The 230686-nt window shown below is 53.6% G+C and carries 225 protein-coding genes, 1 tRNA gene and 1 riboswitch (2 of these 227 cut by a window edge); of the genes, 104 read left to right on the top strand and 122 right to left on the bottom strand.

Annotated elements, in window-relative coordinates:
• The 4 genes in view from QQL62_RS10015 to QQL62_RS10000 are tightly spaced (at most 34 nt apart) and all read right to left on the bottom strand, a layout consistent with a single transcriptional unit that may run on beyond the window.
• Nucleotides 1-2342: the 5' portion of a GcvT family protein gene (locus tag QQL62_RS10015; RefSeq protein WP_284378482.1), read on the bottom strand. 100 nt of this gene lie to the left of the window's left edge; 2342 of the gene's 2442 nt are visible here — the first part of the coding sequence; the start codon lies at nt 2340-2342; its stop codon lies beyond the left edge, outside the window.
• 25 nt (nt 2343-2367) lie between these two features.
• Entirely contained in the window at nt 2368-2784 is a 417-nt protein-coding gene (locus QQL62_RS10010) for a GFA family protein (RefSeq protein ID WP_284378480.1), read from the bottom strand.
• A gap of 34 nt (nt 2785-2818) precedes the next feature.
• The gene (locus tag QQL62_RS10005) at nt 2819-3481 is read right to left on the bottom strand and encodes a LysE family translocator (protein WP_284378478.1); all 663 of its coding nucleotides are present in this window, start codon (nt 3479-3481) and stop codon (nt 2819-2821) included.
• Nucleotides 3447-3833 carry a GFA family protein gene (locus QQL62_RS10000; RefSeq protein ID WP_284378477.1) on the bottom strand — a complete coding sequence of 129 codons (387 nt, stop codon included), beginning with the start codon at nt 3831-3833 and terminating at the stop codon, nt 3447-3449. The genes QQL62_RS10005 and QQL62_RS10000 overlap by 35 nt, the downstream gene beginning before the upstream one ends.
• Before the next feature lie 189 nt (nt 3834-4022).
• On the opposite strand from QQL62_RS10000, the gene QQL62_RS09995 reads away from it, so the two are divergent.
• Nucleotides 4023-4712 (top strand): Crp/Fnr family transcriptional regulator, encoded by a 690-nt coding sequence (locus QQL62_RS09995; RefSeq protein ID WP_284378475.1) that lies wholly within the window; start codon nt 4023-4025, stop codon nt 4710-4712.
• Here QQL62_RS09995 and yaaA read toward each other — a convergent pair whose 3' ends face one another.
• Genes yaaA through QQL62_RS09975 form a run of 4 tightly spaced genes read right to left on the bottom strand, consistent with a single transcriptional unit; the run spans nt 4713 to nt 9341 of the window.
• Nucleotides 4713-5468 carry a peroxide stress protein YaaA gene (yaaA, locus tag QQL62_RS09990; protein WP_284378473.1) on the bottom strand — a complete coding sequence of 252 codons (756 nt, stop codon included), beginning with the start codon at nt 5466-5468 and terminating at the stop codon, nt 4713-4715.
• A 58-nt stretch (nt 5469-5526) separates the two neighbouring features.
• Nucleotides 5527-7557 carry a DNA helicase RecQ gene (gene recQ, locus QQL62_RS09985; protein ID WP_284378471.1) on the bottom strand — a complete coding sequence of 677 codons (2031 nt, stop codon included), beginning with the start codon at nt 7555-7557 and terminating at the stop codon, nt 5527-5529.
• A gap of 12 nt (nt 7558-7569) precedes the next feature.
• Nucleotides 7570-8139, bottom strand: coding sequence for a 16S rRNA (guanine(966)-N(2))-methyltransferase RsmD (rsmD, locus tag QQL62_RS09980; RefSeq protein WP_284378469.1), 570 nt, complete (start codon nt 8137-8139; stop codon nt 7570-7572).
• Nucleotides 8139-9341 carry an NAD(P)/FAD-dependent oxidoreductase gene (locus tag QQL62_RS09975; RefSeq protein ID WP_284378722.1) on the bottom strand — a complete coding sequence of 401 codons (1203 nt, stop codon included), beginning with the start codon at nt 9339-9341 and terminating at the stop codon, nt 8139-8141. Before QQL62_RS09975 ends, rsmD begins: the two co-directional genes overlap by 1 nt.
• Nucleotides 9342-9420: 79 nt before the next feature.
• Here QQL62_RS09975 and QQL62_RS09970 point away from each other — a divergent pair, with 79 nt between their 5' ends.
• Nucleotides 9421-9909: a peroxiredoxin gene (locus QQL62_RS09970; protein WP_284378466.1), complete on the top strand. Its 489-nt coding sequence runs from the start codon at nt 9421-9423 to the stop codon at nt 9907-9909.
• On the opposite strand, the gene QQL62_RS09965 is transcribed toward QQL62_RS09970, so the two are convergent.
• From QQL62_RS09965 to QQL62_RS09945, 5 genes are all read right to left on the bottom strand, one after another.
• Nucleotides 9890-11074: a GNAT family N-acetyltransferase gene (locus QQL62_RS09965; RefSeq protein ID WP_284378463.1), complete on the bottom strand. Its 1185-nt coding sequence runs from the start codon at nt 11072-11074 to the stop codon at nt 9890-9892. The genes QQL62_RS09970 and QQL62_RS09965 overlap by 20 nt on opposite strands.
• Nucleotides 11075-11839: a glycerophosphodiester phosphodiesterase family protein gene (locus QQL62_RS09960; protein WP_284378461.1), complete on the bottom strand. Its 765-nt coding sequence runs from the start codon at nt 11837-11839 to the stop codon at nt 11075-11077.
• Complete coding sequence (locus QQL62_RS09955; protein ID WP_284378459.1) at nt 11836-12300, bottom strand: RidA family protein; 465 nt, start codon at nt 12298-12300, stop codon at nt 11836-11838. Before QQL62_RS09955 ends, QQL62_RS09960 begins: the two co-directional genes overlap by 4 nt.
• A 62-nt stretch (nt 12301-12362) precedes the next feature.
• Nucleotides 12363-13664: an HlyD family type I secretion periplasmic adaptor subunit gene (locus QQL62_RS09950; protein ID WP_284378458.1), complete on the bottom strand. Its 1302-nt coding sequence runs from the start codon at nt 13662-13664 to the stop codon at nt 12363-12365.
• The gene (locus tag QQL62_RS09945; protein WP_284378455.1) at nt 13661-15400 is read right to left on the bottom strand and encodes a type I secretion system permease/ATPase; all 1740 of its coding nucleotides are present in this window, start codon (nt 15398-15400) and stop codon (nt 13661-13663) included. Before QQL62_RS09945 ends, QQL62_RS09950 begins: the two co-directional genes overlap by 4 nt.
• A gap of 201 nt (nt 15401-15601) precedes the next feature.
• Between QQL62_RS09945 and QQL62_RS09940 the strand changes: the two genes are divergently transcribed.
• Both QQL62_RS09940 and QQL62_RS09935 read left to right on the top strand, forming a co-directional pair.
• Nucleotides 15602-16339 carry an MlaA family lipoprotein gene (locus tag QQL62_RS09940; RefSeq protein ID WP_284378453.1) on the top strand — a complete coding sequence of 246 codons (738 nt, stop codon included), beginning with the start codon at nt 15602-15604 and terminating at the stop codon, nt 16337-16339.
• A complete protein-coding gene (locus tag QQL62_RS09935; RefSeq protein WP_284378451.1) occupies nt 16326-16928 on the top strand; it encodes an MlaC/ttg2D family ABC transporter substrate-binding protein in 603 nt (200 codons plus the stop codon). Before QQL62_RS09940 ends, QQL62_RS09935 begins: the two co-directional genes overlap by 14 nt.
• A gap of 18 nt (nt 16929-16946) precedes the next feature.
• Here the strand turns inward: QQL62_RS09935 and QQL62_RS09930 are convergent, their stop codons facing one another.
• Nucleotides 16947-19121, bottom strand: coding sequence for a transglycosylase domain-containing protein (locus tag QQL62_RS09930; RefSeq protein WP_284378449.1), 2175 nt, complete (start codon nt 19119-19121; stop codon nt 16947-16949).
• 250 nt (nt 19122-19371) lie between these two features.
• Here QQL62_RS09930 and QQL62_RS09925 point away from each other — a divergent pair, with 250 nt between their 5' ends.
• The 3 genes from QQL62_RS09925 (at nt 19372) to QQL62_RS09915 (ending at nt 21839) form a co-directional block, all read left to right on the top strand.
• Nucleotides 19372-19710 (top strand): P-II family nitrogen regulator, encoded by a 339-nt coding sequence (locus QQL62_RS09925; protein ID WP_284378446.1) that lies wholly within the window; start codon nt 19372-19374, stop codon nt 19708-19710.
• Between the two features lie 21 nt (nt 19711-19731).
• The gene (locus QQL62_RS09920; RefSeq protein ID WP_284378443.1) at nt 19732-21042 is read left to right on the top strand and encodes an ammonium transporter; all 1311 of its coding nucleotides are present in this window, start codon (nt 19732-19734) and stop codon (nt 21040-21042) included.
• Nucleotides 21043-21194: 152 nt separating this feature from the next.
• Nucleotides 21195-21839: a cyclic nucleotide-binding domain-containing protein gene (locus QQL62_RS09915; RefSeq protein WP_284378440.1), complete on the top strand. Its 645-nt coding sequence runs from the start codon at nt 21195-21197 to the stop codon at nt 21837-21839.
• Between the two features lie 51 nt (nt 21840-21890).
• Here the strand turns inward: QQL62_RS09915 and QQL62_RS09910 are convergent, their stop codons facing one another.
• Nucleotides 21891-22688: a DUF533 domain-containing protein gene (locus QQL62_RS09910; protein WP_284378436.1), complete on the bottom strand. Its 798-nt coding sequence runs from the start codon at nt 22686-22688 to the stop codon at nt 21891-21893.
• A gap of 303 nt (nt 22689-22991) precedes the next feature.
• Here QQL62_RS09910 and aroQ point away from each other — a divergent pair, with 303 nt between their 5' ends.
• Nucleotides 22992-23426 (top strand): type II 3-dehydroquinate dehydratase, encoded by a 435-nt coding sequence (gene aroQ / locus QQL62_RS09905; protein ID WP_284378434.1) that lies wholly within the window; start codon nt 22992-22994, stop codon nt 23424-23426.
• Nucleotides 23427-23433: 7 nt separating this feature from the next.
• Here aroQ and gyrB read toward each other — a convergent pair whose 3' ends face one another.
• The 5 genes from gyrB to dnaN all read right to left on the bottom strand — a co-directional run bounded on the left by gyrB (nt 23434) and on the right by dnaN (nt 29312).
• The gene (gene gyrB, locus QQL62_RS09900; protein WP_284378430.1) at nt 23434-25851 is read right to left on the bottom strand and encodes a DNA topoisomerase (ATP-hydrolyzing) subunit B; all 2418 of its coding nucleotides are present in this window, start codon (nt 25849-25851) and stop codon (nt 23434-23436) included.
• A 77-nt stretch (nt 25852-25928) separates the two neighbouring features.
• On the bottom strand, nt 25929-26549 hold the full coding sequence (locus tag QQL62_RS09895) for a LysE family translocator (protein ID WP_284378423.1): 621 nt from the start codon (nt 26547-26549) through the stop codon (nt 25929-25931).
• Between the two features lie 97 nt (nt 26550-26646).
• Nucleotides 26647-27072 (bottom strand): VOC family protein, encoded by a 426-nt coding sequence (locus tag QQL62_RS09890; protein WP_284378420.1) that lies wholly within the window; start codon nt 27070-27072, stop codon nt 26647-26649.
• Nucleotides 27073-27081: 9 nt separating this feature from the next.
• Nucleotides 27082-28191, bottom strand: coding sequence for a DNA replication/repair protein RecF (gene recF, locus QQL62_RS09885; protein ID WP_284378418.1), 1110 nt, complete (start codon nt 28189-28191; stop codon nt 27082-27084).
• Between the two features lie 2 nt (nt 28192-28193).
• Nucleotides 28194-29312, bottom strand: coding sequence for a DNA polymerase III subunit beta (dnaN, locus tag QQL62_RS09880; RefSeq protein ID WP_284378416.1), 1119 nt, complete (start codon nt 29310-29312; stop codon nt 28194-28196).
• A gap of 175 nt (nt 29313-29487) precedes the next feature.
• Between dnaN and yddG the strand changes: the two genes are divergently transcribed.
• A complete protein-coding gene (yddG, locus tag QQL62_RS09875) occupies nt 29488-30342 on the top strand; it encodes an aromatic amino acid exporter YddG (RefSeq protein WP_284378413.1) in 855 nt (284 codons plus the stop codon).
• On the opposite strand, the gene dnaA is transcribed toward yddG, so the two are convergent.
• The 5 genes from dnaA to QQL62_RS09850 form a co-directional block, all read right to left on the bottom strand.
• Nucleotides 30343-31698 (bottom strand): chromosomal replication initiator protein DnaA, encoded by a 1356-nt coding sequence (gene dnaA, locus QQL62_RS09870; protein ID WP_284378411.1) that lies wholly within the window; start codon nt 31696-31698, stop codon nt 30343-30345.
• A 19-nt stretch (nt 31699-31717) separates the two neighbouring features.
• A complete protein-coding gene (locus QQL62_RS09865) occupies nt 31718-32155 on the bottom strand; it encodes a rhodanese-like domain-containing protein (protein ID WP_284378410.1) in 438 nt (145 codons plus the stop codon).
• Nucleotides 32156-32544: 389 nt separating this feature from the next.
• Complete coding sequence (rpsT, locus tag QQL62_RS09860) at nt 32545-32811, bottom strand: 30S ribosomal protein S20 (protein ID WP_284378406.1); 267 nt, start codon at nt 32809-32811, stop codon at nt 32545-32547.
• Between the two features lie 98 nt (nt 32812-32909).
• Nucleotides 32910-33752 (bottom strand): bifunctional DNA-formamidopyrimidine glycosylase/DNA-(apurinic or apyrimidinic site) lyase, encoded by an 843-nt coding sequence (mutM, locus tag QQL62_RS09855; RefSeq protein WP_284378404.1) that lies wholly within the window; start codon nt 33750-33752, stop codon nt 32910-32912.
• Between the two features lie 3 nt (nt 33753-33755).
• On the bottom strand, nt 33756-34115 hold the full coding sequence (locus QQL62_RS09850; RefSeq protein ID WP_284378402.1) for a hypothetical protein: 360 nt from the start codon (nt 34113-34115) through the stop codon (nt 33756-33758).
• 148 nt (nt 34116-34263) lie between these two features.
• Here QQL62_RS09850 and ubiE point away from each other — a divergent pair, with 148 nt between their 5' ends.
• Entirely contained in the window at nt 34264-35010 is a 747-nt protein-coding gene (gene ubiE / locus QQL62_RS09845; RefSeq protein ID WP_284378399.1) for a bifunctional demethylmenaquinone methyltransferase/2-methoxy-6-polyprenyl-1,4-benzoquinol methylase UbiE, read from the top strand.
• Nucleotides 35011-36540 carry a 2-polyprenylphenol 6-hydroxylase gene (ubiB, locus tag QQL62_RS09840; protein ID WP_284378393.1) on the top strand — a complete coding sequence of 510 codons (1530 nt, stop codon included), beginning with the start codon at nt 35011-35013 and terminating at the stop codon, nt 36538-36540.
• Here ubiB and QQL62_RS09835 read toward each other — a convergent pair.
• A complete protein-coding gene (locus QQL62_RS09835; protein ID WP_284378390.1) occupies nt 36524-37369 on the bottom strand; it encodes a phosphotransferase family protein in 846 nt (281 codons plus the stop codon). The genes ubiB and QQL62_RS09835 overlap by 17 nt on opposite strands.
• A 106-nt stretch (nt 37370-37475) precedes the next feature.
• On the opposite strand from QQL62_RS09835, the gene QQL62_RS09830 reads away from it, so the two are divergent.
• Nucleotides 37476-37552 (top strand) — tRNA-Arg (locus QQL62_RS09830).
• 37 nt (nt 37553-37589) lie between these two features.
• Here QQL62_RS09830 and QQL62_RS09825 read toward each other — a convergent pair.
• Together QQL62_RS09825 and QQL62_RS09820 are read right to left on the bottom strand one after the other, a co-directional pair.
• Nucleotides 37590-38069, bottom strand: coding sequence for a GNAT family N-acetyltransferase (locus QQL62_RS09825; RefSeq protein ID WP_431355763.1), 480 nt, complete (start codon nt 38067-38069; stop codon nt 37590-37592).
• Between the two features lie 98 nt (nt 38070-38167).
• A complete protein-coding gene (locus QQL62_RS09820; RefSeq protein WP_284378386.1) occupies nt 38168-38530 on the bottom strand; it encodes a hypothetical protein in 363 nt (120 codons plus the stop codon).
• 56 nt (nt 38531-38586) lie between these two features.
• Between QQL62_RS09820 and QQL62_RS09815 the strand changes: the two genes are divergently transcribed.
• The gene (locus QQL62_RS09815) at nt 38587-39060 is read left to right on the top strand and encodes a MarR family winged helix-turn-helix transcriptional regulator (protein WP_284378385.1); all 474 of its coding nucleotides are present in this window, start codon (nt 38587-38589) and stop codon (nt 39058-39060) included.
• A gap of 128 nt (nt 39061-39188) precedes the next feature.
• On the opposite strand, the gene QQL62_RS09810 is transcribed toward QQL62_RS09815, so the two are convergent.
• From QQL62_RS09810 to QQL62_RS09790, 5 genes are all read right to left on the bottom strand, one after another.
• Complete coding sequence (locus QQL62_RS09810; protein ID WP_284378384.1) at nt 39189-40043, bottom strand: SDR family oxidoreductase; 855 nt, start codon at nt 40041-40043, stop codon at nt 39189-39191.
• An 8-nt stretch (nt 40044-40051) separates the two neighbouring features.
• Entirely contained in the window at nt 40052-40633 is a 582-nt protein-coding gene (locus QQL62_RS09805) for a TetR/AcrR family transcriptional regulator (RefSeq protein WP_284378381.1), read from the bottom strand.
• A 108-nt stretch (nt 40634-40741) separates the two neighbouring features.
• Nucleotides 40742-41416: a ceramidase domain-containing protein gene (locus QQL62_RS09800; protein ID WP_284378378.1), complete on the bottom strand. Its 675-nt coding sequence runs from the start codon at nt 41414-41416 to the stop codon at nt 40742-40744.
• Between the two features lie 45 nt (nt 41417-41461).
• On the bottom strand, nt 41462-42154 hold the full coding sequence (locus QQL62_RS09795; RefSeq protein WP_284378376.1) for a winged helix-turn-helix domain-containing protein: 693 nt from the start codon (nt 42152-42154) through the stop codon (nt 41462-41464).
• Nucleotides 42126-42428, bottom strand: a complete 303-nt coding sequence (locus QQL62_RS09790; protein ID WP_284378375.1) for a hypothetical protein — start codon at nt 42426-42428, stop codon at nt 42126-42128. The genes QQL62_RS09795 and QQL62_RS09790 overlap by 29 nt, the downstream gene beginning before the upstream one ends.
• A gap of 156 nt (nt 42429-42584) precedes the next feature.
• On the opposite strand from QQL62_RS09790, the gene QQL62_RS09785 reads away from it, so the two are divergent.
• Entirely contained in the window at nt 42585-43205 is a 621-nt protein-coding gene (locus tag QQL62_RS09785; RefSeq protein WP_284378373.1) for a hypothetical protein, read from the top strand.
• 43 nt (nt 43206-43248) lie between these two features.
• Here the strand turns inward: QQL62_RS09785 and hemP are convergent, their stop codons facing one another.
• Nucleotides 43249-43419: a hemin uptake protein HemP gene (gene hemP, locus QQL62_RS09780; protein ID WP_284378371.1), complete on the bottom strand. Its 171-nt coding sequence runs from the start codon at nt 43417-43419 to the stop codon at nt 43249-43251.
• 120 nt (nt 43420-43539) lie between these two features.
• Here hemP and rnhB point away from each other — a divergent pair, with 120 nt between their 5' ends.
• The 3 genes from rnhB (at nt 43540) to QQL62_RS09765 (ending at nt 45988) form a co-directional block, all read left to right on the top strand.
• Complete coding sequence (rnhB, locus tag QQL62_RS09775; RefSeq protein WP_284378367.1) at nt 43540-44166, top strand: ribonuclease HII; 627 nt, start codon at nt 43540-43542, stop codon at nt 44164-44166.
• A gap of 87 nt (nt 44167-44253) precedes the next feature.
• Complete coding sequence (locus tag QQL62_RS09770; RefSeq protein ID WP_284378364.1) at nt 44254-45360, top strand: site-specific DNA-methyltransferase; 1107 nt, start codon at nt 44254-44256, stop codon at nt 45358-45360.
• Between the two features lie 331 nt (nt 45361-45691).
• On the top strand, nt 45692-45988 hold the full coding sequence (locus tag QQL62_RS09765; protein WP_284378360.1) for a hypothetical protein: 297 nt from the start codon (nt 45692-45694) through the stop codon (nt 45986-45988).
• Here QQL62_RS09765 and QQL62_RS09760 read toward each other — a convergent pair.
• Genes QQL62_RS09760 through mutY form a run of 4 tightly spaced genes read right to left on the bottom strand, consistent with a single transcriptional unit; the run spans nt 45985 to nt 49663 of the window.
• Nucleotides 45985-46704 (bottom strand): hypothetical protein, encoded by a 720-nt coding sequence (locus tag QQL62_RS09760; RefSeq protein ID WP_284378358.1) that lies wholly within the window; start codon nt 46702-46704, stop codon nt 45985-45987. The two genes, QQL62_RS09765 and QQL62_RS09760, sit on opposite strands and share 4 nt — an antisense overlap.
• Nucleotides 46701-47438, bottom strand: a complete 738-nt coding sequence (locus QQL62_RS09755; protein ID WP_284378355.1) for a hypothetical protein — start codon at nt 47436-47438, stop codon at nt 46701-46703. The genes QQL62_RS09760 and QQL62_RS09755 overlap by 4 nt, the downstream gene beginning before the upstream one ends.
• Nucleotides 47439-47449: 11 nt before the next feature.
• Nucleotides 47450-48580: an alkane 1-monooxygenase gene (locus tag QQL62_RS09750; protein WP_284378353.1), complete on the bottom strand. Its 1131-nt coding sequence runs from the start codon at nt 48578-48580 to the stop codon at nt 47450-47452.
• Nucleotides 48581-48583: 3 nt separating this feature from the next.
• Nucleotides 48584-49663, bottom strand: a complete 1080-nt coding sequence (gene mutY, locus QQL62_RS09745) for an A/G-specific adenine glycosylase (protein WP_284378350.1) — start codon at nt 49661-49663, stop codon at nt 48584-48586.
• 61 nt (nt 49664-49724) lie between these two features.
• Here mutY and QQL62_RS09740 point away from each other — a divergent pair, with 61 nt between their 5' ends.
• Nucleotides 49725-50219: a DUF721 domain-containing protein gene (locus tag QQL62_RS09740; protein WP_284378347.1), complete on the top strand. Its 495-nt coding sequence runs from the start codon at nt 49725-49727 to the stop codon at nt 50217-50219.
• A 1-nt stretch (nt 50220) separates the two neighbouring features.
• Nucleotides 50221-50847, top strand: a complete 627-nt coding sequence (locus QQL62_RS09735) for a DsbA family protein (RefSeq protein WP_284378346.1) — start codon at nt 50221-50223, stop codon at nt 50845-50847.
• 6 nt (nt 50848-50853) lie between these two features.
• Here the strand turns inward: QQL62_RS09735 and lpxK are convergent, their stop codons facing one another.
• The 6 genes from lpxK to QQL62_RS09705 form a co-directional block, all read right to left on the bottom strand.
• Entirely contained in the window at nt 50854-51813 is a 960-nt protein-coding gene (lpxK, locus tag QQL62_RS09730; protein ID WP_284378344.1) for a tetraacyldisaccharide 4'-kinase, read from the bottom strand.
• On the bottom strand, nt 51800-53098 hold the full coding sequence (locus tag QQL62_RS09725) for a 3-deoxy-D-manno-octulosonic acid transferase (protein ID WP_284378341.1): 1299 nt from the start codon (nt 53096-53098) through the stop codon (nt 51800-51802). The genes lpxK and QQL62_RS09725 overlap by 14 nt, the downstream gene beginning before the upstream one ends.
• A gap of 4 nt (nt 53099-53102) precedes the next feature.
• Nucleotides 53103-53345 carry a DUF4170 domain-containing protein gene (locus QQL62_RS09720; protein ID WP_284378339.1) on the bottom strand — a complete coding sequence of 81 codons (243 nt, stop codon included), beginning with the start codon at nt 53343-53345 and terminating at the stop codon, nt 53103-53105.
• Between the two features lie 73 nt (nt 53346-53418).
• Nucleotides 53419-54189: an inositol monophosphatase family protein gene (locus tag QQL62_RS09715; RefSeq protein ID WP_284378338.1), complete on the bottom strand. Its 771-nt coding sequence runs from the start codon at nt 54187-54189 to the stop codon at nt 53419-53421.
• Complete coding sequence (locus QQL62_RS09710; RefSeq protein WP_284378335.1) at nt 54176-55522, bottom strand: TldD/PmbA family protein; 1347 nt, start codon at nt 55520-55522, stop codon at nt 54176-54178. Before QQL62_RS09710 ends, QQL62_RS09715 begins: the two co-directional genes overlap by 14 nt.
• Nucleotides 55523-55533: 11 nt before the next feature.
• Nucleotides 55534-56976, bottom strand: a complete 1443-nt coding sequence (locus tag QQL62_RS09705; RefSeq protein WP_284378333.1) for a DUF2125 domain-containing protein — start codon at nt 56974-56976, stop codon at nt 55534-55536.
• Between the two features lie 220 nt (nt 56977-57196).
• Here QQL62_RS09705 and QQL62_RS09700 point away from each other — a divergent pair, with 220 nt between their 5' ends.
• Nucleotides 57197-57949 (top strand): SDR family oxidoreductase, encoded by a 753-nt coding sequence (locus tag QQL62_RS09700; RefSeq protein WP_284378331.1) that lies wholly within the window; start codon nt 57197-57199, stop codon nt 57947-57949.
• Here QQL62_RS09700 and QQL62_RS09695 read toward each other — a convergent pair.
• Complete coding sequence (locus QQL62_RS09695; RefSeq protein ID WP_284378329.1) at nt 57946-58821, bottom strand: hypothetical protein; 876 nt, start codon at nt 58819-58821, stop codon at nt 57946-57948. The genes QQL62_RS09700 and QQL62_RS09695 overlap by 4 nt on opposite strands.
• 55 nt (nt 58822-58876) lie before the next feature.
• The gene (locus QQL62_RS09690) at nt 58877-59188 is read right to left on the bottom strand and encodes an I78 family peptidase inhibitor (RefSeq protein ID WP_284378327.1); all 312 of its coding nucleotides are present in this window, start codon (nt 59186-59188) and stop codon (nt 58877-58879) included.
• Between the two features lie 62 nt (nt 59189-59250).
• On the opposite strand from QQL62_RS09690, the gene QQL62_RS09685 reads away from it, so the two are divergent.
• Genes QQL62_RS09685 through QQL62_RS09665 form a run of 5 tightly spaced genes read left to right on the top strand, consistent with a single transcriptional unit; the run spans nt 59251 to nt 63688 of the window.
• A complete protein-coding gene (locus tag QQL62_RS09685; RefSeq protein WP_284378324.1) occupies nt 59251-60363 on the top strand; it encodes an S-(hydroxymethyl)glutathione dehydrogenase/class III alcohol dehydrogenase in 1113 nt (370 codons plus the stop codon).
• 3 nt (nt 60364-60366) lie between these two features.
• Nucleotides 60367-61197, top strand: coding sequence for an S-formylglutathione hydrolase (gene fghA, locus QQL62_RS09680; protein WP_284378321.1), 831 nt, complete (start codon nt 60367-60369; stop codon nt 61195-61197).
• A 15-nt stretch (nt 61198-61212) separates the two neighbouring features.
• Nucleotides 61213-62616 (top strand): Si-specific NAD(P)(+) transhydrogenase, encoded by a 1404-nt coding sequence (gene sthA / locus QQL62_RS09675; protein WP_284378319.1) that lies wholly within the window; start codon nt 61213-61215, stop codon nt 62614-62616.
• Entirely contained in the window at nt 62613-63068 is a 456-nt protein-coding gene (locus QQL62_RS09670; RefSeq protein ID WP_284378318.1) for a YaiI/YqxD family protein, read from the top strand. Before sthA ends, QQL62_RS09670 begins: the two co-directional genes overlap by 4 nt.
• A complete protein-coding gene (locus QQL62_RS09665) occupies nt 63068-63688 on the top strand; it encodes an HAD family hydrolase (RefSeq protein ID WP_284378315.1) in 621 nt (206 codons plus the stop codon). The genes QQL62_RS09670 and QQL62_RS09665 overlap by 1 nt, the downstream gene beginning before the upstream one ends.
• Nucleotides 63689-63772: 84 nt before the next feature.
• Here QQL62_RS09665 and QQL62_RS09660 read toward each other — a convergent pair whose 3' ends face one another.
• From QQL62_RS09660 to QQL62_RS09650, 3 genes are all read right to left on the bottom strand, one after another.
• Nucleotides 63773-65212, bottom strand: a complete 1440-nt coding sequence (locus QQL62_RS09660) for a heme biosynthesis protein HemY (protein ID WP_284378312.1) — start codon at nt 65210-65212, stop codon at nt 63773-63775.
• 9 nt (nt 65213-65221) lie between these two features.
• Nucleotides 65222-66505, bottom strand: a complete 1284-nt coding sequence (locus QQL62_RS09655) for a COG4223 family protein (protein WP_284378311.1) — start codon at nt 66503-66505, stop codon at nt 65222-65224.
• A 94-nt stretch (nt 66506-66599) separates the two neighbouring features.
• The gene (locus tag QQL62_RS09650) at nt 66600-67271 is read right to left on the bottom strand and encodes a uroporphyrinogen-III synthase (protein ID WP_284378309.1); all 672 of its coding nucleotides are present in this window, start codon (nt 67269-67271) and stop codon (nt 66600-66602) included.
• An 18-nt stretch (nt 67272-67289) separates the two neighbouring features.
• On the opposite strand from QQL62_RS09650, the gene tsaD reads away from it, so the two are divergent.
• Genes tsaD through QQL62_RS09635 form a run of 3 tightly spaced genes read left to right on the top strand, consistent with a single transcriptional unit; the run spans nt 67290 to nt 69847 of the window.
• Nucleotides 67290-68432 (top strand): tRNA (adenosine(37)-N6)-threonylcarbamoyltransferase complex transferase subunit TsaD, encoded by a 1143-nt coding sequence (gene tsaD / locus QQL62_RS09645; protein WP_431355759.1) that lies wholly within the window; start codon nt 67290-67292, stop codon nt 68430-68432.
• Nucleotides 68429-69406 (top strand): NAD(P)H-dependent glycerol-3-phosphate dehydrogenase, encoded by a 978-nt coding sequence (locus QQL62_RS09640; protein WP_284378306.1) that lies wholly within the window; start codon nt 68429-68431, stop codon nt 69404-69406. Before tsaD ends, QQL62_RS09640 begins: the two co-directional genes overlap by 4 nt.
• Nucleotides 69407-69463: 57 nt before the next feature.
• The gene (locus QQL62_RS09635; protein WP_284378305.1) at nt 69464-69847 is read left to right on the top strand and encodes a DUF1761 domain-containing protein; all 384 of its coding nucleotides are present in this window, start codon (nt 69464-69466) and stop codon (nt 69845-69847) included.
• Nucleotides 69848-70056: 209 nt separating this feature from the next.
• Here the strand turns inward: QQL62_RS09635 and QQL62_RS09630 are convergent, their stop codons facing one another.
• On the bottom strand, nt 70057-70398 hold the full coding sequence (locus tag QQL62_RS09630; protein WP_284378298.1) for a DUF2853 family protein: 342 nt from the start codon (nt 70396-70398) through the stop codon (nt 70057-70059).
• A 221-nt stretch (nt 70399-70619) separates the two neighbouring features.
• Nucleotides 70620-72005, bottom strand: a complete 1386-nt coding sequence (ahcY, locus tag QQL62_RS09625; protein ID WP_284378296.1) for an adenosylhomocysteinase — start codon at nt 72003-72005, stop codon at nt 70620-70622.
• 103 nt (nt 72006-72108) lie between these two features.
• Between ahcY and QQL62_RS09620 the strand changes: the two genes are divergently transcribed.
• Both QQL62_RS09620 and QQL62_RS09615 read left to right on the top strand, forming a co-directional pair.
• Nucleotides 72109-72711, top strand: a complete 603-nt coding sequence (locus QQL62_RS09620; RefSeq protein ID WP_284378295.1) for an HD domain-containing protein — start codon at nt 72109-72111, stop codon at nt 72709-72711.
• On the top strand, nt 72711-73316 hold the full coding sequence (locus QQL62_RS09615; protein WP_284378293.1) for a glutathione S-transferase family protein: 606 nt from the start codon (nt 72711-72713) through the stop codon (nt 73314-73316). Before QQL62_RS09620 ends, QQL62_RS09615 begins: the two co-directional genes overlap by 1 nt.
• Here QQL62_RS09615 and QQL62_RS09610 read toward each other — a convergent pair.
• Together QQL62_RS09610 and QQL62_RS09605 are read right to left on the bottom strand one after the other, a co-directional pair.
• Nucleotides 73313-73867 carry an ActR/PrrA/RegA family redox response regulator transcription factor gene (locus QQL62_RS09610; protein ID WP_284378288.1) on the bottom strand — a complete coding sequence of 185 codons (555 nt, stop codon included), beginning with the start codon at nt 73865-73867 and terminating at the stop codon, nt 73313-73315. The two genes, QQL62_RS09615 and QQL62_RS09610, sit on opposite strands and share 4 nt — an antisense overlap.
• 45 nt (nt 73868-73912) lie before the next feature.
• Entirely contained in the window at nt 73913-74515 is a 603-nt protein-coding gene (locus QQL62_RS09605) for an SCO family protein (protein ID WP_284378285.1), read from the bottom strand.
• 95 nt (nt 74516-74610) lie between these two features.
• On the opposite strand from QQL62_RS09605, the gene regB reads away from it, so the two are divergent.
• The 8 genes from regB to trxA all read left to right on the top strand — a co-directional run bounded on the left by regB (nt 74611) and on the right by trxA (nt 86158).
• Nucleotides 74611-76008 (top strand): sensor histidine kinase RegB, encoded by a 1398-nt coding sequence (gene regB / locus QQL62_RS09600; RefSeq protein ID WP_284378282.1) that lies wholly within the window; start codon nt 74611-74613, stop codon nt 76006-76008.
• 67 nt (nt 76009-76075) lie between these two features.
• Nucleotides 76076-77287 (top strand): PAS-domain containing protein, encoded by a 1212-nt coding sequence (locus QQL62_RS09595; RefSeq protein ID WP_284378280.1) that lies wholly within the window; start codon nt 76076-76078, stop codon nt 77285-77287.
• Between the two features lie 49 nt (nt 77288-77336).
• Entirely contained in the window at nt 77337-77825 is a 489-nt protein-coding gene (gene tsaE / locus QQL62_RS09590; protein ID WP_284378278.1) for a tRNA (adenosine(37)-N6)-threonylcarbamoyltransferase complex ATPase subunit type 1 TsaE, read from the top strand.
• Nucleotides 77818-78819, top strand: coding sequence for an aminoglycoside phosphotransferase family protein (locus QQL62_RS09585; RefSeq protein ID WP_284378275.1), 1002 nt, complete (start codon nt 77818-77820; stop codon nt 78817-78819). Before tsaE ends, QQL62_RS09585 begins: the two co-directional genes overlap by 8 nt.
• Nucleotides 78816-79511, top strand: a complete 696-nt coding sequence (locus QQL62_RS09580) for a nucleotidyltransferase family protein (protein WP_284378273.1) — start codon at nt 78816-78818, stop codon at nt 79509-79511. Before QQL62_RS09585 ends, QQL62_RS09580 begins: the two co-directional genes overlap by 4 nt.
• Nucleotides 79504-82470, top strand: coding sequence for a double-strand break repair protein AddB (gene addB, locus QQL62_RS09575; protein ID WP_284378271.1), 2967 nt, complete (start codon nt 79504-79506; stop codon nt 82468-82470). Before QQL62_RS09580 ends, addB begins: the two co-directional genes overlap by 8 nt.
• Nucleotides 82460-85804 (top strand): double-strand break repair helicase AddA, encoded by a 3345-nt coding sequence (gene addA, locus QQL62_RS09570; protein ID WP_284378268.1) that lies wholly within the window; start codon nt 82460-82462, stop codon nt 85802-85804. The genes addB and addA overlap by 11 nt, the downstream gene beginning before the upstream one ends.
• 33 nt (nt 85805-85837) lie before the next feature.
• Entirely contained in the window at nt 85838-86158 is a 321-nt protein-coding gene (trxA, locus tag QQL62_RS09565; protein ID WP_284378266.1) for a thioredoxin, read from the top strand.
• A gap of 45 nt (nt 86159-86203) precedes the next feature.
• On the opposite strand, the gene glpK is transcribed toward trxA, so the two are convergent.
• The 5 genes from glpK to QQL62_RS09540 form a co-directional block, all read right to left on the bottom strand.
• A complete protein-coding gene (gene glpK, locus QQL62_RS09560) occupies nt 86204-87652 on the bottom strand; it encodes a glycerol kinase GlpK (RefSeq protein ID WP_284378264.1) in 1449 nt (482 codons plus the stop codon).
• Nucleotides 87653-87700: 48 nt separating this feature from the next.
• On the bottom strand, nt 87701-88549 hold the full coding sequence (gene nadC, locus QQL62_RS09555; protein WP_284378262.1) for a carboxylating nicotinate-nucleotide diphosphorylase: 849 nt from the start codon (nt 88547-88549) through the stop codon (nt 87701-87703).
• Between the two features lie 8 nt (nt 88550-88557).
• Nucleotides 88558-90108, bottom strand: coding sequence for an L-aspartate oxidase (locus QQL62_RS09550; RefSeq protein WP_284378259.1), 1551 nt, complete (start codon nt 90106-90108; stop codon nt 88558-88560).
• A gap of 3 nt (nt 90109-90111) precedes the next feature.
• Nucleotides 90112-91152, bottom strand: a complete 1041-nt coding sequence (gene nadA / locus QQL62_RS09545; protein WP_284378257.1) for a quinolinate synthase NadA — start codon at nt 91150-91152, stop codon at nt 90112-90114.
• 80 nt (nt 91153-91232) lie between these two features.
• Nucleotides 91233-94484 (bottom strand): 4Fe-4S dicluster domain-containing protein, encoded by a 3252-nt coding sequence (locus tag QQL62_RS09540; RefSeq protein WP_284378256.1) that lies wholly within the window; start codon nt 94482-94484, stop codon nt 91233-91235.
• A 237-nt stretch (nt 94485-94721) separates the two neighbouring features.
• On the opposite strand from QQL62_RS09540, the gene QQL62_RS09535 reads away from it, so the two are divergent.
• From QQL62_RS09535 to QQL62_RS09520, 4 genes are all read left to right on the top strand, one after another.
• Nucleotides 94722-95147, top strand: coding sequence for a DUF3726 domain-containing protein (locus tag QQL62_RS09535; protein ID WP_284378254.1), 426 nt, complete (start codon nt 94722-94724; stop codon nt 95145-95147).
• A gap of 139 nt (nt 95148-95286) precedes the next feature.
• Nucleotides 95287-95955: an HAD family hydrolase gene (locus tag QQL62_RS09530; protein ID WP_284378252.1), complete on the top strand. Its 669-nt coding sequence runs from the start codon at nt 95287-95289 to the stop codon at nt 95953-95955.
• On the top strand, nt 95952-97028 hold the full coding sequence (locus QQL62_RS09525) for a zinc-binding dehydrogenase (RefSeq protein ID WP_284378249.1): 1077 nt from the start codon (nt 95952-95954) through the stop codon (nt 97026-97028). The genes QQL62_RS09530 and QQL62_RS09525 overlap by 4 nt, the downstream gene beginning before the upstream one ends.
• Before the next feature lie 12 nt (nt 97029-97040).
• Complete coding sequence (locus QQL62_RS09520) at nt 97041-98270, top strand: mandelate racemase/muconate lactonizing enzyme family protein (RefSeq protein ID WP_284378246.1); 1230 nt, start codon at nt 97041-97043, stop codon at nt 98268-98270.
• A 19-nt stretch (nt 98271-98289) separates the two neighbouring features.
• Here QQL62_RS09520 and QQL62_RS09515 read toward each other — a convergent pair whose 3' ends face one another.
• The 5 genes from QQL62_RS09515 to QQL62_RS09495 all read right to left on the bottom strand — a co-directional run bounded on the left by QQL62_RS09515 (nt 98290) and on the right by QQL62_RS09495 (nt 103477).
• Nucleotides 98290-99030, bottom strand: coding sequence for an ABC transporter ATP-binding protein (locus QQL62_RS09515; RefSeq protein ID WP_284378244.1), 741 nt, complete (start codon nt 99028-99030; stop codon nt 98290-98292).
• 10 nt (nt 99031-99040) lie between these two features.
• Nucleotides 99041-99799, bottom strand: a complete 759-nt coding sequence (locus QQL62_RS09510) for an ABC transporter ATP-binding protein (RefSeq protein ID WP_284378242.1) — start codon at nt 99797-99799, stop codon at nt 99041-99043.
• 9 nt (nt 99800-99808) lie between these two features.
• Complete coding sequence (locus QQL62_RS09505) at nt 99809-100999, bottom strand: branched-chain amino acid ABC transporter permease (protein ID WP_284378238.1); 1191 nt, start codon at nt 100997-100999, stop codon at nt 99809-99811.
• Entirely contained in the window at nt 101000-102046 is a 1047-nt protein-coding gene (locus QQL62_RS09500) for a branched-chain amino acid ABC transporter permease (RefSeq protein WP_284378236.1), read from the bottom strand.
• Nucleotides 102047-102139: 93 nt separating this feature from the next.
• Nucleotides 102140-103477, bottom strand: coding sequence for a substrate-binding protein (locus tag QQL62_RS09495; protein ID WP_431355758.1), 1338 nt, complete (start codon nt 103475-103477; stop codon nt 102140-102142).
• Between the two features lie 212 nt (nt 103478-103689).
• Here QQL62_RS09495 and QQL62_RS09490 point away from each other — a divergent pair, with 212 nt between their 5' ends.
• The 4 genes from QQL62_RS09490 to QQL62_RS09475 all read left to right on the top strand — a co-directional run bounded on the left by QQL62_RS09490 (nt 103690) and on the right by QQL62_RS09475 (nt 108310).
• A complete protein-coding gene (locus tag QQL62_RS09490) occupies nt 103690-104979 on the top strand; it encodes a short-chain fatty acyl-CoA regulator family protein (protein ID WP_284378233.1) in 1290 nt (429 codons plus the stop codon).
• A gap of 63 nt (nt 104980-105042) precedes the next feature.
• Nucleotides 105043-105411, top strand: coding sequence for a response regulator transcription factor (locus QQL62_RS09485; RefSeq protein ID WP_284378231.1), 369 nt, complete (start codon nt 105043-105045; stop codon nt 105409-105411).
• The gene (locus QQL62_RS09480; RefSeq protein WP_284378227.1) at nt 105408-105671 is read left to right on the top strand and encodes a hypothetical protein; all 264 of its coding nucleotides are present in this window, start codon (nt 105408-105410) and stop codon (nt 105669-105671) included. The genes QQL62_RS09485 and QQL62_RS09480 overlap by 4 nt, the downstream gene beginning before the upstream one ends.
• On the top strand, nt 105671-108310 hold the full coding sequence (locus tag QQL62_RS09475; protein WP_284378225.1) for a sensor histidine kinase: 2640 nt from the start codon (nt 105671-105673) through the stop codon (nt 108308-108310). The genes QQL62_RS09480 and QQL62_RS09475 overlap by 1 nt, the downstream gene beginning before the upstream one ends.
• Here QQL62_RS09475 and hemF read toward each other — a convergent pair.
• Complete coding sequence (gene hemF / locus QQL62_RS09470) at nt 108307-109191, bottom strand: oxygen-dependent coproporphyrinogen oxidase (RefSeq protein ID WP_284378223.1); 885 nt, start codon at nt 109189-109191, stop codon at nt 108307-108309. The two genes, QQL62_RS09475 and hemF, sit on opposite strands and share 4 nt — an antisense overlap.
• A gap of 123 nt (nt 109192-109314) precedes the next feature.
• On the opposite strand from hemF, the gene idi reads away from it, so the two are divergent.
• Nucleotides 109315-109836: an isopentenyl-diphosphate Delta-isomerase gene (gene idi, locus QQL62_RS09465; protein ID WP_284378222.1), complete on the top strand. Its 522-nt coding sequence runs from the start codon at nt 109315-109317 to the stop codon at nt 109834-109836.
• On the opposite strand, the gene QQL62_RS09460 is transcribed toward idi, so the two are convergent.
• The 3 genes from QQL62_RS09460 to frc all read right to left on the bottom strand — a co-directional run bounded on the left by QQL62_RS09460 (nt 109833) and on the right by frc (nt 115401).
• Nucleotides 109833-112112, bottom strand: coding sequence for an NADP-dependent malic enzyme (locus QQL62_RS09460; RefSeq protein WP_284378220.1), 2280 nt, complete (start codon nt 112110-112112; stop codon nt 109833-109835). The two genes, idi and QQL62_RS09460, sit on opposite strands and share 4 nt — an antisense overlap.
• Nucleotides 112113-112283: 171 nt before the next feature.
• A complete protein-coding gene (locus tag QQL62_RS09455; protein WP_284378217.1) occupies nt 112284-113960 on the bottom strand; it encodes a formate--tetrahydrofolate ligase in 1677 nt (558 codons plus the stop codon).
• Nucleotides 113961-114141: 181 nt separating this feature from the next.
• On the bottom strand, nt 114142-115401 hold the full coding sequence (gene frc / locus QQL62_RS09450) for a formyl-CoA transferase (protein ID WP_284378215.1): 1260 nt from the start codon (nt 115399-115401) through the stop codon (nt 114142-114144).
• A gap of 568 nt (nt 115402-115969) precedes the next feature.
• On the opposite strand from frc, the gene sucC reads away from it, so the two are divergent.
• Together sucC and sucD are read left to right on the top strand one after the other, a co-directional pair.
• Nucleotides 115970-117163 (top strand): ADP-forming succinate--CoA ligase subunit beta, encoded by a 1194-nt coding sequence (sucC, locus tag QQL62_RS09445; protein ID WP_431355757.1) that lies wholly within the window; start codon nt 115970-115972, stop codon nt 117161-117163.
• Nucleotides 117164-117167: 4 nt separating this feature from the next.
• Complete coding sequence (sucD, locus tag QQL62_RS09440; protein WP_284378211.1) at nt 117168-118067, top strand: succinate--CoA ligase subunit alpha; 900 nt, start codon at nt 117168-117170, stop codon at nt 118065-118067.
• Nucleotides 118068-118133: 66 nt separating this feature from the next.
• Here the strand turns inward: sucD and QQL62_RS09435 are convergent, their stop codons facing one another.
• From QQL62_RS09435 to QQL62_RS09410, 6 genes are all read right to left on the bottom strand, one after another.
• Entirely contained in the window at nt 118134-118349 is a 216-nt protein-coding gene (locus QQL62_RS09435) for a hypothetical protein (RefSeq protein WP_284378209.1), read from the bottom strand.
• Between the two features lie 70 nt (nt 118350-118419).
• Nucleotides 118420-119385: a glycosyltransferase family 2 protein gene (locus QQL62_RS09430; RefSeq protein ID WP_284378207.1), complete on the bottom strand. Its 966-nt coding sequence runs from the start codon at nt 119383-119385 to the stop codon at nt 118420-118422.
• Between the two features lie 39 nt (nt 119386-119424).
• Nucleotides 119425-120468 carry a ketopantoate reductase family protein gene (locus QQL62_RS09425; RefSeq protein WP_284378204.1) on the bottom strand — a complete coding sequence of 348 codons (1044 nt, stop codon included), beginning with the start codon at nt 120466-120468 and terminating at the stop codon, nt 119425-119427.
• A gap of 70 nt (nt 120469-120538) precedes the next feature.
• Nucleotides 120539-123304, bottom strand: a complete 2766-nt coding sequence (gene fdhF / locus QQL62_RS09420; protein WP_284378201.1) for a formate dehydrogenase subunit alpha — start codon at nt 123302-123304, stop codon at nt 120539-120541.
• Nucleotides 123301-124995 (bottom strand): NAD(P)H-dependent oxidoreductase subunit E, encoded by a 1695-nt coding sequence (locus tag QQL62_RS09415; RefSeq protein ID WP_284378199.1) that lies wholly within the window; start codon nt 124993-124995, stop codon nt 123301-123303. The genes fdhF and QQL62_RS09415 overlap by 4 nt, the downstream gene beginning before the upstream one ends.
• Before the next feature lie 86 nt (nt 124996-125081).
• On the bottom strand, nt 125082-125966 hold the full coding sequence (locus tag QQL62_RS09410; RefSeq protein ID WP_284378196.1) for a LysR family transcriptional regulator: 885 nt from the start codon (nt 125964-125966) through the stop codon (nt 125082-125084).
• 93 nt (nt 125967-126059) lie between these two features.
• Between QQL62_RS09410 and QQL62_RS09405 the strand changes: the two genes are divergently transcribed.
• Nucleotides 126060-127040: an NAD(P)H-quinone oxidoreductase gene (locus tag QQL62_RS09405; protein WP_284378193.1), complete on the top strand. Its 981-nt coding sequence runs from the start codon at nt 126060-126062 to the stop codon at nt 127038-127040.
• On the opposite strand, the gene QQL62_RS09400 is transcribed toward QQL62_RS09405, so the two are convergent.
• Complete coding sequence (locus QQL62_RS09400) at nt 127037-128443, bottom strand: helix-turn-helix domain-containing protein (RefSeq protein ID WP_284378190.1); 1407 nt, start codon at nt 128441-128443, stop codon at nt 127037-127039. The two genes, QQL62_RS09405 and QQL62_RS09400, sit on opposite strands and share 4 nt — an antisense overlap.
• Before the next feature lie 172 nt (nt 128444-128615).
• On the opposite strand from QQL62_RS09400, the gene QQL62_RS09395 reads away from it, so the two are divergent.
• Both QQL62_RS09395 and QQL62_RS09390 read left to right on the top strand, forming a co-directional pair.
• On the top strand, nt 128616-130211 hold the full coding sequence (locus QQL62_RS09395) for an isocitrate lyase (protein WP_284378187.1): 1596 nt from the start codon (nt 128616-128618) through the stop codon (nt 130209-130211).
• Nucleotides 130212-130233: 22 nt separating this feature from the next.
• Complete coding sequence (locus QQL62_RS09390) at nt 130234-130455, top strand: SMc00767 family acetate metabolism repressor (RefSeq protein WP_284378185.1); 222 nt, start codon at nt 130234-130236, stop codon at nt 130453-130455.
• 129 nt (nt 130456-130584) lie between these two features.
• Here QQL62_RS09390 and QQL62_RS09385 read toward each other — a convergent pair whose 3' ends face one another.
• The 6 genes from QQL62_RS09385 to QQL62_RS09360 form a co-directional block, all read right to left on the bottom strand.
• Nucleotides 130585-131031 (bottom strand): hypothetical protein, encoded by a 447-nt coding sequence (locus QQL62_RS09385; protein WP_284378183.1) that lies wholly within the window; start codon nt 131029-131031, stop codon nt 130585-130587.
• Nucleotides 131032-131120: 89 nt separating this feature from the next.
• Nucleotides 131121-131444 carry a hypothetical protein gene (locus QQL62_RS09380; protein ID WP_284378181.1) on the bottom strand — a complete coding sequence of 108 codons (324 nt, stop codon included), beginning with the start codon at nt 131442-131444 and terminating at the stop codon, nt 131121-131123.
• 50 nt (nt 131445-131494) lie between these two features.
• The gene (acs, locus tag QQL62_RS09375) at nt 131495-133435 is read right to left on the bottom strand and encodes an acetate--CoA ligase (protein ID WP_284378178.1); all 1941 of its coding nucleotides are present in this window, start codon (nt 133433-133435) and stop codon (nt 131495-131497) included.
• A 69-nt stretch (nt 133436-133504) separates the two neighbouring features.
• Nucleotides 133505-134779: a bifunctional folylpolyglutamate synthase/dihydrofolate synthase gene (locus QQL62_RS09370; RefSeq protein WP_284378175.1), complete on the bottom strand. Its 1275-nt coding sequence runs from the start codon at nt 134777-134779 to the stop codon at nt 133505-133507.
• Entirely contained in the window at nt 134776-135699 is a 924-nt protein-coding gene (gene accD, locus QQL62_RS09365) for an acetyl-CoA carboxylase, carboxyltransferase subunit beta (RefSeq protein WP_284378172.1), read from the bottom strand. Before accD ends, QQL62_RS09370 begins: the two co-directional genes overlap by 4 nt.
• Before the next feature lie 34 nt (nt 135700-135733).
• Nucleotides 135734-136648, bottom strand: a complete 915-nt coding sequence (locus tag QQL62_RS09360) for a CPBP family intramembrane glutamic endopeptidase (RefSeq protein WP_284378170.1) — start codon at nt 136646-136648, stop codon at nt 135734-135736.
• Nucleotides 136649-136753: 105 nt separating this feature from the next.
• On the opposite strand from QQL62_RS09360, the gene QQL62_RS09355 reads away from it, so the two are divergent.
• The 3 genes from QQL62_RS09355 to QQL62_RS09345 all read left to right on the top strand — a co-directional run bounded on the left by QQL62_RS09355 (nt 136754) and on the right by QQL62_RS09345 (nt 139993).
• The gene (locus tag QQL62_RS09355) at nt 136754-137527 is read left to right on the top strand and encodes a DUF6478 family protein (protein WP_284378168.1); all 774 of its coding nucleotides are present in this window, start codon (nt 136754-136756) and stop codon (nt 137525-137527) included.
• An 8-nt stretch (nt 137528-137535) separates the two neighbouring features.
• Complete coding sequence (locus tag QQL62_RS09350; RefSeq protein WP_284378165.1) at nt 137536-137886, top strand: hypothetical protein; 351 nt, start codon at nt 137536-137538, stop codon at nt 137884-137886.
• A gap of 73 nt (nt 137887-137959) precedes the next feature.
• Nucleotides 137960-139993 carry an NADPH-dependent 2,4-dienoyl-CoA reductase gene (locus tag QQL62_RS09345; protein ID WP_284378163.1) on the top strand — a complete coding sequence of 678 codons (2034 nt, stop codon included), beginning with the start codon at nt 137960-137962 and terminating at the stop codon, nt 139991-139993.
• Nucleotides 139994-140010: 17 nt separating this feature from the next.
• On the opposite strand, the gene pip is transcribed toward QQL62_RS09345, so the two are convergent.
• On the bottom strand, nt 140011-140976 hold the full coding sequence (gene pip / locus QQL62_RS09340) for a prolyl aminopeptidase (RefSeq protein WP_284378160.1): 966 nt from the start codon (nt 140974-140976) through the stop codon (nt 140011-140013).
• A 55-nt stretch (nt 140977-141031) separates the two neighbouring features.
• Here pip and ubiG point away from each other — a divergent pair, with 55 nt between their 5' ends.
• The gene (ubiG, locus tag QQL62_RS09335) at nt 141032-141772 is read left to right on the top strand and encodes a bifunctional 2-polyprenyl-6-hydroxyphenol methylase/3-demethylubiquinol 3-O-methyltransferase UbiG (protein ID WP_284378156.1); all 741 of its coding nucleotides are present in this window, start codon (nt 141032-141034) and stop codon (nt 141770-141772) included.
• Here ubiG and QQL62_RS09330 read toward each other — a convergent pair.
• From QQL62_RS09330 to QQL62_RS09315, 4 genes are read right to left on the bottom strand one after another with little or no spacing between them, the layout of a single operon-like run.
• Nucleotides 141769-142239, bottom strand: coding sequence for a MarR family winged helix-turn-helix transcriptional regulator (locus QQL62_RS09330; RefSeq protein ID WP_284378153.1), 471 nt, complete (start codon nt 142237-142239; stop codon nt 141769-141771). The genes ubiG and QQL62_RS09330 overlap by 4 nt on opposite strands.
• On the bottom strand, nt 142205-143044 hold the full coding sequence (locus QQL62_RS09325) for a carbon-nitrogen hydrolase family protein (protein ID WP_284378150.1): 840 nt from the start codon (nt 143042-143044) through the stop codon (nt 142205-142207). Before QQL62_RS09325 ends, QQL62_RS09330 begins: the two co-directional genes overlap by 35 nt.
• Entirely contained in the window at nt 143044-143301 is a 258-nt protein-coding gene (gene grxC / locus QQL62_RS09320; protein WP_284378148.1) for a glutaredoxin 3, read from the bottom strand. Before grxC ends, QQL62_RS09325 begins: the two co-directional genes overlap by 1 nt.
• A 35-nt stretch (nt 143302-143336) precedes the next feature.
• Nucleotides 143337-144098: a ComF family protein gene (locus QQL62_RS09315; protein WP_284378146.1), complete on the bottom strand. Its 762-nt coding sequence runs from the start codon at nt 144096-144098 to the stop codon at nt 143337-143339.
• On the opposite strand from QQL62_RS09315, the gene QQL62_RS09310 reads away from it, so the two are divergent.
• Together QQL62_RS09310 and hemH are read left to right on the top strand one after the other, a co-directional pair.
• On the top strand, nt 144097-144918 hold the full coding sequence (locus QQL62_RS09310) for a methyltransferase domain-containing protein (RefSeq protein WP_284378143.1): 822 nt from the start codon (nt 144097-144099) through the stop codon (nt 144916-144918). The genes QQL62_RS09315 and QQL62_RS09310 overlap by 2 nt on opposite strands.
• 27 nt (nt 144919-144945) lie before the next feature.
• Nucleotides 144946-145971, top strand: coding sequence for a ferrochelatase (hemH, locus tag QQL62_RS09305; RefSeq protein WP_284378141.1), 1026 nt, complete (start codon nt 144946-144948; stop codon nt 145969-145971).
• On the opposite strand, the gene QQL62_RS09300 is transcribed toward hemH, so the two are convergent.
• The 3 genes from QQL62_RS09300 to QQL62_RS09290 are packed head-to-tail and all read right to left on the bottom strand — an operon-like array spanning nt 145972 to nt 148521.
• Complete coding sequence (locus QQL62_RS09300) at nt 145972-146370, bottom strand: (deoxy)nucleoside triphosphate pyrophosphohydrolase (protein ID WP_284378139.1); 399 nt, start codon at nt 146368-146370, stop codon at nt 145972-145974.
• Nucleotides 146367-147677, bottom strand: a complete 1311-nt coding sequence (gene argJ / locus QQL62_RS09295) for a bifunctional glutamate N-acetyltransferase/amino-acid acetyltransferase ArgJ (RefSeq protein ID WP_284378137.1) — start codon at nt 147675-147677, stop codon at nt 146367-146369. Before argJ ends, QQL62_RS09300 begins: the two co-directional genes overlap by 4 nt.
• Before the next feature lie 7 nt (nt 147678-147684).
• Nucleotides 147685-148521, bottom strand: a complete 837-nt coding sequence (locus tag QQL62_RS09290) for a peptidylprolyl isomerase (RefSeq protein ID WP_284378134.1) — start codon at nt 148519-148521, stop codon at nt 147685-147687.
• A gap of 251 nt (nt 148522-148772) precedes the next feature.
• Here QQL62_RS09290 and secA point away from each other — a divergent pair, with 251 nt between their 5' ends.
• Complete coding sequence (gene secA, locus QQL62_RS09285) at nt 148773-151631, top strand: preprotein translocase subunit SecA (RefSeq protein ID WP_284378132.1); 2859 nt, start codon at nt 148773-148775, stop codon at nt 151629-151631.
• Between the two features lie 31 nt (nt 151632-151662).
• Here secA and radC read toward each other — a convergent pair whose 3' ends face one another.
• From radC to sfsA, 3 genes are all read right to left on the bottom strand, one after another.
• Nucleotides 151663-152370 (bottom strand): RadC family protein, encoded by a 708-nt coding sequence (radC, locus tag QQL62_RS09280; RefSeq protein WP_284378127.1) that lies wholly within the window; start codon nt 152368-152370, stop codon nt 151663-151665.
• A gap of 74 nt (nt 152371-152444) precedes the next feature.
• On the bottom strand, nt 152445-153260 hold the full coding sequence (gene map, locus QQL62_RS09275) for a type I methionyl aminopeptidase (RefSeq protein ID WP_284378125.1): 816 nt from the start codon (nt 153258-153260) through the stop codon (nt 152445-152447).
• 3 nt (nt 153261-153263) lie between these two features.
• Nucleotides 153264-153986, bottom strand: coding sequence for a DNA/RNA nuclease SfsA (sfsA, locus tag QQL62_RS09270; RefSeq protein ID WP_284378122.1), 723 nt, complete (start codon nt 153984-153986; stop codon nt 153264-153266).
• Between the two features lie 39 nt (nt 153987-154025).
• Here sfsA and QQL62_RS09265 point away from each other — a divergent pair, with 39 nt between their 5' ends.
• The 6 genes from QQL62_RS09265 to infB all read left to right on the top strand — a co-directional run bounded on the left by QQL62_RS09265 (nt 154026) and on the right by infB (nt 160887).
• Nucleotides 154026-154751 carry a competence/damage-inducible protein A gene (locus QQL62_RS09265; protein WP_284378120.1) on the top strand — a complete coding sequence of 242 codons (726 nt, stop codon included), beginning with the start codon at nt 154026-154028 and terminating at the stop codon, nt 154749-154751.
• Nucleotides 154744-155436 carry a GNAT family N-acetyltransferase gene (locus QQL62_RS09260; protein ID WP_284378118.1) on the top strand — a complete coding sequence of 231 codons (693 nt, stop codon included), beginning with the start codon at nt 154744-154746 and terminating at the stop codon, nt 155434-155436. Before QQL62_RS09265 ends, QQL62_RS09260 begins: the two co-directional genes overlap by 8 nt.
• Before the next feature lie 144 nt (nt 155437-155580).
• Nucleotides 155581-156132: a ribosome maturation factor RimP gene (gene rimP / locus QQL62_RS09255; RefSeq protein ID WP_284378116.1), complete on the top strand. Its 552-nt coding sequence runs from the start codon at nt 155581-155583 to the stop codon at nt 156130-156132.
• Nucleotides 156133-156134: 2 nt separating this feature from the next.
• Complete coding sequence (gene nusA, locus QQL62_RS09250; protein WP_284378115.1) at nt 156135-157769, top strand: transcription termination factor NusA; 1635 nt, start codon at nt 156135-156137, stop codon at nt 157767-157769.
• A 24-nt stretch (nt 157770-157793) separates the two neighbouring features.
• The gene (locus QQL62_RS09245; RefSeq protein WP_284378113.1) at nt 157794-158417 is read left to right on the top strand and encodes an RNA-binding protein; all 624 of its coding nucleotides are present in this window, start codon (nt 157794-157796) and stop codon (nt 158415-158417) included.
• Nucleotide 158418: 1 nt separating this feature from the next.
• On the top strand, nt 158419-160887 hold the full coding sequence (gene infB, locus QQL62_RS09240) for a translation initiation factor IF-2 (protein WP_284378717.1): 2469 nt from the start codon (nt 158419-158421) through the stop codon (nt 160885-160887).
• An 18-nt stretch (nt 160888-160905) separates the two neighbouring features.
• Here infB and QQL62_RS09235 read toward each other — a convergent pair whose 3' ends face one another.
• Both QQL62_RS09235 and QQL62_RS09230 read right to left on the bottom strand, forming a co-directional pair.
• Nucleotides 160906-161820 carry a hypothetical protein gene (locus QQL62_RS09235; RefSeq protein ID WP_284378111.1) on the bottom strand — a complete coding sequence of 305 codons (915 nt, stop codon included), beginning with the start codon at nt 161818-161820 and terminating at the stop codon, nt 160906-160908.
• Nucleotides 161817-162698: a hypothetical protein gene (locus QQL62_RS09230; RefSeq protein WP_284378109.1), complete on the bottom strand. Its 882-nt coding sequence runs from the start codon at nt 162696-162698 to the stop codon at nt 161817-161819. The genes QQL62_RS09235 and QQL62_RS09230 overlap by 4 nt, the downstream gene beginning before the upstream one ends.
• An 80-nt stretch (nt 162699-162778) precedes the next feature.
• Here QQL62_RS09230 and hslV point away from each other — a divergent pair, with 80 nt between their 5' ends.
• Both hslV and hslU read left to right on the top strand, forming a co-directional pair.
• A complete protein-coding gene (gene hslV, locus QQL62_RS09225) occupies nt 162779-163336 on the top strand; it encodes an ATP-dependent protease subunit HslV (protein WP_284378108.1) in 558 nt (185 codons plus the stop codon).
• Nucleotides 163333-164640, top strand: a complete 1308-nt coding sequence (gene hslU, locus QQL62_RS09220; RefSeq protein WP_284378106.1) for an ATP-dependent protease ATPase subunit HslU — start codon at nt 163333-163335, stop codon at nt 164638-164640. Before hslV ends, hslU begins: the two co-directional genes overlap by 4 nt.
• On the opposite strand, the gene QQL62_RS09215 is transcribed toward hslU, so the two are convergent.
• Both QQL62_RS09215 and QQL62_RS09210 read right to left on the bottom strand, forming a co-directional pair.
• Nucleotides 164628-165647: a glycosyltransferase family 2 protein gene (locus tag QQL62_RS09215; RefSeq protein ID WP_284378102.1), complete on the bottom strand. Its 1020-nt coding sequence runs from the start codon at nt 165645-165647 to the stop codon at nt 164628-164630. The two genes, hslU and QQL62_RS09215, sit on opposite strands and share 13 nt — an antisense overlap.
• Entirely contained in the window at nt 165640-166095 is a 456-nt protein-coding gene (locus tag QQL62_RS09210; RefSeq protein ID WP_284378100.1) for a hypothetical protein, read from the bottom strand. The genes QQL62_RS09215 and QQL62_RS09210 overlap by 8 nt, the downstream gene beginning before the upstream one ends.
• Before the next feature lie 57 nt (nt 166096-166152).
• Here QQL62_RS09210 and QQL62_RS09205 point away from each other — a divergent pair, with 57 nt between their 5' ends.
• A complete protein-coding gene (locus QQL62_RS09205; RefSeq protein ID WP_284378099.1) occupies nt 166153-167367 on the top strand; it encodes an MFS transporter in 1215 nt (404 codons plus the stop codon).
• Here QQL62_RS09205 and QQL62_RS09200 read toward each other — a convergent pair.
• From QQL62_RS09200 to QQL62_RS09190, 3 genes are read right to left on the bottom strand one after another with little or no spacing between them, the layout of a single operon-like run.
• Nucleotides 167337-167930 (bottom strand): Smr/MutS family protein, encoded by a 594-nt coding sequence (locus tag QQL62_RS09200; protein WP_284378096.1) that lies wholly within the window; start codon nt 167928-167930, stop codon nt 167337-167339. The two genes, QQL62_RS09205 and QQL62_RS09200, sit on opposite strands and share 31 nt — an antisense overlap.
• Nucleotides 167927-168958 carry a murein transglycosylase A gene (gene mltA / locus QQL62_RS09195; protein ID WP_284378094.1) on the bottom strand — a complete coding sequence of 344 codons (1032 nt, stop codon included), beginning with the start codon at nt 168956-168958 and terminating at the stop codon, nt 167927-167929. The genes QQL62_RS09200 and mltA overlap by 4 nt, the downstream gene beginning before the upstream one ends.
• An 8-nt stretch (nt 168959-168966) precedes the next feature.
• Nucleotides 168967-169623, bottom strand: a complete 657-nt coding sequence (locus QQL62_RS09190) for a Tim44/TimA family putative adaptor protein (RefSeq protein WP_348520664.1) — start codon at nt 169621-169623, stop codon at nt 168967-168969.
• A 111-nt stretch (nt 169624-169734) separates the two neighbouring features.
• Between QQL62_RS09190 and QQL62_RS09185 the strand changes: the two genes are divergently transcribed.
• Together QQL62_RS09185 and secB are read left to right on the top strand one after the other, a co-directional pair.
• Nucleotides 169735-170235, top strand: a complete 501-nt coding sequence (locus QQL62_RS09185; RefSeq protein ID WP_431355756.1) for an FxsA family protein — start codon at nt 169735-169737, stop codon at nt 170233-170235.
• Between the two features lie 56 nt (nt 170236-170291).
• The gene (secB, locus tag QQL62_RS09180; protein WP_284378088.1) at nt 170292-170768 is read left to right on the top strand and encodes a protein-export chaperone SecB; all 477 of its coding nucleotides are present in this window, start codon (nt 170292-170294) and stop codon (nt 170766-170768) included.
• A gap of 27 nt (nt 170769-170795) precedes the next feature.
• On the opposite strand, the gene dnaQ is transcribed toward secB, so the two are convergent.
• From dnaQ to QQL62_RS09160, 4 genes are read right to left on the bottom strand one after another with little or no spacing between them, the layout of a single operon-like run.
• The gene (gene dnaQ / locus QQL62_RS09175) at nt 170796-171494 is read right to left on the bottom strand and encodes a DNA polymerase III subunit epsilon (protein WP_284378085.1); all 699 of its coding nucleotides are present in this window, start codon (nt 171492-171494) and stop codon (nt 170796-170798) included.
• Nucleotides 171487-172107, bottom strand: a complete 621-nt coding sequence (gene coaE / locus QQL62_RS09170; RefSeq protein ID WP_284378083.1) for a dephospho-CoA kinase — start codon at nt 172105-172107, stop codon at nt 171487-171489. Before coaE ends, dnaQ begins: the two co-directional genes overlap by 8 nt.
• Complete coding sequence (locus tag QQL62_RS09165) at nt 172104-172925, bottom strand: shikimate dehydrogenase (RefSeq protein WP_284378081.1); 822 nt, start codon at nt 172923-172925, stop codon at nt 172104-172106. The genes coaE and QQL62_RS09165 overlap by 4 nt, the downstream gene beginning before the upstream one ends.
• Entirely contained in the window at nt 172922-173518 is a 597-nt protein-coding gene (locus tag QQL62_RS09160) for a Maf family protein (RefSeq protein ID WP_284378078.1), read from the bottom strand. The genes QQL62_RS09165 and QQL62_RS09160 overlap by 4 nt, the downstream gene beginning before the upstream one ends.
• Before the next feature lie 449 nt (nt 173519-173967).
• On the opposite strand from QQL62_RS09160, the gene hemJ reads away from it, so the two are divergent.
• The 7 genes from hemJ (at nt 173968) to QQL62_RS09125 (ending at nt 181407) form a co-directional block, all read left to right on the top strand.
• Entirely contained in the window at nt 173968-174417 is a 450-nt protein-coding gene (hemJ, locus tag QQL62_RS09155) for a protoporphyrinogen oxidase HemJ (RefSeq protein WP_284378076.1), read from the top strand.
• A 132-nt stretch (nt 174418-174549) separates the two neighbouring features.
• The gene (rho, locus tag QQL62_RS09150) at nt 174550-175821 is read left to right on the top strand and encodes a transcription termination factor Rho (RefSeq protein ID WP_284378072.1); all 1272 of its coding nucleotides are present in this window, start codon (nt 174550-174552) and stop codon (nt 175819-175821) included.
• 15 nt (nt 175822-175836) lie between these two features.
• Nucleotides 175837-177135: a tRNA uridine-5-carboxymethylaminomethyl(34) synthesis GTPase MnmE gene (mnmE, locus tag QQL62_RS09145; protein ID WP_284378069.1), complete on the top strand. Its 1299-nt coding sequence runs from the start codon at nt 175837-175839 to the stop codon at nt 177133-177135.
• Nucleotides 177136-177206: 71 nt separating this feature from the next.
• A complete protein-coding gene (mnmG, locus tag QQL62_RS09140) occupies nt 177207-179072 on the top strand; it encodes a tRNA uridine-5-carboxymethylaminomethyl(34) synthesis enzyme MnmG (RefSeq protein WP_284378065.1) in 1866 nt (621 codons plus the stop codon).
• Nucleotides 179069-179704 carry a 16S rRNA (guanine(527)-N(7))-methyltransferase RsmG gene (gene rsmG / locus QQL62_RS09135; protein WP_284378062.1) on the top strand — a complete coding sequence of 212 codons (636 nt, stop codon included), beginning with the start codon at nt 179069-179071 and terminating at the stop codon, nt 179702-179704. Before mnmG ends, rsmG begins: the two co-directional genes overlap by 4 nt.
• Nucleotides 179694-180479: a ParA family protein gene (locus QQL62_RS09130; protein ID WP_284378060.1), complete on the top strand. Its 786-nt coding sequence runs from the start codon at nt 179694-179696 to the stop codon at nt 180477-180479. Before rsmG ends, QQL62_RS09130 begins: the two co-directional genes overlap by 11 nt.
• Nucleotides 180480-180507: 28 nt before the next feature.
• Complete coding sequence (locus QQL62_RS09125; RefSeq protein ID WP_284378058.1) at nt 180508-181407, top strand: ParB/RepB/Spo0J family partition protein; 900 nt, start codon at nt 180508-180510, stop codon at nt 181405-181407.
• Here QQL62_RS09125 and QQL62_RS09120 read toward each other — a convergent pair.
• From QQL62_RS09120 to rph, 4 genes are read right to left on the bottom strand one after another with little or no spacing between them, the layout of a single operon-like run.
• A complete protein-coding gene (locus tag QQL62_RS09120) occupies nt 181397-181750 on the bottom strand; it encodes a YbaN family protein (protein ID WP_284378056.1) in 354 nt (117 codons plus the stop codon). The two genes, QQL62_RS09125 and QQL62_RS09120, sit on opposite strands and share 11 nt — an antisense overlap.
• Nucleotides 181747-182913 carry a radical SAM family heme chaperone HemW gene (gene hemW, locus QQL62_RS09115; RefSeq protein WP_284378054.1) on the bottom strand — a complete coding sequence of 389 codons (1167 nt, stop codon included), beginning with the start codon at nt 182911-182913 and terminating at the stop codon, nt 181747-181749. The genes QQL62_RS09120 and hemW overlap by 4 nt, the downstream gene beginning before the upstream one ends.
• Nucleotides 182901-183506 (bottom strand): RdgB/HAM1 family non-canonical purine NTP pyrophosphatase, encoded by a 606-nt coding sequence (rdgB, locus tag QQL62_RS09110; protein ID WP_284378052.1) that lies wholly within the window; start codon nt 183504-183506, stop codon nt 182901-182903. The genes hemW and rdgB overlap by 13 nt, the downstream gene beginning before the upstream one ends.
• Complete coding sequence (rph, locus tag QQL62_RS09105; RefSeq protein ID WP_284378049.1) at nt 183506-184219, bottom strand: ribonuclease PH; 714 nt, start codon at nt 184217-184219, stop codon at nt 183506-183508. The genes rdgB and rph overlap by 1 nt, the downstream gene beginning before the upstream one ends.
• Before the next feature lie 115 nt (nt 184220-184334).
• On the opposite strand from rph, the gene hrcA reads away from it, so the two are divergent.
• Genes hrcA through QQL62_RS09090 form a run of 3 tightly spaced genes read left to right on the top strand, consistent with a single transcriptional unit; the run spans nt 184335 to nt 186393 of the window.
• On the top strand, nt 184335-185393 hold the full coding sequence (gene hrcA, locus QQL62_RS09100; RefSeq protein ID WP_284378048.1) for a heat-inducible transcriptional repressor HrcA: 1059 nt from the start codon (nt 184335-184337) through the stop codon (nt 185391-185393).
• A gap of 9 nt (nt 185394-185402) precedes the next feature.
• Nucleotides 185403-185996: a nucleotide exchange factor GrpE gene (gene grpE, locus QQL62_RS09095; protein ID WP_431355755.1), complete on the top strand. Its 594-nt coding sequence runs from the start codon at nt 185403-185405 to the stop codon at nt 185994-185996.
• A gap of 4 nt (nt 185997-186000) precedes the next feature.
• Nucleotides 186001-186393, top strand: coding sequence for a VOC family protein (locus tag QQL62_RS09090; RefSeq protein ID WP_284378047.1), 393 nt, complete (start codon nt 186001-186003; stop codon nt 186391-186393).
• Here the strand turns inward: QQL62_RS09090 and mutS are convergent.
• The 3 genes from mutS to dnaK form a co-directional block, all read right to left on the bottom strand.
• Nucleotides 186390-189035, bottom strand: coding sequence for a DNA mismatch repair protein MutS (gene mutS / locus QQL62_RS09085; RefSeq protein WP_284378045.1), 2646 nt, complete (start codon nt 189033-189035; stop codon nt 186390-186392). The two genes, QQL62_RS09090 and mutS, sit on opposite strands and share 4 nt — an antisense overlap.
• 107 nt (nt 189036-189142) lie before the next feature.
• Nucleotides 189143-190282 (bottom strand): molecular chaperone DnaJ, encoded by a 1140-nt coding sequence (gene dnaJ / locus QQL62_RS09080; protein WP_284378043.1) that lies wholly within the window; start codon nt 190280-190282, stop codon nt 189143-189145.
• Nucleotides 190283-190360: 78 nt separating this feature from the next.
• Entirely contained in the window at nt 190361-192286 is a 1926-nt protein-coding gene (gene dnaK, locus QQL62_RS09075) for a molecular chaperone DnaK (RefSeq protein ID WP_284378041.1), read from the bottom strand.
• A gap of 184 nt (nt 192287-192470) precedes the next feature.
• Between dnaK and QQL62_RS09070 the strand changes: the two genes are divergently transcribed.
• On the top strand, nt 192471-193088 hold the full coding sequence (locus tag QQL62_RS09070) for an alpha-ketoglutarate-dependent dioxygenase AlkB (RefSeq protein ID WP_284378039.1): 618 nt from the start codon (nt 192471-192473) through the stop codon (nt 193086-193088).
• Here QQL62_RS09070 and QQL62_RS09065 read toward each other — a convergent pair whose 3' ends face one another.
• Entirely contained in the window at nt 193089-193919 is an 831-nt protein-coding gene (locus QQL62_RS09065; RefSeq protein WP_284378037.1) for an ABC transporter permease, read from the bottom strand.
• Between the two features lie 99 nt (nt 193920-194018).
• Here QQL62_RS09065 and cysQ point away from each other — a divergent pair, with 99 nt between their 5' ends.
• From cysQ to QQL62_RS09025, 8 genes are all read left to right on the top strand, one after another.
• Entirely contained in the window at nt 194019-194816 is a 798-nt protein-coding gene (gene cysQ, locus QQL62_RS09060) for a 3'(2'),5'-bisphosphate nucleotidase CysQ (protein WP_284378035.1), read from the top strand.
• Nucleotides 194816-195604: a 3-deoxy-manno-octulosonate cytidylyltransferase family protein gene (locus tag QQL62_RS09055; RefSeq protein ID WP_284378034.1), complete on the top strand. Its 789-nt coding sequence runs from the start codon at nt 194816-194818 to the stop codon at nt 195602-195604. Before cysQ ends, QQL62_RS09055 begins: the two co-directional genes overlap by 1 nt.
• Nucleotides 195601-196821, top strand: coding sequence for a glycosyltransferase family 2 protein (locus QQL62_RS09050; RefSeq protein ID WP_284378032.1), 1221 nt, complete (start codon nt 195601-195603; stop codon nt 196819-196821). The genes QQL62_RS09055 and QQL62_RS09050 overlap by 4 nt, the downstream gene beginning before the upstream one ends.
• 119 nt (nt 196822-196940) lie before the next feature.
• Nucleotides 196941-197834, top strand: a complete 894-nt coding sequence (gene galU, locus QQL62_RS09045) for a UTP--glucose-1-phosphate uridylyltransferase GalU (protein ID WP_284378031.1) — start codon at nt 196941-196943, stop codon at nt 197832-197834.
• 35 nt (nt 197835-197869) lie between these two features.
• Nucleotides 197870-199108, top strand: a complete 1239-nt coding sequence (locus QQL62_RS09040) for a glycosyltransferase family 4 protein (protein ID WP_284378029.1) — start codon at nt 197870-197872, stop codon at nt 199106-199108.
• A 9-nt stretch (nt 199109-199117) separates the two neighbouring features.
• Complete coding sequence (locus QQL62_RS09035) at nt 199118-200131, top strand: glycosyltransferase family 2 protein (protein ID WP_284378027.1); 1014 nt, start codon at nt 199118-199120, stop codon at nt 200129-200131.
• Nucleotides 200128-201819, top strand: coding sequence for a DUF5927 domain-containing protein (locus QQL62_RS09030; RefSeq protein WP_284378024.1), 1692 nt, complete (start codon nt 200128-200130; stop codon nt 201817-201819). Before QQL62_RS09035 ends, QQL62_RS09030 begins: the two co-directional genes overlap by 4 nt.
• Nucleotides 201816-203285 carry a hypothetical protein gene (locus QQL62_RS09025; protein ID WP_284378022.1) on the top strand — a complete coding sequence of 490 codons (1470 nt, stop codon included), beginning with the start codon at nt 201816-201818 and terminating at the stop codon, nt 203283-203285. Before QQL62_RS09030 ends, QQL62_RS09025 begins: the two co-directional genes overlap by 4 nt.
• On the opposite strand, the gene QQL62_RS09020 is transcribed toward QQL62_RS09025, so the two are convergent.
• From QQL62_RS09020 to QQL62_RS08995, 6 genes are all read right to left on the bottom strand, one after another.
• Nucleotides 203282-203746 carry a PTS sugar transporter subunit IIA gene (locus QQL62_RS09020; protein WP_284378020.1) on the bottom strand — a complete coding sequence of 155 codons (465 nt, stop codon included), beginning with the start codon at nt 203744-203746 and terminating at the stop codon, nt 203282-203284. The two genes, QQL62_RS09025 and QQL62_RS09020, sit on opposite strands and share 4 nt — an antisense overlap.
• Nucleotides 203747-203769: 23 nt before the next feature.
• Nucleotides 203770-204345 carry a ribosome hibernation-promoting factor, HPF/YfiA family gene (hpf, locus tag QQL62_RS09015; RefSeq protein WP_284378019.1) on the bottom strand — a complete coding sequence of 192 codons (576 nt, stop codon included), beginning with the start codon at nt 204343-204345 and terminating at the stop codon, nt 203770-203772.
• 194 nt (nt 204346-204539) lie between these two features.
• Nucleotides 204540-205283: an LPS export ABC transporter ATP-binding protein gene (gene lptB, locus QQL62_RS09010; RefSeq protein WP_284378015.1), complete on the bottom strand. Its 744-nt coding sequence runs from the start codon at nt 205281-205283 to the stop codon at nt 204540-204542.
• Nucleotides 205284-205766, bottom strand: coding sequence for a lipopolysaccharide transport periplasmic protein LptA (lptA, locus tag QQL62_RS09005; RefSeq protein WP_284378012.1), 483 nt, complete (start codon nt 205764-205766; stop codon nt 205284-205286). It abuts the gene before it with no gap.
• 4 nt (nt 205767-205770) lie between these two features.
• Nucleotides 205771-206403, bottom strand: coding sequence for an LPS export ABC transporter periplasmic protein LptC (gene lptC, locus QQL62_RS09000; RefSeq protein ID WP_284378010.1), 633 nt, complete (start codon nt 206401-206403; stop codon nt 205771-205773).
• On the bottom strand, nt 206403-207014 hold the full coding sequence (locus QQL62_RS08995) for a ribonuclease D (protein ID WP_284378008.1): 612 nt from the start codon (nt 207012-207014) through the stop codon (nt 206403-206405). Before QQL62_RS08995 ends, lptC begins: the two co-directional genes overlap by 1 nt.
• 143 nt (nt 207015-207157) lie before the next feature.
• Here QQL62_RS08995 and QQL62_RS08990 point away from each other — a divergent pair, with 143 nt between their 5' ends.
• Genes QQL62_RS08990 through cdd form a run of 8 tightly spaced genes read left to right on the top strand, consistent with a single transcriptional unit; the run spans nt 207158 to nt 214972 of the window.
• A complete protein-coding gene (locus QQL62_RS08990; RefSeq protein ID WP_284378006.1) occupies nt 207158-208036 on the top strand; it encodes a ribokinase in 879 nt (292 codons plus the stop codon).
• A gap of 1 nt (nt 208037) precedes the next feature.
• Complete coding sequence (locus tag QQL62_RS08985) at nt 208038-208964, top strand: nucleoside hydrolase (RefSeq protein WP_284378003.1); 927 nt, start codon at nt 208038-208040, stop codon at nt 208962-208964.
• An 18-nt stretch (nt 208965-208982) separates the two neighbouring features.
• A complete protein-coding gene (locus QQL62_RS08980; RefSeq protein WP_284378000.1) occupies nt 208983-209822 on the top strand; it encodes an isopenicillin N synthase family dioxygenase in 840 nt (279 codons plus the stop codon).
• Between the two features lie 47 nt (nt 209823-209869).
• Nucleotides 209870-210865 carry a BMP family lipoprotein gene (locus QQL62_RS08975; protein WP_284377997.1) on the top strand — a complete coding sequence of 332 codons (996 nt, stop codon included), beginning with the start codon at nt 209870-209872 and terminating at the stop codon, nt 210863-210865.
• A 51-nt stretch (nt 210866-210916) separates the two neighbouring features.
• Nucleotides 210917-212485, top strand: coding sequence for an ABC transporter ATP-binding protein (locus tag QQL62_RS08970; protein WP_284377993.1), 1569 nt, complete (start codon nt 210917-210919; stop codon nt 212483-212485).
• Entirely contained in the window at nt 212482-213600 is a 1119-nt protein-coding gene (locus tag QQL62_RS08965; protein WP_284377991.1) for an ABC transporter permease, read from the top strand. The genes QQL62_RS08970 and QQL62_RS08965 overlap by 4 nt, the downstream gene beginning before the upstream one ends.
• The gene (locus QQL62_RS08960; protein WP_284377988.1) at nt 213593-214561 is read left to right on the top strand and encodes an ABC transporter permease; all 969 of its coding nucleotides are present in this window, start codon (nt 213593-213595) and stop codon (nt 214559-214561) included. The genes QQL62_RS08965 and QQL62_RS08960 overlap by 8 nt, the downstream gene beginning before the upstream one ends.
• A gap of 9 nt (nt 214562-214570) precedes the next feature.
• Nucleotides 214571-214972, top strand: a complete 402-nt coding sequence (gene cdd / locus QQL62_RS08955; protein ID WP_284377986.1) for a cytidine deaminase — start codon at nt 214571-214573, stop codon at nt 214970-214972.
• Here the strand turns inward: cdd and msrA are convergent.
• On the bottom strand, nt 214969-215598 hold the full coding sequence (gene msrA, locus QQL62_RS08950; RefSeq protein WP_284377983.1) for a peptide-methionine (S)-S-oxide reductase MsrA: 630 nt from the start codon (nt 215596-215598) through the stop codon (nt 214969-214971). The genes cdd and msrA overlap by 4 nt on opposite strands.
• Nucleotides 215599-215765: 167 nt before the next feature.
• Between msrA and hisD the strand changes: the two genes are divergently transcribed.
• The 4 genes from hisD to gcvP all read left to right on the top strand — a co-directional run bounded on the left by hisD (nt 215766) and on the right by gcvP (nt 221751).
• Complete coding sequence (hisD, locus tag QQL62_RS08945; RefSeq protein WP_284377980.1) at nt 215766-217073, top strand: histidinol dehydrogenase; 1308 nt, start codon at nt 215766-215768, stop codon at nt 217071-217073.
• A 93-nt stretch (nt 217074-217166) separates the two neighbouring features.
• Nucleotides 217167-217253: riboswitch (glycine riboswitch) on the top strand.
• 135 nt (nt 217254-217388) lie between these two features.
• Nucleotides 217389-218519, top strand: a complete 1131-nt coding sequence (gene gcvT / locus QQL62_RS08940; protein ID WP_284377977.1) for a glycine cleavage system aminomethyltransferase GcvT — start codon at nt 217389-217391, stop codon at nt 218517-218519.
• 15 nt (nt 218520-218534) lie between these two features.
• Entirely contained in the window at nt 218535-218894 is a 360-nt protein-coding gene (gene gcvH / locus QQL62_RS08935; RefSeq protein ID WP_284377974.1) for a glycine cleavage system protein GcvH, read from the top strand.
• Between the two features lie 13 nt (nt 218895-218907).
• Nucleotides 218908-221751 carry an aminomethyl-transferring glycine dehydrogenase gene (gene gcvP, locus QQL62_RS08930; protein ID WP_284377972.1) on the top strand — a complete coding sequence of 948 codons (2844 nt, stop codon included), beginning with the start codon at nt 218908-218910 and terminating at the stop codon, nt 221749-221751.
• A gap of 17 nt (nt 221752-221768) precedes the next feature.
• On the opposite strand, the gene QQL62_RS08925 is transcribed toward gcvP, so the two are convergent.
• From QQL62_RS08925 to QQL62_RS08910, 4 genes are read right to left on the bottom strand one after another with little or no spacing between them, the layout of a single operon-like run.
• Complete coding sequence (locus tag QQL62_RS08925) at nt 221769-222383, bottom strand: MarC family protein (protein WP_284377970.1); 615 nt, start codon at nt 222381-222383, stop codon at nt 221769-221771.
• Nucleotides 222384-222416: 33 nt separating this feature from the next.
• Nucleotides 222417-224045 (bottom strand): CRTAC1 family protein, encoded by a 1629-nt coding sequence (locus tag QQL62_RS08920; RefSeq protein ID WP_284377968.1) that lies wholly within the window; start codon nt 224043-224045, stop codon nt 222417-222419.
• On the bottom strand, nt 224045-225460 hold the full coding sequence (locus QQL62_RS08915; protein WP_284377966.1) for a di-heme oxidoredictase family protein: 1416 nt from the start codon (nt 225458-225460) through the stop codon (nt 224045-224047). The genes QQL62_RS08920 and QQL62_RS08915 overlap by 1 nt, the downstream gene beginning before the upstream one ends.
• Nucleotides 225457-226638, bottom strand: a complete 1182-nt coding sequence (locus QQL62_RS08910; RefSeq protein ID WP_284377964.1) for an ROK family protein — start codon at nt 226636-226638, stop codon at nt 225457-225459. Before QQL62_RS08910 ends, QQL62_RS08915 begins: the two co-directional genes overlap by 4 nt.
• A gap of 261 nt (nt 226639-226899) precedes the next feature.
• On the opposite strand from QQL62_RS08910, the gene QQL62_RS08905 reads away from it, so the two are divergent.
• From QQL62_RS08905 to QQL62_RS08895, 3 genes are all read left to right on the top strand, one after another.
• Nucleotides 226900-227931, top strand: a complete 1032-nt coding sequence (locus QQL62_RS08905) for a substrate-binding domain-containing protein (protein ID WP_284377961.1) — start codon at nt 226900-226902, stop codon at nt 227929-227931.
• Nucleotides 227932-228015: 84 nt separating this feature from the next.
• On the top strand, nt 228016-229332 hold the full coding sequence (locus QQL62_RS08900) for a sugar ABC transporter permease (RefSeq protein WP_284377960.1): 1317 nt from the start codon (nt 228016-228018) through the stop codon (nt 229330-229332).
• 11 nt (nt 229333-229343) lie between these two features.
• Complete coding sequence (locus tag QQL62_RS08895) at nt 229344-230126, top strand: ATP-binding cassette domain-containing protein (protein ID WP_284377958.1); 783 nt, start codon at nt 229344-229346, stop codon at nt 230124-230126.
• A 27-nt stretch (nt 230127-230153) separates the two neighbouring features.
• Here QQL62_RS08895 and QQL62_RS08890 read toward each other — a convergent pair whose 3' ends face one another.
• On the bottom strand, nt 230154-230686 hold the 3' portion of the coding sequence (locus QQL62_RS08890) for an aldose epimerase family protein (RefSeq protein ID WP_284377955.1). It continues 403 nt past the right edge of the window; the window shows 533 of its 936 coding nt (coding positions 404-936); the start codon falls outside the window, past its right edge; it ends in the stop codon at nt 230154-230156.

Here is a 230686-nt window from a genome sequence, read left to right as displayed (position 1 = left end):
CCTTCGGTTGCCAAATCGGCACGCACCATAGCCAAAGCGATCGAGGCATCTACACGATACCCCCAAGCACCCGAGGTAACCTCGCCAACAACCGTATCGCCCTGCCAGATGGTGGACATATAGGGCGCATCCGCATCACCGGCATCAATGGTCAGGGTTGCAAATGCCTTCTTGCGCCCTGCTTTTGCCTCGCTCTGTAATGCCGCTTGCCCGGGATAGGCCACATCCTTGTCCAACTGCATGAACCATTTCAAGCTGGCCTCTAGCAATGTGTAATCAGAAGACAAGTCCCCCTTCCAACCGCGGTATCCTTTCTCGATACGCAGACTGTTCAGCGCAAACATCCCAAAGGGCACCGCACCACCCGCCAAAACCGCGGCATAGATTTCGGGCATACGCTCCGCAGGGGCATGGATTTCCCACCCCAACTCGCCAGCAAAGCTGACCCGCAACAGGGTTGCCTCTTGTCCAGCAACCGCCGCCTGTTGTGCGGATAACCACGGCAGGGATAAATCCGCATCCGTAATATTGGCCATCAAATCGCGCGTTTTGGGCCCCGTAACAATCAATGTGCTCAGCTCATCTGTGGCATCATGCAATGTCACACCCTCGGGTAGGTTTTTCGCCAATAAATCACGATCATGCCACTGTGCAGGCGCGGCGGTGATCAATGTGAAATCATCCTCGCCATTGCGCAGAACCGACATCTCGGTCACGATCCGCCCGCGCGTATCTGGGAAATAGGCCAGCGTCATGCGATTCTCTTTCGGCAAACGCCCCGCGATCAGCGAATTCAGATAATCACCCGCGCCTTCTCCGCGCAGATAGAACCGCGAAAACCCGGGCAAATCCAATACGCCCACACCATCGCGCACCGCTTCGCATTCTTCTTTCACCCGCACCGCCCAAGGGCCGTTACGCTCCCATGTATGCGTGGCCTCTTCGCTGGTGTCGTCGCCATCCTTTGCAAACCAATTGGCCCGTTCCCAGCCATTGTATGCCCCCATGACACCGCCCAATTCCAATACCCGTGCATGGTTTGGCGACAGCTTCTTGTCGCGCCCAGCGGGCCATTCATGATGTGGGAAATGCATGGCATATTCATGGCCATAGGTTTCCATGCCCTTTTGAATGCAATAATCCCGATCCGCATGGGCGGTAAAGCGGCGCGGATCAACCGCCCACATATCCCATTCGGTCTGCCCTTCGGTGACCCACTCGGCCAAAACCTTGCCAGCGCCACCAGCCTGCGCAATACCAAATGTAAAGACACAGGCCTCGAACGCATTTGGCACCCCAGGCATCGGCCCGATCAAGGGCAAGCCATCAGGCGAATAAGGAATTGGCCCGTTGATCACTTTGTTGATGCCAGTCTGCCCCAATAAGGGTACACGCGCCATGGCATCCTCGATATAATATTCCAAACGCTCCAAATCATCTGGATAAAGTTGAAAGCTGAAATCCTCGGGCATCGGATCATCCGGGGTGACCCAATGCGCCTTACAATTGCGCTCGTATGGGCCAAGATTCAGACCGGTCTTTTCTTGACGCAAATAATAGGACGTATCCACATCACGCAGCAACGGCAGCTTGCCGTTTTCGCGGGTGTATTCCTCGATCTCAGAAATTTCATCCGTCAGCATATACTGATGGCTCATCACCATCATCGGTACGCGCCGGCCACCATAGGGGATAAACCACTCGCCAATCCGCTGGGCATAATAGCCGGCCGCATTCACAACATATTCACAGCGAATCTCGCCCTTTTCGGTGGATACGACCCACTCGTTATTCTCGCGTCGCACACCAGTAGCGGGGGTAAAGCGGAAAATTTTCGCGCCCATATCGCGCGCGCCCTTGGCAAACGCTTGGGTCAGCTGGCTGGGGTCCATGTCACCATCATAGGGATCATACAGCCCGCCGGCCAGATCATGAGTTTCCATAAACGGATAGCGGTCTTTGAAATCGCTAACCTGCATCATATCGATATCCATGCCCTGATAGCGGCCCATGCCCGCGGCGCGCTCAAATTCTTGCATGCGTTCCTTGGTATGGGCCAAACGTACCGAACCGGTCACGTTATAATTCATCGGGTAATCCACCTCTTCACCCAAGCGGCGATACAGCTCGGTGGAATAGCGCTGCATGTTCATGATCGACCAGCTGGTCGAGAAGGTGGGGATGTTACCCGCCGCATGCCATGTGGACCCTGCCGTCAGCTCGTTTTTCTCCAGCAAGACACAGTCGGTCCACCCGGCCTTGGCCAAATGATACAAACTAGAGGTGCCAATTGCACCACCACCGATAATAACAACTCTTGCGGTCGTTGGAAAATTAGCCATTTAACCCCTCTTTGGTTTTAACTCTTCATATTGGTTGTGGATCATCATCCACATCAAACTGCGGCGCCTGTGGCAGGTCATCCGCAATCTCGTAATAGTCTGCCTTCTCTGACACAAAAACGTGCTTCGAAAGCTTGGCCTCTAGCGCATCTTCAAATGCACCAGCGGCAATGCTTGTTTCATCTCTGCCTTCTAGCCGCCAGAACAATGTTGTCCCGCATATGCTACAAAACCCTGTCTTGGCGCGATCAGTGGATTGATACCACCGCAATGCCTCATCGCCTGTTATCTCTAACCCATCCAAAGGCACCGCAGCCCATGCCGCGAAATGCCCCGATATTTTGCGACACTGCCAACAATGACACGCCGTAATTTCCTTAGGTTGTTCCTGCACAGAAAACTGTACCTCGCCGCACTCGCACGACCCGTTGTATTCCTTCATTACTCTTCCCTTGTTTTTAGGTGGCAAAGCCTCCCTAATCCAAGATTAGCTTAGCCGCGATCCCCCCAAAAACAAAAGAGGCAACTTTGTTCATCACGCCGCCAAAGCGCCGCATGCGCGCAGCCATCAAACCCGCAAATACCCCAAACGCCCCATCGGTGATCATACCGCCCAGCGCCAGAAACAATCCCAACCACAAAATCTGATGCCACACCGGGCCGATTGCAGGGTCGGTAAATTGCGGTAAAAATGCCAAAACAAACAACGCCACCTTGGGGTTCAACAAATTGGTTAACAACCCCCGCCTAAAGGCCGCAAAGAGCCCCGCGCGCCCGCGTACATCCCCAAATTCAGACCCCGCGCGCCAGCTTTGCACCGCCAAATACACCAAATACGCCACACCCAAATAACGGATCAAATCAAAGGCCGCGGGATAGCTCTGCAACAATACCGCCAAACCAGCCGCGGCGAAAACCACATGACAAAGCACCCCCAACGATATGCCCGCCGCCGCCGCCGCGCCGGCTCTTGGCCCACCAGATATGCCGCTGGCCAGTGTAAACATCATATCCGCCCCAGGCGTGAAATACAGCGCCACCGCCATGATCATAAATCCAGCAACGACACCACCGTCCATCAATGCCAATGTCTCAAACATCATCTCAATCCCTGGTCTGGTTGCCATGGAGAATGTCATAATAATCCCCCTTGTCATCCACAAAAATGTGCTTTGAGGTATGTAATCCGCTGTCGCCATCCAACGTACCAGCCCCGACAGATGTCGTGCCCTCGCCTGCCGCCTGCCAAAACAGTGACGCACCGCATCGCTGACAAAAGCCGCGCTGGGCATGGGCCGAGGATTGATACCACGCCAGCCCCCTGTCCTCGGTAATCGACAGGGCATCCGTGCGCACCAATGTCCCCGCCCAGAAATGCCCTGATGTCTTGCGGCACTGGGTGCAATGACAGGCCACCACAGGCTGCAATCGACCACGCAGCTGGTATTTAACCGCTCCGCACTCGCAAGACCCTGTGTGAACTTCTGGCATGACTTTCTCCGTGATGGCATAGACTGCGATATACGCGACGCCTGCCCAAAACACTCTAGGATGCGTCACCTGAATTCTATCAGATTTACGACAATTTTCGGCGCATTTCCCTCGGTTTACATTATTGCACAAATCCGATATCTTCAGCGATAGTTCCTTTTTTTTCTCTTTTATTTGATAAGTCCAACAATGCTTCGCAACGAACTCACCTTCCCCAAAGACAGCTTCCTTGGACGCATAAACCAAGACAGCTGGGATCTGCTCTCGTCGCGCTGGACAACCCAAATATACAAATCCGGCCAGTTCCTGATTACCGATGATGAAACCGACCGCGACGTTTATTTCGTGTTGCGCGGTTCCTGCAAGGCCACCATCTATACAGATTCAGGGCGCGAGGTTTCGTTTATCTCTGTGGCTACCGGTGATTGCTTTGGTGAATTTTCCGCGCTGGATGACAGCCCGCGATCTGCATCCGTTGTCGCATCCGAAGAATGCCTGGCCGCGCGCATAGATCAGGCCAACTATATCCGCCTAATGCAAAGCCATTCTGATATGACCTTTGCACTGTTGAATATCCTGATCGGGCACCTGCGTCGCCTGTCAAAACGGGTGGTGGATTTCAATGCAAAAAACGCCGACCAGCGCCTGCATGATGCCCTATTGGATTTGGCGCTTAAATATCAACGCGGCGGCGCAGATTCGGTGCTAATTCCGCGCCCCCCTACCCAATCAGAGTTGGCTGCATTCATCTTTTCCAGCCGCGAAAGCGTTGCACGTGAAATGGGAAAAATGCGCAAACTCGGCCTACTGGCCCGCCAGAAACGCGCCCTAGAGGTGCCCAGCATTCAGGCCCTACGCGATTTTATTGACGAAAATTGATTACGGCGTAACCCGCGAAAACACCCAATCATCCTTACCCGACAGATCGGCGCGATACTTATACCCATCGGTGTTAAATTCCCGCAAACCATCCAAATCTTCAATGCGGTTTTGAATGATATAACGCGCCATTGCACCGCGGGCTTTCTTGGCAAACACCCCAATCATCTTTAGCCCATCTGCGCGTTCCTCTTTGAACGCGGGGGTAATCACGCGGGATGTCATCGCCTTGCCAGTAGATTTGAAATATTCGTTTGACGCCAGATTAATCACCACGCCATCACTTGCCTGATCCAGCGCCGAACCAATACGCCCACCCCAGAAATCATACAGGGAATTGCCGCGCGCGGTCTTCAGCCTGCGCCCCATTTCCAGACGATAGGGCTGTATCCGATCCAGCGGGCGCAATACGCCGTATAACCCAGACAAAATGCGCAAATGATCCTGTGCATAGGCCAAATCATCCGCGCCCAACTCTGCCGCCCGCAGGCCCAGATAGGTATCCCCCGCAAATGCAAATCCAGCCTGTTTGGAATTCATATCGTCCGATTGCGGTGCAAAGGCCTGAAATCGTTCGCGGTTCAGCCGCCCCAGTTTTTCGGAAATTTTCATCAGATTACACAGATCAGAAACAGACAACTTGCGCGCCTCTGCAACCAACTCGTTGGCCGCATCCTGAAATACCGGCTGGCTATGCGCTACACCTTCAATAGGTTCGAAATCCATCTTCTTGGCAGGGGAAATCACCGCTAACATATCTTCACCTCAGGTTAGTTTGCACGAAATATAGCAACTGGCGCGCTCGGGGCCAGCCCTATTCTGCGCCCAAAATGTCCAAAAACGCCACGCCAAAGCGCTCGGCACGCTTTTCATCCAACAATCGCTCTAGCCCGGCCATATCCTGCGGGCGCACCTGCGCCACCTTGGCAATCTGGGCCGTGGTCAACGACAGCGGTTTGTCCACGCCATGTGGGCCGCGGGCCAGTTCCAATGCCGATGCCTGCAGCTGATCAAAAATCACCCCCGCATCGCGCCCTGCCAATTTGCGCCTTGTGGGGTGCACCGCGTCCACCGCCCCATTGATCACACCCAGAAATTCCGCCCCGTAGCGCTCTAATTTCACAGCCCCCACCCCAGACAGCTGGGCAAATGCATCCAAATCCTTGGGCTTTTGGCGCGCCATTTCAATCAAAACCGCATCGGCAAACACCACGTAGGCGGGCGCATTTAACGCCTCGGCCAATGCCCGTCGCTTGGCCTTGAGCGCCGAAAACAATGCCTCATCTTCATCCCCCACCAGCGTTTTCACCGCCACACGGCGCGGCGCCTTAACAATGGTATCTTGGCGCAGCTCTATCTTGGCCTCATCGCGTAAAATAGGGCGCGCAGCATCTGTCATACGCAAGGCCCCAAATCGTTCCATGTCAGGGCGCACCAAATCATAACCCATCATCTGACGAAACACCGCCTGCCACTCGCCCTTGGAATAGTCCTTGCCCACACCATAGGTTGGCAGGTCGCCGTGCCCGCGCTCGCGCACCTTGGGGGTATCCGTACCGCGCAAAATATCAATCAAATGCCCCGCGCCAAAATATTCGCCCGTGCGCAATATCGCAGAGAGGGCCATGCGCACATGTTGCGTACCATCAAACAGCTTGGGCGGACGATCACATAGATCGCAATTGCCACAGGCCTCGGTTTCATCCCCGAAATAGCGCAACAACACCCGCCGCCGGCACCGCCGCGCCTCGGCCAAGCCCAGCAATGCATTCAGACGCCCATGATCCGCATCCTTGCGATCCGCAGGGGCCTGTCCCTCGTCTATTTGGCCGCGGCGCAGGCGGATATCATCGGCGCCATACAGCGTTAGCGTTTCCGCTGGCGCCCCATCGCGCCCCGCGCGACCAATTTCTTGATAATAGCTCTCGATTGATTTGGGCAGATCCGCATGTACAACGAAACGGATGTCGGGCTTGTCTATCCCCATGCCAAAGGCCACGGTGGCCACCACAATCAGCCCATCCTCTAATTGAAAACGCCGCTCGGCAATGCGCCGCTCTTCGGCATCCATGCCTGCATGATAAAAAATTGCACCATGCCCCGCCTCGCACAGGGCCTGCGCCAGCGTTTCGCATTTCGACCGCGTACCGCAATATACAATCCCCGATTGCCCCTTGCGACTAGCGGCGAATTTCAAAACCTGTTGGCGCGGGCCGTTCTTGGGGGCAAAGGCCAGATGAATGTTCGGGCGATCAAACCCCTGTAGGAACACATCAGGGGCCTGCTCAGGAAACAGCCGCGCAATAATCTCGGTCTGGGTTTCAGGATCGGCTGTGGCCGTAAAAGCCGCCAGCGGGACATCCAATGCCGCGCGCAATTCCCCAATGCGCAGATAATCAGGACGGAAATCATGCCCCCATTGAGATACACAATGCGCCTCGTCCACGGCGATAAAGCTAACGCCAACGCGTGACAGCAAACGCCGCGTGCCAATATTACCCAGCCGCTCTGGCGCCACATACAACAGCTTTAGCCGCCCTGCATCCAGCGCCTGAAAAACCTCTTCGGTCTCTTCCTCGGTATTGCCAGAGGTCAGCGCCCCCGCACAGACGCCGATGGCACGCAGGGCCGCCACCTGATCGCGCATCAGCGCGATTAACGGCGACACCACCAAGGTAACCCCACCGCGGGCCAAGGCTGGTAATTGAAAACATAGGGATTTGCCACCACCCGTTGGCATAATGGCCAAAACATCACGCCCCTGCGTTACCGCCTCTACAATCTCTTGCTGGCCTGCACGAAACGCATCGTGACCAAAAACCGATTTCAGTAAATCTGCGGGCATGCTGCTCGAGTCCTATGCGCCATTGATGTATTGTAAAATATGCACCCAAGTATCGCCGTATTTGCGTGCATCTAACATATCGAACCCCTCGGGCGCAGCCTGCTGGCCACTCTCTTCCCAAACGATCAGCGCATCATCGGCAATCCAGCCACCCTCGGCCGCCGCCAATAACGCACGCCCCCCCAAACCCTTGCCATAAGGCGGATCCAGAAACACCAGATCAAATGCCGGCATCGTGGCCGCCCCCAGACGCGTGGCATCGCGCCGGTACAGCTTGGTCTGGCCAATGGCGCGCAGGATATCGGTGTTTTGGCGCACCAAGGCACGGGCCTTTACCCCATCATCCACAAATAACACGAATGACGCCCCGCGCGACAAAGCCTCGAACCCCAAGGCCCCCGTGCCCGCAAATAAATCCAATACCCGCATACCCGTGATCGGGTCATCGTAACCGCCGTTGATCAACAGATTGAATATGCTCTCGCGTACGCGATCCGTGGTGGGGCGCAAATGCGCACCCGCATCGCCCTTACCCAATGATGCCAGCGCTGTGCCGCGGAAAGCACCGCCGATAATGCGCATTACATCAAATCCTTTAGCGCGGTATCAGGATCGGCAACCCGCATCGCATCAGGCGATTTTCCGGCCTCAATCATCCGCTTGCCAATCATATAATCACGCGGCGCATTCATCGCATCCACCGCCAATAATGCATCCCCGCGGTAATACCAAAACGAAATGCTGGCCCCCGCCCCGCGCGCAACCACATGATCAAAGCCCGTGTTCAAACCGGCGATTTGCAATTTTACATCATACTGATCAGACCAAAACCACGGCTTGGCCTGATAATCCACCTCTGCACCCATGATATTTTGCGCCACGACCTCGGCCTGCGCAATGGCATTGGGCACGGATTCAAGACGAATGCGGCCTTCATTATGCGGGAAGGATGTGCAATCCCCCGCCGCCCAGATGCCGGCGATGGAGGTAGCGCCACGCGCATCCACGCGAATGCCGTTATCCAGCGCACATCCCGCCGCCGCGGCCAGCGCCGTTGCCGGCGCAATACCCACACCTACTATTACAAAATCCACATCTAATAGCGCCCCATCGGTCAGCTCTGCGGCACTAACGCGTGCCTCACCGCGCAACTCCTTCAGACCAACACCCTCGCGGATATCCACCCCCTGCGCGCGGTGCAGGGTGCGAAAATAATCCGATGTCTCTGCACAGGCAACGCGCTGTAATATGCGATCGGCCATTTCCACCAGAGTAACTGAAACGCCCATCTTGGTGGCCACCGCCGCCGCCTCTAGGCCGATATAGCCACCCCCCACAATCAGCGCACGCTTGCCCACGCCAAAGTCGGCCGCCATGCCATCCACATCTGCCAATGTGCGCACCACATGCACACCACCCAAATCACCTCCAATGCTGGCAGGCAGGCGGTGCGGGTCTGACCCAGTAGTAAAAACCAAATGGTCATAGGATAAAACCGCACCATCACTCAGGCTAATTTCACGCGCATCTGCATCGACCGCCACCACAGAAACCCCAAGGCGCAGATCAATGTGATGCTCTGCATAGAACCGCTCTGGTCGCAGAAATAATCGATCCAGCGTCATATCGCCCAGCAGGTATGCCTTGGACAAAGGCGGGCGCTGATAGGGGGGCACAGCTTCGGCCCCAATCAGGGTGATTTGGCCATCAAATCCGCCATTGCGCAGCTTGGCAACCACAGACGAGCCAGCCTGACCGGCCCCAATCACAACAACATTTGCCACCTTGTAATCCCTGCTCATTTTTGCTTTCTACCTTCCTACACCCCTGTATGAATATTTAAAACCATGAAAGAAGACGCACATGACATTAAAAATCGGTGATACCCTACCCGCCGCCTCTTTTGCATCTCTGGGCGCCGAGGGGCCCATTGCCCTTGATCTGGCCGAGCTAAGTGCGGATAAAAAAATCGTAATTTTTGCCCTTCCGGGCGCCTATACGGGCACATGCTCTACGGCGCATATGCCCAGCTTTACCCGCAATGCCGATAAAATCCGCGCCAAAGGTGCAGATGCGATCTATTGCCTATCCGTCAACGATGTTTTTGTGATGGATGCATGGGCCAAAGAGCTGGGCGCAGATGCCGCCGGAATAATTATGCTATCGGATGCAGATGCCAGCTATACCAAAGAGATCGGCTTTGAATTCTCGGCCCCACCCGTGGGTCTGATTGATCGCTCCAAACGCTATTCAATGATCGTGGAAAATGGCGTGGTCAGCGCCCTTAACGCCGAAGAGACCCCCGGCGTTTGTGATGTATCTGGCGGCGAGACTATTCTGTCTCAGCTATAGCACCTGTATCGCGGCGAAACGGGCCATAGCTGGTCATCACCTCGATGTCCTCGCCCACCGCATCGCGCTCGGCCTCTAGATAATGTTCTACGGCCGAGCCAAACCCCGCATCAGCCATCCAATGCACCGAATAAACGGGGCTGGGCAAATAGCCCCGCGCCAACTTATGCTCGCCCTGCGCGCCCGCCTCGACCCGCGATAATCCATGCGCAATCGCAAAATCGATGGCGCGGTAATAACACAGCTCAAAATGCAGACAGGGATGATGCTCGCTACAGCCCCAATACCGCCCAAATAGCGTATCACGCCCCACAAAATTTAGCGCCCCCGCCACCCATTTATCGCCGCGCCTGCACAGGAACAGCACAACCTGATCACCCAATGCCGCATGCACCTGTGTGAAAAATTCCCGTGTCAAATAGGGGGTGCCCCATTTGCGCGCACCGGTATCTTGGTAAAAGTGCCAAAAGGCATCCCAATGCTCGGGCAGAATTTCTGCGCCACATAGGGTGACGATATCACCGCCAAAGCCCTGTGCCGCGATGCGCTCTTTGCGGATATTTTTACGCTTGCGCGACGATAGCGCCGCTAGGAACCCATCGAAATCTTGATACCCCGCGTTATGCCAATGAAACTGTTGGCCAATGCGCTGTAACACCCCCGCATTGGGGGCCATGTTGTATTCGGCCTCGGTGCAGAAGGTGGCGTGAAAACTAGACCACCCCTGCTGTTCCACTACTGCCTTGGCCCCCTGGATCAGCGCGATCTGCCCAATTTCCTGATACCCCGCGCGGCATAAAAACCGCCGCCCCGTTACCGGCGTAAAGGGTACGGCAGTCTGCAATTTCGGGTAATAGCGCCCGCCAGCGGCCTCTAGGGCATGGCCCCAATTGTGATCGAAAATATACTCTCCCTGAGAGTGCCCCTTGGCATAGCTGGGCATCACCGCGATGACCTGCCCGCCTTGGCGCGCAATCACATATCTGGGCACCCAACCCGTACCCTGCCCCACGGATCCGCTGGTCTCTAGGGCCGCTAGAAATTCATAGGTGGTAAAGGGGTCTATGGGCGGCCCATCTGCCATTTCGGGGCAGGCGCAGGCGTTCCAATCATCCCGCCCAATTGCAGCAATCTCCCCAACAACCGCCAGCTCTACATCGCTCATTTATCTAGCAATCTCGGGTGTATAGCCCTCGAAGGTAATGTTATCTACCACGCGGCGCGCCCGCGCCTCTACCTCTGCTGATCGCACCGTCCAGCAGAACACATGCGCCCCCGCCTTCTTTAGCTGTCGCACGACCGGGGCCGCTAGATCGGATACATTATGCGATATAAACATACAGTCCAGCCGCGCATAATCATCCACCAGCGCCAGCTCGGTGCGCCGCGCCTTAGACACATCCGGCCAATCCGCCCGCGTAAAGGGATCAGTCACTAACCCGCGGGGCACATGAGATGCCAACATCGCACAGCGCGCGATCATATAGGGATTAAACGACATCACCGCCACATCGCCGGTGTAGTCACGCAGTAGCTCGCAAACACTGGCCTCTAGCGGGGATTCCCCCCCCTGTAATCCGCCATCTTGATCCTTTAGCTCGATCAATACCGGTATGCGCCCGTCCACATGGGCCAAAAATTCATCCAACCGCGGAATGCCGCGTTGCCCACCCAACAGGGGAATTTGCACCAACTCATCCGCCGGCAGGCTGTTTACCAACCCCTGCCGGCCCGTCAGACGCACCAGATCATAATCATGGAAAACCATGGCCACACCATCGGCAGAAACCTGTACATCGATCTCAACAGGCAATCCCGCCTGTATCGCCGCCTCTAGTCCTTCCCACGAATTTTCGGGCCGCCCGGCATCAATATCATGCAGGGTACGGTGGCATATGGGCAAATCAGCAAAGGGGCTTAGGCTTTTCATTTGATTTGAAATGTTCCTTCAACCTCGACCGCCACACCAAATGGCAAGCTCACACAGCCCACCGCGGCGCGCGCATGTTTGCCCGCATCACCAAAAACCTCGACCATGAAATCGGATGCTCCATTGATGACCGCAGGCTGATCCGTGAAATCTGGGGTGGAATTCACAAAACCACCCAACCGGACAACCCGTACAACGCGGTCTAAATCGCCGCCGCAGGCCGACTTCAACTGTGATAACAGGTTGATGGCACAGACCCGCGCCGCCGCTTGGCCTTGCTCTAGGCTTACATCATCACCCAATTTACCCGTCAACATGCCCTCGGGTGTCATGCTGATTTGACCCGAAATTGTGACCAGATCACCCACAATTGCATAGGGAACATAATTCGCCGCAGGGGCCGGCCCTTGGGCCAGATCAATGCCCAGCTCTGCAAGGCGCGATTCGATTTTTCCAGACATGATTTTACCTTCCACTGTTTGGCGAAAGGCTATCTAACCCACCCAGTAAAGCAAGGCCAATTTTACTGTTCGCGGAAGGCGCGGTTAAAATAATCCGTAAAGGGCTTGGTCAGATAGGAAATCGGCGTACGCTCGGCGGTTTTAAGAAAGGCCTCGACCGGCATTCCCGGCAACAATTCCACATCTCCCAGCCGCACCAATTCGCCCGCATTCGGGGTGATTTCGGCGGTGTAATAAGGAACGCCCGTGCGCTCGTCCTCGATAACATCCGCAGAAATCGTCCTAACGGTTCCAAAAATCTCTGGCGTGGTGCGCTGATCAAATGTGGAAAATCGCAGGCTAGCACCTTGGCCCACATAAACCTGATCTACATGCACGGCCTCGATGCGGCTTTGCACTATAAACGGTTGATTTTGAGGAATAATATATAAAATAGGCTCGGCGGCGCGCACCACCGACCTGCGCGCATGCACAGCCATTCCATGTACGATACCCGCCATCGGGGCGCGGACTTCCATACGCGACAACGTCTCGCGTGCAGAGAACAATTGCTCACTAAGCTGTAGCTGGGATGCATTAATTTCCTGTAGGTCGGTCTCTGCGGTTTCGCGCCTCTCGGATGCCAGACGCAAAACCTCGATATCAATTTCAATCATCTGGGCCTGACTGGTGGCGATGCTGGCCTCTAACTCGCCACGCTGACCCAACAATCGCGCCTCCTCGCGTTGCAATGCTAAGACCCGCGAAGCCTGCGCCAAACCCTTGGCCAACAGATCTTCTTGATCCGCACGTTCCGCCCCGATCAGGGTGATCTGACGGGCCAATGCGGCCAACTGCGCCTCGGCTCCCCCGACCTGTAGGCCGATTTGGCTCTTGCGTTCGACCAGCTGTTTTCGGGTCTGCTGATAGCTGTCTAGGCGCGCCAAAAACAGGCTGTTCTGGGCGGCAAAAATCTGCTGGGCCTTTTCGGTCTGGCCCAGCGCAGGATCCGCTGGCAAATCAAATGCCAGCGCCGCTGTTCCATCCCGCTCGCCGCGCAATCGCACAAGGCGCGCCGCAGATTCGATATACTGCCCCTCTAGGATCGAAATTTGTGATTTCAGCAATGTATCATCAAACCGGATCAGCACATCCCCCGCCGCCACAGAATCACCATCGCGCGCCATAATCGCGCCAACCACACCGCCATCAGGGTGTTGCACCACCTGGCGCAGCGCCTCGCCTTGGATCATACCACTGCTGACCACGGCCCCCGATATTTTGGTAAAGCTGCCCCAGAACCCCAATCCCAGAACCAAACAGACAATCGCAATTCCCCCCACGATGATAGGGCGGCGGGCTGACCATTCCTGTGGCGTGCTCATGGCCTGCCTCCCTCTGCCAAACTCTGTTGAATTTGTTCGGTATTTTTCACCTGCGCCTTTAATACATCATCACGCGGGCCAAACATTTTGGCGATACCGTTTTCCAACACCAACAATGTATCACAGGCGGCAATGCCACTGGGGCGGTGCGCCATAATGATCACCGATTTATTCTCGGATTTCATCTGGCGGATCGCCGCGTTCAGCGATGCGGATCCCACAGCATCCAGCGCAGAATTCGGCTCGTCCAATATCAAAACCAGTGGATTCCCATACAACGCTCGCGCCAATCCAATGCGCTGAATCTGCCCCCCGGACAACGCGCCCCCTTGCGGCGTAACCACGGTGTTATACCCATCGCTCTGCTCCAGTATCAACTCATGCGCACCGGCCCGTTTGGCCGCGGCAACCACCTTGGCCTCGTCGGGTGTCTCGGCCATGCGGGCAATGTTCTCGGCAATGGTCGCACCAAATAGGGTAACATTTTGGGGCAGATACCCAATGTATTGCCCCAGAACATCCGCATCATATTGATCCAATGTTGCCCCTCCAAGGCGCAGATGCCCCGCCGCAACAGGCCAGACACCGGCGATCAGGCGCGCCAGCGATGATTTGCCAGATGCCGATTGCCCGATCACGCCCAGCGCCTGTCCTGGCTCGACCACAAAGCCAACGCCGCGCAGGCAGGGTGTGCGCGATCCGGGTGGTACCGCCGATAGATTCTGCGCCTCGATGCGCGCCTCTGGCACCGGCAGGGACACCCGCGCAGGTTCAAGAGGCGCGGCCTGCAACAGCTCGGATAAATTGCGCCATGCAGCACGGGATTTCTGGATCAGAGGCCACTGCCCAATGCCCATCTCAATTGGCGCCAATGCACGGCCAAGCATAATAGACCCCGCAATCATCGCCCCACCAGACAGCTCGCCGCGCAATGTCAGCAGAGCCCCCAGCCCCAGCATCGCCGATTGCACAAACATCCGAAATGATTTGCTAAGGGATGCATAGAAACCGGTGGCATCGCTGGCGTTAATACTGCGCGCCATCGCATCATCGCTTTGACTTTTCCAGCGGCGCAGAACATCGCCGCGCATGCCCAGCCCCGTAACCGTATCCGCCTCTTCGCGGATTTGCGCGGCAAAATGATCCGTGGTTGCACGGGCCTGTTGCGCCCCAAGTGTATTCTCTCGGGTGTTGCGTTGATTGACCAGGGTTAAGATCACCAAAAACACCCCGCTGGCCAGCGCCAACCACCCCAATAGCGGATGAAATACAAATATCGCGGCGATGAATATCGGCGCCCATGGCATATCAAATAATGCCAAAAGCGCAGGCGAGGCATAAAGCATCTGTAGGGTGGTCAAATCATTCATGCCATTGATGGACTTATCTCGGAAATGCGGATGCTTTGCGGTATCTAACATTGCGTAGAATACCCGCTGATCCAATCCTGCCTGAAACCGAGCACCGACACGGGCCAAGACCCGCCCACGCGCCCAATCCAGCAGACCCATCATTGCAAACAACCCCAATACCAATAGCGTCAGCGCAGTCAGCGTCTCTACGGATCGGCTAGACAACACACGATCATAAACCTGAAGCATATACAAAGGCCCCGCCAGCATCAGCAGATTAACAAAAATACTGAATACAAACACTGCCCCAAACAGATGGCGGCTTTGGCGACGCATGGCGCGTAACTCGGCCAATCCTTTAGGGTAGATATTCGTTTCTTGCATGATGCATCCCTGACTGCGAGCGGGCTGTGGTGTTTTTATGTTGCACAGTCTGACGTAAGCTGTGCCAAATTACCACCATGGCCTTGGCTCGGATTTGATTTTGTTGTAACGAGGGCGCGTTAAATTTCTCTTGTCAAATTGTCATAGACTCACTTTTCTATTTCCCCTAAATTGAAATCTTGCCTCAATCTGGATGCTCTCATGTCTGTTCTATCTATACGCACTGTCTTTTTCCCCCTATTAGCGCTGGCGTTTTTGGCCGGCTGTGCGGGGGACGCCAGCATGGAATTCAATGACCCCTACGAACGTACCAATCGTAAAATTCATAATTTCAACAAAGCAGTAGACCGCGCATTGCTGCGCCCTGCGGGCAATGCATATGGCGCGGTATTTACCGACGAAAGCAGTGAGATGATGAATAATTTCACCGCCAACATGGCCATGCCGCGGCGCATAGCCAACAACCTGCTGCAATTCCGTATCGGCGAGGCCCTAGTCTCGACCCTGCGCTTTGGCCTAAATACAACACTGGGCTGGGGGGGGCTGTTTGATGTGGCAACCGAGGCCGGCATGACAAACAACGACAGCGATTTCGGCATGACCCTGCACCGCTGGGGCGTTGGCGAAGGCGTCTATGTAGAATTGCCCTTCTTTGCCGGCAGAACCGCCCGCGGCTCTGTGGGGCTGGTGGTTGATCTGGCCTTTGATCCCCTAAATGCGGTGACACCTGCCAAATACAGCACGCATAAAACCGCCCTAACATTGGTGGAAATGGCAGGAGATCGCCATGAATACAGCGCCATCTTCGACGAGGTTCTCTATAACGCAGAAGACAGCTATGCTACCCAACGATTATATTACTTGCAAAACCGCCGTTTCGAATTGAATGATGGCGAAATATCCGACGCTGATCTGGAGAACCCCTATGACACCGAATAACCCATCCCGCCGCCAAATTTTGGCCGGCATTAGCGCTGCCACCCTGATGGCCGCCGCCCCTGCCGCCGCCCTAACCAAAGGCGAGGCAGAACAGCTGATCGACAATATCGTCAGTGATATCGTTGCTATCATCAATTCCAATGACCGTGGACAGGCCATGTTCAACCGCTTCGAGAAGGTCTTCGCCACCTACGCCGATGTGCCGCTGATTGCGCAGAAATCATTGGGGCCAGCATGGCGCGGTGCCTCTGCCAGCCAACGCCGCGCCTATGTCGCAGCATTTCGCGGCTTTATGGCCCGCTCTTACGGTAGCCGCTTCGAGGAATTTGTCGGCGCCAGCATCACCGTAACCAAATCGCGCAAAACATCGGGCGGCTTCTTGGTGGACAGCAAAATCAAACTTAAGGGTAAATCACCCTTCAAGGCCCAGTGGCATGTGATCGATGCCCGCGGAAAAACATTGATGTTCAACCTGTTCCTAGAAGGCGTTAGCGTTTTGTCCGACACCCGTGTGCAAATCGGATCAATGCTGGATAAACGCGGCGGCAATATCGATAAGCTGATCGCACACCTGCGCACCGCCGGCTAGCCAGACCACCCGAGGGGATCAGTTAAAGATCCCCTCGAACAATTTCTTCAATCCGCCACCATTTTTCTGACGCTCCATGCGGCGCGCCTCGCGGGCAATCTCGCGCTCTAACTTGCGGATCTCATCCTCAATGCTCAGACCATTGTCCTCAAATCTAGGCAAATCCTCTGGCAGGCTCATGTTCAACGGCGTCTCGGGCAAACCTTCATGCACCCGCTGCATGGTCTCGCGCCAGATATCAGCGGGCATGCCACCCCCCGTTACCCCAGACAAAACCGAATTGTCATCATACCCCATCCAGACACCCGCCACATAATCTGCGGTAAACCCGATAAACCACGCATCGCGCGCACTGTTGGTGGTGCCGGTTTTACCCGCCGCCTGACGTGTTCCCAGATCTGCGCGCCGCCCGGTGCCCTGCTTCACAACCTGATGCATCATATAGGTCAGCTGTGCCGCCGCCTCTGGGTTAATCACCCGCAGCCCTGCATCATCTTCCTTATGCAACAAAGGCTCGCTGTCACCTTGTATGGTTAGAGATTCCAGCCCATAAGGCCGCGCCGCTACCCCTGAATTCAAAATACCCGCATAGGCACCCGTCATTTCCAATAATGTACTCTCGGCCGCACCCAACGCCAAGGAGGGCACCGAGGGGATATCATTGGCCACGCCGAAATCCCCCGCCACGGCGCGCACGCGCGTACGGCCAACCTCTTCGCTGACCTTCACCGCCACGGTGTTTACGGATTTAAGCAGGGCCTCGGTCATGGTAATCTCGCCCAGAAAATTGCCCGAATAATTCTTGGGCGTCCAAGGGCCAGATGGCGTGGGAATGGTAACAGGGCTGTCCTCCACCACTGAATCATATCTGAAACCAGCCTCCAATGCCGCGGCATAAACAAACGGCTTAAACGAAGACCCCGTCTGGCGCAGCGCCTGTGTCGCTCGATTAAAAGACCCCGCAAACTCGTTCTTGCGCCCGCCAACCATGGCGCGCACCGCACCATCGCGCGACATCACCACAATTGCGCCCTGCGCCTTTGATCCCGCCTTTAGCTTTTGAAAAACGACACCCAATGCCTCCTCGGCGGATCTCTGAATGCGCTTGTCAAATGTGGTTTTGATCACCACATCCGCATTGGCATCCTTGATGATAAATTCAGGGGCCGCCTCTAATATCCAATCGGCGAAATATCCCCCCGCCTTTTCCGCCGCCACCTGTGACAGCTGGGCAGGATTGTTGCGCGCGGCCTCGGCCTGCCCAAGGCTGATGTATCCCTGATCCTCCATCAACCCCACAATCAAATTGGCGCGCGCCTGGGCGCGGCCCAAATTGCGAATAGGGTTGGTGCTGCTGGGGGCCTTTAGTAATCCGGCCAACATCGCAGCCTCGGCCACAGTAACATCCGCCGCCGTTTTACCAAAATAGCGCTGACTGGCCGCGGCAAAACCAAAGGAGCCGTTGCCCAAAAATGCACGATTTAGATAGATAGCCAAGATTTCATCCTTGGTGTACTTTAGCTCCATCGCCATGGACATCGGCACCTCTAGCAGCTTGCGTTGTAGGCCCGGGGTGTCTTCGAAATAGACGCCCTTGGCAATCTGCTGGGTTATGGTTGACCCGCCATGGCCCTCCCATGGTTTGCGACCCTCGCGTATATTGGTGCGGATCGCGCCCACAATACCGCGCGGTGAAATCCCCAAGTGGCCATAGAACCGCTTGTCCTCGGTGGCGATCACAGCATGCTTCAGATGCTCGGATACGGTATCACTGCTGACCACCCCGCCAAACTGATCGCCACGCCACGCAAAGACCCGCCCATCTCCATCCAACATGGTCACAGATCCCTTGGCCCGATCATCCATCAAAACCGTCGCCGCAGGCAGCTGACTATAGTAGTAAATGATGCCGCCCCCAAGAATAAGCGCGCCCAGAATGCTAAGACGGATTCCAGACCACCAGATCACCCGCCACAGGGTTCCAAACAGAAGCGATAGTATCCGTATAAAGATATTCCCCGACCGTTTCTTGGCCCCTGTCTTTTTGCGCGCGGCCTTGGATGGGCTGGGCTTGCGCTTGGGGGCCTTCTGTGCACGGGGCTTTGGCTTGGCGGTACTTGTGGAATGAAAATCGCGTTTAGGTGCCACAAGGGGGGCCGGCTTTTTGGGCGGTTTTGCGGGGCTATTTGACATATTCTGCTCTGACCATTTTTGGTTCTTTGGCACAGACTAGCACTTTTGGCGCGCTTGGGTAGAGCAGAAATGGCATCGCCAGCCGTACAAAAATGTTCAATAATTATGCAATTTTGCTCAGCTGTTTAAATTTTAGCCAATTTCACCAATTTCGGGCGGCACTATAGCCCTGAATCGTTGAACTATCGTTAAAATAAACGCCAGTCTGCCTCCATCACGCAGGAAAGTACCTGCAAAGAAAGAGGGACACATGAAACTCATTATTGCAACGATCAAACCCTTCAAGCTTGAGGATGTGCGCACAGCACTCTCGGATGCTGGCGTCAAAGGTATGATGGTTACCGAAATCAAGGGCTACGGCGCACAATCCGGCCATACCGAAATTTACCGCGGCGCAGAATACGCCGTGAATTTTGTGCCAAAAATACGCCTAGATATTGTTGTTACCGATGATGCCGCGGAATCCGTGATCGGCGCCATCGAGGCCAGCGCCAAAACGGGGAAAATTGGCGACGGCAAAATTTTCGTACTGAACGTAGAACAAGCAGTCCGCGTACGCACAGGCGATACCGGCGAAGACGCTGTGTAAACAGTGATGAAAGGAAATACCATGAAACTGAAAACTCTTGCCCTTGCAACCACGCTTACGGCCCTACCGATAGCCGCCTTTGCAAATGACGCCCCCGCCAACCTAGAAGAGGTCGGCTATATATTCACCACACTGCTGTTCTTGATGGCGGGCTTCTTGGTGTTCTTCATGGCCGCCGGTTTCGCCATGCTAGAGGCCGGCCTAGTGCGCTCTAAAAACGTAACAATGCAGTTGACCAAAAACATGGGGCTGTTCGGCATCGCCTGTATCGCCTACTACCTAATCGGCTTTAACCTGATGTACCCTGGGGACGGCTGGTTGGTTACCAATGTTCTTGGCGCAATCAGCCCAACATCCCTAGAGCCAACAGGCCTAGCGGCGGCAGATGCCTCACTGGATTACGCCTCAGTTGGTTCTGACTTCTTCTTCCAGCTGATGTTCTGTGCGGCAACCGCATCCATCGTATCTGGTGCCTTGGCCGAGCGCATTAAATTGTGGCCCTTCCTAATCTTCACGTTAATCCTAACAGGCCTGATCTACCCGATCACTGCTTCTTGGAAATGGGGCGGCGGATTCTTGGACGCGGCTGGATTTAACGACTTTGCTGGTTCTACGGTTGTACACTCTGTTGGTGGTTGGGCGGCCTTGGCTGGCGCGCTGATCCTTGGGCCACGTATCGGTAAATACACCAAAGACGGACGTACAGTGCCATTCCTAGGCTCAAACATGCCTTTGGCTGCGCTGGGTACATTCATCCTATGGTTGGGTTGGTTCGGATTTAACGGTGGGTCACAATTGGCCATGGGCACAGTGGGCGATGTAACAGATGTTTCACGTATCTTCGTGAATACAAATGCCGCCGCCGCGTCTGGTTCTATCGCCGCATTGATCCTGACACAAATCCTGTACAAAAAAGCAGACCTAACAATGGTGCTGAACGGCGCATTGGCAGGCTTGGTTTCTATCACCGCAGAACCCCTAACACCCGGCATCGGTGCCGCATCCTTGATCGGTGCAATCGGTGGTGTGATCGTGGTCTTTGGTGTGCCATTCCTAGACAAGCTGAAAATCGACGACGTTGTCGGCGCAATCCCAGTACACCTGTTCTGTGGTATCTGGGGCACCATCGCGGTTGTCTTCACAAATTCTGGCGCAACACTGGGCGCACAGCTATACGGCATCTTCGCCATCGGCGCGGCAACATTGATCACATCCGGCATCGTTTGGATGATCCTAAAATCAACAGTTGGTATCCGCGTTAGCGAAGAAGAAGAAATCACAGGCCTAGACATTACCGAACTAGGTATGCCTGCCTACGATATCGCAAAATAAAAACCGATACCGCTCACTTGAATAGGCCGGCCCCGCGGGGTCGGCCTTTTTTCGCTGAATGCCTCGCGTTCCACGGCACCCTCCTTGAACAGTGCCAATAGTCACATATTATTAATGATATCAGGGGCATATTACACCCAAGGAGAGACAGTATGGAATTCAATCATTTTGTCGGCTACACAGGCATAATCACATATATCGCCGCCTATGGCTTGGCCAAATATACCAGCTATGATGCTGCTAAATACACCGCCGCGCGCTTCGCCGCTGCCGCTCTTACGCTCTATAGCCTTGCATTTGAATTCACCATCACGCCTCTGCCACTGCAAATCGCACTGGCAACCCTTAGCGTTACCTGCCTCCTCATAGGCATGATCTATAATCGCCCCATACGCCTGTCGCCGATGGAAAAGACCGTCGCCCAATCCCTGTTTCCAACCCTATCAAATCGCCGCGCCCTAGAGGTGATCAATTCGGGCGTATGGCAAACTGACAGCGACCGCCTGCTGGCCCACGAGGGCCAACCCTTTGATCACATCGCAATCCTTCTAACAGGCTCTGCCGAGGTGATTAAATCTGGCACCAGAATATCAAAAATTCGCGCAGGCCAAATCATCGGGCGAAACGCCACCCAAAAACATAAAACCGCCACGGCCAATATCCGCCTTGGCGATGCCGCACATTATTTCACCATTCCAGCCAAAACATTGCGCACCCTGCTGGATCAAAACGCGGACATCGCCGCCGCCTTTAAACAGGGTGTTTTGAACAGCACGCTCACCCCCAGAAATGCATAGGGCGCCGGATTACCCGACGCCCCAATAGCTGTATCACTCGCCTTTAACGGATTAGCGATACAACGGCTGTGCCCCAAGCATTTCATGCACTTCGTTCATCTTGCTGCGCTCTAGGTTCAGCGCCTGACCCAGATCATGCAAATAGGACGCCTCGTCCTGCGTATCCAAATCAATGCCCATCACAGACATCATATAAACCTGCGCCTCCATGCCGCGGGGTGTGGCACGCGCCAATGATTTTGGATCCACACTGCGAGCAACCTCGGCATCAATCATTGCCATCTCGTCCCGATCCAACTCACCCAAATTGTTCAGCAGCTTATCCTTCTCGGCCTCGTCAATGGATCCATCCGATTTCGCAGATTGAATCATCGCACGGATCATCAAGGCCGCCGCATCTTCATCCTCTTGGGTGCTGGGCTGGGTTAACTGTCCCTTGTTTTCCAATGCATTGGTTAGCAACCCCCCCAAACCACCGGCGGCACCAGCACCGCCCAATTGGCCCAGAATGTCGCCCAAACCACCAGATGCGCCACCCGCGCCACCCTTTAGCAAACCACCCATTAGATCGCCCAAACCGCCAGGTGCTGCGGATTTACTGGCGCCGCCACCCATTAGGCCGCCCAGCAAATCACCCATACCACCAGCATTCCCAGAACCGCCACCCTTCAGCGCGCCGCCCAATAGATCGCCCAATCCACCAGACCCACCAGAGCCACCGCCCAGCGCGCCACCCAGCAGATCACCCAATCCACCACCGCTAGAAGACTTACCCCCAGCCACAGATTTCACACCCTTGGCCACGGCCACACCAATAGCCACCTTGGCCAATGTACTAACTAAGCTCATGCTATACTCCCTAAATAGAACCTAACTCAAATATAGGTAGATTTTCCCCATCCGCTAGGGGCACAGGGGCTAGGAGCTAATTTACGGTAGGGCACAAACCGCCCCTACCGCCCAGAAATTTCCACCTAAGCCCGCACATCATACTGATATTTAACATATTTATGCCCAGTTCCGGATCTCTCACTCAATGCAAACAATACTATACATTATACCAAATCCCACACCAAAAACCTTCCCCGCGGGGAAGGTTTCGCCGCCGCAATTAACCTGCTATGATGCCCCAAATCCAATTGGAATACCGCTATGAATCAGATCTATATTTTAAATGGCCCCAACCTAAATCTGCTGGGCAAACGCGAGCCGGATATCTATGGCACCGCCACGCTGGATGATGTGGAGGCGCTGTGCAACGACGCCTGCGCGGGGCGCGCCAGCTGTACATTGCTACAATCAAATCACGAAGGTCAACTGATCGATTGGATCCATCAGGCCACTGAGCAGGCCGCAGGCATCGTGATCAATCCCGCCGCCTTCACCCATACATCGGTGGCCCTGCTGGATGCGCTAAACACATTCGATGGGCCAGTGATCGAGGTGCATATCTCTCAGGTGCATAAACGAGAAGAGTTCCGCCACATCTCCTATGTTTCCAAGCGGGCAGATGCGGTGATCGCAGGGATGGGTGTGGCCGGATACGCCGCCGCCACGCGCCATATCCTATCATTACTAGACGCCTAGGCGCAGATCAGAAATCCAGATTGCCCACAGACAGCGCATTTTGCTGAATGAATTCGCGGCGTGGTTCCACCACATCGCCCATCAATTTGGTGAACAAATCATCTGCATCCGCCAGATCATCGACCTTTACCTGTAACAGGGTGCGGGCCTCTTCATCTAGGGTGGTTTCCCACAGCTGATCCGGGTTCATCTCGCCCAGCCCCTTGTAGCGCTGTAGGTTCAAACCCTTCTCGCCTTCTTCGTTGATCACATCCAACAAATCCAGCGGCCCCATGATCGGCTCTACACGCTCTTTGCGGGTGAATGTCGCAGGCGCGGAATAGACCTCTTGCAGGCTCTCCGTCAGTTCGGATAACTTGCGTGCTTCGCCAGATCGCAGGCATTTTCCATCCAGCGTATGAGATTCCTCAACCCCGCGCAAAATACGCGCGAAACGCAACCCCCCATCCTGTGTCGGGCGCGCAGACCAGCCGCGCTCGTATTCAGTGGCCACCATATCCAGACGCGCCGCAATAGCATCGCCAATACCCTGTGCATCCGCATCCACACGGCCAGGGATCAAACCACCAGCAATGGCCGCCTGTTCCAAAATATGATGGCTGTAATGGGTGGGGAAAGCCGTCAGGATTTGACGCGTGGTGCGTGCCTCGCCCACCACTCGGGCCAAATCCTGCCCTGCCAATGTGGTGCCATCCTGTAGGGTCAGCATCGCGCCCTCGACCCCTTGCTCGGCCAAGAAATCCTCGAGTGCTGTTTCATCCTTTAGGTAGACCTCGGATTTACCCCGCGCCACCTTAAACAATGGCGGCTGGGCAATATACAAATACCCGCCCTCGATCAGCTCTGGCATTTGACGGAAGAAGAAGGTCAGCAACAATGTTCTAATATGCGCCCCATCCACATCCGCATCGGTCATGATCACCACCTTGTGGTAACGTAGCTTGCTGATGTCAAATTCATCGCGCCCAATACCGGTGCCAAGGGCGGTGATCAGATTTGTAATCTGCTCGGACGTCAACATTTTGTCAAAGCGCGCGCGCTCGATGTTCAAAATCTTACCCCGCAGCGGCAGAACCGCCTGATTTTCGCGGGCTCGGCCCTGTTTGGCTGACCCGCCCGCAGAATCACCCTCCACGATGAAAATTTCGGATAGGGCTGGATCTTTCTCTTGGCAATCCGCCAGTTTTCCCGGCAGGGATGTACCACCAAAGGCGGTCTTGCGCCGCGTTAAATCGCGCGCCTTGCGGGCCGCCTCGCGGGCCAATGCGGCCTCGACGATCTTGCCCACAATCTGTTTCGCCAATGCGGGGTTTTCCTCGAACCATTCTGCCAGCTTCTCGTTCATCAAGCTCTCGACCACGGGGCGCACCTCTGATGACACCAATTTATCCTTGGTCTGCGAGCTGAACTTCGGGTCTGGCACCTTGACCGATAGAACACAGGTCAGGCCTTCGCGGGCATCATCGCCGGTAAAGGAGACCTTCTCTTTCTTGGCAATGCCGGATGAATTGGCATAGGCATTGATGGTACGCGTTAGGGCGCCGCGGAAACCGGCAACATGGGTACCGCCATCGCGTTGGGGAATGTTATTGGTAAAGGGCAGAACATTTTCATGATAGCTGTCGTTCCACCACATGGCGACCTCGACTGTAATATCATCCTTCTCGCCCACCACATAGATCGGCTCTTCTATCACAGATGTTTTCGAGCGATCCAAGAAGCGCACGAATTCCTTGACCCCACCTTCGTAGAACAGCTCTGCCTCCAGAGGTTCCGCAGGGCGCTCATCGCGCAGAATTATTTTCACACCAGAGTTTAGAAACGCCAGTTCGCGCAGACGGTTTTCCAATGTTTTAAAGCTGTAGTCGCGGTTAGAAAACGTCTCGGTAGAGGCCATGAAGCGCACCTCGGTGCCGGTCTCGCCGTTCGCATCCCCAACCACCTCCAGGTGCTTGGCGGTATCGCCGCGCTCAAAACGCGCTACATGCACCTTGCCATCACGCCAGATTTTCAGCTCTAGCCAGTCAGATAGGGCATTTACCACAGACACGCCCACGCCGTGCAAACCGCCAGACACCTTATAGGAATTGCTGTCAAATTTACCACCAGCATGCAGCTGGGTCATAATCACCTCGGCGGCGGAAACACCTTCTTCTTCGTGAATCCCCACGGGGATGCCGCGGCCATTATCACGCACGGAAACACTCTCGTCGGCATGCACGGTGACGGATACGAAATCCGCATGTTTGGCCAAGGCCTCGTCAATACCATTGTCCACCACCTCGTAAACCATGTGATGCAGGCCGGAACCATCATCCGTGTCGCCAATATACATGCCAGGACGCTTGCGCACAGCCTCTAAGCCCTTGAGAACCTTAATGGAATCTGCGCCGTATTCTTCTGGTGTATTCTGCTCGTCTGACATGTCGGTTTTTCCCGTTGTTATCGGGAAAACATAGCGGATTAATCAGGGGTTGTCACGCTCTAGGGGCGAATTTTCGCCTAGGTCAGCGCGATTATAACCCCAACCAAGATCAGCGCGATTCCGGCATAGATATTGGTCTTTCGCACCGCCTCGGGTGATGCCAGAAACCGGCGCATTTGATTGACAAATCCAGCCAAGCACAGGTTACCCAATAGCGGCACAATAAAGGACAAAATACAGATCGCGACCATGTCCCATTTGGTGATTTGGTTGAAATCAAAGAAGCTGGGCAAGAGCGTCATATAGAACAAGCTGGCCTTGGGATTGGCGATCACCGCCGCCATCCCCGCCGCAAATCCCGCCCACATGCCGGGGCGGGTGAACTGTGAATTTTCCGACAGCACCTTATCAGGCCAGCGCACCAGCGCCGCCCCCATCAAGCACAGAATCAGCGCTGCCGCATAGCGAAACAGGATCAGGATATCCGCATAAAAAGACACAAGATAACTAACACCCAGCAACGCCACCAAGGGCCATAAAATATCGCCCACAGCCACGCCCAGCGCCAAGGGAACCGCCGAGCGAAAGCCCCCCGATACCGCGCGCGCGATCACCGCCACCCAGACAGGGCCTGGAGTGATAAACAGGATGAACAGCGCCCCCGCATAGAGGGCCAATTGGGTGATGGTTACAGACATGTGCAAACTAATCCCCAGATCGCGTTTGGTGACAAGTGGAAAATCAACGGCGCGTATATTTTATATTCAGCGCCAAGGCGCGGGGGATCAAATCGGGTCAGCCATGATCTATCTGACCCTCTGTATCAAATTTCCAAAATGGGTTATGTGCCACCTCCCACAGGTGGCCATCGGGGTCTGCGTAATTGCCAGAGTAGCCACCCCAAAATATTTCAGAGGGGCGGCGCAGGTCTGTGGCCCCTGCATCTATGGCCGCATCATAGGCGGCATCGACCTGTTGTGGGTTGTCGTAATTAATAGCAAGGGTTACGCCGCCGGTGGTGGTTGCGGGGATATCTTGGCCGATATCCTCGGCCAATGCCGCGCGATCATAGATCGAGAAATATTGCCCGGCCAGCTGAAAGAAGGCGATTTTATCATTGCCGCCCTCGGCCTCGACCCAGCCAAGGGTGGTATAGAATGCGCGTGCGCGGGGCAGATCAGCGGTGGATAGGGATATCATGTTAATGCGTTGGGGGGTCATCATGGCTCCCTAGGTTATCGGCTCGATTGCAGAGCCTTGTTGGTTTTCGTCAATTCGCAGAGCCATGGCGCGATTTCCAAAATCTGCAAACAGATCGGATTCGGTGCCCGTCATCCACGCCTGTGCGCCCAGCGCGCAGATCTCGTTATACAGCGCCGCGCGGCGGTCTGGATCTAGATGGGCCGCGACCTCGTCCAGCAAAATGATCGGGGCTGCCCCGATATCTTGGGCCAGCGCGCGGGCATTTGACAGAACAAGGCTGACCAACAGCGCCTTTTGCTCGCCGGTCGAGCATTGCGCGGCGGCGATACCCTTGGTTGTATAAAGCGCATGGATATCATCGCGGTGCGGGCCAATCAGGCTGCGCCCTGCGTGCATATCGCGCGGGCGGCTTTCGGCCAGTGCAGTGGCCAGATCATCAGCGGTGCTGATCGGATCACTATCCTCGGGGCCACGCAGGTTAAGATCGGCGGCGGGGAAAGTGGTCTCTGCGCCCTGTTGGGCGGCGGATATACGGGTGATTGTGCTTAGGCGGTTTTGCTCTATCACAGCACCGGATGTGGCCATTTGGCTCTCGATGGCCTTGTACCACGCGGGGTCGCGTTGACCATCCTTTAGCATACGGTTGCGTTCGCGCATGGCCCGCTCGTAGGCAAGGGTATGTTCGCCGTGGTTCGGCTCGAAGCTTAGCGCAAGGCGATCTAGGAAGCGTCGACGCCCCTCGGCACCTTCCACCCATAACCGATCCATCACAGGCACCAGCCAAACAATACGCGCAATGCGCCCCAGAGCGATTTGCGGTGCCGTTTTATCATCGATAGAAATGCTTCGGGTGCCCGTACCGGTAAAGGCGGTTTCGATCTGGTGCTGGTGCCCTAGGCTGTGCAGATCCGCCGAGACCTTCCAGCCCAGATTTTCTGGGGCGCGGGAGAGTTCGGCGGTTTTGGCCCGGCGCAATCCGCGCCCGGGTGACAGCATGGAAATGGCTTCTAGGATATTGGTTTTGCCGGCGCCATTGGCGCCGAAAATTGCGATCGGGCGGCCATCTGTTTCGATGACCGTACGCTTGTGGGATCTAAAATGCGACAGGGTTAGCCGCGAGATGTGCAGCGTGGACAAGCCTACACCCGCATTGGCATCACAACATAGACCGCCGTTTCATCATTGCCTTCGCGCATCAGGGTTGGGTCACCACTGGAATTGAACAAGAACACCGCATTTTCGCGATCCACTTGGCCAGCGATTTCCAACAGGTACTTGGCGTTGAAACCGATTTCCAAACGCTCGTCACCATAAGCCACGATCAATTCTTCCTCGGCCGCACCGCTATCAGGGGCATTTACAGATAGGATCAGGCGATCTTCGTCCAGCGTTAGCTTGACCGCGCGCGAGCGTTCAGAAGATACGGTTGATACGCGGTCTACCGCTTGGGCGAATTCGGATGCGTCTACCTCTAGGCGTCGCGAGTTACCCTGTGGAATAACACGGGTGTAATCGGGGAAGGACCCGTCGATCACCTTGGAGGTCAGCACGATCTCTGGTGTGGCAAAGCGGATCTTGGTCTCGGAAACCGATAGGGCGATTTCCTGATCATCATCATCCAGCAACTTGCCCAGCTCGCCCACGGTTTTGCGCGGTACAATCACCCCAGGCAGGTCGCCTGCGTTTTCAGGCAGGGGCGCATCAATACGTGCAAGCCGGTGACCATCGGTGGCCACACAGCGCAGAACCCGCCCATCCGCACCATCGGATGCATGCATATAAACACCGTTTAGATAGTAGCGTGTTTCCTCGGTAGAGATTGCGAATTTTGATTTATCAAACAGGCGGCGCAATGTGCCTGCGGGGGCGGCAAAATTACAGGTGTATTCTGATGTGGCCATCACGGGGAAATCTTCGCGTGGCAGGGTGGCCAGCGAGAAGCTAGAGCGCCCCGCAACGATATCCAAACGATTGGCCGTGCCATCATCAGACAATTCCACCATCGCACCATCGGGCAATTTGCGCACGATTTCATGCAAAGTATGCGCCCCCACGGTGGTGGCACCGGCGCGTTCCACCATGCCGGCAACTTTGTAAACCACCTCGATATCCAAATCGGTGGCACGGAAAGAGATTTCGCTGCCCTCGGCCTCGATCAATACATTGGCCAAAATTGGAATAGTATTGCGCCGCTCGACCACAGATTGGGCCTGTGACATCGCCTTAAGTAATGCACTGCGTTCGATGCTAACTTTCATTTTTCTATCCCTTTGCGCCTTATATACGGGCGCTTATCTTGGCCCAATTTAACGGATTGTTCAACTGGTATTAACAAACGCTAACCCAAAGTTGCGCCAAGCGAAAGACGCAATAATTGGTTTACCTATCTGGGCCACATCCCTAGCATTGGGGGCAACGAATTTGGGAAAAATCATGGGCAGAAAACAGGCGACCGCCGTGGGTGGCATTGCGATTCTTTTGTGGGCTTTGTTGGCGTTGTTTACGGTGGGGTCTGTGCCTGTGCCACCCTTTCAGTTGAATGCCATATGTTTTGGCATTGGGGGTGTTCTGGGGCTGATTTATGTGGGGGCGACGGGTGGGTTTTCTGCGCTCTATACTATCAGCTGGCGCATCTATGCCTTTGGAACATTGGGGTTGTTTGGCTATCATTTTCTGTATTTTTCGGCCCTGCGTATGGCGCCTGCGGCCGAGGCGGGGTTGATTGCCTATCTGTGGCCGTTGCTGATTGTTTTGTATTCGGGACTGTTGCCCAGCGAGACGTTAAGGCGCGGGCATATTATTGGCGCGGTGCTTGGTTTTTTGGGGGCTGGCCTGTTGGTGGCGGGGGGTGGTGTTGGATTTGAAACGGGGGCGATCGCGGGCTATGTACTGGCCTTGGTCGCGGCGAATGTTTGGACGGGATACAGTGTGATTTCGCGGCGCTTGGGCGATGTAGCGACGGCCAGTGTTGCGGTGTTTTGCCTGTGCAGTGCGGTTTTGTCCACGCTGGCGCATTTCACGTTTGAGGTTACGGCTTGGCCCAGCGGGCAATGGGGCTGGGCCAGTATAATAGGATTGGGTATTGGGCCGGTTGGATTGGCATTTTATGTCTGGGATGTGGGGGTAAAGCGGGGCGATATTCAATTGCTGGGCACGCTGAGCTACGGGGCACCATTGCTGTCGACCGCGGCCTTGGTTTTGGCAGGGTTTGCAGAGGCCAGCATGGTTTTGGTGCTGGCCGCGGTGTTGATTACTCTTGGGGCAGTGATTGCCGCAAGGGCGCGATGATTAGCCCTCGAGGATACGGCGCAGGTGCTCGATATCCTTGGAGATTTGGCTGTCCACGGCCTTTAGCTCTTCGATCTTTTTAACCGCATGGATCACCGTGGTATGGTCCCGCTTGCCAAAGCGGCGGCCGATTTCAGGCAGGCTTTTGGAGGTCAGTTGCTTGGACAGATACATGGCCAGCTGACGCGGGCGCGCGATAGAGCGGGTGCGCCGAGCGCTGAGCATATCCGTGAGGTTCAGCCCATAGTGATCTGTAACCTTGCGGATGATTTCATCGATTGTGACCTTGCGATCCGTAGCGCGTAGGATATCCGACAGGCTTTCTTGGGCCATTTCTAGGGTGATTTCGCGCCCCACAAGCGATCCGAAAGCATAAAGGCGGGTGAGCGCGCCTTCTAGCACGCGCACATTTGATGAAATGCGGTGTGCCATGAATTCCAGAACACCGGGGGCCACCACCACATCTGGGTTTTGGCGGGCCTGAATTTCCTGTTTTGACTGTAGGATACCAAGGCGCAATTCGTAATCTGTGGGGTGTAGATCGACCACAAGGCCCCATTGCAGGCGGGATTTAATGCGCTCTTCGAGGCCCTCCATATCGATGGGCGAGCGGTCACCGGAAATGATCACCTGTTTGTTTTGCTCGATCAGCGCGTTAAACGTATGAAAGAATTCCTCTTGGGTGGTGGTTTTGCCGGCGATGAATTGCACATCATCTACCATCAACAGATCAACCGAGCGGAACATTTCCTTGAACGCGATCGTGTCTTTGAACCGCAGGGCCTGAACGAATCGATACATAAATTGCTCGGCCGACAGGTACAGCACGCGCGCATTTGGGTCGCGCTTTTTCAGCTCGTGGGCGATGGCATGCATCAGGTGGGTTTTACCCAAGCCCACACCACCGTGCAGGAACAGCGGGTTAAACGAGACATCGCGCCCCTCGGCCACGCGGCGCGCGGCGGCGTGGGCCAGCTCGTTTGGTTTACCCACCACGAAATTATCAAATGTTAATCGCGGATCTAGTGCGGCACCGGGTAGGGGCAGGTCTGATTCTGTGCGCTGGGGTTTGGGTTGTGGGGCGGGTTTTGCTGTTGGCTTGGCCGCACCAGTGGTGATTTTGGTTACGAAATTCAGCCGCTCGACAGATTCGCCGATTTTGGCGAATTCTGCCTTTAGGTTATCGCCATAGCTGCGCGCAACATAATCGCCGATAAAGCTGGTTGGCGCGATGACGGTGGCAACGCCTTTGTCTATCCCACCCAAGGACAGCGGCACGATCCAGTTCGTATATGCGTTTTCGCCAACAATATTTCGCATGGCTGTCTGCACCTGCAGCCAACATTCGTTACCCATCAATATAATTCCATATCCGTTAGGATTGGCCCCAGGCCAACCCTCGGGATTTCCACCCATTAATATTTCCACGGTGTCCTGACGGATCAAGATCACCTTCGAATCCTTCTAGAACATTGACGCATTCCACGTGTTTGTTCTGTGTTGCAAATACCTCTGCCATTGTTACCGCCGCCGAAACCGAGCGAACGCCTGAACGGCACAGGAAATAAATTTTTGTTGGGGTTTCCCCCGAGAGTGCATCAAGTATCTGAGAGGAAAAGCTCTCATTTACTGCCATGGTGGGAAATTCTTTCCACTCTACCAGCAGGGGTTCTTTGTTTAGAGAGCGCAAATCTGGCACGCCAACAAAGGCCCATTCGGCACGGGTACGCACATCAACCAAGATCGTATCAGAGGCATCCTGTAGTCCAGCCCAAGTTTGTTCCGGAGTCTCGTTGGATATCGAATCTGACACTATTTCCCCCTGACTATCGACATGCGTTTATTGATTCACCTAACACAAGATGCAGGATTAAATTTCGCATTTCAACGAAACATACCAGTTGACAGCAAAAGAATCGCAGAGCCGTGCTCTGCCGGTTAATGTATTGAATTTTAATGATTTTTTATCTGGACACGCGGATCAGCCACACGCCTATGGGGCGGGTGCTTGGCAGATTTCACATATCAAAAACAGGGGCGCTACCGCAGAATAGCGCCTGTGGATAACGTAGCCGTGAAGCGTGATTCCAGCAACAGGAACAAATCGGAACATTTACAATTCATTCATATCATTGACAAAAAAATGTCACAAAAAAAACGAGGCCGGCTGGCCTCGTTTCAAATTCTACAGTCAAATGCTAATTAGGCTGCAAGAGCCTTGATGCGTTTGCTTAGGCGGGACAATTTACGTGCCACGGTGTTCTTGTGGTAGATGCCCTTGGTAACGCCGCGCATCAACTCAGGCTGTGCTGATTTGAATGCTTCTTGAGCAACGGCTTGGTCACCACCAACGATAGCCTCTTCGACTTTGCGTAGGTAGGTGCGAATCCGTGAACGGCGCGCTTTGTTTACTTCGGTGCGACGTTCGATTTGACGTGCGCGTTTTTTCGCTTGTGGCGAGTTAGCCATGATAAATTTCCTGATCTTCGAGTTACGAAAGATGAAGTCGCCTTCTACGGCTGGTCAGATGAATAGTCAACGGGGGAAAACGGGTTTTTCACCCGTATTCAGGGGGTTTTCTGACAATTCGGGCAAAAAAAGCTGGAACGCCCCGCCTGAACCAGCCGCAGAATCGAATCTGCACAGTTTTCGGTGCGGCATTTTTCGCCCTCGCGGCCATAGACCGCGAAACTATGCTGGAAATAGCCCAAATCGCCGTTGGTTTGGCGATGATCGCGCAACGACGAGCCCCCCGCCTCGATTGCCTCGGACAGAACCGTGCGGATAATCGGCACCAATGCGCTGGCCTGTGCCTGTGTGATATCTGTGCAACGGGTGGTGGGGTGAATGCCGGCGCGCCACAGCACCTCGCAGACATATATATTGCCCAGCCCCGCCACCAAGCCCTGATCCAGCAATGCGGTTTTGATCGGGGATTTTCTACGCGAGAGGTTTTCAAACAGATAGCTATCGTTGAATGCGTTGCCCAGCGGTTCTGGGCCGATGTTTTTGATCAGCTTGTGCTGATCCAGTGTTTTGGTATCGATCAAATCCATTGCCCCAAAGCGGCGCGGGTCATTGAATGAAATCCGCGTGCCATTCGCCATATCCAGCACCACATGGTCGTGTTTGGCGGGATCCTGCGGTGTGGGCGTTGGGGGTGCTATAATCATGCGACCCGACATCCCCAGATGGATCAGCAGCGTTTCCCCGCGATCCAGATCCAACAGTATATATTTAGAGCGGCGGCGCAGGCTGTCCACCCGCGCACCAATCAGGCGCGCGGCCATATTATCGGGGAAAGGCCAGCGCAGGTCTGGGCGGCGAATATCGGCGCGCGCGATCACCTGCCCCTGCATCGCGGGGGTTAGGCCACGGCGCACGGTTTCGACCTCGGGTAATTCTGGCATGATTTATTGGGCGATCAGTTGTGTACAGTTTACCGCCAAGATGCCTTGGGATTTATCCTGTGCCAATGCGGTAACCACCGAAGAATCAGAGGTCTGCATCATTAGGGCATTGCCTTTTTGGGTGATCTCAATCTCGGGCACATATGTGCCTTGGGATGATTGGCCCAGCGCATAGTCCTGTGCCTGAGCCAATGTCATTTGCCCAGAGGTTACCCCTGCCACCATATGTGCGCAGGTTTTTTGCAGCTTTTCGACCGCAATCTCTGCTGCGCGGCCGTTGACCACCTTCATCACGCCAAAACAGATCACCAACAATAGGATGATATTTGCGGCCAGTAGTGCTTTTTTGATCTTCGAATTCATTTAGTCCCCCTAGTTGCGCCTATGCTAGCGTGGCACTGCGCCCTTTTCGAGTTATTTTTGCGCATATTTGTGACAATAAATTGGCAACTCTGCCGCATTTGAACTTCTGCTGGGAAAGGCTATAGAGGAGGAAACACGGAGCACTGCTATGGCCGATGAAAAAACCACCCATTTTGGGTTTAAAACTGTTGATGAAACCGAAAAGGCCGGCATGGTGCATGGGGTGTTTTCCAATGTGGCCTCTAAGTATGATGTGATGAACGATGCCATGTCTATGGGCATTCATCGGTTGTGGAAAAATGCGATGATGGATTGGCTGGCGCCAAATGGCACCCAGCGTCTGTTGGATGTGGCGGGGGGCACGGGGGATATCTCGTTTCGATTCCTTGATCGTGCACCCAATGCCCATGCCACCGTATTTGATATGACCCAAGGCATGTTAGATGCCGGGCGCACCCGCGCACAGGCCACCGATATGGCCGATCGGCTGGATTGGGTTTGCGGTGATGCGATGGATTTGCCCTTCGACGATAACAGCTTTGATGTCTATACGGTGTCTTTTGGCATTCGCAATGTGACCCGCCCAGAGGTGGCATTAGAAGAAGCCTACCGCGTGTTGCGCCCGGGGGGGCGTTTGATGGTGTTGGAGTTTTCACAAATTCCCAACCCTGCCTTGCAATGGGCCTATGATCAGTACTCGTTCAATGTGATCCCGCCAATGGGCAAGGTCATTGCCAATGATGCAGACAGCTATCGCTATTTGGTCGAAAGCATTCGTAAATTCCCTGATCAGGATACTTTCCTTGGGATGGTGCGTGCGGCTGGGTTTGAAAACGCCAAGTACCGCAACCTGTCGCTGGGCATTGCTTGTCTGCATTCAGGGTGGAAAATTTAGATGCGCGGGCCACATAATATATGGCGTCTGATTCGCACGGGTGCCACGTTTGAGCGCACGGGTGCCATGAAGGTGGCGTTAGAGCTGTTGGATCTGCCACCGGCGGTGCGCATTGCCGCGCGGATTTTGGGCTGGCCGTTTAAATGGCTGGGCCTGCGCGGGGATATGGATCAACCGCCGGTGTTGCGCGCCATTACTGCGCTGGGGCCGGCCTATATTAAATTTGGCCAATTGCTATCGACCCGCCCTGATGTGGTAGGCCCAGAGATGGCGGCAGAGTTGCGGGTGCTACAGGACAGCCTGCCCGCCTTTGATATGGATGTGGCGCGGGCCACAGTGGCCCAAGAGCTGGGCGCGCCGGTGGACGAGATTTTTGCCGAGTTTTCCGCCCCCGTGGCCGCCGCATCTATCGCACAGGTGCATCATGCGCGGCTGCGCAGCGATAATTCCGAGGTGGCGGTAAAAATCCTACGCCCAAATATCGAGCGCGCCTTTATGCGTGATATCGATGCCTTTCATTTTGCGGCGCGGATGATCGAGATTTTATCCCCCGCCTCGCGTCGCCTACGGCCTACGGCGGTAATCGAACATTTTCACCAGGTTGTGCGCGGCGAGTTAGACCTGCGCACCGAGGCTGCGGCCGCGTCGGAATTTCACCATAACACCGAGAAGGACACGGGGTTTCATGTGCCGCGGGTGCATTGGGGTCTGTCGTCGCACAGCGTAATGACCATGGAATGGGCCGAGGGCACCCCCCTATCGGATATCGAGGCATTGCGCGCAACGGGTTTGGATATGCAGGAGTTGGGCGCGCGCATTGTGCAGATGTTCCTTAGCCATGCCCTACGCGATGGGTTTTTCCATGCGGACATGCATCAGGGCAATCTAAAGCTGGGGTCGGATGGGGATCTGATCGCGCTGGATTTTGGAATTATGGGGCGCATTGATGCCTATACCCGCCGTGTTTATGCGGAAATTTTGATGGGGTTTATTCGCCGCGATTATCACCGCGTTGCCGAGGTACATTTTGAAGCAGGTTATGTGCCGCGTGATCAGGATGTGGATACATTTGCACAGGCCCTTCGTGCCGTAGGCGAGCCGATTTTTGGCCAAGATGCCACCCAAATTTCCACCGCGCGTTTGCTATCGCAACTGTTTCAGGTGACCGAGCAATTTGGCATGGCCACCCGTACAGAGCTGATCCTGCTACAGCGCACCATGGTGGTAGTCGAGGGCGTGGGCCGCACATTAGATCCCAGCCTGAACATTTGGGATGCCTCGCGCCCTGTTGTAGAAAAATACATCGCCGAACATATGGGCCCCAAGGCCATGGTCAAGGATTTGGTCCGCGTGGTGCAAACGCTGTCGCGCTTTGGGCCGCGCCTGCCAGAAATGATGGAAGCCTATCTAACCGCGCAGGCCGAGCCCAAGGATGACCGGCCCAGTGCGCGCACCAAGGCCAGCTTTGGCTGGGCGGGTGTGGGGGCTATTGCGGCCCTTGTGTGGGTATGGGTTATTGCAGGCTGGTAAGCAGGTCTTGCTCTGCCTGCCCTGCCTGTGCGTATCCTGCCCGCCCTTGCTGTGCACACCATTGGCAATAGGCCGCCATGCGCCAGTGATAGGCAGGGGCCAGCGCGTGATAGCGCGCCGCTAGGCCTGTGGGCAGCGCATCAAGGAAGGCTTGGCGTGTCTTGTGGGTGATATCTGTGCCTGTGTAAATCAGGTGCATCGCAGGGGAGAGGAAGCTGGCCACATCCACCACCCCGTCCCCAATCGCGGGGCATTGCCAATCGATCAGCCGCAGACCATCCGCGCCCAGTATCAGATTGCCAGGCACCACATCCGTGTGCACCAGAACCAAATCAGGGCTGGGCAGTAGACGCGCCTGTGGCCGCAGATCAGACAGGGCCGCACTGGGGGCCATGCGATCACCCTGTGCCAAGATATCCGCGCCATCCACGGGCAGATGGCGCAGGCCATTGGGCGCCGGCATTGATTGAATACGCCCCAGCAGATCCGCCACCGCCGCCCCATCCGCGCGCCACTGTTGCCCCGCCACATAGCGATAGAGTAAAACCGCCCCCAGTTCCGTTAGGTGAAACCCAATCGGCGTTGGCGCGATGCCCCTGCCCGCCAGCGCATCAAGGCATGCAAATTCTGCGGTGGGGTCATTGGCATACAGGGGATTGTGTGCCGTATTCAGATACAGTTTGCACACCACATCATCCGCGCCGCGCAAGTGCCAGACCATATTTGATTGTCCGCCCGCTTGTGCGATCCAGCGCGCATGGGCATCAATTGCGCCGCGTGCCACCAAAAGGGCGCGCAGGGCAGTTTCGATATGGGCCTGATCTGTCATCGGGGGTTTTTACGGGTTCCAAGCAGGGGGCGCAAGTTGGCCAAGGCGAATGCGGGCGGGAATACGGGGTTTCGTACCGTGAGGATCAATGCTAGGGCAGGGCCGTGGCCCCGTGGCTCAACTGGATAGAGCAGCCCCCTCCTAAGGGGCAGGTTAGTGGTTCGAATCCACTCGGGGTCACCACATTTGTGCTGGAACCTGTTGCGGGCGTCTTTGTGGACTATTGGTTGGATTTGGTCTCTAGGCGGAACTTCAGGAAGGGTTCTCCTTCATAGTCAATTTTGCCAGTTTGCACCGCACCAAGTCGTAGCAGAGCGCCTAGGTTGGTGCGAGATGGGGGCAACAAAAACGTGATGAACGGTATGCGACTATCAGAGATCGCGAAGTCGATCGCTTTCTTCACGATGTGTTTTCCCAACCCGAATGCGTCCGGACGCAAGACCAGCCCAAAATCCCATTCGTTATCTTCTTTTTGAAATCCGCCCCATCCAATATATCGGCCATCTTGTAGAAATGCCCAATGCCCAAGCCCATCTCTTGCCCAGATCGCTTGTTTTTTGTCGACGAAATTTTGTGCGGCCGTAACATCCCATCGACCCTTAAGGAGTGGCATATGTTGCGCAACCCTTGGATCCGACATATGTGCCGCAATCTCGGCTGGGTTAACCTCTGACAGTCTTGCGAATGAAATTGTCTCGATCAAGGTTGATGTCCTTCTTGGGGTGGTGGGCTTGCGAATTGTAAACCCCGAGTGCAGGCATGGGATGTAGGCGCTGTGCCCGTTTGTCCGAAATTCTGTTATCTGGGTGCTAGCATCCATTGCAATGCACCACATACCCCAACAAAGACTGCGACACAAACGGCCCAAGTAATGCCGCCTGGAGTAGTGATCCAGAACCCGCCAGCCAGTATGACCGCGGTGGCCAATACCCAAATCAGATCCCCCAGTGCGAATGCAAGCACGCTAAATCTGTGTGGTTGTGCCTGTGTGCTGGTCCATGTCAGCGCGGCTGCGTTGATCAGTAATCCGCCCCCCAAGACCTGAAGCATCCATACCGGAGGTGAGCCGATGAAATCGGCACTTGCCTGTCCAACAATGACAAACAGCGCACCGAATAGGGCGCAAGATGCGGCGTTTGCTCGCAATACATATGGTAGCATTGTGTTCCCCGTGCCATGTTGTTAACCTTGCTGACAACTACTAGGACGCTCACCACATGTCAACCAAGTTAACAAGAAAATCCCCAAATGCTGGCTATGATCTGGTTGATAGCCATGCGCTTTCACTTACCCAAGCGACGGAGAGCTTTCGCAACCATATGGTTCAGTGGCTATTATCAAGGCTGCATGAAGATGGGTTTCCTGATCTGAAGGCAAGTCAGCTTACCTTTATGGGGTCGTTGGATTGTGGGGTTAATTTCGCGGCTGAGTTGGCGCGCACACTTCAGGTTTCGAGGCAGGCAATACACAAGACGGTAAGAGAGTTGGAAAATTCTGGTTGGCTTGCGACGCGCCCTGATGAGGCGCTGGGCAATCAACGCGTTATCGTGTTTACCGATGAAGGGGAGCGGATTATGGCCTGTGTCCGTGGTCATTTTCTGACTTTGGACAAGGTGTTGATAAAGGAGTTTGGCGAAGACCAGATTGCCGAATTTCAGAAACTGCTAAATTTCGATCTGAACGCTATTTGAATTTTTGCGCATCGCTGAGTCCTGCGTTATGCGCCACATCACGTGAACGCGCCCAGATAGCTGGGCGCGGTGTGTATAGTGAAAGTCACCCTGGGGTGTAGCCCGAGCGGTGCCGCCCGGGCAAAAGATCAGCTTAGGAATTGATCCACGACCATCTTTTGTTGCTTGAGCCCATCTGTGTCTAGCCCAGTTTTAAATTTCGTGAATTCGTCGGCCCACTCAGAGGATCGCACGCGAATCGGCGGTTCTTGGGACGCCATGACCTGCATGACGACTGCGGCCACCTCATCAGCACTTTGGTAGATGCCTTCGCTTTGCCTATCCTGCGCGCCAGAGACATATTTTTGCAAGATTGGCAGGTACTCATCGTCCAGCATGCCCCCGGTTTCGGCAATCTGGGCAAGAACGGTGTTGGCAAATTCCGTTGTTATGCCACCTGGTTCCACGGCTGAGAAATGGATGCCAAAGGAGGGGGTGATATAGCTTGCCATTGCTTCTGTTAGGCCTTCGACGGCAAATTTGGCGCCACAATAAACTTCGTTGAAGGGTTGACCAACAAGGCCCCCAACAGAGCTAATATTGATGATGTGACCTGCGCGCGCCTGACGCATGTGTGGCATGACGGCCTTTGTGCAACGGGCGACGCCCATATAATTGATGTCTAGGATGCGCAGGATGTCAGCCTCGTCGGCCTGTTCAAGGCTACGTGCATATCCCATCCCAGCATTATTGATCAGAACATCAATACGCCCCTGTTGTTTGATGACCGTTTCCACGGCGGCAGAGATCGATTTGGTCTCTTGAACATCAAGCTGTAGCACCTCTAGTTTTACATCATTGTCTTTTGCCGCCTGATCAAGGGGGCCGCGTTTTTCGGTGTTGCGCATTGTTGCATAGACGGTGTGCCCGGCCTTTGCGGCCTGAACCGCGATTGCGATGCCCAGCCCAGTGGATGTGCCGGTGATGAGAATAACTTTGTTCATATTCTTTCCTATTGGATGTGGTTTGCGATGGAGAGCCAGACCCGGTCAAAGGTCTGGGAAATAATGTCTAATGTGATTGGCGGCCCTGAGATTACCGTTTGTCGGGCAAGCTGGCGCGCAGGGGCCAACAGCAAAAGCGACAAAAGTTCGATATCCAGAGGCGCGAGCGTTCCGTCATCGACCCCGCGCCTAAGCAGTGTGTTAATGTCTTCGATATACTGGGTAACAATAGAGACTTGGTCTGGCAGGAGAATTTCCGCAGCGCTGGCATGTTCGAGGAACAGAAAGTCCTGAGGGCGCTCGCGCACAAATTCAAACATATCGAACCACATGTACCGCACCATTTTTGCTGAATCCGTCTCGTCTCGGTGTCTGGTCGCATAGCTATGGAAATCCGCCTTAAGTTGCAGATAGATCTGGCGAAGCATGTCGTCCTTGTTCTCGAAATGAACATATACGGTACCCGCAGATACCTTTGCTCGGTTGACGATGCGCGTGATATTGACAGCGGCAATCCCATTTTCGACGACCTCTATGACAAGTGCGTCTTGGAGTTTTTTTCTGGTTATGTCCTTGCTGGTTCTTGGCATTGTGCACCTCGCTTACCAAGGTCTATTATGATAATGAAAATTCATTATCAATAGCAAAACGCATAAGAGTGGTGTCCCCGCCTTGGAAAGCGGTCTAATTTGTAGGGGTTAGGTTTTTGGCGGCAAGTGGCGCACCAATGCCATCAGCAGATAGTACACCATAGTCGCATTTAGGATATGCCACATGAAATGCGTACCCACATGGGTATGATCACAGCTGTGCAGATCGACGGATCGGAACACCAGTGCCCCGATAAAGCTAACGAGTGCCAAGCATATCATGCCCCGTGCAGGATGTTTTTTCAGCACGGCCAGTAGGGCGAAAATTGCCAAGGCCACCAGCGCGGGCGCATATTGCGTAGATCCGTTTAGCAGGTCATTCGGGCCAGAGGCATCGGTGGTAATATCGCCCGAGGTAAACCAGAAAACCGTACCCGTAATCGTACCCGCGATTAGGGATATGCGTAGGGTTTTCCAGCCGTTTTGGCCCGTCATGCGGTAAATCACCAAGACCACATAGGCGGCAACGAAGGACCAAATGGGGATGACATCGGCCAATTCCGTAGCCGAATTGGCGAAGGTGTGGAACAGAAACGAGCCAATACCGATCAGCCCGCCCATCAAAACCACCGTGATTTCCGCTGCATTTTGCCGTGGGCGCGCGAGAGCGATTCTTAGCGCCAGATAGGCCGCCACCAGAAAAGCAATATTGCTAAGCGCGTTGATCGGTTCGTTCCAAAAGCCAGCGCCGGTGCGTTCACAATACAGATCTATAAATTCCACGGCCAAATCCTAGGGTTGTAATTGATCCATCACAAATCACAAAGCCTAGACCATTTCAATCACGTCTTTGTCCACCGCCAGCATGTAGCCTTTGCGCGAGATGTTTTTGATCAGTAATTGGCTGATCATTTGGTTGCCCAGATGATCCCGCAGGCGTTTGATCCGGGTGGCCCCAGAGGCCTCGTCGACATCAGATGCGGATTTGCCGCTGATCATCGCCTCTAGTTCTGCGCCCGTCAGCATATCATCGTCTAGGCGCGCCTCGCACAGCACCGAGAGCGTTTCGCAGATGCTGTTGGTCAGGTCGAATCCCATGTCATTAATATGCACCACACGTTCGGCACGGTTGATCACCAGCGAATTCACCACCAGCCCCGTACGTTCCATTTCGCCCATGCGTTGCTGTAGCCCATGATTTGTCAGCAAAAAGTATAGCGCCGATAGCAACAGCGCCGAGGTTAGGATCAACAGGATGAAAATTATCACCCGATAAGAGGACAGCACATCCGCAAATGCGGTGCCAGATTGCGCCAGAACCTCTAACAGCTTGATGCTCTCGGCGGAGGTTAGGGCATCGTTTTCAATGAATATCTGCTCTACCCGATCATTAAAGGCATTGGCATCGGGCAGGTTAAGAAACAGCAACAGCCCCGCTATCAGCAACAGCCCCAGCACAAGAGCCGAGCCATAAAGCGCAAGCGAGCGTGATTTAGTAGCGGAGGAAGAATTTGCCCGCATTGGCTTTCCTTTGTGCTAGGCCAGAATCATCAAATGTGGACATGATGCGCAGCACCTGCCACCCATCGCCACCGATGCGCGACTGTACCATAGAGGTGGCATCCCCCACCGATGCGCAATCCCCACCCGAGATTTTGACAACCCCGTAGTGCAGGCGCAGGTCATCGCTGCTGGCCTTGGCTTTGTAATCTGCATAGCAATCCGCCTGCGCCTGTGTCGCCATCAGGGCAAGGGCCAGCGCACCTAGGCGCAATTTTTTCAATCCGTGTTTCATGGGGTGAATTTGGGCGATACGGCGGTGTTATTCAATATCATTCTGTAAAATAAGCCTTGTCATTGGATAACAGGGCGATGTTTTTGAATGACTTGGGCGGGATCGGCAAATTGATTTCAGATCAAGCGGGTTATCCGCAAACCGAAAGGACAGACCATGAAACATTCAAGAATTATCGCAACACTCACCGGGGCTGCAATCTCCCTAAGCTCTATCACAACCAGCGCACAGGCGGATCGCGATACAGACAATCTGATCAAGCTGTTGTTGGGGGCGGCGGCGGTTGGCGTAATTGCCAACGAGATCAAATCCAACAAGAAGGACAACAAATCTAGCACCGACAGCCAGTACACCCACCGCCATAATGGCAACACCCACAAACACAGCGTGGCCCGACAGCACAGCCACAGCAGCTGGTTTTATGAAAACCAACGCCAAGAGGCCCGCAAGCGTGAATTGGCCCGCCTAAAGGCAGAGCGCGCTAGAGCGCAGCGCGCCCGTGCCGAACGTGCCCGCAAAGAGGCGCTGCGTGCGGAACGCGAAAGAGAGCATTGGATGATAAAGCAGACCCGCGAAAGAGCGAATGCAACGCAACCAAGAAAGGCCAAGTCATTGCCTCTGCCTGGCCATTGTAAGCGCAAGTTCAGAACATCAGGCAAAAAGAGAACCGCCTATTCTCAGCGCTGTTTGATCCGCGACGGTTATGCCATCAGCGATTCTGGCAAGGTGACCCACCGCAAATGGCGGGGCCGCGCGGCCAAGCCGATATTAATGTAGGCCTGATGCATGTCATGCACGCGGGGCGGCCAACAGGTCGCCCCTATTTTGTTAGGATCAGCTTGCCCTGACGGGTAATGCGCAATGTGTAAACCTTCTCGTCTAGCTGAATAGTTGCCAGCGGGCCTTGGCGTGTCAGCTCTTTGGCATCGTAATTCGGGATATGGGCCAGGGGTGTGGCAGTGTTTTTATTTGGAAGATTGTGGATAGACATGGTCTCGCCTGTTTTTTTGGGAACTGTGCTAGCTATCTGTATGGCTGATTTAAATCTGACTTAATTAGTCAGAAATGTCAATCCACTGGCGCAGGTGTTTGTTTTAATCTAAAAACCCTCATGGCAAATTATGAAATAGAGCGCGCCCTACGCGCCCAATCCGCCGCGCCACTGCGAATCGCAGGAGTCGATGAGGTGGGCCGCGGCCCGTGGGCGGGGCCTGTTACCGCCGCGGCTGTGATTCTGGATCCCGACAATATTCCAGAGGGGCTGAACGATAGCAAAAAATTATCCGCCAAGCGCCGCGAGGCGTTATTTGGGCCGATCATGGATACCGCATGGGTCAGCGTCGTGCATGTAGAGGTGAGCGAGATTGACCAGATCAATATTTTACAGGCCACCTTTCGTGCCATGGAGCGCGCGGTGGCGGGGTTGGATAGCCCTGATCACATTCTGGTTGATGGCAATAAAATCCCCCCCAACCTGCCCTGCGCGGCCAGCGCGCATATAAAGGGGGATGCAAAATCGGTGTCGGTTGCCGCCGCATCGATCATCGCCAAGGTGACCCGCGATCGATTAATGTTGGATTTGTCCAAATCCTATCCCGGCTATGGGTGGGAAACTAATGCTGGCTATGGGACAAAAATACATCAGTTGGGGCTGCGAAATCTTGGGGTGACCCCACATCATAGACGTTCTTTCAAACCCATACACAACATCTTGTATTCCGTTAAAAACGCTAAGTAGCTGTTTTCGAAAATTAAATTGACCCAGAATCTTCTCTGCCCCATTTTATAAAAAACGACGCAAAAAATTGCGCAATATGAGGCAGACATGGCAAAAACACAGACAAAAGCGGCAGCGAAGCTCCCTTTAAATGAAATCCTAAGCGGCGATTGCATCGAAGAGATGAATGCATTGCCAGAAAATTCAGTAGACCTAATTTTCGCAGACCCGCCCTATAACCTACAGTTAAAGGGAGATTTGCACCGCCCTGATAATTCCAAGGTAGATGCGGTAGACGATGACTGGGATCAATTCGACAGCTTTGCGGTATATGACAAGTTCAGCCGTGAATGGCTGCGCGCCGCGCGCCGCATCCTAAAGCCAAATGGCGCGATCTGGGTGATCGGCTCTTATCACAATATTTACCGTGTTGGATCAGCATTGCAGGATGCTGGATTCTGGATCTTGAACGATGTGGTTTGGCGCAAATCCAACCCAATGCCCAATTTCCGCGGCGTACGCCTGACCAATGCCCATGAGACAATGATCTGGGCCGGTAAATCAGAAAAATCCAAGCCCACGTTTAACTACGAAGCGCTAAAGGCGCTGAACGACGGTGTGCAGATGCGGTCTGATTGGTTGTTGCCGATTTGCAATGGCAACGAGCGGATCAAGGACGATAATGGCGAGAAGGCCCATCCAACACAAAAGCCAGAGTCGCTGTTGCATCGTATAATCGTGGGATCAACAAATGCGGGTGATGTGATTTTGGATCCGTTTTTTGGATCGGGCACCACTGGCGCTGTGGCCAAGAAGCTGGGTCGCGATTTCATCGGCATTGAGCGCGAAGCGAAATACCGCAAGGTGGCCGAAAAGCGTATCAAGGGTATCCGCCGCTTTGACAAAGAGAGCCTGTTGGTTTCTACATCCAAGCGCGCAGAGCCGCGCGTGCCCTTTGGGCAATTGGTAGAGCGCGGCATGCTAAAGCCTGGGGATCAGCTGTTCTCGCTAAATGGACGCCACAGCGCAAAAATCCGCGCCGATGGCACATTAATCGCCCATGATCAGCGTGGGTCGATACACCAAGTGGGGGCCGCGCTAGAGGGCGCGCCCAGCTGTAATGGCTGGACCTACTGGTGCTTTAAGAAACGCGGCGAGGCCATTCCGATTGATATGCTACGCAAAAAAATTCGTGCGGAAATGCGCGCCAATTAACAGTTACCGCCGTTTTGGGCTGCTCGTCCAAAACACTGCCAACTTGCCCCGCCCTTGTGGCGGGGTTTTTTTGTCGCATTACTCAACTTTTCCGTGATATTTTTGTTTAACAGCACGTAAATAATGTGATATTGGTCACTGTATATTAGTAGGGAATATTAGACCTTGAACAGGAAGTTCTGATATTTTCATTTATATTCTTTTGATGCGGGGGGAGTAGGTGAATTTACCAATAAAATTTATCTCTAGTACCAATTTTTTTCTAAATTTCCGAGTTCTAAGAATTCAACGCGGTTTTACATGTGGTTCTGTAGGGGGATAAACAATAAGAATGCGAATACTAAAGATTGAAAATGTGCACGTAGAGCGCCCGTTTGCGATTGCATTTCTAAACATTTCAGGGCACCTGCCCGATGCAACTTTTCAGGTGGAAAAATACATAATCGATGTTCAAGAACTGGGGGTCGAGATTGATTTTTCCATTGGGCAAACCAGCGAAGACACCGCCGCAGGCATCAAAAATCTAGATGAGAAAATCGATCTAGGGCCTTTGGATCGTCAAGAGTATTTCTATGCAATCAAGTGTAACGGCGAAACAGTAACCACAGGTATGCTGGATCTGCGTTAGGGGCCGCGCCATGGCCGCCCCGCATTTGGGCTGCTGTCAGCAATGATCTTGCGGATTTCCTGCATCATTTGGGGGGATCTGTTTTGGGCTACACGGGTGAATAGGCTGGTCTGTTCCAATGAAGCGGGCAGGTTGGCGCGCAGATAATCAGCCCCGCGCGGCAGGGTCCACATTCTGGTCTGTTGCTGTTTTTGCCAATTGGCAAATGTTAGATCCACAAACCCTGCGCCCGCCCGCATCAGATCCAAGGGCGGCATGTTATCCCCGCGCATTAGGGCGGTGCCTGTCCCAATGATATCGACCTCGAAAACCTTGTGCACCGGTTTGAAAAATTTGTAGGTGCGCCAGCCAAATTTATTCTGTTGTTTTTTATGCACCCAAGCATTGGCCATATAGCCGAAAATATTTCTATCCAGCCCGATTTCCTGTGCTTGTGAAAGGCTGTGGGTGACGTAATCAGCGGGGTAGAGGATATCGTCATCCAACGTAAACACCAGATCGTCCTGTGCGGGGGGAAACATAAATTTCCCGGCGTCCAGCAGGTTGTGATCCGGTATTTCTGGGTGCACATTGGGTATAGATTTCAGCGCATCGGGGATATGGGCATATTCGTTCAGGCACAAAAACAACGCATCGACCTGTGGTGCAATGCTGTTGACCGCCTGTAGCATGATATCATGGCGCGGCGGAAATGTCGCCATATGGGCACGGATCATTGCTGTAGCTCCGCCCCATAGCCAAGGCGCTGCTCCAGCGCATGGTCAAGCTGACTGATGATGAAGGCGCGATCAGATGCGCCGAGGTCTGCGCGGGTAACTGCGCGGCGAATATCCATAGAAGGATTGGCAGGTTCCCTGATATCTTGGAACTTATTTTTAGTAGTTATATCAAAAGCTTCTGCTACAATAGAGATGAATTCATCCGCGTGACCCAACAGGTATTCAAGCGGTACAAGGCACAGATTTACGCCCCTGTTTTCAAATCCAAGGTGGCTGTGGGTTTTGATGCTGCGCATCTGCATCGGGGTTTGATAGGGCGCGCCGGTTATGGGGTGCACATCCACCTGCAACCGGGGGAAATGGTCTATATCACCGCGCGATGTGGTGCCCCATGTATTGCGCCAATTCTTGAATTGGTTTTGCTTTAGCGTGCTGTCCCATTCTGTGCGGATAAATTCAGAGAAATCCGCCCGCAGATGCGCGGCGCGCATGTGATAGGGTGTGTTATAGAGGCTGATCAACCAGTCCAGCGGGTTGCGCGTGACCACCACAATCAAGGACGCGGCAGAATAGCCCAAGGCGCTAGGGCAGCCATGTTTCCAACCGTATGTCTTGGTCTGGGCAATCTGTAGGTTTGCCTCTAGCAGGGCCGCCGCATAGTTGGTACCAGAACATCGCAGGCCAAATACCTGATAATCCACAATTTCTCTGCCAACAGGGCAGCGGGTCATCTGTGGCGCGTTCATTTTGGCATCGGGTTCTGGGCTTTGTTATAGGCCTGCCAGTCGGTGATTTCAGGGTAGAACTTTCGCCGCCATGCGCGCACCCGCGGATTCATGCGCCGCCGCCACAGGGGCGGGATCATCGCCACCAAGCCCATGATCGCATAGCCCATCGGCAATTGCGGGGCATCCTCGGCGCTATAGGTTTGCAACAGCGGGAAACGGCGGCTGGGCTTATAGTGGTGATCCGAGTGGCGCTGAAGATTAATCAGCACATAGTTGGTAAACCTCTGATCCGCATTCCATGAATGATGCGGCTGGCAATGTTCGTATTTTCCCGCCCCCAGATGTTTGCGTGTCAGGCCGTAGTGTTCGATGTAATTCACCAGCTCTAATTGCCAGATTGCCATGCCCGCCTGCACCAAGAACAGCCCAATACCGGCAGCCCCCCCCATCAAGTAGGCCATCCACAGACAGATGAATTGCAGTGCCCCATATTTCCAAAACGGATTGGTGTGATGCCATACGGGTAGGTTTTTACGCGCCAGAAAGGCCCGCTCTGCCCCCCAAGCAGAGCGTGCACAGCCGCGCAAGACCCGTGGGAAGAACCGATGGAACCCCTCGTTATAGCGCGCGGTCACCGGATCCCGCGGCGTACCCACATAGGGGTGATGCACCTTCAGATGTTCTGATCTGAAATGGCTGTAGAGAACGCTGGCCAGCAGGCCATCTGCTAGGTGGCGCTCGAATGCCGGCTTTTGGTGCATTAACTCGTGTGAAAAAACAATGCCAACCGAGCCGGACAAGATCCCGACAGAGGCCAACAGCCCGATCTTCTCGGCCCATGAATAGGCCCCGTTATGGGTGGCGTAATAGATCGCGCCATAGATCACGACCAGCTGAATCGGCAACCAGATCAACGTGACCAACCGGTGCCAGAACAGCGCTGTCTCGGGTGTTTCGGGATCAGGGTTGCCGGTATTTAGCCCCGCCAAGAAATCCATCAGGCCGAAAAACATCCATGTATAGGCAAACAGGATCAACAACCACCAGCCGCCCATATAGGCCGCAAATCCCAACACCGGCAGGGATGATAGGCAAATCCAGAAGGGTAACGCCCGTGTCAGGCGCGAATAATCTGTTGTAGCCATTTATCAGGTCTCCTTTGGGGAATTATGCGCACCAATTTGATGCTTGGCAATATTCCAAACCTTTTGCATTACACTGGGTAATGCATCTGGGTTAAATTCCCGTAGCGTAACAAATTGTCCCAGATCAGAGGGGGCGGTTTCTGCGTTAGCCAGCATAACCTTTAGGTGCAGGTGAAAATGGGTGAAGGTATGGCGCACCTCTGCGTTCAGCGCCTGCCAATCGGCGCTAATCGGCGGCCTGTGGGCCGCATCTACATCGCCCCAATCTGTACAGGGCCAGCACAGCATCCCCCCCAACAGCCCCCGATCTGGGCGTCGCGTCAGCAGCAGCGCCCCATCATCGCGCCGGATCACATAGGCAATGCCATGGCGGGTGGGTTTTTTTGGCTTGGGGGTTTTATTTGGCAGATCTGGCGCGATGCCCTGTGCATGGGCGCGGCATTTGGGTCTGATTGGGCATTGTGCGCATTGCAGGCGGCGCGGGGTGCAGATGGTGGCGCCCAGATCCATCACCGCCTGTGCATAATCGCCATATCGACTATTCGGCATTTGTGACAGAGCAAGCGCGCGCAGCTCTTCCTTGGCGCCTGGTAGGGGGTTTTCAATGGCGAAAATACGCGCCATCACCCGCTCTACATTGCCATCCAGCACGCTGGCACGGCCATCAAATGCAATGGCCGTGATGGCGGCGGCGGTATAGGGGCCAATGCCCGGTAGCTTCATCAGCTCGCGTTCGGTTTTTGGGAATGCACCGTTTAGGTTAGATGTAACGAAACGCGCGCATTTCAATAGGTTACGCGCTCTTGCGTAATATCCAAGGCCTGCCCACGCGGCCATGACATCTGCATCCTGAGCCGCGGCCAGATCCTGTATCCTTGGCCAGCGGGTGGTGAAATCATGAAAATACTTGCCCACGGCGGCCACGGTGGTCTGCTGTAGCATCACCTCGGACAGCCAGACATGGTATGGATCGGGCAATTCCCCCCGCAGGCGTGCCTGTGGTGGCACGCGCCACGGCATTTCGCGCGCATGAGCATCGTACCACGTCAGTAATTCTGTGCTGATATTCACCTTGTTGGGCAAGGGGTCTCCTCTTTGGCAAAAAACTATTGTATAGATAGCGAGGAACCAGTGGTGAGAACAGATGAAACGCAAATCGCGCGGATTTTTACAAACAAGTGGGTTGTTAAAAGAGCAGATCCGCAAGGCCAGTGAAAGCCGCGGCTTTGCCCAGACGCGCCTGTTAACCAATTGGGCCGAAATCGCAGGCCCCGCCACCGCCAAGCTGTGCCGCCCCATCAAGGTGGGCTATACCAAGCAGGGCTTTGGGGCCACGTTAACGGTGCTGACCACGGGCGCCAATGCGCCGATGCTACAGATGCAGCTGCCTGATATTATCAAGCGGGTGAATTCCGTTTATGGCTATAGCGCGATTAGCCGCATCAAGTTAACCCAGACCGCCCCCACCGGATTTGGCGAGGGTGCCGCGCCCTTTGAGCGCCCCAAACCCACGAAAAGGTTATCGCCCGAACAGACAAACCGCATTGAATCATCCGTAAAAGAAGTGTCTGATGCGGATTTAAAGGATGCTTTGGCCACATTAGGGCAGAATATACTGACACGGAATAAAGGACCATAATATGCTACGTAGAAATTTAATTTTATCCGCATTGGCAACGCCAGTGGTTGGCGGATTCGGCCCTGCATTTGCCCAAGAGGACAAAAGCGACGACATGGCCCCCATTGAAGTGAAAGAGATGTTTCTGGGTGATGAGAATGCGCCTGTGGAATTGATCGAGTATGCCTCGTTTACCTGCCCGCATTGCGCCACGTTTCATACACAGGTTTTCCCCCTGTTAAAGGCGCAGTACATCGATACCGGCAAGGTAAAGTTTGTAACCCGCGAGGTGTACTTTGATCGCCTTGGCCTATGGGGTGCCATGTTGGCGCGCTGTGGCGATGGATCGAAATATTTCGGTATTTCTGATATGCTGTACAAGCGCCAGCGCGAATGGACACAGGGCGATGGCGGTGCGGTGATTGCCGAAAACCTGAAGAAAATCGGTAAAATCGCCGGATTTGACGAAGAGACCGTAGATGCCTGTCTACAGGATCGCCCAACCGCCGAAGCGATGCTAGAGCGGTTCAAGGAAACCACCGCAGAGCACGGCGTGCAATCGACCCCAACACTTGTGATCAATGGCGTGACCCATTCGAACATGGGCTTTGAGGCACTGGCAAAATTGCTAGACGAAGCGGCCGGTTAATACCCGCTAGAACAGACCTTGTAACAGGGCGCATAGTTTTGCGTCCTGTTTTATATTCAGGCGCACCGGCAGGGTGATAACCTGTTGTTGCCATGCCTTGGGCAGGCGTGCCGCATCTTTCTCTGTGGTAACCAATTGCGCATTCATGGCCTGCGCCTCTGTTAATAACCTTTTCAGCAATGGCTCTGGAATTTTCTGGTGATCCCCAAACGAGCGGGTCTGCACCACATCCGCACCCAAATCGCGCAGGGTTTTATAGAATTTCTCTGGCCGGCCAATCCCTGCGAATGCCAGCGCGCGCAGACCCTGCCAATCCATTCCCGTTTGTAGTGGATCAAGGGTGGCCGAGACCGCATCAGGGCCATCGATCGCCACCATCCCCCCGATAGAGATCACCAGATCGCTGCGCGACAGACCGGTTTCAGTTGGTTCGCGCAGAGGCCCCGCGGGGAACACCCGCCCATTGCCAAAGCCCACCGCCCCATCCACCACAGTGATGGTAAGATCGTGAAACAGGCTGGGGTTTTGCAGCGCATCATCCAGCACCAAGACATCGGCGCCATTTTGCAGGGCCAGTTTCGCACCCAAGACACGGTCACGTGCCACGCAGACCGGTGCAAATGCCGCCATTAGGATGGGCTCGTCTCCCATATCATCTGCGGTGTGCTTGCGGATATCCACCATTACCGGCCCTGCGGTATTGCCCCCGTATCCGCGGCTGATTACGCAGGGATTTTTGCCCATATCGTTCAGGCGGCGCACCAGTTCAATGGTGGTGGGTGTTTTGCCCGTCCCACCCATATTTATGTTACCCACACAGATCACGGGGATAGGCATTTTGTGGCGCGCGCCATGGGTCAATCGGCGCGCGGTGGCCCATGCGTATAGGCGCGACAGCGGCCATAGCGCCCGCGCCCAGGCCGGTGTTTGGTCGGGCGTTTTATTCCAAAACCTAGGCGGGCGCATTGGCGGGGTCCTTCTGTTCTAGGTAGGTGGTGATCAGCTCGAAAACGCGGTCGTTGGCCTCGGCACCGGCGGTAGAGACCTCCCATGCGGCATGGGCCATAAGGGCCGCGCGATCAGGTGAAATCAGATCCAGCAATGCCACCGACAGCGATTCAGAATTTTCCACCTGTCGCGCCGCCCCTGCATCCAGCAGCCTATCATAGCTGTTTTGGAAATTGCTGAAATGTGGCCCGTGCAAAATGGCAGAGCCTAGGGCCGCTGCCTCGAACGGGTCGTTGCCACCCTCGGGCACCATTGATCCCCCAATAAACGAAACCGGTGCCACGCGATATAGAACGCCCAGCCCCTGTTCCACATCGGCAATGAAAACATCATGTTCCAGCCTAGGATAGGGGCATTCTGATTGCAGGCAGACATTCAGGCTTAGGGCCTCTAGGCGGCGTTTGGCGCTTTCGGCGGGGATCCCATGGGACAGGTGCAATAACATCAACAGATTTTGGGCACCGCGTGAAACGCGCTGTTGCGTTTTTCCCAGCTTTGCCAACTCTTTGCGATCCACATGGGCGGCAAACCAGACGGGCCGCGAGGCCAGATGGCTGGCCAAGCGTGTGCGGTCCGCCTCGTTACAGCCAAGTGCGGTGGCACCCGCGCGAAAGCCCCCCAGTACCTCTAGGCGTTTACGCGGGGCCCGCAGGCGGCGCAGGCGAATAGCAGAGCTATCCGAGCTGGCCAATATGCGATCAAAGCGCGCCAGATAGGCCCCGATGAAATTTGGAAACCACAGGTATTTATTGCGCCGCTTGCGGCTGACGGTGGCATTTACATAGATGCAGGGCACGGCGCAGCTTTCGACCGCACTTAGGCACAGGGGATAGATCGAATCAGACAGCCAGACCCCTGCATCAGGCGCCCAATGGGCCAGAAATTTGCGTGCGAAGCGATAGTTATCCTCGACTGCGAACTGGTGGAATACCCCCTCTTGGGCCAACACGGCCCCAATTTGGGGTTCGGATTTTTCAGTGGTGAGGATAAAGCTGATATCCGCATTTGCGCCGCGCAATTGGGTGATCAGCTCGGAGAAATCATTGGCGGTACGTAAATCAGGTGCATGTAGCCAGATCACCTTGCCCGATGGGCGGACAAGGTTGGTTTCACCAATGCGGTTTTCTGCCTCGGATTGCGAGATCACCTGTTCCTGCACCTGTAAGGAAAGCTTTGATTTCACAAGGGATTGCATCACCCATGCGCGGATGTGATACCCCGCCAGCCCCACGGAAAACCGCAAGTTTTTAGCCCAACTCTTCTGTCGGGGATGCCGGTTGTTCTTCGTCACGCAGGCGGTGAAGATGGGCGATGAAATAGCGAGCATGTGCGTTATCCACCGTCATATGCGCCTTGGATTTCCATGCGTTATAGGCCGCCTCGTAGTTGGGAAAAACGCCAACCAGGTCGATCTCTTCGCAGTTTTTAAACTCTTTTCTTGTAGGATCTTTCAGCTCTCCGCCGAAAACCAAATGCAACCGTTGAGGCATAAGCTCTCCTTTGAATTAAATTACGTGCCCTGCACGGCATGTTTACGCCCTGAATTGGGAATTTACAACCGGATCAGAGGTATTGCATTAGCTGCCCATGCAGCTCTGGATTGGCCGCGATCATGCCGTTCATACAGGCGCCAGGCGCATTATAGCGCGGCTCTTGGCCGTCTTGGCAGGTGACCTTGACCCCTGCCTCGGTGCAGATCAAGTGCCCCGCCGCCACATCCCATTCCCATGTGCGCCGCAGGGTCAGCATACCATCAAAGCGTCCCTGCGCCACCAGACACAGGCGATAGGCCAACGAAGACCGGAAGTGGCGTTCGATTGGCGGGGGGTTCTGGGCCCAGAGCGCACGGCAGGTTTGCGAACCAGATGCCAGAAACCGCGCACCGCGCAGGGCGGTGCGGTTGTTGACCGATATTTTTTCACCATTCAGAGTGGCCCCTTGGCCGCGCGAGGCCGCATAGAACAGGTTCTTGGCAGGTAGGAACACCACCGCATCGGTGATCACACCACCCTGTGCAATGGCCAGCGAGGTTGCCCAGTTTTCGTGGTGGTTGATGAAGCTACGCGTACCATCGATGGGGTCGATGATAAATTGGCGCGCGGTATCAAGGCGCGCGGTGCTGTCATCGGTCTCTTCTGACAGGATGCCGTAATCCGGGCGGGCCTGCTGAAATTTTGATTGCAACATTTGGTCAATTTCCAGATCCGCCTCGGATACAGGGCCAGCATCGCCACCCTTGTCCCAGACCTGTGGCGCATTACCAAAGTGGCGCATACCAATTGCGCCTGCCTCTTGTGCCGCCGATATCAGCAAATTCAGATCAGGCGCCGGCAATTGTTAGCCCTTCGACCAAGAGGCTGGGCACCACGCGCGACAGATGGGGGCGCGCATCATTGGCCGCGATCATCCCGCCCAGCATTTCGCGCAGGTTCCCCGCCACCGTGCATTCATTTACCACGGCCGTGACCGCGCCGTTTTCCACCCACAGCCCCGCCGCCCCGCGCGAATAATCGCCCGTATTGGGATTGATGGTCGATCCGATCAGGGATGTGATGATCAGCCCCGTTCCCATATCCGCAATCAGCTGTTCGCGGGTGTTTTCACCGCTGGTCAGGGTCAGGTTACCCGCGCTGGGGCTGGGGGGCGCGCTAACGCCGCGCGTGGCATTGGCGCTAGAGTTTAGGCCCAATTGGCGTGCGGTGGCCAGATCAAGCGTCCAGCCTTGTAATTGCCCATCCTTAAACAGGTGGCGCGGGGCCACTGGCAGGCCTTCGGCATCAAAGGGTTTAGACCCAGAGGCATGCATGCGGCTGGGGTCTTCGAACAGGTCCATGCCCTTGGGCAAAATCTGTGCGCCCATATCGTCCTTTAGCCAGCTAGAGCCGCGCACAATAGAGGTACCGTTAATAGCGCCGGCCAGATGGCCGATCAGGGTTGAAGAAATGCGTTCATCAAACAGCACCGGATAGGTGCCGGTGGGTGGGCGAATGGCACCGCGGCGTGCGACCGCACGCGTACCGGCCTGTGTGCCGATAAATTCTGGGGTGGGTAGCTGGTGATGATGTGCGAAGGCCTCGCCAGACCAGTCGCGTTCCATTTCGGCACCGGTGCCAGAAATAGCAACACAGGACAGCGAATGCGTAGAGCGGCTATAGCCACCAGAAAACCCATTGGATGTGGCCAGATGAATGCCCACATCGGAATAACCTGCGGCGGCGGATTGGGCCTGATCTACACCCTCTACAGCCAGGGCCGCGGCCTCGGCGGATAGGGCCGCCTGTTGCAATTCTGCGGCGCTGGGGGGGGATGTGGCATCGTATAGGTCCAGCGCATCTACATCCCATGATTTGGCCAATTGATCAGATGAGGCCAGCCCGCAATAGGGATCTTGGGGGGCTTGGTTGGCCATGGCCACCGCGCGGGCGGCCATATCGCGCATCACCTCGACGCTAAGGTTCGAGGCGGAAACCGATGCTTGGCGATCATTCATGATCACCCGCAGGCCGATATCAATACCCTCGGCGCGTTCTGCATGTTCGAGGGCGCCTGCGCGCACCTCGATAGAGTGTGATGTGCCATCTACAACCAAGACATCTGCGCTATCTGCGCCAGCCTGAGCGGCAATTTCCAGGAGCTGGTGTGCGGTATCAGATAGGGAAGATGTCATTTGGTGTCCTGTTATTTAATCGGCACGCCATTGGCCATGATGCCACCATTCGGTGTGAATTCGATAACCGAGTTCAGGGTATCCCCTGCACCTGATTTAAAGAACATGCCCATCATACCGCGTGCCATCAGTGCCTGTTGTGCGGGCAACAGACCTGCGGCGGTCAGCGCATCTAGCAATTGGCTAGAGCCTGCCAGATCGATATTCAGCTCGCCTGTTGGTACGGGTGGGAAGCTGGCGTTATTGATATCCAGCGAGCCATTTGCCTTTAGGTCTGCGCCCACGGCGCGCAGATTCAACGCATTGATGTTCACGGATTCAAATCTCATCGGTGGCTCTTGGGTATCTGGGTCGATTTCTGCGATTTTCTTATCCCAGATTACCTGTGCATTCACATCGATATCCAGATCGGCCTTCGTGCGCGGCAGTTTCTGCAATGGGTCAAACATTGACCACAGGGTCTCTTCCATCTCTAGGCCCAGCAGTTTCATTTTTAGGTCTGCTGATTTGGCCTTTGCAACGTTGTCGAAAGGAAACCCAAAGCCCATTTCGGCATTGTCAAAGGTGACCTTCATGGGGGGTAGGCCCATGCCAGCCACGCGATACACCATATCGCGGGCGCTGGTGCTCATATCAAACTCTTTGTTTACAAAACCCATGCGCGCCTGATTTAGGCCCGAAGTGACATCGATGCTCATGGGGCCAAGCCCTGCGTTTACATTGGTTTTGGATGTGGTCTTTTGTACCACATAGTTCATCGAGAACTGCTTTAGCGCCTCTATGGTATTTCTAGGGTCATCCAGATTAATCGTGCTGTCCCAATCCAGAACATAGTCACCAGATAGGCCCGTCATGGTCATATCAGCGTCGGTTTTTTGGCCCTCGATATCGAAATCATAGGTGATCTTGCTGTCTGCCACCGAGAAGCGGCCGGTGAATACATCGGTTGCGCCCTTTTTGATATTGGCGATACTTTGCCCACCAGACAGATCCATATCAAAGGTGATGAACGATCCAGGCAGGCTGGCGATGCCCATCTCTGCGTATGATCCTTCGAAGCTGCGGTCATCTTCATCGCCGGTGACAGTCATTTCGAACCCTTGGTGGGTAACCTCGAACAACACCTTTTCGGTGCTACCCAATTCGCCGCCCTGAATGATGCCATCTGATTTCTCAGCGAAGCTCATGGTGTGGCCACCCAGCAGGCCTGCCTTTACTTCGACCCATGGAATATTGATCACAAAATTTCCATCCTCGGAGGCGATCGAAATACCAGACCATTTGGTGCTGCGCAGGTTATCGGCCTTGTTGGACACATTCAGGACCAGCGGTGATTTTTCGATAAACTGGAAATAATCGTTCAGCACCTGTGTAGAGCCAGCATCAGCAAAGGCCGTGGTGGTTGTCAGGGCCACAAAGGCAGAAGTGGTAAAAATTGAGTTCTTAAAATTCATTTTGGTTCCTTTCGAAGAGCAAGGCGTTTCTGCGCAGACCTTAAGCCTGTGCGCGGCCATGGGCAACACACAAACGGGGTACAAATGAACCATAGGTAGATAAATTTGGCAAAGATTGCGCCAGCTCAGCAGAATTGACCCCCTCGCGCTGGTCATTTGATTACAGGTATACCATGATGAACTCACCATTTCAGATATTCGAGGTTTAAAAGGATATATCATGACAGATTTCACAGGAAAAACCGTTGTAATTACTGGTGCATCGCGTGGCATTGGCGAGGCAACCGCACGCGAATTTTATTCGCTAGGCGCCAATGTGGTGGTTTCTGCGCGCAGCACCAAGCCCGTACAGAAGCTGGCCGCCAGTCTTGGGGCGCGCGCCCTATCGGTGCCCTGTGATGTGGCCAACAGCGATGCGGTGCAAAATCTGATGCAGACGGCGCGAGATCATTTTGGATCGCTGGATATTGTGATCAACAATGCGGGGATTATTGATCCGGTAGAACGCCTAGAAGAGGCCGACCCAGAGGCATGGGCAATGGTGTTGGATATCAACACCAAGGGCGCGTTTCACGGCATCCGCCACGCGCTACCGCTGATGAAGGCACAGGGCGGGGGCACCATCATCACCATCGGGTCTGGCGCGGCGACATCTGCGCTGGAGGGGTGGTCGCATTACTGTGCATCCAAGGCCGCGGTGCATCATTTGAACGCCTGTCTGCACAAAGAAGAGGCCGCAAACGGCATCCGTGCTTTGGTTCTATCGCCCGGCACTGTGGCCACCGACATGCAGCATGTGATTGCGGATTCAGGGGTAAACCCCGTATCCCAAATTCCGTGGGATGAGCATATCCCCGTCAGCTGGCCCGCCAAGGCATTGGCGTGGATGGCCGATAACGATTCTGATGAATGGTTGGGGCAGGTGGTATCGCTGCGCGAGCATGGGATTCGCGCCCGTGTTGGCCTGATCTAGCCCTTCTTGCGCCGCCACCACGCGCGGCGCTTTTCCTTAGCCCGTTTTTGGCCAAAGTCTTCAAAGCGGCGAAAGAACGACATGCCCACCACCACGCCGTTATAGTGTTCATTCAGCACAGATCGATGATCGGTGCGGTGCATGGCGTATAGGCTGACGTCAAATTTCGCCACCTTGCGCTTTAGCTCTAGGCCCAGATCAAATTGCGCTTTGTTATTGAAGGGTTGCTTCTTGTTGTTAATCGCCTGTTTCTTGGAATCCCAAAACAGCCCCACACGGGTGAAGACACCGGCACTAAAGGCACTGTTCCCCAATGACATACTGCGGGTCAGCTTGGCTTGGCCCTGAACGATTAGGTTATCGCGGTCGTTGCTGGCCACCGATCCGGGGTAGCGGGCATTTGACCAGATCGCCAATGTGGTTGCGCGGCGCTGTTCCCCCTGCCAGCGGCGATAAAAATCATAGCCTATGGCCGCAGAGGCGCCCTCGGTGAATTCAAAGGTGCGATATCGATAGTCGGTTTCGTATTTCACAGAGAAGGACAGGTTATGGCGCTGTTTGATTTTGTATTTCAGCGCAAGGCCAAGGCCGATTTTCTGCTTGGCGTTATAGGCATATCCCGCGCTATCGGATTGGGTGAATGTGGTTAGGAAGGGCACCAAGCGCCCCCGCCCCCAGCGCCAGCCGAAATCGACCTCTAGGCGAAAGGTGGCATCAGAGCCGATATTACCCTCGTCTGTGGGGGATAGCGAGTTCGGGTATTTCAGCCCGCCCCACATCATTGCCGTAACCTTGGGCTTTTCTGCCACCGCCGCGCCCGCCCAGAACAGGCAGACCCCGAATAGGGCAGTGATGATAAAAAACCGGCGCATAGAAATCCCCTTTGGGACTACAATTTGTCCGAAAGGTTAAAGAAATGCTTAATGGTTAACCGCAATAGACCCGCTCAATCCGCCCAGATGTGCCAATCACAATGTTCATCCGATTTGGGCGGTGGTCCATGGTTACGGCCATGCCGGGACGGATGATGCGGGTTTTGGCATCAAATTTCATCGTCTGAAGAATTGTATCTGGTTGCCACAGCAGGCGCTGGTGGTAATCGGCGGGGCAGACTTGGCCATTGTTTTGGTCTGTTGGGGCCGGTTGTGGTGGGGTGTCTGGCTCTATGGGTTCACAGGCCGACAACCCGCCAAGGGCGACAAGCGTCGCAATCGCGCAAAAAAGGGGATGAATTCGCATTGTAAATAATAGCCTCGCATCGCAAAGTGGGCTTAGATAAAAACATATTGGGGAGAAACGCAATGATTACACGCGCCGCAGTGGCCCTTGAGGCCGGAAAACCACTAGAGGTTATGGATGTACAGCTGGAGGCCCCGCGCGCCGGTGAGGTCTTGGTAGAGATCAAGGCCACGGGCCTGTGCCACACCGACGAATTTACCCGATCTGGCGATGACCCCGAGGGTATCTTCCCCGCAATTTTGGGCCACGAAGGCGCCGGTGTGGTGATAGAGGTGGGCGAAGGTGTAACCAGCCTTGCGGTGGGGGATCATGTGATCCCGCTGTACACGCCAGAATGCCGCGAGTGCGAATACTGTCTGAACCCCAAAACCAACCTGTGTCAGAAAATCCGATCCACGCAGGGCGCGGGATTGTTGCCCGATGGTTCCACACGGTTTTCAATGATGGATGGCACCCCGATCCATCATTATATGGGGTGTTCAACATTTGCCAACCACACGGTGGTGCCGGAAATTGCACTGGCCAAGGTGCGCAAGGATGCGCCTTTTGACAAGATTTGCTATATCGGTTGTGGGGTTACCACGGGGATTGGTGCGGTGATCAATACGGCCAAGGTGGAAATTGGTTCAACGGCGATTGTGTTTGGTCTGGGCGGTATTGGGTTAAATGTGGTTCAGGGTCTTAAACTGGCGGGTGCCGATCAGATCGTTGGCGTTGATTTAAATAACAGCAAGGTTGAGATGGCGACCAAGTTCGGCATGACCGATTTTGTAAACCCCGGCGATGTCGAGGGTGATTTGGTGGCGCATTTGGTGGATCTAACCGGTGGTGGTGCGGATTACACATTTGATGCCACGGGCAATGTAGGCGTTATGCGCACAGCCCTAGAGGCCGCGCACAAGGGTTGGGGCGAGAGCGTGATTATCGGTGTGGCCCCCGCGGGTGCCGAAATTTCCACGCGGCCCTTTCAGCTGGTCACCGGGCGCGTCTGGCGCGGCACCGCATTTGGCGGCGCATCTGGGCGCACGGATGTGCCAAAGATTGTTGATTGGTACATGGATGGCAAGATCGAGATCGATCCAATGATCACCCATAAATTATCGCTGGATCAAATCAACGAGGGTTTCGAGCTGATGCATCAGGGAAAGTCGATCCGCGCCGTGGTGGAATTCTAGCAGATGGAGTTGATTTCCCAGAACCACTGTTTTGGTGGCGAACAAAGTGTTTACAAACACGCCTCTGATCTGTGCAATTGCGATATGACCTTTGCGGTATATTTACCGCCACAGGCCAAGGTCGCCCCTGTGCCTGTTTTGTGGTTTCTATCGGGGCTGACCTGTACCCATGAAAATGCCATGACCAAGGCCGCCGCACAGGGATTTGCGGCCCAGCATGGATTGGCGCTGGTGTTCCCCGATACATCCCCGCGTGGGGGCGATGTGGCCAATGACGGCGCCTATGATTTGGGTCAAGGCGCAGGGTTTTATGTAAATGCCACACAAGAGCCATGGGCGCCGCATTTTCAGATGTGGGATTATATCACCGCCGAGCTACAGGATTTGGTGACCGAAGAATTTCCCATCATGGCTGATCGTCAGGGCATCACTGGCCATTCCATGGGCGGGCATGGTGCGCTGACCATGGCGATGCGCCTGCCCGATCAATATAAATCTGTGTCAGCCTTTGCGCCCATTGCCCAGCCCAGCCAATCTGATTGGGGGCGCAAGCAATTCAGCGCCTATTTGGGCGATGACGAGACCACATGGCTGAATCACGATGCCACGCATTTGATGGCAACGCTTGGCTACCCGGGGAATGTGTTGATTGATCAGGGAGAGGCCGATGAGTTCATCACCCTGCTGCGCACAGATGCCCTAAGGGATGCGATGCAGGCGCGCACTCAGGCCGGGATTGTGCGCATGCACGGGGGCTATGATCATAGCTATTTCTTTATTTCCAGCCTGATGGAAGACCATATCAAGCACCACGCAGCGGCGCTGTGTAACTAGGCAATAGGAGGCCGCATGGAGCATTTTGATCTGATCGTTATTGGCAGCGGCCCCGCAGGTCGCGCCGCCGCCATTCAGGCAGGCAAGCTAAAGCGCAAGGTATTGGTGGTGGAACGGGGCCGCGAGGTGGGGGGCGTATCTGTTCACACCGGCACCATCCCCTCTAAGACATTGCGCGAAACCATCATGAATCTATCCGGCTACCGCGAGCGCAGTTTTTATGGCCGCAGTTACCGCGCCAAGGATGTGATCAAGGCCGAGGACCTGCGCCAGCGTCTGCGCAAGACCCTAAATTTCGAGGTGGACAACCTAGAGCACATGTTCTCGCGCAATTATGTGAAGACCCTGCATGGGGATGCACGCTTTGTGGATGCAAAATCCATCACAGTATCCGGGCGCGATGGCGAGACCCATACCTTTAGCGCCGAGCGCTTTATGCTGTGCACGGGCACGCGCCCCTTTCGCCCCGACTATATCCCGTTTAATGGCACCACCGTGGTGGACAGCGACGAGATCATCGAGCTAAAGGAGCTGCCCCGCAGTTTGATCGTGATTGGTGCGGGCGTTATTGGTGTAGAATATGCCACGATGATGCAGGCACTAGACGTAAAGGTAACATTGATAGAGCCGCGCGACAGTTTCCTTGATTTTGTGGACAAAACCTTGATCCAAGAGTTCACCCATGAAATCCGCGATGCGGGGCTGGATCTTCGGCTGGGCTCTCAGGTGATCGCGGTCAAGGAAGAGGGCGATTGCATCCGCGTCACCACCGAGAACAAGCGTACCGCCGTGGCGGATATGTTGTTGTTTGCGGCGGGGCGCATGGGGGCCACAGATCAGCTGAACCTTGCAGCCTGTGATGTGGAAACCGACCATCGTGGCCGCATTAGCGTAGATAAGGCCACCCATCAGACCAGCCAGCCCCATATCTATGCGGCGGGCGATGTAATCGGATTTCCATCACTTGCATCCACCTCTGCATCCCAAGGACGAATTGCCTGTTGTCATGCCATGGGTGAAAAAACCCTGCCCAGCTCGCCGTGGTTTCCATATGGTATTTATGCGGTTCCTGAAATTTCTACCTGCGGAATGTCCGAAGAAGAGCTACAGGAGCGCGGCATCGCCTATGAGGTGGGGATTGGTAAATTTCGCGAGACCAGCCGCGGCAATATCATGGGCATTGATCAGGGCATTCTAAAGATGCTGATCAGCCTGAAAACCCGCCGCCTGCTGGGCGTACAGATCATGGGCGAGGGGGCGACCGAACTGATCCATATTGGCCAAGCGGTGATGAACCTAAAGGGCACGGTGGATTATTTCATCGAGAACACATTCAACTATCCCACATTGGCCGAGGCCTATAAGGCCGCGGGATTTGATGCGTGGCAACGCATGCCAAAGCCAGAGATAGACACATGAGCGCGGTCTACGTAGACGCCGATGCCTGCCCCGTAAAGGCAGAGGTGGTGCGCGTGGCCGAGCGCCACAAATGCAAGGTCTATATCGTGTCCAATGGCGGCCTGCGCCCCAATCCCCACCCATTGGTCGAAAACGTGATCGTGCCCGATGGGCCGGATGTGGCCGATATGTGGATCGCCGATCGCGCCACGCGGGGCGATGTGGTGATTACGGGCGATATCCCGCTGGCCGCCAAAACCGTGGCCAACGGTGCGCGCACCATCCGTCATAACGGCGATATGTTCACCCCCGCCAATATCGGGAATCAGCTGGCTACCCGTGATTTGATGGCCGATCTGCGCGCCGCCGATCCTTTTCATCAGGGAGGTGGCAAACCCTTTGGCAAGGCGGATCGATCAAATTTCCTTAACAGCCTAGAGCGCGAATTGCGCGCCGCCATTCGGGAGGCCTAATGCCTATTCAAGCGGTGATATTTGACATTGGCAATGTGTTGATCGAATGGGATCCGCATCGCTTTTATGACAGCCAGATCGGCGCCCAAGCGCGGGCACGGTTTTTTACCGATACCGATATTATGGCGGTGCATCAGCGCATCGATGCTGGGGCGCCATTTCAGGCCACGGTGGCCGATCTGGCCGCTCGCCACCCACAATGGGCGGGTGAAATTGGTCTATGGTACAGCCATTGGAACGATATGGCAGGGCCAACGATTGAGGGATCGGTTGCGCTAAATCGCGCGCTGCGTGCACGTGGCATTGCCACCTTTGCCTTAACCAATTTCAATGCCGAGGCCTTGGCCATTTCTGATCAAAAATTCCCCTACCTAAAGGAATTCGATCAGCGGTTTGTATCGGGGGATTTACGGCTGATCAAGCCAGACCCTAAAATCTATGCCCATGTTGAAATGGCGCTTGGCCTGCCTGTTCAGGATCTTTTGTTTGTGGATGATCGCCCAGAAAACATTGCCGCTGCACAGGCGCGTGGCTGGCGCGGGCATGTGTTCACAGATGCGCAGGCTTGGGCCGAGTGTTTGGTGGCCCATGGGCTATTGAATCCCGAGGAATGCCCATGAGCGGCCCCTACTCTTAGATTTTGGCCGATACAGCACCCTGTTTAATTTAATGGTGGCGCGCGCCATCCAAGGGGTCGTTACGACTTAATCTGCTGGCTTTGCGTCGATTATTTCACCCTCTTTCACGCCCTGCTCTTCACTGGCATCGCTGGTGATTACCCCAGCAGTAAAGCCCAGTGTCTCTGCGCTGTTAGGCTGTGGCATATCTGGAACTGCGCGCCATGTTAGGGTATCAAAGCTGTCGCAATTCTGGCACCTAGATTGCCAAGTGCTGTGGATATTTGAACAGCTGTCACATATCCATTGCGATCCGCGTGGGGCATTCAGCGCCTTGTTCAACCATGCGCGCACGGTTTTGTCATCGGCGCCCTCGCCTTTTTCAATCGCCGCCATGATAGACAAGGACCGCGTGGTGGGCGTGGTTTCTGCCAATTCGCGCGCGGCGCGGCGTGCGGCGGGGAAATCCTCATCCGCCAGCGCCAGTTCGGCGGTTAACAATTTGGTCTCCGGGTTATCACTATTTTGGCGGGTCAACACGCCAAAGCGTTTCAGACGCTGAGTGCTGGTTTCATCCGGTGCGATATCCGCAAAGGCCCCCGCCAAATCTGGATGCGGGTTCAGCCCCCATGATTTTTTAATCACGGCACTGGCGGCACGTTTGTTATCGTCTAGCATATGCATTTCTGCGGCCAACACGGCGGCAGGTACCAATGCGGGCGCGGATTTATTAGCCTCGATTGCGGCCTGTTTTCCCGCGTCAATATCCCCCGCATCCAGCAGGGCGCGGGATTGTTCTAGCAACAGGATCGCATCACGGCGACGCGCCACATCGCGCGGCAAATGCCCCGCGCGCACCGAGGCCTCTAGGGTTTTTTGCGCGCCATCCCATGCGCCGCCCTTGGTTTGCAATTCAAACAGGGCAGTTTGTGTATCATTGTGGCTGGGACGTAGGGAAAAGGCCTTCTCGGCAAGGCGCAGGGCAACATCGGTTTCGCCCTCAGCCAATTTCTGTTTCATCAATCCTTGCACCCCGACAAAACGGGTCTGATCCTCGGTCAGCAGGCGTTTGTAGTATTTGGTCGCGCGTTTGGTATCCCCCGATGCCTCGGCGGCCGTGGCATTCATCAGGTTGGTTAGGTTCGGGCGATCCAGATACCGTTCGGCTTGGGCGGCCTTGTCTATCGCCTGTTTACCCTCGCCAGCGGCCAATGCCACCAACCCCTCGGTCAACGCCTGATAGCCGCGCTCTTCGCGGTTGCGGTTGAAATAGCGTGAAATCGAGGTTTCATCACCGTTGAAGAAATGGAACACCGCCATGCATATACCAAGTGCATATTGCAATAGCCACAGCGCCAGCACCAAGACCAGCACGCCAATAAGCGCCTGAATGGGCGTGATTGCCAGCTCGTAGCCGCCAAATTCCACCACCACAGAGCCGCCCGTGTCCATCACCAGCCCAGCCGCATAGGTAATGGTGGCGATTATTGCCACGAACAGAAAGAATTTTGTAATCGTCCAGAGCATGTTAAATCCTTAATTTTCCAGCAATGATGTCAGGGCAACCTGTGCAGAATTGCGCGCCTGTGCCGATATCAGCCAAGGCGCCATAACGGCGCGGATATCATCCGATAGCGCATCGGTTTGCGCCAGTGCGGCCGCCAAATCATCGCCATCCAGATGTCCCTGCACACGTGACAAGATCGCATCAACGCTATCGCCCTCTTGTGGCGTAAGTGAGCGCAGCGATACCTGAGATTTGAAAAACGCTGAAATGCGGCCAGTGTTGCCGGCCTCTGCGTCTTGTTTATGCGATAATTTCAGCGCCGCGTGGGCAATGGGCGAGAACTCGTCCTTTAGCTGTGCAAGGGTGCTAACCCCGCCGTCGGCCACATCGGCCAGCGCAGGCGGTACGGTATCCAGATTGGCCAAGACCTCGGCAAAACCTGTGCCCTTTTCCAGAGCATTTGCGATCACTGTTAGGGCGCGGGTTGTTTCCACCTGTTGGGCGGTCTGTGCGGCGGTTTCGCTGGCCTGTTCTACGCGGCGTGTAGAGGCCACGCTGACTTCGTCGATTTTCTGGGTTATCTCGCCTTGCTTTTGTGCGATGGTTGCCAGCTCTGCGCGCAGGGATTGGATGATGGCCTGTGTGGCCGATGCATCTTGGCTGGCGTCCCCGCCATCAGCGGCCAGCAGGCGTTGGTTGGTGGTGTCTACCCATGCGCTTAGGCCTGCCAATGTGGTTTCGGCGGTGGTAATACGCCCCTCTAATTCGGGGCTATCGTTGGCCGCGATCTGATCGGCCAGCCCCTGTGCGCGGGCCTGTAGGGCAGCGATTTCACCGCTAAGGTCTGGGGCGGGGGTTTTTTGTTCTAATGCGCTAAGGCGGGTTTCAAAATCCGCACGTAGGTTGGCGATCTGTGCTGATTGCGCCTCTCTAAGGGTTGCAATTTCTGCGCGGGCATCTGCTTGACCAGGGCTTAGGAAATTGGCCACCGGCGCCAGACCTGCGGGCAGGATGGGGGCGATTTTTGGCCCCATAACCAGCGCCCCAACGCCCCCTGCCACCACCAATACAGCGCCAAGCCTCAACCCCATGCGGCGGGGCTTTTTGACCTCTGTGGGCAGGTTTTCTTGTGCCGGGTCTGGGGCATCATCTGCCGGATCGAAATCTGTATCCTCTGCATCTTGATCGTCGGACAGGTCTGTATCTGCCGGTTCTGTATCTGCATGTGGGGGGGTATCCACGCCATCCTGCTCTTTGGGTTCGAGGGTCTCCTCGGCCAAATCTTCGCGCGGGGATTTGGGTGTATCGGCCATGTGTTACAGCTTTCTGATAAATCACTTCGGTACTTAATATAGGAACTGTAGACGCCAAGGGAAAGAGCACAAGCGCCATATAGTGACGCAGAGCTTAGAAATATGTACGCAGGGCCGATATCATAGCACCACGTGTGGGGGCATGGGCCACCACGATGTGGCTAAAGCCCCATTCCACCAGTGGTTTAGCGGCGTGATCGCTGATCACAACGAATGTAGGTTCTATGCCGTGGGGGATTTGCGCGCATATATTCAGCGCCGAATTATGCGAGAAAATCGGCACAATTGCGCCTGCCCGCAGAGATTCAAGCGCGCGATGGGTTAGCGGGCGAAAGCCTTGGCGGTAGACCTGTGTTTCAAACAGGGTAGTGCCCAGGCCGATCGCCGCCGCCCCCAGATCAACGGAAACCTGTTCACCGCGGTAATATTGCGCCCTGTCGGGCAGGTTTTGCGCAAGCTCATGCGCAGTGGCAAAGGTACCGATCACAGTAAATCCCTGACCGCGGGCGGCCTCGGCCAGTATTTCCCCCACCACCACCACATCCCCGCGTGCCAATGCGATGGTGCAATAGGCATCAAGCGCATGCATCGAGGTGAATATGGCAGGCCACAGGCCGCTGGGGTTAAATTCGATCGGTTCGATATCCAATGCAGGGGCATAGATCACGGGGGGGGATAGATCTGTGACCTGTTCAAAGGCTCTGATGAAATCTTGGGCTTGGCGCGCAGGCCGTGTCATAAGAATCGTTGCGGGGGTCTGTGTCATTGCCTGTGCCTTGATTGAATGTTAGGCACCATAGCAGATTTTGCACCAAATTACGAGGCGGGCGTGGGCGAAAATTTAACGATTCTGGGCATTGAGAGCAGCTGTGACGATACGGCGGCGGCTGTGGTGCGCGCCTGCGCGGGACGCGGCGATGTTCTATCCTCTGTGGTGATCGGCCAAGAGGCGCTACATGCGGATTTTGGCGGCGTAGTACCCGAAATAGCCGCCCGTGCCCATGCAGAGCGACTGGACGGCGCCGTGGAACAGGCACTGGTGCAGGCCGGCCTGAGGCTGGCGGATATGGATGCTATTGCGGTAACTGCCGGCCCTGGATTAATCGGCGGTGTGGTGAGCGGAGTGATGATGGCCAAGGGGCTATCTGCCGGATCTGGCAAACCCTTGGTTGGGGTAAACCATTTGGCTGGGCACGCCCTGACCCCGCGCATGACCGATGGGATTGCCTATCCGTATTTGATGCTCTTGGTCAGTGGCGGGCATTGTCAGTTCTTGGCGGTACTGGGGCCGGGTGAATTTCGCAGGCTGGGGGGCACCATTGACGATGCCCCCGGTGAGGCATTTGATAAAACCGCCAAGTTGTTGGGCCTAGGATATCCTGGGGGGCCATTGGTAGAGCAAGAAGCCCAAGACGGCGATGCGGCGCGGTTTAATTTTCCGCGCCCGCTGTTGGATCGGCCCAATTGCGATATGTCGTTTTCAGGTTTGAAAACGGCCCTGCGCCGTGCGCGCGATCACATTATCGCCGAAAAAGGCGGGCTAAGCGTGGGGGATCGGGCCGATCTCTGTGCTAGTTTTCAGCATGCAGTTGCCCAGACTTTGGCCAAGAAGACCGCGCGCGCCATCGCGGCATTTCGCGATGTGGCGCACAGCGATGCCCCCGTATTGGCCGTAGCTGGTGGCGTGGCGGCAAACCAATGCGTGGGCGCGGCCCTACGCGATGTGGCCATGGCCGAGGGGTTTGAATTTCTAGCGCCGCCGTTGAAGTATTGCACAGACAATGCCGCCATGATCGCATGGGCAGGGCTTGAGCAATTTCAGGCGGGCCATGTGGATGATTTCACATTGGCGGCGCGCCCGCGCTGGCCGCTGGATCGCACCGCGGCCCCCATGCTTGGATCGGGTAAAAAGGGAGCAAAAGCATGAGCAAAATCGCAGTCATCGGCGCGGGGGCCTTTGGTACGGCGCTGGCGTGTTCATTGGCATCCGCGGAGCATTCTGTGGTGTTATGGGGCCGTGATGCGGATCAGATACAGCGGATGCGCCAGACCCGCCGCAATGCCCGCTATCTGCCGGATATCCCTCTGCCCGATAGTCTGACCCCCGTGGCAGAGCGCAGTGCGCTGGCGGGATCGGATGCTATCTTGGTGGTGACGCCGGCGCAAAGGTTGCGCACAATACTAGAGCAGATGGAATTGGCGGCCATTGGCGCGCCCGTGGTTTTGTGCAGCAAGGGTATCGAGCAGGCAAGCGGATTGTTGCAATCAGATGTAGCGCAGGATTTCATCCCCAAAGATCAAATCGCAGTGCTAAGCGGCCCTGGATTTGCCAGCGAAATCGCCAGCCAGTTACCCACGGCCCTGACCATAGGTGCCTTTGATCGCGAGATCGGCGCAGAGCTACAACACCGCCTGACCACCAAGAGCCTGCGTCTGTATTTATCCGATGATCCCACCGGGGTGCAATTGGGGGGCGCGTTGAAAAACGTCTATGCTATTGCCTGTGGATTTGCCGTGGGGGCGGGGCTAGGCGAAAGCGCGCGTGCGGCCCTGATCACGCGTGGGTTTGCAGAGATGTCGCGTCTTGCCTTAGCCATGGGGGCGATGCGCGAGACATTGCATGGGCTGTCTGGTTTTGGGGATTTGGCACTATCTTGTACATCTGCGCAATCTCGAAATTTTGCCTTTGGTCTGCATTTGGCCCAGACAGCACAGCACGATCTGGCCAAGACCGTAGAGGGCATTGCCACCGCCAAGGCCACCAATGCATTGGCCAATCGTCTGGGCGTAGAATTGCCAATCGCTGCACAGGTGGTTGCGGTGCTAGAGGGGGCGCTGTCTCTTGAGGATGCGCTGGGGGCGTTAATGAGCAGACCGTTGAAACCCGAGTTACCGGTGTAGCCGTTGAAATTTCGCGCCTTTTGTGATCCTATGATGGGATCATATTGGGGGAGAGACATGGAATTCATTTCAGTAGTAGTGGCGGCGGTCGCCTCTTATGCCTTTGGGGCGGTCTGGTATATGGCACTGGCCAAGCCATGGATGGCCGCGGCGGGGGTCAGCGAAGAGCAGATGAACAACGGCGATAAGGCACCCTTTATCATCGCTTTTGTTTGCGCGATTTTAGTGGCGGGGATGATGCGCCATATTTTTGCGCTGGCTGGGATTGATACCATTGGAAAAGGGTTGATCGCGGGATTGGGCATGGGTCTGTTTATCTCTACGCCGTGGTTGGCCACATGTTATTCCTTTGGCAATCGCCCGCGCAAATTGATTGCGATTGATGGCGGCTATGCGACCATTGGCAGTGCGATTATGGGATTGGTTTTGACCCTATTCTAGCGGGGGCATCGCAGGGCTAGGATGAAAATGGGGGCCCCGCCCAAGGGCCCCCAGACCCGACCCAATCAGGCCCTCGCTGTTCCATAGATGCACCATAGCCGCGAACAATTGAATTTTGCAAACAAACTTTAGATGCAATTTAATTCAATAGCTTAGACCAAAAAAGGGGCGCCCAATGAGCGCCCCGAATTCCGTTATTTATAGAGGTATTATCCGTATACGGATTCTTTACCAAACTTGACCACCAGCATGTAGTAAACCACTGCGCGGTATTTGTTCCGCTCTGATTTACCATAGACCTCGATCGCCTCGTTGATCGCCTCCATCAATGCGGGGCTGTCTGCCAGACCAAGTTTTCCCATTAGGAAATTGTTTTTCACTGTTTCCAGCTCTGATGGTTGGCTACCGGCCACAGTCGAGGCATCGGCGTTATAAATCGCAGGACCACAGCCGATGGTTACCTTGGTTAGCAAATCCATATCTGGTGTGATGCCGCATTTGTTTTTCAAATCGTCTGCGTAGGTCGCAATCAAATCATCTCTTTTGCCCATGTGCTGGCTCCTAGTTGGTGGGTAAATTCCCATTAATTTTTTTCTATGAAACGCTCTGTTTTGCGCTCCTGTGCATAAGATAGGCGAATTGTTTGTGCAAAAAAAGGGGCAATAGGAAAATTGTCTTGAATCCGCCCGCTGGATGCCGATCAAAGCGTTAGAGAGTGGCTAATTGCGCGCAGGGGCTTCTGGCACATTGGCGCCAGAAGCATGTGTAGATGTTAGTAGCGATAGTGCTCTGGCTTAAATGGGCCATCGGTGGTCACGCCAATATAGTCTGCCTGTTCAGTGGACAGCTCGGTCAATTTCACGCCGATCTTTGCCAAATGCAGGCGCGCCACTTTCTCGTCCAGATGTTTGGGTAGGATATAGACCTCGTTGCCATAGGCATCGCCCTTGGTGAACAGCTCGATCTGGGCCAACACTTGGTTGGTGAAAGAGGCCGACATCACGAATGACGGGTGGCCCGTGGCATTGCCAAGGTTCAACAAGCGCCCCTGTGACAACAGGATCATGCGGTTGCCGCTTGGCATTTCGTACATGTCCACTTGGTCTTTGATATTCGTGACCTTTAGGTTGGCCAGATTTGCCACCTGAATTTCATTGTCAAAGTGGCCGATGTTGCCAACGATTGCCATATCCTTCATCGCGCGCATATGTTCGATGCGGATGATGTCTTTATTACCCGTGGCGGTTACGAAAATATCCGCATCGGCCACCGCATCTTCTAGGGTGGTTACCTCGAACCCATCCATTGCCGCCTGTAGCGCACAGATCGGGTCGATCTCGGTCACCTTTACCCGCGCACCAGCGCCGCGCAGAGAGGCCGCAGAACCTTTGCCAACATCGCCGTAGCCACAGACAACGGCTGTTTTACCAGCCATCATCGTATCGGTTGCGCGGCGGATGCCATCCACTAGGGATTCTTTACAACCGTATTTATTGTCAAACTTAGACTTGGTTACAGAGTCATTCACATTGATCGCAGGGAAGGGCAGCTGGCCATTTTTCTGCAATTCATACAGGCGGTGCACACCTGTTGTTGTTTCTTCGGATACGCCCATGATTGCATCGCGGGTCTTGGTGAACCAACCAGGGCTGGCCGCCATGCGCTTCTTGATTTGCGCTTGGATCACTTCTTCTTCTTCGGATGTGGGTACACCGAATTCTTCGCCTGCCTCGATGCGGGCACCCAGCAAAACATACAATGTCGCATCACCGCCATCATCCAGGATCAGGTTCGCACCCTCTGGGAACAGGAATGATTTATCCAAGTAATCCCAATGCTCTGTCAGGGTTTGGCCTTTGATTGCAAACACAGGAATATCGGCCGCCGCAATCGCCGCCGCCGCGTGATCTTGGGTAGAATAGATGTTACAAGACGCCCAGCGCACATCAGCGCCCAGCGCCGTCAGCGTTTCGATCAGCACAGCCGTTTGGATCGTCATATGCAATGATCCAACAATACGCGCGCCTTTCAGGGGCTGTTCATCGCCAAATTCTTCGCGCAGCGCCATCAGGCCGGGCATTTCCGTTTCTGCGATATCCAGTTCCTTGCGGCCAAAGTCAGCCAAAGAAATGTCTTTTACAATATAGTCTGTTGCCATCTGAAGCGGCTCCTGTACGTTATCGGTTTAAGCGCATTTAACACTGCAAATACAGCAAGACAACTGGCCGAGCAAAAAGTGATAATTGGCCGAGGATAGCGGGATGAGTAACAAAAAACAGGAACCGCGCGCATGGCAGCGCATGCTGTCTGGGCGGCGGCTAGATCTCTTGAATCCCTCGCCCCTTGATATTGAAATCGAAGACATCGCCCATGGCCTATCATTTGTGGCGCGTTGGAATGGGCAGACGCTGGGGGAATACCCCTATTCCGTGGCCGAGCATTCGGTTTTTGTGACCGAATTATTCACGCGACTAAACCCGCGCATAGACCCCAAGTGGCGCCTAGCCGCATTGCTACACGACGCGCCCGAATATGTGATCGGCGATATGATCAGCCCCGTAAAGGCCGCCGTGGGCCCAGATTACGAGGTGCTGGATGACCGGTTAACCGCGGCGGTGCATCAAAAATTCGGCCTACCAGCGGTGATCCCGACGCCCGTTAAGCGCCAGATAAAACGCGCCGATCATTTATCCGCATGGCTAGAGGCCGTACAGATCGCCGGGTTTTCAGAAACGGAGGCCAACCAGCTGTTTGGCGCACCCGTGATATCCGATCTACCGACGCGAAGCTTGCGCCCCCACGCGCCTATGGTAGTTAAGGGGCAGTTTTTAGAGGTGTTTAACGATCTGATGGAGAAAATATAATGGAATCAGCCAAGCTATATTATCTTGATGTATCGCCTTTCGCGCGGGTGTGTCGTGCGCTGATTTATGACTGGGAAATCCCGGTTAGCCCAGAGCGTGTTGAATTTCCGTTGCCAGATTCCTTCTTTGAATTGAACCCATTAGGTCAGGTACCAGTATTGGAAACCGTGGGCGAGACCATCTATCCGACGCAACCCATTATCGATCAATTATGGGCCATGACCACAGGGGCAAATACCCCGCATTATGATCCCTTGGCTGACCGCCAGATGCTACAGACGATTTTCACCATGGGCGATATGATTGTCACCAGCAGCCAGATTGTGCGATCCGGTTTACGCCCATCTGGCGAGAACCTGCTTGGATTTGACATGGTAGAGCGTCACCAAAAGCGCATAGATAACGTGCTGGATATGCTAGAGGAAAACGCCCCGAATTGGCTGTTATATGACAAGGTCAGCGTTTGTGATTACGCGCTGGCTGCGGTTCTGCTGTACGCTGATTTTCGCCGCCCGTTTAACTGGCGCCACCGCGAAAAGCTGGCAGGAATTGTGGACCACATCGCCGCCAGCGACAGCTTTGGCCGGACCAACCCGCGCCCCTAGCGCGGGCTACGCTTGGCCAATATCCGTTGCAATGTGCGCCGGTGCATATTTAGGCGGCGCGCGGTTTCAGAGACATTGCGATCACACAGCTCGTAGACGCGCTGAATATGTTCCCAGCGCACCCGATCTGCGGACATCGGGTTATCAGGGGGGGGTGGTAAATCACCATCCGCCGCCAATAGCGCATTGGTTACATCATTGGCATCCGCTGGTTTTGACAGATAATCGGTGGCTCCGATTTTAACCGCGGCCACTGCCGTCGCAATTGCCCCGTATCCCGTAAGAACAACCACACGCGCGTCGGGGCGATTGTTGCGCAAAACCTCTACCACATCCAGCCCATTCCCATCCTCTAGGCGCAGGTCAATCACGGCATATGCGGGGGGTGTGGCGGTACAAAAGGCACGCCCGGCGGCCACGCAATCAAGGGCGGTGGTCTGAAAGCCGCGCTTATCCATGGCGCGGGCCAGTCGGTTACGGAAGGGTTCATCATCATCCAGAATAAGCAGGGTGTTGTCCGGCCCGATTTCGTTCAAGGATTTATCAGTCATATTGTGCCCCTCCGCGGCCTACCCTATGCGCAAGTTACCCTATGGTCAAATCTCCGTAAAGCACCCGATTGCATCGGCCACCTCGGCTGGCGAGGCATCGCGCCTAAAAAATTCCACAAAGCCGGTTTCATCCATCAAGTAGCTAAAGGTCGAGTGATCCATCAGGTAATCCTCGCCTTCGCCACTTTTACGATAGAATGTGCGATAGGCCTTTGATGCGGCGGCAACCTGTGCCTCGCTACCGGTTAGGGCCAGCATACGCGGGTGGCTGACCTCTGCGTAATCCGCAAGGGCGGATACCGTATCGCGCGCGGGATCAATGGTGATGAATACCGGCAAAACATCAATGCCGCGTTCATCCAGAATATCAATGGCATCTAGATTACGCACCGTATCTAGGGGGCAAATGTCGGGGCAAAAAGTATAGCCGAAATAGATCAATGTGGGGCCGGTGATCACATCGGCCGAGGTGCGGGTTTTTCCGTATTGGTCGATCAATTCAAATGGCCCGCCGATACTTGCCTGCTCGCCCGCAATTACGGTGGAACCACAGGCCTGAAGGCCACTTTGCCAAGATACCATATACCCAGTGCCCAGAACCGCCACCGCTGCAACGCCTGCCAGAGCGACGCCCAATCTCTTGCCCATCTGAAATTTCCTTTTGCTGGTCAAACTGATATCTGTGCATTAGCCTATTTTCAGGCGCGCCTAAACCGCAAACTCTGTACCGTCACGAAAGCTTTATGATGTATAAATCTCTTAGCCTTGCGAACAGCTCTTCTCGCAGTGAATGGGTGCGGCTACGCACGCTAACGTTGTTGCGGTGGATGGCGGTTTCTGGGCAGGTTCTGGCGCTGGTCGTCGCCTATGCGTTTTTGGACATCCGCATTAATCTGGCGTTGTGTCTGTTTGCCATTGGGCTATCGGTTGGGTTTAACATTGTATCTGGCGCGGTGTTGACCCGTATTCAACGCCTATCAGAGCCGGCGGCGGTGTTTAGCCTGTTCTTTGATTTGTTTCAGCTGGTCTTGTTATTGTATTTAACGGGTGGGTTAACCAATCCATTTGCATTGTTGTTGCTGGCCCCTGTCATCATTTCAGCCACGGCGCTGACCCTACGATCTACGGTATTGTTGGGGGCCTCTGGTATCTTGGCCATCACTCTTTTGGCAAAATTCAATCTGCCGTTAACACGTCTGGATGGTACGGTGATTATTCTACCCGATCTTTTGCTATGGGGAAACTGGTTTGCCTTGGTAATTGGGTCGGTATTTTTAGCCATCTATGCGCGCCAGATCACCATGGAGACATTCAATATGTCTCAGGCGCTGGCGGCCACGCAGATGGCGCTGGATCGCGAACACAAGTTGACAATTTTGGGCGGCGCTATGGCCGCCACCACCCATGAAATGGGCACGCCGCTGGCCACAATCAAGCTGGTGGCGTCGGAATTGCAAGACGAGCTGGGCGCGCGTCCGGAACTACAGGAGGATGTGATCTTGATCAAAGATCAGGCAGAACGTCTAAGTGGTATCCTGCGCGGTATGGGTAAAACCGGCAAGGATGATCTGCATATGAAACGCGCGCCCGTTCTAACGGTGGTTCAAGAGGCGGCAGCCCCACATCAGGATCGGGGCAAGACAATCATTTTCCTAACCAATGGATTGACAGATCTAGCCCTAGAGGCGCGGATGCCCGCCATACCACGCCATCCTGAGATTGTTCATGGATTGCGCAATCTAATCCAGAATGCGGTGGATTTTGCTGCCTCGAAAGTCTGGGTTAATATCCAATGGGATCGCACCTATTTGCACATTTCTATTGGCGACAACGGGCGCGGATATCCGTATGAGTATTTGTCACGTATTGGAGACCCATTTTTGCGCCGTAGCAAGGCCAAGAAAAACCCCGATCGCCCAGAATATGAGGGCATGGGCCTGGGCTTGTTCATCGCCAAGACATTGCTAGAACGCACAGGCGCACAACTAGAGTTTACCAATGCCAATTCAGGTAAATTGGACGCAGGGCTTAGCGAGCATATGGCGGGGCGGCGCGGGGCCGTTGCCACCGTTAGATGGCCTCTAGAGCTACTTAAGGATGATCAGCCTTCATACAAAAACAACCCTAAGTTTAATATTTAGCTTGAGTTAACCTTTCGTTAACGTCAAATTGATCTGGTATCGAATACATTCGACAAAGGGAAGACTATTGGATCATTCCATAACTATCTGGTATTGGCTGTTTCTCTTAGTGCTGGCAATGTTTGCGCTATTGCTAAGCTATAGCAGTAAACCGCGTGACAATACCGTCGGCAGAAATCTGGCAAAGCTACAAGCGGAAATATTATTCAACCTGCCCGCGCTGATCTGGGTCGAGGCGGATGACACCGTTGTTTGGGCAAATGCAACCCATCAACGCATGGAGGAGGCCTTCGGCAAACAGCGGCTGATGATCGAGCATTTCAATCTGGCGAAACCGTTAGAGGAGAACAGATCACAGAGCCGCGCACGACTAGAGAGCGGCCCCGGCAAGACGACATACCATTTTGATGTTTTTCACTTTTTCTCAGGTGGTCTAAATTATTACGCCGCTATTTCCGCCAAGGCCGCCGTAACGGCGGAACGCGACCGCAAGCGGTTCGTACAGACCCTATCGGAGAGCTTTGCGCATCTGCCCATTGGTGTGGCGGTGTTCGACAAGGAACGCGACTTATCGCTGTTTAACCCGGCGCTCTCGGCGTTATTGGATCTGGAAATCATGTGGTTGGCCAAAAAGCCAAGCCTGCGCGATTTTCTGGATCGATTACACGACAAGGGCGCATTGCCCGAGCCTCGTGATTTCAAAAGCTGGCGTGATCAGATCATCGAGATGGAGAAAAGCGCAGAGTCAGATGCCTACACCGATGATTGGCACATGCCCAATGATCAGGTTTTCCGCGTTACGGGGCGCTCGCATCCCGCTGGGTCTGTGGCATTTGTGTTCGAGGATATCACCCGCTCCACCGAGGTAGAGCGCAATTTCCGCCTAGAGGTTGAGCGTCTGTACGGCATTTTTGACCAGCTGGATTCGGCATTGGTGGTGTTTGATAGTTCTGGCACCCTTAGCTTTGCCAATAATGCTTTTGATCGGCTGTGGAATACCCAGTTTGCCGATAACCTGCTGTCGCCGAACATCGCCGATCTGACCGATATTTGGCAAGACAAGTGCAAGCCCACGCCTATTTGGGGTGATATCCGCGATTTCTCTACTCAGATTTATGACCGCGCAAGATTTCAAAGCTTGGCCGAGATGAATAACGGCAAATCCCTGATCACGCGGGTATCGCCCATTCCGGGTGGCTATACGTTGGTAGAGTTTTCCCATGCGCCTTTGGGCATGCCGCCGGTTGAATCTGCATCGCCGCTAAATCAGGCTGGCTGAACCCCGCGAAATCGGTATGAATAGCAGTGGTATTCATGCGGAGCAGAAAATGGACAGGCATATCCGGTTATCAAGCGAGCCCCAAAGCGCGCGTTTTGCAAACAGCATCGCCCCGCATTTGGCGGCGGGGGATTGTCTGTTGCTGTCTGGAGAGGTGGGCGCCGGCAAGAGCTTTTTCGCGCGTCATGTTATTCGCGCACGCCTTGCACAATTGGGGCGCGTAGAGGATATCCCATCGCCGACCTTCACCCTTGTTCAGACCTACGAGCTTGAGTCATGCGATATTTGGCACGCGGATCTATACCGATTAACGGGGCCAGACGAGGTTTATGAGCTGGGCCTAGAGGCCGCGTTTGAGACCGATATCTGCCTCGTGGAATGGCCTGATAGATTGGCAGAGCTAACCCCCAGCACCGCCATCACCTTGGCATTTGACACGCTAGAGGGCGATGCGCGCGCCGTCAGAATATGCTGGAATGATCCGCGCTGGGATGGCATCCTGCTACCTATAGTTAAGGAATATCCCATCCATGAATAGCCGTGCCACCGCGCAACAGAATTTTCTAGCCAGCACCCCCTGGGCCAACGCAGAGGCCCATCCCCTGATGGCCGATGCGTCAGGGCGGCGTTACACCCGTTTGATATTGGGCGCGGATCGCGCGATGCTGATGGATGCACCCTACGAGGCCGGCGAGGATGTGCGCCCCTTTGTGGCGATTACCCAACAGCTGCGCGGTGCAGGGCTGTCGGCACCCGAAATCATTGCCCAAGATATCGATCAGGGGTTCCTGTTGCTAGAGGATCTGGGGGATGGGCTGTTCAGCACCCTGTGCCGCCAGACCCCAGCCCAAGAAACCAGCCTATATGGCGGCGCGGTTGATGCCCTGCTGCATCTGCACAGCACCGATGCCAGCGGCCCACTACCCTATGACATGGCCACCTATCAGCGCGAGGCAAGCCTGCTAACCCAGTGGTATATGCCCGCCGCGGGGGTCAAGGTGCTCTCCTCTTTAGAGGATAGTTTTTCTGAAATAATATCAAATGCTTGCACTCCGATCCTAGATCAAGAACCCGTTCTGGTATTGCGGGATTACCATGCGGATAATCTGCTATGGTTGCCCCAGCGGAGGTCTGTTGCACGTGTGGGAATGCTGGATTACCAAGATGCGTTGATGGGGCATCCGGCCTATGATCTGGTGTCGTTGCTGGAAGATGCGCGCCGCGACACATCTCCTGTGCTTCGCCAGGCCATGATCACCCGCTATCTATCGGCCAGCGGCCTAGATGAAAAAACATTTACAGCTGCTTATAACATACTGGGAATGCAGCGAAACATTAAGATTTTGGGAATTTTCACTCGGCTATGTATTCGCGATGCCAAGGCCCATTACGTGGACCTGATTCCACGTGTCTGGGGCCATTTAATGCGTGATTTATCCCACCCATCCTGTGCCCCCATGCGCCAGTGGTTTGCCGATCACGTACCCGCCCCCGATACCGCGCTCTTGACCCAAATAAAGGCACAGGCATGAGCGTAGATAGCCTGATGATTTTCGCCGCTGGCCTTGGCACACGCATGGGGCATTTAACCGCTACCCAGCCCAAGCCGATGATTCCCGTGGCTGGGCGGCCCCTGCTGGATTACGCGCTGACATTGGCACAGCAGGCCGCGGTCAAGACGGTGGTGGTAAATACGCATTACCTATCCGATCAAATCACCGCGCATCTGCCACAGGGCGTGCACAGTATTTTCGAGCCCGATATTTTGGAGACCGGTGGCGGGCTGAAGAACGCGCTTGGGCTGCTGGGGGGCGGTGCTGTTTATACATTAAACAGCGATGCGGTCTGGACGGGGGATAATCCGCTAACCCTGCTGGCGGATCACTGGGATCCGGATCGCATGGATGGGTTGCTGGCCTTGGTGCCCAAGGAGTGCGCGCGCGAATATCGCGGAGCGGGGGATTTTAATCTACACGATCAGCGCCGCATCAGCAGGCGCGGTGATGCAACCAGCGCCCCCTATGTGTATACCGGCGCACAGATCATCAAGACCGATTTGCTACAGCAGATCACCCAGACCAAATTTTCGCTGAACCTTCTGTGGGATCAGATGCTGGCGGATCAACGTCTGTGTGGGGTGGTACATCAGGGGGGGTGGGTTGATGTGGGCCATCCAGCGGGCATTACCGCCGCCGAAAAAATGCTAGAGGATACGGATGTTTAACCCCCAGCAAATCCCTCGGGTCTTCGCCCAGCCGCTGGGCTGTGATTTTTCACAAAATCTGGTGGATGGGCTAATCACCCATATGGCAGATACCCCCCCCGAGGCTATGGCTCGTGTAGATCTATATGTAAACACCCAGCGCATGAAGCGCCGTGTACAGGAGATATTCTATCAACGGGGCGCGGGATTTTTACCGCGCATTCGTCTGATCACTTCCCTATCCGACGACCCATTGATGCTGGCCAATCTGCCCGAGGCCGCCCCCAGCCTGCGCCGCCAATTGCTGCTGGGGCAGCTGATCCAACAGCTTTTGCAGGCCGAGCCATCGCTTGCGCCGATTTCTGCAACCTATGATTTGGTGCAATCCCTATCTGCCCTGATGGACGAAGTGCAGGGCGAGGGCGTCACCATGGCAGATGTGGTAAATCTGGATGTGGCAGAGCATTCCGAACATTGGGGCCGATCCAAGCGGTTCTTGGAAATCCTGGCCAATTACTGGGATCAGAACGCCCTGACCGATCCCCAAGATCGCATGCGCCATATCAGCCAACTGTATGCGCAAATCTGGGCCCAGAACCCGCCCCAGCACCCCGTAATTATCGCAGGTTCCACCGGGTCGCGCGGCGAGACCGCCGCCTTTATGCAGGCGGTGGCAAACCTGCCGCAGGGCGCCGTGATCCTGCCCGGTGTTGAACCAGCCGAACCCGCACATCTATGGCACAGCTTTAAAACCCCCAGCGCCACGCTGGATCACCCACAGGCCGGCTTTGCTAAGCTGTTTGAGGTGCTGGGTATAGAGCGCAGCGATGCCCCCGTGTGGTACGAGGCAGCCCCTGCAAATCCAGCGCGCAACGCGCTGATATCACTGGCGTTGCGCCCCGCGCCCATGACCGATCAATGGATGCAAGAAGGCCCCGACCTGATCCCACAGGTCACCACCGCCACCCAAGACATCACCATGATCGAGGCCGATGTACAAAAGGAGGAGGCGCTGGCCATAGCTATCTGTCTGCGCAATGCCGCCGAGCAAGAACAAAAGGCCGTGCTGATCACTCCAAACAGAACTCTGACCCGGCGCGTTAGCGCCAATTTGGCGCGCTGGGGGATCGAGGCGGACGATTCCGCCGGTGTGCCGCTACAGCTCACACCACCGGGGGTATTCCTGCGGTCTATTGCGGGGCTGTTTGGCCGCCCGCTTGCGCCACAAAACCTGTCGGCGCTGTTGAAACATACCCTATGCCATTCCACCGAGGCGCGCCCCGAGCACAATCTGATGACCCAGCGCCTAGAGGTTGCGGTACTGCGTGGTGGGCCGCCTTTTGTATCGCTTGATACCATAACCCATTGGGCGGATGGTAAAAAATCCACCCCCGAGCAGGTGATTTGGGCCGCATGGATTGCACGGGTTTTCGCACCGCTGGCACAGACAACGCATCTACCGTTAGCCGCGTGGATTGATTTGCATTTTACAACCGCCGAGGCGCTGGCCGCGGGGCCTTCGGGCGAGGGCAGTGGCATTTTGTGGGACAAGGCCGCAGGCCGGCGTGCCCGCGAGGTAATGGATGAATTGCGCCAAGAACAGGCCCATGGCGGCCATATGAGCGCGATAGAATACCAAAGCCTGATCGCGCGCGTTCTGTCCACCGAGGTGCGCCGCGATGCGCAATTTTCCCACCCAAATATCGCCATTTGGGGCACGCTAGAGGCACGCGTACAGGGTGCCGATCTGGTCATCCTTGGGGGGTTAAACGAGGGAATCTGGCCCGAAAACCCAAAGCCCGACATGTGGCTGAATCGCGATATGCGTAAACAACTGGGGTTGTTATTGCCTGAGCGCTCTATTGGATTATCTGCCCATGATTTTCAGCAGGCCATGGGGGCGGCGCGCGTGGTGATCAGCCGCTGTTTGCGTGATGGCGAGGCGCTGGCCAACCCCTCGCGGTGGTTAATGCGCCTGACCAATCTGTTAGAGGGTATCGGGGATACCGGTAAAGAGGCGGTGCGCGATATGCGCCAGCGCGGTGATCAATGGGTGCGCTTGGCGCGTCTGATCGATCTCCCCGTGCACAGCGCGCCCGCAATTGCGCATAGCCCCCCCGCCCCAAGGCCCGCGCCCGTGCCGCCCAAGGGTGCGCGCATTGACCGCCTATCGGTCACACAGGTACAGCGCCTGATCCGTAATCCCTATGAAATATATGCCCGGCGTATTCTGGGCCTGCGCAAGCTGGAGCCGCTGGGAAAACAGCCCGATGCCTTGGCGCGCGGCATTGCCGTTCACGCGGTTTTGGAACAGTTTAGCACCGAATACCCCCACGCCCTGCCCGAAGAGCCTAGGGCCGCATTTTTGGCCAGCGCCGAGAAGGTTTTGGCGCGCAGCGTGCCTTGGCCTTCGGCACGGCATCTATGGTTGGCGCGTTTGGCGCAGGTGGCGGATTGGTTTTTGGCGGCCGAGGCCACGCGCAGAAGGTTGGGGGTGATTACCGCCACCGAGCGTTCGGGCGAGTTGTATTTTAAAGAGCTGGATTTCACCCTATCGGTACAGGCAGATCGGCTAGATCAAGGGCAAAAGGGTCTGCGGATTTATGATTACAAGGCCGGCAAGCCACCGACATCCTCTGTGGTCAAGGTATTTGACCGCCAATTGCATTTAACGGCCCTGATTGCCGTGCGTGGCGGCATGGATGGCATGCCCGGCGCACCTGTCGAACATCTAGAATTTATCGGTATGCACAGCGATCAAACCACCCTGCCCATCGATGTGGATGACGAGACCATTGTCACGACAGAGGACGAGCTGAAACAGCTGATCGGCTATTACAATATCGCAGGTCATGGTTTTAACGCCCATGATAAGGAACAACTGAACCAAGATATTGGCGATTTTGATCATCTGTCGCGCCGCGGCGAGTGGACCGATAGCGATGCCCCCGAAAAGATAGAGATCAGCGATGAGATTTAACGAGGCGACACAGGCCCAGATTAGCGCGGCAATGCCCAATGAAAACACATGGGTCACTGCAAATGCGGGTTCGGGCAAGACCCATGTATTGACCAACCGCGTAGCGCGGCTGTTGCTACATGGTACCCTGCCCCAGCGCATTTTGTGCCTGACCTATACCAAGGCTGCGGCCGCAGAAATGCAGGACAGATTGTTCCAGCGTCTTGGCACTTGGGCCATGATGCCCGATGCGGATTTGCGCCAGACCCTGCTGGAATTGGGCGAGGACGAGGCCTTTCTGGATCGCGACAAATTGCGCGATGCGCGGCGATTGTTTGCATCGGCACTGGAAACCCCCGGCGGGTTGAAAATACAAACCATCCATGCCTTTTGCGATGCGGTATTGCGCCGCTTTCCGCTAGAGGCAGGTGTCGCACCGCAATTTGCAGTGATGGAGGATCGCCAAGCCAAGCAGCTGCGCAGCGACATCATCGAACAGATGGCCATGGATGACCCCAAGGTTCTACAGCAGTTTGCGCGTTATTTCACAGGGCTGGATACCCATGAGATCACCGCCCAAATATTGCACAACCGCCACGGGTTTGCCCGCGCACCAGAACCTGCGGATTTTGGTATCTCAGAGGGCGTGGATTTTGCCGAGACCTGCAGGGGTTTGGCCAAATATACCGATCTGTTAGAACGGCTGATCGGGATCATGCGCGAGGGTGGATCAAAAGACCAAGAGCTAGTGCCAACGCTTGAGAAATCCTTGATGGGCCAGCATCACCCAGAGCTGAAGAGCCTAGAGAGCTTTTTGTTATTTGGCGTAAAGGCACAGAATCCCTTTGGCGCTAAAATCGATACTGTGCCATCAGGTGTGACACTGAAACGGACCTTATCGGTGGATCAGCACCCCGAGCTGCGCGCCCAAGTAAACGAGCTGGCCCTATTTGTACAAGAGCTGCGCACACAGCGCGTAGCCCATCTAGCCCTTGAAAAAACACAAGCCTTGCATGAGTTCGCCCATGCCTTTCTGGCGCGCTATGATGCCTATAAGGCCAGCCGCGCCCTGATGGATTTCGAGGATTTGATCGAATGCACGGCTCAGTTGCTAACCGAAAGCCGCATGGCACAGTGGGTTTTGTATCGTCTTGATGGCGGTTTGGATCACATATTGGTGGACGAGGCCCAGGATACCAGCCCCGCCCAGTGGCGGGTGATCCGCCAATTGGCCGCGGAATTCACCGTGGGCGATACGGGTCGCGACGCGAAACGCACGCTGTTTGTGGTGGGCGATGAGAAGCAGTCTATCTATTCCTTTCAAGGGGCCGATCCGCAAGTATTTGGCGAAATGAAAGCCCATTTCGATCACGAGCTGATGCAAATTCAGGCCCCCCTACAAGACAGCGCCTTGTTACATTCTTTTCGCTCTTCGCCCGTGATCTTGGATTTGGTGGATCAAATATTTAAGGGGCCTGCGGGGGCCAAGATGCAGGCCCTACCCGAGCACAAGGCCTTTCAATCGCAAAAACCAGGGCGCATCGATATTTGGCCCTTTATTGAAAGTGAGGGAAAACCAAAAAGTGGCCCTTGGTATCAACCACTTGATCAGGCCTCGCCCAGTGATCCCGGAATTCAGCTGGCCGAACAGATCGCCCAGCACATTCACCAAACCCTGCATTTAGGACAGCAAATTCAGGTGGGTAAAACCACCCGCGCCGTACGCCCCCGCGATTTTCTAATATTGTTCCAAAGTCGTGGCAGGCTGTTCCATGCAGTTCTAAAGGCGCTAAAGGGTCTGTCGGTGCCTGTGGCGGGGGCCGATCGGCTAAAAGTCGGGGCAGAACTGGCCGTGCGCGATCTGCTGGCGCTGTTGCGCTTCTTGGCGCTGGCCGATGATGATCTATCCTTGGCCGAGGCTCTGCGATCACCGTTGTTGGGGCTGAGCGAAGCGGAGCTGTTTCATCTGGCTCATGGGCGTTCGGGCACCCTGTGGCAATCTCTGCGCGACAGCAATCATGGGGGGATTTTGGACATCTTGCGCGACTTGCGTGCACAATCTGATTTTCTGCGCCCCTATGAATTAATCGAGCGGATTTTGATCACCCACCAAGGCCGCGCAAAGCTGATAGCTCGCCTTGGTACAGAGGTAGAGGATGGCATAGACGAATTACTGGCGCAGGCCATGCAGTATGAGCAAATCGAGGCCCCGAGCCTGACTGGATTTTTAGCGTGGTTCGAGGCAGGGGATGTAGAGATCAAGCGTGAGATGGATTCGCAGATGGATCAGGTGCGCCTGATGACGGTGCATGGATCCAAGGGGCTAGAGGCGCCGATTGTTATTCTGCCACAGACGGGCCAGCGCAAGACCCATAACGCAGGGCCCATATCCATCGCCGGTGACTTATCGGTATGGAATGGCAGCGGCGCAGATATCACAGATGGCCAGAGCACGCGCGCCACGACCCACGCGGAGCTACAAGTAGCAGAACGCATGCGCCTGTTGTACGTGGCCCTGACCCGCGCCGAAAGTTGGCTGGTGGTCTGCGGCGCGGGCCAGCGCGGGAAACAGGGCACTGATTGGTATGATCTGATCAGCAATGCCGCCAAGAACATTGGCGGGGTAGAGGCGGGGGCATTGACGGTGCAAAGTGCGAATTGGATCACCAAGCCCGATCGCCCCAAGGAGGACACCAAGGAGAGGCCCAGCACTCCCCTGCCTGATTGGATCACCCAACAGGCTGCCAAGTTGCCGCGCCCCGTCCAACCCCTTGCGCCGTCAAAAATGGCAGGAGCCAAGGCCCTGCCCTCGGCACTGGCCCGCGAAGGCGAAGCCGCCATGTTATACGGATCGCAAGTGCATTTATTGCTGGAACATCTCTGTGCGGTGCCACAGGAACGTTGGCCAGAGCGCGCAGCGACGTTGCTACATAACCACGAGAACACCGCAGAGGCGCTGGCAGAGGCGCGCGCGATTCTGTGCAACGCAGATTTTCAGTTCCTGTTCGCCCCAGAAACCCTGAGCGAGGTAGAGATCACCGCCGATATCCCCGATCTGGGAGGGCAACGCATGGCGGGTGTCATCGACAAGTTGGTGATCAGCGACACCGAAATCCATGCCTATGATTTCAAGAGCAATGCCGCCGTGCCGTCATCTGCCGTAGAGGTGCCAGCCGGGATACTGGCGCAGATGGGGTTATACCTGCTGGGGTTACGCCAGATTTACCCCCAGCACCGCATAAATATCTCTATACTATGGACAGCCAAGGGGGCCTTGCTCTCTATTCCACACAATATCGCGATTGACGCGGTTATCCACGCACAACATCTTGACCATCGCGCAGAGGCTACCTAGTTTGGTTATAGAACGAGTTAAGTGGAGAGCCCAATGGCAACCGTAAAAGTAACCGACGAAACCTTCGCCGCAGAAGTTATGCAATCCGACATTCCCGTATTGGTTGATTTCTGGGCGGAATGGTGTGGCCCGTGTAAGCAAATTGGCCCGTCTTTGGAAGAATTATCAGAAGAATTCGCAGGCAGGGTAAAAATTGCCAAGGTGAATGTGGATGAAAATCCAGACACACCGGCACAGCTAGGCGTGCGCGGAATCCCAGCATTGTTCATTTTGAACGGCGGTGAGATCGTTTCCAACAAAACCGGCGCTGCCCCCAAGGCCGCATTGGTGGATTGGATTAACGCCAGCGTTTAAACCGCCCGCGATTTTTAGATTTTGGGGCCGCATATGCGGCCCTTTTTAATTGGTGAGCCGCGCAATGGCATCATTCCAACCGGCAACGCGCGCCGCCGCATCGGATGCCGGCATCTCTGGGCTGAACCGGCGATCCAACGCCCATGATTTGGCAAATTCATCTGGTTCTGGGTAATGGCCGATAAATAGCCCCGCCAGATAGGCCGCCCCCATTGCGGTGGTTTCTGTAACCGTAGGGCGATCCACATCCACACCCAAAATATCCGCAAGGTTTTGCATAGTCCAATCTGAATTAGCCATGCCGCCATCTACACGCACCGAGGCGCTGGTGGCGCCATCTTTTTGCATCGCATCCCACAGGTCGCGGGTTTGAAAGGCCACGGATTCCAATGCCGCCTTGGCGATTTCTGCGCGCCCTGTGTTGCGCGTTAGACCAAAGAGCGCCCCGCGCACATCCGCCCGCCAGTAGGGTGCCCCAAGGCCAGTGAAGGCGGGTATGAAATACACCTGTTCCTCGGGGTTTGCCGCCAGTGCCATATCTGTGGTTTCGGCCGCATTTTCAATGATTTGTATCCCATCACGAAGCCATTGAACCACCGCGCCTGCAATGAAAATTGATCCTTCTAGCGCATAAGTGGGCTTGCCGTTTAGCTGATAGGCGATGGTGGTCAGCAGGCGGTTGTTGGATTTCACTGGTGTATCGCCTGTGTTCATCAGGGCAAAGCATCCCGTGCCATAGGTGGATTTCATCATGCCCGGGCGAAAACAGGCCTGTCCAACGGTGGCGGCTTGCTGGTCACCTGCCACACCTGTGATGGGAATGGGTCGATCAAAAATCGTGGTGGTGCCGAAATCAGCGGCGCTATCCAGCACCTGTGGCATCATAGATTCAGGAATGCCAAACAATTCCAATAGCGCGTTATCCCAACACCCGTCATGGATATTGTACAGCATGGTGCGCGCAGCATTGGTGGCGTCGGTCACATGGGATGCCCCACCCGTCATGCGCCAGATAAGGAAGCTGTCGATGGTGCCAAACAACAGATCCCCCGCATCGGCGCGGGTGCGTGCGCCCTCGACATGATCCAGTATCCAGTTCACCTTGGTCGCGGAAAAGTAGCTATCCAGTAACAGGCCGGTCTTGTCGGCGATTTTTTCCTGCCATTCATCGCGTAGGCTGTCGCAATATTCACCCGTGCGGCGATCCTGCCAGACGATTGCATTGAAAATTGCATGCCCTGTGTGGCGATCCCAGATCACAGTGGTTTCGCGCTGGTTGGTGATACCGATGGCGGCCACCTGATCTAGGCCAACCTCTGTGCAGACATCTAGGGTGGATTGCCAGATTTCCTCTGGATCATGTTCCACCCAGCCTGATTTGGGAAAGATTTGACCAAATTCTTGCTGGGCCTGTGCCTGTGGTTTTAGGTCTTGATCAAACAGTATGGCGCGGCTGGATGTGGTGCCTTGGTCGATTGCTAGGATATAGGTCATTCGCCCCCCGTGAATGCTTAGTACAACTAATTTATTAGTAGATAAATACTAAAAGTCCAGCCCCAAGTCTAGATTAGTAACCGTATGGGTCAACGCACCTACGGATATATAGTCGACGCCAGTGGCCGCCACAGAAGCGATGCGATCTAGTGTCATACCACCAGAGGCCTCGACAATCAGAGCGCCGGACACCATTTCCACCGCGCGGGTCATATCCGCATTGGACATATTATCCAACAGCACCACATTGGCCCCCCCCACGCTCAGCACTGTTTCTAACTGGGCAAGGGTATCAACCTCGATCTCGATGGTACGCATGTGCGACGCAAATTCGCGGGCGCGTTTCAGCACCTGTTCAATGCTGCCAGCGGCGGCGATGTGATTGTCCTTTATCATAATAGCATCATTCAAACCAAAGCGGTGATTTGATCCGCCACCATGGCGCACTGCCTCTTTTTCCACAAGACGCAGGCCCGGTGTTGTTTTGCGCGTACAGGTTATTTTTGCTTTTGTTCCAGTAGTTTGCGCGACAAAGCTAGACGTCATGGTGGCAATACCAGAAAGGCGTCCCGCAAGGTTCAACGCCACGCGTTCGCCCATCAGAATTGCCTTGGCATCGCCAGAAATCGTCATGCATATGTCGCCTGCTTTGGCTTCGTTGCCATCTGCGATCAGCGTATCAACCACCAATGTTGGATCAACAGTGTGGAACGACAGGCGCGCCAGCTGCATACCAGATATCACCCCTGGATCACGCGCATTCAGGCGGGCCTGATAGGTGGTGCCATCGGGGATCACCGCGCGGCTGGTCACATCACCCGCCCCGCCCAAATCCTCGTCAAGCGAGCGTTTGATCAGATCAGTTAGCAGAAAGTCAGGAACGGATGGGTGGGTCATATTTGTCCTTACAGGCTGTCGCGCAGGGCAATTGCCTCTGCCAATGTTATTTCGCTACGGCTTTGAAAGGCCGGGTCTTTATCTGGGTAATCCGTGCGGTAATGGCCGCCACGGGATTCCCGGCGTAAATAGGCGGCGGCGGCAATCAGCGTGGCCGCGGCCAGCATGTTATCAAAATTGGTCGATGTACCGCCATATTCCGCATCAAGGGCGCGTAGGGTGATTAGCGCATCCTTTAGCCCCGCTTGTTCGCGTAATACGCCCACCTTGGCAGACATGGTTTCGCGTAGGCGTTGCACCGCCACCGGATCAACCACCGCATAGGCCAACTGTGGTATCGCCAGATTTTCCACCATCGGCTGACCGCCGGTTTTATCGATGGATTGGGCAATGCCCCCCGCGCATGTAGCCGCATAAACCAAGGCCTCGAGCAAGCCATTAGAGGCCAGACGATTGGCGCCGTGCAGGCCGGTAGAAGAGGCCTCGCCCGCCACCCACAATCCATTGATTGTGGACATGCCCGTTATATCCGTGGCCACGCCGCCCATATGGTAATGCGCCGCAGGAACCACCGGAATAGGGTCATTAACCGGATCAATCCCACCCTTTAGGCAGGCATCAGAAACCGAGGGAAATTCATCGATGATATGCGCACCAATCGCCGCGCGGGTGTCCAGCATTGGGCGATTGCCGGCTTGGTGTTCATTGAAAATCGCTCGTGCAACGATATCGCGCGGGGCCAGTTCGGCATCCTTGTGGATGGCCTGCATAAAGCGTGCGCCTGATTTGTTGATCAAGGTAGCGCCCTCGCCGCGCAGGGCCTCTGTTGCCAGTGGAGCGGGGTCTAAGTTCAGATCAATAGCGGTTGGGTGGAATTGCACAAATTCAGCATCAGCGATTTTCGCGCCTGCGCGCGCCGCCATGCCCAGCGCCAAGCCCCGCACCGATGGCGGGTTGGTGGTTTTGATAAACAAGCTGCCTGCGCCACCTGCGGCCAACAGGTATGTTTTTGCTTGTATAACAAAGGGTTCTTGGTTGTTAACGCTAACCAGCACGCCCTGCATTTGGCTGTTTTTGGAGATGAGATCCAGCGCGGTTGCGCCTTCGATCACGGTGATAGAAGGGGTTCTTTTCACCTCGGCCACTAGGGTTTTCATAATCGCAGCACCGGCCTGATCGCCCTTTACCCGTACCACGCGCGCAAACCCGTGCGCCGCCTCTTTGGACATGACAAACCCGCCGTCCGCCGTGCGATCAAAGGGGGTGCCTACATCGGCCAATTCCAAGACATGCGCCTTGGCAGCGCCAGTAACGAAAGAGGCGATATCGGGATCTACGATCCCATCGCCAGCGTTCACTGTATCCTCGGCGTGGGCCTCTGGTGTGTCGTCTTTGTCCATTGCGGCCGCCACCCCGCCCTGTGCCCATGCGCTGCTGGCGCCATCACCCAGCGGCTCTGGTGATAGGATGGTAACAGGACGCGGCGCCAGTGTAAGCGCCGCATAAAGCCCCGCAAGGCCTGCGCCTATGATCAGGGTGCTGTGCTGGGTATCTGGCATTTACTATTTCAAATCGATCATGCGTTGAACGGCTAGGCGCGCCTTGGCTGCGAGTTTTTCCTCGACTTCTACGGCACCTTCGCCGGTGTGCAGAGACCATAGGATGTTCTCGAGCGTGATTTTTTGCATGTGCGGGCATAGGTTGCAGGGCCCTAGGAAATTCACCTCTGGCACCTCGTTTGCGATATTTGATCCCATGGAACATTCGGTGATCAACAGAACCTTTTCAGGTTTATTTTTACGCACATAGTCAATCATGCCCGCGGTAGAGCCGCTGAAATCGCATTCATCGATCACATCTGTGGGGCATTCTGGGTGGCCGATGATCAGGGCATCTGGTTCGTATTTGCGGTATTCGCGCAATTCATCCGCCTTAAACTCGATGTGCACCATGCAGGCGCCTTCCCAATAGACGATCTTCTTCTTGGTTTGTTTTGCCACATTTTGCGCCAAGTGCCCATCGGGGGTCATGATCACCAAATCGCCCTCTTGGGCATCTACGATTTTGGCGGCATTTGAGGATGTACAGCAAATGTCAGAGGCGGCTTTTACCTCGGCGGTGGTGTTTACATAGGAGACCACCTTGGCCCCTGGGTATTGGGCGCGCATCATTTCGATATCCGCAGCGGTGATGCTCTCGGCTAGGGAACAGCCTGCCTTGCGATCGGGGATGAGTACGGTTTTCTCTGGGCTGAGGATTTTTGAGGTTTCGGCCATAAAGTGCACGCCACCTTGGATGATGGTGCTTTGCTTAACTTTGGTAGCCTCGATCGCCAGTTGCAGGCTATCGCCCACGATATCTGCAACACCGTGATAGATATCTGGGGTCATATAGTTATGGGCCAAAACCACGGCGTCTTTTTCCGCCTTTAGGTCATTGATTGCCTTGATGTATGGCGCGCGCGCCAGCCAATCGGCCTCGGGGATCACACGGTTGGCCCGCTGGTATAGGTGTTCGGTTTCTTTGAACATTGCGGCTGATGGCTCTAGGTCGAAGGCGGCTTCGAGCTGAGATTTCATTTCAGATGAACCAGAAAAAATCATAGTGCTCCCCTTGGGGTTATTGGCTGCAGACCTTTATTTAAGGCCGAATGTGTCGAAAGAGAAGTATTCATTGTTAATTATTAGAGATCAAGAGTGATCTTGGCCCCTATCGTTGCCGCACGCGACTGGCAGGGGATCATGGCTGTCTCGCGCTGTTTGTTAGACAATACGAAATCGCGGTGTTCGATATCACCGCCAGAGTAGCCGCATTTGCACACGCCGCAAATGCCATCGGAACATTTGGTATTCACGGGGATATTATGCGCGGCAAGCACCTCTGTTATGCTTTGATCCGCAGGGATATCAAAGGTTTGGCCGCTGTTGGCCAGCTGTACCACAAAGGGGTGGTTTTCATATTCGGGCGCCTCTGGGGCGCTGAAATATTCCAAATGGCGGTGGTCATCAGGCAGGCCAGCCTGCGCGCCCGCATCCATCACCGCATCCATAAATCGATCAGGGCCACAGGTATACAGATGGGTGTTTACCGGATTGCGGCGCATTATGGCGGACAGATCTGCACGCGTGCCGGTATCGCTGAAATGATATGTAACGCGATCTGCCCATGGCATTTGCGCCAATATATCGCCAAACCCTGCATCCATCTTGCGACTGCAACAGTAGTGAAGCTGAAATTCTAGACCCAAGGCATGGGCCTGATGGGCCATGGCGATCATCGGCGTAATGCCAATGCCTCCGCCCATCAAAATGGATTGCGCCGCGGGCGTCACCAGTGGGAAATGGTTGATCGGTTTCGAGATAAACACCCGCCGCCCTAGCGTGAATATCTTATGCAACAGCTTTGATCCGCCCTTGCCCGCATCTTCGCGCAGAACGGCGATTTGGTATCTGCTGCGATCCGCTGGATCACCACACAGCGAATACTGGCGGATGAACCCTGGGGCAATCACCACATCAATATGTGCACCCGCCGTCCACTCCGGTAGGTCAGCGCCATTTTCCAGTGTAAAATCATACAGGCTGATATTTGGGGTTAGCTCTGTTACGCGGCTTAGGCGTGTTTGCAATGCGGGGCTATCCGTTGGTAGCGTGTATTTATGCAAATGTTGATCCAGCGTCCCCGCATCGCTGTGGGTGCGGTACTCCTCTGGGGACAACAGCTCTTGATAGGCTTGAATACCCTGTTCGCGATCCATCGGAAACGGGAAAGGCCACGGTGGGGGGGCTTGGTCAGCGGGGTAAACGGCCAGTGTTTGCTCGGCGGGGTCGATTTTCAAATCCACCTGTAGATCCCGCTGATGGGTGCCGTTTTGCGTGGGGCGAAATCCTTCGTCTTCTTGGATTTCCAAATCCCACCACCACTTCTTCGCAGGATTTAACCCGCCATTGCCCAGCCGATCATCTAGGCGCGCCAGCAGGGGTGCGGCCTTGGGAATATGAGTTGCCGCCCAGCGAAAGGGTGCCTCGGCGAACAGGCCCTCTAGGTTCCATGGGCATGTTTTCATACAGCGCCCGCACATAGCCCCATCAGGTGACGTAATGCGATAGGTGGCACAGCGCTGGCTGTCTGATTTCCAGATTTCATAGCCATTGAACATTTTCTTTGGCCCTGCGGTGATCGCCCCCGATGGGCATTCCCGCGCGCATTTGTTGCAAGAGTTGCAGAAATTCTGCATGCCGAAATCAATGGGCTTGTCATGGGCCAGCGGCATATCGGTGGTGATCACACCGGATTTCAGGCGCGGCCCCAGAAACGGATTTAGGATCACCTCGCCAATGCGGCTGACCTCGCCCAACCCTGCCAGCAACAACAGGGGGGGCTGGATCACATCGCTATCGGTGGCGGTATGGGCCTTGGCGCTATAGCCCAGCGCGCGGATTTGTTCGGCAATCACCCCACCCAGCAACGAAAACCGCAGGTAGGCCCGCATAGACAGCGCCACAGAGATCCAATCATCCCCAGATGACCCATCCATCGTATCAAAGCGCTGATCCACGATCATTGAAATGGCGTTGGTATGGGTGGTTTCAATGGGTGTGCCCGTGGCATCATGCGAGTAGAATGCCCATTCAGGGGCGCGTGAAATACCTACTGCATCTAGGCCAAGAAAATAGGATGTAGCCTTGATGTTATCGGCATTGATTTGGGGATCGGTTGCGCTGTCATCAATGTGGGATGCCCGCTCTTTGTTTTGCAACAAGACAAATGCGCTCATGGGTTTTCTTTGGGCGCTAGAGGGGGCGGTTTTGCGCACATAATGCCCATTGCGCGCACCATCCGCCACCGCCGGTCCCAGATCGCCAAACTGGGCGCGGGCGAACAGATCGGCACGTTTGGGCACGCGGGGGATATTAGGTTCGTCGATCAGCGTGGTGGGGGTATCAACGCGTTTGATCTTCTCGAATGGATATGGGCCATCGACAAAGCGGCGCTTCTTGAACGGGTCGCTATTTAGCGCCGACTTCACCGAACCCTTGCCGATTTTCCATGCCAATCCGTGGCTGGCGCGCCGCGGTTGATCAGCCATAGCCGCAAGGGGCAGATCGGCGGCCATATCCAGTGTGGTGGTCACCACGGAAATTCCAAAACCAGTGCCCAGATAGGGGTTATGCAATGCGCCGTCTTGCCATGTGGCCAGCCCTGCCAAAACGGCCAGCCGGTTCACATTTACCTCGGATGCGGTGGCGGAATGTGCGCGGGCATCATGCCCTAACAGGCGGATATAGTTTGCCACCACATTGGCGACCTCTGCGCCCAGCAAGGCCGCGCGGTGGGGCTGGGCGTTTTGAATCCACGCGGCGCCCACCTCGTCAGATGCAGGATCACGGGGGTATTCATGCAGGAAAACCAAAGCATGGCTATGGGCGTCAATGCCGGTGGGCGGGGCAGACACCGCATCTTTCAGCTCTGCCATGATCACATCCATTCCGGCGGCAAATGTCTTGGTTTGTTTGGTCTGTAGATCCTGCGCTAGGGCCGCGACATCCGGATTTTTCAGTGGTTGATCCAGCCTGCATTCGTGCGTCATGCAGGCGATCCCCACCATCGATACATCCTGAAAATAGGCAAATGATTTAAAGTGTTGGGCGCGCTCTATCGGATCATTGGGGATTTCGCTGCGGCCCTTATTGATCAGCCCGGTGCGGATTGCATCCATCATGGCCTGATAGTCGCGCATGGCGTGGGTGATGGATTGCTGGGGCTGGCCCAGATCAAAGCTAAGGGGCGCGGGCGCAGATACATCTGACAAATCAGGCGCATCACTGCGGCGCGCCAAGCGTTCCAGCGGATAAGGCCCCAAATGAGGCGCGCGGTTTTTATCCGAAAAGATGCGCATCAGGTTTGGAAAACCGTGGAGAAAATCCCCAAACATTTGAACGATCCAAAGATTACAGCCGCCTCCGATTTATGCATGTTGGAACTGTACAATGAATTATATGACCGTCTAGTGGAAAATTTACGCGAGGTAATTATAGAAATTTCTACCATTGGTAGAATTGTATATGAATTTAAGTTGCTTTTACTTGTCCAAAGCCGTTAGTATTTTTACATCGCTATTTTAGATTATTCACATTCAAGTCGAGCCGTATAACACTTTAAAGGGCTAAAAATGCTATCTCGATCTAACATAATCAATGTTGCGCAACAGGCCGCCTTTGGGGCGGGCTATTCGTGGGATTTGGCGCAGGCGGCGGCAAAATCCACCGTTTATTTGATCGAACATCAGCGCGATGGCTTTGGCGCCCTGCTCGAGGTTTTGAATTTTGCAGATGGCAAACGCCAGCCGCTAGATATTTCGGGTGATGGGCCGGTATGTGGCATAACGCTGGGCATGCATCTCTCGCAGCTTGGCAAGGTGCCAAATGATCTGCCCAGCAAGATTGTTGGCGAGGCCCTGCTGATGGCCTTTATCCATGATGATAAACAGGTGATGATTCACAAAAACTGGCCCGCAGAAATCCCCGATGAGATTGTGCGTTTTGCAGCACGAATAAACCAAGCATCAATCCCCCACACCGCCCGCGCCAAGCGCTAGGATTCAAATACAAAACCTCCCAGCAGAATTGCGACATTTTTGTCGCTGAGTGGCAGTTTTTATGCCAAGGTGGATTTAGCCTAGCCTGAACGACCCCGCGACAATCCTTCGCCATCACTCCATCGCAGAGAAGTTGCCCATGACGCCCAAACTGATTATTTTTGATTGCGATGGTGTGCTGGTAGACAGTGAGCTTATTTCCAACACCGCCATTTCCCAGAATTTACACAGGCATGGTCTGACCCTAACGCCTCGCGCCTGTATGGCCCATTTCACCGGCAAAACCATGGCGATGATTGGCGAGGTGGCGCGTGACATGGGGGCCGATTTACCGCGCGGCTGGGTTGATGAAATCTATGGCCAGATCTATCAAGCACTGGCGCAAAAGGTTCAGCCAATCCCACATATTTTTGACGTGATTAATTGGGTCAAGGGTGCAGGGCTGCCCCTCTGCGTGGCCTCGAACGGCAGCCTGGAACAGATGCGCATATCGCTGGGCCGCACCCAGCTGTTGCCCCATTTTCAGCAGGCGCTCTATTCCGCGCATTCGCTGGGCATGCCCAAGCCGCGGCCTGATCTTTTCCTACATGCCGCGCGCCAATTTAATGTTGATCCCAGCGATTGTTTGGTAATCGAGGACAGCCCCAGCGGGGCCTTGGCCGCCCAGCGCGCGGGCATTCCCTGTTTCGGGTTCATCCGTGAAACACCCGCCGAAAGGATGCGCCCACTGTGCCAGCGGCTGTTCACATCAATGGCAGATCTGCCCAATCTAATTGAAACCACACCCTCTGAACTGGAATCCCAATGAAAGCAGCTGTTTGCCGATCCTTTGGCCAGCCTCTTCAGATCGAAGAGGTCACCCTGGCCCCGCCCAGCGCCGGGCAGGTGCATATCAGGGTCGATGCCTGTGCCATTTGCCATTCTGATATTGCCTTTATCGATGGCACCTTTGGCGGTGATCTGCCTGCTGTTTATGGGCACGAGGCCGCGGGGCGTGTGATTGCGCTGGGCGAGGGGGTTAGCGATTGTGCGATCGGTGATCATGTGATTGCCACGCTGATGCGCTCTTGTGGTACCTGTGGGCATTGCATGGCAGATCACCCGACCAGTTGTTCCAAGCCCTATGATCGCATGGCCCAAAGCCCGTTGCGCGATGCGGCCGGCAAACAGCTGGAACATGGCATGGCCATTGGGGCATTTGCCCAAGAGATTGTTGTGGATCAAAGTCAGATCATGGCTGTGCCTGCCCAAATGGATATGGATGTGGCCAGCCTATTATCCTGTGGCGTGATCACTGGATTTGGGGCGGTGACCAATTCCGCGCGTATGCCGCGCAAGGCAAGGGTGGTGGTAATCGGCGCCGGCGGTGTGGGGCTGAACACCATTCAAGGGGCGGCCCTGAACGGGGCGGAACAGATAATTGCGGTGGATCTATCCCACGACAAACTGGATGTTGCCCGCGATTTTGGCGCGACCGACTGTTTGATTTCGGATGGCACGCTTGTTGCTCGGGTCATGGCCCTAACCGGCATTGGTGCTGACTTTGTATTTGTAACCGTAGGCGCGATCAGCGCGTTTAACATCGCCCCCGATCTATTGGCCCCGCGCGGCGAGGTGATCATAGTTGGCATGCCACCCGTTGGCGCCAAGGCCAGCTACCAGCCTGTGAACCTAGCGTCCGCCAGCCAAGCGATCCGCGGATCCAAAATGGGCGAGACGGTTCTGGCGCGCGACATCCCCATGTTGCTGGATCTATACCAAAGGGGCGCGCTGAAATTGGACGAGCTGATTTCAAACCGCTATTCTTTGGATCAGATAAACGAGGCTATTGCCGATACCAAATCCGGCAACGCCAAGCGCAACGTCATTGTGTTCGACTAGGAAAGAGCAAAAATGAAGCTATGCGATCTGGAAATTTTTGTGGTGGGCAATCAGCCGCCTAACTGGGGCGGGCGCTATTTCATATTCGTCAAGCTTACCACCGCTTGCGGAATTACGGGCTATGGCGAAGTGTATGCCGCATCTGTAGGGCCGGATGCGATGATAGCTGTGATCCGCGATGTATTCCAGCGCCATATGCTGAATGAAACCCCTGAAAACACAGAGCTAATGTTTCGCCGCGCCTATTCCAGCGGCTTTACCCAGCGCCCCGATCTAACCGTAATGGGGGCGTTTTCTGGGCTAGAGATCGCCTGCTGGGATATACTGGGCAAGGCCCATAACCGCCCTGTCTATGCATTGCTGGGGGGGGCGATCAATGAGCGGGTGCGCAGCTATAGCTACATTTATCCACTGCCCCATCATGATCTCGATACATTCTGGACGGATCCCGATATGCAGGCCGAGGCCGCATTGGCCCTAGTGGATCAGGGTTTCACGGCTGTTAAATTTGACCCCGCTGGCCCCTATACGGTGCGCGCGGGGCATATGCCATCCATGCGCGATATCGATGCATCGGTACGCGTGGGAAATGCCATTCGCGCGGCGGTGGGCAACCGCGCTGATCTATTGTTTGGCACCCATGGGCAATTCAGCACGGGCGGGGCTATTCGCCTTGGGCGTGCTATCGAGGGATTTGATCCCCTGTGGTATGAAGAGCCAATCCCGCCAGATAATGTAAGCGAGATGGCGCGCGTGGCGCGCGCGGTGCGCATCCCTGTGGCCACGGGCGAGCGTCTGACCACCAAGGCCGAATTTGGTGAAGTGTTGCGCGCCGGTGCTGCCAGTATCGTGCAACCCGCTCTGGGGCGTTCTGGCGGAATTTTAGAGGGTAAGAAAATCGCCGCCATCGCCGAGGCGCATAATGCCCAGGTGGCCCCGCATTTGTATGCGGGCGCGGTAGAATGGGCCGCCAACATTCAATTGGCCGTGAACATCCCCAATCTATTGATGGTCGAGACCATCAAAACCGGTGGCGGATTTTGGGGGGATTTGATCCATCAGTCCATCACATGGGAAGATGGCTATATCCTAGCGCCCCAAGAACCGGGGCTGGGCATTACATTCAATGAAGATCTGGCGCGGGCAAACCCGTACCTTGGCACGGGTTTGCACCTACAGGCGCAAGAGGAGCCTTGCGACTATTCCCATGGGAATAGCTTTGGTGGTGGGGCTGTAGATTAGCCCCCTCCAGATCCTCGTACTAGATCGCCAAATATTCGTGGCGCAGCTGTTCGTTATCCAGCACCTCTTTGGCGGTGCCATCAAACACCACCCCGCCGGTATCCAGAATAACCGCGCGGTCTGCCAACTTTAGGGCCGCCACCGCGTTTTGTTCCACGATAATGGTGGTGATGCCTTGCTCGCGGATCAGTTTCAGGGTCTTTTCGATTTCCTGAACGATCACGGGCGCTAGACCCTCGTAGGGTTCATCCAGCAACAACAATTTGATGTCGCGCGCCAAGGCGCGCCCGATTGCCAGCATCTGTTGCTCACCGCCAGAGAGGGTTGTGCCCTCTTGTTTGCGCCGCTCGCCCAGACGCGGGAACAGTTCGTAGATGCGTTCAATTGTCCAACCGATGGGTTTTTCAATCTGGGCCAATTGCAGGTTCTCTTCCACGGTTAGGCCCTGAATGATGCGGCGATCCTCGGGTACCAATGCTATGCCCGCCTGTGCCGCCTGATAGGCCTTCATGTGGTGCAGCGGCTGATGGTCCAGCCAGATTTCACCGCGATGCACCGCCGGATCATCAAGGCGTGCCAGCGCGCGTAGGGTGGATGTTTTGCCCGCCCCATTTCGCCCAAGCAAGGCCAGAATTTCGCCTTCGTGCACATTGATCGATACGCCCTGCACGATATAGCTCTCGCCATAGTAGGCGTGGATGTCATGGGCAGAAAAGTAGACCGGTTTTGAGGGTTCTTTGTTGTCAGAAGTATTTGTCATCTTATCCGCCTTATACTTGTGCTTCGCCAAGGTATGCTTCTTTTACCTTAGGGTGGCCTTTGATGTTTTCGGGCAGATCTTCGACGATCACGGTGCCCTGTGCCAGAACCGATATTTTTTGCGCCAGCGAAAACACCACGCCCATGTCATGTTCGATAATTGCCATGGTGATTTTCAGCCGCTCTTGAATGGTTTTCAACAGTTCGATTGTGCTTTCTGTATCGGCCCGTGCCATGCCGGCGGTGGGCTCGTCTAGCAACAGCAGTTTTGGTTGCTGAGACAGGCACATCGCCATTTCAAGGCGACGTTTATCACCGCGAGACATGGAAGATGCGATCATATCCCGCTTGTCGATCAGGTTAACATCCACCAGCATTTCCTCGGCGCGTTCACGGATATCCTGTTCAGAGTGCACACGATTTAATGCATTCAGGGTAAAGGCCCCATCTCGTTTGGCAAAACAGGGGATCATCACGTTTTCAAACACCGACAATTCAGAAAAAATTTCCGGCGTCTGAAACACGCGGCTAACCCCCACCTGATTGATCTCGTGGGGTTTAATCCCCAACAGGGATTGGCCATTGAACATGACCGTCCCTGTATCGGGCACCAGTTTGCCCACGAAACAGTTTAACAGGGTTGATTTACCCGCACCGTTAGGGCCGATGATGGCGTGGATTTTGCCTTCTTCGATATCCAAGTTCACATTCTGGAGGGCCTTCAGCCCGCCAAAGCTCTTGTTTACGTTATTTACTTCTAGAATTCCCATCTGCCGCTCCTATTCTGCAGGTGTCGTTTTGGCAGAAGAGGTTTTCCCTTTTGCGCGGCGGTTTTTCCACCAATTGCCGATGCGTTGCGCGCCCTCCATCAGGCCACCCGGCAAGAAGATAACAATCGCCATGAACAACAGGCCAAGCGTTAGGTGCCAGCCCTTGCCCACGAAAAAATGCAACACCCAGACAATGGCGTTTTCCAAACCATCAGGCAGGAATGCAAACCAGCCGTGCAGAACGGTTTCATTGATCTTTGAGAAAATATTCTCGAAATATTTGATGAAGCCCGCGCCCAGCACTGGCCCGATAAGCGTACCAGCGCCGCCAAGGATTGTCATTAATACGATCTCGCCCGATGCTGTCCATTGCATCCGTTCGGCACCGGCCAAAGGATCCATAGAGGCCATCAAACCACCGGCCAAACCAGCATACATGCCAGAAATAACAAAGGCCGCCAACGTATAGGGCCGTGTATTGATCCCCGTATAGTTCAGACGCGTTTGGTTGGTTTTAATCGCGCGCAACATCAACCCGAAAGGCGAGCGGAAAATCCGCAAAGACATATAAAAGGCCGCAATCAAAAACAGCGCACAGATATAGTAGCCGATGTTGAACTGAAACGCCCAAGGTCCGATATCCAACGTAAAGGTATCCTGCATCTTTAACCCAAACAGATGCGGCACAGCTATTGAGTTTTCATTCATGAAAACCTGTGGATCATCCGCATACACCTGTAGGCCGGTTTCGCCATTGGTCAGCGGCGTTAGCACCGAATAGGCCATAGCAAAGGACATCTGGGCAAAGGCCAGTGTTAGGATCGAGAAATAGATACCAGAGCGGCGCAGGCTGATATAACCGATCAACAGCGAGAATATCCCCGCGACGATAACCGATAGGATCAGGCCTGGTATGATATTCATGCCCAATAGTTTGAACATCCAAACCGCGGAATAGGACCCCACACCCAAAAAGGCCGCGTGACCAAAAGACAGGTAGCCCGTTAGCCCAAACAGGATGTTAAACCCAATGGCCAGCACCCCGAAATATGCGAAGCGTTGCATTAAATCGGGGTAGCCCGCGTTGAATTGCGCCATGGCTGACCCTTCTGGGAAGGGATTCAACAGGAAGGGTGCCGCGATGGCGATAAAGATGACAAACAGCAGGGTGCGCTTGTCTGATTTTGCAAGAGATTTCATTTATTCCTCCATTACGCCAGCTTTGCCCATCAAACCGCGTGGTCTGGTTAGCAAGACGATAATGGCCACTAGATAGATGATGATTTGGTCGATTGAGGGTAGGTAGATCGCCTCGAAGAAGGATTTAACCACATTCATAGAAGCAAAACTTTCTAGAATACCCAGCATAAATCCTGCCGCGACTGCGCCGGGTAAAGAACCCATGCCGCCCACAACAACAACCACGAATGAGATAACCAAGAATTGCATACCCAATTCATAGGAGGGTGGCTTGATCGGGGTGTACATCACCCCCGCCAGCCCCGCGACCACAGCCGCGATAGCAAACATGATGGTAAAACGGCGATCGATATTAATACCCAGCAGGCCCACCGTCTCGCGATCCGCCATGCCAGCACGCACAACCATCCCAAAGGTCGTAAACCGCAGAAAGGCAAAAATCGCTCCGATAATTCCAAGTGCAAAGAAGAAGTAAACTATGCGCCAAGTGGGATAGGCCAGTTGCCCTGCCCCCATACCAAACATCGCCCCAATATCAGAAACCCCCGCCAATGAATCCGGTGCCGGCACCTGAATTTCCGTTGCGCCAAAATTGGTTTTGACGATTTCGCCAATTACAATAGCCAGACCAAAGGTCACCAAAATTTGGTCTGCATGGGGACGTTTGTAGAAATGTTTAATCAGACCACGTTCCATCGCATAGCCGATTAGCAACATAACGGGTATTGAGAACAGCAGCGCCAAAGGAACCGCCCAATCTATAATGGTCATACCCGCGCTTTCGCCGAACCATTCCACCACATAGGGTGTTTTAACCTTGGCTGGATTACCCAGAAAATCCACCTTGGTCGGATCGATTGTTATTTTGGATAGCCCGATAATATGTTGCAATGTAACGGCGCAAAACGCCCCTACCATAAACAGCGCACCATGGGCGAAATTCACCACCCCCAGTGTGCCGAAAATCAGCGTAAGGCCCAGCGCGATCAACGCGTATGCGCTGCCTTTGTCCAGACCATTTAGAATTTGTAGAAGGAGTGCATCCATGTCCCGTATACCTTGTCTTCCTCGGATTTGCGCGGTGCAATCCGGTGCAAGGTCGCGGCGCAAAAACGCCACGACCGCGATTTAAAGATTTGATTATGCGCCCGAGTTACATGCGCCCAGATTACCGCCCGCAAACATTGGGTGATCTGGTGCGTATTCAACCTGTGCTCGGGGGGTGATTTCCACAACTTCCAGAACATCAAATTCAGAGGTTGGGTTCTCTTTACCCTTCACCACCAATACATCCTTGAAGCACTGGTGATCTTCGGCGCGGTACTCGGTTGGGCCATTGCCCAAGCCGTCGAATTTGAAGCCCTCTAGAGCCTCGGCTACGCCGCATGGGTTAAAGGTGCCGGCACGCTCACATGCATCCGCATATAGCAGGGTTTGCACGTATGTTGTGTGCGCCGCCTGTGAAGGTGGGAAGCCGTACTTCTCGCCAAAGGATTTAACGAATGCCTTTGTACCTTCATCCGTTAGCGACCAGTGCCAGTTGGTAGAGCCAAAGATTCCTTTGACGTTTTCACCCGCACCACGTGCCATTAGGCGAGAGTACAATGGAACAACGATTTCGAAGTTCTTGTTGTTCACAACCTTGTCACGCAGGCCGAATTGAACCGCAGAGGTCAACGAGTTGATCATGTTTCCGCCGTAGTGATTCAGCACCAAAACATCAGCACCAGAGTTCAACACAGGCGCCACATAGGACGAGAAGTCTGTGGTGGCCAGTGGTGTCAGCACGTTGTTCACGGTATTCCAGCCCTTGGCCTCGGTTGCAGCAGCAATCGATTCTTGCTGTGTCCAACCCCATGTGTAATCAGCCGTTAGGTGATAGGCATTACGGTCTTTGCCGTAACGTGCCTCTAGCACCGGTGCCAAGGCGGCACCTGACATGTAACCATTAAAGAAGTGGCGGAAGCCATTGGCCTTCTTATCCTTACCGGTTGTATCATTTGAGTGTGTCAAACCGGCCATAAAGATAACGCCAGCTTCTTGGCATAGGCCCTGCACCGCAATCGCCACACCAGAAGAAGAGCCACCAGTGATCATCACTGCCCCGTCTTTTTCAATCATGGATTTTGCAGAGGCACGCGCTGCATCGGATTTGGTTTGCGTATCACCTGTTACATATTCCACCTTTTTGCCAAGGATACCGTTACCCTTTAGCTCTTTGGATGAGAATGTGTTCATCATGCCGCCATCGCCGCCGCCATTCAGATGCTCAACGGCCAATTGATAGGCGCGCAACTCGTCCGCACCCTCGTCCGCATATGGGCCAGTTTGTGGAACATTAAAGCCCAGCGTAACCGAGCCGCCTGTCGGGGCATTTGTATAGGCCGCCACAGGGCTTGTGATCAATGTAGGCATCGCCAAACCGGCGCCAGCAATGGCAGTGGTTTTCAAAAGCCCACGTCGTGTAAAGTTAGACATAGATATCCTCCCTAGTTCTGTCCGCAGGTTGCCTCCTCGCAACATACGCCAGTGTCCAATAGACCTCTTTACGCTACGGCAAAATGAAAGTTATTCAACAACTACTTGTTTATTAACGCTTTTTTTGTAAATTCTAATCATTTGCAATTCCCAATAATGTAAATTAATTTACACATAACCCCAAGATGTTTGATTTTGCAGGAGAAATATCCATGGCCAGAACTCTCTTAGGCACCCGCATCCGCGAAGCACGCCGCGCGAAGAGATTAACCCAAAAGGATCTTGCACGTATTGCGGGTATATCTGCATCCTACCTAAACCTGATCGAACACAACCGCCGCGGAATCGCCGGGAAAACCCTGCTATCGTTGGCGAATGCACTGGAAATTGATCAGAGCCTGCTGTCAGAGGGATCGGATCGCGCGTTGGTGGATCGCGTGAAGAAAGCCGCCCTTTCGGCCAGCCACCTAAAGCCGGAAACCGAGCGCACCGAGGAGTTTACCGCCCGCTACCCCGGTTTTGCGCGGCTGGTGGCGCGCCTACAGGATCAACAGGAACAACAGCAGGAAAACTTTGCCGCATTAGCGGATCAAATGCACAATGACCCCTTCTTTGCCGAATCGATCCATTTGATGCTGTCCAACATCACGGCCATTCATTCCACCGCCGATATTTTGGCCAGCATGCCTGATATACCGCGCGATCAATCTCAGCGGTTTTTGCAAAACCTTCTGTCCGAAAGCGCACGCCTGTCTGAAACCGCTAGTGATGTCTTGGATCATTTTGAGCCAAGCTCTGATGCGCAGGTGGCCAGCCCCGACAACGCGCCATTTGATACATTGCTAGAGCAGCATCATTTCTACCTAGAGCCCCTGGAGCAAGGCCGCGAGAGTGTTGCCGAAATGGTAGAAAAACTGGCCGTTCCCGCGGCCCTACAGATCCAGACCAAGGCCTCGTTGCAATCCTATGTGGATATGGCAACCACCCTGCCAATCCAACCATTTTTGGAAACAGCGCAGGCCCATCATTTCGATGCGCTTAGCATCGCCTCGGACATGGGGGTCGCGTTGCCCTTGGTGATGTTTCGATTGGCCCATATGCCCCAGGCGCCGGATATGCCACGGTTTGGGCTGTTGCAATGCGATGGGTCTGGGGCGGTTTTATACCGCAAACAATTACCGGTGTTTGCGCTGCCACGGTTTGGAGGGGCCTGTCCGCTATGGCCGATTTACCGCAGCGCCTCGCAGCCCACCCAGCCCATTGCCGCATTTATAGATCTGCCCAGCGGCGAGCGCCTGTTTACTCTTAGCTATTCCTACCCAACCGAAGTGGCGCAGATCGGCATGCCGGCGCAATCTGAAAGCATTATGTTGTTCACTGCCGACTACGCCCTGATTGACGGGTTGAAATCCCTACCACAGCTATCCGTTGGTATGCAATGTGCGGTCTGCCCACGCCAAAAATGCAGTGCTCGGCGCTCGGCCTATTTACTAGATAAATAAACACCGTTTGACCTGTGGCAAAATCCAGCTAGGTTGAAACTGCACATATTTTGGGAGGAATCTGTGTCTAAGTCCGTAGCTATTATCGAAGACGAACCCTTCATCGTAGAGGCGCTGACATTTCTTTTAGAGCGCGCCGGTCTTACTGTGCGATCCTTTGCCAATGGCGCAGGATCGATTGAATTTATTCAGCAGGTCACACCCGATTTGGTGATATTGGACATCATGCTGCCCAATATATCCGGCATGGAGATTTTAGAAAATATTCGCAATAATCAAGGCCTTAAGAGGCTTCCCGTATTGATGCTAACCGCCAAGGGACAGAAAAGGGACCGCAAAGCGGCGATCGATGCGGGGGTAGATTTATTCATGACCAAGCCATTTTCGAATGACGAACTGGTGGCCTCGGTTCTGGATTTACTGGATTCATGAGCGCGAAAAACGCCATAACCCCCAGCCAAAAGCGCGATGAAAATCGCCGCAATGCGCGCAAGAAATCCGAGATTTCAATTGGTATGACAATCGCTGGTGTGATCCTTTGGGTAACGCCGATGGTCAACATTTTTACAACCGAGGGAGCCAACCCATCAATATTTGCGCTGTTGGTTTATGTCTTTGGCGCATGGGCGGCGCTCATCTTGGGGGCATTTTTCGTATCCCGCATGTTGATCTCGCAGATGGCGGATGACTGATGCTCAGCTTTAATCTGATTGCGACCATTTGTTTGGTCTATGTGATCCTGTTGTTTATCGTGGCGGCCGTGGCCGAGCGGCGCGCCAAACAAGGGCGCTTGGGGATCCTGAAATCTCCTATAATATATACGCTATCCCTATCGGTTTATTGCACCGCATGGACATATTATGGCTCGGTTGGGTCAGCGGCGCGCAACGGGTTTGAATTTCTATCCATCTATCTGGGGCCAACGTTGGTGTTTGTGGGCTGGTGGTGGTTTTTGCGCAAACTGGTGCGCATTGGGCGAACCCAGCGCATCACATCAATCGCTGATCTGATCTCTTCGCGCTATGGCAAAAGCAATGTTTTGGCGGTGATTGTCACCCTTTTGGCGGTGCTTGGTTCAACCCCTTATATTGCGCTTCAGCTGCAATCTCTGACGCTAAGTTTTGCTGTATTTACCGAAGGGCCAACAGAGGCGGGCCCCGCGATTACGGCGCTGTTTATAGCGCTTGGGTTGGCTGCCTTTATCATTGTGTTTGGCACGCGCAATCTGGATGCAAACGAGCGCCACCACGGCGTGGTCACGGCCATCGCCATGGAGGCGATTGTGAAATTAGTGGCTCTTGTGGCGGTGGGGATATTTGTGGTCTGGGGGGTATCGGATGGGCCGGCGAACACGCTGACATTGATGGAGCAACGCATCCCCCAGCAACAGGGTCTGTTTGCTCCACGCTGGGTGACGCTTACGTTTTTATCCGCCACCGCGATCATCTGCCTACCGCGGATGTTTCAGGTGATGGTGGTTGAAAACACCGCCGAGCGCCATCTGGCCACCGCCAGCTGGGCGTTCCCGCTGTATCTATTTTTGATGTGTGTTTTTGTATTGCCCATTGCGGCAACGGGTCTGCATATTCTACCCGAGGGATCAAACCCTGATCTGTTTGTTTTGACCATACCGCTAGCCGAGAACCGCGAAAGCCTAGCCGCGCTGGCATTTCTGGGCGGATTTTCCGCATCTACATCCATGGTGATTGTGGCGGCCATTGCCCTATCCACCATGGTATCCAACCACATCGTTTTGCCGCTGTGGCTATACCGATCACAGCGCAAAAACCCCCAGAGCGACGATATCCGCACCGTGCTGTTACGATCACGCAGGATCAGCATCGCGGGGATTTTGGCTCTTGGGTATTTCTATTTCATCCTGACGGGGGGCACATCTGCGTTGGCATCGATCGGGTTGATAGCCTTTCTGGGGGTTGCACAGGTATTGCCATCGCTGGTGGGGGGGATGTTCTGGCAAAACGCCACGCGCATTGGCGCGATTTCGGGGATTACTGTTGGGTTTTTTCTCTGGGCCTATACGTTGTTTTTGCCCAGCTTTGGCGGGGATTTCATCCTATCGCAGGCGGTGCTGGATAACGGGCCGCTGGGCATCGAATTTCTACGCCCGCAGGCGCTGTTTGGCACAGATATTTCGGATCCCTTGATCCATGCGGTGTTTTGGTCGATGTCCGCCAATACTGTGGTATTTGTTCTATGCTCGCTGCTAAGCACCCCCAGACCGCTAGAACAGCTACAGGCGCTGCAGTTCATCAATGTCTATGGTCAACAGTCAGGGCGGCGCACCCTAAATCAGGCAGCCACGCGCGATGATCTGTTTATTCTGGCCCAGCGGATATTGGGGCGCAATCATGCTGCCCGCCTGTTTGATCAGCTGGATCACGATGTGGAAATCGATACTGAGTTCATGGAATTGCTCGAGAAGGAATTCTCGGGGTCTGTTGGTGCGGCGACGGCCCACACCATGATCAGCCAAGCGGTGGGCGGCAAGGATATATCGGTAGAGGATTTGATCGCCGTGGCCGATGAGACCGTGCAGGTGATCGAATATTCCACCCAATTGGAAGAGCAGTCAAAACAGCTCACCAAAACCGCGGAAGAATTGCGCGCGGTGAACACCCGCCTAACAGAGCTAAGCGCACAGAAGGATGACTTCCTAAGCCAAGTCAGCCATGAGTTGCGTACACCCATGACCTCGATCCGCAGTTTTTCTGAAATTCTACGCACAGGGCAAAATTTGGATCAGGCCCAGCGAGAGCATTTCTCGAACGTGATTAACGAAGAGAGCCAACGCCTGACCCGCCTGCTGGATGAAATCCTTGATCTCAGCTTTCTGGAAAGCGGCAAGGTTCAACTGAACATGCGCCGCCATTCTGTGACCGGGGTGATGGATCGCGCCCTACAGGCCACCCAGCAAATTAGCCAAGCGGCCAACGCAGAAATCCATGTGGCCGGCCCAGCCCTAGGCGCGCGGTTTGATACGGATTCGGATCGGCTGGCACAGGTGTTTATCAACCTGATCACCAACGCGATCAAATATTCAGACAAAGATGTGCCCGTGCTGAATATCGATTGCCGCAGGGCCAAAGGCGATATCCGCATCACATTCCATGACAATGGCCCAGGCATCCCGCGTGCGGATCGCGAGCGCATCTTTGACAAATTTGCCCAACTTCAGCGCAACAAGGCCGGCAGTGGCGTGGGCCTTGGGCTGGCGATCAGCAAAGAGATTGTAAAGAACCTTGGCGGCACCCTAGAGGTGGTGGGCAGCAAAACAGGCGCCAAATTCAGCGTGCGCCTGCCGCTGGGCTAGGGCCATTTGGCCTCGGGGGGCATAGACATCAAGACCGCCGCCGGATCATGGCCGGATTGCAACCCAAAATGCGTGCCGCGATCATAGACCAGATTAAATTCTGCGTAGCGGCCGCGCTTAATCAGCTGGGTCTCGCGGTCGGCATCTGTCCAGCTCTCGCTGCGGCGTTTGTTGGTGATGGGCAAAAAGGCATCAAGAAACCCACGGCCCACATCACGCGTAAATGCAAAATCTGCATCCCAGTTACCGCTGTTCAGATCATCATAGAAAATCCCGCCGACACCGCGCGGCTCGTTCCAATGCTTGATCATAAAATACTCATCCGCCCATGCCTTGAATTTAGGATAATATTCGGGGTCATGCTTGTCACAGAACTGGTTCAGCACCTTATGAAATGCCGCCGTGTCCTCTGGGTACTCGATCATCGGATTTAGATCCATACCACCGCCAAACCAATGGGCAACGGGTGTCCAGAACATACGGGTGTTCATATGCACCGCAGGGGTTTTGGGGTTGTTCATATGCGCCACCAACGAAATGCCCGAGGCCCAGAAAATTGGGTTATCAGCAAGGCCGGGGATATCTTTGCGCGCGGCCATGGCCTTGATCATCATCGGCGAAAGGGTGCCGTGCACGGTGGATATATTCACCCCCACCTTCTCAAACAGCCGCCCGCCACGCATCACAGACATCAGCCCACCGCCGCCAGCGCCACCATCGCGCTGTGTCTCGCGTAGCTCAAATCGCCCCGCCGCGCGATCTGATAGCGGCCCTGTGGTATGGCTATCTTCCAGCGCTTCAAAAGCCGTGCAGATTTCATCGCGAATGGTACGAAACCAGTCAGAGGCCTGCGTTTTGTGATTTTCGGTGATGGTGCTCATGGTTTTGCCTTTCATTTGCGCCATTAAATTAGGGTTTTGTATGCAAAACATCCATCCCTAATGCTTGTCATTTATCCTAGAATAGCGCATCTGAGGTATGCAGATATTTCTTGGGGCGAAATTATGGATATAATGATACCAGTTTGGGTAGATAACCAATTGATTCCTATGGAAAAACTAAAGGCGCATCAGCTAGGAGTAAAGCACAAGGCGGTGTCGGTTTTCCTAACCAACGGTGGCAAAATATTGCTACAACAGCGCGCGCTGGGTAAATATCACACGCCGGGCATGTGGGCCAACAGCTGTTGCACCCACCCCCATTGGCAAGAAGATAGCATGGCCTGCGCCCAGCGCCGCCTGCAAGAAGAGCTGGGGATCATTCAGGACACCCTCACCTATGTGAAAACCGCAGAATACCGCGCCGATGTTGGCGGTGGCCTGATCGAACACGAGGTGGTGGATATTTATTGGGGCGAGATGCCGGATCCAGAGGCCTATGCCCTGAACCCAGACGAGGTGAACGCCATTGCGTGGCACAGCCTAGATGACATCAGAGCGTTGATCGCCCAACAACCACAGCAATTTACCCCGTGGCTGAAGATTTATCTAGATCAGCATGCGGATTTCCTAGCCGATCTAGCCTAGCCGTAGCTGGCCACTGATGTGCCGGCCAATGCCGTGGTGTTCAACAGCCCGCGCGCGGTGACCGAGGGGGTCACAATATGGGCACGGTTGCCCATACCCATCAAGATCGGCCCAACCTCTAGCCCGCTGGACACTTCTTTCAGAATGTTACGCGTGGCACCGGATGCATCAGAATTGCCGTAGATCAAAACATTCGCCTTGGCCTTCATCCGCGCATTGGGGAACAGGCGCTGGCGCAATGCGGGATCCAAAGCGGTGTCCGAGTGCATTTCGCCCTCGTATTCGAAATTCAAATCCATCGTATCCAGAATTTTCAGCGCGGCGCGCATGTTCACGCCTGTGTTGCTGTCTAGGTTGCCAAACTGCGAGGAAGAGCACAGCGCGATTTTAGGCTCTACCCCAAAGCGGCGCGCATGGCGTGCGGCGGCAATGACGATATCCACAATTTTCTGCGCATCTGGCTCGTTGTTCACGTGGGTATCTGCCACGAACAAGGGCCCGTCCTCTAGGATCATCGCAGAGAGTGCGCCAATTGGGCTAAGCCCATCACGACCCAGAATTTGGTTGATGTATTTCATATGCCATTTGTATTGGCCAAATGTGCCACAGATCAGGCTGTCTGCCTCGCCGCGGTGCACCATGACCGCGCCGATGGCGGTGGTGTTGGTGCGCAGGATTGCCTTGGCTGTATCAGGGGTTACGCCATCACGTTCCATTAGCCGATGGTAGCTTGTCCAATATTCGTGGAAGCGCGGATCGTTTTCGGGATTCACGATATCAAACACCTCTAACGGATTGATCGTTAGGCCGATTTGTTCGCACCGGTGCACAATCACCTCTGGGCGGCCAATCAGAATGGGCGTATCCACCGATTCTTCGATAATGGCATTGGCGGATCGGATCACGCGCGTGTCCTCGCCCTCGGCATATACAATGCGACGATGCGAGGTACGCGCGGCACTAAACACCGGGCGCATGATCATGGCGGTTTTGTTAATCGATGCATCCAGTTTGGCCGCATAGGCATCCAGATCAACAGGGCGGGTGGCAACACCCGTTTCCATGGCCGTACGCGCCACGGCCAGCGCCACAACGGATAACAGGCGCGGGTCAAAGGCCTTGGGGATCAGATATTCTGGGCCAAAGATCAGCTTTTCATCCACATATGCGGCGGCGGTTTCAGCGGTGGAGTAGGTGCGGGCCAATTCGGCAATGGCATTGGCACAGGCAACCTTCATCTCCTCGTTAATTTCGGTCGCCCCGACATCCAATGCACCGCGGAAAATAAACGGGAAGCACAGCACATTGTTCACCTGGTTCGGGATATCCGAGCGGCCGGTGGCCAGAATGGCGTCGGGGGCCACCCTGCGGGCCTCTTCTGGCATAATTTCTGGTGTCGGGTTTGCCAACGCGAAAATGATCGGCTGAGGTGTCATGGATTTCACCATTTCCGGCGTCAGAACATTGGGGCCAGATAGGCCTAGAAACAGATCTGCACCCTCGACGATATCCGCCAGATTTTCTAGGTCGGTATCTTGGGCATAGACTTCCTGTTGGGGGGACATTGGCTCAGAGCGGCCCTTGCGGATCACACCGGAACGATCAGCCAGCCAGATATTTTCAACCCGAACCCCAAGGTTTACCAGCATGTTTAGGCAGGCAATGCCAGCCGCCCCGCCACCTGCCGATGCGACCTTGATTTTGTCAAATGATTTACCCGTTAGCTTCATTGCGTTTACGGCAGCAGCGGCAACCACAATTGCGGTACCGTGTTGATCATCATGGAACACGGGGATGTTCATCTGTTTGCGACACAGGTCTTCGACAATGAAGCAATCCGGGGCCTTGATATCCTCAAGGTTAATCGCGCCAAATGTAGGCTCTAGGGCGGTTACGATATTGGCAAGTTTGACAGGGTCGGTTTCGTTCACCTCGATATCAAAGCAATCGATACCGGCGAATTTCTTGAACAGAACCGCCTTACCTTCCATCACTGGTTTAGAAGCCAGTGCACCAATATCACCCAAGCCCAAAACCGCAGTACCATTAGAAATCACAGCCACCATATTGCCCTTGGCGGTATAGCGCACAGCATCGGCGGGGTTGGCGGCAATTTCCATACAAGCATCCGCTACACCGGGGCTATAGGCACGCGACAGATCGCGACCATTGGCCATTGGTTTGGTTGGGCGGATTTCCAGCTTACCTGGGTTTGGATACTCGTGATAATCCAGCGCCTTTGAGCGAATATCACCAGTTTTGGATTTCTGTGCCATGTTACTACCCCTTGGATTAGAGGTCGATGCATAACGATTTATGCGACCATTTTAAAGCCCATTTTGCGTTGGCGTCATTGGTTACGCTATCGGCGATTGCATCACATGGGGCTGATGGTGGAAAAGCGGCGCAGGGTAATTGCGCCGCTTTTCTTTGAAAAACCTATGGCGTTAGAACAAGCCGTCGATTTGGTTATCTGCGTTCAGGCAAATTGCCTCGGATGAGGGTACGCGCGGCAGGCCGGGCATGGTCATTATTTCCCCGCAAACCACAACGATAAATCCAGCACCAGCGCTTAGACGCACCTCGCGGATCGGCAGCGAATGCCCCGTGGGCGCGCCGCGCAGGTTTGGATCCGTAGAGAAGGAATATTGGGTTTTGGCCATACAGACCGGCAGATCACCATAGCCCTGCTCTTCCCAATCCTTTAATTGGCTGCGGATCTTTTTGTCCGCCAGCACCTCGTCGGCGCGGTAGATACGCTTGGCGATGGTTTCTATTTTTTCCATCAGGCGCATATCATCAGGATAAATCGGCGCAAAGTTGGCCATATCTGCATCAGCGATTTCCGCAACCCGTGTGGCCAAATCAGCAGATCCTTCGGAACCAAATTCCCAATGTTTAGATAGAATTGCCTCGGAACCCTGTGCGGCAACAAATTCCTTGATCGCATCTACCTCGGCATCTGTATCGGTAACGAAATGGTTTATGGCGACCACCACAGGCACACCAAATGATTTCAGGTTCTCGATGTGGCGGCCCAAATTTGGGCAACCATCCCGCACGGCAGCTACATTTTCTGTGCCCAGATCGGCCTTGGCTACGCCGCCGTTCATTTTCATCGCCCGCACTGTGGCCACCAAGACCACGACACTGGGGGCCAGATCGGCCTTGCGACATTTGATGTTCATGAATTTCTCGGCACCCAGATCAGCACCAAAGCCAGCCTCGGTAACGACGTAATCTGTCAGTTTCAGCGCAGTCTTGGTGGCCACAACAGAATTACAACCATGGGCGATATTGGCAAACGGGCCGCCATGCACGAAGGCTGCGTTGTTTTCCAGCGTTTGCACCAGATTTGGTTGCATCGCATCCTTTAGCAAGACTGTCATGGCTCCATCGGCCTTGATATCGCGGCAATAGACGGGGGTACGATCACGACGATAGGCCACGATGATATCACCCAGACGTTTTTCCAGATCTTGCAAATCCAGCGCCAAGCACAGAATCGCCATCACCTCGGAAGCAACGGTGATGTCAAAACCTGCCTGACGTGGGAAGCCATTTGGTACGCCGCCCAGCGAGGTTACGATATCGCGCAATGCGCGGTCGTTCATGTCCATTACCCGTTTCCATGTTACACGACGCTGGTCAATTTCCAGCTCGTTGCCCCAATAGATGTGGTTGTCGATCATTGCCGATAGCAGATTATGCGCGGATGTAATGGCATGAAAATCGCCGGTGAAATGCAGGTTCATGTCCTCCATCGGCACCACCTGTGCCATGCCGCCGCCCGCAGCACCGCCCTTCATTCCAAAACACGGGCCAAGGGATGCCTCGCGGATACAGATCATGGCATTTTTGCCAATGCGGTTCAGCCCATCGCCCAAGCCGACGGTAGTGGTGGTCTTACCCTCGCCTGCCGGTGTCGGATTGATGGCAGTGACCAAGATCAGCTTGCCTGATTTATTCTTTTTGGATTGTTCAATAAACTCTGCGGAAATCTTGGCCTTATCATGGCCATAGGGTACCAAATCTTTCTCGCTGATACCCAGTTTTTTACCAATTTCTTGGATCGGTTTTTTGTTGGCCTCGCGGGCGATTTCAATGTCTGTTTTATATGCCATTTTTGCTGTCCTTCGTGGCCGAATTCATAAATGCGTTTGGGCGTGCTCTGATGCCCCGCCTCTGAGGGTGGCACTATTTAAATGCTCCTAGTAGTCAAAAACAGACATATTACCGCCCTGTTGCGTTGTTTGGCGTTGTTGAGGCGGGAATATGGGGGCTAGGGCGGGTTGTGGGTGCGAATCATTTTGCCGCCCCTACCGCACCTGATGCCAAGATCTGCGCCAGCTCTTCACCAGAGTATCCCAATACATCCTCTAGGATTTCTGTAGTATGCTCGCCCAATAGTGGCGAGCGCGTAACCTCGACAGGGCTATCCGACAATTTTATAGGGCAGCCAACAGATAGGTATTCGCCCCGTTCTGGATGGGGCACATTGACCAAGGTGCCAGAGGCGTACAGCCCGTCGTCCTCGGCGATTTCCTTCATTGATAAGATCGGCCCCACCGGAATATCGTGGGGGTTGCACATGTCCATCACCTCAAATTTGGTTTTGGTCATTGTCCATTGTTCTATGCGCTCAAAAATCAGGTTTAGCTTGTCCAGCCGATCCGCCGGCTTGGCAAAGCCATCGGCGGTTTTCCAATTGGGCTCGCCGATTACATCACAAACCTTGTCCCAGATTGCCGCTTGAATAATAAAATAGGTATAAGCGTTGGGGTCCTGCTCCCAACCCAAGCACTTTAATATACGTCCGGGTTGTCCACCGCCGGAATCATTGCCCCCGCGCGGCGTTGCATCGCCAAAGGGAATGCCCTCGCCGTGCTGTGAATATTCCACAAGCGGGCCTTTTTGCAGGCGTTGTTGATCGCGCAGCTTCACCCGCACTAGGTTTAGAACCGAATCCTGCATTGCCGCCGATACGCGCTGGCCGCGGTTTGTTGTCTGGCGTTGATACAGCGCCGTTACGATGCCCAAGCACAGATGTAGCCCCGTACCGCTATCACCGACCTGAGCGGCGGTTACCAAGGGCAACCCGTCACGAAATCCCGTAGTAGAGGCAGAGCCCCCGACACATTGGGCCACGTTTTCATAGACCTTGCAGTCTTGGTATTTTCCTGGGCCGAAGCCTTTGATTGATGCCAGAATAATACGCGGGTTTATTTCCTGAATGCGTTCCCATGAAAACCCCATGCGATCCAATGCGCCAGGGGCAAAGTTTTCCACCAAGACATCGCATTCCTCGATCAAGCGTGTCAGCACCTTTTTGCCAACTTCATCTTTGGAATTCAGCTCGATCGAGCGTTTGTTATGATTAAGCATCGTAAAATACAAACTGTCTGCACCAGGCACATCAACCAGCTGTTGGCGGGTGGCATCCCCCATGCCGGGGCGTTCTACTTTTAGGACATCTGCGCCGAACCAGCCCAGCATCTGTGTGCAGGTGGGGCCAGATTGAACATGGGTGAAATCGAGGACTTTGATACCGTCGAGGGCTTTCATAATAATATTCCTTCAGTTCATGTAAATTTTTGAACAAGCTTTTGGGGTTTTATCAAGCTTTAAATTATGTGATCACATATTCCTATTGCGTGATCACATTTACAACCAAGGTACAGATGCTACCATTCTCGCGCTGCAATCAAGGCGAATCCGTGTAGGGATCTAGGGGAGTTGTGAACTGTGGCGCGGTATAGGCCGCAAACGAAGAGCACACGGTGCGACAAATGAACACCCGCTTGGGATCTTGTCTACATTTGTTCTGATCGCGATCAATTCTCCCTCTGCTTTGGTTGATCTCTGGGGTAACCTGTTTCAGCAATTCGATCATTGGAAGAGTCCCCCCTAAGCCGCTGTTATTAAATTGTAAAAATGCGCCTCGATCTGCCTCATTTCACCGTTGATCGGTAATTAGAACTTTTAGCGCGCTTAATTTGTGATCACATACAGCCTAGGTTTCTGCTGTTCACCAGTAAGCACTGGTATAGCCGGGTCAAAATCGTTATTACCCCTATCTAAGTGAACTAAGTTGGACACATATTCGAAGTCGAGTACACTCAGGAGAGAGAGAATGAACATTCATGAATACCAAGCCAAACAGATCCTAAAGGGTTTTGGCGCACCGGTTGCGGATGGCGCGGCGATAACCGATATCACACAGGCTGAGGCCGCTATAAACTCCCTGCCCGGCCCTGTTTGGGTGGTAAAAAGCCAAATCCACGCAGGTGGCCGCGGCAAAGGTAAATTCGTAGAACTGCCCGAGGATGCCAAAGGCGGCGTACGCGTTTCATTCTCTGCCGAAGAAGCATTGGCCAACGTCAAAGAAATGTTTGGCAACACATTGGTAACCGCGCAAACTGGCCCAGCAGGCAAACAGGTAAACCGTTTGTATATCGAAGATGGCGCTGACATCGAAAGCGAATTGTACCTATCCATCTTGGTTGATCGTGAAACAGGTCAGACATCCTTCGTGGCCTCTACCGAGGGCGGCATGGACATCGAGGCCGTTGCCGAAGAAACACCAGAATTGATCCACACAATCGGCATTAGTGCCGCCGCGGGTTGCACGGACGCGGATGCGGCGAAAATCGCCGACGCCTATAAGCTAGAGGGTACTGCCCGCGAGCAGGGCATTGCATTGTTCAAGGTTCTGTACAAAGCATTCGTTGAAAAAGACATGGCCTTGCTGGAAATCAATCCGCTGATCGTGACCAAGAAAAACGACGTGCAGGTTTTGGATGCCAAGGTATCATTTGATGGCAACGCATTGTTCCGCCACCCAGACATCATGGAATACCGCGACGAGACAGAAGAAGACGCCAAAGAGATCGAGGCCTCGAAATACGATCTGGCCTATATCGCCCTAGATGGTGAAATTGGCTGTATGGTGAACGGTGCTGGTTTGGCCATGGCCACAATGGACATCATCAAATTATACGGCGCATCTCCTGCAAACTTCTTGGACGTTGGTGGTGGTGCCACAACAGAAAAGGTGACTGCCGCATTTAAAATCATCACATCCGACCCGAACGTAAAGGGCATTTTGGTGAACATCTTTGGTGGCATCATGCGCTGTGATGTCATCGCCGAGGGCGTGATCCAAGCGGTGAAAGACGTAGGTCTTGAGGTTCCATTGGTTGTTCGCCTAGAGGGCACCAAAGTTGCCGAGGGCAAGAAATTGATCAACGAAAGCGGCCTGAATGTAATTGCCGCCGACGATCTGGACGACGCCGCCCAGAAAATTGTTAAAGCGGTGAAAGGATAATATCATGTCTATCTTAATCAACTCAGACACTAAAATCATCGTTCAAGGCCTGACCGGAAAAACCGGTACATTTCATACAGAACAGGCATTGGCCTATCACGGTACGCAAATGGTTGCGGGTACGCACCCTAAAAAAGGTGGCACAGATTGGACAGCCGCCAGCGGCCAAGCATTGCCAATATTTGCATCCGTGGCAGAAGCCAAGGACGTAACAGGCGCGAGCGCATCTGTGATCTATGTACCCCCTGCCGGCGCCGCCGCCGCAATCGAAGAAGCGATTGATGCGGGCATCGAATTGATCACATGTATCACCGAAGGTGTGCCTGTGATGGATATGGTACGTGTTAAAGAAAAGCTGGATGCATCTAATTCTCGCTTGATCGGGCCAAACTGTCCCGGCCTTATGACACCTGATCAATGTAAAATCGGCATTATGCCCGGTTCTATCTTTAAAAACGGGTCTGTGGGTGTTTTGTCTCGCTCGGGTACATTGACCTACGAGGCCGTATACCAAACGACAGTTGCGGGTCTGGGTCAGACATCAGCCGTGGGTATTGGTGGTGATCCAGTTAAGGGTACGGAATTCATCGATATTTTGGAACTGTACCTAGCGGATGAAGCAACCAAGTCGATCATCATGATTGGTGAAATTGGCGGCAGCGCAGAAGAAGAAGCCGCGCAGTTCCTAATTGACGAAGCCAAGAAGGGCCGCAAGAAACCGGTGGTAGGCTTTATCGCGGGTCGTACAGCGCCTCCGGGCCGTACAATGGGCCATGCGGGCGCTGTTATTTCCGGCGGCAAAGGTGGTGCCGAGGACAAGATCGAGGCAATGAAAGCCGCAGGTATCTCTGTCTCTCCATCCCCTGCGAAACTGGGCGAAACACTGGTTGAATTGCTGAAGTAAATTCAACCCTACGCACAAAAAAGGGCGGCCAAACTGGCCGCCCTTTTCAATTCAGAGATACTAGAATTAGTATACAGAAGCGTTGTCGTCGTCGTCGTCGCTAGATGCGATAACAGCTGCAACAACTGCAACGATCAACAATGGGATCAGGATACCAGAAGAAGAAGAACCAGCTTCTTCAACTTTTACCATTTCTTCAACAGCTGGCTCAGTTAGTGTACCGGCGATAACTGCTGATGCAGATGCGATGAAACCGCCTGCGATCATAAGTGCTTTTTTCATTTTATTTTCCTAGATAGGTGAGTGTAGTCCGACTGTTATCGCAAAAATTCAAAATATAAAGTAAAAAAAATCACTTTTCGAAATATCCGTATTCATGTGTATTTATCTTGCAATAGTAGTCTATGGTGCCCAACACCACCGCCATACGCATCCCCGCGCTGCCAATTGCCAATCTGGCCTTTTTGGTATTCACCAAGAGCAATATCAGCCCCCGCGTTACATCCCCCAGCGCTAGAAAGATTTCGCGGCACAGACGCAATAGTACCTGTTTGGTGTAACTTGGCCCTGATCTATAGGGCCGCAAAATTTTATGATGCACACCCCAGCGGCGGCGATGGCGGCGAAATACGCTTGAAAACCGGTTTCGCTCGCCGTGCATTTCCTCGTAAACTATTGCCTCTGGCACAAAACAAATCTCGTGGTTTTGCTTTTCGATCCACACGAAAAAAGCCGTATCCTCACCACCAGAGGTGTTAAATCGTGGATCAAACCGATGGCCGATATCGTCGCTGTGATAAAGCTTTCGGTGGATCATGTAATTGCCCGTGGTATAGAATTCCGGCGCTGCACCCAGCTTGCGATTTGAGGTGATCCGATGCGGGACATACTTAGAAAAATCAGGGCCATAATTACAAGAAACCGCCCCGATAAAGGCCATGCAATCTGGCAGCTCTGTCACCGCCTGTTCGTATCGCACCAGCCAATCGGGGTGCAAAACCTCGTCGTCGTCCACCCCGCACATCCAATCCACATCCATCTTTTCCAACTCGGTGAAAATACGGTTGCGTGCATTCACCAGCCCCAGATTTGGCTCATGGGTATAGTGAAGCGGGAATGGGAAATCCAACGCCTTCAGCTCGGCCTCTAGTTTGGGTTCAACCTCGTTTTCAACCACCAGAACCGAAACCGTATAATAATCTTCTACGTAAAGATCAGCAATCGAACGTAGCAGGCGCAACAGCATCTCGCGTCGCCCATGACTACACAGCGCGATGCAAATAGATTTTCCGCGGAACGCGACTTTCTCAAATTTCATGCATGCCCCCTATTTCGCAATTCAGCCAATAAGAGCCTTTTACTGCCTTTTGCGATTTTCGGCTAGTCGGTGATTAACGGTACTGACGATTTCATCAACCATACTATTTTGCATGTTCAATGATCGCGCGATGGCCTGAACCAGCAAATCTACGCGTTCGATATGCTTGGCACCGGCGGCGATTGCCCGCGCGGCGCTGCTGGGTTTTAGCAACCCCTGCGCAGCACGGGCATATTTTTCAAATGGTACCTGATCGGCACTGTCCGCGCCCAGCGTTTGCGCCAGTTCATCCACCCAGACATACATCTTTTCCGAGGCGGCCAAATCAGCATGTACCGCATGCTGTATGGATTGTTCTCCTGCACGTAAAACACAGCGGTAATTCCCCGCCAACAACATTGACCATTTTGCCAAGGGTACAAACAGGCTATCGTGTAGGCGCAATTTTACCGGCACATCTTGGCCCTCGAAACGCAGATCAGCAATATCCGTAGCCAGCCGTTCCAGCAGCTCAGTATGGGTGGCGTTGCCAAATTTAGCAGCCTTGAAATTGGTCGGCAGACCAACGTGCAAAACATTGTTGGCCTCTTGGGGTGGGCGAAATGCCTGCGGGTCTGGACTGCACAGGCTGATTAGGTCTGGATCAAAATCGCGCCAAATATCAGGGGCGCTATAGCAAGATTCCAAATCGATATCACGCAAGGCCTGAATGCGATTTAAATAGGCAAGGGGGGGCATATTCATAATCGACAGGCAAGGTTTTTTGCTCTGCGCGATGCGCCCCATCAGCGCCCGCACATTTGGGGCGCTGTACTGTGGTTCTTGCATTGCGAATGCAATCAGATCGTAATCCATTGGCATCGCCGCATCAGGTGTCGTGGCATCCACAGTTCCTGCCAGATTTTGCGATAGGATTTGCCGATGTTGATTTTCACCGCGTAACTTTAGCCGCACCTCTGTCCCATGGGTATTAATCAGATGCGCCGTTTCCTCGCGGCAAATCAGTGTAACATCATGCCCTGCCATCAACAATTTTGTCGACAACAGCGAGCCATAAGACGCCCCAAGTATCAGAATTTTCATGCGGCATCCCTCTGGCAGTTCACCACCAGATTAGCTGATCAGCGCGCATAGCGCATCCCCCATCTTCGCGCTATTCTGCTGCGCTGATCGCCTGTTCCGCCGGCGCTACACGACAGGCGGCGAACTTAAACTCTGGGATTTTGCCATAAGGATCCAATTTAGGATTTGTCAAAACATTTGCCGATGCCTCGACATAGGCAAAGGGCACAAAGACCATATCCTCGGATACCGCACGGTCAGCGCGCGCCATAATCTGAATCGCACCGCGGCGTGTTTCGATGGTGATCATATCGCCCGCCTTTACCCCCATTTTGCGCAGGGTTTTGGGGTGTAGGGATGCATTTGCCTCTGGCTCGGCCCAGTCCAACACCGATGCGCGGCGCGTCATTGATCCTGTATGCCAATGCTCCAGCTGACGCCCTGTGGTTAAGATCATAGGGAAATCTGCATCCGGCACCTCTGCGGGGGCAGTTACCTGTGCGGGGGTAAAACGTGCCCGCCCATCTGAGCGTGGGAAACCGTCGCCAAATACAATCGGTTGCCCCGGATCCGTGGGCGATAGGCTGGGATAGGTCACCGCCGCCTGCTCTAGACGCTCCCATGTGATATTATCCAACGACTTCATATTTTGCTTCATTTCGTTGAACACCTGTTTGGGATGTGTGTAATCCCAATTTAGGCCCAGCCGTTTGGCCAATTCTGTGGTGATCCACCAATCTTCGCGTGCATCGCCGGGCGGGGATACCGCGGGGCGACCCATTTGCACCTGACGATTGGTGTTGGTCGCGGTACCGGTTTTCTCTGCCCAAGCAGAGGCTGGAAAAATCACATCCGCGAAATTCGCGGTCTCGGTTAGGAAAATATCCTGAACCACCATACAATCCAATTTGGCAAATGCCGCGCGGGCATGTTCTACATCCGGGTCAGACATGGCTGGGTTTTCACCCAGAATATACATGCCCTTCACCTGACCTGCATCGATTGCATCGATCATCTCTACCGTGGTTAGGCCTTTCTGATTGCTGAAATCATCCGATTTCCACACCTCGGTAAAGGCACTGCGCACACCATCATCCTCGACCGATTGATAATCAGGCAGGAACATCGGGATCAGACCCGCATCAGATGCGCCCTGTACATTGTTCTGACCGCGCAGCGGATGAAGCCCCGCACCGGGGCGGCCAATTTGACCCGTCATCAAGGCCAGAGAGATCAAGCATCGCGAGTTGTCTGTGCCGTGGATATGCTGTGAAATCCCCATGCCCCAGAAGATCATGCCCGCCTTGGCGCCTGCGAATTCGCGCGCCACCACGCGTAGGGTCTGGGCATCAATGCCGCATAGCTCTGCCATCTTTTCTGGGGGGAAATCCGCCAGATGCGTCTTCATCGCCTCCCAATTTTCTGTGTAGCCTTTGATGTATTGTTCGTCGTACAGACCTTCTTCTACGATCACATTCATGATCGCATTCAGCATGGCCACATCGGTGCCAGGGCGAAATTGCAGCATGTGCTCTGCGTGGCGCTTCATGGCCTGACCGCGCGGATCCATGATGATCAGCTTGCCACCACGTTTGGTGAACTGTTTAAAATAGCTGGCGGCAACGGGGTGGTTTTCGGCGGGATTACAGCCAATCAATATGGCCACATCCGCGTTTTCGATCTCGTTAAACGTGGCCGTCACGGCCCCTGATCCCACGTTTTCCAGCAGGGCCGCCACCGAAGAGGCGTGGCACAGACGTGTACAGTGATCGACGTTGTTATGCTTAAATGCTTGGCGGATCAGCTTTTGAAAGAGGTAGGCCTCTTCGTTAGAACATTTCGCCGAACCAAGGCCTGCGATTTCTGCGCCGCGCCCGCGCAGCCCATTGGCGGCGGCGTCCAGCGCCTCATCCCATGTGGCCTCGCGAAAATGTGTGGACAGATTGGCAGGGTCAACATTCAGCCCCTTGGCCGGTGCATCATCGCGCCGGATCAGCGGCGTAGTCAGGCGATGCGGGTGGTCAATATAATCAAATCCAAAACGCCCCTTAACGCACAGGCGGTTTTCATTGGCTGGGCCATCTACGCCATCAACCCACGCAATTTTATCGTCCTTGATCTTGAACGACAGCTGACAGCCTACCCCGCAATAGGGGCAGACGGATTTCACCTCGCGGTCGTAATCAGCGCTGTCGCCCACCTGATTTTCATCCAGCACCGCCGCAGGCATCAAAGCCCCCGTTGGGCATGCCTGTACGCATTCCCCACAGGCAACACAGCTAGACGCGCCCATAGGGTCATCGAAATCAAAAGTGATTTTGGAATTCATCCCGCGCCCAGATAGGCCAATCACATCATTTACCTGCACATCGCCACAGGCCCGCACACATAAATTACAGCTGATACAGGCGTCCAGATTTACCGCCATTGCCAGATGCGATGCATCCAGCAGGGGCACGCTATCGCGCGCGCGCGCGGGCAGGCGGCTGGTCTCTATGCCGTGCTGATCGGCAATGTTCCAAAGGTGGGAATTCTTGTCATGGGCGGTTTCGCGGGGGGGCTGATCGGCCACCAACATTTCCACCACCATTTTCTGGGCAGTTTTCGCCCGCGTAGAGGCCGATTTTACCACCATGCCCTGCGTAGGGGTGCGCACACAGGATGCGGCCAGCGTGCGCTCGCCATCGATTTCCACCATACAGGCACGGCAATTGCCGTCTGGCTGATATCCAGAGGCATCCTTGTGGCACAAATGCGGTATGGTCGTGCCCTGATCCTTTGCAATTTGCCAAATCGTTTGGTCGCTGTCTGCGCTGATCTCTTTGCCATCTAGGGTGAAGGTGATTTTCTCGCTCATGATGAGACCTCGTCGGCAAAATGTTTGATCGTCAGGCGGATCGGGTTAGGGGCCGCTTGGCCAAGGCCACAGATTGATGCATCCACCATCACACTGCTCAGCTCTTCTAGCAGGTCCGTGTCCCAAGTATCGGCCTGCATCAACTGAACGGCCTTGCTACAGCCCACGCGGCAGGGCGTGCATTGTCCACAGCTTTCGTCTTCGAAAAATCTCAGCATATTCAGGGCCGCCTCTTTGGCGCTATCTTGATCAGACAGGATCACCACCGCAGCTGATCCAATAAAGGTGCCGTGGGGTTGTAATGTATCGAAATCCAGTGGGATATCATTCATATGCGCCGGCAAAATCCCAGATGATGGCCCCCCTGGCTGGTAGGCCTTAAACTGGTGCCCATCCATCATTCCACCAGCGGCGGCGATGATATCGGTGATGGTCGACCCAGCGGGCAGCAGGTGCACGCCTGCATTTTTGACCCGCCCAGATACGGAATAGGATCGTAGGCCAACGCGGCCGTTTAGCTCGGTGCTGTTCAGGCATTCGGGGCCTTCGCGGCAAATTTTTGACACCCAATGCAATGTTTCCACATTATGCACCAAGGTCGGGCGATTGAATATACCCACCTGCGCCACAAAGGGCGGGCGATGGCGGGGCAAACCACGCTTGCCCTCGATGCTCTCGATCATCGCGCTCTCTTCTCCGCAGATATAAGCACCCGCGCCGCGGCGTAGATCAATATAGCCCGCATCCACAACACCCGACCGTTCCAGCGCCGCAATCTCACGGGCTAGAATTTCAAGAACCGCAGGGTATTCATCGCGCATATAAATAAAGCATTTTTCCGCATCTACAGCCCATGCCGCAATCAGCATACCCTCTAGGAAGGCATGAGGGATGCGCTCTAGGTAATAGCGATCCTTAAATGTGCCCGGTTCGCCTTCGTCACCATTTACTGCCAAGTATCGCGGGCCAGACTCGGCGCGTACAAACGACCATTTGCGCCCCGATGGAAAACCAGCGCCACCAAGGCCGCGCAGGCCCGATGCCAAGATATCGTCTTGCACCTGATCAGGGGTTTTGGCGCCGGCGCGCAGATCACGCAGGGCATCATAGCCCCCCGCCGCACTGTAGGCGGCGAAATCCTCGTAGTCAGGGATATGGGCGTGGGTGTCATCCGCCGCAATCGCCTGTTGTACCAGTTCCGGCGTGGCATGATCGATATGATTATGCCCGATTTCCAAGACCGGTGCGGTATCACAACGCCCCATGCAGGGCGCACGCAGAACCCGCACCTGCGCTGGATCCATACCATCACGCAGAGCCGCCAACAGGGCCTGCGCCCCGGCCAGCTCACATGACAGGCTATCGCAAACCCGAATGGTCAGATCGGGGGGCGGGGCTTCGTCCTCTTTCACTACATCGAAATGCGCATAGAAGGTGGCCACCTCGTAAACCTCGGCCTGAGACAGGCGCATTTCCTCGGCCAATGCGCGTAGATGCACCGCCGAAATATGGCCATACTCATCTTGGATCAGATGCAGAAACTCTATCAACAGGTCGCGGGCACGGGGGCGATCAGCCAGCAGCGCCTGCACCTGTTGTAATGCGGTATCTTCAAACTGGCGACCCTTTGGAACCTTGCGCCCCTTGCCGCGGCCTGATTTCCAAATTCCTGGCTGGTTTTCGATGTTCACCCCAATCTCCTATGCTGAGTGGGGCTATGTTACGTGGCTTGGTTATAAATACAAATAACTATTAGTTACTGCGCTATTGTTTTTGGTTATATTGAAGCCTTGATCACCCGCCGCAGGGCATCCAGCGCAGGTAAGGCCGGATCGTGCTCTTGAACCGCCAGCCCAATAGAATGCGACAGGCGCGGCCCAACCAAGGGCAGGTGGACAACATCCGCATGGCTAAACATGCTTTGGGCAATGCTCTTTGGGGTAATGGTGGCCACAGCCCCGCGCGCAACCAAGGATACCGCCGCAGTAAACCCGCTGGTCTCTGCCACCGGCTCTGGGGCCGCGCCGATGGATTGAAAGGCCGCATCAATGATCTGGCGGTTGCGCATATTGCGCGTCAACAAGCATAGGGGCAATTTCGCCGCTTCGTCCCATGTTATTTCATGCCGCTCAGGATCAACCATCCCTTTGGGCGCAGTTAGGAAATACTGCTCGTCATACAGCGGCTCTAGTGCCGCATTCAGCCCAACATCCGCCCCGACATAGATAATCCCTGCATCAAGGCGAAAGTCATTAAGGCCCTTGGCGATTTGCTGGGATGACATCGAATGAATCTCGACCATCAAATCGGGGTATTCATCGCGTAGATCCGCCGCCGCACCCGCCACAAACGGCAGGGATGTTGGTACCGCACCGATCACCAATTTACCTCGCAGCTGGCCTTTGGCTATTTCCAGATCCTGATGCATGCCTTGGACATCTGCCAGAATTTTGCGCGACCACTTCAACAATAACTCGCCCTCGCGGGTGAAGTCCTGGAACTTGTTTCCACGCCGCACAATCGACAGGCCCAGATCGGATTCAATTTTACGGATACGGGCAGAAAATGCTGGCTGAGATACTCCGCACTGATCCGCAGCCAGAGAAAAATGTTGGTGTTGCGCAAGGGCAATAAGCATTTCCATATCTCGAATATCAACCATCTATGCCGCCCAATTTTATTTGCCAATCTGATGATCAATCTGTAACCCAATAAATTATACCTTGTCGAGGCCACCAAGAACTAAGGACATCTGATGATCCCAGACACCATGAGAACCGTCGAAATGCGCCAACCGGGTGGGTATGACGAACTATATGTTGGTCAGCGTGGCGTGCCAGAAATTGGTAAAAACCAAGTGCTGATACGGGTTAATGCCGCCGGTGTGAACGGGCCAGATCTGGTTCAGAGGCGCGGCCATTATCCACCGCCCAAGGGCGCCAGCGATCTGCTGGGGCTAGAGGTTTCTGGCACAATCGTGGCCACCGGTTCAGGGGTCAAGGGATGGAAAATCGATGATGCGGTTTGTGCCCTGTGCAATGGTGGGGGCTATGCGGAATATGTGGCCGTGAATGCCAGCCATTGCTTGCCCGTGCCCAAGGGCGTGTCGATCATAGATGCGGCGGGGCTATGCGAAACATTCTTCACAGTCTGGAGCAATGTTTTCCACAACCAGCAAATCAATAAAGGCGATATCCTGCTGGTGCATGGCGGCGCAGGGGGGATCGGGTCCGCCGCTATTCAGCTGGCCGCGCGCATGGGTATGCGGGTTTTTACCACCTGTGCACCGCTAGCGCGCACCTATGTATCCACCCTAGGTGCCGAGCGCGCCATTGACTACACATCCGAAGATTTTGTGGAAATCCTACGAGATGCGGGTGGTGCCAATGTAATCCTAGATATCATTGGTGGGGATTACATCGCCAAGAACATAAAAGCCGCCCATGCGGATGCCCGCATTGTTCAGCTGGCCTTCAATGCGGGATCAAAGGTCGAGATCAACCTGATGCCGATCATGCTAAAGCGCCTGACCCTAACGGGATCAACCCTGCGCTCGCGCCCAGATGCCTATAAATCCAGCATTGCCGCCGATTTGCGCTCCGAGGTTTGGCCGAAGTTTGTGGACGGCAAGATTGCGCCGCACACCCATGCAATCCTACCGTTTGAACAGGCCGCAGAGGCGCACCGTCAGATGGAGGCGGGCGGCCACCACGGGAAAATCCTGCTGGTACCCTAGGATTTGAATTCAAAATCCGAAATGCTGCGCTGGATTTTGCTGATGGCGATAGGCTGGGTGATTGGGGCCTCGGCGCGCTGGGCACAATGCCCGCGGTCACATAGCCGACAATTAGGCCCGACCGGAATGGCCCGCCGTGTAACATCATAGAACAAATCCATTGCCTCTTTGGCATCACACACCAGCATGGTGGTGGTTTGTTTTGCCCCACGATGAGAGACCCCATCGGGCAAGACATTCGCCTTGGTTAGGGTTAGGAATTGATCACCATTGGGCATTTCCACAACTTCGCGGCACAGCTGTAGCGAACGCTCGTCAGCGCGATAAATTTTAAGCTTGGGACAGCGCCCCCCAAATTCAATACGCGGAAAACCCGCGGTACCCAACAAGGCGATTTGGTTACCCGCCCCATCACCCACGATCATGAAAAACGGCGCGCCTTGCATTTTCATCCGCCCAAGGCTGGTCAGGCGACGCGCGATCAATTCAAACGGCACGTCAAAGCGCCCAGCCAGAACGGTCACGTTATATTTGGCCCGCACCGCCGCGGTATAAAACCGCCGATAAGGCATCAGAATGGCCAACGCCCCATAGCGGGCCATTTCATTGGCGCCCAACTCTTGGGACATTTGATCCCGCAGGTTCAACCGCAGGACCGCGGATTCGATTTTATCCTCGAATGCCAGATGCACCACAAAGGAGGCCAGCTCTAGCAGGCGATGCGCCACCCCCAAGCGATCCGAGATAAACAGACGCGCCGAGTGGCGATCATAGTGGTGGCGCCATTCGGGCATGGTTTCTTCGGGTAACATCTGGACATTGATATGGTGCTCTTTGGCCAGCCAATCGACCAGATTGGTCCACAGCCCCCGAGCGGGGTCAAAACTGTTGGCCATTTCTTCGCAGGCGCGATCCAGCGCATCATAATAATTGGCGCGCCCCGCCATGGCCTGAAATACCTGATCATGGGGGCTACCTGTGGTGCCCAAATCAATTTCCGCCCCGCCCTTGGCCAACAAGGCATTCAATTCTGACAGCTGATCTAAGGATTGGCGGTAGGCATGGTGCAGCTTTTGAATGCCGCTGGCCACATTCGGGGCGACATCGGCTAATTCGAACAATTCCTCATACCCAGGCAATTCATCTTTCAGCAGAGCATCTGCAAAAACCTCTTTTAGGGCATTTACACTACCATCGGTATCGCCGTGCAGCTCCTCTGGGGTAACATTATAGGTTTTCGACAGCTTTAGGATCAGCTGTACCGTTAGCGGGCGTTGATTGCGCTCGATTAGGTTTAGATAGCTGGCTGATATTTCCAGCTCTTTGGCCATTGCAGTCTGGCTAAGGTTGCGGGCCATGCGCAGGCGTTTCACCCGCGGCCCAGCGAAGATTTTTCGATCCATGTGTCTGTTACAATCTTTACAAGTTTACAAGAGATATCGCCCACATCTTTACAAGATTACGCCGCGAAAGGCAATAACCGCCTAATAATTGGTGATTTGCCCCGATTGATTTGTAACAAAGATTACAAGTTACCAAAATTTACAAACCAAATAGAATCAGACGGAGGCAAAAATGCCATATGATCAAAACCAATCAAACGAGATTGCCCGCCTAAAGGAAAGCTATGGTGGCACATGGGATTCCATTAACGCCGAATCCGTGGCCCGTATGCGCGCCCAAAATCGTTTCCTAACTGGCCTAGATATTGCGAAATACACCGCTGGTATCATGCGCAAAGACATGGCCGCCTATGATGCTGATCCTGCGAATTACACCCAATCACTGGGTTGCTGGCATGGGTTTGTTGCCCAGCAAAAAATGATTTCTATCAAGAAGCATTTCGGCACAACCAAAGGATCATACCTGTATCTATCTGGTTGGATGATTGCCGCACTGCGTTCTGAATTCGGGCCATTGCCTGATCAGTCAATGCACGAGAAAACATCCGTACCCGCCTTGATCGAAGAGCTATACACCTTCTTGCGTCAGGCAGATGCGCGCGAGTTGGGCAACCTGTACCGCGATCTGGATGCCGCGACCGCCGCTGGTGACACCGCTAAGGCCGCCGAAGCTCAGGACAAGATTGACAATCACGAGACCCATGTTGTGCCGATCATCGCAGATATCGATGCGGGCTTTGGGAATGCCGAGGCAACGTATCTTTTGTCTAAGAAGATGATCGAGGCTGGCGCCTGCTGTATTCAAATCGAGAACCAAGTTTCTGATGAGAAGCAATGTGGCCACCAAGATGGTAAGGTTACGGTTCCGCATTCTGATTTCTTGGCCAAGGTGCGCGCGGTGCGCTATGCATTCCTAGAGCTGGGCGTTGATGATGGCGTTATCGTAACACGTACCGATAGTCTGGGTGCGGGCCTAACCAAGCAAATCGCCTACACCGAGACACCCGGTGATCTGGGGGATCAATACAACAGCTTCCTTGATTGCGAAGAAGTTACCATGGACGACATGAAAAACGGCGATGTTTTGATCAACCAAGGTGGCAAAATGGTGCGCCCCAAGCGCCTACCATCCAACCTGTTCCAATTCCGCGCTGGCACGGGCGAGGCACGCTGTGTTCTAGACAGCATCACATCCCTACAAGAGGGTGCGGATCTGTTGTGGATCGAAACCGAGAAGCCCCACATCGGGCAAATCAAGGGCATGGTTGATGCCATTCGCGAGGTTATCCCAAATGCGAAACTGGTTTATAATAACTCGCCCAGCTTTAACTGGACGCTGAATTTCCGCCAGCAGGTTTTTGATGCTTGGTCAGAAGAAGGCAAAGATGTTTCTGCCTATGACCGCGCCAAATTGATGGATGCCAGCTATGACGATTCAGAGCTGTCTACCGAGGCTGATAACCGCATTCGCACATTCCAAGCGGACGCGGCACGCGAGGCGGGCATTTTCCATCACCTGATCACCCTGCCGACCTATCACACCGAAGCCTTGACCATGAATAACCTAACCGAGACCTACTTCGGCGATGACGGCATGCTGGGCTACGTTAAGGGTGTACAGCGCCAAGAAATTCGCAAAGGCGTTGCCTGTGTGAAGCATCAGAACATGGCCGGATCAGACATCGGCGATGACCACAAAGAGTACTTTGCTGGTGATGCCGCCCTGAAAGCATCTGGCGAAGACAATACCATGAACCAATTCGAATAATCGGATAGAAAAGGAGATTACCATGAGTGCCGAAATCAAACCAATCACACCACCTACATCAGAGCAAATCGATCAAACAGACAGCGCAATTCGCATGCTGGCAAATGATCTACACCGGTTAAACCAATCCGTTGTTCGCGCTGTAGAGGCCGGTGTTTCCGTAGAGCTGATCCGGTCTAGCCGGCATCACAATGGCGAAGGGAACTGGGGTGATTTGATGGTACCGGTGATCACCAAGTCCTAATCGGATTTTGAATTACAGGGTGGAATCAGAACCCATCCCCTGTACGAAACCCCGCCCTAACCGGCGGGGTTTTTTTGCGTTTGCACATCCAATAGGTCATGCAGATCTAGATTGAGTATTTGTTGCCCATCAACAATTTTTAATCACCGCGGATCTGTATGACTTGCCGGACTTTAGAATCAAATCCATATGAAACTCTCCGCCCAAGGATAAAAACCGTTTAAAAACCGGCTCTTTGCACGATTTCTTTAATACGACATCACGAAGTTGTGCGACTCCATCACGCCCTTTGACAGGCGGCGCGTTTTTAAATGTATCGGAAACCTGAAGCTTAATCGTTACAATTCGGCCATCCGTTGTTGCACCAAGGAGTTTGTTTCCCCCTCCGAAGCCTTTATCTTTATCTATAGTCGACGCCATAAACGTGGCAACTGTATAAACCTCATCACCACCACACTGCTTACTAGATTCCCAAAAGGCTGCATCGACGTCCTTCTTTGGTTCGGAAGGGGTTTCAGCACATGCAAAAAGGAATAGGGATGCCGACAAAACGGCGATGGGTCTTGGTGTGAACAAAATTTTCTACAGTATAGATTTTTTCAAGCACAAAAACCAATCTACTACTTCCGCTTAAAACGCAATGCCCGCAAAGGTGCCGTTCGTTGTTAGCTTTCGATATGCCACCAAGAAACCAGCTGACCAGCTAGATAACTAATGTGGTATTCGTGGTGGCGGCTGTTGGCATCGGCATAGATGCGGATTTCATCGGCCTTATATATGTGAAACTTATCGTCAGAAATTTTAGATATATCCAGCGGCTGGCCTAGATAGGCCTGCACCTCGGCGCGTGTCGCCCCCGCGCCCAACACCGATGCGATATCCGTTTCGGGTTGTAATAGCTCTGGCTCTTCTACCAGAATTACGCTGTCAGGTAATTGCGCACAGGCCACGCAGAACCCCGCAGAGATAAACGCCAAAATTTTATACATAGGACACCCAAAGTTGCTGGCCAAGCGATCTGCTTGGCCAGCAAACTATGCTATTTGTTCATACGATTTGCAATCAAATCGTCCACGACCTCTGGCTCGGCTAGGGTGGATGTATCCCCCAGCGATCCGAAATCGTTCTCTGCAACCTTGCGCAAAATGCGGCGCATGATTTTACCAGAACGCGTTTTGGGCAAACCGGGTGCCCATTGTACGAAATCAGGCGATGCAATTGGCCCGATTTGCTGACGCACCCAGCCGCGCAATTCTGTGCGCAGCTCGTCGGTGTATTCTGCACCTTGGTTCAAGGTTACATAGCAATAGATACCTTGGCCCTTTACCTCGTGTGGGTACCCAACAACGGCGGCCTCGGCCACATCCTTGTGTGCCACAAGTGCGCTTTCGATTTCGGCGGTGCCCATGCGGTGGCCAGATACGTTCAGCACGTCATCAACGCGCCCCGTAATCCAGTAATAACCATCGCTGTCGCGACGGCACCCATCCTCGGTGAAATAATAGCCCTTGTAGGCGGCGAAATAGGTATTCACGAAACGCTCGTGATCACCGTAAACCGTGCGCATTTGGCTGGGCCAGCTGTCTTTGATTGCTAGAACGCCCTCGGCCTCTGTGCTGTCGATTTCTTGGCCTGTTTGCGGGTCAAGGATAACAGGCTGAACCCCAAAGAACGGCCGCGTAGCCGAGCCTGGCTTGGTGGGTGTGGCGCCCGGTAGGGGGGTTAGCATATGCGCCCCTGTTTCGGTTTGCCACCATGTATCAACGATGGGAATTTTACCCTTGCCGACCACATCATTATACCAATGCCATGCCTCTGGGTTAATCGGTTCGCCCACTGTGCCCAGAACCTTTAGCGAGGACAGATCGCATTTGTTCACCATCTCTTCGCCTTGGCCCATTAGGGCGCGAATAGCTGTGGGGGCTGTGTAGAATTGGTTGACCTTGTGCTTTTCGCACACCTGCCAAAAACGGGATGCATCTGGGTAGGTCGGTGTACCCTCGAACATCAGGCTGGTCGCGCCATTGGCCAGTGGGCCATATACGATATAGCTGTGCCCAGTGATCCAGCCCACGTCAGCCGTACACCAATAGATATCACCCTCGTGATAATCGAAGGTATATTCGTGGGTCATAGAGGCTGATACCAGATAACCACCCGAGGAATGCACAACACCCTTGGGTTTCCCGGTGGAACCAGATGTATACAGGATAAATAGCGGATCTTCGGCCGTCATCGGTTCTGGTGGGCAATCATTTGATGCAGCAGACACCAGCGTGTCATAATCATGATCGCGCCCCGCCTTGTTCCCCGGCCCACCACTGGTACGCGCTACGACCAATGTTTGCACATCCCCGCAGATTTCCAGCGCCGCATCCACGTTTTTCTTCAGCGGAATATTTTTCCCACCGCGCGGGCCCTCATCGGCCGTCACAACAAGAGATGCCTTGCAATCCGCAATCCGCGACGCCAATGCATCGGGCGAAAATCCACCAAACACGATGGAGTGCACCGCGCCAATACGCGCACAGGCCAACATCGCATAGGCGGCCTCGGGGATCATTGGCATATACAGAATTACACGATCGCCTTTGCCTACGCCCAGCGATTTATAGGTGTTGGCCAATCGGCATACATGGTCATGCAGTTCGGTGTAGGTGATTTTCTTATCTATATTCGGATCATCGCTTTCCCATAGGATCGCGGTTTGATCACCTCGGGTTTCCAAATGGCGGTCAACGCAATTAGCGCAAACGTTCAGCTGCCCATCTTCGAACCATTTAATCGATACATCCGGAAAGGCGAAGGATGTGTTTTTCACGGTACTAAACGGTTTGATCCAATCAATGCGTTTGCCGTGCTCTGCCCAGAATGCATCAGGATCAGACACCGAGGCCGCATACATTTCCTCGTACTTGGCCTGATCAGCGTGAGACGCGGCGGCGACATCGGCCGATGGTGGGTATGTTTCGTTAGTCATCAATTCCTCCACTAGATCTCTGATAGTGTGTATACCATTGAATACCAAAGTGACCTAAGGTAATTTTCTCTATGCGTTAGTTTGTAGCACATTCCCCGCAAGGTAAAGAGAACCGCAAATCAAAATGCGCGCATTTGGAGAGACTGATCCGATCTCGGTCACAGCGGACAGAACATCCTTTGCCTCATCCGCCTGAATGCCTGCGCCCCGCGCCGCCGCAACAGTTTCTGCGGCACTTAGGGTGGCGTTCTCGTTTGGGATAGACACACCGCGTAAATCTTGGGCTAGGGGGGCAAGATTGGCCAAGTAGCCAGACACGTCTTTGGTGTTCAACATCCCCACAATCAAATGCAAGGGGCGCGCGGGCAGGCGGCCCAGCGCCTCGGCCAGCGCAGAACCGGCGGCAGTGTTATGCCCGCCATCTAGCCAAATTTCGGCACTTGGGGCGGCGCTGTTTAATGGCCCTGTGCGCAATTTTTGCAACCGCGCGGGCCAGCTGGCGTTTTGCATCGCGCCAATGGCCGCATCTTCGCCGTAACCCAGCAAACGCAGGGCGGTGATCGCAATACCTGCATTTTGCACCTGATGCGCGCCGATCAAGGCCGGCATGGGTAAATCCAGTAGGCCATAATCATCTTGATAAATCAGACGGCCTGCTTCCTCGGACACATGCCAATGCTGGCCATGGGATTTACAGGTGGCACCGACACGCATGGCCTGATGTTCGATAACGTCCAGCGCTTCATCTTGCTGTGGGCCAATTACGGCAAAGCAATTGCGCTTTAGGATACCTGCCTTTTCACCGGCGATTTCGGGCAATGTATCGCCCAGAAATTGCTGATGATCGATTGAAACGGGTGTGATCACCGTCATCACAGGATCATCAATCACATTTGTTGCATCAAGGCGCCCACCAAGGCCGACCTCTAGCAATGTGTAATCTGCCTCGACCCGTGAAAACGCCAACAGCGCCGCACAGGTGGTGATTTCGAAATAGGTGATGGGGACGCCGCCGTTGACCTCTTCGCATTCGGCCAATGTTTCGGCCAATAAATCCTCGGGGATCAACGCGCCCGCCAGAACAATGCGTTCATGAAACCGCGCTAAATGCGGCGAGGTATAGGCATGGCAGGTCTTGCCCGCGGCCTCTAGGCCCGCACGAATCATCGCCTGAGTTGAGCCCTTGCCATTGGTGCCCGCGATATGAATGACAGGGGGCAGGTTGTTCTGAGGGTTGCCCAGCGCATCCAATAGGCGCGTCATGCGATCCAAGGTTAGATCAATCACCTTGGGGTGCAGCGCCATCAGCCGCTCTAGGATGATGTCGCTACTGGGGTTGCTCACGCTTTGGCGTCCTTTGCGGTTGCTTTTTGCTCGGCTGGGTTCGGTGCGGGTAAATCACCCTTGATCGCGGGGGTTTGCTTCATCAACAGGCGCACGATTGTGATCAGCTCTTCTCGCATATCTTTGCGGTGGGTAACGCGATCCAGCATGCCGTGATCCAGCAGGTATTCGGCGCGCTGGAAACCCTCGGGCAGTTTTTCGCGGATGGTTTGTTCAATCACGCGCGCACCTGCAAATCCAATCAGCGCATTTGGCTCGGCAATATGCACATCCCCCAGCATCGCATAAGAGGCGGTAACCCCCCCCGTGGTGGGGTGCGTCAGAACCACAATGAACGGCAGGTTCGCCTCTTTCAGCATCTGCAGCGCCACAGTTGTGCGCGGCATTTGCATCAAGGATAGGATGCCCTCTTGCATGCGCGCGCCCCCAGCGGCGGAAAAGAGGATCAGCGGGCATTTACGCTTTACCGCCTGTTCACAGGCCGCAATAATAGCATTGCCAACAGCCATGCCCATCGACCCGCCCATAAATCCGAAATCCTGTGCGGCAACAACAACCTTGGTGCGGCCCATTTCACCCTCGGCCAATAGCATCGCATCATCTTCGCCGGTTTTGCGTTGGGCGGCCTTGATACGATCGGTATAGCGCTTTTGATCCTTGAATTTCAGCGGATCCGTTACGGGCTCTTTGGCATCAAATTCCGTGAAAATGCCACCGTCAAACAGCGCGGTTACGCGATCTCGGGGGCTGATATGCATATGGTGATTACAATTGGTGCAAACGTTCATGTTTTCCGTCAGCTCGCGATGAAACAGCATTGTGCCGCATTCTGTGCACTTGCTCCACAGATTGTCGGGGGTTTCACGGCGCGAAAAGATCGAATTGATCTTCGGCTTCATATAGTTGGAAATCCAGTTCATCACTTAAACCTTGTTATCTGATCAATCTATAGTTTTACGGCTGTTGCGCAGGGATTGCAATGCGTTGCGCGCGCCGCTCCATCACCAGCCAGTAGAGAGCGAACAGCACAATCTGCGAGATCAACGCAGGCTCTAGAATCTGTACCAAATCCTGCGGATTATCCGCGTAATGCGGTACGGTATAGCGCGCCAATCCGCTCATCTCTTGCTGATAGGTTACCCAGAACATCGCGAAAAAATTATTGGCGAAATGCACCCCAATGGCCGCGCCCAAATTCCCCGTGCGATAGGTCAAGTCCGCCAAAAACAACCCAAGCAAGGCCGTGCTGGCCACGATCAAGAACCCCAAATAGGCGCCGCCTGTGGTGCTGAAATGCCCAAGGCCGAACAATACAGAGGGTAAAACCATATAGACCCAGCGCGACCTAAAGCGTACCGCCAATTGCTGCATCAGGTACCCGCGGAACAGCAGCTCTTCAGCGCTGACCTGTATCAACATCAAAATAACACCAATAAACAGTGATTTATACCAAATAGATAACGTTAGATTCTCAACAATATCATAGCGTTCTGGAAACACCAAACCCATGATAAAAACCAAAAGCACAAAGCCGATAACCGCGATAATAAAAAAAATACCAAACGCCCGCGCACCCCCGCCTAGCATCGAAAACAGGCCGCGTCGGTGCAGGGCATATACCGCCCCGACAAGCGCTAGAACCCAGCCCACAAACGTGGTCAGCACCACCAACATGGAAGCAGGTCGATCAAATACACCCGTCGCAAAGGATTGCTCAACCTCGCCGCCAAAAAACACCACGCCCAGCAACCCAATACCAAAGGCCAGCGCCAAATATCCCATCAACCACAACACCAGAACGGCCAAAATACGCCACAGCTGATTTCTGGCCTGTGCAGGCGCGATAAAGTTTTGAAAATTCTGTGTCATCCACTGTCCATTCCGCGGTTTTCTAAGAAATTATTCATCCTAGCCCTGTTTATAACTTCTTTCTTATATATATAAGCGCAAACAACCGAATAAAGTCGAGAAGAGATGAAAACACTGTTTCGAAAGGTCACCGAACGCTTTGCTTTGCGCGAACACCGACGCTACTGGCAGCGAGCGGCGGAATCTGATCGCGCAACATCCCTGTCCGACATAGCAGAATTGCGCCGCAAAGCCCGCAAATCCAAGGCCCAACTAGAGGCATTTGATGTTTTCGCCGCACAGCGACTGTCCTTGCCCGCCATTGATAGCAACGCGATGCGCAAGCCTCAGCGCACCACATGGGCCTATCGTCCCGGATTATGGGCCGCACCCCTGTCTTCTTATGGGGCCACATCTGTAAAAAACAAGACCAGCCTGAATCCTGAAACCACCATTTTTCACGATTCCAAAATTAACGAAATTACCCTGCGCCAAATTCGCAATCGTAACCGCAAGTTTCTATCACCCTATGCGTTGCATATGGATGTTCTAACCTTTGGTGGATCTTACCTTTCTGTAATGTTGAATATGCCGTCGGATATTTTGAAAAACCTTAGCAAAGATACCTTGTTGCGGGTTAACCTATTGATGGAAATACAATTCCCCACCGATGTCTATGTGCGGCTAAATCTGCAAAATGGTCCCAACCACCAACAAGTTGCTCAACAGATCGACCCCTTAGAGCCAGATATCGCACTAGACTTTGATCTATATTCCACGGATTTCTCGCCAGAGAACACCACCGCAGTTTGGCTGGATATCCTGTTTGACAATCCAGAAATGAATCAGATGATCCTGCGGGATTTATGCGTGTTCGCACGTCCACGGCCCAGTATTTAGGAACAGCAATGAAACTGACCCGTCTTAAAATTGAAAATGGCCGCTATTTTGGCGCCGTAGAATCCACAACCAGCCCGACCCCCATCGATCTATATCGCAATGGTGAAAACTGTGGCACCTGCGAGATCACCCAACAGACAGACGGTCTGTGGCAGGTGGCGATCGATCTGCCGGATCACAGCATCACTCAGGGCCATACGGACTATCTGTTGGTGCAAAATGGCAGCACCGATATCCTAGACAGCTTTTCTATATCGGTCAGCTGTGCCGATGCGCCAAATCTGGAAACACAGCTGCGTTTGTTGCGCGAAGAGTTGAATATGCTGAAATCTGCGTTTCGCCGCCAATCCCGCAAATAACCGCGACGCCGCGTTAGCAATGACCTTCACAATAACTGCTGTATAGTTATGCCCAGCAAGACGGGGTTAGCCAATGCAAAAGACAGAATTTTCCAAAATTTTCGAGCCGCTGGATCTGGGGTTCACACAGCTGAAAAATCGCATCTTAATGGGCTCTATGCACACTGGGCTAGAAGAGCTGGGCGATTGGGATCGCGTAGCAGCCTATTACGCGGAACGCGCGCGCGGGGGCGTGGGGCTGATTGTAACCGGTGGCATGGCCCCCAATCCCGAAGGCGCTGTGTTGCCCGGCGCATCTGGTTTGTTTACTGACCAAGACATCGCAAATCATAAAATCGCGACAGATGCCGTACACGCACAGGGCGGCAAAATCGCCATGCAAATTTTGCACGCTGGGCGCTATGCCTATGCGCCCAGCGCTGTGGCGCCATCAGCCAAGAAATCCCCCATATCTCCCTTTGCGCCCACCGCCCTAGATGCGGCGGGTATCGAGAAGCAAATCGACGATATGGTCACCGCCGCCAGCCGTGCACAGCAGGCGGGATATGATGGCGTAGAGGTCATGGGATCAGAAGGCTATCTGATCAACCAGTTCTTGGTCAAACACACCAATGATCGCACCGACGAGTGGGGCGGTTCCTATGAGAACCGCATGCGCCTACCCCTAGAGATCATCAAGCGGATGCGTCAGGTGGTTGGGGCGGATTTCATCATCATTTATCGCCTATCCATGATCGACCTGATCCCCAATGGCTCCACATGGCAAGAGGTCGTACAACTTGCACAGGCCGTAGAAGCCTCAGGGGCCAATATCATTAACACAGGCATCGGCTGGCACGAGGCCCGCATCCCGACCATCGCCACATCTGTGCCACGGCGCGCCTTTACGTGGGTGACCAAGAAATTGATGGGGCAGGTGAACATCCCGATCATCACCTCTAATCGTATCAATACACCCGAGGTGGCCGAGGCGGTGCTGGCGGATGGCTGTGCAGATATGGTTTCTATGGCAAGACCCTTTTTGGCCGACCCCGATTTTGTGGCCAAGGCACAGTCTGGGCGCGCAGATGAAATCACCCCCTGTATCGCCTGCAATCAGGCCTGTTTGGATCACACCTTTCAGATGAAATTATCGTCCTGTTTGGTAAACCCGCGCGCCTGCGCCGAAACCGAGCTGAATTACCTTCCCACCAAATCCGCTAAAACCATCGCTGTCGTCGGGGCTGGGCCTGCGGGCGTAAATGCGGCCGTTATCGCCGCCAATCGCGGGCACACTGTTACGCTATTCGATGGCGCCGATAAAATCGGTGGGCAACTTAACATGGCCAAGCAAGTTCCTGGAAAGGAAGAATTTTTTGGACTGGTTGACTATTTTGAACGGCAGGTAGAGCTTTCAAATATCGATCTGCGCTTGAACAGCTACGTTAGCGCCGACGATTTGATGGGCTTTGATGAGGTGATCATCGCCACTGGCGTGTTGCCACGTGACCCAGAGATCGAAGGCCAAGATAATCCCATAGTGCTGTCCTATATTGATGTTTTGCGCGGCAAGGCCCCCGTGGGGGACCGCGTGGCGATCATTGGCGCGGGTGGCATCGGATTTGACGTGGCGGAATATCTGGCCCAGGATAACGCCGACGACCCAACTGATCTGGACACATGGCGTAGCGAATGGGGCGTAGGGGATCCGTCACTAATCGCAGGCGGTCTGGCCGATAGCGGCCCCAAGCCCAGCCCAGCCCAGCGCGAAATCCATCTACTGCAACGCAAGGCCCAGAAATTGGGCAAGAGTCTGGGCAAAACCACAGGCTGGATTCACCGTAGCACCCTGAAAATGAAGGGCGTAAATATGGCAGGTGGCGTAAACTACGAGCGCATTTCTGACCAAGGCCTGCATATCAGTATCGGCGCTGACAAATCGGATCCAAAGGTACTAGAGGTTGATAACATCATCCTCTGTGCTGGGCAGGTTTCCCAGAGATCGCTGGCCGATGATTTACAGGCGGCAGGCAAGACATGTCATGTAATAGGCGGGGCAGATGTCGCAGCAGAGCTGGACGCAAAACGCGCAATTTATCAGGCAAGTCACCTAGCAGCAGACATATAAATCAATGGGTTAGGGCGCTAAGCTAGATCATCCATAATTGTAACAAGGGCCGAACATATCCCGACCTCGGACAAGGAGTGCCCAGAGGTTGGGATCATATTTAGCGTCGAGGACGGCCATGCCTCGTGTAACATATAGGCAGAGCGGGGCGGGCAGATCATATCATAGCGCCCGTGCACGATACAGCCCGGGATATCTGCTATTTTGTGGATATCACGCAGGATCTGGCCGTCCTCTTCTAGAAACCCCTTGTTGTGAAAGTAATGGTTTTCAATTCTCGCAAAAGCGCGCGCATATGCGGCGGGTACTGATCCGGTAACGCGGCGCTGTTCCAGCGTGGCCAATGCGCTTTCCCATTCTGTCCATGCGCGTGCAAAGCGGGTCTGAACCCGTTCGTCATTACCAAACAGACGGCGGTGAAATGCACCGATAACCGATCCGCGCTCTTCTGGTTCCAATAGATCGGTCATTTGGCGCCATTCTGTGGGGAAGAACTGCCCCGCACCACCGTTGTAGAACCAATCCAACTCGCGTTCGGTCATTAAAAATACCCCGCGCAGAACCAGATGGCGCACTTGGCGCGGGTGCGTCTCGGCATAGATCAGGGCCAGTGTTGCCCCCCATGACCCGCCAAAAACGATCCACTGATCCACATCCAGCAGCGTGCGAATACGCTCGATATCGGCGACCAGATCCCATGTGGTGTTGTGCTCGACACTGGAATGGGGCGTTGATCGACCACAGCCGCGCTGGTCAAACAGGATAATGCGATAAAGATCAGGGTGGAAAAACCGCCGCATACCTGGGCTACAGCCCCCACCTGGCCCACCATGTAGAACCACCACCGGAATACCCTGCGGATTGCCGCATTCCTCGACATAAATTTTATGCCCATGACCGACCTCTAGCGTATGATGCGCATAGGGTTGTATTACGGGATATAGGCTTCGGTAGGGGCCAGTTTGGCCTTCGGTATTGCGCATGATTATAGTATAGTCTCCTTAACAAAGAAAATTGTCCTTTTGAAAGCAAGAGTCAATGACCGCAACCAATACCATCGACCCAGCTGAGGTAGCAAAATTCGAGGCCATGGCCGCCGAATGGTGGGACGTAAATGGCAAGTTTAAGCCGCTGCATATGCTCAATCCATGCCGTCTGGATTATATCGTAGATCAGATCGCAGCAGAGTTCGGGCGCGATATTAATCAACCCCTGCCGTTCAAGGGATTGCGTCTGCTGGATATCGGCTGTGGGGGCGGGTTGTTATCCGAGCCTATGGCGCGGCTGGGCGCCAGCGTGGTTGGCGCAGATGCGGCAGGGGGCAATATCCCTGTGGCACAGCTGCATGCACAACAATCCGGTCTTGAAATAGACTATCGCCATACCAGCGCCGAAGATATCGCCGCAAACGGCGAACGGTTTGATGTAATTCTAAATATGGAGGTCATTGAACATGTGGCCGACCCTCAGGGGTTTTTGGAGGTCTGCAATACCTTGTTGGACACAAATGGCCTGTTGATCTGTTCTACCATCAATCGCAACCCGAAATCCTATATGATGGCCATTATTGGTGCCGAGCATGTCATGCGTTGGTTGCCCAAGGGCACGCATGAGTTTGACAAATTCATCACCCCAGACGAACTCTGCGCGATGATCGCCAATACGGGGCTGAATCCCGTTGATCGCAAGGGATTTGTATTTAACCCGCTACGCTGGGATTGGTCAATTTCAGATCGGGATTTATCGGTAAATTACGTAACCGCCAGCACCAAGGCCTAGTCTTCGAGGGCCGTGCGAAATTCTCGTAAAAACCGCAGACCCTCACGCAGAGTATTGGGATTTAGGCTGCCCATCACATCCTCAAAAATGGGGGTAATGGCCAGTACGGCCTCATCGCGAGCGCGATCCCCGGCATTAGAAATCGCCACCAATTTGCGCCGCGCATCATCCCAATCTGGGCGGATATGAATATACCCGTAGGATTCCAGCTTTCCCAATGTATTGGTCATCGCACCCTTGGTCAGATGAAAAACCCGCGCCAATTGCGCCGGCGTGCGCTCTTTGGTTTGGCGGCTGAGATAATTTAGCATAATGAAATGCGACAGCTCCATCCCCTTGGGCAAAGAGCGCGACAAGCGCCCGCGCATCAACTGTTCCGATGCCAAGACCTCGGAAAACAACGCGATCGCTATCGGATCTTCGTTGCTGTTATCAGACGGCTTTAGGCTGCTTGTAACTGCGCTCATTTTTCAATACCGGAATTTTGCTACGTGCCTGTTCTACCGCACAGGGGTCTAAATCAAAACAAAAAAATCCAATTTCATCCTGTAGGCGGTCAATAACCTGCCCCCAAGGATCAATCGCCATCGAATGGCCCCATGTTTCGCGCGCCCGCCCGTGGGCAATGGCGTGGTGGCCCGCCTGGGCTGGGCTGATAACGTAGCACCCTGTTTCTATGGCGCGGGCCCGCAACAGTGTTTCGATATGCGCAGGGCCTGTGATTGGTGACATAGCGGCGGGCACAGATATCACCGTGGCACCGGCCTGTGCCAGATCGCGGTACAGCGCGCTAAAGCGCAAATCATAACAAATGGTCATGCCCAAATGGTATGCCCCCATATCCGCGACCACCGGCTGATCCCCCGGGCGGTAGCCACTGCTCTCGGCATAGGTTTCTTGGGCAGAGACCGCCACATCAAACATATGAATCTTGTCATATTGCGCGCGGATTGCGCCCTGAGGATCAACCAAAATCGATCTATTGGCGAAACGCCCATCCGCATCATCGGTTTTTAACGCCAGCGAGCCAATTAAGATCCATACCCCATTTTGCGCCGCCTGTGCACGTAGGGCGGCCAATGTTGGGTCATTCTCCATATGGCACAAGACATCACGCTGGTGTTTGCGCGATGTGGACACAATGTTGGTGACCTCTGGGGTGGTGATAAAATCAGCCCCATCCTCAATAGCCTGCTGGATCAGAGCGCTGGTAACCGGCAGGTTTGCAGCGGGGTCATCAGATGAACACAACTGAACGACCCCAACACGCATCAGCCCGCCAACAATGCATCAAGCTTGTTTGCGCGCTCTAGGTCATACAGATCATCACAGCCGCCCACATGGAGATCGCCGATGAAAATCTGGGGAACGGTGCGCCCGCCATTTGATTTCTGCATCATTTCAGCGCGCTTACTGGTGTCGTTGTGAATGTTGAACTCGGTGAAATTCACGTTCTTTTGTTTTAGCAGGCGCTTTGCGGCGCTACAAAAACCACACAGGTTACCAGTGTAGATGGTTACATTTTTCATATCTTATCCTTTGGTTCGCCCACAGTTATACGATTTTATTGAATCGGTGCAACGCGGGCGAATACAAGAACATTCACATTCTTGGCACCAGCCCCAAGACAGGCCTGTGCACAGGCCGATAGTGTGGCCCCAGTGGTCATCACATCATCCACCAGAAGAACCTCTTGCCCCTTAATTCGCTCTTTGAACCTATGGGTGATATCGATGGCCGCTGACATATTGGCAATGCGCTCTGTGCGATCCATGTCTTTCTGCGCCTTGGTGCGTTTGCTGCGGGTCAATAGGTCGGGGATCATCGGGGTGTTGCTGTGGCGCGATACCTGTTGTGCCAGCAGGGCCGCCTGATTGAACCGCCGCTTTATCAGCCTAGTCCAGTGCAGGGGCACGGGGGCGATGATATCTGCCGGGGGCAGATCATCTGCCGCCTTGGCCATCCAGCGGCCAATGGGCTTGGCCAGATCCAGCCGATCGCCATGTTTCAGCGCCAGCACAATCCGCTGGCCACCCCCCGCATATACCACCGCAGCGCGCCCCTGTGCCCAATTGCGCGGGTGGGCTAGGCATTCTTCGCATGGGATATCGTCTTGCTCGCCGATCATCGGCGCGCCGCAACAACGGCAAATCGCGCCTGTGATAAATCTAGTCTCACCCCAACAGGAGTGGCACAGCCCGGCGGTATCCACCTCTGCGCTACAGGACATGCACAGGGGCGGGTAGATTGCGCGCAACAACGGCTCGAACAAGGTCTTTCCCTTTGGCCGCCATCGGCGTAACACTGATGTAGGAGAGCTTTGCATGGATACGCCACCTAACTTGTTTGAAACAGATACCTTGGCCCTGCGGCGGGCGCGGGCGGATGGCACTGCTTGGTTCTTACAGGATGCCGCATTGGACGAGATCCATGAACGCATACAGGACGTTAACAGAACGTTTAAAAATGTAGCTATTATCGGCCCAAGAGCAAATATCTGGGCCGAGCGCCTTGGACTAGAGGCGACCTGCATCCCCGATCGCGATTTTCTAGGGCTGGGTGAGGCACAATACGATTTGATCATTCACGCCATGGCGCTGCACTGGGCCAATGATCCCATTGGGCAATTGGTGCAAATGCGCCGCGCACTGGTGCCCGATGGGCTAATGCTGGCCGTTAGTTTTGGTGGCCAAACGCTAAACGAATTGCGCATCAGTTTTGCGCAGGCTGAAACGCGAGTGCTGGGCGGGATATCCCCACGCGTGGCCCCCATGGGCGAATTGCGCGAAATGGGCGCCCTGTTGCAACGCGCCCAGCTGGCCTTGCCGGTAGCCGATGCTCTGCCGCTAACGGTTAGCTATGAAAATGCACTGAGGCTGATGCATGATCTGCGCGCCATGGGCGAGACAAATGTCATGTGCGCGCGCCACAAAACCCCGATCAGCAAGCCTCTTTTGGCCGAGGTGATGCGGGAATATCAATCCAGCTTTGCGGTTGAGGGTCGAATTCAGGCCAGCTTCGAGCTGATCTTCCTATCCGGTTGGGCACCATCAAGAACCCAACAACAACCGCTTAAGCCGGGGTCAGCACAGGTGCGCCTTGCTGACGCTCTTGGTACACTTGAAATCAATCCGGACAAACCGTAAACAGCCTCCAGATCCGAAGGAACCCAAATGTCATTACCCCCAGATCATCCTGCTGTGAAACCCGCAAAAATCGGGGTTGTCTTGGCTAACCTTGGCACACCTGATGCCACCGATTATTGGTCTATGCGCCGCTATCTGTCACAATTTCTGTCCGATAAACGCGTCGTGGATTACCCCAGCTGGAAATGGCAACCGCTGCTACAGTTAATTATCCTAAGCAAGCGTCCCTTTGCATCCGGTGCGGCCTATCGATCCATCTGGAACACCGAGCGCGACGAAAGCCCATTGTTGACCATCACCCGCCAGCAATGTGCCGCTGTCACCGAGGCGCTGGATCAAAAATATGGCGAGCAAGTGATCGTGGATTTCGCCATGCGCTATGGAAACCCATCGATCAAAAGCGTGATCGAGCGCCTGAAGGAGCAGGGCGCAGAGCGCATTGTGTTCTTTCCGCTATACCCACAATACGCAGGGCCCACCACCGCCACAGCCAATGACGAGGCCTTTCGTGTATTGATGCAGATGAAATGGCAACCCAGCATTCGCACGGTCGCCGCCTATTACGACAATCCCAGCTATATCAAAGCCTTAGCTAACTCTGTGCGGGAAAAATATGCAACCGTGGAAAAAAAGCCCGAGATTTTGGTCTGCTCTTATCACGGTGTACCACAGCGCTATCTGACCGAGGGCGATCCCTATCATTGCCACTGCCAAAAAACCACACGCCTGTTGAAAGAAGAGCTGGGCTGGGATGACAGCCAGATCATCACCACCTTTCAGTCTAAATTCGGGCCCGAAGAGTGGCTACAGCCATATACAGTAGAAGAGGTCGCGCGATTGGCCGCGGCGGGGCAGAAAAATATCGCCGTTATATCGCCTGCATTTTCCGCCGATTGCATCGAAACATTAGAAGAGATCAAAGAAGAGATTTTCGAGTCGTTTGAAGAGGCTGGCGGCCAGGATTTCACCTATGTGCCATGCCTTAACGACAATCCAGATCATATTGATATGATGGTGGAAATCATTAACCGAGAGCTGATGGGCTGGATATAATTACAGCAAATCGCGCAGCATTGCAATCAGCGGAATATCCGCTGGTGGCATAGGATAATCACGCATTTGGTTTGGGCGCACCCAAGCCAATTTTTGACCCTCTTTACCGCTAACGATACCGTCCCATTTGCGACAGGCAAAAACCGGCATCAGCAAATGGAATTCATCATAGGTATGGCTGGCGAATGTCAGCGGTGCCAGACAACTGGCCCAGGTATCAATTCCCAGCTCTTCTTGCAATTCGCGGATCAAGGCCGCCTCTGGGGTCTCATCGACCTCTACCTTGCCACCCGGAAATTCCCATAGGCCGGCCATAGATTTGCCCTCTGGCCGTTGCGCCAGCAGAACGCGCCCATCTTTGTCGATCAACGCAACAGCAGATACCAACAGCGTTTTCATGAGCGATAATCAGCATTTATGGTAATATACTGATGTGTTAGATCGCAGGTCCATACCGTGGATTTTCCATCGCCAATACCCAGATCCGCCGTGATGGATAAATCTGCATTGCGCATGTAATCCGCGCCCAAATCTTCGCTGTAATCGGGCGAAACCCAGCCCTGATCTGCCACCAAAATATCGCCAAACCAGATGGACAAACGATCGCGATCCGCGGGCTCTCCTGATTTGCCCACAGCCATGACCACGCGGCCCCAATTTGGATCCTCGCCGGCCATAGCGGTTTTCACCAGCGGTGAATTGGCAATGGACAACGCAATTTTCTTAGCGCTGGCATCATCCGCCGCACCGCGCACATTTACGGTTAGGAATTTAGTGGCACCCTCGCCATCCCTAACGACCAAATGCGCCAAATCCAACATCACTGCGCGCAGAGCGGTGGCAAACTGTGTCGCCTCGGGGCTGTTTAGGTCAGTGATTTTGGCATTTCCAGCTGCGCCTGTGGCCACAACCATCAGGCTGTCGGATGTTGATGTATCGCTATCCACGGTTATAGCATTAAACGAACCCGCGTTTAGATCAGATACCATGGCCTGTAGCACTGTCGGGTCAATCGCAACATCGCTAAAGATATAGACCAACATCGTGGCCATATCTGGGGCGATCATTCCAGACCCCTTTGCAAACCCAGCGATATGCACGGGCGTTCCAGCGATTTCAAGGCTCTGTGCTGCGCCTTTGGCAAAGGTGTCGGTGGTCATAATTGCCGCCGCTGCCGCCGCAGCAGCACCTGCATCCAACCGATCATGCAACCCCTGAATAGAGGACACGATGCGATCATGCGGCAGAGGTTCGCCGATCACACCCGTAGAAGCAGAGAAGACATTTGCGATATCTGTTGCTCCGATATCCGCAACTGCCGTGCAAATGGCATCTACCGATGCTCGACCACCGGCGCCCGTAAACGCATTAGAGTTTCCAGAATTTACCAATATAAACAGCGGCTTATCAGCCATCGTTCCAGCGGATAATTTCGCCTGGCAATCCAAAACAGGTGCCGAGCGCGTGGCAGAGCGTGTGAACACCCCTGCCACCGCACTGCCAGCCACGCATTTTGCCAGCATCACATCATCGCGCCCCTGATATTTCACCCCCGCAGAGGCAGCGCTGAACGTCACACCGCCAATGATCGGCAAATCAGGAAACCCCGCCTCTGGGGCCAAAGGTGAGACCGCAGGTGCATCATATTTTGCACGCAGGGCGGCAAGTTCTGCCTCTAGCTCGGCAATTCTAGCGCTGTCTGACATTATAGACCTACTTCACTAGGGATTGATCGCGGATCAGGTTCAGATCAAAGGTTGGCTCGTTGCGCACAACATCAGCTTGCTCTAGCACGTCTGCCACCTTTTTCTCTATCGCCTTGGTGCGGACACCCTCAGACAGTTGTGGGGCCATATCCGCCAAGGCCGGGAAATCACGTTTGTTGTTCAGCTTAATAATATGCCATCCAAATTGGGTGCGTACAGGGGCGGATACGGCGCCGACTTCCATCTCGGCCACTGCCAGATCAAATTCCGGCACCATTGCGCCGCGCCCGAACCAGCCCAATGATCCGCCATTTGGCCCCGATGGGCCGGTGGAATGCTCTTGGGCCATGAATGCAAAATCTGCACCACCTTCGATTTTGGCAATCAAATCGATGGCTTCTTGTTCTGTTTCAACCAAGATATGAGATGCATCAAATTCCGGTGTGGGTTCGTTGGTTGCTACAAATTCGTCATAGGCGGCCTTTACGGCTTCTGGTGTTACGACATCTGCGGAAATGTCATCCAGAACATCGGTTGCCAATAGGGCGCGGCGCTCGTTATCGCTGGACAGTTGCAGGCGCTGATCAGAGATCGTGGCCTTTGCAGACAGCGCCTCTTGTTGAATCATCTGATCCAGAATTCCCTCAAACAGATCAGCGACGGGGATTTCCGCGTATTGGGCAGGTAGACGTTCTGTGAGAACGATCATATGACCCAAGGTGATCTCTTTACCATTCACGGTCGCCAGCACAGTATCGGCGCTGGCCGCTTCTTCGGCCATTGCACCGCTGGCAATGCCAACAGATAGAATTGTGGTGGTTAGAAATTTCTGAAATAGGCGCATTTAAACTCTCCTGTAGGGCGCAAAATGTTGCGCAAAGTCGACAAATTGTGAAGCAGCGTTTTACCGGTGCCGTTGACAGTAGGGAAACAGCTGATTACATGCTTTTGCTCGCACTTGTTATCAGGGCTTTTTCCGTTGGTGCCATTCTTAATGGCCTTTTATTTGGCCCACAAGCACAATGGGATAATGACCAATAACAGGCGCGTCACTTCTGCCGCGGTTTTCGGGGCCTATTTGAGGAATGAATATACATGCTAGGCCTAGGTACAGTTGCCAGAAAAGTGTTCGGAACGCCAAATGATCGCAAGATCAAGGCCACAAGGCCATTGGTGGAAAAAATCAATGCGCTTGAGCCTGACTTTGAAAAGCTATCGGATGCAGATATTCAGGCCAAGACCGAAGAGTTTAAAACCCGTCTAAGCAATGGGGAAACATTAGACGATTTGCTACCCGAGGCATTTGCCAATGCCCGCGAGGGCGCCAAGCGCGCGCTGGGATTGCGTGCCTATGATGTACAGCTAATGGGGGGGATATTCCTACACCAAGGGAATATCTCGGAAATGAAAACCGGCGAAGGTAAAACCTTGGTGGGTGTTTTTCCCGTATACCTGAATGCCCTGACAGGGCGCGGTGTGCATGTGGTAACGGTGAATGATTATCTGGCCAGCCGCGATGCGGGCTGGATGGGGCAGGTCTATGAATTCTTGGGTCTAAGCACCGGTATCGTTGTGCCCAATATGGAAGAAGAGGCAAAGATCGCCGCCTATCAGGCCGATGTGACCTATGCCACCAACAACGAGCTGGGGTTTGATTACCTACGCGATAATATGAAATCAGAGCTTAGCCAGATGGCCCAGCGCGATCATTATTTCGCCATCGTTGATGAGGTCGACAGTATTTTGATCGACGAGGCCCGCACGCCGCTGATCATTTCTGGCCCCGCCGAGGATCGCACCGATCTATACAACGCGGTTGATGCGCTGATCCCAGAGCTAGGCGAAGAACATTATGCGATGGATGAGAAGGCCCGTTCCACCACCCTGACGGATGAGGGCAACGAGTTTGTGGAAAAACGCTTTCTTGAAATGGAATTAATGCCCGAGGGTCAAACCCTGTATGACCCCGAAAGCACAACCCTAGTGCATCACATTAATCAAGGTCTACGCGCCCACACGTTATTTAAGCGTGACAAAGACTATATTGTGAAAGACGATCAGGTGGTTTTGATCGACGAATTCACCGGCCGCATGATGGAGGGCCGCCGCCTGTCCGAGGGTTTGCACCAAGCGATCGAGGCCAAAGAGGGCGTATCGATCCAGCCAGAAAACGTAACGCTGGCCTCTGTGACCTTCCAAAACTATTTCCGCCTATATGACAAATTGGCCGGAATGACAGGCACCGCCCTAACCGAGGCCGAAGAATTTTCCGAGATTTACGGTCTTGGCGTGGTAGAGGTACCAACAAACCGCGGCATCGCCCGCGAGGATGACCATGATGCGATTTATCGCACAGCGCGTGAAAAATTCACCGCCATCGTAGAAGAAATTGCCAAGGCACACTCCAAGGGGCAGCCGATCTTGGTCGGTACCACCTCGATTGAAAAATCAGAGTATCTATCTCAGCTGTTGAACGACAAACCCTTGTTGGCGAAAATTGCCGCTGGCTTGCGCACACGCGCCGAGGGCATGAAAAAAGAAGAGAATAAGATCAAGTTCAATGAGCACGCCGCAGATGTAGAGAAGCTGGCGAAAACCGGCATCAAGCATAATGTGCTGAACGCCCGCTTCCACGAACAAGAGGCCGAGATCATCGCTGATGCTGGTAGGCCCGGTGCGGTAACCATCGCCACCAATATGGCCGGGCGTGGTACGGATATTCAGCTGGGTGGTAACGTAGACATGCGTGTAGCCCAAGAGCTGGAAAAACTGGGCGACGATGCGGATGCCGCAAAAGTTCGCGCAGAGATCACCGCACAGATCGCCACCGCAAAGCAGGCAGCGTTAGACGCTGGTGGATTGTTCGTACTGGCCACCGAGCGCCACGAAAGCCGCCGTATTGATAACCAGCTGCGCGGCCGTTCTGGGCGCCAAGGTGATCCGGGGCGTTCTGCATTCTTCCTATCCCTAGAGGATGACCTGATGCGCATTTTCGGCTCTCAAAAGCTGGATGCTGTGCTTAGCAAGTTGGGCATGGACGAGGGCGAAGCCATTATTCATCCATGGGTCAACAAATCTCTAGAACGCGCCCAAGCCAAGGTCGAGGGTCACAACTTTGATATTCGCAAGCAATTGTTGAAATACGATGATGTGATGAACGATCAGCGTAAGGCAATCTTCGAACAGCGCCTTGAAATCATGAAGGCCGAAGACCTGTCTAGCATTGTTAAAGACATGCGTGACGAGGTGATCGAAGAGCTGATAGAGGAACACATTCCTGCCAAATCATATGCAGATCAGTGGAATATCGAGGGTCTGGATACGCAATTGGAAGAAAACCTTGGGTTCAAAACCGAAATTGTAAAATGGGCCGCCGAAGAGGGTATCGACGAGGAAGACCTAATCGAGCGGGTTGCGAAATCGGCCGATGACACCGCAGCAAAACAGATTGAAGCCGTGGGCGCAGAGCGCATGCGGATACTAGAAAAACAACTGTTGTTGGATACAATTGATAAGAAGTGGCGCGAGCATTTGATCACGCTGGAACATCTGCGCTCGGTTGTTGGGTTTCGTGGCTATGCCCAGCGCGATCCTTTAAACGAGTATAAAACAGAATCTTTCGAGCTGTTTGAATCCATGCTGGAAAGCCTACGCAACGATGTGACCAAAACGTTGGCGCAGGTTGGCCCAGCATCGCGCGAACAACAGGTTGCGGTCATTCAGGCCCAAATCCAAGCCGCAATCGATCAAGGTGTACCGATGGACGAGATCCAAGAGCAGATGAAACAAGCCTATGGTATTGATCTGCAACTGGCCCCAAACCCACAGGCAGAACCAGAGCCAGTGCCCGAGGTTGACCCAGAAGACGAGAGCACATGGCCCCCCCTTGCGCGCAATGATATGTGCCTATGTGGATCGGGTAAAAAATATAAGCATTGCCACGGCAAGCTATAGTTCAGCGCCCCCCGATCAGCGTATTGGGGGGCTATAGCAAATCCAAGCTGTGAAAGCTGGAAACATCGTTTTTGCCAATAATTACATGATCATGCACCTGTATGTTCAGCGCAGACAACGCACGATTGATACGGGCCGTCATCTCTATATCCGCATCACTGGGCGACGGATCACCTGATGGATGATTGTGCACCAAAATAATCGCAGATGCGTTCAGCTCTAATGCACGTTTGGCCACCTCGCGCGGGTAGACAGGCACATGATCTACCGTTCCCGTTTGCTGGGCTTCATCAGCGATCAGCACATTTTTGCGGTTTAGGAACAGAATGCGAAATTGCTCGGTATCTCGGTGTGCCATTGCGGTGGTGCAATAGGTAATCAGCGCATCCCAAGAGGACAGCACCTCTTTATCCATCACCCGTGATTTTGCCAGCCTATGGGCGGCGGCCTCTATGATCTTCAACTCTTGTACCACCGCCTGCCCCACGCCTTTTACACCAGAGAGACGCATGGCTGGCGCCGAGATCACCTCGTTAAATGATCCAAAATGATGCATCAATCGATGGGCAAGCGGCTTTACATCTTGGCGCGGGATTGCACGAAACAGCACCAGTTCCAACAATTCATAATCCGGCAGGGCAGCCGCGCCGCCGCTCATAAATCTGTCGCGCAGGCGTTTGCGGTGGTTCTTGCGAAAATCTTCGGGCACAGCGGCCTCTGCCGTGCGAAATTCTAGCATCGGTTGTTCGTGAAAAGAATCTGATCGTTTGCTATCCATAGGGCAAGTTTGCCCGCCCTATGGTTAACAGGGCGTTATTTCCAGGTGGGATAAAACATATCCGCAGGGCTGGGGGTGAAAATCTCGCACCCGTCTGCCGTAACACCAATAGAATGTTCAAACTGCGCCGACAGCGATTTGTCGCGGGTTACGGCGGTCCAATCATCGGCCAAAATTTTGGTATGTGGCTTGCCCAAATTCACCATGGGCTCGATGGTGAAAAACATGCCCTCTTCCAATACAGGCCCCGTACCCCAGCGGCCAAAGTGCACAACATTCGGCGGCGAGTGAAACACCCGCCCCAGACCATGGCCGCAAAAATCGCGCACCACAGAACAGCGCTGTGCCTCGACATATGCTTGGATTGCCGCGCCTATATCGCCAAAGGTATTGCCCGGCTTCACCTGATCAATACCCAACATAAGTGCGGTGTGGGTGATATCGATCAGGCGTTCTGCCTTGCGAGATAGCTTACCGGCCACGTACATGCGCGATGTATCGCCATACCAGCCATCCACGATCACCGTCACATCGATGTTCAGGATATCCCCATCTTTCAGGCGCTTTTCAGAAGGAATTCCGTGACACACCACATGGTTCAGCGAAATACAGGTGGCATGTTGATACCCGCGGTATCCGATGGTGGCAGAGGTGGCACCGGCATCATTGACCATTTTCTCCACGGTCTTGTCCAATTCTGCGGTGGAAACCCCCACCTGAACCATGGGCGCAATATCGTCCAAAATCTGCGCGGCCAAGGCACCTGCGCGGCGCATACCTTCGAATTCTTCTGGGCTGTGGATGGTGATGCCATCCTTGTTTAATCTGGGTTTATTCACGCTATCATCCATTTTTTACACCGCCCCTAAATCAGATATGCTTGGGAAATCCAAGGGGACAGATCGGCCAAGAGTAATTCCATTAGTATCAATAACAGTATCAAAGCAATAAAACACAACCCCTGCTTCACGCGCCATGATCATTTCCCGTGCATAATCTGGATCTATATCAACTGCAACTGTTGCGCGCTTAGCATCAGTGCGTTGAATAAGGTATAACAGCGCCGCTCGGTGACCCTGTGCCACCATATTAACCAATTCACGCAGGTGCTTTGCCCCGCGCGCCGTGACGCTATCCGGGAATTCGGCCACTGTGGGCTGTCGTAACAGGGTCATACTTTTGACCTCTAGGTATAAATCATCCTTGCCGGTATCGCTTAGCAGAAAATCAACCCGCGAATTTTCACCGTATTTCACCTCGGCACGAAAATCTGCATATCCCAGATCTAAATCCCCAGCACTCAGGGCCTCTTTCACAATATGATTGGCCGCGCCCGTATCGACCCCCACAAAGGCCCTATCAATCTCGACCAGCTTCCATGAATAATTTAATTTGCGCTTGGGGTTATCATTGGGTTCCAACCAAACCACCATGCCTGGTTGGGCCAAACCCAGCATCGAGCCTGGGTTGGCAACATGCGCGGTAACCTCTGTGCCATCTTCTAGGGTGACGTCCGCCAAAAAACGCTTATACCTACGGATAAGGGTTGCCCTGATCAGGGGGGATTCAAATTTCATAGTTTCATATTAATGCGCCCCATTACGAAGGACAAGCAGATGACCAACCCAACCGCAGGCATGATCGTTATTGGTGATGAGATTCTCTCTGGGCGCACGCGGGATGCGAATATGTATCATCTGGCGGGGCGGCTAACCGCCATTGGCATTGATCTAGCCGAGGTGCGCATCGTGGCCGATGACCGCGATCAAATCATTGGTGCAGTAAATGCCCTTCGCCATGCTCATGATATGGTTTTCACCAGCGGCGGTATTGGCCCAACCCACGATGATATCACCGCCGATTGTATCGCCGCCGCATTTGGTGTTGGTATCGATGTACGCGAAGATGCCAAAGCCGTGTTGGCCACCAACTATCCCAATGGCGCGGCAGACCTAACCGAGGCCCGCCTGCGTATGGCGCGCATTCCTGATGGCGCAGATCTGATCGAAAATCAGGTGTCCAAGGCGCCGGGGTTTAGTATGCAGAACGTGCATGTAATGGCGGGTGTGCCGCGGGTATTCACCTGTATGGTGGATTGGCTGCTGCCCCGCCTAGCCCAAGGCACGCCAGTGCAAAGTGTAACCATTAACGCCAACCTCCCCGAGAGCAAAATCGCTGGGCCGCTGGGCAAGATTGCAACCGAATTCCCCGACCTAACTTTCGGCTCATACCCCTATTACGAAGACGGCGGGCACGGCGCCAATCTGGTCATTCGCGGCGCCGACAGCACGCAAATCGCCCGTGCAGAGGCCGCAATCCGCACACGGGTTTTAAATGGCTGATCCCCACCAGCCATTATTTGAGGCTATTGATGCCACATGGCCGGCGGCGCAATATCTATCGCATGAGGGCTGGTTAATTCGGCGCGGCGCAGGTGGTGGAAAGCGGGTCAGTGCGGCGACCCTCCAATCAGATGACGCACAGATCGACGCCGCAATTTCCGCCCAAACCTCCATGGGCCAAGCTCCACTGTTTATGATCCGCCCCACCGATAATGCGCTGGATTGCGCATTGGCACAGCGCGGATTTGAAATTGTTGACCCCGTAGTTCTATTGGCAAAATCCCTTGGCACAACACGCCCCACGGCCCATAGCTGCTATCCGCAATGCACCCCAGAAATGCAGGCTATCTGGGCTGCTGGTGGCATAGATCAGCCCCGCATAGATGTGATGCAGCGCGCCGCGGGGCCTAAATGTTTCACCTACCTAACAGAGGGCGCCGTAGCCTTTAGCGCACTACATCAAGGGATCTGTATGACCCACGCGGTAGAGGTGGCACCGGATGCACGCCGCCAAGGGCTTGGGCGGCGCATCATGCAGGATATCGAATGCTGGGCCCAAACCATGGGTGCGCAGAGGTTGATGGTGCTTAGTGTGCGCGAAAATCGCGGCGCGATGGCGCTCTATCAATCGCTAAATATGCGCCAGATCAGCGCCTATCACTATCGCCGCGCACCCGCGCCCTAGGGCGGGCATTTCACAATCCCCTTGCCATTGCCACCAATCCCGCCTATATCCCCCCTAACAGCGGCAAGGTTGGGGTCCAAACCCAAGCTTCCATCGAAAGTTTTGCTCGGGCCCTGCGCCCGTTTTTTTATGTCTGGATAAAATATGTCTGATCTGATCGCAAAAGCGGCCATCGACAAACGCATGGCCAGTATTGTCCAACCCGTGATCGAGGGTTTGGGCTATGAACTGGTGCGCATTCGCCTGATGTCTGGCAAATCGACCACTCTGCAAATCATGGCAGAGCGCCCCGAGGGTGGCATAGAGGTGGATGACTGTGCCAAGATATCCAACGAGTTATCCGCAATTCTAGACGTAGAAGACCCCATTGAGGCGGAATACGCCCTAGAGGTTTCAAGCCCCGGTATTGATCGCCCGCTTACCCGCCTAAAGGATTTTGCCGCATGGGCTGGATTTGAGGCCAAGCTGGAGACATCAGAATTGATTGATGGCCAGCGCCGGTTCAAGGGGCCATTGCGTGGCGTAGAAGATAACGAAGTATTGATCGAGATCCAACAGGGGATCATCGGTTTGGATTTTGAGTGGCTGACAGAGGCAAAATTGGTTCTGACAGATGAATTGGTCGCGGAAACATTGAAAACCCGCAAAGATATTGTCGAAAGTGATTTCGACCACATAGAAAAAGAAGAGGATTAATCATGGCTATTACCAGCGCAAACCGCTTGGAGCTGTTGCAAATCGCAGAGTCCGTTGCCCGTGAAAAAATGATCGACGCCGATCTGGTTTTGCAGGCAATGGAAGAATCCTATGCCAAGGCCGCCAAATCTAAATACGGTGCAGAGCTGGATATCCGCGCCTATATCGACCGTAAATCCGGCGAATTGGAAATGACCCGCGTGCGCGTTGTTATTGCCGAAGAAGAAGCGGAAAACATGTATACAGAGCTGACCATCGAGGAAGCCAAAGCATACAAAGAAAACCCAGCCGCGGGTGATTTGATCATCGATCAATTGCCGCCCATGGATTTTGGCCGCATCGGCGCACAATCTGCCAAACAGGTTATTTTGCAAAAGGTACGCGAAGCAGAGCGCGCGCGCCAATATGATGAATTCAAGGATCGCGAAGGCGAGATCATCAATGGCTTGGTTAAGCGTGTAGAATACGGCAACGTGATCGTAGACGTAGGCCGCGGCGAAGCTGTGTGTCGCCGTGACCAACTGGTTAACCGCGAAATGTTCCGCAATGGCGACCGTATCCGCGCCTATATCAAAGAGGTACGCTCCGAGCAGCGCGGCCCGCAGATCTTCTTGTCACGTACCGCGCCTGAATTCATGGCCGAGCTGTTTAAAATGGAGGTGCCCGAAATTTATGATGGCATCATTCAGATCAAGGCAGTTGCCCGTGATCCAGGTTCACGCGCAAAAATCGGTGTGATCTCATTCGATAACGCGATCGATCCGGTTGGTGCCTGTGTTGGTATGCGTGGTTCACGCGTACAGGCCGTGGTAAACGAGCTGGGCGGCGAGAAAATTGACATCATCCCATGGAACGAGGATGCCCCAACATTCCTTGTAAATGCATTACAGCCCGCCGAGGTAACCAAGGTGGTTCTGGATGAAGACGCAGAGCGTATCGAGGTGGTTGTCCCGGACGAACAGCTGTCGTTGGCCATTGGCCGCCGCGGCCAAAACGTGCGACTGGCATCTCAGCTAACCGGACTTGATATCGATATCATGACCGAGGCCGAAGAATCCGAACGCCGCCAGAAAGAATTCGAAATCCGCTCGAAATTGTTCATGGACACCATGAATGTCGACGAAGTGGTGGCGCAGCTGCTGGTTTCAGAGGGCTTTACCAACCTAGAAGAGGTTGCCTATGTGGAAATCGACGAATTGCTGGTGATCGAAGGGTTTGACCAAGATACCGCAGAAGAATTGCAGGCCCGTGCCCGCGAAAGCCTAGAGGAAATCAATGCCAAGGCGATTGCCGAGGCGCGTGAACTGGGCGTAGATCAATCCTTGATCGATTTTGAAGGTCTATCCCCACAGATGTTGGTGGCCCTGGGCAAGGATGATGTGAAAACACTGGAAGATTTCGCAACCTGTGCTGATTGGGAATTGGCTGGTGGCTATACCACGCTAAACGGCGAGCGCATCAAAGACGAAGGCGTTCTGGAAAGCTATGATGTGGATCTGGCCGAGGCCCAGAACCTGATCATGCGCGCCCGTGTGCAAATTGGCTGGGTAACAGAAGAACAGATCGCCCAAGATGCGGCCGACGCCGAAGCAGAAGCCGCAACAGATGCGGACACAGCCGAGGAGGCTGGGGCGTGATGCTCCGGATCGTAGGAACCCGTGATGACCAGAGGCGCACGAAATAAACAATCAAAAGACCCCCAGCGCAAATGTATTGCACTGGGGGGATCCTATCCAAAAGAGGAAATGATCCGATTTGTTTTGGATCCTAATGGTGTGGTCACACCAGATATCGCCGGGCGCCTACCAGGGCGCGGCATCTGGGTATCCGCCAGCCAAGCGTCCCTAGAATTGGCAATCTCTAAGAACCTATTCTCGCGGGCCGCCCGCGCACAGGCAACCATACCTGAGGGACTGATTGATTTAATCGACCGTTTGCTGGTAAAACGAATTGTAGAGCTGGTATCATTAGCACGTAGGGGCGGCGAAGCCCTTAGTGGCTTTGAGGTGGTTAAAGGATCACTGATATCAGAACGTGCCCGCCTTTTATTGCAGGCCAGCGATGGTTCCATACGCCAACTTGGCAAATTGCGCTCTCCTGAGGGCAAGAACACATATTTTAATTGCCTTACCCAAGCAGAATTGGGTTTGGCTTTCGGACGAGACTATGCGATACACGCGGCGCTTACTGGTGGTGGATTGACCAAAAAGGTCCGCACCGAGGCTTTGCGCCTGACGGGAATTCGCAAGTCTGAAATCGCTGACACTGTCAGCACTGAAAGGTAATATACGCATGAGCGACGATAAAAAACCATTGGGACTGCGCGGCGGTTCTGGCACCAGCCACGTTAAACAAAGCTTCTCTCACGGGCGCAGCAAGGCTGTGGTTGTAGAGAAAAAGCGCAAGCGTGTGATTGTGCCAGGCAAAGGCGGCGCAGCTGGCGGTGTTGGCGGACGCCCTGCAGGAATTTCTGACGCAGAATTGGATCGCCGCAAGCGCGCATTGGCGGCGGCCGCCGCAGCCGAGGGTGAGCGCAAAGCCCGTGAAGAAGCGGAAACAAAGGCCCGCGAAACCGAACGTGCCGAACGTCGCGCAGAACGCGACCGCAAAGAGCGCGAAGAAGAAGAGCGCCAACAAGCCCTTCGTGCAAAAGAAGAAGCCAAGAAAAAAGCGGCAGAGGCCCCAAAGAAGGCACCAAGAGCCGAAGAGAAGCCAGCCGCCGCAAATGATCCAGCCGCAGCCCAAGCTGCCGCACAGCGTGCCGAGGCCGGTGGACGTGCCGCCCCCAAACGCGATGATCAGAAGAAAGACAACAAACAGCCGCGCCAACAAAAAGGTGGCGGTAACGACCGTCGTCGTTCTGGCAAGCTGACCATCAACCAAGCCTTGGCCGGCGGTGGCAACCGTCAACGCTCGCTTGCATCAATCAAGCGTAAGCAAGAGCGCCAACGCCGCGAAATGATGGGCGATGCAGGGGGCGAGCGCGAAAAGGTTGTACGCGACGTTCAGGTACCAGAAATGATCACGGTACAAGAGCTGGCCAACCGAATGGCGGAAAAAACCGCCGCGGTTGTGAAAGCGTTGATGACCAATGGCATCATGGCCACGCAAAACCAATCAATCGATGCGGATACCGCTGAATTGATCGTCGAGGAATTCGGCCACAAGGTGGTGCGCGTATCCGATGCAGACGTAGAAGATGCGATTAACGTGATCGAGGATGACGAGGCCGATCTAGAGCCACGCGCCCCTGTGATCACCATCATGGGCCACGTTGATCACGGGAAAACATCCGTTCTGGATGCCCTTCGTAAAACCAATGTGGTTTCTGGTGAGGCTGGCGGTATTACCCAGCACATCGGCGCCTACCAAATCACCACCGAGGGCGGCACATTGCTGACCTTCTTGGATACGCCGGGTCACGCGGCCTTTACATCCATGCGCTCTCGCGGTGCACAGGTAACGGATATCGTTGTTTTGGTTGTTGCCGCAAACGACGGTGTTATGCCCCAAACAATCGAGGCGATCGCCCACGCAAAAGCCGCCGATGTACCCTTGATCATCGCGATCAACAAAATGGACGTAGAGGGCGCAGACCCCACCCGCGTCCGCACGGATTTGTTGCAACACGAAGTGATCGTAGAGGCCATGTCTGGTGAGGTTCAGGATGTAGAAATTTCTGCACTGAAGGGCACAGGTCTGGATAACCTGCTGGAATGTATCGCATTGCAATCAGAGCTTCTAGAGCTGAAGGCTAACCCAAACCGTGCCGCATCTGGTGCTGTGATCGAGGCCAAGCTGGACACCGGCCGCGGCCCGGTAGCAACTGTTTTGGTCGAGGCAGGCACGTTGAAGAAAGGCGACATCTTTGTTGTTGGACAACAGTGGGGTAAGGTACGCGCATTGGTCGATGACCAAGGCAAAACCATTACCGAGGCGGGCCCATCACGCCCCGTAGAGGTTCTAGGCCTAAACGGTACACCAGAAGCGGGTGATGTTCTAAACGTGGTTGCATCCGAGGCCGAGGCCCGTGAAATCGCTGATTACCGCGCACAGGCCGCCAAGGACAAAAAAGCCGCCGCTGGTGCGGGTACGACATTGGATCAGCTATTGGCCAAGGCCAAGGCAGACGAGAATGTTTCTGAATTACCCATTTTGGTTAAGGCAGATGTGCAAGGCTCGACCGAGGCGATCGTTCAAGCGATGGAAAAGGTCGGTAACGACGAGGTTCGCGTACGTGTTCTACATTCTGGTGTTGGCGCTATTACAGAATCCGATGTGACCTTGGCCGAGGCCTCTGGCGCACCGATCATTGGCTTTAATGTTCGTGCAAATGCACCGGCACGTAATGCGGCCAACCAAAAGGGCGTAGAGATCCGCTATTATTCAATCATCTACGATCTGGTAGATGATGTGAAAGCGGCCGCCTCTGGTCTGCTATCTGCCGAAGTGAAAGAAACCTTCATTGGCTATGCCAAAATCAAAGAAGTGTTCAAAATCACCGGTGTTGGTAAAATTGGTGGTTGTGAGATCACCGAAGGTGTGGCGCGTCGCTCTGCTGGTGTACGCTTGTTGCGCGACAACGTTGTGATCCACGAAGGCAAGCTGAAGACTCTGAAACGCTTCAAAGACGAAGTGAAAGAAGCGCAGGCGGGCCAAGAATGTGGTATGGCGTTTGAGAATTACGAAGACATTCGCGCCGATGACGTGATCGAGATTTTCGAAACCGAAGAGATCGAGCGCAAGCTAGATTAATATTTTAGGGGGCTGGTTTCAGCCCCCTATTTTCCACCCCAAGGCCCGACAGCGATTGATGATATCGCTCTGTGCATGGGCCTTAAAATTGCGTACATGTTGGCGGCGCAAATACCAAAACAAATATTTCTCAAATTCCACCTCGTGGGTCAGTACCTGTTCAAAACAGGCGCCGATTTCGGCTATGCGCGTGCTGTGAAATACATGGTGAAATTCTGCATCGCCAAACAATATCCCGGGTTTGCGATGCAACAGCCCCTTAAACGATACGCTGGAATTCATACTGACCGTATAGGCACAGCCCCGCAATAGCCCGTCTAGATCCGCCTGTGTCACGCTAACGCGGGCACCATCGCACAATGCCTCTATCGCGGCCATCTCTGCGGGGCTGTAGGTTTCGTTGGGATGGAGCTTGATTTTAATATCGCGCCGTTTCTCATGGGCGATCACCTGTTCTATCATTTGTATTGGCGCCATGCTCTGCCAGCTGCGCCTGCGCGACAAAACCCCCTGCAGCGCCACCAGCACAAATCCCGCGTTCGGAACGCACGGCCCCTCCACAACGCCCTGTTTTTCGCACATCCGGTCAAATAGATCCCGTGCAGCGCCTATCTGAATGCTGTTTGGATTAAATTTTGCTCGATAGGCGGTTTTCTGGGCGATTTCTGCGGTGCTGTCCAAGGCCCAATAGGGGCCAAATGCCGCGGGGCGGGCCTCTAGGGCATGGGGGTGATGGGGCGGATGGCGGTGAAAGATACAATAGCTATCCGATCGATAGGACGCCCTAAGATTCTGCGCAGTACTTTCCAAAAACGATACACGAAACCCAACCCCCTGAAATGCGCGGCTGACCTGCCCATAGAAATGTTGAGGTTTGCGCGTGGCTATATCTAGATCCTGGCCCAGCACATAGATATTCAGCCGATCAATCACCAACCCAAATCCCCGAGCCGCCGTTGTAGCGTTGCGCCAAAATCAGGTGCGTTAATATCCAACCCATGCTCCAACACCCAATGTATATAGCGCGCATAGTCGGGGCGATCGCGGTGCATACGATTAAAGCTTTTCTGAATGCGGCCATCTATTTCAGGGTTGCGCGCAATATGATGCAACCCGCATTCCCCCATATGCAACACTGGCTTTTCATGTAGAGCCGCGCGCAACGATAGGGGCGTATCCTGACACACTACATAACAACAGGCCTGCAACAGGCGATCTAAACCAGCCGTGGTAAAGGAAATGCGATCCTCCAAGTCAAATCCATCAAGGCGCGCCTGTTGATTTGCATTCGGTGCCTGACCAATCATGCGGATCAAAACCTGCCGCTCTGGTTCGTTTTTCAGCACTTGCTTTATTAGATTAAAGCTGGACATCGGGCGATGCGGTAGCGCCTTGCCTAGATCCCCATCCAGCAGGATCAGCACAAAATCATCAAAAGCATAAGGGAACTCAAAGCGCTCGATATAGGCCTGTTGGGCCACGGCAAAGGATTGCTCGGCGGCGGATTCGCCGATATCGTGCGGGTTAAACACCGCCTGCGCAATATCCCAATCGCTGGGATCAGGCGCCGCCTCAAAGGCCCAATGCCCGCCCAGCAATGGGATCGCCTGAATGGCGCGAGGGTGATTTGCGCGGCGGCTCTCAAACACGCAATGCGCAGCCTCTCGGGCCGACTTTTTCCATGCTTGTTTGCTGTCTGAGCGGATATCGACCTGTGTACCCGATGCGGCGAAAACGGCCGCCACCGCCCGCGCAAATTCCGAGCTATCTGGATTAGGCACATAGATATTTAGTTGTTCAATGTCGCCCATATGATCCACAGTTTCTACCGCTTGTTATTGTCTTTGCTGAAAGGAAACGTATATCTGGTACAAACGAAAGGCAATTGACGATGGAAAATAATAAATTTCCCGGCTGGCATGGCACCACGATTGTGGGTGTGCGCAAAGACAACGAGGTGGTTATCGCTGGCGACGGTCAGGTGAGCCTTGGCCAAACCGTGATCAAAGGATCGGCACGCAAGGTGCGCCGCATTTCCCCCGGCGGGCATGATGTGATCTGTGGGTTTGCCGGATCAACCGCAGATGCCTTTACCCTGCTGGAACGCCTAGAGGCCAAATTAGAAGCATCGCCGGGTCAATTGGCCAAGGCATCAATTTCGCTGGCCAAGGATTGGCGCATGGACAAATACCTGCGTAACCTAGAGGCGATGCTGATTGTCACCGATGGCAGCGATTTGTTTGTGATTACCGGTGCCGGTGATGTGCTAGAGCCAGAGCACGGCATCGCCGCAATTGGATCCGGGGGCAACTATGCGCTGGCTGCCGCGCGCGCTTTGATCGATGGCGATCAGGATGCGGAAACCATCGCGCGTAAATCCCTGACCATCGCCGCCGAAATTTGCGTCTATACCAATGGCAATATGACCGTAGAGAAGATTACAAAATGACTGACCTAACCCCCCGCGAAATCGTATCCGAATTAGATCGCTTTATCATTGGCCAGAACGATGCCAAACGTTCGGTCGCCGTGGCCCTGCGCAACCGCTGGCGGCGCAAACAGCTGTCCGATGATATCCGCGACGAGGTTTACCCGAAAAACATCCTGATGATCGGGCCAACTGGTGTCGGCAAGACAGAGATCAGCCGCCGCCTTGCCAAGCTGGCCAAGGCACCTTTTATCAAGGTAGAGGCGACCAAGTTTACCGAGGTGGGTTATGTCGGGCGCGACGTAGAACAGATCGTTCGCGATCTGGTGGATGCCGCGATTATCATGATCCGTGAACACAAACGCGAGGCCGTGAAAGAGGCCGCCCTACACAACGCGGAAGAGCGCGTAATCGAGGCATTATGCGGCACAGATGCCCGCGATCAAACCCGCGAAATGTTCCGCAAAAAATTGCGCGAAGGATTGCTGGATAGCAAAGAGATCGAGTTAGATTTGTCAGACAATTCCAACCCAATGGGCATGATGGACATCCCTGGTCAGCCCGGAATGGGCATGGGAATGATGAACATTGGCGAAATATTCGGCAAGGCCATGGGCGGACGCACCAAACGGCGCAAAATGACCGTATCCGAAAGCTATAAGGTGCTGTTGGAAGAAGAGAGCGACAAGCTGTTGGATACCGAGACCCTGAACCAAGAGGCCGTGGCCGCAGTGGAAAACAGCGGCATCGTGTTCTTGGATGAAATAGACAAGGTCTGCGCAAAATCCGAGGCGCGCGGCGCGGATGTATCACGCGAAGGCGTGCAACGCGATCTGCTACCCTTGATCGAGGGCACAACCGTCAGCACCAAGCATGGCCCCGTTAAAACAGACCACATTCTGTTCATCGCATCGGGGGCCTTTCACATTGCCAAACCCTCTGATTTGTTACCAGAGCTTCAGGGCCGCCTGCCAATCCGCGTGGAATTGCGCGCCCTAACCGAGGGTGATTTCATCCGCATTCTAACCGAAACCGATAATGCCCTAACCCGCCAATATGCGGCCCTGATGGAAACAGAAGAGGTGAGCGTGTCCTTTACCGAGGATGGCATTGCCGCCATTGCCAAAATCGCCGCAGAGGTTAACGAGAGCATCGAGAACATCGGCGCGCGCCGTCTACACACGATCATAGAGCGGGTTTTTGAAGAGCTGAGCTTTGCCGCGCCTGATCAATCTGGGCAGTCGGTGGAAATCAATGCAGAATATGTAGAAAAGCATCTGGGCGAATTGGCCAAGAGCAGCGATATTTCACGCTATGTTCTGTGATACCATTTTCGGGCAAACAGATCGGGCTGGCGCACGCGCACAGCATTAAAGATTTGAGCGATTTTATCGCTGTTTTCCGCAGATAGCTTAACCTTGCGCAGGGCCTTTTGCGCAAGCTCTATATCCGATTTATCTAACATGGCCTTGCGCCAATTAGACAGGTCGGCCAGCTTCAGCGCGCTGGCCGCAGTCAGGTGCCTGATCTCGGCGCTACTAAGCCCAGATAGCAAATCAATGATGCCCATGACACTGGCGGCCGCAGTGCGGGCATCATCTATGGAGAGATCATAACGCACCTCTGGCTGATCAGAATCGCGGCGCGTGGCATTCAGGCTGGCCAATTGCGAGAATACCGCCTGTATGCGCAGGCTGGCCACTGAATTGGCGGAAATTGATCCCTGATGAATGCGATATCGCCCCATAATCTGGGGCTGAATTGCAATGCGATAGTGTTCGTGCAGGCGCCAGCACAAATCGGAATCCTCGGCCAGATGTGCATTTCTAAACCCGCCCAGCTGTTGAATCACATCCAAGCGCGCGGTTAGAAACGGATGCGGCAGATAGGGTTCGCGCGCAGGGATAAAACCCGCATCAGCACGGTGAAAATCATACTCAGGCGAAGAGACCCCCAATAAATTTCCCGATACATCTATGTTATGCGCCTTGCCCGATACCGCCACCGCGCCGGTAAAGCCCATGAAATCCAGCTGTTGCGCTAGGCGATCTGGCACCGATGTATCATCCGCATCAATGCGCGCCACAAATTCGCAATCTAGGTTTTTCAGGCCAAAGTTCAGCGCAGACACCAGCCCAGCGTTTGCCTGTGATATCATCCGAATGCGCGTGCTAGGGAAATCCGCAACCACCTGTGCAGAGTGATCCGTTGAACCATCATCCACCACCAAGATATCAAAATCATCCATGGTCTGGTTTTCCAGGCTGGTCAACGTTTCGGCTAGAAACGTAGCACCGTTATATACGGGCAATAAAAACGAAACCCTAGGCATGGGTGATCTCCAGATCATGAAGCCCCAGCACAAACCAATTACTTGATGGAACCAAAAGCGCTAGTTTCACATCAATTGCGCCCTCGGGCAATCCAGCGCCGCGCAAATGTTCACGGCTAAAGGTTAGATCAAATGGCGCATCGCTGATCTCGACATTCAGCAGATCAACGGTGCCATTGCTGTGATAAACGCGTGGGTAAAATTCAGCCATTGGATAGGCGCGCATCCGCAGGCTTAGCGCCCTAAAATCACGAGGTAATTTAATCTCTAGCCCAAACCAAGTATCTGAAAAATTGGCACAATCCAGGATCAGGCAATCCACCTGTTTGCGCAACAAGACCAATGCATCATCGCTATCAAATGCGGGGTACACACCATCGATAAACTCGTCATATGCGCGCAGGCGGAGGGGCGTATCGGAATAACTGCTGAAATCAATTTTGCTCATACCTTTTGCTAGCGGAAATTCATTGATATGGCCAGCAATCCGTGGTCAGGCTGGCGCATGCAGTTTATTATTCAAAATTTCCGCTGGTTAATCACGGGTGCACTAATGGCCTTTGCCTCTTGTTTTGGGCAGACGTTTTTCATCTCGATCTTTGCCGATGATATTATGCACAGCTATGACATTACCAATACCGAATGGGGCCGCATTTATGGCATCGGTACCTTTGCCTCTGGTATTTTACTGCTGTGGGCGGGGGGATTGGCGGATCGCATTGCAATGCTACGGATTGCGCCGGCGGTTTTGATGTTGTTGGCGGTGTTTGCATTGTTGATGGCATTTAACACCTCTTTGGTGGTACTGACCTTCATTATCTTTGGTCTGCGCTTTGCTGGGCAGGGCATGATGATGCATATATCAATGGTTGCTATGGCACGCTGGTTTCAGGCATCGCGGGGGCGGGCGGTATCGCTGGCGCTGTTGGGCTATACGGCGGGAGAGGCGATCTTGCCCCTATCTTTCGTCTTCTTGCTCGGGCTGTTTTCGTGGCAATATCTGTGGATTATTCCCGCGCTCTATGCGCTGGTTCTAATTCCCGTTCTGTTTCTGTGCCTTTCTACAAAACGCATCCCCGAGGGCAATTCTGAATTGATCGAGCAAACCGGTATGGGCGATCATCATTGGACCCGCGCACAGGCCCTACGGCATCCGCTGTTTTGGCTCTTGATCCCTGCGTTAATCACCCCCAGCATCACCATGACCGCACTGTTTTTTCAACAGGTCAATCTGACCCAAGAAAAGGGTTGGGCGCATTTGGAATTTGTCGCGCTGTTTCCGGTGTTTTCCGTAACAACCCTATGCACAATGATGGTAACGGGGATCTTGGTGGATCGTATTGGTGCTGCGCGCATTATGCCCATATATCAAATCCCCATGGCTGTCGGGTTTTTGGTGCTGGGCATTGGGGGGTCTATCACCGCGGCACTGTTTGCAATGATTTTACTCGGGATGATGCAGGGGGCTAATACCACTGTGGTAACCACTGTTATGGCCGAGAATTACGGCACGCGCCATGTGGGCGCGATCAAGGCCACCAGTACCGCCGCCATTGTGTTTGGGTCGGCAATCAGCCCGTCACTTACTGGATATCTAATCGATCAGGGGCGGCCCTTTAGCACGCAGTTACCGCTGTTATCAATCTTGGTGTTTTTGACCTCTGGCATAGCTTTTTTAGCGCTACGGCATTATTCGCGAATGCGGCGCAGATATACATAATAAGCCCCCGCACCGCCATGCTTTGGCTGTGCTTGGGACACCTGTAGAACCTTGGCGCTCAGCAAGGGCCCCATCAACCAATCACGTAAACTCTCGCGTAGAACACCTGCCTTGGGACGGTTGAATTCATCGACCCCCTTGGTGCGGCCCTTGCCGGTGATCACCAATATCATCCGAAACCCCATAGCATGGGATTGCACCAGATAGGTTTGCAGGCGGGCCTTGGCCTGATCGGCGGTCAGCCCATGTAAATCCAGCACCCCGTCTATGTCGATCTGCCCTTTAATCAGGCGCTGGAAATTGCGCTTGTCCATATTGGCCGAGGTGCGCGCAGGGCGTGGCGTAAAGGCAGGGGGTTGCGTAATCTTCTTGGTGCTGGCCTTTTGCCCCACCGCAAAGGGTTTTATCCGAAAACCGGCAGGTTTGGGTGGGGTCGGGGGCGCGGGTTTGGCGATTTCCTCTGAGGGTTTTTTTGGCTCTGGCAGGCTGCGCTTGACACTGCTGGTCACATGGCGCCAAACTTCCTTATCCTCAGTACTCAGGCCTTTTCCGCGCTTTTTCATCGCGCCGCTACGGCTGATTTCGGCATAAGCAGATACAGCTTGCCCCCAGATTTGGTGCGCCCCGCAATTTTTCCTGCCAAGCGCCCAGAGCCATAGAAAATATCCGCCCGTTGCGGGCCCTTTACTGCTGTGCCCACATCCTGTGCCACCATCAAACGGCGAAACGGATCACCGCCCTGTTTATCAATAAACACCGGCAACCCCAGCGGGTTAAACGCAGGATCAACAGCCACTGAACGCCCCGCAGTTAGGGAGACCTGAATAGCGCCATTGGGGCCTTGGTTTTCTGATAATGTTTCTATTTCTTGAAAGAAAATATAGGATCTGTTGTGCGCCAGAATATCCATACCCTTTTTGGGGTTTTTCTTTACCCAAGCCTTGATCCGCCCTGCCGAGGCCTGTGATTTTGGCAGGATATTGCGGCGCACCATTTCCATGCCAACCGAGCGATATTTGTGGCCATTTCGCCCCGCAAAACCTACACGGATGATTTCGCCGTTTTCTAGCTTGATCCTGCCAGAACCCTGAACATGTAGAAAAAACGCATCTACTGGATCCTCGATCCACGCGATTTCCAGACCGCGCCCCTCTAGGGCGCCGTTTTGAATTTCGCGGCGGGTTTTATATTGCTGGCCGCGCTTAACCTCTGGGGGTTTGCGATATATTGGCGTGACGTAGCGGCTGGTCTTGCTGCGCGATCCCGGTATGGCGGGCTCAAAATAGCCGGTGAACAACGCATCCTTGCCTGTGGTGGTGATCATCGGCTGAAAATTACGTTCGAAGAATTTTTGCGGGTTCTTGGTGGATTTGGCATCTTCACACAGCTTGGCGTGCTCGGCCTTGCTTAGCCCATCCAGCTTGCTAAGGCGGGGGCAGGATTTTTGAAACACCGCCAATGCAGCGGCGTGATCATCCTGTGCCCATCCGGGCAGGGCGCTAAAATCCACAGTTTGATTTGGTGCCGCCGATGCCATCGGCGCACAGAGCAACAAGATGCCAACAAGGGCCGATTTATACGAAAACTGCACGCTGATCTCTAGGTGCCGGTTTCGACCAATTGCCAGTTTGGATCCTCGGCGCCGACAATCCGCGCAAAAGTCCAGATATCTTTCTGGCGCTTGACTGTGTTTTTGTCACCCTCGACCACCGCACCAGAGGCATCGACCACTTCGCTGCTTAATTCGCCTACAAATTGCAGGGTCAGTTCTGCCTCTTTGGTTTCTGAATCAAATTCAGCATCCAGCAATTTCAACTCGCGCACACCGATAAATTCTGCATTCACCCGTAGACCCTGTGCCTGTCGCGCATCAATCACACCGGTAAACCCATCAAACACATCCTTTGATAGGAACTGAGATAGGGTTTCTTGGTCATCGCCCTCAAAGGCCATTAGAATCATTTCATAGGCCTGTTTGGCGCCACCGATAAATTCTGTTACTGAAAATGCAGGCTCTGCGCGTTTGATCTCTGCTAGGGCCTTGCCCGCAGGGCTGTCTATATCCACGTGGTCAGAAATATCACGATCAACACCGCCATCGATCACCTCGAATTTGTTTTGACCTTGCGCATTGGCCTTGGCCATTTCTTGTTTTGCACGCTCGTCAGGCTCAAACCCTGTGCGCGTGCCAAGAACGCTGCGCAGGCGCAAAATCAAGACCAGCGCAATAACGCCCAAAACAATCAATTGGTTCATAGGATCACCCATTCTCTGCCTTTTCACAATTTCATGACCAACACTGGTGTTGACCCTGTTCGCAACATATTTAGGTTACTCGGGTGGTATAGTCCACCGAATGACCAAATCGTGAGCGAGAAAATGTGGCTGTTTATTATCTTTGTAGCAATTCCGATCATTGAAATCGGGCTATTCATCCAAGTGGGTGGCGCGATTGGCCTGTGGCCCACACTTGCCACCGTGATCATTACGGCATTTGTTGGCACGCAATTATTACGCGCACAAGGGATCGCGGCACTAGGGCGGCTACAGCAATCGGTGGGGCAGGGGCAAAACCCGATGGGCCCGATCGCACATGGGGCATTAATACTGGTGGCCGGTGTAGTTTTGCTAACCCCTGGTTTTTTTACCGATGCGGTTGGGCTGGCGCTATTGATTCCACCGGTACGCGCCGCGCTGATCAGGATAGGGGCCGCGAAAATCGCGGGCAAGGTGAACATTAATGTAAATCAGCCCAACCCAACCCAACCCCACGGCGATGTGGTGGATGCGGATTTCAGCGTGCTTGACCCCGAAGACCCACCAAGCGCGCCATCGGGCTGGACAAATAATCCAATTAATAAACAATGATTGTTAGCGGGCACTTTCCTTGCTAAACCCATCGCCGATATCATACGGAGCCGGAAATGACCGACAAAAAAGAAGAGGCCGCAACCGCACCTCAACCCCCACAAATGCAGTGCCTAAATCAATACATCCGCGATCTTTCATTTGAAAACATCGCCGCCCAGAAAAACCTGGGCCAAAAGGTACAGCCGAACATCAATGTTCAGGTTAACCTAGATGCCCGCAAGGGTGACGAGGATAACTTTGAGGTTATTCTAAAGCTGACCATCACTGCCGATGCAGAAGAGCAGAAAGTATTTTTGCTAGAGATCGATTATGCGGGTGTGTTCCACATTCAAAACGTTCCAGAAGAGCAGATGCACCCATTCCTAATGATCGAATGTCCGCGCTTGTTGTTCCCGTTTGTACGCCAGATCGTACGCAACATTACAACCGAGGGCGGCTATCCCCCATTGAACGTTGATCCCATTGATTTCTTGGCGCTGTATCGCAGCGAAATCGAGCGCCGCGCCGCGGCGAACGCCACCAAGAACTAAAATCAGGCGGCCCTTGGGTCGCCTTTTTTATGCATCCCATTTTTTCCAAATAGGATCATCGCCAAGGGTTGTGATAAATTCATCATGGGCCGATTTTTCCTCGGCGGTGATTTTCGAAGGCAGGGGGGTTGCGCGCGGTGCCGCCTGCCATTGCGATGCGGCGACATTAGCCATTGCATCGCGCCCCGCCACAACATTCAGCGCAAAATCAGGCTGGCGACCACCCACCAGTTCCAAATAGACCTCGGCCAATATTTCACTATCCAGCAAGGCCCCGTGTTTTTCACGTGCAGAGTTGTCGATCCCAAACCGTCGGCACAGGGCATCCAAAGAATTCTGCGCACCGGGGAATTTTTTGCGGGCAATTTCCAATGTATCCAGCGATCTGTTCATCGGCACCAACGGCAAACCCGCGCGGCCCAGCTCTGCGTTGATAAATTTCATGTCAAAGTTGGCATTATGAGCAATCAACGTGGCATCACCGATAAAATCCAGAAAATCCTGCCCGATTTTGGCAAAAACTGGGTAGTCTTTTAGAAAATCAATCGATAGGCCGTGCACCTCAAAGGCGCCTTGGGGCATATCGCGCTCTGGGTTGACGTATTGATGATAGGTGCGCCCTGTTGGGATATGCTGTTCCAGCTCGACCGCGCCGATTTCAACCAGCCGATCGCCCCCCTCAGCATTAAAGCCGGTGGTCTCGGTATCCCAAACAATCTCACGCATCAGGCTGTGCCCCATCTTTGGATTTTAGAATAGATTCTATCACATTCTGCACCGATGCGCGCGCGCCGTCCAAATCATGTGTTTCAATCACATAATCCGCACGGGCACGTTTTTCACCGTCGGGGGTTTGACGCGATAGGATCATCGCAAAAACATCCTCGGTCATGCCCGGGCGCTCCATCACACGCGCCTTTTGCACATCAGCATCGACACTGACGACCAAAACCGCATCTAGCCAATCCTGCGCCCCTGTCTCAAACAACAGCGGTATATCCAATACGGCCATTTTTTGGCCCGTGGTTTGACAGGCCTCGATAAAAGCGGCGCGGTGGGTGCGGATGGCCTCGTGTACAATGGTCTCTAGTTTTGGAAATAGCTCTTTGTCGGCCTGTAGGCATCGCGACAATGCTTGGCGATCCACCCCGTCTGCCGTGACCGCAATCGGGGCAATATCATGGATTTTCTCGATGGTTTCGGTGTCGGTTGTGTACAGCTCGTGCACCGCTGCGTCGGCATCCCAAACTGCGATTTCAGCATCGCGAAACATTTCTGCCGTGGTGCTTTTGCCCATACCAATAGAGCCCGTTAGCCCTAGTAAGAAAACCTTGCTCATAGTTCTGCCAATACCTTTTGTCGTAATTCTGGATCTACCTGTGGGCGGGCACCAAACCATGCCTCAAACCCGGGAACAGCTTGGTGCAATAACATCCCCAAGCCATCGACCGTGGCACAGCCCTGTTTTTCTGCATTGCGCAGTAGGTCAGTTTTCAGGGGATTATAGACGATATCATTCACCAATGTATTGCTGGATAATTCCGCACAAGAAAAATGCAATGGATCACAGCCCACCATTCCAAGGGCGGTTGTATTCACCAAGGTCGACACAGCCGCCGAGGCCTGTTCTGCATCGCCCCAATCTGCCACCATAACCCTGCGGCCAAAAACAGACGCCAGATCCTCGGCCCGTGCCCGCGTGCGGTTTACCAGAATGATTTCGGGAACACCCGCATCTAGCAATGCATGTAAAACAGCCCGCGCAGCGCCCCCCGCGCCCAATACCAAAGCGGGGCCCATGCCCGCGTTCCAATTTGGGGCGCCCTGTGTCAGATTATTAATAAAGCCTTCGCCATCGGTGTTATCCGCATGGATTTTACCATCCCTAAACACCAGCGTGTTCGCCGCGCCGATAGCGGTGGCGCGCGAGGAAACCGTATCGGCTATTTCTAGGGCGGCGTGTTTGTGTGGCACGGTGACATTAGCCCCAGCATAGCCCTGAGCAATCATTTCTTGGATATGGGCGCTGAAATTTTTCGGCGCTACCTCTTGTTTAACGTAAGATCCATCGATCCCGTGCTTTTTCAACCAATGGCCGTGTATGATCGGCGATTTAGACTGAGCAATGGGGTATCCCAATACGGCGGCTTTGATCATGATGGTATTACCCCTCTGGTGCGTAAATAGGCCAAAACCTCTAGCAAGGGGAAACCAAGCACGGTGAAATAATCGCCCTGAACGCGGTTAAACAAGTTTACCCCCTCTTTTTCCAGCAGATAACAGCCGACCGAGGATAGAATTTCCGACCCGCATCCATTTAGGTAATCCTCTAAATACGCATCGGAAAAATCGCGCATAAACAGCTGTGCGCGGCCAATGGTACGCCAGACTGGCTCTCCATCTTCAAAAATTACTGCCGCTGACATCAACTGGTGCGATTTACCACGCAATGCCCGCAGTTTTTCACGCGCCTCATCTAGGGTCTGTGCTTTGGAATAAATTTTCTTTTCGCAAACCAGAATTTGATCACATCCAATCACAAAACCGGCCTGTTTAGAGGCCACGCGGCGGGCTTTGAATTCGGCCAATGTATCGACCACATCATTGGGTGTCGCATTCTCTGCTAGCAATGCGCCCATGATTGCTGGCTCGTCGATTTTGGCCGGCATAGCGGTGAAATCAATGCCTGCCGATTTTAGCATTGCTATGCGGGCCATTGATTGAGAGGCCAGTGTGATTTTCTGTGTCATAATATATCCTTCGCCCTTGCATATAACATGTCAGGAAAATTGTCCCACGGGATTGTGCATTTCCTGTGGATAAAATCCGCGAAGTTAATCTTTATGAACAGAATCTTACTTTACCCCCAAAATTGTCCTTTTTTCACAGGTCGTATTCACTTTTTATGCCCTGTTGGTGAATCCAAATCCAAAAAATCGAATTTCGTGGATAAAAATTCATACAAGAGTTATTCAAAGTTATGCTCACCATTAACTTTGGAAAAATATATTTGAATCAGACATTTATGATACTTATCCACAGATGGGGATAAAAATTATCCCGCTCTGAATATATCTGATTTTCTGTGAGTAACTCTGTGATTAAGATTTTATCCCAGTTACCCACAAGACCTACTAAAACAACTATTCTTTCTCTTATATATTATTATTATTAGGGGGGATCACTCGGAGCGCGAAAAATGGACATTCTTTCCACCCTCTACCCATGGATAAAATCCATTCATGTTATTGCCGTTATCTCGTGGATGGCTGGGATGCTCTATTTGCCACGATTGTTTGTGTACCATGTGGAAACCAATCCCGATCATATCAATCTGGATGAAACATTGGTGCGCTGGGAGTTTCTACTAATTAAGCGGATTATTAATCCGGCAATGGCGGTTACATGGATTGCTGGACTGTTGATGGTTTTTACCCCTGGAATTATCGATTTCAGCGCTGGCTGGATTTGGGTGAAATTCCTGATGGTTTTTCTGATGTCAGGGTTTCACGGATTTCTAAGTAAACAACGCAAATTATTGGCCGCGGGCGAACGGCCCTATTCAGGCAAGCAATATCGTATGTTAAACGAGGTGCCGACTGTATTAATGGTGATCATCGTCATTATGGTGATCGCACGCCCGTTTTAAAAATTTGACTCGCCAGCGATAAAAACGCTAGAAGCTTGGCAAACGATCCGGTGACCCACACCGCTTATGGATCGCAGCACCACATTTTAAAAATTGCCACCCCTTGGGGTGCAGACCTGTATGGGAATTCCTATGGAAAACGAAAAAATCAATCTGTCCGATCTAAAGGCAATGAAGGCCTCTGATCTGTTGAAAATGGCAGAAGAGCTGGAAATCGAAAACGCATCCACCATGCGTCGTGGTGATATGATGTTCGCCATCCTCAAAGAAATGGCCGAGGATGGTGCCGAGGTTTCTGGCGATGGTGTTCTAGAGGTGATGCAAGATGGTTTTGGGTTTTTGCGCTCTTCGCAATCCAATTACCTGCCTGGCCCCGAGGATGTCTATGTATCACCACAAATGTTGCGCAAACATTCCCTGCGCACCGGTGACACAGTAGAGGGCTGGATCAGCCAGCCCAAAGATGGCGAGCGCTATTTTGGCATGTCCAAGGTCACATCGATTAATTTCAGTGACCCAGAAGAAGCAAAACACAAGGTTCACTTTGACAACCTGACGCCGCTGTACCCCGAAGAGCGTCTGAAAATGGAAGTCGAAGATCCAACCCTAAAGGATAAATCAGCCCGCGTTATCGATTTGGTTGCCCCCATTGGTAAGGGCCAGCGTTCCTTGATCGTGGCCCCCCCGCGTACTGGTAAGACTGTGATCTTGCAAAACATCGCCAACAGCATCGAAAAGAACCACCCAGAGTGCTATCTAATCGTTTTGTTGATAGATGAGCGCCCAGAGGAAGTAACCGACATGCAGCGCTCTGTTAAGGGCGAGGTGGTTTCATCTACATTTGACGAACCAGCCACACGCCACGTGGCCGTTTCAGAAATGGTGATCGAAAAGGCCAAGCGTCTGGTCGAACATAAGCGCGATGTTGTGATCCTGCTGGATTCCATCACCCGCTTGGGCCGTGCCTTTAACACCGTAGTGCCATCATCAGGCAAGGTTCTGACCGGTGGTGTGGATGCCAATGCGCTACAGCGCCCCAAACGCTTCTTTGGTGCGGCGCGTAACATCGAAGAGGGCGGCTCTTTGACCATTATCGCCACTGCGTTGATCGAAACAGGATCACGTATGGACGAGGTGATCTTTGAAGAATTCAAAGGTACGGGTAACTCTGAGATTGTGCTGGATCGTAAGGTGGCTGACAAACGTGTCTTCCCTGCGATTGATATTTTGAAATCTGGTACCCGTAAAGAAGAGCTGCTGGTGGATCCGGTGGATCTGGCCAAAACATTCGTATTGCGCCGTATCCTAAATCCAATGGGCACCACAGATGCGATCGAATTCTTACTGGGTAAACTAAAGGCCACGAAAACGAACTCTGAATTCTTTGATTCAATGAACACCTAAGCTGAGGGCAGACCTATGTCTGATATCATCTTTGCATTGGCTAGCGCCAAGGGTAGGGCAGGTGTATCTATCCTGCGGGTCTCTGGTGCGGGTGCACGGGATATATGCCAGAATTTTGCGGGCGTGGGCCTGCCGATTTCTGGGCGTAGCCTGCGTAAAATTTATGATTCAGATGGGCTGTTTATTGACGAGGCTTTGATCCTGACCTTTGCTAAGGGCGCTAGCTTCACTGGTGAAGAGGTTGTTGAAATCCAATGCCACGGTAGCCAAGCGGTGGTGGCCAGCCTGTTGCGCCTGTTGGCGGCACAGGATGGTGCGCGCCTGGCAGAACCGGGCGAATTTACCCGCCGTGCCCTACAAAATGGCGAGCTGGATTTAGCGCAGGTCGAGGGACTTGCAGATCTAATCGATGCAGAAACAGAGGCACAGCGCCGCCTTGCCGCGCGGGTAATGCAGGGTGGATTATCTGAAAAGGTGGTCCAGTGGCGGGTTGATCTGATCCGTGCCGTTAGTTTGATCGAGGCCACCATCGATTTTGCGGATGAAGATATCCCAATGGATGTTGGCCCAGAGGTCGCAGAATTGATCGAGAAAACCCAAGCAGATCTGCGCGCTGAAATCAAAGGCAGCTTTGCCGCAGAGCGTATCCGCGAAGGGTTCGAAGTGGCAATAATCGGCCCGCCAAATATTGGTAAATCAACCTTGTTGAATGCATTGGCGGGGCGTGACGCGGCGATCATTTCTGACATCGCAGGAACCACCCGCGATGTGATCGAGGTTCGTATGGATATTGATGGACTAGCGGTCACCCTGCTGGATACTGCCGGCTTGCGCGAAACCGAGGATCAGGTGGAACGCATCGGGGTAGAGCGCGCGCGCCAACGAGCCAGCGCGGCTGATTTGCGGGTGTTTTTAACCCCTGATGGATCACAGATCGATGCAGAGGTGGTGGTGCAACCCGACGATATTATCGCGGTGGGCAAGTCTGATTTACACCCAAGGGGCGATGGGTTTAGGCTCTCTGGCAAGTCGGCTGAGGGCTTGGATCAATTATTGATGCGTATCTCACAGGTGCTATCAGAGCGCTCTCTGGGCGCTCAGACAGCCACTCGCGAGCGCCACAGGATTGCGATGCAAGAATCAATGGGGTATCTGAATACCGCAGTAGAGGTTATCGCACAGGGGCCAGAGGTGTCTGAGTTGGCATCAGCAGAGCTACATCAAGGCATTTTATGTCTTAGTGGCCTTATCGGTGCAGTGGGTGTAGAAGACTTACTGGATGAAATATTTGCCAGCTTCTGTCTGGGTAAATAAAGACGGGATAAATGAGATTGCTGTAATGTTTCACGTGAAACATTCTGGCCTAGCGATAAGGAGTGTTTCACGTGAAACATTACGATGTCATTGTGATTGGGGGCGGTCATGCCGGCGCGGATGCCGCGCAGGCCGCTTGGCGCATGGGTGCTAAAACCGCGCTGGTTACCCACAGATTTAGCTCGATTGGCGAGATGTCCTGTAACCCTGCCATCGGCGGATTGGGCAAGGGGCATCTGGTGCGAGAGGTCGACGCGCTGGATGGGGTGATGGGCCGTGTGGCTGATAAATCTGGTATCCAGTTTCGATTGCTGAATCGACGTAAGGGGCCAGCAGTGCAGGGGCCGCGAACGCAGGCAGATCGCGCATTATATCGTGCCGCGATGCAAGCGGAATTCAAGGACAAGCAAGGCCTAGATGTGATCGAGGCAGAGGTTGCCGATTTGATCATGTACGATGGCGCTGTTGCTGGAGTTATCCTTGCGGATGAATCAAAGATAGAATCTCACTCTGTGGTGCTGACCACGGGCACGTTCCTACGTGGGGTTATTCACATTGGCGATGTTAGCCGCCCGGGTGGGCGGATGGGCGATAAGCCTGCGATTCCATTGGCAGAACGACTTGATAGTTTTAACCTACCCCTTGGGCGGCTGAAAACCGGCACACCCCCGCGGCTTGATGGGCGGACGATTAACTGGGATATTTTGGACAGCCAGCCGGCCGATGACGAGCCAGCGCTGTTTTCTTTTATGTCTGATACATCGGTTATTCCACGCCAAATTAGATGTGGAATCACCCATACAAATGCCACCACGCATCAGATTATTTCGGATAACCTAGAGCGCTCCGCCATGTATGGCGGCCATATTGATGGGGTTGGCCCGCGTTATTGCCCGTCGATCGAGGATAAAGTTGTCCGTTTTGCTGACAAGGACTCGCATCAGGTTTTCCTAGAGCCTGAGGGATTGGATGATTTTACGGTTTATCCCAATGGAATTTCCACCAGCCTGCCAGAAGATGTGCAAGAGGCCTATGTACGGTCTATGGTAGGGCTAGAAGATGTTACAATTCTTCAACCGGGCTATGCGATTGAATATGATTACGTCGACCCCCGCGCTCTACGTCATACGCTAGAGCTAAAGGATGTGCCAAATCTATACCTTGCGGGGCAGATTAACGGCACCACAGGCTACGAAGAGGCCGCGGCGCAGGGGCTTGTGGCCGGATTAAACGCGGCGGCGGCGGCTCAGGGCAAGGATTCCATCGTTTTTGACCGCGCAGAGGCCTATATCGGTGTGATGATCGACGATTTGGTGACAAGAGGGGTGTCAGAACCCTACCGAATGTTTACCAGCCGCGCCGAATATAGGCTAAGCCTGCGGGCGGATAACGCCGATCAGCGCCTTACAAAGGTGGGCTTGGCGATTGGTTGTATTGGCAAAGATCGCGAGAGGCTATTTTTGGAGAAGATGGAAAGACTGGCAAAGGCGCAGAAGATGTTGTCAGAGCTAAGCCTAACACCAACCGAAGCCCGCAAAAATGGTATTTCTATAAATCAAGATGGCGTCCGCAGATCAGGGCTTGAAATGCTGTCTTATAAAGATGTGGATATTTCTACACTTACACCAATTTGGCCTGAATTGTCAGATATATCACCAGATATCGTGGATCAGCTGCAAAAAGACGCTATATACGCTAATTATATTGACCGCCAAACGGCTTCAATTACAGCGATGCGCCGCGATGAGGCTCTAAAAATACCAGATGATTTTTCATATTCTGGTATTCCTGGCCTTTCAAATGAGCTGCAGTCAAAACTGACAGCCGCACGCCCGGCAACACTGGGGCAAGCAGGGCGCATTGATGGCATGACACCGGCGGCACTGGCCTTGATTCTGACGCGTATTCGTCAGCCAAGCTTGAAGGCTCGCGCATGACCGAAGAAGAGGCAAAGGAAAAAATTCAAGAGCTGAGCAATGTTTCACGTGAAACAATGGACCGACTTGAGATCTATGCAAATTTACTAGAGCGCTGGAATCCAAAAATTAATTTGGTTAGCAAAGCTACACTGCATGAAAAATGGCAGCGTCATTTCTTGGATTCTGCCCAATTGATACCGCATATCCATGAATCCGCGGGAAAATTGGTTGATATCGGGTCTGGCGCTGGATTTGCGGGGCTGGTTGTAGCGAGTATTGCCCACCAGACGCACCCCAATCTATCCGTAACCTTGATCGAGGCTGATACACGCAAATGCGCCTTTATGCGTACTGCCGCGCGCGAAATGGGTATCGAGGCACAGATTATCACCCAGCGGATAGAAGAGGCTGCCAATCTTGGCGCAGATATAGTATCTGCTCGTGCCTTGGCGCCAATATCTATGCTTCTTACATATGCTCGGCAGATTTTGGCACCCACTGGGCATTGCCTGTTCTTGAAAGGTGAAGCATGTGATAATGAATTAGAGATCGCCGCAGAATCGTGGGATTTTAAGGTGGAAAAAAGCCAAAGTATCACTCATGATCAAGGGGTGATCGTTAAATTGACAGGGATACAGGGTGCAAACTAAATCAAAGCGCATTATCGCAATTGCCAACCAAAAAGGCGGTGTAGGGAAAACCACCACCGCGATTAATCTTGCCGCTGGCTTGGCTAAAAAAGGTAACAAAACCCTGCTGATAGATATAGATCCTCAGGGAAATGCCTCTACGGGGTTGGGAGTTTTGCCAGAGGATCGGGATCAAACGGTTTATGATGTTCTTGTGGATCAAAAACCGGTCAAGGATGCAATTATCCCTACCTCTATCAATAATCTGTCGTTATTGGCATCTAATACCGATCTCAGCTCTGCTGATGTTGAGCTGATGTCAGACAAGGGTCGCCTACTGCGCCTGCGCAGTTCTTTGGCGGATTTGTCGGACTATAAATATGTGTTCATTGATTGCCCGCCCTCGCTGAATTTGCTGACCTTGAATGCCTTTGCGGCATCTGACAGCGTGCTAGTGCCTCTGCAATCAGAGTTTTTCGCTCTTGAGGGCCTATCTCAACTGATGCTTACGGTTAAAGAGCTACGTCAAACGCTGGGCAGCACGCTCTTTATCGATGGGGTAGTGCTAACGATGTTCGATCGGCGCAACAAGCTGTCGCAACAGGTGGAATTGGATGTGCGCGAAAACCTTGGGGATTTGGTGTATGATGCAATTATTCCCCGATCGGTGCGCCTGTCCGAGGCACCATCTTATGGTGAATCTGTGTTTCAATACGATGCCGCTGGCAAGGGTGCGGCGGCCTATTTGGCATTGGCCAGCGAATTTTTAAAACGCGATAAATCAAGATCAAAATAACCCTCTAACAAATTGGGAAGAAACAATAATGGCAAAGAAAAGCAAGCAAAAACAGGGTCTGGGTCGTGGCTTGTCCGCGTTAATGGCAGATATTGAAACACCGGCGGTTTCTACCACATCTGCACGCCGCGAGGGTGCTATTGGTGATCGCAAAATACCCATCGAGAAAATCACCGCAAATCCTGATCAGCCACGTCGAGATTTTGATCAGGATGATCTAGACGATCTATCAGCGTCCATCGCCTCGCGCGGGGTGATACAGCCGATTATCGTGCGTCCATCGCCGCTGAATGAAGGTGAATTTCAAATTGTAGCAGGCGAGCGCCGTTGGCGCGCCGCGCAGCAGGCCCAGTTGCACGAAGTACCCGTGGTAATCCGCGAAATGAATGATCAAGAGCTGTTAGAGGTCGCGATTATCGAGAACGTTCAGCGTGCTGATCTAAATGCGGTGGAAGAGGCGCTGGGATACCGCGCGCTAATGGACAGCTTTGGTCATACGCAAGAGCAGGTGTCATCTGCCCTTGGCAAAAGCCGCAGCTATATCGCCAATATCTTGCGCTTGCTGAACCTACCGGCCGAGGTTCAAGGTTTTGTTCGGGCAGGGCATCTATCTGTTGGCCATGCCCGCACGGTGATTGGTCATGAGGATGCCTTGGCATTGGCGCGGATCATGATCCAGAAAAATCTGTCCGTTCGCGAGGCGGAAAAGTTGGTGAAACAAGGGCTTGCGACAAAGACCTCACCCAAAACTGTGCGTCACGAGAAGGACGCAGATACCCGCGCGATTGAATCCGATTTATCGGCCCAGCTGCGCATGAAGGTATCGATTGATCATAAGGTTGGCGGCGAGGCAGGTAAGGTAACCATCTCATATGATGATTTGGAACAGCTAGATCAACTTTGCTCAATTCTATCGTCTAATCGCTAGGTCGGCTCCAGATAAAAACCAGCACACAGCACAGTGTTGCGCCCTGAACCACCAGCAGTATCGGGCGCAACCCAAGGGCGATAGATATCCCAAAAACCGCGGCAATGCTAAATGTTGCCAGGCGTTTGGCGCGCGGGTTTATCGCGCCTTTCTCGTTCCAATCCTTAATCGGTGGGCCTAGGGTTGGGTGCTGGACCAGCCAATCATGCATCCGCTGAGAAGAGCGGGCAAAGCAAAATGCCGCCAACAGCAAGAGCGGCACAGTAGGCAGAAGTGGTAGAAAGATTCCCAGCACACCAATGGCCAGTGACAGCATTCCACCGATGAACCAAACTGTCTTCATGCCAATAAATCCCGTAAAATGGCGTTTAGCACCATTCTACCACTATTGGTTGCAATTAGTCTATTTTTCTCGCGTTTTAATAGACCTAAATCGACATTGTTTTTAATTGCGGAATCGCGAGGTGGTGATCCGTTAAGTGATTGATATCTAGTAATATTTGTCCCCTCTGATAGGCGCAAAGACATCATTAAATACTCTGAGGCTTGATCCTCTGGTTCCACTCGTTCCGCATCATACAGGGCTGTGCCGTTTTGCTCGACGAGAGAGAGCCATTTTTCTGGGTTCTCGGGGCTATGTGTTGCGATGCGTTGACGATCTACCGTGATGCGACCATGGGCACCAGCGCCAACGCCCACGTAATCGCCATAGCGCCAGTAGATTAAATTGTGCCGAGATTCTGATCCTGGGGCTGCGTGATTGGATACCTCATATGCGGGCATGCCTAGGGCATTGCAATAGTCCTGTGTACGGGCATACATGTCGGCGGAGGCGTCATCGCTGGGCAGGCCGCGTAACTTTCCGCGATCGTATAATTCACCAAAGCGGGTGTTCGGCTCGATTGTCAATTGATACAGCGATAGGTGATCCACAGCCATTTCTGCCGCTTCGCGCAATTCTGAGTGCCAGCTATTCTGATCTTGGTCCTGGCGGGCATAAATCAAATCAAAGCTGACGCGCGTGAAATATTTCTTGGCTATATCAAATGCGGCGCGTGCCTCGGCGGCGCTGTGCATCCGGCCAAGGCGGCGTAGATCAGCATCGTTTAGGGCCTGCACGCCCATGGACAATCGATTTACACCTGCCTGCGCAAATCCTGCAAATTTGGTGGCTTCTACAGATGTGGGGTTTGCCTCTAAATTGATCTCTGTATTCATATCCACCTGCCATAGGTTGGATATTTTATCTATTATTTGCCGCACAGTATCAGGCGACATTAAACTGGGGGTGCCACCGCCGAAGAAAATAGTATTGACCAATCTGTTCGGCGTACGGGCGTGTTCGTTTTCTAGCTCGCGGCATAGGGCATCGGCCCAGCGTTTTTGATCAACACTGTCGCGCACATGGGAATTAAAATCGCAATAGGGGCATTTGGCGGCACAAAATGGCCAGTGGACATAAATGCCGAAACCGGCATTTTTCCAATCTTCGGTTAGGTCAAACACTGTTTCAACAATGTAAATGCATTGGCGCGGTGGCTCATCTCGTGCTTTTTGCTGGCCTCCATTTCACCAAAGGTGATGTCGAACCCATCGGGGATGAAAATTGGATCGTAGCCAAAGCCCATATCACCGCGCATAGGCCATGTTAGGGATCCCTGCACCTTCCCGTCAAAGATTTCGTCGTGACCATCGGGCCAAGCTAGGCAAAGCGTGCAACAAAATTGTGCGTTGCGGGGGAATGGTGCGTTGTTATCCTCAAGCATTGTCCATGTTTTGGTCATGGCCATTACAAAATCGCGGCCATTTTCCGTTTCGGCCCAGTCGGCAGTATAGACACCGGGCGCGCCGCCCAGACCATCGACCATAATGCCACTGTCATCCGATAGGGCGGGCAGGCCAGATTTTTGTGCCGCGTAATGCGCCTTGATGCGCGCATTACCGGCAAATGTATCCTCGGTCTCTTCGGGTTCATCGAAGCCCAGTTCAGCCGCGGAAATTACCGAAATATCATAGGGAGCAACCAGCGCGGAAATTTCACGCAGTTTGCCTGCGTTGTGGCTGGCCAGTACCAATTTTTTTTCGGTAAGTTTGCGCATCAGGAAACCGCGGCCTTCTGTGCTGCCACCAATTCGGCCACGCCCTTTTCGGCCAAATCCATTAGATGATCGAATTCTGCGCGGCTGAATGTGGCGCCCTCGGCGCTTCCTTGCAATTCGATCAACCCGCCAGCACCTGTCATGACGAAATTTGCATCGGTGCCTGCTTCGCTATCTTCGGGGTAATCCAGATCCAGCACGGGCTGGCCGCCATAGATACCACATGAAACAGCCGCGACATGATCCGTTAGCGGGTCTGATTTGATATCGCCTGCTTTCATCAGCGCATTAACCGCCAATTTCAGCGCGATCCAGCCGCCGGTAATGGATGCACAGCGCGTTCCGCCATCAGCCTGTAATACATCGCAATCCACGGTGATCTGACGTTCACCCAGTGCCACGCGATCAACGCCTGCGCGCAATGAGCGCCCGATCAGGCGTTGTATTTCTTGGGTACGGCCAGATTGCTTGCCAGATGCGGCTTCGCGGCGATTGCGCGAACCGGTTGCGCGGGGCAACATTCCATATTCGGCTGTTACCCAGCCCAGCCCAGAATTGCGCAACCACGGTGGCAGGCGATCCTCTACGCTGGCGGTGCATAATACATGGGTATCGCCGCATTTAATCAAACAAGAGCCCTCGGCGTGCTTGGTAAATCCTGTTTCTACGCTGATGGGGCGCATTTCGTCGTTTGCTCTGCCTGATGGGCGCATGGTGGTCTCCTTTTGGGTTATGTTGTGATACCGTGTGAAACAGATAGGCGCAAACCTAGATTGACGATGGCAGAACAAGTTTTTACTGTGATACCTGATTTGTCAGAGGCGCCTTGTGAACCAAAACCCTACACATTCGATAGATGACCTGAAGGGCCGCTCTAAGGAGGTGTTCCGCCTGCTGGTGGAATCCTATCTGGATACGGGCGAACCGGTGGGATCGCGCACCCTAACACGGAATTTTTCTGAAAAGGTATCTGCGGCCACAATTCGCAATGTAATGCAGGATTTGGAATTTTTGGGGCTGTTGGATTCGCCGCATACATCTGCGGGCCGCGTGCCCACCGATCTGGGATTGCGGATGTTTGTGGATGGGGTGCTAGAGGTCGGCGATCTGGCCAATCCCGAACGCCAAGCGATAGAGCAATCCATGGGCCATGGCAGCAACCTCACATCTGTTCTGGATCAGGCGGGATCGATGCTATCTGGCCTAACCCAAGGTGCCAGCGTGGTCTTAGCCCCCAAAACCGAAGCGCCAATAAAACATATTGAATTTGTGTCCCTGGCCCCTGATCGTGCATTGGTGGTGATGGTGACAGAGGATGGACAGGTGGAAAACCGCATGTTCACACCGCCCTTGGGCCAGACCCCTTCTGCCATGCGCGAGGCGGCAAATTTCCTAAATTCTATCGCGGGTGGGCATACCATTTCGGAATTGAAATCCGTGGTCGAACAACAGGTGGCCCGGAACCAACGCGATCTGGATATTCTGTCACAAAAACTGATCCAAGAGGGCGTGGCGGCATGGTCGGCAGATCAAGGCATCGCCCCGCGCCTGATGGTACGCGGGCGATCTAATCTGATTGATGGCGATACCAGCGAAGAGGATATGGAGCGCATCAAATCCTTGTTCGATGATCTAGAGCAAAAGAAAGATATTGCTCAATTTCTAGATCTGGCAGAGCAGGGCGATGGAGTTAAGATATTTATTGGCTCGGAAAACAAATTGTTTTCACTTTCGGGGTCGTCATTGGTTGTTTCTCCCTATATGAACGCTGATCGAAAGGTAATCGGCGCGGTGGGTGTTATCGGGCCGACCCGATTGAATTATGGGCGCGTCGTGCCCATCGTAGATTTTACCGCCCAATTGATCGGGCGCATACTTAGAACCTAAGAGGCTAAAATGGCAGACCAAGACAACACGCCAGTTGAGAATGATGATGATAAAAACGTAAGCCTTGCGGGCGGGGACGAGCTGATTGATATCATGGCGTTTGATGAAGAAGCCGAGCCCGAGCCCGAGATCGAAGGATCTGAGGCGCTAGAGGCGCTACAGGCTGAAAATGCAGACTTAAAAGATCGCCTGATGCGCGCTATGGCCGAGGCCGAGAACCAACGCAAACGGGGCGAGCGTGATCGCCGCGATGCCGAGGTATACGGCGGGCGCAAGCTGGCCCGCGATTTATTGTCTGTTTATGATAACATGCAGCGCGCACTTGATGCGGCAACGGATGAGCAACGCGAGGCGAACAAGAGCCTGTTTGAGGGTATTGACCTGACTCAGCGCGAGCTGATCCTAGCGTTTTCAAAGCACAAAATCACGCCCATCGTGCCCGAGGTTGGCGATAAGTTCGACCCCGAAATTCATCAGGCAATGTTCGAGGCCCCCGTTCCAAACCAGCCCGCAGGATCGGTCATTCAGGTCATGGATACCGGATTTATGATCGCAGACCGCCTGCTACGCCCTGCAAATGTGGGTGTTTCATCCAAAGGATAATATCATGAGCCAAGGCCACCGTTCCATGCCGATCCTGTCTGTCAGGGATGTTCTGAAATCGGTCGAGTTCTTTGAATGCCTTGGCTTTTCCTCTGCGGGTCATTGGAACAATGATGATGGCACGGTGAATTTTTCGATCATTGTGCTGGATGATATCACGCTAGGCCTGATGCGCGATGTAGATGCGCGCGGCACTGGCGAAAATTGGGCGGCCTATTTGTATGTGGCCGATATTGATGCGCTGGCGGATCATGCACAGGCGAATAATGTGGTGCTGGCCCGCGAAATAGTCGATCAATTTTATGGATGCCGTGATTTTGAAATTATCGATCCAGATGGCAATCGATTGTGTATTGGCCAAGATCAAACACCTGGTGAACGTGGGCCGGGGCTTTAGTCTTGTAGCTGTTCTTTTAGCTCGTAAATTAGGGCTAGCGCCTGTTTGGGGGTTAGCTCATCTGGCATGATTTTTTGCAGGCTTTGTTCTACCGCGGACTCTTTGCTTATTGCTACCGGTGTTGGGGTGGCATTGAATAAAGGCAATTCATCTATCAAGGTCTGGGTTTTGCCCGCACCCTCGGCGGCACCGGATTCTAGCTTTGCTAAAACCTCTTTGGCACGGCCCACAACGGCGTTGGGCAATCCTGCCAGCTTTGCCACCTGAACACCATAACTGCGATCTGCGGCCCCTTGTTTGACCTCGTGCAGGAAAATGATCTCGCCTTTCCATTCGCGAACGGAAACGGTGGCGTTCTCTAGGCCAACTAGATTAGCGTTTAGCCCCGTAAGCTCATGATAATGCGTAGCAAACAACGTTCTACACTGGTTTACGTCGTGTAGGTTTTCTAGTGTAGCCCATGCAATCGACAGGCCATCATATGTGGCCGTACCGCGGCCAATTTCATCTAGGATTACCAATGCCTTGTCACCTGCTTGATTCAGGATTGCGGCGGTTTCTACCATTTCTACCATGAATGTAGAGCGCCCACGTGCTAGATCATCTGATGCGCCCACACGGGAAAACAGTTGGGTCACCACGCCAATTTCCGCCGCCTCGGCGGGCACATAGCTGCCCATCTGTGCAAGCAGAACAATCAGGGCATTTTGGCGCAGAAATGTTGATTTACCCGCCATATTGGGGCCTGTTAACAGCCAGATCGGCTTGTCGCCCTTGGTGCCTGCGGACAAGGTGCAATCATTGGCGATAAAACTGCCTGATGCATCCTTCTTCAGTGCGGCTTCGACCACCGGATGGCGGCCCTTGGTGATCTTGAATTGTCGATCATCGGTCATTTTGGGGCGACACCAATTTTCGCTGGCGGCTAGATCGGCCAATGCGGTGGCCAGATCAATCTGTGCAAGGGCGCGGGCCGTGTTGGCGATTTCTGGGCCATTGGCCATGATTTCTGTGCATAGGGCGCCAAAGATCTCGACCTCTAGCGCCTGTGCTTGCCCTGCGGCATTTAGGATTTTAGTTTCCAGCTCTGACAGTTCTAGCGTTGTAAAGCGCACGGCATTGGCTGTGGTTTGGCGATGGATGAAATCCTGGGATAACGGCTCGTCCAGCATGGTTTTCGCATGGGTTGCTGGTGTCTCAATAAAATATCCCAACACGTTGTTATGCTTAACTTTTAGAGATGTGATACCTGTCTGTTTCGCATATGTGGCCTGAAGCGCTGAAATCACCTTGCGGCCTTCATCTCGCAGGGTTTTGGCCTCGTCTAGGGTGGCATTATACCCGCTGGCCACAAATCCCCCATCGCGCGCCAGCAAGGGCACATCGTCATTTAGCGCATTATCCAAAAGCGAGATGAGCGCATCATGCCCGACCAAGTCTTTGACCATCTCTTCTATTGATTTGGCGTGTAGTTGACTGAGGGCGCTGTGCAGGGTGCTGGCCTGAGCAAGGCTTTGGCGGATGGCCAATAAATCGCGCGGCCCCCCACGATCCAGCGAGATACGGGTCAGGGCACGTTCAATATCCGCAGTTTGGCGCAGGGATTGCCGGGTGTCTACGCGCAGGGGGCTGTTATCCAAAAATTCGGTGACTGCGCTGAGACGGTTGTTGATCGTTGTTACCTGTGTCGAGGGGCTGGCAAGGCGCCTTTCCAGCAGGCGCGCGCCTGCGGCGGTAATAGTGCGATCTATGGTATACAGCAAAGAGCCGCGGCGATCCCCCGTTAGGGTCTTGCTGAGCTCTAGGTTGCGCCGCGTGGCAGCATCAATCTCCATGATAGACTGCTCAGATTCGCGCACTGGTGGCTTCACCAGCGGCAATTTCCCACGCTGGGTGATGTTTAGGTAATCAACAATCGCGCCCAATGCTGCGGTTTCTGCCCGGCTGAATTGCCCAAACCCATCCAATGATTGCACCTTAAACAGATCACACAGGCGCGCCAATGAAGACGCGCTGTCAAAGCTGGATGGCGCAAGGGGTGACAGGGTGGTGTCATTTTCGCCGCAGGCCTCGGCCAGCGTATCCGACAGGGTTTCTGGTACCAGAATTTCGGCGGGGTTTATGCGCGCCAACATTGGCCCGAACATCACGCTTGCAATACTCTGCACAGAAAAATCACCGGTGGAGACATCTAGCCAAGCAAAGGCGGATTGGTCACGTACCTGCGTAAATGCCGCCAGATAGTTATGCTCGCGCGGGGATAATAGGGTATCCTCGGTCAGGGTGCCTGCGGTGACCAAACGTACAACACCGCGATTAACCACAGATTTTGCGCCGCGCTTTTTTGCCTCGGCGGGGGTTTCCAGCTGTTCACAGACCGCCACGCTGAATCCCTTGCGGATCAAGGTTAGTAGATAGTTTTCGGCGGCGTGAAAAGGCACACCACACATGGGAATATCTTGGCCTAGATGTTTGCCGCGCTTGGTCAGGGATATATCCAGCGCTTCTGCGGCGGCGACGGCGTCATCGAAAAACATCTCGTAAAAATCGCCCATGCGGTAGAACAATAGGGCGTTTGGATAATCGCTTTTGATTTCCAAAAACTGTGCCATCATTGGCGTTACGCTGGATTTTGTAGACATGTTGGCGGCTGGTTCCCTGTTTCACAGCAGAGTACCCGCCGTTGATTTTAAGGAAAAGCAAATAATGATCTTGGTAGGAAAAAGGGGCCACATGGCCCCTTTAATACTTAACCCTTCATGCTGTCCCAAAAGGTTTTAACCTTGCCGAAGAAGTTTTCGGATTCAGGGTTATTATCCTCGGACAGTTTATCAAATTCGCGCAACAGTTCGCGCTGTTTTGAGGTTAGGTTCACAGGTGTTTCCACCGCCAGCTCTAGGTATAGGTCACCCTTGCCAGCACCGCGTAGGGCCGGCATGCCTTTGCCCTTTAGGCGCATTTGTTTGCCGGATTGCGCACCAACTGGGATTTTGACGCGGGATTTTCCGCCATCAATATTTGGCACCTCGATCTCGCCACCAAGGGCCGCGCTGGCCATGGATACGGGAACGCGGCAGAACAGATTGTTGCCCTCGCGTTCAAACAGATCATGATCGTTTACATCAATGAAGATGTATAGATCACCTGCTGGCCCACCGCGCTGGCCTGCCTCGCCTTCGCCTGTTAGGCGGATGCGTGTGCCACGTTCTACACCCGCGGGGATGTTAACTGATAACGAACGTTCGCGCTGAGTCGAGCCTTCGCCATGGCATTTACCGCATGGATTGGTGATGGTTTCGCCGCGCCCATTACAGGTAGGGCATGTGCGTTCGACGGTGAAAAACCCCTGCTGTGCACGGACCTTGCCCATGCCATTACAGGTGGGGCAACGTGAGGGTTCAGACCCAGCCGCCGCACCAGAACCAGAGCAACCATCACAGGCAACAGAGCTGTTGACGGAAATGGTTTCTTGTTTTCCGTGGAACGCATCCTCTAGGCTGACACGTAGATTATAGCGCAAATCAGAGCCGCGCCGCGCCGCAGAGGCCCCGCCACGCTGGCCGCCGAAATTACCGAACAGATCATCGAACACATCTGAAAATGCTGATCCAAAATCGCCTTGGCCGCCGAATGGGCTACGCCCACCGCCGCCGCCATGGCCGCCCTCGAATGCGGCATGGCCATAGGAATCGTAGGCTGCGCGTTTCTCGGCATCTTTCAGTATATCATAGGCTTCATTGGCCTCTTTAAACTGATCTTCGGCTTTTGGGTTGTCTTGATTGCGATCTGGATGCAGCTCCATCGCCTTTTTGCGATAGGCCTTTTTAATCTCTTTTTCGTCCGCACCGCGCGAAACGCCCAAGACCTCGTAGTAATCACGCTTTGACATGTTGTCTCCTTCGCGAAAGAGCGCTGGCCCTGTATTTTACCACAGAACCAGCGCCATTAAAGTGAGCTTGGGAGCGGATTAGCGATCGCCTTTGCCAAGGTCTTCGAAATCTGCATCAACGATGTCTTCGTCTACGCCGCGAGGCTCGCCTGCATCGTCGTCACCCATACCTTCGGGGGCCTCTGGTGCGGCTTCTGCCTGTGCCTTGTAGATGGCTTCGCCCAGTTTCATTGAAGATTCTGATAGATCCTGTGTGCGGGCGCTGATTTTAGATGCATCATCACCTTCTAGGGCTTCTTTCAGGTTGGCAATTGACATCTCAATCACCTCAACAGTTGTTGGATCAACCTTATCTGAATGCTCTTCCAGCGATTTTTCAGTGCCGTGGATCATGCTCTCGGCGGTATTCTTCGCCTCAACCAATTCCTTGCGCTCTTTATCTGCTTCGGCATTCTCTTCGGCGTCTTGAACCATTTGTTCGATATCATCATCAGACAGGCCACCAGAAGCTTGGATCGTGATCTTGTGCTCTTTGTTGGTACCTTTGTCCGTAGCGGATACAGATACGATACCGTTGGCATCGATATCAAATGCCACCTCGATTTGTGGCATGCCGCGTGGTGCTGGTGGGATATCTTCTAGGTTAAATTGACCCAAGATTTTGTTGTCCGCGGCCATTTCACGTTCCCCTTGGAATACGCGGATGGTCACAGCATTTTGGTTGTCTTCTGCGGTAGAGAATACCTGAGACTTCTTGGTTGGGATCGTAGTGTTGCGATCGATCAGGCGGGTAAAGATACCGCCCATTGTTTCGATGCCCAGTGACAGGGGTGTCACATCCAGCAGAACCACGTCTTTCACATCGCCCTGTAGGATACCGGCCTGAATTGCGGCACCCATGGCAACCACTTCGTCAGGGTTTACACCCTTGTGCGGCTCTTTGCCGAAGAATTCGGTAACGGCTTCGATCACTTTGGGCATACGGGTCATACCACCCACCAAAACAACCTCGTCGATGTCATCTTTGGACAGGCCAGCATCTTTCAATGCAGCGGCACAAGGCTTCATAGAACGTTTGATCAAGTCGGCAACCAAGCTTTCCAATTTGGCGCGGGTCAGTTTAAGCACAAGGTGCAACGGCTGACCGCCATTTGGATCCATAGAGATAAACGGCTGGTTGATTTCTGTTTGTGTAGAAGACGACAGCTCGATCTTGGCTTTCTCGGCGGCTTCTTTCAGGCGCTGTAGGGCCATTTTGTCCTTGGTAAGGTCAACGCCGTTCTCTTTCTTGAACTCTTCGGCCAAGTATTGAACGATGCGCATATCGAAATCTTCGCCGCCCAGCGCTGTGTCGCCGTTGGTTGATTTTACTTCGAATAGGCCATCGTCGATTTCCATAACGGACACATCGAATGTACCACCACCAAGGTCGTAAACAACGATGGTTTTATCGCCATCTTTATCCAGGCCATATGCCAATGCCGCGGCTGTTGGCTCGTTGATGATACGCAGAACGTTCAGACCTGCGATTTTACCCGCGTCTTTTGTTGCTTGGCGTTGTGCATCGTTAAAGTATGCAGGAACGGTAACAACTGCTTCTGTTACTGTTTCACCTAGGTAACCCTCGGCGGTTTCTTTCATCTTTTGCAGGATGAAAGCAGAGATTTGGGAAGGAGAGTATTTTTCACCCTCAACTTGAACCCAAGCATCACCATTGCCGCCATCAACTACGTTGAAGGGCAGGTGCTTCATTTCTTTTTTGATTTGCGGATCATTGATCGAACGGCCGATCAAACGCTTCACAGCAAATAATGTGTTTTCGGGGTTGGTTACCGCTTGGCGTTTTGCGGCTTGGCCGACCAGACGCTCTTCGTCTTTGAAGGCAACCAGAGACGGGGTGGTGCGGGCACCCTCTGCGTTTTCTACAACCTTGGGCTGAGAACCATCCATGATGGCAACGCAAGAGTTTGTGGTTCCTAGATCAATACCAATGACTTTTGCCATTTTAACATTCCTTCTATTGGCGATTTTGTGGCCAAACCCATTATGGCATTTGACCGCTATCCCATACCCGCAAAGAATTCACGGATACGCATCAGGTTATATAATAAGCTCGTTCAGCATTCGCAAGACCCAGTTCACCTAATTTAACTGGTGTGGGGGTGCAACTTTTTGTTACTAATTTTGCATGACAGAACCTCTTGGCCCGGCCTTAATGATTAAGGGTTTCAAAATTTTTAAGAATGCGATCTCGGCGGATGACCGGCGCCTGTTGGTGCATGATCTGCGCTTGGCTGTAGAACGCGCACCATTGTACCGATCCTATACCCCATCCGGACAGCCACTAAGCGTGCGCACCACATCTATGGGGCGCTATGGTTGGTATTCTGATGCGGCCGGATATCGCTATGTTACCCGCCACCCAAATGGCACGAAATGGCCGGCCATACCTGCGCCGCTGTTGAATCTATGGGGGCTGTTGGTTTCTACAGACCGCGCCCCCGATTCCTGTTTGCTGAATTATTACTCAGGTACGGCCAAAATGGGGTTACACCGCGACAATGACGAGGTGGATTTTTCGTGGCCGGTTTTGTCGATATCGCTGGGGGATGATGCGTTGTTTCGGGTTGGGGGCATGGCGCGCGGCGATGCAACCCAAAGCGTATGGTTATCCTCGGGCGATGTGGTGGTGATGGGGGGCGATGCCCGTAGGGCCTATCACGGGATTGATCGGATAAAATTTGGTACATCTCGCCTGCTTGCGCATGGTGGGCGTATCAATTTGACATTGCGCGTGGCAAAATAATTATTGCCGCGCCTTCCAGCTTTCGGATGCGAATTTACGTGTCCAGTGATCCACCATAAACCCAGCCAATAGGACGCCTAGGCTAACATAGATCGCATAAGAGATATCGGTGCGGGTGGCGGTATAGTTTATAAACATCGAAGAGCGTGCGAAATCGATGGTATGAAACAATGGATTCCATGCAAACATTGGCCACATCGCGGTGGGGATAAGGTTGGCCAAGCTGAATTTGCCGCTGAATACCATATTCACACGCTGAAAGGTCTGTGCCACGATGCGCATTGTTTTAGGTAGAAATACAGAGATCGCCAAAAACAAATTCCCTATTGCCACGCCGGCCAGCCAAGCCACGAAAAACGAAAGCGCCACCCCAGCAGGGTAATAAATCTCGACCGGTTCCAGTAGAACATGTGTTAGGAACAAAATAATGAAAAACGCCAAAATCTGCACATAGACCGCCGCCAGTGCCGCCGCTAGAATATTCAGGATAGAGGTCACATGCGTATGCAGGTTCATTTGGTTCAGCGGGCCCTTGGTTTTCATTACCGCGCCAATTGCCTTGACGTGAACCAGAAATAGAAAAACCCCAGACATCACAAACAAGATTTCATTACCGCGCACGGCCAGCTGACGCATGCCCATGATCTGCATAAAGAAATAGAAAAACGCCACATAGATCATTGATTGCAAAATATCGTTCAGCAATCCAACCATCGGATTCACCTTGGCCTTGCGCACCTCGCGCACGGTCGAGTGGTACAACAGATCAAAAAAGCGAAACACCTCGGCAATGCCGCTAGGTTTTGTTGGTGGCGTAAACATAAACGACATTTACGGGCTTTCTGCGCTAATTTCCAATAAGACTTGTTGTTTTGCCGAATAAAATTTAATTCAGTGGCTATATGGCTAGTCTCCAAGAGGAAATAAATTATGAACCCCGCTGAAATTATCCCCGTAATTCGCCAACTTGCTATCGAGGCTGGCGAAAAAATTATGGAAATTTACCAGTCCGATGATTTCGAGGTTCAGCTGAAAAGCGACGAAAGCCCGGTAACCATTGCGGATGAAACCGCAGACAAGTTGATCTATGCGGGCCTACGCGCCGCCTTTCCTGATGCGCCGATCGTTACCGAGGAACAATCCGATACCCATACAGAACAAGCCAAGACATTCTTTATTGTAGATCCACTGGACGGCACCAAGGAATTCATCCACCGTCGTGGGGATTTCACGGTGAATATCGCCTATGTTGTGGATGGCAGACCCGCGCTGGGCGTGGTCTATGCCCCCGCCAAGGATCGCCTGTTTTACACAGATGAAAATGGTCAGTCGGTAGAAGAATCCGGCCCATTCATGGCGGATACCATTGGTCAGGTTACCCCAATCTCGGTATCCACCCCAGATATGGACAAGCTGATTGTCGTGGCATCAAAATCGCACCGCGACCAAGCATTGGAAGATTACATCGCCAAATACAACGTGGCCGACAGCCGTGCGGCGGGCTCTTCGTTGAAGTTCTGCCTGATTGCCACGGGCGAGGCGGATATATACCCCCGCGTTGGCCGCACCATGGAATGGGACACAGCCGCAGGTCATGCGGTATTGCTGGGCGCAGGTGGGCATGTGGTGCGCTATGATGACCACACGCCGCTAACCTATGGCAAAAACATCTTCGAAAACCCGTTCTTCATCGCCTATGCACCGGGCATCACATTGGAAAAAGCATAATGTCCACGTTAATCGTCGTTCCCGCGCGCTATGCATCCAGCCGATTTCCCGGCAAACCTTTGGCGGAGCTAACAGGTGCATCTGGTGTTAAAAAATCTCTGATCCAGCGCAGCTGGGAGGCGGCGATGGCGGTGGCAACCGCAGATGTAGATGTGGTGGTCGCCACGGACGATGATCGCATTCGTGATGCCGCGCGGGCCTTTGGGGCGGATGTGGTGATGACCAGCGCCTCTTGTCAAAATGGCACCGAGCGTTGTGCCGATGCGATTAACAATATTGATAAATCTTATGATTTGGTGGTGAACCTACAGGGCGATGCGCCACTTAGCCCTGCATGGTTTGTAGAAGAGCTGATCGCCAGTTTCGACAGCGGTCATGGGGCTGATATGGTGACACCTGTGCTGTTATGCGACAGCGAAACGGTGCAGGCATTCCAAGCGGATCGTGCCGCAGGGCAGGTGGGGGGTACCACCGCAGTGTTTGATGATACGGGCCGTGCGCTGTACTTTTCCAAAGAGGTTTTGCCCTATGCAGATGATCCCGCAACGCAGGTTTATCACCACGTTGGTATTTATGCATACCGCCCAGCGGCCCTGCGTGATTACCTAACATGGCCCACAGGCCCGCTGGAAACGGCCGAGGGTCTAGAGCAATTGCGGTTTCTAGAAAATGGCCGCAAGATCCATTGCCAGCTGGTGGATGGCAAGGGGCGCGCCTTTTGGGAGGTGAACAACCCCAGTGATATCGAGCGCGTAAACGGCATGTTGCAAAAACTGGGGATTGAATGACCGCACAGCCCGCAATCAGCGTTATCATTGTGTCCCAAGGGCGCGATGATCTGTTGACATCTGTGCTACGTGCGCTGCGCCTTCAGCGGTTTAAGAATTTTGAGGTGATCGTGGTTACGCGGTCTCAGCCAGCGGGCTTTGTGCCGCCAGAGATTGACCCTGATCACATCAAATATGTAAACTTTACCCAAGAGAATATATCAGCTGCGCGCAATCAGGGGCTGGCAATTGCGGCAGGGGAAATCGCCGCCTTTATCGATGATGATGCCATTCCCGATCCAGACTGGCTGGCACGGTTAATCCCTGCATTTGATAATCCACAGGTTGGGGCGGCGGGCGGATTTGTACGCGGGCGCAATGGTATTTCTTATCAGTGGCGGGGTATTGAATTTGATGTCTGTGGGCGGGATTATGATCTGGAAATAACGGCCCCTATGACAAGGGGTATTGAAAACGGGCGTGTGCTAAAAGTGCAGGGCACCAACTGTGCGTTTCGCCTATCAGCTATTTTGCCATTGGGCGGATTTGACGAGGGCTTTCGCTATTATCTTGATGAAACTGATCTGAGCCTAAGGGTGGCCCAAGCGGGGTGGTTGACCAGCATTATCCCCGACGCACAGGTGCATCATGGATTTGCCGCCAGCACCAGACGCAGTGCCGCGCGCATACCACAATCGCTAGAGCTATTGGGCCGATCCATGCAACGGTTTTTACAAAAACATGCCCCAGAGCAGATTGATGCTCAGTGTGCACAGTTCTCCAAGGATCAGCACCGGCGATTGTCTGGTCTGCTGGTCTGGGGCCATCTGGATGTGATGGACATGGGATATTTGATGGATACGCTTAAGGCAGGGCTATCTGATAGCGCAGTGTTTTCACCCGTGGGTGCAATTGAGCAGGCATCTGATTTCCTGCAATACCCAACCTCTGAAATGGGGGATGTGGTTTTACATGCCAGCATTTGGCGGCGCGGATCACTTATGAAACGCGCCAAAGAATCAGCGGATCGAGGCAACATTGTGAATGCATTTTGCCTTAGTTACACCACATTGTTTCACAAACGAATTTTTCACAAAGACGGGTACTGGATGCAAACGGGCGGTGTTTTTGGTAAATCAAATCGCAGTGGATCGCTCTTATTTTTAAAGGGATTTACAATTAAATCCCGCGTGATTGCAGAGGTAAAGCGCCTCGGAATTGATGCTCGGTTTTATTAAAATTAGAATTAACCAAGCTTTGAAACAGCGTGATTTCGGCACAAGTGGAACATGCTTTCGTAATATTTTGATCCTAATTCTATGTCAGAAATAAATTTACCAAGACAAGGATCACAACAATGAAAAACAAAGTTACCAAAGCTATTTTTCCCGTCGCAGGTTTGGGTACACGATTTTTGCCGGCTACAAAATCAATCCCCAAGGAGATCCTGTCTTTGGTTGACCGCCCCCTGATCCAATACGCAATCGACGAGGCGCGGGATGCAGGAATAGAGGAATTCATATTCGTGACATCGCGCGGCAAAGGCGCACTTGAGGACTATTTCGATGGCTCGCCAGAATTGGAATCCGCATTGGCGCGCAAAGGGAAAGATGCGCTGCTGGAAACGGTACAAGACGTGACAATGAACAGCGGCGAGATTGTCTATGTGCGCCAACGCGAGGCCCATGGTCTGGGGCATGCGGTTTCTTGTGCGGCGCGCTTGATTGGGGATGAACCCTTTGCGGTGATCCTGCCTGATGATGTAATTTCCGCACCCAAGGGGTGCTTGCGCCAAATGATGGAAGCCTATGAAAACACGGGCGGAAACATGGTGGCAGTGATGGAGGTTCCGCCAGAGCGCGCAGGCGATTACGGCCTGGTGGATGTAAAAGAGGATATGGGCAAGCTGGTCTCTGTGAAGGGAATGGTGGAAAAACCAAAACCTGCGGATGCGCCATCGAATTTAGCGGTAATCGGGCGGTATATCCTCACTCCAAATATCCTGAAAAACCTAACCAATACGGAAACTGGTGCGGGTGGTGAAATTCAGCTAACCGATGCTATCGCACATGAAATTCAGAAATCTGACAATATCTACGGATTACGGTTTGATGGTCAGCGGTATGATTGCGGGTCAAAGGCGGGGTTCCTACAGGCCACGGTGGCCTTTGGTCTAGCCCGTGAAGAGCTGTCAGATGAGTTCATGGATTTCCTTGTACAGACCGTGGAAATTCGCCGCGCCGCGCAATAGTGGTCATTTTGCTCTTCTATCGATAAGAAGAGCGCATGAACTTGATTTTAGATATAACGCGCTTCGTGTCCCGATTTACCATGGGTCACGATACAGGCATAGATCGCGTGATGCGCGCAGCTGTGCTAGATGCCCTAGATCGCTGTGAAAACCCCTATTTCGTATACAGGTCTAAACGGGTTCATTTTCTGTTTGATCGCCACGGAATGCAGCGCCTGCTTCGGATGTCTGAAACCAATCAATGGCAAAGGGCGCGGGGGATAGATCGCCTGCGGTTTAAACGTACTAAGCTGTTTCGCCGTATCCTTACTTCGATGCGCGACTTGGCGCTGATGCAGGCAAGACTTGCGGAAATAATTACAAATCTAAGGGGGCAATTCGATGGCCCTTTTACGTATTTCAATCCCAGCCATTCCAACCTTTCTGATTCTACGATGTCTGATTTAAAGGCCGGGAAGTGCGACAGGGTGATGGTAATGATCCATGATGTGATCCCGATTGATTTCCCAGAGTTTTGCAATCCTGAGGTCAGTCAACGGTTTGATCGCATGTTGGGCAATGTGGCGAAATATGCGGATCAGATAATTTGTAATTCTGAATATACCGAGGCATGTGTGCAGCGGGTGATTAGGGTCAAGAATCCAAGGAGCGTGTGTGAAACCTCGGTGCACTATTTGGTGCACACGGTCCCTGATCTGGATTCTGTTATGGCATTGCACATTAATGATCGGCCATCTTTTCTGTGTCTAGGCACGATCGAACCGCGCAAAAATATACAGATGCTTCTAAATATCTGGGAAAATTACGGGAAAACATTGCCAACGGCCGATATCCCCAATCTACTACTGGTGGGAAAGCGCGGGTGGGAAACCCAGGAATTTTTTCACAGTCTTGATAATCACCCGATGCGGGGTCAGCATATTTTTGAATACAATAATTTCTCGGATCAGCAAGTAGCATCAGCCCTGAAGGCCAGCAAAGCACTGCTGTTCCCAAGTTATGTCGAGGGCTTTGGTCTACCAGCGATCGAGGCTCTGGCCTGTGGTCGAGATGTGATTTGCTCGGATATACCGGTGTTTCAAGAGATATTACCTCGGAGTGGCGAATTTATCCCCGCAACCGCACAAAATAGGTGGGCTGAAACGATATTGCGCTACGCATCCAAAAACAATACAAGAACTGTTGATCCAGTGTTTACCGATATGCCTGCTTTTGTCATTAATTGGACACATTTTTTTAACAGCGTTTATTCAAACCATAGAAGTTATGATTAAGTTGACCTAGTGAACCTATTTGGACGATATCGGCTACGCCTAGAGCGGAAACGCCGCCGCCTGCGTGCCATTCGGCGCGGCACTAGGGATTTGTCCTGCGTAAAAAACCGTACCAATAATATCCGCAAGAAAGACATCATACTGTTTTCAACCGTACGGGACGAGGCCGTTCGCTTGCCGTTCTTCTTTGAATACTATCGTAAATTGGGCGTTAACAAATTCATCTTTGTGGATAACGGATCCAAAGACGGGACACTGGAATACCTAAAAAAACAGCCTGATACATCAATCTGGCACACCAAAGCCAGCTACAAGAGGGCGGGCTTTGGTGTGCATTGGTTGAATTTTTTGCAGAATAAATATGCAGATGGTCATTGGTGCTTGGTGGTCGATGTCGATGAATTTTTCGTCTATCCGTTTTGCGACCAACGTCCTATTTCGGCACTAACTGATTGGCTAGATGCATCATCTATTCGCTCTTTTGGTACATTGTTGTTGGATCTGTATCCAAAACAGGAAATCAATCGTGTGGTTTACAAGGCCGGGGATAACCCGATGGAGGTTAACCCCTATTTTGATAGCGGAAACTACGTCTATTCCGTCAACCCCAAATACGGCAATCTGTGGATTCAGGGCGGGGTGCGACAGCGCGTGTTTTTCGAACAAAAACCCCAGTACGGGCCCGCGCTGAATAAAATACCACTTGTGAAATGGACGCGCGGGAACACCTATGTCAGCTCTACGCATTCCATTTTGCCGCGCAGCTTGAATATTGTGTATGCGCGCGATGGCGGACAACGTATTTCAGGGTGCCTTCTGCATGCCAAATTTATCCATAGCTTTGCAGAGAAGGCGCGGGACGAAACCGTTAGAAAACAACACTATGCGGCGGGTAGAGAATATGAACCCTATGCCGAATTTTCCTCTAAATCGCCAATACTATACACGGGCAAAAGCGAGAAATTCTCTGGTTGGCATCAACTAGAGGACCTAGGGTTGATGTCCTCGGGAGGATGGGCATGACGATTGGTTTTGTCATATTGGCCCACCAAGATCTGCATCGGGCAGAGGCGCTGGCCAAATATCTGGCCGAGAACAGCTGTCCGGTGGCAATTCACGTAGACCTGCGCGCGGGGTCGGCCCAGTTCAGGCTCCTTGAGAACGCGTTGCAGGATATTGAAAATATTAACTTTGTTCCACGGCGTAGATGCGATTGGGGTCGGTTTTCATTGGTACAGGCCACCCTGGATGCCAGCAAGATATTGTTGGATGGGTATCCAGACATCAATCATGTGGTTCTGACCAGCGGATCCTGTCTACCAGCCAAGCCTGTTTCACAGCTAAAATCATTTTTATCGCAAAAATCGGATGTAGATTTTATTGAATCTGTGTCTTTAGAAAGCGAGCAATGGGTTCAAGATGGCCTGAACAAAGAGCGTTTCACGCTATATTTTCCGTTTTCATGGAAAAAGCACCGAAAATTATTTGACCTTGGTGTCAAAATACAGCGCCGGCTGGGGGTTCGCAGACGGTTGCCCTTTGGATTGATACCTTTTTTGGGGTCACAGTGGTGGTGCCTATCGCGGCGTACTTTGCTGCGCATCGTAAATGACCCGCGTCGGCGCCATTTCGACAAATTTTTCCGTGCGACATGGATTCCAGACGAAGCATACTTTCAATCTTTGGCGCGGTTGCATTCTATTCGCATGGAATCCCGCAGTTTGACTTGGGTTAAATTCGATAAATCAGGCAAGCCGTGCATTTTATATGATGATCATCTGGAGCCGATTTTAGATTCCGAACATTTTATGGTTCGCAAGGTGTGGGCAGGGGCAGACAAATTATACACAGAGCTTCTATCGCATAATCGGACAGAACATAGCACCGGAAAAGGTGATAGCCGGATACTCAGCCAGCCGTTCAAACGGGCCAAACAAGTTCAGGCGCCAGGGTTAATTGGCAATCTTAACGCGGGCCGCTATCCAACGCGGCGACTGGATCGACCCGATATTACCGGACAGAACTATACCGTAATTGCGGGTGGTAAACATCTGTTTCCTAATCTAAAATCATGGTTGAATAACCTGCCAGATGGGCACTGTCACGGTAATCTATTTGGGCGGGATCGGGTGGAGTTTCCCGATGATGATCCGTTTTATTTTGGCAACCTTACGCGATCTAGGGCGTTGCGCAATTATGCCTCTCATGGGTTTTTACGCAATGTGATCTGGAATGGGCGCGGGTATAACCCCAGCATATTTTTTGATGTGGGGGATATGTTGCGTGGGGGGGATCGCATTTTGGGCGATCCAAACGCGACGGTGGTTTTCTTGAAGGAAGCATGGCTGGTCAATTATCATAACTTGGTGCGCTCAGGGGGAAACCTGACCTATACGGCCAAGTTTCTGGCGGCAGCCGAGCGGCGTCACTACAGCTCTTTGTTTTGGGAAAGCACGCGGGCCAATGTGCTGGAATTTGAGTTGTTGGATGTTATTCAATCTCCTACGGAATATTTGAGAACGCTTTCGATCCTAACCAGCTCGAGCGAGGGGCAGCCGTTGATCGATATGCCTGAAATGATCGACCTGTCGCGCTTTAATTCTACTGTGCGCGGGTTGCGCAACGAGGGGTTTAAGTTAAACACGGATGTAATCCCAAAACCTGCTGTGGGTAAACCGGCGTCTGCAACGCCAAAATTGGTAGAAAAATGAGCGCGCAAAAATTTCGCTATTATGTATTGTTGGGCAATATGCGCACAGGATCAAACTTGTTTGAGCGCACGATGCAGAGCTTTGACGGTTTTACCTGTCATGGGGAATTGTTTAACCCACATTTCGTCGGCTACCCGATCAAGGAGTCGCTGTTTGATATGACAGTTGAGCAGCGCGAGCAGAACCCTGTGGCGCTGATAGAGGAAATGATTGCGCTGGATGCGGATGTCTTACCAGGCTTTCGGCTGTTTACCGGCCATGATCCACGTATTTTAGATCACGTTTTACAAGATCCGAGATGTGCGAAAATTATTTTAACCCGCAACCCGATGGACAGCTATGTTTCGCACAAGATTGCCAAGGCAACGGATCAGTGGAAATTGGGCGATTTACACCGCCGTCGCACCCAGAAGGTAGAGTTTGATTTTGATGAGTTTCAGCTGTTTTTGGGTAAGCGTCGAGAAAATGCGGATTACATACATTCTGTATTGCAGACCACCGGTCAAGCGGCATTTCATATCAGCTATGACGATTTAAGCGAGATTTCGGTGTTCAATGGTCTGGCCAAGTTTTTGGGATCTGATGAGGAAATCAAGAATTTTGGCATTCGCGGAAGCCGCCAAAACCCAGAGCCGCTATCTGAAAAGGTAAGCAATTATGATCAGCTTTGCGCCGATGTTCGACAGCTGAATATATTCGAACCAGAGATCGCCCCCTATCTAGAGCCGCGCCATTCTCCGTCGAGCAAGCGCATACAGGTGGCAAACTCCATGCCCCTGATGTATTTGCCGCTGCATGAGAGCCGGTCTGACCCCATCAGTGGTTGGATGGCTAGCCTAGAGAGGGATGGTGCCTTGCCGCGATCTGGTCTGGCAGGCGCCGAGGTAAATAAATGGTTGAACTCCCATACGGATAAGTGGGTTTTCACATGTCTTCAGCACCCTGTCGAGCGCGCCTACGATAGCTTTTGCAATTTGTTATTGTTCAAGGGAACCAAGGGTATGAATTGGGTTCGCAATATGATGATCAATTTCTATCAAATGGATTTGCCCGACCCTAAGTTGCGTTTAGGCGTCAGTACAGAAGATCTAATTGCATCGGGCTATAGCCTTGAAAAGCATGCGCGGAATTTTAAAAAGTTCATCCCTTTTTTGGCGGGGAACTTGCGCAATCAAACGCGTGCTCCAGCCCTGCCGGCCTGGGGGTCGCAATCTGTTTGGATCGATAGCTATGCGCGCTGGTGCCAGCCTCATATGATCATCCCTCCACATAGGCTAAAGGAATGCCAGACATGGATAGAGCAGATGTTTGAGCTAACGCCATTGGCCGATAATCCTTATCAGGTCGCGGCGCATAATTTTCCATTGGCGGATGTGTATTCCACAGATATCGAGCGCCTGACCCGCAGAGCCTATGCTATCGACTATCAAAAATATGGAATTTTGGATTGGCCGGGGCGCCCTTAGGCGGCCCGGATATCGTCTTGCTGTGTTAACAGGGTAAACAGCGTAGTTTCATCGTTGTTTGCGCGCAGTTTTGTACATATGTTTTCTGCGCGCAGAGTTCTAGAAACCAGCGCAAGCGCCTTTAGGTGTTCGGCACCTTCGTTTTGGGGTGCAAGAATGGTGAACACCAGATCTACCGGTTGGCGATCAATGGAATCGAAATCAACCGGTTTGTCGAGGCGCGTGAACAGCCCATACACGCGATCCAATGATTCAAACCGCGCATGGGGAATGGCAACACCGTGCCCCACGCCTGTTGATCCTAAGTTTTCGCGTTCACTGAGTGCACCAAGAACCTCGGAGGCGTCCAGATTGTAAACTGCCGCTGCCTGTTCTGATATAGTTTGCAACAGCCGTTTCTTGCTGCTTGCCTGCGGTAAATTACGCACGGCATCGCTGCTCATTATATCTTTCAAATCCATAGTATTCTCCAATTAGACCGCCCCTATTTCATATTCTGGGGGTCAATCCAACCAATATTTCCATCAGCACGTTTATAGACAACATTCAGCCCATCATGGCTGTTGTTTCTAAAAACGATTGCAGATTCATCGGCCAGCTCCATTTGCATCACTGCTTCGCCAACGGACAGGGATTTGATGCCTGTTTCCATTTCGGCGATGATAATGGGTGTTAGATCCGTTTCGTCCGCACGAGAGTCTTCTTCTTCTGATGCGAGGATATACGCCGATGCGCCGAATGTTTCAATGGGTGTTGTGCGCGTGTTGGCATGATCTTTCAGGCGGCGCTTGTACCTGCGCAATTGCTTTTCCACGCGCTGGGCGGATTTATCAAAGCTATCGTAAATTTCTGTGGCCCGTGCTTTGGAATTTACCGACAGACCTGTGGACAGGTGGATGGCGGTTTCACAGACATATTCATGGGCGTCCTTAGAAAAGGTTACGATCGCATCTGTCGGTCGTTCAGCGTATTTATCAAGTATTTCAGCCAGCTCCGTTTCCGCATGTGTTTGCAGGGATGTACCAATATCAATTTGTTTTCCGCTGATTTTATACCGCATATGTTCTCCTTTAGAGTTTCAAGTCATGCACGCATAGTTAACCTTGGACAGGTTATCCAAAGCTTAACGTGTATTTCATCGGTCGTGCATACAATCAGTCTATGCGTAGATTTTTGCGCTGACAATCTTGATATTGAATTTTTTTTCGGCATAATTTAGCGACCGCTAGGCCCTGTGGCGCGCGGCGATTCGCCTTAGGCGCGAAAATCATCACCCAGATAGACCCGCCGCACATCCGGATCTTTGACCACCTCATCAGGGGTGCCACTCATCAAAACATGACCATCATGCAGAATATAGGCCCGATCGACAATTTCTAGGGTTTCACGCACATTGTGATCGGTGATCAACACACCAATTTCCCTCTGCTTTAGCTGTGCAACCAAAGCGCGAATATCCCCAACCGCAATCGGATCAACCCCCGCAAAGGGTTCATCCAGTAGAACATAGCGCGGGTCGGCGGCCAGACAGCGCGCAATCTCGACTCGGCGGCGCTCACCACCAGATAGGGCAACGGCAGGGGCCTTGCGAATATGGGTGATTGAAAACTCTTCTAGCAGTTCCTCGACGCGTTTGCGCTGGGCGCTTTTGCTGCTGACCCACAGCTCGGCAACAGCGGCGATATTTTGCTCTACGTTTAGGCCACGAAATATGCTGGCCTCTTGGGGCAAATAGCCCAACCCCAGCTTGGCGCGGCGATACATGGGCAGGCGGGTTGCATCCAAACCATCCACCGTAACCACGCCCTTGTCTGCGGTAACCAACCCCGCAATAGAATAGAAGCATGTGGTTTTCCCGGCGCCGTTTGGCCCCAACAGTGCAACGACCTCGCCTTGTTTTAGCGATAAGCTGACGTCACGTAACACCACGCGCTTTTTGTAGGCCTTGCCCAATCCTTCGACAGTTAGGCCCTTGTTCTGGGGTGATTCGGTGTTCATTTACTTGGGTACCAGTACGGTTTTTACATTACCCGTTAGGTTGGCAGAATTATTCAATACGTCCAATTCCAGCGTATCCGCAGAAAATGCATTGCCCCCCTGAAGCAGCAGAACATTGCCTTGCATGATCAATAGACCCTTGGCCACATCATAATTGGCGCGGTCGGCCTCGGCGTTTTCGGCGCCATTCGTGAACACCACAGAGCCGGTGGCGCTGACCTTGGAAATTTCTGAGGCTGTGTCGCTGTAGGTTACCTGAATTTGATCTGCACCGAGGCGCATGGCCCCTTGGCCGACGCGGGCTGATCCAGAAAACACCGCTGTTCTAGAGGCTTGGTCAACCGTCAGGCTGTCTGCTGTAACCTCTACGGGCTGGCTGGCATCATGGGGGGTGCTGCTTAGACTAAGACTAGCGCCCTGTGCATATGCAAGGCCAGAAATACAGGCGCTGGTAATGAATATGGATACAAATAAATTTTTCATGCGCCTACTTTGCGGATTTACGTTCAGAAGGCAAGTATATCAACCGTACCCCTTGGCTGAATTTTAAGACACCTTGATTGCGACGCGCATCGGTCGATGTGTTTTGAAACACACTGAATTGGCCGGCAGTGATGCTGCCGATGGGGCCTTCTACCTGTACCTTGCCTGCGCTGGTGGCGCTGCCGGTTTTTAGATTAAATTCGATGCCCTGACCCTGGGCCAGATATCCATTAGATGTTTCCAGAATGACATCCCCGCGCAGGTTTGCTGAATGCGACTTGATGTTCAGCGCCCCTGACTGGGCAGTGGAATTTAGGGTTAGCCCCTTGTGGGTGTTTATTTCTAGCCGCGGGTTTTCCAGATCGATGCGGCTGGGTTTTGGGGCATCAGGCAGGGCGGCATCGGCGGCCACCAGATAGGCATCGCCCGCATCCGTTACACCTGAAAAATGCGGGTTGGTGATTTTCTGTCCAGTGGCCAGATTTAGCACCTCGGGCGGGACAAACAGCGTACCATTACGTAAGGCGTCACCCTTGGTCAGGGTGAAAATGCTGATCAGCAACAACAGCGCAAACAGTGGCAAAATGCGTTTGGTCCATTTTACCACCGTGGAATATGTATCGCGCCGCGCGGTCATTAGTGGGCAAAGATATCTGTTTCGGGCCAGCCCGCCAAATCCAATCCGGCACGTGTAGGCAAGAAATCAAAACAAGCCTGCGCCGTTTCCATGCGGCCCTCGCGGATTAGGTTTACATTCAGCTTTTCCATCAGACCATGTAGATACAAAACATCACTAGCGGCATAATCCAGCTGGGCATCGGTTAGGGTTTGTGCACCCCAATCAGAGCTTTGCTGTTGTTTGGATACATCCACCTTCAGCAATTCGTGCAGCAGGTTTTTCAACCCGTGGCGATCCGTATAGGTGCGTACCAGTTTCGAGGCGATCTTGGTGCAATATACTGGGGCCGTGCGCACACCGAAATGGTTTTCCAGCGCAGCAATATCAAAACGCGCAAAATGAAACAGCTTCACCTGATCGGGATTGGTGAGCATACGGCACAGGTTGGGGGCATTTTTCACACCCTGTTCTATCTGTACAATATGCGCATCCCCATCCCCAGAAGACAGCTGAACAACACAGAGCCGATCCCGATGCGGGTTTAATCCCATTGTTTCGGTATCGATGGCGACGACGGGCCCTAGATCCAGATCATCGGGCAGGTCGTTTTTATAGAGATGATTTGTCATGTTCCTTATATAGGCGCGGATTGCACAATGCGAAAGCACCTTTGATCCGATGGGCGGAAATTCCCAAGTTAGTGAAAATCTCTTGCGCGAGGGGGCATTCCTATGGATAGTGGGCTCTTGCACAAGATTTAGTGGATACAAATGTGATTAAGAATTTCGGCTCTATCAACATCGATAATGTTTATCGCCTAGACCGTTTGCCACGGGCAGGGGAAACCTTGGTTGCACAGGAATTCGCGCGGTTTATGGGCGGCAAGGGGCTGAACCAATCTGTAGCCGCACAGCGTTCTGGGGCGGATGTGTGGCATATCGGGGCGGTTGGGCCTGATGGCGATTGGGCGTTGGATCAGATGCGCGCATTTGGATTGGATTGTTCTCATATTTTTCGCGTAGAGGCGCCGACAGGCAATGCTGTGATCACCGTGGATCAGGCTGGCGAGAACCAGATTGTGATCTTGGGGGGTGCAAACCAGACGCTGGATCAGGCCTTGTTGGGGGATGTCTTGGCGGGGCTGGGGCCACAGGACTGGGTCGTCTTGCAAAACGAGACCAGCTTTGTGCATCAGATCGCATTGGCGGCCAAGGCGCGTGGCGCGCGCGTGGCCTATAGTGCGGCGCCTTTTGATGCGCATCATGCGGTGCCGATGCTGGATATGATTGACCTATTGGCGGTTAATGAACACGAGGCCGCAGAGCTGGCCCGCGCCACCGGCAAAAGCGTTGCGGATCTGCCTGTGGATATGGTTTTGATCACCTATGGCGCGCGCGGGGCCGAATTGCGCCAGAATTCAGCGCGCCTACACCAAAAATCATTTCCGGCGGACGTTGTGGATACCACGGGTGCGGGCGACACCTTTCTGGGGGCGTTTCTAGCGCGGCTGGATGTGACGGGCGATGCAGAACATGCGCTGCGCTATGCGGCGGCGGCGGCGGCACTGCAGGTAGAACAGCCGGGGGCGGCCACGGCGATCCCATCATTCGATGCTGTAACAGAATTTTTGACGCGAAAAGCAGAGGCATAATATGGCAAAGGTTAAGCTGATTATTGATACCGACCCAGGCGTGGACGACGCGATGGCGATCTTTTTTGCGCTATTGCATCCTGATATCGAAGTTATGGGCCTGACCGCGGTTTTTGGCAATGTGACCGTGGATGTGGCCACGCGAAATGCCATCGTGTTGGGCGAACGCGCTGGCCAGCCCACGCCGGTGGCGCGCGGCGCACAGCGGCCGCTGGTACAGGCGCCCAATCCCGTATCGGATTATGTGCATGGCACCGAAGGCTTTGGCGATATGGAGCCCCAGCCCATCAAGGGCACCGCGCTGGATGAAACAGCGGCAGAATTTATTGTGCGCATGATCAATGAAAACCCCAATGAAATCACCCTGTGCCCGATTGGGCCTTTGACCAACATCGCGCTGGCGCTAGAACTGGATCCCAGCATTGCGCACAAGGTGAAAGAGGTGGTGATCATGGGTGGCGCCTATGGCGTGGCGGGCAATGTATCCCCGCATGCCGAGGCAAATATCTGGAACGACCCCCATGCGGCCGATGCGGTATTTGCCGCCGACTGGTCGTTGAAAATGGTGGGGCTGGATGTGACCCATGCTGTGGTGTTTGATCCCGATGATTTTGCGCAATTGGCGGCCAAGGCCCCAGTGCTAGGCGGATTCCTTCAGCAGGCGGGTGATTATTATATTGATTTTTACCGCCGCGTAGTGGGTATCAATGGCTGTTATATGCACGATCCGATGGCGGTGATTGCGACGCTGCGGCCCGAACTCTTTTCACTTGAGAATTATCCAGTAGAAGTTAAGGTTAACGGTGCGGAAATCGGCCAAACATGCCATTCGGATATCCCGAATAGATCGCATACACAGGTCTGTACGGGCGTTAAGGCAGAAGAGGTGAAAGCCCTGTTTATGGATACGATCCAAGCGGGTTTCTAGGTATAAGACGGAGATAACATGAGCGATTTTAGTGTTTTGGCAATCAGCCCCAGCGATGCGGATGCGGCGGAAAAATTCGCCAAATCATTGCGCGAAACTGGATTTGCGATCATCAAGGATCACGATATCCCCGTGGCTGAAATTGATGCCATGTATCGCGTATGGGCTGAGTGGTTTGCGAGCGAAAACAAAGAGGACTTTGCCGTGCAGGCGGGGGAGTCTAATGGCTACTTTGGCTATAAATCAGAAAACGCCAAGGATGTGAAACAGAAGGATTTGAAAGAATTTTTCCATGTCTATCAATCCAAAGAGGTACCAGATTCAGTTAGGGAAATCACCCGTGATTTCAATACAAAATTGATCGCGCTGGGCGCAAAATTGCTGGGCTGGTTGGATCAGGTTACCCCCGCAGATGTACAGGGGTTATTGGGCGAGCCGTTCGAAAAAATGATCGAGGCCAGCGATAATAACCTGCTGCGCGTGTTGCATTATCCACCCCTACCCGATGACGTAGAGCCTGGCGCAACGCGTGCCGCGGCGCATGGCGATATCAATCTGATTACATTGCTGGTTACCGGGTCAGAGCCCGGCCTACAGGCGCAGGATGTGAACGGCACATGGCACGATGTACCCTGCCAATCTGGCTATATCACCGTGAATGCGGGTGATATGTTAGAACAAGCAACGCGGGGCCATTACCCATCCACCCCACATCGCGTAATTAATCCACCGGCACAGGAAAACCGCTCGCGTTATTCCATGCCGCTGTTTATGCATCCTCGTAGCGAGGTTGTTTTGGATCATCAAACCGCTGGAGAGTTTTTAGACCAGCGCTTGAAGGAAATCGGTCTAAAGTGATCGAACAATAATTGCGCATCTGCTCGCGCATCAACTAGGAGAGAAAAATGAAATTAAAAACAATCGCACTTAGTGCCGTGGTTTCACTGGCCACCAGCGCTGCATTCGCGGATTTTAAACCCGCAGTGATCTACGATATGGGCGGCAAGTTTGACAAATCCTTTAACGAGGGTGTTTGGGCTGGTGTTAAGAAATTCACCGAAGAAACCGGTGTAGAGGTTATGGAATTCGAAGTAACCAACGAAGCACAGCGTGAGCAGGCCATGAGCCGCATGGTGCAGCGCGGCGCAACTGTTGTTCTGGGTGTGGGTTTTGGCCAAGCAGATGCAATTGCCAAGGTTGCGGGTGAAAACCCAGATGTTCAATTTTCGATCATCGACGTCAGCTGGCTGGATGCGCCAAACCTGCGCCAATATGCCTTTAAAGAACACGAAGGTTCTTATCTGGTTGGTGTAGCTGCGGCATTGAAATCATCGTCTGCCAAGGTTGGATTTGTGGGTGGCATGGATATTCCATTGATCCGCGCATTTGCCTGTGGCTACGTTCAGGGTGCGAAATCCGTTAGTGCCGATGCAGAAGTTCTGCAAAACATGACAGGCACAACACCTGCGGCATGGAATGATCCCGCCAAAGGTGCCGAATTGGCCCAAGGTCAGATCGATCGCGGCGCTGATGTGATCTACCAAGCCGCTGGTGGTACAGGTGTTGGCGTTATCCAAGCGGCAAAAGACGCTGGTAAATTCTCGATCGGCGTTGATTCTAACCAAAACCACATGGCACCAGGATCGGTTCTGACCTCGATGCTAAAGCGTGTTGATGTTGCGGCCTATAACACATTCAAGGATGCAATGGACGGCAATTTTACCGCTGGGGTACAAACCTTGGGTCTGGCCGAGGGTGGCATTGGTTGGGCATTGGATGAGCACAATGCTGATCTGATCACCGATGATATCAAGGCAGCAATTGATGCGGCCGCGGCTAAAATCACATCCGGCGAAATTGCCGTGCATGATTACCGCACTGATAACACCTGCCCAATGTAATTTTGATGCCCCCCGAAATGGGGGGCAACATATATAAGGTTTTACTGTTATATGTCTGATATTGAATTAAAAACGAGCGGCGATACCCCCGCTCGTTTTGCGCTTGAGCTTCAGGGGATCAGCAAATCTTTTGGTACAGTTCGCGCAAATCGCGATATTGATTTGCAGGTGCCTAGCGGCACTATTCACGGCATCATTGGGGAAAATGGCGCTGGTAAATCGACCCTAATGAATATCCTATATGGTCTGCACCGCGCAGATGCCGGCGAGATGCGGATAGATGGCACGCCCTGTAAAATCCGATCCTCTGCGGATTCAATTGCGCTGGGAATTGGCATGGTGCATCAGCACTTCATGTTGGTGCCGCGTTTCTCTGTTTTGGAAAATGTGATGCTGGGTTCCGAGGGTGGTGGATTGCTACGTGCGGGTCGTGGTGCCACCTTGGATACGCTGAAACGCTTGGGTGAAACCTATGGCATGGTGGTAGATCCCAATGCGTTGATATCCGATCTAAATGTGGGCACACGTCAGCGTGTAGAAATCCTAAAGGCCCTAAAAGGCGGCGCTAGGATATTGATTTTGGATGAACCAACCGGCGTTTTGACCCCCCAAGAGACGGAGCAGCTGTTCGAGATTTTGAAGGTTCTGCGCGATGATGGGGTAACGATCCTGTTGATCACCCATAAGCTAGATGAAATCATGGCCGTCACCGATAATGTATCGATCATGCGTGCTGGTACGATGGTGGGGCACCGCGAAACGGCACAGACAAATGCGGCCGAATTGGCCGAGCTGATGGTTGGGCGCAAGGTTTTGCTAACGGTGGAAAAAGGCCCGGCTAACCCGACGGAAATATTACTGTCCGTTGACAATCTAGGCGCGGTTAGCAGCCGTGGTCATGACGTGCTGAAGGATATGAGCTTTGATCTGCGGGGTGGTGAAATTCTAGGGATTGCTGGTGTTTCTGGAAATGGCCAAACACAATTGCTGGAAATTCTAACCGGTATGCGCGTGCCTGATCGTGGGCAGGTGAATATCCTAGGAGACAAAATATCCAAAACCTCGCCGAAAAATCCAAGAGAGCTGCGCGAAATGGGGTTGGCCCATATTCCCGAGGATCGCCATATCCACGGATTGGTTTTGGATTTCGAGGCACAGGAAAATGTGGTGCTGGGCTATCACCGCGATGATATCACGGGAACCGGTGCCCTGATTGATCGTGATGTGATTAATACGCACTGTGCCGAACGCATGGAAACCTTTGATGTGCGCCCCTCAAACCCTGCGCTGAATGCCAAAAACTTTTCTGGTGGGAACCAGCAGAAAATTGTGATCGCACGTGAAATTTATTCTAACCCTAGGGTGCTGATCGTTGGGCAACCGACGCGCGGTGTGGATGTGGGCGCGATTGAATTCATCCATAAACAGCTGATTGCGCTGCGCGATGCGGGCTGTGCGATAGTGGTGGTATCGGTAGAACTAGAAGAGGTGCTGGGCCTGTCTGACCGCATAATGGTGATGAACGATGGGCAATCCGTGGGCATTGTGGATGCCGCTGATACGGATGTAAATCAATTGGGCCTGATGATGGCCGGTATTTCACAGGAAGCCGCAGAATGAGTAACACCCCCCCATTGCCCCGCTGGGCAGATTTGATTTTATTGCCAGTGATCAACCTGTTTGTGGCCTTGGCAATTTGCGGTGTGATTATCGCAGTGATTGGCGAAAACCCATTTCAGGCCTTTGGTGTGATGATCAAGGGTGCGTTTATTTATCCAGAAAGCTTGGGCTACACGCTTTACTATACCACTAATTTCATCTTTACAGGACTGGCCGTGGCCACCGCATTTCATGCGATGATGTTTAATATTGGCGGCGAGGGGCAGGCCTATGTGGGCGGCCTTGGCGCGGCCTTTGCGGCCTTTTTGGTTGGGCCGTTTGCACCTTGGTTCATTACGCTACCGCTGTGTATTTTGGGGGCGGCGGCCTTTGGGGCATTTTGGGCGATGGTTCCTGGGTATTTGCAGGCCAAGCGCGGCAGTCATATTGTGATCACGACCATTATGTTTAATTTCCTAGCGGCGTCTTTGATGGTTTGGTTGCTGGCAGGGCCGATGATGTTACAGGGACAACAATCGCCTCAGACAGCGATTTTCGATACATCGGCACATCTGCCAAAAATGTCAGAGATCTTTGCTATTTTTGGGGTAAAGATTGCCAAATCGCCGCTGAATATCTCTTTCTTGTTGGCCATTGTAGCACTGGGTATTTTCTATGTGCTGATTTGGAAAACGCGCCTAGGGTACGAGATCCGCACAGTAGGTAAAAACCCAGAGGCGGCGCATTACGCGGGCATCAATGTGGCGCGTACGATTATTATTGCCATGGCGATATCGGGGGCCTTTGCGGGGCTGATGGCCACCAACGAGGTGTTGGGGGTGCATAACCGTGTGATCCTGAATTTCACAGCAGGGTATGGGTTTACAGGGATCGCGGTGGCGCTAATGGGGCGCAACCATCCTATTGGTATATTCCTTGCCAGCCTGTTGTTTGGGGTTTTGTACCAAGGTGGGGCAGAGCTGGATTTTGAATTTAAATCCATCACCCGAGAAATGGTTTTGTTGATCCAAGGCATGATCATCCTGTTCTCGGGGGCGCTGGCTTATATGTTTAATCCGCCATTGGCGCGGTTTTTGGTGCGCATTGGTCTGGTGAAAGGTGTGCAGGATGCTTGATTTTCTATTGCAGCTGTTGTTGGCACTTGATGCCACATTACGTCTGGCGACGCCGCTGATCCTGTGTGCTATGGCAGGGATTTTTGCCGAGCGTAGCGGGATTGTTGATATCTCGCTTGAGGGTAAATTGCTAACAGGTGCCTTTGTCGCGGCGGCTGTGGCGGCCATTACGGGATCTGCGTGGCTGGGCCTGTTTGCGGCGATTGGGGCATCGGTGTTTATGTCTTTGATCCATGGCTTTGCCTGTATTACCCACAAGGGCGATCAGGTGGTCAGCGGGGTGGCAATTAATATTCTGGCCTCTGGGATGACGGTAATTGCCGGTATCGCGCTGTTTGCGAAGGGCGGTCAAACTCCGCATCTGCCCAACGAATCTCGCTTTCGCGCGATCGAGTTTTACGGGGTGGAAACCCTGAACAATGTACCCGTTATTGGTACGATTTACCGAGAGTTGATTTCTGGACATTCTCTGCTGGTGTATTTAGCGCTGGTTTTGGTACCTATCTGTGCCTTTGTAATGTACAAATCGCGCTTTGGTCTGCGCCTGCGTGCGGTGGGCGAATTGCCAGAGGCGGTGGATTCTGCGGGTATTTCGGTTACGTGGCTTCGGTATCGTGCGCTGATTGTTGGTGGTGCGCTATGTGGTATTGCGGGGGCTTATCTGTCTATATCGCACGGTGCAAATTTTGTGCGCGAAATGTCTGCGGGCAAGGGATACATCGCGCTGGCGGCGGTGATTTTTGGCAATTGGCGCCCCTACAAGGCGCTGTTCGCATGTTTGCTGTTTGGCTTCCTAGAGGCAGGGACATCGCGCCTACAGGGGGTTGATTTGCCCCTGATTGGTGAAATTCCAATTCAGCTGATGTTGGCAGTGCCCTACATCGTTACAGTTCTGTTGTTGGCTGGTTTTATTGGTCGCCCGACGGCACCGGCGGCTATTGGTCAGCCCTATAACAAGTAAGGTTAGAAAATGAGCTCTGTAGATCCTGCAACCATTGCGCGCCTGATTGAATCCGCGACAAATGCGATGGATAACGCCTATGCACCCTATTCCAAATTTCGCGTAGGGGCCGCGGTTTTGCTGTCTGATGGCGGAATTATTCAGGGCTGTAATGTAGAAAACGCATCCTTTGGGGCCACGATCTGTGCGGAACGCACGGCCATCACCACTGCTATTGCCGATGGCCGGCGCGATATCCGCGCGATTTGTGTGACCAACACCACGGATACCAAGATAACGCCCTGTGGAATCTGCCGACAGTTTATCTATGAGTTTGACCCGAATATCCCAGTATTTTGTTGTGATAATTCAGGTGGATACAGGGAATACCTGATATCCGACCTGTTACCGGATGCCTTTACCCTAGATTAATGTGCAAAGGCGGCGGCATCACCCCATAGCTGTTTCACCCGCGCATCACGCCCGCATCCTTTGCGATAGCGTTTATAGGCATCTTTTTTCTGAACCACTCCAAATCGGGTGACCACCCGCTTTGAGCTTTTGTAATAGTTCTGGTGAAACGCCTCAGCATTGGTGAATTCAAACTTGCCCAAAATCGGTGTGACGATTTTTTTACGCAACACTTTGCTTGCATCGATTTGCGCCTTTACCTTGGTGGCGGTTTCACTTTGCTGGGGAGTTTGGGCGAAAATTGCGGTGCTATAATTTTTGCCGCGATCACAAAATTGCCCACCTGCATCTAGCGGGTCAACCGAGCGGAAAAACAAATTTACCAATGTTTCATAATCCACAATGTCTGCATCATAGGTGATTTCGACGGCCTCGTAATGATCGGCTATGGTTTTGTAGGTAGGGTTTTTGGTGCTGCCGCCGGTATAGCCAGAGACCACCTCCTTCACGCCCTTCACGCTCTCGAAATCGGATTCAATACACCAAAAGCATCCGCCCGCAAAAACGGCGGTTTCAATTTGGCGGGCCTGTGCAGGCAAGGCGCCCAACAGGATGGAGGTTACAAGAATATATATAGATTTTTTCATGGTCAGCCCTTTTTTTCCCTATGAATAGGAGTTCTGTAATCACAAGCAATCAACAGTTTCGTGACCGTCGGCTTTTCTAAATCTAAGTTTAGAATTTCCAAGGCCCCCTATTTATTCAATTTTTGCGGGCCTAAAATAGTCCAACATTTCGAACAGGGGATCAGAACATGGCGCCAGTATACCTTAAACAGGCCGTAAAGACCTCGATAACGGAGACCAGCGATGTTCAGAGCGCGGTTTCGGAAATCTTGGCGCGGATCGAGCAGGGGGGCGATAAAGTGGCCGCTGAATATGCGCGAAAGTTTGATAATTTCTCTGGCCCTGCGGTGCTTTCGGCAGAACAAATCGCCACTGCGCGATCCAAGGTGCCACAACGCCTGCGCGATGATATGAAATTTGCCCATGACAATATTCGCCGCTTTGCACAGGCACAGAAAGAAACCATGAGCAATATGGAAATGGAAATCAGCCCCGGTGTAATTGCGGGCCAACGGATGATCCCAGTGTCCGCCGCAGGGTGCTATGTACCCGGTGGGCGTTATGCACATGTGGCATCTGCGATGATGACTGTTACCACCGCTCAGGTGGCCGGTGTTCAAAAAATCGTCGCGTGCTCTCCGCCCAGTGGTGATACGGGTATTAGCCCTGGGGTTATATATGCGGCCGATCTGTGCGGCGCGGATCATATCCTGTCCATGGGCGGGGTGCAGGGGGTGGCGGCCATGGCCTTTGGGCTGTTTGGTCTGCCGAAATCGGATATCATTGTAGGCCCGGGAAATCAATTTGTGGCCGAGGCCAAGAGACAGCTGTTTGGCCGCGTGGGGATCGATATGATTGCTGGCCCAACCGACACTCTGATATTGGCGGATAAAACCGCGGATGCGCATATTGTGGCCGCTGATTTGGTGGGGCAGGCCGAGCATGGGTATAATTCGCCGGTCTGGCTGGTGACCGATGATCTAGCATTGGCAGAACAGGTTTTGGGCATGATGGATCGCCTGATCACAGAGTTACCAGAGTTGAATCGCATAAATGCGCAGGCTGCTTGGCGTGATTACGGCGAGGTGATCTTATGCAGTGATCGCACAGAAATGGCCGCAGTATCAGATGATTACGCACCAGAGCATCTATCGGTGCACGCCACAGATTTGTCTTGGTGGCTAGAGACATTAACCTGTTATGGGTCTTTGTTTTTAGGCGAGGAAACCACCGTGGCATATGGCGATAAATCGACCGGCCCTAACCATGTTCTGCCCACGTCTGGCTCTGCGCGCTATACGGGGGGTTTGTCTGTTCACAAGTATATGAAGGTGGTCACATGGCAACGTGCAACCCGCGAGGGCGCCAAAAACATAGCCCAGGCAACAGCGCGCATTTCTCGCTTAGAGGGCATGGAGGGACATGCCCGCACCGCCGACATCAGATTGCAAAAGTACTTCCCCAAGCAGAAATTCGATCTGGCCGCACCAGAGTAGCGGACAGCGCGGGTGCGAGGTGTTTGATTTCCTTTGCAGAGCTGTATTTGGAAAAATCGGTTTACATATGCGACTCTTTTGCGTTAATTACAGACATCTAGTTCGGGAGACACTGATGCTCTCAGGACCGAAGGAGCAACCGCCTCGGAAACTCTCAGGTAAAAGGACCGAACAGATTTAAGAACTCTGGAGAGAAGCGTTTGATCGCTCGCCGAAGGGATAATGATCTCAGGCATCCGAACAGAGGGGGCACCAAGCAAGGCAAATGCCTTGGCAATCGGTGCTGATTTTCAGCCAACAACAGGAACGTGAAATATGGCTGAACTATTACTTACGGCTCTTGCAGAACTGCATATGGAATCTGGCGCTAAAATGGTGCCATTTGCTGGCTATAACATGCCCGTGCAATACCCCCTTGGCGTGATGAAGGAACATACCCATTGCCGCGAACAGGCGGGATTGTTTGATGTATCGCATATGGGGCAGGTGATCTTGCGCGCAAAGTCTGGCAATACGGCAGATGCGGCGTTGGCGCTGGAACGGCTGGTGCCGATGGATATTGCAGGGCTTGGCGAAAACCGCCAACGCTATGCATTTTTCACCAACGAGCAAGGCGGAATTTTGGATGACCTGATGATCGCCAATTGTGGGGATCACCTGTTTTTGGTCGTGAATGCGGCCTGCAAGGCACAGGACATCGCGCATCTGCAAAATCACCTTGCTGAGACCTGTGATATCGAGGTGATCGAAGATCGCGCCCTGTTGGCCCTACAAGGCCCATCGGCCGAGGCCGTGCTGACGCGCTTGGCCCCTAGTGTTGCGGATATGCGGTTTATGGATGTGGCGCGGGTACAGCTGGCGGGTATCGAGGCTTGGGTTTCACGTTCGGGGTACACTGGCGAGGACGGATATGAAATTTCTGTACCCAATGATGTTGCGGGTGTCTTGGCGCGGGAATTATTGGCAGCACCAGAGGTAGAATTCATCGGTCTTGGGGCGCGCGACAGTCTGCGCCTAGAGGCAGGCCTATGCCTATATGGCAACGATATCACCACAGACACCACCCCCATCGCGGCAGGTTTAATCTGGGCAATCCAGAAAGTTCGTCGCACAGATGGCGAGCGGGCTGGTGGCTTTCTTGGGGCTGATATCATTCTAGACGAATTGGTCAATGGATCGGCGCAAAAACGTGTAGGCATACGCCCCAGTGGCCGCGCCCCAATGCGCGCAGGCACGCGGTTATTTGCAGACAAACAAGGTGCAACCCCCATTGGACAAATAACATCAGGCGGTTTTGGCCCGACAGTGCAGGGGCCCGTGGCCATGGGATATGTTGGTGCCGATTTCAAGGACTTGGGCCGCGAAATCTATGCCGAGGTACGGGGTAAATACCTGCCTGCCGAGGTGGCAAAGATGCCCTTTACCCCCGCAAATTTCAAACGATAGCAAGGAGAGAATCAAATGAAATTTACAGAAGAACATGAATGGCTAACGCTGGATGGTGACGAAGTGACCGTTGGCATTACAGAACATGCAGCCGAGGCGCTGGGCGACTTGGTGTTTGTCGAATTGCCCGAGGTGGGCGGCGCTGTGGCCAAGGGTGATGACGCCGTGGTGATCGAAAGCGTGAAGGCCGCATCGGATGTTCTGATCCCTCTAGACGGCGAAATCACCGCCGTGAACGATGCGTTGGATGAAAACCCCGCATTGGTAAACGAGGATCCGCTGGGTGCTGCGTGGATGTTTAAAATGAAATTGGCAAATCCATCGGATTACAACGATCTGCTGGACGAAGATGCTTACAAGGCCTTGATCGGCTAAACAGGGGGCTTTGATGACCTACAAAATTACTGATTACCAACCGTATGATTTTGCTAACCGGCGCCATATTGGCCCATCGCCAGCAGAAGCCGAGGAAATGCTACAGGTCGTCAAAGCCGCCAGTTTGGATGCGCTGATTGATGAAACAGTGCCCCAAGATATTCGCCAGTCCGAACCCCTGGCGCCGGCCGAGGGTCTGTCGGAGGGCGAATTACTAAGCTATATGCGCAGTGTTGGAAAAATGAATACGGTCATTCCTTCGCTGATTGGGCAGGGGTATCACGATACATTTACCCCCCCCGCTATTCAGCGAAACATTCTGGAAAATCCAGCGTGGTATACCGCCTATACCCCCTACCAGCCAGAAATATCCCAAGGTCGCCTAGAGGCATTGCTGAACTTTCAAACCATGGTGATTGATCTTACGGGGCTAGAGGTTGCCAATGCATCGCTTTTAGATGAGGCCACCGCCGCCGCCGAGGCAATGACCATGGCGCAACGCATTTCCAAAACCAAAGCGGGGGCTTTTTTCATTGATGAGAATTGCCACCCGCAATCCATTGATGTGATGCGCACACGCGCCAAACCATTGGGGATCGAGCTGATCATCGGTGATCCGGATACGCTGGATGCAGATGCGGTGTTTGGGGCGATTTTCCAATACCCCGGCACCCATGGTGACGTGCGCGATTTCACAGATCATATCGCGCGCCTGCACAATACCCGTGCGGTCGGGGTGATTGCGGCGGATTTGCTATCGCTAACACTGTTGCGCGAACCGGGGGCGATGGATGCGGATATCTGCATCGGCTCTTCACAACGTTTTGGTGTGCCCTTGGGTTATGGCGGCCCACATGCCGCATTCATGGCCACACGAGATAAATTCAAACGCTCGATGCCCGGTCGGATTGTGGGGGTATCTGTCGATTCCAATGGCAACACCGCCTATCGATTGGCCCTACAAACCCGCGAACAACATATCCGTCGCGAGAAGGCCACGTCCAATGTCTGTACCGCGCAGGCATTGTTGGCGGTGATGGCGTCTATGTACGGTGTGTTTCACGGCCCCGATGGCCTAAAGGCGATTGCACAGCGCATTCACCTACATGCCGCCACATTGGCAGAGGGGATTGAAAGCATTGGCTTTGATGTAGAAGCCTCTGAATTCTTTGATACATTCACTGTTGATGTAGGTGGGCTTCAGTCTGTTGTGATGAAATCTGCGCTGAACGAAGGTGTGAACCTACGCAAGGTCGGCAACAGCAAAATCGGCGTAGCGCTGGATGAAATGACCACCATGGAAACGCTGGGCAAGGTTTGGCGTGCCTTTGGGATCAAGGATGCTGATTTCCCTGAAATGGCTGGCTATCGCCTGCCCAGTGGTATGGCGCGTCAAAGCGAGTACATGACGCATCCGATTTTCCATATGAACCGCTCCGAGGCCGAGATGACCCGCTATATGCGTCGACTTGCGGATCGGGACTTGGCGCTGGATCGCGCGATGATCCCGCTGGGGTCTTGTACCATGAAGCTAAATGCTGCGGCAGAAATGATGCCCGTAACATGGAAGGGGTTTTCAAATATTCATCCCTTCGCACCCAAGGATCAGGCCAAGGGCTATCAATTCTTGATTGATGACCTATCTGCAAAGCTGTGCGAGATCACAGGGTATGCGGCGATTTCGATGCAGCCAAATTCTGGTGCACAGGGAGAATATGCGGGGCTGTTGACCATTGCATCCTATCACCAATCGCGCGGTGATGCGCATCGCAACATTTGCCTAATCCCCACATCCGCCCATGGTACCAATCCTGCCAGTGCGCAGATGGTTGGATACAAGGTGGTGGCGGTGGCCACATCTGAAAACGGCGATATTGATGTGGCTGATTTTCGTGCTAAGGCCGAGGCGCATTCAGACAATTTGGCAGCTTGTATGATCACCTACCCGTCCACACATGGCGTGTTCGAGGAATCCGTGCGCGAGATTTGCCAGATTACCCATGATCATGGCGGTCAGGTCTATATGGATGGGGCCAATATGAACGCAATGGTTGGTCTGGCCAAGCCTGGCGAGATCGGGTCGGATGTATCGCACCTGAACCTGCACAAAACCTTCTGCATTCCCCATGGGGGTGGTGGGCCGGGTATGGGCCCGATTGGTGTTGGCGCGCATTTGGTGGATCATCTGCCGGGGCATAGCCAGTCTGATACGGGTGGTGCGGTTTCTGCCGCGCCCTTTGGCTCTCCCAGCCTATTGCCGATTTCATGGGCCTATTGCTTGATGATGGGGGCCGAGGGTCTGACCCGTGCGACCAAATTTGCCATCCTAAACGCCAACTATATCGCACAGCGCCTAGAGGGCGCCTATGATATCCTGTACAAAGGCCCCAATGGGCGTGTTGCGCACGAATGCATTTTGGACACGCGTCCCTTGGCCGATATTGGCGTCAGCGTTGATGATATTGCCAAGCGTTTGGTCGATTGCGGTTTTCATGCGCCGACCATGTCTTTCCCTGTGGCGGGCACATTGATGATCGAGCCTACGGAATCAGAACCCAAGGCAGAGCTGGACCGGTTCTGCGATGCCATGCTGGCAATCCGCGCCGAGGCTCAGGATATTGCCGATGGCAAATACCCACAAGACAATAACCCACTGGTCAATGCGCCTCATACCATGCGCGATTTGGTGGGGGAATGGGATCGCCCCTATACGCGCGAGCAGGGGTGCTTCCCTCCGGGATCATTCCGCGTGGATAAATACTGGGCGCCGGTTAATCGCGTGGACAATGCCTTTGGTGATCGTAACTTGATCTGTTCTTGCCCGCCGATGTCTGATTACCTAGATGGTACAGAGTAGATGCATGGGCTGAGAAATCAGCCCATGACGATCAAGTCTTTCACACCATCCACAACGAATTGCACCGAAAGGGCCGCAAGCAACAGGCCCATTAGGCGGGTGATAACATTGATTCCGGTCTTGCCCAGCATGCGCTCGGCAGCACCGGCCATCATGAAGAACAAATAGGTTAAAATCAGTACCGTGACCATTGCGGCCATCACAATCAGGGTTGCGTTGAATTCGGTGCTGGTTTCCCCAGATAATAGAATAACCGCCGCCATTGATCCTGGACCTGCGATCAGGGGGGTGGCCAGAGGGAACACGGATGGGTCATCGCGCTCTTCGTCTTCGGATTGTTCCTCGCGCCGCTGGCTGCGTTTGTTAAACAGCATCTCAACGGCCGTTAGGAACAACAGCAAGCCCCCCGAAATTCTAAAGGCAGGCATGCCGATTCCGATGAAGGATAGAACCTTCTCGCCGGCCATGGCAAACACCGCCAACAAAATCGCGCTGATCACACAGGCCCTAAGGCCAATACCGTTGCGTTTTCTGGTAAAACCTTGGGTCACCGAAATATACATGGGCAGCAGGCCCAAGGGATCGATGATCAAAAACAATGTGACGAAAGATGTGATATAGAATTCAAGCATTATGACTCCCTATAGATGTCACACGCCTATAAATCAGTTCTGGGCCTGTGGATACCAATATTTTGGCTCTGGATTGTCGCGCTCTATGCGGATGAAATTATTGGCAAAAACCCGCATGAACTGGCTGGTCTTGCCATCTGGCCATTTTATCTGAACCCGCGCGCGTGGCGCAACACCCAGCCCAAAATGTACGAACCCAATCTGCCCAGATGCATGCCCACCGCCTATTTGCACCGTATGGGTCTGGGTTAGGTTACCAGTTTTCACGACTATTTTGGCCCCCACGGCCTGTGGGTTTATGGCACCATTATCCAGCTCTATGGCTAGAAAATTGCCCATGGGCGCATGGCCATCCGCACTTTCTACGCCCAAGTTGCGGAACAGGCTGGCTGGGGCGTCCCGGTTAACCACCAGCAGATCTAGCATGCCATCGGCATTAAAATCGGTCACAACAGCGCCGCGCCCGCGTCGATCTAGGGCAATACCAGCCTGTGCTCCCTGTTCGGAGAATTGCCCCCGCCAATCGCCCAACAGCAGGTTATCGGGGTCAAATTTGGCGAAATCTGGCATGGCCTCTACGTTGCCTTTGGCGATGAACAGATCGCTACGGGCATCATTGTTGAAATCAGCGAAATGCGTATGCCACCCCGTCGACGGCACAACCTCGCCGCCCGTATAGGGGCGATGCGCGGTGGTGCCGCGATCAAATGCGATATCTCTGTACCGCGGTTGGTCACCGTCACGTTCCGCGTCCAAAGATTGCAACATGGTATCCCCCATGGACGAGAGCGCATATTCAGGTTTGCCATCGCCGGTTAGGTCTGTTTGGGCGATACCCATGCCCCAGATCACTAGCTTTTGCCACCCATCGCGATTGGTAAACAGGCGCGGCGCCCCGCCACCACTTAGTGACCACATCTGTTCTTGGCCGCCGCGGTGGTATTGGCGGTCATTGGTGATGCGCAGATCAAATGCACCGCGATTGTTCCAATCTGTGAACATGGTAGACAGGCTGCAATATCCAGGTGACAGGGGGGTGCTGGCGCTGAAATCTGCGGCATCGGATTGCGGGCGGATCAATTGGTTGTCGGCGCAAGTGCCCCATGGTGATCCCGCTGCATCTCGGTCAATGTAATTGCCAAAGGCCAATGTGGGAAATTGTGCGCCGGCTTCCCAGATGGCGGAAAACCCTGTGGTCCAATCGCGGCCACCGTCTAGGGCGAAATGCTTGTTAGCGGTTTCGAACCTACACCCCCCCAGCCCACGTAGAGCAATATTTTCGCCCAGCCGTAGGGCAATCAGATCCATATGTTCATCATTGTCCAGATTGATCGGATAGGCACCGGTAACATCTGTAAGGGTGGGTATTTCCCCCGCGACAAAGGCCAATGCGCCGCCCGTAGTGGAGTGATTGATATACAGCTTTGCGCTGTTTTGCCCGCCTGCCAGAAACAGATCAGGCAGGCGATCGTCATTGCAATCAAAGCTGGCCGCACCACCCCCGACAAAAAACTCGAAACCACCTGTATAGTGGTGATCAATTCCGGCCTCTATCGCCTGTTCTTGGTAAAGGGGCACATCGCCCGTAAATGGGGTATCGGCAGCGGCTGTTGTAGCGATCAGCGCCGCGCTGGCTAGGGCCGTTTTAGACATGGATTGCATCAGTCCACCTCTGAAATTCTAAGGGTTTTTAGATAGGCGATGATCTCTTGCTGATTGGATTTACTGGCGGCGATATAGGCATCGCGGCTGGCACGGGCATCGCCGCCGTGGGCACGGATAATTTCATCCAGCGTGGTTAGATCATTGCGGTGGCCATAGGGGGCGGTGGATCCCACGCCCCATAACTCGGCGGTCATAAATGTATCGCGTCCCACGAAGCGCTGGGAGAATAACTCGTTACCCAGCGTGGCAACCTCGGCATCAGTCATTTTGTGGCGCTTTAGATCACCAAATAGCGGCACCATCACTTGCCCCTGAGCATTGCGCACCAAGTTCTGTGCCCATGGCAATTGCGCCAGATCAATCTGCATGGGATCGGCGGTCTCGCTGGCGCGTAGGGTGCCCGCACCATCAAAGGGGCTGGGGTCTGTGAAAATCATACTGTTCAGCGGTAGGGCCATTTTGTGGCATGTGGCACAGCCAAAGGCGGTGAAGTTGGTCTGCCCTTTGGCGGCGGCGGATTGCCATTGCGGGCTATCAGGTGCCCAAATCCGAGGCGCGGGCAGGGTGGCCTGCCATGCTACAAGCGCAGAAATATCCCCACCACTTAGCTCGTCGTTGATACCATCTTCGTCGAAATCGGCCTCGCCTGTCCAGCGCGCCCCGAAACGTTCGCTGGCCTGCATGCCGTGGTGGTGGTTCATGGCGTTTATGCTGAACTGGCGCAGGGATTCCACCACGCCCTTTTGGGTGAATGGGCGTACAACCAAATCTGCATCGACACCAGATATATCGCCCAGATCAACAATCCCAGAGGGATGCGCCGTAAGGGTGCCAAAGGATATGCCCTTGGATGTTAGTGTGGTTACTATTGGGGCGTTGGATGCGCGTGCCTGCGACAGAGCATCGCGTCGCAACTCTATCAAATCAAAGGATATTTCGCGTGCTAGTAATTCTATCAACCCCGCGCCAAACAGATGATTGGTGCCGCGTTCGTTAGAAAACTCTGGGTCTGTGGTATCGAAATCGTGGTTGTTAAACCCTTCGGATACGAAAACATTCATGGTGAAATCACCGGCACCACCCAGCACGGGCTGGTTATGACAGGACGCGCATGAGTTCGCATCCGGCCCAGAGGTGCGTGCAAAGGCACTGCGTAGCGGGCGCTTGGTCTTGGTGGGCAGAATAGCCTGTGTGGCACGGGGCCGCCCCGCGCCATCAAGGGTGGTAAAGGGGGCTGCAAAAAGGGCCTCGCCTAGATCCAAGAGGCGATCCAGTTGGTCGCCGGATTGCAGGCCAGCAGGCGGGCTGTCAAATACTCCCAATGCATGGGTTTTCTCGGCCCATGGGGTGTCCTCGGCCCAGCCAACGATGGGGGTTAGTGCCGCAAGCAGTGCGGCGGCAACCAGCCTCATTTCACATCAGCTTGCATAAAGCTACGGGTGGCAACGTAATCGCGATCAAATTCGCGCAGCGTCACGGAAACATTGCTGTCAAACGACATCTCGGAATCCTCTGTATGTAGCCGAATGGCAGGTTCTTGGCCCAGCCGCACCAGAAAACTCTGATGAAGTTGTTGTTCTAGGCCCTCTTGGATCAGGTCAAAAAATTCTAGCCCCTTGCCTACAATTGTAAGCGGCATGGGGCCTAGCACGTTGAACATGCGAGATAGGCACATGCCAAGGGCAATGCCTGCCTGACGGAATGCATAGATGGTTTTGCGATCGCCCTTGCGTGCGGATGCGGCCAGATTTCGCATTTGTTCCAGCGGGATGAACTTGGCGGGGATCACATCGGATGGCGCATCAAATGCTGTGCGCAAAATACCATAAAACCCAGCATAGCTTTCTAGGCATCCCTGTGCGCCACACCGGCACAGCGGGCCATCGGGGCTGTTAGGCATATGGCCAAACGATGGCGAGGACAGGCCAATCTCGCCGCGCGCATCCATGGTGGCAATACCCAGACTGATGCTATCAGCCAAGGATAGAACCGCCAACTGATCACCGGGGCTGATGACATTGGCGGCATCGGCGGCGGCCATAACGTTGTGCGAAATAAAGCTGATATCGCTGGTCAGCCTAACCTCATGTGGCCAAGTGCTCTTTAGCAAGGTCTGAAAATCAATGCTGTGATCGCCGAAAATAGGTGACCAAACAAGGGTGCGCAGGGCTTCGATCACCTCGCCTTTGGTGGTGATAGACACCACCTGGATATCATCAGGCGTAAGGCCAGAGCGCGAGACAAATTCTAGTAGGGTACGTTTGAATTCAGTACAGAATTTATCTATGTCATTGTGCAGTGTGGTGCGGTCAATGATTTGGCGGTCAATCATGGCGCTACGATAATCAACCAGCGAATATTCGATATGCTCTGCGGTGATGCGCACCATAACGAAGTATGCGAATCCAGCCTTTGGGCCGAATAGAATTCGGGGGCGGCCGCGGCCGCTGGCGGGGGCCTGTTCTAGCTTTTCTAGGGCGCCGTCTTCAAGCAACTCATTGGTGATTGCAGATATAGTACCCGAAGCCAGTCCCGTTTTACTGGCAATAACTGTATGGGCGGATGGGCCAAATTCTCTTATACATTTCAATACCATGCCCCGATTATAGTGGCGTAGACCTTCGGTAGTGATTGTGGCATTGTAAAAGGACAATTTGCTGGCTTTCTGCTTTTTGCGGGTTTGATCTCTGGGCCCTTTATCGCGCTTTTTCAGACCTCTGGCAATATTTTTCTCACGACATGAGTTGACGTGGAAAGGGAATCGTGTTTATTTTTCTCGACTGCCAAGAAAAATATTTGGTTGTTACATATAAAGTCACAAGACTTGTTTAAAGGTTCATGGGAGGACTAGATGAAAACATTTCTAAAAGCGGCATTGGTCGCATCTGTAGCGGTATCTGCATTGGCAGCAACTGCGCAGGCCGAGGGCAAAAAGATCGGCGTATCATGGTCAAATTTCCAAGAGGAGCGCTGGAAAACTGATGAGGCCGCAATGAAGGCCGCAATCGAGGCAAATGGCGATACATATATTTCTGCAGATGCGCAGGCCTCGGCCGCCAAGCAGCTGACCGACATCGAAGCATTGATCGCGCAGGGTGCCGATGCCTTGGTGGTCCTATCGGTTGACAGTGGCGCCATTGGTACCGCGGTAGACAAGGCCGCCGCCGAGGGTATTCCCGTGGTCGGATATGATCGACTGATAGAGGATGATCGCGCGTTCTATCTGACATTTGATAACAAAGAAGTTGGCCGCGTAATCGCCCGCTCGATCCTAGAGGTTCAGCCCACTGGCAATTATGCTATCATCAAGGGTGACCCAGGTGATCCAAACGCCTTATTCCTGCTAGAGGGCATGATGGATGTGATCGGCGATGATGTCGCCGCAGGTAAAATCAAAATCGTTGGCGAGGCATTTACCGATGGTTGGAAGCCTGACAACGCCCAGAAAAACATGGAACAAATCCTAACCGCAAATAACAACAACGTTGATGCGGTTTTATCTGAAAATGATGGCATGGCGGGTGGTGTTATTGCCGCATTGGCCGCACAGGGCATGAATATCCCTGTATCTGGCCAAGATGGCGACCACGCGGCGCTGAACCGTGTTGCACGCGGTACACAGAATACATCTGTTTGGAAAGACGCCCGCGAATTGGGCAAGGCCGCAGGCGCAATTGCCGCAATGCTGGCCGATGGTAAAGATATGGGTGCAATCCCGGATGCCGTTAAATGGTCAGGTGGCGCCAAAGGTGTAGAGATGAACGCAATCTTCTTAGCCCCAACACCGATCAACAAGGATAACATCAGTGTTGTTATTGATGCAGGTCACATTGCCAAAGACAAGGTCTGTGACGGCGCAATTGACGGCGTAAACGGCTGTTAACACGCAGGGCCGCATCCAGTGGGTGCGGCCCAATTCTACACTTGACGAATTGCCCATGCCAATATCCGCGGAGCTACTGCAAAAATGAAAAACACAACGCAACTTGCCGAAAAGGTCGAGGGCGAACCGATCTGGACGCGCTTCCTTAGGGCTACAGAAATTGATGCGCGCCTCTTGGGGATGATCGCGGCCCTTGCCCTGATATGGGTTGGGTTCCATCTGTACGGTGTTATCATCAATGATTTCGGCGCCTTCCTAACACCGAGAAACCTGTGGAACCTGTCTGTTCAGACCGCCTCAATTGGGGTGATGGCAACGGGGATGGTTCTGGTGATCGTGACCCGGCATATCGATCTGTCTGTTGGATCAATATTGGGTATTACCGGCATGTGCATGGCGATCATGCAGGTGCGTATCCTGCCCGAAATATTCGGGCTGGGGCATCCGATGATTTGGATCATTTCAATTATTACTGGGCTGATTATCGGCACGGTTATTGGGGCAATTCATGGATATCTGATCGCCTATCACGGCATTCCTGCCTTTATTGTGACGCTTGGTGGTTTGCTGGTGTGGCGCGGGGTGGCATTTCTGCTGACGCGCGGCGAAACCATTTCGCCGGTGGACACAACATTTGCGAAACTGGGCGGTGGGCCATACGGGGCCATTGGTGCGGGTGCCAGTTGGGCGATTGGCCTATTGGGCTGTGCCGCCGTGTTTTGGTTTATGATACAGGGGCGGCGCACGCGGGCCCGATTTGATTTCCCACAGCGCCCGATATGGGCCGAGGGTTTTGTCGCGGCGGTTTCATGCGCCTCTATTCTGGGGCTGGTGATGCTGGTGAATGCCTATCCGTGGCCCAAGGGCATCGTGAAAAAATACGTTGCCGAGAATAACATCGACACACCTATCAACGAGATATTCATCAGCCACGGGTTTGCCATCCCTGTTCTAATCCTCATCGCGGTAGGGGTTGGTATGACATTCCTAACAACACGCACGCGATTTGGGCGCTATGTGTTTGCCATCGGTGGTAATCCAGATGCGGCAGAGCTGGCGGGGATTAACACGCGCTGGGTAACGGTCAAAATCTTTGCGCTGATGGGGGCGTTGTGCTCCTTGTCTGCGGTGATTGCCAGTGCGCGTTTGGGTTCTGCCTCGGCACAGCTGGGACAGTTGGATGAGTTGTATGTAATCGCCGCTGCGGTGATTGGGGGCACATCTTTTGCTGGTGGGATTGGCACGATCTACGGTGCCATATTAGGCGCCGTGGTTATGCAAAGCCTGCAAACGGGAATGGTGCTGATCGGCTTTGATGCTGCCATGCAACAGATCGTTGTGGGCTCGGTTTTGGTTTTCGCGGTTTGGGTTGATACATTGTATCGCCGCCGGGCGAAATAAGGAGAGAAATAATGGATAAGAAAACGACTCCTTTAATCGAAGCAAAGGATATCTCGATCGCCTTTGGTGGGATCAAGGCCGTGGATCATGCAGATGTTGATTTGTTCCCCGGCGAAGTGGTGGCGATTTTGGGTCACAATGGTGCGGGTAAATCAACGCTGATTAAAATTCTGTCTGGTGCGTACAAGCGCGACAGCGGGCAAATTCTAGTCAATGGCGAGGTGGCAGATATCGCCAATCCACGCGATGCCAAGAAATACGGCATTGAAACCATATATCAAACCCTTGCGGTTGCCGATAATGTGGATGCGGCGGCGAACCTGTATTTGGGGCGCGAAATTCTAACAACCTATGGCACATTGGATGATACCGCGATGGAGGCCGAGGCGCGTCGCGTAATGGGCCGCCTGAACCCCAACTTTCAGCGATTCAAAGAACCGGTGGCCAAACTATCGGGCGGGCAACGCCAGTCGGTGGCCATTGCGCGGGCCATTCTGTTCAATGCGAAAATATTGATCATGGATGAGCCAACCGCGGCGCTGGGCCCACAAGAGACAGAGCAGGTGGGAGAGCTGATCCAACAGCTAAAGAGCGATGGTATCGGGATTTTCCTGATCAGCCACGATATTCACGATGTGTTTGATCTGGCAGACCGTGTTGCGGTGATGAAAAACGGCAAGATGGTTGGCTATGCCAAGACCAAAGATGTGACCAAAGACGAGGTCTTGGGGATGATTATTCTGGGTAAATGCCCCCCTGGGGCCACCCCTGGGCCAGGGGCCAGTGATAGCTAAGAATTTGGGCGCTTCTAGCGCCCTTTTTTATACCTGAAAAAACCGCAAAGAGGTGGTTTGGCTATAGGGGTGCGCGGGGCTATGGATCATGCTGGGAAAGCGGGGGGTATTCAGGGCGTTGGGGAAATGCTGAGGCTCTAGGCAGATCGCCCCATAGGGTACAAATGGCGTGCCCAACCCCCCCGCAGAATAGACCTGAAGCCCGCATTGATCCGTATCCAAATGCATCCCATAGTGCGGCCCCATTAGCGTGGCCGCGTGATTGCCATTGTGATCAAGGATAAAATTATGATCAATATCAAGTGGCTGAGGCCCCAAGCAACGAGCATTTGTGAAATCAAATTCTGGCGGAACCTGAATTTGGTGACCCGTGGGGATTTTTGCATTATCTACCGGCGTATAGCGATGCGCATTCAGCCAGAGCTGGGTCTCTGCTAGATTGGGTGCTAGGGTATAATAATTATGTTGTGCGAGGTTAATCGGGGTGGGCGCGCTTGGCATTCCTTGTAGCCGATAGGTTATGCTATCTGGGCCTAGATCAACTTGAACCATAAAGTCTA

The organism is Amylibacter marinus, from assembly GCF_030160015.1.
In the GTDB taxonomy this organism is placed as follows: Bacteria; Pseudomonadota; Alphaproteobacteria; order Rhodobacterales; family Rhodobacteraceae; genus Amylibacter; species Amylibacter marinus.
Note: the sequence above shows the minus strand (reverse complement) of the source record. Positions and strands in the feature narration are given on the sequence as shown.

Excerpts from the sequence above, each read along its gene's own strand:
- dnaJ (WP_284378043.1), bottom strand. The coding sequence starts at position 190,282 with ATGTCAAAGCGTGATTACTACGAGGTCTTGGGCGTTTCGCGCGGTGCG.
- tsaD (WP_431355759.1), top strand. The coding sequence starts at position 67,290 with ATGTTAGGCACCATAGCAGATTTTGCACCAAATTACGAGGCGGGCGTG.
- QQL62_RS09090 (WP_284378047.1), top strand. The coding sequence starts at position 186,001 with ATGAGCCAAGGCCACCGTTCCATGCCGATCCTGTCTGTCAGGGATGTT.
- hemP (WP_284378371.1), bottom strand. The coding sequence starts at position 43,419 with ATGTCTATCCACAATCTTCCAAATAAAAACACTGCCACACCCCTGGCC.
- QQL62_RS09310 (WP_284378143.1), top strand. The coding sequence starts at position 144,097 with ATGGATACGCCACCTAACTTGTTTGAAACAGATACCTTGGCCCTGCGG.
- QQL62_RS09540 (WP_284378256.1), bottom strand. The coding sequence starts at position 94,484 with ATGTTTGGGGATTTTCTCCACGGTTTTCCAAACCTGATGCGCATCTTT.
- hemH (WP_284378141.1), top strand. The coding sequence starts at position 144,946 with ATGTCATTACCCCCAGATCATCCTGCTGTGAAACCCGCAAAAATCGGG.
- QQL62_RS09765 (WP_284378360.1), top strand. The coding sequence starts at position 45,692 with ATGCGAATACTAAAGATTGAAAATGTGCACGTAGAGCGCCCGTTTGCG.
- QQL62_RS09210 (WP_284378100.1), bottom strand. The coding sequence starts at position 166,095 with ATGAGCAAAATTGATTTCAGCAGTTATTCCGATACGCCCCTCCGCCTG.
- QQL62_RS09695 (WP_284378329.1), bottom strand. The coding sequence starts at position 58,821 with ATGCGCCGGTTTTTTATCATCACTGCCCTATTCGGGGTCTGCCTGTTC.
- gyrB (WP_284378430.1), bottom strand. The coding sequence starts at position 25,851 with ATGTCAGACGAGCAGAATACACCAGAAGAATACGGCGCAGATTCCATT.
- QQL62_RS09940 (WP_284378453.1), top strand. The coding sequence starts at position 15,602 with ATGTCTGTTCTATCTATACGCACTGTCTTTTTCCCCCTATTAGCGCTG.
- hisD (WP_284377980.1), top strand. The coding sequence starts at position 215,766 with ATGGCGCCAGTATACCTTAAACAGGCCGTAAAGACCTCGATAACGGAG.
- galU (WP_284378031.1), top strand. The coding sequence starts at position 196,941 with ATGAAAAACAAAGTTACCAAAGCTATTTTTCCCGTCGCAGGTTTGGGT.
- secA (WP_284378132.1), top strand. The coding sequence starts at position 148,773 with ATGCTAGGCCTAGGTACAGTTGCCAGAAAAGTGTTCGGAACGCCAAAT.
- lpxK (WP_284378344.1), bottom strand. The coding sequence starts at position 51,813 with ATGCGCCCGCCTAGGTTTTGGAATAAAACGCCCGACCAAACACCGGCC.
- QQL62_RS09770 (WP_284378364.1), top strand. The coding sequence starts at position 44,254 with ATGGCAAAAACACAGACAAAAGCGGCAGCGAAGCTCCCTTTAAATGAA.
- QQL62_RS09290 (WP_284378134.1), bottom strand. The coding sequence starts at position 148,521 with ATGCGCCTATTTCAGAAATTTCTAACCACCACAATTCTATCTGTTGGC.
- QQL62_RS09515 (WP_284378244.1), bottom strand. The coding sequence starts at position 99,030 with ATGACAAATACTTCTGACAACAAAGAACCCTCAAAACCGGTCTACTTT.
- QQL62_RS09685 (WP_284378324.1), top strand. The coding sequence starts at position 59,251 with ATGATTACACGCGCCGCAGTGGCCCTTGAGGCCGGAAAACCACTAGAG.
- rsmG (WP_284378062.1), top strand. The coding sequence starts at position 179,069 with ATGACCGAAGAAGAGGCAAAGGAAAAAATTCAAGAGCTGAGCAATGTT.
- frc (WP_284378215.1), bottom strand. The coding sequence starts at position 115,401 with ATGAAAGCCCTCGACGGTATCAAAGTCCTCGATTTCACCCATGTTCAA.
- QQL62_RS08970 (WP_284377993.1), top strand. The coding sequence starts at position 210,917 with ATGTCTGATATTGAATTAAAAACGAGCGGCGATACCCCCGCTCGTTTT.
- QQL62_RS09380 (WP_284378181.1), bottom strand. The coding sequence starts at position 131,444 with ATGTATAAAATTTTGGCGTTTATCTCTGCGGGGTTCTGCGTGGCCTGT.
- nusA (WP_284378115.1), top strand. The coding sequence starts at position 156,135 with ATGGCTATTACCAGCGCAAACCGCTTGGAGCTGTTGCAAATCGCAGAG.
- nadA (WP_284378257.1), bottom strand. The coding sequence starts at position 91,152 with ATGATTTTTTCTGGTTCATCTGAAATGAAATCTCAGCTCGAAGCCGCC.
- QQL62_RS09670 (WP_284378318.1), top strand. The coding sequence starts at position 62,613 with ATGAGCGCGGTCTACGTAGACGCCGATGCCTGCCCCGTAAAGGCAGAG.
- QQL62_RS09910 (WP_284378436.1), bottom strand. The coding sequence starts at position 22,688 with ATGAGCTTAGTTAGTACATTGGCCAAGGTGGCTATTGGTGTGGCCGTG.
- glpK (WP_284378264.1), bottom strand. The coding sequence starts at position 87,652 with ATGACCTATATCCTAGCAATCGACCAAGGCACCACATCCAGCCGCGCC.
- QQL62_RS09835 (WP_284378390.1), bottom strand. The coding sequence starts at position 37,369 with ATGACAGATCAGGCCCATATCGAAACTGCCCTGCGCGCCCTTTTGGTG.
- ahcY (WP_284378296.1), bottom strand. The coding sequence starts at position 72,005 with ATGGCAACAGACTATATTGTAAAAGACATTTCTTTGGCTGACTTTGGC.
- sfsA (WP_284378122.1), bottom strand. The coding sequence starts at position 153,986 with ATGAAATTTGAATCCCCCCTGATCAGGGCAACCCTTATCCGTAGGTAT.
- recQ (WP_284378471.1), bottom strand. The coding sequence starts at position 7,557 with ATGCCCGCAGATTTACTGAAATCGGTTTTTGGTCACGATGCGTTTCGT.
- QQL62_RS09530 (WP_284378252.1), top strand. The coding sequence starts at position 95,287 with ATGACGCCCAAACTGATTATTTTTGATTGCGATGGTGTGCTGGTAGAC.
- QQL62_RS09995 (WP_284378475.1), top strand. The coding sequence starts at position 4,023 with ATGCTTCGCAACGAACTCACCTTCCCCAAAGACAGCTTCCTTGGACGC.
- hpf (WP_284378019.1), bottom strand. The coding sequence starts at position 204,345 with ATGCGGTATAAAATCAGCGGAAAACAAATTGATATTGGTACATCCCTG.
- QQL62_RS08985 (WP_284378003.1), top strand. The coding sequence starts at position 208,038 with ATGGCAAAGGTTAAGCTGATTATTGATACCGACCCAGGCGTGGACGAC.
- fghA (WP_284378321.1), top strand. The coding sequence starts at position 60,367 with ATGGAGTTGATTTCCCAGAACCACTGTTTTGGTGGCGAACAAAGTGTT.
- QQL62_RS09510 (WP_284378242.1), bottom strand. The coding sequence starts at position 99,799 with ATGGGAATTCTAGAAGTAAATAACGTAAACAAGAGCTTTGGCGGGCTG.
- QQL62_RS09605 (WP_284378285.1), bottom strand. The coding sequence starts at position 74,515 with ATGGGCAAGAGATTGGGCGTCGCTCTGGCAGGCGTTGCAGCGGTGGCG.
- QQL62_RS09490 (WP_284378233.1), top strand. The coding sequence starts at position 103,690 with ATGGCCAGAACTCTCTTAGGCACCCGCATCCGCGAAGCACGCCGCGCG.
- QQL62_RS09215 (WP_284378102.1), bottom strand. The coding sequence starts at position 165,647 with ATGCCTAGGGTTTCGTTTTTATTGCCCGTATATAACGGTGCTACGTTT.
- sucC (WP_431355757.1), top strand. The coding sequence starts at position 115,970 with ATGAACATTCATGAATACCAAGCCAAACAGATCCTAAAGGGTTTTGGC.
- QQL62_RS09630 (WP_284378298.1), bottom strand. The coding sequence starts at position 70,398 with ATGGGCAAAAGAGATGATTTGATTGCGACCTACGCAGACGATTTGAAA.
- QQL62_RS09395 (WP_284378187.1), top strand. The coding sequence starts at position 128,616 with ATGCCATATGATCAAAACCAATCAAACGAGATTGCCCGCCTAAAGGAA.
- QQL62_RS09265 (WP_284378120.1), top strand. The coding sequence starts at position 154,026 with ATGACCAACCCAACCGCAGGCATGATCGTTATTGGTGATGAGATTCTC.
- QQL62_RS09125 (WP_284378058.1), top strand. The coding sequence starts at position 180,508 with ATGGCAAAGAAAAGCAAGCAAAAACAGGGTCTGGGTCGTGGCTTGTCC.
- QQL62_RS09915 (WP_284378440.1), top strand. The coding sequence starts at position 21,195 with ATGGAATTCAATCATTTTGTCGGCTACACAGGCATAATCACATATATC.
- QQL62_RS09805 (WP_284378381.1), bottom strand. The coding sequence starts at position 40,633 with ATGCCAAGAACCAGCAAGGACATAACCAGAAAAAAACTCCAAGACGCA.
- QQL62_RS09315 (WP_284378146.1), bottom strand. The coding sequence starts at position 144,098 with ATGCAAAGCTCTCCTACATCAGTGTTACGCCGATGGCGGCCAAAGGGA.
- QQL62_RS09635 (WP_284378305.1), top strand. The coding sequence starts at position 69,464 with ATGGAATTCATTTCAGTAGTAGTGGCGGCGGTCGCCTCTTATGCCTTT.
- QQL62_RS08960 (WP_284377988.1), top strand. The coding sequence starts at position 213,593 with ATGCTTGATTTTCTATTGCAGCTGTTGTTGGCACTTGATGCCACATTA.
- QQL62_RS09960 (WP_284378461.1), bottom strand. The coding sequence starts at position 11,839 with ATGAAAAGCCTAAGCCCCTTTGCTGATTTGCCCATATGCCACCGTACC.
- QQL62_RS09640 (WP_284378306.1), top strand. The coding sequence starts at position 68,429 with ATGAGCAAAATCGCAGTCATCGGCGCGGGGGCCTTTGGTACGGCGCTG.
- QQL62_RS09475 (WP_284378225.1), top strand. The coding sequence starts at position 105,671 with ATGCTCAGCTTTAATCTGATTGCGACCATTTGTTTGGTCTATGTGATC.
- QQL62_RS09055 (WP_284378034.1), top strand. The coding sequence starts at position 194,816 with ATGTCCACGTTAATCGTCGTTCCCGCGCGCTATGCATCCAGCCGATTT.
- QQL62_RS09425 (WP_284378204.1), bottom strand. The coding sequence starts at position 120,468 with ATGAAAATTCTGATACTTGGGGCGTCTTATGGCTCGCTGTTGTCGACA.
- QQL62_RS09325 (WP_284378150.1), bottom strand. The coding sequence starts at position 143,044 with ATGCGTGTTGGGGTCGTTCAGTTGTGTTCATCTGATGACCCCGCTGCA.
- mnmE (WP_284378069.1), top strand. The coding sequence starts at position 175,837 with ATGTCTGATATCATCTTTGCATTGGCTAGCGCCAAGGGTAGGGCAGGT.
- QQL62_RS09245 (WP_284378113.1), top strand. The coding sequence starts at position 157,794 with ATGACCAGAGGCGCACGAAATAAACAATCAAAAGACCCCCAGCGCAAA.
- QQL62_RS09890 (WP_284378420.1), bottom strand. The coding sequence starts at position 27,072 with ATGACCCCCCAACGCATTAACATGATATCCCTATCCACCGCTGATCTG.
- QQL62_RS09355 (WP_284378168.1), top strand. The coding sequence starts at position 136,754 with ATGAAAACACTGTTTCGAAAGGTCACCGAACGCTTTGCTTTGCGCGAA.
- QQL62_RS09160 (WP_284378078.1), bottom strand. The coding sequence starts at position 173,518 with ATGACACAGAAAATCACACTGGCCTCTCAATCAATGGCCCGCATAGCA.
- yddG (WP_284378413.1), top strand. The coding sequence starts at position 29,488 with ATGGGCAGAAAACAGGCGACCGCCGTGGGTGGCATTGCGATTCTTTTG.
- map (WP_284378125.1), bottom strand. The coding sequence starts at position 153,260 with ATGGATGATAGCGTGAATAAACCCAGATTAAACAAGGATGGCATCACC.
- QQL62_RS09710 (WP_284378335.1), bottom strand. The coding sequence starts at position 55,522 with ATGACATCTTCCCTATCTGATACCGCACACCAGCTCCTGGAAATTGCC.
- trxA (WP_284378266.1), top strand. The coding sequence starts at position 85,838 with ATGGCAACCGTAAAAGTAACCGACGAAACCTTCGCCGCAGAAGTTATG.
- QQL62_RS09495 (WP_431355758.1), bottom strand. The coding sequence starts at position 103,477 with ATGTCTAACTTTACACGACGTGGGCTTTTGAAAACCACTGCCATTGCT.
- QQL62_RS09945 (WP_284378455.1), bottom strand. The coding sequence starts at position 15,400 with ATGCAAGAAACGAATATCTACCCTAAAGGATTGGCCGAGTTACGCGCC.
- QQL62_RS09405 (WP_284378193.1), top strand. The coding sequence starts at position 126,060 with ATGATCCCAGACACCATGAGAACCGTCGAAATGCGCCAACCGGGTGGG.
- QQL62_RS09950 (WP_284378458.1), bottom strand. The coding sequence starts at position 13,664 with ATGAGCACGCCACAGGAATGGTCAGCCCGCCGCCCTATCATCGTGGGG.
- sucD (WP_284378211.1), top strand. The coding sequence starts at position 117,168 with ATGTCTATCTTAATCAACTCAGACACTAAAATCATCGTTCAAGGCCTG.
- QQL62_RS09050 (WP_284378032.1), top strand. The coding sequence starts at position 195,601 with ATGACCGCACAGCCCGCAATCAGCGTTATCATTGTGTCCCAAGGGCGC.
- QQL62_RS09030 (WP_284378024.1), top strand. The coding sequence starts at position 200,128 with ATGACGATTGGTTTTGTCATATTGGCCCACCAAGATCTGCATCGGGCA.
- QQL62_RS09820 (WP_284378386.1), bottom strand. The coding sequence starts at position 38,530 with ATGCTACCATATGTATTGCGAGCAAACGCCGCATCTTGCGCCCTATTC.
- QQL62_RS09935 (WP_284378451.1), top strand. The coding sequence starts at position 16,326 with ATGACACCGAATAACCCATCCCGCCGCCAAATTTTGGCCGGCATTAGC.
- QQL62_RS09660 (WP_284378312.1), bottom strand. The coding sequence starts at position 65,212 with ATGCTCTGGACGATTACAAAATTCTTTCTGTTCGTGGCAATAATCGCC.
- QQL62_RS09120 (WP_284378056.1), bottom strand. The coding sequence starts at position 181,750 with ATGAAGACAGTTTGGTTCATCGGTGGAATGCTGTCACTGGCCATTGGT.
- QQL62_RS09705 (WP_284378333.1), bottom strand. The coding sequence starts at position 56,976 with ATGAATTTTAAGAACTCAATTTTTACCACTTCTGCCTTTGTGGCCCTG.
- addA (WP_284378268.1), top strand. The coding sequence starts at position 82,460 with ATGAGATTTAACGAGGCGACACAGGCCCAGATTAGCGCGGCAATGCCC.
- QQL62_RS08895 (WP_284377958.1), top strand. The coding sequence starts at position 229,344 with ATGGATAAGAAAACGACTCCTTTAATCGAAGCAAAGGATATCTCGATC.
- QQL62_RS09925 (WP_284378446.1), top strand. The coding sequence starts at position 19,372 with ATGAAACTCATTATTGCAACGATCAAACCCTTCAAGCTTGAGGATGTG.
- grxC (WP_284378148.1), bottom strand. The coding sequence starts at position 143,301 with ATGAAAAATGTAACCATCTACACTGGTAACCTGTGTGGTTTTTGTAGC.
- aroQ (WP_284378434.1), top strand. The coding sequence starts at position 22,992 with ATGAATCAGATCTATATTTTAAATGGCCCCAACCTAAATCTGCTGGGC.
- dnaK (WP_284378041.1), bottom strand. The coding sequence starts at position 192,286 with ATGGCAAAAGTCATTGGTATTGATCTAGGAACCACAAACTCTTGCGTT.
- QQL62_RS09410 (WP_284378196.1), bottom strand. The coding sequence starts at position 125,966 with ATGGTTGATATTCGAGATATGGAAATGCTTATTGCCCTTGCGCAACAC.
- argJ (WP_284378137.1), bottom strand. The coding sequence starts at position 147,677 with ATGTCAGACAGCGCTAGAATTGCCGAGCTAGAGGCAGAACTTGCCGCC.
- QQL62_RS09965 (WP_284378463.1), bottom strand. The coding sequence starts at position 11,074 with ATGAGCGATGTAGAGCTGGCGGTTGTTGGGGAGATTGCTGCAATTGGG.
- QQL62_RS09735 (WP_284378346.1), top strand. The coding sequence starts at position 50,221 with ATGCTACGTAGAAATTTAATTTTATCCGCATTGGCAACGCCAGTGGTT.
- QQL62_RS09350 (WP_284378165.1), top strand. The coding sequence starts at position 137,536 with ATGAAACTGACCCGTCTTAAAATTGAAAATGGCCGCTATTTTGGCGCC.
- cdd (WP_284377986.1), top strand. The coding sequence starts at position 214,571 with ATGAGCTCTGTAGATCCTGCAACCATTGCGCGCCTGATTGAATCCGCG.
- QQL62_RS09920 (WP_284378443.1), top strand. The coding sequence starts at position 19,732 with ATGAAACTGAAAACTCTTGCCCTTGCAACCACGCTTACGGCCCTACCG.
- QQL62_RS09955 (WP_284378459.1), bottom strand. The coding sequence starts at position 12,300 with ATGTCTGGAAAAATCGAATCGCGCCTTGCAGAGCTGGGCATTGATCTG.
- ubiB (WP_284378393.1), top strand. The coding sequence starts at position 35,011 with ATGCGCGGGCCACATAATATATGGCGTCTGATTCGCACGGGTGCCACG.
- fdhF (WP_284378201.1), bottom strand. The coding sequence starts at position 123,304 with ATGAGCGAGAAAATCACCTTCACCCTAGATGGCAAAGAGATCAGCGCA.
- acs (WP_284378178.1), bottom strand. The coding sequence starts at position 133,435 with ATGACTAACGAAACATACCCACCATCGGCCGATGTCGCCGCCGCGTCT.
- nadC (WP_284378262.1), bottom strand. The coding sequence starts at position 88,549 with ATGACCCACCCATCCGTTCCTGACTTTCTGCTAACTGATCTGATCAAA.
- hslV (WP_284378108.1), top strand. The coding sequence starts at position 162,779 with ATGGAAAATAATAAATTTCCCGGCTGGCATGGCACCACGATTGTGGGT.
- addB (WP_284378271.1), top strand. The coding sequence starts at position 79,504 with ATGTTTAACCCCCAGCAAATCCCTCGGGTCTTCGCCCAGCCGCTGGGC.
- rpsT (WP_284378406.1), bottom strand. The coding sequence starts at position 32,811 with ATGGCTAACTCGCCACAAGCGAAAAAACGCGCACGTCAAATCGAACGT.
- QQL62_RS09720 (WP_284378339.1), bottom strand. The coding sequence starts at position 53,345 with ATGCCTCAACGGTTGCATTTGGTTTTCGGCGGAGAGCTGAAAGATCCT.
- hemJ (WP_284378076.1), top strand. The coding sequence starts at position 173,968 with ATGGACATTCTTTCCACCCTCTACCCATGGATAAAATCCATTCATGTT.
- QQL62_RS09550 (WP_284378259.1), bottom strand. The coding sequence starts at position 90,108 with ATGCCAGATACCCAGCACAGCACCCTGATCATAGGCGCAGGCCTTGCG.
- QQL62_RS09330 (WP_284378153.1), bottom strand. The coding sequence starts at position 142,239 with ATGAGCGCAGTTACAAGCAGCCTAAAGCCGTCTGATAACAGCAACGAA.
- yaaA (WP_284378473.1), bottom strand. The coding sequence starts at position 5,468 with ATGTTAGCGGTGATTTCCCCTGCCAAGAAGATGGATTTCGAACCTATT.
- QQL62_RS09200 (WP_284378096.1), bottom strand. The coding sequence starts at position 167,930 with ATGAAAAAGCGCGGAAAAGGCCTGAGTACTGAGGATAAGGAAGTTTGG.
- rimP (WP_284378116.1), top strand. The coding sequence starts at position 155,581 with ATGTCTGATCTGATCGCAAAAGCGGCCATCGACAAACGCATGGCCAGT.
- grpE (WP_431355755.1), top strand. The coding sequence starts at position 185,403 with ATGGCAGACCAAGACAACACGCCAGTTGAGAATGATGATGATAAAAAC.
- QQL62_RS09665 (WP_284378315.1), top strand. The coding sequence starts at position 63,068 with ATGCCTATTCAAGCGGTGATATTTGACATTGGCAATGTGTTGATCGAA.
- QQL62_RS10005 (WP_284378478.1), bottom strand. The coding sequence starts at position 3,481 with ATGACATTCTCCATGGCAACCAGACCAGGGATTGAGATGATGTTTGAG.
- hslU (WP_284378106.1), top strand. The coding sequence starts at position 163,333 with ATGACTGACCTAACCCCCCGCGAAATCGTATCCGAATTAGATCGCTTT.
- sthA (WP_284378319.1), top strand. The coding sequence starts at position 61,213 with ATGGAGCATTTTGATCTGATCGTTATTGGCAGCGGCCCCGCAGGTCGC.
- QQL62_RS09795 (WP_284378376.1), bottom strand. The coding sequence starts at position 42,154 with ATGCGGGCAAATTCTTCCTCCGCTACTAAATCACGCTCGCTTGCGCTT.
- QQL62_RS09300 (WP_284378139.1), bottom strand. The coding sequence starts at position 146,370 with ATGAAAACGCTGTTGGTATCTGCTGTTGCGTTGATCGACAAAGATGGG.
- pip (WP_284378160.1), bottom strand. The coding sequence starts at position 140,976 with ATGCGCAATACCGAAGGCCAAACTGGCCCCTACCGAAGCCTATATCCC.
- QQL62_RS09480 (WP_284378227.1), top strand. The coding sequence starts at position 105,408 with ATGAGCGCGAAAAACGCCATAACCCCCAGCCAAAAGCGCGATGAAAAT.
- accD (WP_284378172.1), bottom strand. The coding sequence starts at position 135,699 with ATGAACTGGATTTCCAACTATATGAAGCCGAAGATCAATTCGATCTTT.
- rho (WP_284378072.1), top strand. The coding sequence starts at position 174,550 with ATGGAAAACGAAAAAATCAATCTGTCCGATCTAAAGGCAATGAAGGCC.
- QQL62_RS09390 (WP_284378185.1), top strand. The coding sequence starts at position 130,234 with ATGAGTGCCGAAATCAAACCAATCACACCACCTACATCAGAGCAAATC.
- radC (WP_284378127.1), bottom strand. The coding sequence starts at position 152,370 with ATGCTAGAATTTCGCACGGCAGAGGCCGCTGTGCCCGAAGATTTTCGC.
- QQL62_RS09700 (WP_284378331.1), top strand. The coding sequence starts at position 57,197 with ATGACAGATTTCACAGGAAAAACCGTTGTAATTACTGGTGCATCGCGT.
- rdgB (WP_284378052.1), bottom strand. The coding sequence starts at position 183,506 with ATGCGCAAACTTACCGAAAAAAAATTGGTACTGGCCAGCCACAACGCA.
- tsaE (WP_284378278.1), top strand. The coding sequence starts at position 77,337 with ATGGACAGGCATATCCGGTTATCAAGCGAGCCCCAAAGCGCGCGTTTT.
- QQL62_RS09755 (WP_284378355.1), bottom strand. The coding sequence starts at position 47,438 with ATGACCCGCTGCCCTGTTGGCAGAGAAATTGTGGATTATCAGGTATTT.
- QQL62_RS09790 (WP_284378375.1), bottom strand. The coding sequence starts at position 42,428 with ATGAAACACGGATTGAAAAAATTGCGCCTAGGTGCGCTGGCCCTTGCC.
- QQL62_RS08925 (WP_284377970.1), bottom strand. The coding sequence starts at position 222,383 with ATGCTTGAATTCTATATCACATCTTTCGTCACATTGTTTTTGATCATC.
- QQL62_RS09345 (WP_284378163.1), top strand. The coding sequence starts at position 137,960 with ATGCAAAAGACAGAATTTTCCAAAATTTTCGAGCCGCTGGATCTGGGG.
- QQL62_RS09580 (WP_284378273.1), top strand. The coding sequence starts at position 78,816 with ATGAGCGTAGATAGCCTGATGATTTTCGCCGCTGGCCTTGGCACACGC.
- gcvH (WP_284377974.1), top strand. The coding sequence starts at position 218,535 with ATGAAATTTACAGAAGAACATGAATGGCTAACGCTGGATGGTGACGAA.
- rnhB (WP_284378367.1), top strand. The coding sequence starts at position 43,540 with ATGGCAAATTATGAAATAGAGCGCGCCCTACGCGCCCAATCCGCCGCG.
- lptB (WP_284378015.1), bottom strand. The coding sequence starts at position 205,283 with ATGAACACCGAATCACCCCAGAACAAGGGCCTAACTGTCGAAGGATTG.
- dnaA (WP_284378411.1), bottom strand. The coding sequence starts at position 31,698 with ATGGGTAACGAATGTTGGCTGCAGGTGCAGACAGCCATGCGAAATATT.
- QQL62_RS09020 (WP_284378020.1), bottom strand. The coding sequence starts at position 203,746 with ATGGATTTGAAAGATATAATGAGCAGCGATGCCGTGCGTAATTTACCG.
- QQL62_RS08980 (WP_284378000.1), top strand. The coding sequence starts at position 208,983 with ATGAGCGATTTTAGTGTTTTGGCAATCAGCCCCAGCGATGCGGATGCG.
- QQL62_RS10000 (WP_284378477.1), bottom strand. The coding sequence starts at position 3,833 with ATGCCAGAAGTTCACACAGGGTCTTGCGAGTGCGGAGCGGTTAAATAC.
- QQL62_RS09815 (WP_284378385.1), top strand. The coding sequence starts at position 38,587 with ATGTCAACCAAGTTAACAAGAAAATCCCCAAATGCTGGCTATGATCTG.
- QQL62_RS09615 (WP_284378293.1), top strand. The coding sequence starts at position 72,711 with ATGGAATCAGCCAAGCTATATTATCTTGATGTATCGCCTTTCGCGCGG.
- QQL62_RS10010 (WP_284378480.1), bottom strand. The coding sequence starts at position 2,784 with ATGAAGGAATACAACGGGTCGTGCGAGTGCGGCGAGGTACAGTTTTCT.
- QQL62_RS09435 (WP_284378209.1), bottom strand. The coding sequence starts at position 118,349 with ATGAAAAAAGCACTTATGATCGCAGGCGGTTTCATCGCATCTGCATCA.
- ubiG (WP_284378156.1), top strand. The coding sequence starts at position 141,032 with ATGACCGCAACCAATACCATCGACCCAGCTGAGGTAGCAAAATTCGAG.
- gcvP (WP_284377972.1), top strand. The coding sequence starts at position 218,908 with ATGACCTACAAAATTACTGATTACCAACCGTATGATTTTGCTAACCGG.
- QQL62_RS08915 (WP_284377966.1), bottom strand. The coding sequence starts at position 225,460 with ATGAGGCTGGTTGCCGCCGCACTGCTTGCGGCACTAACCCCCATCGTT.
- QQL62_RS08920 (WP_284377968.1), bottom strand. The coding sequence starts at position 224,045 with ATGCAATCCATGTCTAAAACGGCCCTAGCCAGCGCGGCGCTGATCGCT.
- QQL62_RS09535 (WP_284378254.1), top strand. The coding sequence starts at position 94,722 with ATGCTATCTCGATCTAACATAATCAATGTTGCGCAACAGGCCGCCTTT.
- coaE (WP_284378083.1), bottom strand. The coding sequence starts at position 172,107 with ATGAGCAAGGTTTTCTTACTAGGGCTAACGGGCTCTATTGGTATGGGC.
- QQL62_RS09620 (WP_284378295.1), top strand. The coding sequence starts at position 72,109 with ATGAGTAACAAAAAACAGGAACCGCGCGCATGGCAGCGCATGCTGTCT.
- QQL62_RS08995 (WP_284378008.1), bottom strand. The coding sequence starts at position 207,014 with ATGACAAATCATCTCTATAAAAACGACCTGCCCGATGATCTGGATCTA.
- regB (WP_284378282.1), top strand. The coding sequence starts at position 74,611 with ATGATGTATAAATCTCTTAGCCTTGCGAACAGCTCTTCTCGCAGTGAA.
- QQL62_RS09895 (WP_284378423.1), bottom strand. The coding sequence starts at position 26,549 with ATGTCTGTAACCATCACCCAATTGGCCCTCTATGCGGGGGCGCTGTTC.
- QQL62_RS09610 (WP_284378288.1), bottom strand. The coding sequence starts at position 73,867 with ATGACTGATAAATCCTTGAACGAAATCGGGCCGGACAACACCCTGCTT.
- mutS (WP_284378045.1), bottom strand. The coding sequence starts at position 189,035 with ATGTCTACAAAATCCAGCGTAACGCCAATGATGGCACAGTTTTTGGAA.
- QQL62_RS09525 (WP_284378249.1), top strand. The coding sequence starts at position 95,952 with ATGAAAGCAGCTGTTTGCCGATCCTTTGGCCAGCCTCTTCAGATCGAA.
- dnaN (WP_284378416.1), bottom strand. The coding sequence starts at position 29,312 with ATGAAAGTTAGCATCGAACGCAGTGCATTACTTAAGGCGATGTCACAG.
- gcvT (WP_284377977.1), top strand. The coding sequence starts at position 217,389 with ATGGCTGAACTATTACTTACGGCTCTTGCAGAACTGCATATGGAATCT.
- QQL62_RS09650 (WP_284378309.1), bottom strand. The coding sequence starts at position 67,271 with ATGACACAGACCCCCGCAACGATTCTTATGACACGGCCTGCGCGCCAA.
- QQL62_RS09040 (WP_284378029.1), top strand. The coding sequence starts at position 197,870 with ATGAACTTGATTTTAGATATAACGCGCTTCGTGTCCCGATTTACCATG.
- hemF (WP_284378223.1), bottom strand. The coding sequence starts at position 109,191 with ATGAGCACCATCACCGAAAATCACAAAACGCAGGCCTCTGACTGGTTT.
- QQL62_RS09740 (WP_284378347.1), top strand. The coding sequence starts at position 49,725 with ATGAAACGCAAATCGCGCGGATTTTTACAAACAAGTGGGTTGTTAAAA.
- QQL62_RS09930 (WP_284378449.1), bottom strand. The coding sequence starts at position 19,121 with ATGTCAAATAGCCCCGCAAAACCGCCCAAAAAGCCGGCCCCCCTTGTG.
- QQL62_RS09690 (WP_284378327.1), bottom strand. The coding sequence starts at position 59,188 with ATGCGAATTCATCCCCTTTTTTGCGCGATTGCGACGCTTGTCGCCCTT.
- idi (WP_284378222.1), top strand. The coding sequence starts at position 109,315 with ATGGATATAATGATACCAGTTTGGGTAGATAACCAATTGATTCCTATG.
- ubiE (WP_284378399.1), top strand. The coding sequence starts at position 34,264 with ATGGCCGATGAAAAAACCACCCATTTTGGGTTTAAAACTGTTGATGAA.
- QQL62_RS09165 (WP_284378081.1), bottom strand. The coding sequence starts at position 172,925 with ATGATCAAAGCCGCCGTATTGGGATACCCCATTGCTCAGTCTAAATCG.
- QQL62_RS09460 (WP_284378220.1), bottom strand. The coding sequence starts at position 112,112 with ATGGCACAGAAATCCAAAACTGGTGATATTCGCTCAAAGGCGCTGGAT.
- QQL62_RS09400 (WP_284378190.1), bottom strand. The coding sequence starts at position 128,443 with ATGGATCGAAAAATCTTCGCTGGGCCGCGGGTGAAACGCCTGCGCATG.
- QQL62_RS09655 (WP_284378311.1), bottom strand. The coding sequence starts at position 66,505 with ATGGCCGATACACCCAAATCCCCGCGCGAAGATTTGGCCGAGGAGACC.
- QQL62_RS09065 (WP_284378037.1), bottom strand. The coding sequence starts at position 193,919 with ATGTCGTTTATGTTTACGCCACCAACAAAACCTAGCGGCATTGCCGAG.
- QQL62_RS09260 (WP_284378118.1), top strand. The coding sequence starts at position 154,744 with ATGGCTGATCCCCACCAGCCATTATTTGAGGCTATTGATGCCACATGG.
- QQL62_RS09230 (WP_284378109.1), bottom strand. The coding sequence starts at position 162,698 with ATGGGCGACATTGAACAACTAAATATCTATGTGCCTAATCCAGATAGC.
- QQL62_RS09205 (WP_284378099.1), top strand. The coding sequence starts at position 166,153 with ATGCAGTTTATTATTCAAAATTTCCGCTGGTTAATCACGGGTGCACTA.
- msrA (WP_284377983.1), bottom strand. The coding sequence starts at position 215,598 with ATGAAAAAATCTATATATATTCTTGTAACCTCCATCCTGTTGGGCGCC.
- secB (WP_284378088.1), top strand. The coding sequence starts at position 170,292 with ATGACCGACAAAAAAGAAGAGGCCGCAACCGCACCTCAACCCCCACAA.
- QQL62_RS09785 (WP_284378373.1), top strand. The coding sequence starts at position 42,585 with ATGAAACATTCAAGAATTATCGCAACACTCACCGGGGCTGCAATCTCC.
- lptC (WP_284378010.1), bottom strand. The coding sequence starts at position 206,403 with ATGACCGCGCGGCGCGATACATATTCCACGGTGGTAAAATGGACCAAA.
- QQL62_RS09190 (WP_348520664.1), bottom strand. The coding sequence starts at position 169,623 with ATGAACCAATTGATTGTTTTGGGCGTTATTGCGCTGGTCTTGATTTTG.
- QQL62_RS09810 (WP_284378384.1), bottom strand. The coding sequence starts at position 40,043 with ATGAACAAAGTTATTCTCATCACCGGCACATCCACTGGGCTGGGCATC.
- QQL62_RS08965 (WP_284377991.1), top strand. The coding sequence starts at position 212,482 with ATGAGTAACACCCCCCCATTGCCCCGCTGGGCAGATTTGATTTTATTG.
- QQL62_RS09505 (WP_284378238.1), bottom strand. The coding sequence starts at position 100,999 with ATGAAATCTCTTGCAAAATCAGACAAGCGCACCCTGCTGTTTGTCATC.
- cysQ (WP_284378035.1), top strand. The coding sequence starts at position 194,019 with ATGAACCCCGCTGAAATTATCCCCGTAATTCGCCAACTTGCTATCGAG.
- QQL62_RS09970 (WP_284378466.1), top strand. The coding sequence starts at position 9,421 with ATGACATTAAAAATCGGTGATACCCTACCCGCCGCCTCTTTTGCATCT.
- rph (WP_284378049.1), bottom strand. The coding sequence starts at position 184,219 with ATGCGCCCATCAGGCAGAGCAAACGACGAAATGCGCCCCATCAGCGTA.
- QQL62_RS08905 (WP_284377961.1), top strand. The coding sequence starts at position 226,900 with ATGAAAACATTTCTAAAAGCGGCATTGGTCGCATCTGTAGCGGTATCT.
- QQL62_RS08975 (WP_284377997.1), top strand. The coding sequence starts at position 209,870 with ATGAAATTAAAAACAATCGCACTTAGTGCCGTGGTTTCACTGGCCACC.
- mutM (WP_284378404.1), bottom strand. The coding sequence starts at position 33,752 with ATGCCAGAATTACCCGAGGTCGAAACCGTGCGCCGTGGCCTAACCCCC.
- dnaQ (WP_284378085.1), bottom strand. The coding sequence starts at position 171,494 with ATGCGTGAGATTGTTTGGGATACCGAGACCACCGGCTTTAATGCTGAG.
- QQL62_RS09025 (WP_284378022.1), top strand. The coding sequence starts at position 201,816 with ATGAGCGCGCAAAAATTTCGCTATTATGTATTGTTGGGCAATATGCGC.
- lptA (WP_284378012.1), bottom strand. The coding sequence starts at position 205,766 with ATGAAAAATTTATTTGTATCCATATTCATTACCAGCGCCTGTATTTCT.
- QQL62_RS09750 (WP_284378353.1), bottom strand. The coding sequence starts at position 48,580 with ATGGCTACAACAGATTATTCGCGCCTGACACGGGCGTTACCCTTCTGG.
- QQL62_RS09760 (WP_284378358.1), bottom strand. The coding sequence starts at position 46,704 with ATGATCCGTGCCCATATGGCGACATTTCCGCCGCGCCATGATATCATG.
- QQL62_RS09360 (WP_284378170.1), bottom strand. The coding sequence starts at position 136,648 with ATGACACAGAATTTTCAAAACTTTATCGCGCCTGCACAGGCCAGAAAT.
- QQL62_RS08900 (WP_284377960.1), top strand. The coding sequence starts at position 228,016 with ATGAAAAACACAACGCAACTTGCCGAAAAGGTCGAGGGCGAACCGATC.
- QQL62_RS09430 (WP_284378207.1), bottom strand. The coding sequence starts at position 119,385 with ATGAAATTTGAGAAAGTCGCGTTCCGCGGAAAATCTATTTGCATCGCG.
- QQL62_RS09850 (WP_284378402.1), bottom strand. The coding sequence starts at position 34,115 with ATGAATTCGAAGATCAAAAAAGCACTACTGGCCGCAAATATCATCCTA.
- rsmD (WP_284378469.1), bottom strand. The coding sequence starts at position 8,139 with ATGCGCATTATCGGCGGTGCTTTCCGCGGCACAGCGCTGGCATCATTG.
- QQL62_RS09585 (WP_284378275.1), top strand. The coding sequence starts at position 77,818 with ATGAATAGCCGTGCCACCGCGCAACAGAATTTTCTAGCCAGCACCCCC.
- QQL62_RS09520 (WP_284378246.1), top strand. The coding sequence starts at position 97,041 with ATGAAGCTATGCGATCTGGAAATTTTTGTGGTGGGCAATCAGCCGCCT.
- QQL62_RS09070 (WP_284378039.1), top strand. The coding sequence starts at position 192,471 with ATGACAGAACCTCTTGGCCCGGCCTTAATGATTAAGGGTTTCAAAATT.
- QQL62_RS09500 (WP_284378236.1), bottom strand. The coding sequence starts at position 102,046 with ATGGATGCACTCCTTCTACAAATTCTAAATGGTCTGGACAAAGGCAGC.
- QQL62_RS09455 (WP_284378217.1), bottom strand. The coding sequence starts at position 113,960 with ATGGCATATAAAACAGACATTGAAATCGCCCGCGAGGCCAACAAAAAA.